Here is a 228,546-nt window from a genome sequence, read left to right on the forward strand (position 1 = left end):
GGCGGGCTGATGGTGGCAGCTGGTCCGTTATCGATCTCGTTATATGGACCTGCGCTGCCCACCATTGTCAGCGAGCTGGGCACCACCGATGCCATGGGCAAGCTGTCGCTGGCGGTGTACTTCGGCGCTTTTGCGCTGGCGCAGCTGGTGTGCGGCCCGCTCTCGGATAGTCTAGGGCGTCGCAAGGTCACCGTGCTGTTCCTGATCTTCTACGTGGTTGGCAGTCTGGTGGCGGCTTTGGGCGCCAGCGTCGAGATGCTGCTGCTGGGTCGCGTGTTGCAGGGTATAGGCGTGTCAGTCGGTGTTGCCCTGTCGCGGGCCATGGTGCGCGATCAGTTCACCGGCGCTGAATCGATCCGTATCATGACCCTGATCAATCTTATCCTGACGGTGGCGCCCGCCATTGCGCCGACGCTGGGCAGCGTCATGCTGCTGTTTGGCAGCTGGCATCTGCTGTTTCTGGTAATGGGCGCCTATGGCCTGGGCCTGATTGCGCTGACGCAATGGGCGACGCGCGAAACCCATCCGGTAGCTGCGCGGGTGCCGTTTCGACTGGGTAGCGTCATGCGCAATTACGGGGCGTTGCTGACCTCCTCGGCCTTCATGATTCCGGGTCTGGTACTGGCGCTGTCGTTTGGTGGTTTTTACGGCTTCGCCGCACTGTTGCCGTTCGTGCTGATCGGGGAGATTGGACTGAGCACGTTCCAGTTCGCCATGGTCATGCTGATCCAGACTGGCTCGTTCATTGCTGGCAATGTGCTGGCAGGCTACGCCGCGTCGCGCTTGACCGGCACGCGCATGGTGCAGGTCGGGCTGGTGTTGATCGGGCTGGCCGGGATCGGCTTTGCGATCGGCTTGCGGCTCTATCCAGACGCGGTGCTGGCCGTGATGCTGCCAGTGGCGCTGTGGATGCTGGCCATGGCCTTTATCGGACCGAGCACCACCTCTGCTGCCATGGCTGGCTTTGGCAGCATTGCGGGCGCCGCAGGGGCCATGACAGGGGTGTTTCAGATCGGTGGCGGCTTTGTCGGCTCGACGTTGGCAAGCCTGGCCTTCGCCACCGCCAGCGATGCGCTGACCACACTGATCCCGGTCATGGCGGGGCTCACCATTGCGGTGGCACTGCTGCACCGGATCGCGTTTCGCTCCAAGAGCATCCACCCGCCGCAGACCTGAGTGTCAGCAATGCCGGGTCATCGCGTCAATCAGACACGACAAAACGCCGCCCCGAAGGACGGCGTTTCAAATTCTTGAACGCTCAGGCGCTTAGTTGCGCGGCGTAGCTGCTGCACTTGGACGCGCGGGCTGACCCGGACGCGACGTTGGAGCAGGAAGACCGCCTTCACGCTGTGCGCGCTTGCGAGCCAGCTTGCGAGCGCGACGGATCGCCTCGGCCTTCTGGCGAGCCTTCTTCTCAGATGGCTTCTCGTAGTAGTTACGAAGCTTCATCTCGCGGAAGACACCTTCACGCTGCAGCTTCTTCTTAAGCGCACGGAGCGCCTGATCTACGTTATTATCGCGAACGACTACTTGCAAAGGTCAACCGCCCTTTCGAAGCTTGGACATGTGGGTTTGGATCGTGGCGCCGGAACAAAATACCCCGTCGCCGACCAGCAGGGCTGATCACCGTGGGGCGGTCTATAGCCCAGCCTTGGGGTCTTGTCCACCGACTCGTGGAGAAAAACCAAGGAAGTCTCGCGGTCGGACTTGTTCACAGCACCGGCACGCGAAACAGTCGCAGAGATGATTTTGCTCATGGAGGCAGGGATATGACAAGTGCGTTGGTGTTGCTGCCCGGTTTGAACTGCGACGAACGGCTGTGGCGCGATGTGATAAGCGGGCTGGACGCCGCCGTGGAGCCGCTGGTGGCTGACTATGGAGCCGCCGATTCCATAGCGGGAATGGCAGCGTCCGTGCTGGCCAAGGCCCCTGAGCGGTTCGCACTGGCCGGCTTGTCGATGGGCGGCTATGTGGCGCTCGAAATCATGCGGCAAGCCCCGGAACGGGTTGAGCGTCTTGCACTGCTCGATACGGTGGCGGGCGCGGATGATGATGCGCGCAAGCAGACGCGGCGCGCCGGTATAGAGGCGGCAGAGCAGGGCAAATATGGTCTGGTGATCCGCACCATGCTGGCCGGTCTAGTGGCGCCACAGCATCTCGATACAGCTATTGCCGCTGACGTGCTGACAATGGCGGAACCCACCGGGGCGCAGGCCTATATACGGCACCAACACGCCATCATGGGGCGAGATCGACTCGCGACCGTCACTGGCCGATATTGCCGTGCCGACGCTGGTGGGTGTGGGCGCGCTGGATATGTTGACGCCACCGGCGCTGGCCGAGGAGATGGCCGCAGCGATCGCGGGCGCGCAACTGGTGCTATTTGCCGAGGCGGGTCACATGTCCACAATGGAAGCACCTGAAGCCGTTGTCGCGGCTATGAGCGGCTGGATGGCGCGCTAAAGCAGGCCTAGCGGCGGCGGGTGATGCGATTGACATGGCCCATCTTGCGGCCTGGTCGTGCTTCGGCCTTGCCATAAAGATGGGGTTGGGTGTTGCCATCAATCTCGCCCGGGACCGTATTGACGGCGTCGCCGATCAGGTTCTCCATCACGACATCAGCCATCCGGGCGGGATCGCCCAGCGGCCAGCCGAGCACGGCGCGGATGTGCTGCTCAAACTGATCGGTGAGGCAGACTGCCTCGGTCCAGTGACCCGAATTGTGCACGCGGGGCGCGATTTCGTTGACGATCAGGCTGGGGCGCTCTTCACCCGGCACAACGAAGAACTCAACGCCCAACACGCCGACATAGTCGAGCGCCACCACAATGACCTTGGCCAGCATGGCTGCGTGTTTCTCAACGCCGGGAGCGATATCGGCAGGTACAGTGCTGGTGTGCAGAATGTGGTTGGTGTGCACGTTTTCCGCGGCGTCGAAGCTTTTGACCTCGCCACCGGCATTGCGAGCCACGACCACCGAGATTTCCTTCTCGAAGGGCACGAAGGCTTCCAGCACCAGAGGCTTGGGTTCGAGCGCCGCGAAGGCGCTTGCAGCGTCCTGCGGGGTGCGCAGGACGCGCTGGCCCTTGCCGTCATAACCCAGCCGTGTGGTCTTGAGGACGGCGGGCAGGCCGAGCGCCTCGATGGCGGCCTCCAGATCGGTCAGGGATTCGATAGCGCGATATGATGCGACCGGAATGTTCTTGGACGCCAGAAAGGTCTTTTCGGCGAGCCGGTCCTGGGAAATGGCCAGCGCATTGGCGCCGGGGCGCAGCGGCTTGCGCGCGGCAAGGAACTCCGCGGTTGCCGCCGGGACGTTCTCGAATTCATAGGTAATGACGTCGACGGCGTCAGCGAAGGCCGCCAGCGCCGCTTCATCATCATAGGCGGCAACGGTCTTGTGCGGCGTGACCTCAAAAGCGGGGCTGTCGGGGTCGGGGCAAAAGATGTGGGTGCGCATGCCCAGTCGCGCGGCGGCCATAGCCAGCATGCGGCCGAGCTGACCACCACCGAGAATGCCAATCATGCTGCCAGCGGGCAGAGGGGTCGTATCGTGGGCCACAGGCTACTCGGTATCGGCAGGGAACATGGGAACAGACTCGGTCTGTCGGGCGCGGTAGGCGTCGAGGCGGTCGGCCAGATCTTCATCGGACAGGGCCAGCACGGCGGCGGCGATCAGGGCGGCGTTGATGGCGCCTGGCTCGCCAATGGCCAGGGTGCCCACCGGAATGCCGCCGGGCATCTGGACGATGGAGAGCAGGCTGTCCTGGCCGCTCAGGGCCTTGGAGCGCACTGGTACGCCAAACACCGGCAGTGGCGTCATGGCGGCGATCATGCCGGGCAGGTGGGCGGCGCCGCCAGCGCCGGCAATGATCACCTTGAAGCCTTCGGCCCGGGCATTGCTGGCAAATTCGACCAGTCGATCGGGCGTACGGTGGGCAGAGACGATGCGCGCTTCATACTCGACCTCGAGTGTTTCAAGGGTCTCGGCGGCAAGGCGCATGGTGGGCCAGTCGGACTGGCTGCCCATGACGATGGCGATCTGTGGTTTGGTGAGCACGGCCGATTCCCCTATCGGTCTTTGCAAAGCGCGGAACTAGCCCAAATGTTGCCACACATCAAGCGCGGGGCACCATCAGGCGATGATGTCGGGCAGGAGAATGTTCTCCAGTTCAACGATGCGATCCTTGAGCGCCAGCTTGCGCTTTTTCAGACGCTGCAAAAGCATGCGATCGGCGACGTGAGACTCAGTCAGCGTATCGATGGCAGCGTTGAGATCTGAGTGTTCCTGGCGTTTTGTGGCCAGTTCCAGACCGTACTGGGCTTCTTCTTCTTTGGTCAGCGACAGCATGAATTCGAACGCACCCCAGCGCCGTGCAAGATACCCTTGGTTAACCGATCACGGGACGTTTTGCACCCGATTTTCGGTCGCTGTACGAAGACAGTCGACAAGCCGTGAATTTTTTGTGACGATCAGGTGTCCATAGAGGCTTTCAAGGAGTTGTCATGACGACTGAAGGGCATATCGCGGCGCTCGAACGGCGCCATCAAGAGTTGGACCGCCAGATCCAGGCCGAAATGCAAAGTACCAAGGCCGACAATCTGATGGTTAGCGCGCTCAAGCGCAAAAAACTCGAAGTGAAGGACGAAATCTACCGGTTCAATACAACAAGTTAAACCGCGGCGCGGAATTTCCCCCAGTTGGGGTGAAGGGTCACAGCAGAAGCTGCGGCCCTTTTTTATTGCCCGGTTGCTGGCGTTATGGGCTCAAAGGCCCAAGAAGACGCCACGGAAGCCGTCCCAGACCAGCTTGAGCGCCAGCAGGAATACCAGCCAGTAAGCGATGCGGTAAAACAGCTTCATCGAGATGCGGCGCACCAGGAAGATGCCGGCGAAAACGCCAACAATGCCGACCGGAATGAACATCGCCGATAGCTGCAGATTGTGCACGTTGAGCTGTCCCAGGAAGAAATAGGGGATCAGCTTGGATGTGTTGACGATGGCAAAGAAAACCGCCGAGGTGCCCGCATAGATTGCGGGTGGCAGGCGCTGGGGCAGCACATAAATCTGAAAGGGTGGGCCACCGGTGTGGCTGATAAAGCTGGTGAAGCCGGCAAAGCTACCCCAGAAGATTCCCCAGGGCTTTGAGGGCGGCAGGCCCTCGAGCTTCTTGCGAATGGGCAGCAGCGCATCAAGGATGAACAGCAGGGTGATAACGCCGACAAACAGCAGCACGGCGGCGTCGGAGACAAAGGCCCAGAGCACCCAGCCCACAATTGTGCCGACCGCTGCGCCGGGCAGCATCATGCGCAGCACCCGCCAGTCGACTTCCTTGCGATAGGCGTAAACGGCGATGGCATCCATGGCCAACAGGACAGGCAACATTACGCCAGCGGCATCGCGCGCAGGCATGATCAGGCTGAGCAGAGGCACGCCGACCATGCCCAGGCTGCCAAGCAACCCTGCCTTGGACAGGCCAACAATAAGCACAGCGATGACGGCGATCGTCACGAAATAGGGATCAAATATGGGCATGGAAACAGTCCGGAGAGGTGCGTACTAGTCGGTACGCTTCGTCTCGTCTTTGTCAACCGGTGTCGCCGAACTATCTGCCTTCATGGCCTCGGTAAGCAGGCCCATGGCATTGCGCACCATGCCGATATAGGCCTTTTCATCTTCGCGCACTGCGAAGCTGTCCTTGAGCAACTGGTTGTCATGCGCCTCAAAGGCGCTGGCCAAGCGTTCTGCCTCTTCAGGCTCGTGTCCCAGTTTGACGAGGACTTTGGTGCCCAGATTGATGGCGGAGCGGAACGTCTCGCGCTCGAAGACCTCGACACCCATGGCCATCAAATCGTGGGCGTGACCGCGATCGACTGCGCGGGCGGCAATGGTGACATGGGGGTAGTGGCGATGAATATTGCGGGCAATGGCCAGAATGCGGTCGCGACCACCCACGGCGATGACAACCAGTTCGGCGTTCTGGACGCCCGCGGCGTGTAGCAGGTCCAGACGCGAGGCATCGCCATAGAACACTTTGACGCCAAAGCGCCGTACCAGCTCGATCTGCACCGGATCGTCGTCGATCAGGGTCATGTCGAAACCCTGGGCGCGCAGCATGCGGGTGACAATCTGGCCGAAGCGGCCATAGCCGAGCACAACTATCTTGCGATGTTCGTCAATGTCGTCATCGGCACGATCCGGACTGCGCGCATCAAGGCGCGGTGCAATCAGCTTGTCAAAGACCAGCAGCAGGAGCGGCGTGGTGATCATGGAGAGAGCCACGGCCACACTCATGGTGTCGTAGTCGGCGGCAGCAATGGCATTTTCGGTGCGGGCCAGTTGCAGCACCACAAAGGCGAATTCGCCCGCCTGACTGAGCATGATGGCGAATAGCATGCGATCGGCAAAATGCATGCGGAACATCGAGGCGAGCCCGAACAGGATGGCCATCTTGATGACGACCAGTCCAATTACGATCACCAGAATGCGGATGGGATCTGTGGCCAGCACCGAAAAGGCAATCGACATGCCCACCGAGATGAAGAACAGCCCGAGCAGAAGCCCCTTGAAGGGCTCCAGATTGCTTTCGAGTTCATGACGGTACTCGCTATCAGCGAGCAAGACGCCGCCGATAAAGCCGCCCAACGCGGGCGAGAGGCCAAGATACTGGGTGATGACGGCAGCGCCGACCACCATGGCCAGCCCCATTGCAGTAAAGGCTTCGCGTACCTCGGTGCGGGCGACATAGCTGAGCAGCGGACGCACGACATAGCGCCCTGCGACCAGCGCGGCGACAAAGGCCCCGACCACTGAAATCGGCATGATCCAGTCGACGGGACTGTCGAGGGCTTCGACGGCCTGGGTCACTTCGGCGTTCATTGCCGCGCCGCTGCCAGCAATGGCCAGTAGGGGTATCGCGGCCAGCACCGGAATGATGGCGACATCCTGTACCAGCAGCACGGCCAGGCTGGCGCGCCCGGTATCGGTGGTAGTGATGTCGCGCTGTGCAACTGTCTGCATGGCAATGGCGGTGGACGACATGGCCAGAGCCAGCCCCATGATGACCGCAACGTTCCAGTTCACCCCGGTCAGTGTCAGCAGCACGCTGATCACTGCGGATGTGGCAATAATCTGGGTCACCCCAAGGCCAAGCACCTTGTGGCGCATGCGCCAGATTTCGGAGGGCTGTAAATCCAGGCCGATCAGGAACAGCATCATGACGATGCCGAATTCGGCGATGTGGCGGGTGGTTTCGGTGTCTGACACCAGACCCAGCCCATAGGGGCCGATCAGAATGCCGGCTGCAAGATAGCCCAGCACGGTGCCAAGGCCAGCGGCTTTGGCCAGGGGGACCAGCGCAACGCTGGCCGCCAGGAGCACGAAAATGGCCAGCAGGATGTTGTTTTCCATTCTGCCAGCCGTTCCTGCTTAGTTGTCGGTGTCGTTAGGGATCGACTTGAGCTTGGAGAACACCGAGTCCGCATCGAAATCGTCCTGCGCTTCGGCGGGACGGTGATCGTTGGCGGCAAACTCGCCATCTTCGTCGCTGTGACCGCGGGCGCCGGAACGGGCCAGCGCTTCCTCGGCCGTCATCAGCATGGTGCCTTCGGCCAATTCGTCAACGCCCGGACCACCCTTGGAGGCGCGACGCACTTCAAGATCGAGATCGATCTGGCTGCACAGGCCCAGCGTTACGGGGTCCATGGCGGCGAGGTTGGCGGCGTTCCAGTGGGTGGATTCACGGACCGAGTCGATGGTCGACTTGGTGGTGCCGACCAGACGCATGATCTGGGCGTCCTTGAGTTCGGGATGATTGCGCACCAGCCACTTGATGGCGTTGGGGCGTTCATTGCGACGCGAAATCGGCGTGTAGCGTGGGCCCTTGCGCTTGGCAGCGGCAACGCGAACCTTGGGCTCGCTCAGCTTGAGGCGATAGGCTGGATCGCCCTCGGCCTTTTCGATTTCTTCGCGGGTCAGCTGACCGTTCTGGATCGGGTTGGCACCCATAATGCCGCCGGCGACATCGCCATCGGCAATGCCCTGAACTTCAAGTGGGTGAAGCGTGCAGAAGGCGGCGATCTGGTCGAACGACAGCGCAGTGTTGTCAACGAGCCAAACGGCAGTCGCCTTGGGCATCAACAGTGGCTGGGTCATGATAAATCTCTCCTGCAGGCGCGGCCGGTTTTCCTCCGGACCGCTCCGCCTCTTTGCTTCGTGCTGAGGGGGAACATCGCCAATATATGGATTTATGGGCTGATCCGCAATGGCAATATGGGCTTTGCCCACTGGCTGATGGGCTAATTGGCGGCGCCGAAGGGCGTCAGCAGCACCAGTTTGCCCAGATGGTTGCGCCCCTCCATGGCACGGTGTGCCGCCGCAGCGTCCGCGATAGGGAAGCAGGTGACTCTGGGCCGGACGAAATCGGGTCGGGCCAGAGCCGGCAGCAAGTGGGTGCGGATGTGGTCGGCAATGGCGGCTTTGGTGCCGGCGGTCTGCGGGCGCAGGGTAGAGCCCGATAGTGTCAGCTGCTTGGCCATAATGGTGCGCAGGGGGATTTCGGCGCTGGCGCCGTCCAGTGTCGAAACCTGCACGATGTGCCCCCCGCGGGCGGAGGCTGTGATATTGGTGATCGCCATGGCCCCGCCGATAATATCAAGCACGCGGTCGACGCCGGCGCCATCGGTCAGCGCGAGCGCCCGAGCGGCAATGTCTTCTGTCTTGTAGTTGATGGTGGCATGAGCACCGAGCGCTCTGGCGTAAGCGGCTTTTTCGCCGGATGACACCACGGCAATCGCCTTGGCGCCCAAAATGCAGGCAATCTGGATGGCCGCGCCGCCGATGCCGCCAGCGGCGCCATGGATCAGAACATTCATGCCGGCCGTGAGCCCGGCGCGCATCACCAAAGTCTGGGTCACGGTGAACCAGGTTTCGGGTAAAGCGGCAGCGTCAGCCAGGCTCCAGCCATCGGGTACCGGCAGGACCTGACCGGCGGGGACAGCGACGAAATCGGCGTAACCGCCGCCATTGGTCAGCGCCATCACCCGATCGCCAAGCTGCCAGCCCGTCACGGCGGCCCCGATACCGATAATTTCGCCGGAGACTTCGAGGCCGGGCAGGGGCGAGGCACCGGGTGGGGGATCATAATGGCCGCGCCGCTGCGCCAGGTCGGGGCCGTTGACCCCGGCGGCGGCCACGCGGACCAGCACATCGCCGGGGCCGCTTTCGGGCATGGGCCAGGGCTGGCGGACAAGAACATCAGGATCACCGGGGCGGGTGATGGCGACAGCTTGATTGGTTTCGGAAATGCTCATGGACGCATGCTGAGCGAACTGGGCTTGCTCGGCAAGCCTGTCACGATAAGCTGAGCAATCGTAGTGCAGGAGGCCGCGATGGACGAAGACGCAATCAACACGCCCAAGACGCATGAGGTCGGCATGCCGATCGAGACGATGTCGGTTGAGGAACTGCAGGGGCGCATTAGCCTGCTGGAGAGCGAAATCGTTCGGCTACGGGTCGCCATCGAGGCACGTGGTGAAACCCGTCAGGCGGCAGAGTCGATCTTCAAGTTCTAGAGACTGAGATGCAGGGCAGGCCCGGATCGGGCCGCTGGTCCGGGCCGTGGCTGCCCTGCGGCAGGCGTGCCGGGGACAGGTTCGATCGGCGTTGTTGCTGTTGGCGTCTGGGTGGGGTGACCGCCATCAGACTCATCAACAGACCAGTGGCGGCTCCGGGGGACAGGCTGGTCATGATCGATCTCCAAATCGGCAGGGACGTTGACGACAGCACAGCAGAGCCAGGCTGCACGCTATCGGAATCACCCGTTCATTTTCAATTCATCCAGTGCCTTCCGCTGCGCGCCAAGTGAACAGGCCGGCAAGCGACAGGGTTAAGAAATCGACTCCTGTTAACGCGCAATTAACCGGTTCGCGCTAACCTCTCATTATTCAGATTGTTCTGGATTTTTCAGAGTGGTTTCTCCCTCTGTTTGACGCCTCCCTGTTAACTTCGAGAGCGGCTCACCCCGCTCTTTTTCTTTTCTGGCGTCTGTTGCTCATCCTGTTGCCTTCGTCTTAAAGCTCCTTTCATGCTCATAGTGCCTGATAGGGCGACGCGTTGGGCTTATGCCCAAGGCGTGTGTGCGTGCGCGAGTGAGGAGACAGTCAATTGGCAGATGCGAGTGAAACGGGATCAGCCATTGCGATTGGCCCACGGATCGTGGCCGCGGGCGGGTTCGACCTGCTCTACCGAGAAGGCATGTCACTGATCGAGGAAGTGGCGGGTTATCTTGATGGCGAAGGCCGCAATGACAGCCGGATCCTGAGCCGCGAAGCTTCGTTCGTTTACGCAACGGAATCGATGCGCCTGACGACGCGGTTGATGCAGCTGGCCTCCTGGTTGCTTCTGCAGCGTGCGGTCAATGAGGGCGAGATCACCAAGGAAAACGCCCGCTCTGAAAAGAGAAGGTGAAGTTCTCGGCAACACCGTCCGAGCGCGGTGGCCCCGGCTATGACCAATTGCCGGGCACGCTGCGCGACTACATCGACAAGGGTGACCGGCTGTTCGACCGGGTCATGCAGTTCGATACGCTGGAGCGCGGCAAGGTGAGCGAACTTGATCCGGGCACTGCAAATGGCATTGCCGACCAGTTGGCGCGGCTCAAAGCAGCGTTCGGGCGGGCCTGAGGCCTAGCCTGTCAATCCATCCAGACCTTCAGCTGTCCGTGACAGCTCGATCTCTATTATCTCATAGCGCGCGACAGCTTCTGTCACGAAGGGGTCCTGGGCAAGATAGGCCTCAATGGCTGCGCGATCACCCTTGGCCAGAATCAGTCCGCCAGTGCGCGGTACCTTGCGGCCTGAAGCGAGAAACCAACCCTTGTCATAGCCGGCATTGACCCAGTCGACATGGGCGGCCATGACCGCGTCGGCCCGTTCAAGAGAAGCGATATAGGTCAGTGACAGGATCAGCATGGCGGCGCCTAGTGAGGAAAAAGGACAATAAAAAACCCGGCGCGAATGGCCGGGCTTTTCAATTCTGTCAGAGGCTGGATTAGATGCCCAAGCCCTTGAAACGCTCCTTGAAGCGCGAAACGCGGCCGCCGCGGTCGAGCAGCTGGCCCGTACCACCGGTCCAAGCCGGATGGGTCTTGGGATCGATATCGAGCTGCAGCGTGTCGCCTTCTTTGCCGTAGGTCGAACGCGTCTGGTATTTGGTGCCGTCGGTCATGACCACGTTGATGACGTGGTAGTCCGGATGAGTATCAGCCTTCATCGTATTCGCCTCAAATCAAACGGGCGCCGCAGCGCCCGGAGAGCATCTAGAACTGGTGTTGGGCGCTTCATACAGAAACCCCGCTCAATCTGCAAGGGCGTGGGCGCGGCAATTTCGCGCCGGACAAAGCGGTTGTCGGAGCAGGCCCCAGTGCCTATATCGGTGCCACAGCGTGGCCCGGAAATTCTGGACCCATCTCTCAAGAGTGGCGTAACCGAGCGATGACAGACCAAGCCGTCCCCGTCCAGACCGATTCCAACAAGAGTGAAAATCAGCCCAAGGCGGCGCCGCGCAAGCTGCAGCCGCTGCGCAGAGCTGGTGCCGTTTATCCTGAAATATCCGGTACGGCTGTCACTGACCGTATTGTTCCTGCTGCTCTCGGCGGTGTCTTCACTGTCGATCCCGGCGGTGCTGGGTGGGGCGATTGACGAGGGCTTTATCCAGCAGAATCTGGAGAACGTGGCACGCTATGGCTGGCTGATCGTGGGTATTGCCGCGGTTATGGCCCTGGCAAGCGGCGCACGGTTCTACTTTATCTCGGTGATTGGCGAACGCGTGTTGGCCGATCTGCGGCAGGCTGTGTTCGTGCATCTGCTGCGGCTCGACGCGCGCTATTTCGATACCAATCGGGTCGGTGAACTGACCAGCCGGCTCAACGGCGATGTTGCGGTGATCCGCAATGCGGTGGGCTCGAGCTTCTCGCTGGCCCTGCGCTCCATGGTGACCATTATCGGTGCGCTGGTGATGATGTTCCTCACCAGCCCGGTGCTGACGCTGGCGGTGGTGATTGCGGCGCCGGCCCTGCTGCTGCCGCTGATTGCCTATTCGCGCCGGCTGCGCGGCATGTCGCGCCGCACGCAGGACGCGCTGGCTGATCTGTCGGCCATGGCCACAGAGATGCTGGGCGCAACCCGCACCGTCAAATCCTTCACCCAGGAAAACGCGCAATCGGCGATCTATGACGCGCGTAGCGAAGACAGCTATCAGGCCGAGATCAAGCGCCTGGGTGCCCGCTCGGTGCTGGTTGGTCTGGTGATCTTTCTGGGTACCTCGGCTGTGGTGTTCCTTGTTTGGTGGGGTGCCCGTTCGGTGTTTGCCGGCACCGTGACTGCAGGCCAACTCACCCAGTTTCTGGTCTATGCGCTGATGGCATCGGGCGCGCTGACCAATGTCAGCGAAGTGCTGGGCATTTTGCAGACTGTTGCAGGCGCCACTGAGCGGTTGACGGAAATCCTCGATACCGAGGCGACGATTACCGATCCGGCCAATCCAGTTGCGTTGCCAAGCCCTGCTCTGGGCACGGTGGATTTTGATCATGTCGATTTCGGCTATCAGACCAGCGGCTTTGAACGGGTGCTCAGCGATGTGAGTTTTTCGGTCGGGGCAGGTGAGACCGTCGCGCTGGTGGGCCCGTCGGGCTCGGGCAAATCGACCACGCTGTCGCTGTTGCAGCGCTTTTATGATGTAAACGCCGGCACCATTCGCGTCGACGGAATCGATATTCGCGATGTGCGGCTGCAGGAGTTGCGGCAGCGTTTTGCCTATGTCGAGCAGGAGCCGACCATCTTTGCGGGGACGATCGCGGACAATATCCGCTTCGGCAAACCCGAGGCGAGCCACGCCGATGTTGAGGCAGCGGCCAAGGCTGCATTGGTGCATGATTTCGTGATGGAATTGCCGCTGGGTTATGACGCCATTGTCGGCGAACGTGGCGTGATGCTGTCTGGCGGGCAGAAGCAGCGTCTGGCGATTGCGCGCGCGATTCTGAAGAACGCACCGATCCTGCTGCTGGATGAAGCCACCAGCGCGCTGGATGCGCAGAGCGAGCAGCTAGTGCAGAAGGCGCTGGAGCATCTGATGCAGGGGCGCACCACGCTGGTAATTGCGCACCGTCTGGCAACGATCCGCGATGCCGACAAGATCCTGGTGCTTGATGCGGGCCGCATCATCGACCAGGGGACCCATGACCAGCTGGTGACCAAAGGCGGCCGCTATGCCGAATTGGCCAAACTGCAGTTCCGGCTTGAAGACATCCCCGCCTGACCGGGGTCAGCCCTCGGTCAGCTTGAACTCGATGCGACGATTGCGGCGATAGGCATCGTCGTTCTCACCGGGGTCGAGTGGGGTGAACTCGCCAAAGCCAGCGGCAACCAGCCGGTTGGGCGAGACGCCCTTGCTGACCAGATACTGCGCCACCGAGATGGCCCGGGCTGCCGAGAGTTCCCAGTTCGAAGGGAAGCGGGCATTGCTGATCGGACGGCTGTCGGTATGGCCATCAATGCGCAGCACCCAGTTGATGTCGGCGGGGATTTCGGTTTCCAGCTGGAGAATGGCGTCAGCCAGGGCATCAAGGTCGGGCAGGCCCTCGGACTGCACATCGGCCTGGCCGGCTTCGAACAGCACTTCGGACTGGAACACGAAGCGATCGCCGACGACGCGCACATCGGCGCGGCCTTCCAGAATTTGCCGCAGGCGGCCAAAGAAATCGGAGCGGTAACGGGTCAGGTCCTGAACGCGCTGCGCCAGGGCTACGTTGAGACGGCGCCCGAGATCGGCAATCTGGGTGCGCGACTGGACGTCACGCGCCTCTGAGGCCTCCAGAGCCATCTCCAGAGCGCCAATCTGGGTGCGCAAGGCGGCCAGTTGCTGGTTCAGCAGTGCAACCTGGGCATTGGCCTCGTTGGACAGCTCCTGGGCCGCCAGCAAATCACCCTGCAGACCGGCAATGGTATCGTCCTTGCCATCAATGCCCGCGCCGATGCCGGCGAGCTGATTGCTCAGGCTGGTGTTTTCGGCCTGGGCGCTGCCCAGCGTGGCGGTCAGATTGGCAATCTGGCTGGTCAGATCATCGGAATTGGCGCGTTCGAGCTGCAGCAGATCGGTGAGCTCGGCGATCTGGCTGTTGAGCCGGGCCAGGGCCGTATCGCGCCCCTGGATCTCCTGACCCAGAAAGAACTGGGTCAGCATGAACAGGCTGAGCATGAAGATAATGACCAGCAGCAGGCTGGACAGGGCGTCAACGAAGCCGGGCCAGTAATTGGCCTCGATGCGCCGACGCGAACGGGCTCCCGGCATGGACCTAGTTCCGCCGCTCGTTGTCGAGACTGGGTCAGCACGGCGTCAATCAGTTCGCGCAGCTTGCGATTGGTTTCGCCCTGCTCGTCGATATGCTTGCGCAGATCATCCTGCTCGGTGCGCATGTGTTTGACCAGACCATCGATACCGCGTGCCAGTTCGGCCATGGCGCGAATGGCGTTCTGGCTGGAGTTCTGGTTCTGCATGGAGCTGCCAAGCTTGTCGAACATGGCCTGCATTTCGGGGCCGCCGGCATTGGCCTGCATGGCGCTGACCGGGTGATCAAGCTCGGTCATGGAGGTCATCCAGTCTTCGAGGTCGGTATAAAAGGCGTTCTGCGCCTGGCTGGTCTGCAGGTCGAGAAAACCCAGCACAAGCGAGCCGGCCAGACCAAACAGGGAGGACGAAAAGGCGGTGCCCATGCCGGCCAGCGGGGCCGTCAGCCCGTCCTTGAGGTTGGAAAACAGGGCCGCAGAGATCGCCCGCGGTCACATCGAGCTGATTGATGACGCCTGCTACCGAGGTCACGGTCTGCAGCAGACCGTAAAACGTACCCATCAGGCCCAGGAAAACCAGCAGGCCGGTCAGATAGCGCGAGGTGTCCTTGGCTTCGTCGAGACGATTGCCGACGCTGTCGAGAATGGAGCGCATCGAGGAGGGGGTAATCACCGCCTCGCCGATCCGCTCACGCAGAATGCCGGCAACAGGCGCCAGAAGGATGGGCGCGCGCACATTGGTTGAGGTGCCGTCCTGAAGCGAATTGACCCACTTCACTTCGGGAAACAATCTGGCAACCTGCCGAATGCTCAGGAAGATGCCGATCGCCAGGGCAAAGAAGATCATCGAGTTGATGAACGGGTTGGCCCAGAAAAAGGTGGTGATGGTGGTGAACAGGATCGCACCGACCAGAACCACCAACACCAGAAAGATCAGAATCTTGATGAGGTAAACAGTGGGACTGGCGAGGTGATAGGGATCGTAGCCTTGCGTCATCTATGCCTAAACCTTGCCCAGCCCGCAAATCAGTTGGTGCAAGATTAGTCAGAGCTGCCGGATGGGGCAATGACAAAGGTCAAAGCGATCGCGGGTGTGAACGCGGCGCCATGATGGATGCCGCCGCGTTGAGCCAATCCTACTGGATGGGCTTGAGTTCCTTGAGCAGCAAAGGCTGCAGGATTTCGTTGCCGGCCACGATCTGACCGTTCCAGACCGAACCGGTGGTGCCAGCGTAATCGCTGACGAAGCCACCGGCTTCCTTGACCATGAGCATGCCGGGCGCGACATCCCAGGGCGCCAGACCGGCTTCCCAGAGGGCGTCGTAACGGCCGGCAGCGAGCCAGGCCATGTCCATGGCGATCGAGCCGGAACGGCGAATGCCGGCGACAGCGGGGTTGATATGGCCCAGCTGGCGCAGCTGGAGCGCGTCATTGGCCGTGCCCTGGGTCTTGATGCCGGTGCACACGACAGCGTCCGAGAGGCTGCGACGACCGGCAACGCGCAGGCGCTTGCGGTCATTGAGCCAGGTGCCGCCGCCCTTTTCGGCCGTGTAGAGCTCATCCATGATCGGGTTGTAGATCACCGATGCCACGATCTCGTTGGCGCGCTCGAGCGCAATGGCAACGCCAAACAGCGGGATCGAGTGCAGGAAATTGGTGGTGCCATCAAGCGGGTCGATGATCCAGCGATGCTGGCCATCGGTGCCGGCCACTTCGCCACCCTCTTCCATCAGGAAGGCATAGGTGGGACGTGCCTTTTGCAGTTCACCAAAGATGATCTGCTCGGCCCGCAGGTCGGCCTTGGAAACAAAGTCTGCCGGTCCCTTGCGGGATACCTGCAGGTTTTCGACTTCATTGAAGTCCTTGGTCAGTGATTTGCCGGCCTTGATAGCCGCGCTCACCATGACATTGAGGATAGCTGAACGTGCCATTGTCAGTCCGCCCGACGCAAATAGGTGGTTTCGGTGGTGTCGACGACGATGCGTTCGCCAACGGCGATAAAGGGCGGCACCATGACCTTGAGGCCATTGCCAACCTTGGCAGGCTTGAACTGGTTGGAGGCGGTCTGACCCTTGGTAACGGGATCGGCCTCGATCACTTCAAGCACAACATTGGGTGGGAAGCGCACGCCCAAAGGGGTGTCCTCGTGCATTTCCAGGGTAATCTTCATGCCATCGGACAGGAAAGCGGCGCGCTCGCCGACGAAATCCTTGGCCAGCTCGACCTGCTCGTAGCTCAGCTGATCCATGAACACCAAGCTGTCGCCCTGCTCATAGAGATAGGTGAAGTCACGGAATTCGAGTTCGACCTGCTCGACGGTCTCGGCGGAGCGGAAACGCTCGTTGAGCTTGGTGCCGGTCAGGATGGCTTTGAGCTCAACCTGCGCATAGGCGCCGCCCTTGCCGGGCTTGACGTGATCGACCTTGACGGCGACCCAGAGACGGTCCTGGATGTTGAGGACGAAGCCGGGGCGAATTTCATTGCCGTTGATCTTGGCCATGCGGATGGTGCTTTCGGTGCGCAAACTGTTGGTGCGGGCCACGCGCGCCGGATGCGGCTGGCCGAAGGTTGATTGAGCTGATGGGCGTGGCGGGCTTATTGCCCCAGAACGCGGGTGGGTTCAAGGGTTTTGCGGTTCGGTGGGCTGGGCCGGTTCTGACGCGCTAGCCTCTGGGGCGGTGTCACTCGGCGCTGGGGGCGTCTGTTCTGGCGGTTGGGTGACGCTGGGAACTTCGAAAATGGTCTCGATCTTTGGCACGGTTGCTGGCTCAAGCGGCCAGAAGCGGGCGCGCTCCTCGGCTTTGGCAAGATCCTCGGCGGGGATAGACACCAGCAGCCGGTCCAGCGAGGGATCGCTGAGGCCCTGACGCCGCGCTAGGGCGCGCCACATGGCGGCCTCCTGCAAATCAAGCGGCACGCCCTCGCCGACAGCGAGAAGCTTGGCATAGCGATTCTGAGCCACGGCATTACCGGCCTCTGCAGCCCTGGCATACCAGGCGACGGCGGCCTCGATATCCTGGTCGATACCCTGCCCCATATAGAGCAGGGTGGCATAATCGATCTGGGCGGCGGTGAGGTTCTGCTCGGCAGCCAGTTCGATATAGCGGGCGCCCTTGACCGGGTCGGGTGGCATGCCGGCGCCTTCGATCAGCATGGTGCCGTAATCGTACTGCGCTTCGGGCAGTTCGGCTTCGGCAGCCTCAAGCATCAGGGCCGCGGCGGTGGACAGGCTGGGCGAGGCGTAAACACCCTCGATATGGAGCAGGGCCATATTGTATTTGGCTGGCACATAGCCTGCCTGGGCAGCCTTGTTGAACAGGTCAGCGGCACGGGCGCGGTTCTTGGGCACGCCGATGCCTTCCTGATAGAGCAGGGCCAATTCGAACGTGGCAAGCACATCGCCGTTATTGGCGGCCAGCTGATACCAGCCTGCGGCGCGCTGATCGTTCTGGGCTACACCGAGGCCCTTGGCATAGATTTCGGCGATAAGGGTTTGCGCGGCCGCATCGCCCTGTTCGGCGCGGGGCAGGGCAAATTCAAGCGCGGTCAGGAAATAGCCGCGCTGAAAGGCACCGAAGGCCAGATCGGTCGGCACGCGCGGGCCAAAGATCTGGTCGCTGATGCGTTCGGCGGGCCCTTCCTGCATCGCATCAGTTGTTGTGGCGGCTTCCTGGGCCGTTGCCGGTGCGGCGGCGAGCAGCGCCAGCAGGCTTGCAGCGATCAGCCAAGGCAGGGTCATGCCGCGCCCAATGCATCAACGATGGCGGCGGTGGCGGCCACGGGATCCGCTGCCGACCAGATGGAGGTGGACAGAGCAAGAAATTCGGCGCCGCGCGTGTCGGTAGTGGGCGACGCGGCCGGATCGCTCAGGACCGCCGGAATTTCAAAGGTCGTGGCCCACCATTCAGCCAGGTCGGCGGCATTGGTGTCGCTGGCGCCGGCGAGCGGACCGAAGAACACGTAGTCGACGTTCATTTCGCCAACGGTCATGGCATCGTGTCGGGTTGCCAGGTTGCCCGCGCCCACGATCATGGATGGCTTGATGGCCGCAATCGCGGCCTTGAGGGCCACTGGCCCTTCAGTGACATGCACACCATCGGCACCAATCTTTTTGGCCAGCGCCGTGTCATTTTCGACCAGCACAGCGCAGCCCGCGGCTTGGCCCATGGCGACCAGTTCGGTTGCCAGTTTGGCATAGGCGGCGTCATCCAGCGATCCGCGCTGCACCAGCAGAGCAGAGAAGGTGGCGGCGTTCAGAACTGCGGCCACTGTCGCGGATGCCGTGTGCAGATCGGCAGTGGCTGGGGTGATCAGATACAGCTGGGGTGCCATGGGTTCTCAATACTCGACGCTAGAAGCCTCTTCATGATGGGCCATTTTGGCAATAAAGAGGACGCCCCTCCAATAGGGGAAGGCAAACCTGGGCGCAAAGAAAATGCGCGCCCCCGGGAGGAGGACGCGCATCAGTTGTGACGTTGGGACGTCAGGTAGATCTTATGCGGCGCGGTCGACTTCGCCCGTCCAGGTGCCCAGGGCGGCCAGCGAATTCATATGGGCGCGATGGGAGAAGGCGACCTGCGCGGCCGGGAAGTTCTCCCGGCGACCTGCCCATGTGCGCAACGCGACATTCTGCAGGGCACGACCATAGGAGAAGGTCATTGGCCAGGGCTTGCCAGCGATCTGGTTCATGGCCGAGAGATGCGCAGTTGCCTCTTCATCGGTCTGACCGCCGGAGAGGAAGGCGATACCGGGCACTGCGGCGGGAACATGCTCACGCAGCACAGCTACGGTGCGACGGGCCACTTCCTCGACCGTTGGCCGATCGCGCGAATTGATGCCGGGCAGGACCATGTTGGGCTTGAGCAGCATGCCGCCCAGATCAACACCAGCCAGACGCAATTCCTTGAAGGTGGCTTCGAGCACGTCGCCGGTGACCGATGCGCAGCGCTCCATGGAGTGATTGCCTGGATCACCATCGCCGACGACTTCGGGTTCGACCACTGGCACGATGCCGGCTTCCTGACACAGGATGGCATAGCGGGCCAGCACGTGGGCATTGGCGCGGATATTGTTGCGGGTGGGGGCCACGTCATTGATGGTGATTACGGCACGCCATTTGGCAAAGCCGGCACCGTGTTCTGCATAGCGCACAAGACGCTGACGCAGGCCATCAAGGCCTTCGGTGATCTTTTCGTTGTGATCGCCGGGCATGGGGAAGGCGCCGCGGTCGACCTTGATGCCGGGAATGACGTCTGCATCGGCCAGAATGGCGCGGAACGCGGTGCCATCAGCGGCGGACTGCTCTAGCGTTTCCTCGGTCAGGATGACACCGGAAATGTACTTGGTCATCGCTTCGGTCGAGCGGAACAGCATTTCGCGATAATCGCGGCGCAGATCGAGCGAGTTGGGCAGATTGATCTTGGCAAAGCGCTTGGCGATGGTGCCTTCGGATTCGTCGGCAGCAAGGATGCCCTTGCCGGGCTCCATCAGTTTCTGGGCAATGGCATTAAGCGACTTCGTCACGGCAAAACCTCAAGCGTTAGAATTGCCGGCAGATTAGACTTTCGTCACCGTTCCCGCGATTATACCTGTGGTTATGCGACGAAAGTCCAATCTTGTATGGTAGAGTGCCCTGCAGGGTTTGACCGGCGCGACAAAGGCGCTAGTGTTTGCATCCAACAGCCTTCGGATGCGTTGCGCATCGTAACCCCAAATCATCATGGATCAGTTCAATGAGCACTTCGCCCCTCATGACGTTTAATGACGGCCGCACTATCCCCCAGCTGGGGCTGGGCGTGTGGAAAACCCCCAATGATACGGCTGCCAGCACGGTGCAGACTGCCCTTGATGCTGGCTATCGCCACATCGACACCGCCGCGGTCTATGAGAACGAAGATGGTGTGGGCGATGGCCTGGCACAGGCCAGCGTGGCGCGTGAGGACATCTTTTTGACCACCAAGCTGTGGAACGAGGCGCAGGGGTTCGATTCCACGCTCAAGGCGATGGACGAGAGCCTCAAGCGGCTCAAGACCGACTATGTCGATCTCTACCTCATCCACTGGCCCTCGCCGTGGCGCGAAAAGTATGTCGATACCTGGAAGGCTCTGGTGCAATTGCAAAAGGACGGCAAGGCGCGCTCGATCGGGGTATCCAATTTTGGTCCAGAGCATCTTGAGCGTATTATTGGCGAAACGGGCGTGGTGCCGGCGCTGAACCAGATCGAGCTGCATCCGCGCTTTCAGCAGCACGCCTGGACCAAGGCCAATGCGGATCACGGCATTCTGACCGAAGCCTGGAGCCCATTGGGGCAGGGCAAGTTCCTGGATAATCCGGTGATTGGCGAGATCGCCAAAAAGCATGGCAAATCTGCAGCGCAGGTGATCATCCGCTGGCACATTGATGGCAACCGCATCGTCATTCCAAAGTCGGTGACGCCCAGCCGGATCGTGGACAATATTGCGGTGTTCGATTTCGCGCTGGATGCTGATGATCTGGCAAAGATCGCCGCGCTGGATAGCGCCGATGGTCGGCTGGGTTCTGACCCCGCGACAGCGTCGTTCTAGGGTCTGGCAACCGTTCAAAAGAAAAGGCCGTCACCCTTGGGGTGGCGGCCCTTTTTGTTGTGGTGGGCAGCGGTGCCTACTTCTTGAGGGCATCCACGCCTGGCAGAGGTTTGCCTTCCATCCATTCCAGGAAGGCGCCACCAGCAGTCGAAACGTAAGTGAAGGCGTCTTTGACGCCGGCATGGGCGAGAGCGGAGACGGTATCGCCGCCGCCAGCCACCGAGATCAGCTTGCCATCATGGGTGCGCTTGGCAACGTGCTTGGCAATCGCCACGGTGCCGGCATCAAACGGGTTCATTTCAAACGCGCCCATCGGGCCGTTCCACACCACCGTGTGGGCGTCGTCGATGGCGCCGATAATGCGCTCAATCGAGGAGGGGCCGATGTCGAGCATCATGGCGTCGTTGTCCATGGCATCGACGCCGTAAAGACGTGTGGGGGTATCGGCCTTGAAGTGCCAGGCCATGACCGCATCAATCGGCAGGATGATGGCGCAGCCACTATCAATGGCCTTGTCCATGATGCGCAGGGCGGTTTCCTTGAGATCCTTTTCGCAGAGCGACTTGCCCACACCATAGCCCTGAGCGTGCAGGAAGGTATTGGCCATGCCGCCGCCGATTACCAGGCCATCGACCTTGGTGACGAGGTTTTCCAGCAGGTCGATCTTTGAGGAGACCTTGGCGCCGCCAACAATGGCGACCACGGGCTTTTTGGGTTTGCCGAGGCCAGCTTCGAGCGCTTCGAGCTCTGCCTGCATGGCCAGACCGGCAGCGGCCGGAAGCAGGTGCGCGATCGCGGCGGTCGAGGCATGGGCGCGATGGGCGGCCGAGAAGGCGTCATTGACATAGACGTCACCCAGGCTGGCCATGCGCTTGGCCAGCTCAACGTCATTGGCTTCTTCGCCGGGATGAAAGCGGGTGTTTTCCATGACCAGGACCGAACCGACCGGAGCGTCTTCAATGGCCTTGATAGCGTCGCTGACATCGTTCCAGTCGGTTGGCACGAAGCCGACGGGGTGGCCGGTCTGGTCGGCCACAGCAGAGCAAACCTGCTCCAGCGAGAAGTCGGGATCGACCTTGCCCTTGGGGCGGCCGAAATGGCTGAGCAGGATGGCCTTGCCGTCGTGCCGCACGATTTCGCGGATCGTGGGGATCAAACGTTCAATGCGCGTGGCGTCGGTCACCTTGCCATCGGCCATGGGCACGTTGAGATCGGCGCGGAGCAGGACGCGTTTATTGTTGAGATCGAGCTCGTCGAGGGTTTTGAAAGTCGCGCTCATGGATCGGGCCTCCCGGTCATAATATCAGCGGTGGCGTAGCAGAGCGCCGCGAGAGGGGGAAGGCAAGGCAGATAAAAAACTGCAGTCCTCAGGCGGCGGGCAGCATCATGCGCAATGCATAACCGGCAAAAAATAGCGGCAATCCGAGCAGGGTCACACAGATCAGGCGAGCCAGATCATCGACAAGCACATGGCGGGCAAATCCATCGCTGGGCCAAGCCGTACGTCCGACGCGTCGTCGGATGATGCGGTCGCGGCGCAGCACATAGAGCGCTGTCAGGGCGGGTGGGAGGAGCAATAGCGTGGCCTGACCGAGCAGACCGATCAACAGAGAGGCCATGGGCAGGCTGGCGAAAATGCGCGGCATGATGTGGAACAAGACGACTGCCTCCACCTGATTTTCCCAGAGCATAGAGGATTCTCGGGTCTCTGACCGGTGACAGATGCGTGATGGGCAAATCGCGCTTGACCCGGCCCCCGGGGCTGGCCTGATAAGAAGGACGGTCAACCCATGCAGAGGTCAATCGTGTCACCCTCCAAGCGCTATCTCAAATCTTCCGATGCTGCCCGCCAGCTGGGCGTTTCGGCCAAGGCATTGCGGCTTTACGAACAGCGTGGCCTGGTGACGCCAGACCGCACTGCAGCGGGGTGGCGCAGCTATGGCCCCGAGGGCATGGTCAGGGCTGCCGAAATCGTCGCGCTACGGGCATTTGGGCTCAGTCTGAGCGAGATCGAAAGAGTGCTGAGCGGCGACCCGCGTGATCTGGAGCCAGCACTAGGCGCGCATCAGGCCGCGTTGGAGTCGCGCCTGCGCGAAATCGGTGGCGCGATAGGTAGGGTGCGCGAGTTGCGGGCCGACCTGCTGCAGGGCAAAGCACCAGAGATGGCGGAGCTGTCGCGGCTGATTGGGCCGCAGGATGTGCCCATGATTGGATTTGATCTGCCCTGGCCCTGGGGTGGCGAACGGTTTGAGCTGCGGACAAAGGCCCGGCTAACCTACATCATCGGACCGCTGGGGAGTGGCAAGACCAAGCTGGCCATGCGGCTGGCAGAAGCGCTCGAGGATGCTGAGTTTGTTGATCTGACACGCCTAGAAGACGGCGGCGTTGTCGCGCAAGCGCGGCTCAGCGCAGACGCCACATTGCGCAAACGAGTCGACGCTGCGCTTGGCTGGCTCATTGAGGATGATGCCACCGTGTCGCCGGCGCTTGAGGCCCTGTTGGTCGGCTTGTTGGGTTCGGGCGCCAAAACGGTTGTCGTCGACATGGTTGAAGATGGTCTCGATCACGCTACACAGCAGGCGGTGATCGCCTATCTGCGGCGGGCAAGTGACCTGCCAAAGCTGTTTCTGATGACGCGATCGAGCGCCATACTCGATCTGGCTGCCATGCCTTCGGACGAGGCAATTCTGTTCTGTCCCGCCAATCACAGTCCACCCACACTGGTCGCGCCTTATCCGGGCGCGCCCGGATTTGAAGCGGTGGCCAGTTGCCTTGCAAGCCCTGAAGTGCGCGCGAGAACCGCAGGGGTAGTGGTCAGACGCGTGGTGTTTTGATGGTCTGCGTGCCCCGCAGAGCCGCCAACGCCCAGACACGGGCCGCCTAGCCGACGCGGGTGAACAGGCCGGGATAGTCGAGGACCAGACCGTCGTCATCGACCTTGATCACCCGCTCAAAGCTACCGTCAGCTGCCTGATAGCGGAAATGGCTATCATCGAGCCTGGTGTAGATCTGCTCGTGGCGGCGCACGCTCATGGTGTCGACCTTGATCCAAGCCATGGTGAAGCGTTGGGGCTGGTCGATGACCCAGTCGCAGCGCCACAGGGGCAGGGAATTGGTCAGTGGGCTGGCCGAAATGTCGATATCGATGCAGCCCGCCAGATCGGGGAGTGGTTCGGCCCGATCATCGCTCCAGTGGCCTGCGCCATCGCTAAACAATTCAAGCAACGCGCCATCGGTGCGTTCGAGTCGCGCATGGCGAATTTCACCACTCGGCTCCAGCTTGAGCCGGTAGAACAGCCCGTAATCGGGGGTGATCACCGTGCTGCGGATGCGGGTGTCGCGGGCGCTGGAGATGATCCGGCAATGCTCGAGACCTTCGGGATCAAGCGCGCGCCAGCGTATGGTTCGATCAAGGCTCATGGCTGACTCGAAAGAGATGCGTGCAACCATCTTCGCCATTGCGGTGGAGCCTGGCAATCGGGCGCATGAAAAAGGGCGCCCCGATGGAACGCCCTTCGAAGTCCAATGTTCGACGCCGGAGCCTAGAGAGTCTTGGCCATCGCCACGGCGGTGTCGGCCATGCGGTTGGAGAAGCCCCATTCATTGTCGTACCAGCTCAGGATCGAGGCGAAATTGCCGCCCATCACCTTGGTCTGATCGAAAGCCAGGGTCGAAGAATGGCTGTCGTGATTGAAGTCGATTGAGACATTTGGCTGGGTGGTGAAGCCCAGAATGCCCTTGAGATCGCCTTCTGCGTATTTCTGAATAGCAGCGTTGATTTCTTCGGCGGTCACATCGCGCTTGGTGATGAACTTGAAATCGACGCAGGACACGTTCGGGGTGGGAACGCGGATCGAGACGCCATCCAGCTTGCCCTTGAGCTCGGGCAGCACCAGACCAATGGCCTTGGCAGCGCCGGTCGAGGTCGGGATCTGGCTCAGGGCAGCAGCGCGGCCGCGATAGAGATCCTTGTGCATGGTGTCGAGCGTGGGCTGGTCACCGGTATAGGAGTGGATGGTGGTCATCATGCCACGCTCGATGCCGAATTCCTTGTGCAGGACATAGGCAACGGGGGCTAGGCAGTTGGTGGTGCACGACGCATTGGAGACCACGATGTGGTCCTTGGTCAGCTGGTCGTGGTTGATGCCGTAAACCACGGTCAGGTCTGCACCGTCGCCAGGAGCAGAGATCAGCACCTTCTTGGCACCAGCCTTGAGGTGGGCGCTGGCCTTTTCCTTGGAGTTGAAAATGCCGGTGCATTCAAGGGCGATATCAACGCGCAAGTCGGCGTGTGGCAGCTCGGCGGGATCGCGCACCGCGGTCACCTTGATAGGGCCGCGACCAACGTCGATGGTGTCGCCATCGACAGTGACGGTGCCGTTATAGCGGCCGTGCACGCTGTCAAAGCGGAACAGATGGGCATTGGTTTCGACCGGGCCCAGATCATTGATGGCCACGACTTCGATGTCGGTGCGGCCAGATTCCATGATGGCGCGGAGGACGTTGCGGCCGATACGACCAAAACCATTAATGGCGACGCGGACTGCCATGAGAAAACGCTCCTTGGGAGGGGTTAGGAGAAGGGAGGCGGGGCTGTCTTACAACTGTGCCGTGACAGCATCAACAATGGCTTTGGCCGTAATACCAAAGTGTTCATAGAGCTCGTCGATCGGGCCGGATGCGCCGAAGCCATGCATGCCCACGAAGCGACCATTGTCGCCGAGCAGCTTGTTCCAGCTCATTTCGGTGCCCGCTTCGATGGCAACGCGCGCCTTCGCATTGCCGATGATCTCGGCGCGGTAGGCGTCGGACTGCTTGGCGAACAGCTCCATGGACGGCACCGAAACGACGCGGGCGCTGATGCCGTTGTCGGCCAGGGCCTTCATGCCGTCGAGCGCGATGGTGACTTCCGAACCGGTGGCGAAGATCACCGCCTGGGCATCGAGATCGCCTGCCAGGGTATAGGCACCCTTGGCCGACAGGTTCTCGGCAGTGTGTTCGGTGCGCACGGTCGGCAGACCCTGACGTGACAGCGCCAGAATGGATGGCGCGCTGTCGCTTTCCATGGCGAGCTGCCAGCATTCGGCAGTTTCCACCGCGTCGGCCGGACGGAAGACCAGCAGGTTCGGAATGGCGCGCAGGGCGGACATGTGTTCGACGGGCTGATGGGTTGGGCCGTCTTCGCCCAGACCGATGGAGTCATGGGTCATCACATAGATGACGCGCTGGTGCATCAGGGCCGAGAGGCGGATTGCCGGGCGGGCATAATCGGTAAAGCACATGAAGGTGCCGCCATAGGGGATCAGACCGCCATGCAGGGCGATGCCGTTCATGGCCGCGGCCATACCCTGTTCGCGAATGCCGTACATCATGTAGCGGCCAGCATAATTGTCAGCCTGGAAAGGCAGGGTTTCCTTGGTGTTGGTCAGGTTCGAGCCTGTGAGGTCGGCGGAGCCGCCCTGGGTCTCGGGAACGATAGCGTTGATCACTTCAAGCGCCATCTGGCTGGCCTTGCGGCTGGCGACCTTTGGCTTGTCGGCGCTGAGCTGCTTCTTGTAGTCGTTCATCGCATTGGCGAAGCCAGCTGGCAGTTCGCCTGCCATGCGTCGCTCGAACTCTGCCTTGTTGGCCGATGCGCCCAGACGTGAGGTCCACTCGCCCCGGATGTTCTGGCTGCGACGACCGGCGGCACGCCAAGCTTCGAGCGTCTCGGCTGGGACCTCAAATGCAGGATAGGTGATGCCCAGTGCAGCCTTGGCACCGGCCAGTTCCTCGGCGCCGAGCGGAGAACCGTGTACCTTGTTGGTGCCGGCCTTTTTCGGTGCGCCAAAACCGATGGTGGTCTTGGCCGCAATCAGGGTGGGCTTGTCGGATTTCTTGGAATCAAGCAGCGCCTTTTCGATGGCGTCCTGATCGTGGCCGTCGATCTCAATCGTGTTCCAGCCCGATGCCTTGAAGCGGGCGATCTGGTCGGTGCTGTCGGAATTGGAGACGGCGCCATCAATGGTGATGTCGTTATTGTCCCAGATCACGGTGAGCTTGTTGAGCTTGAGGTGCCCCGCAAAGGCGATGGCTTCCTGGGAGATGCCTTCCATCAGGCAGCCGTCGCCGGCCAGGCACCATGTGTGGTGATCGACAAGGTCGGCGCCGAACTCGGCAGCCAGCTTGGCTTCGGCAATCGCCATGCCGACCGCATTGCCAACGCCCTGACCGAGCGGGCCGGTGGTGGTCTCGATGCCTTCGGCATAACCGTATTCAGGATGGCCAGCGGTCTTGGAGCCGAGCTGACGGAAATTCTTGATCTGATCGATGGTCATGTCCTGGTAGCCCAGGAGGTAAAGCGATGCGTAGAGCAGCATCGAGCCATGACCGGCCGAAAGCACGAAGCGGTCGCGGTCAGCCCATTTGCTGTCAGCGGGATCGAACTTCATGACCTTGGTGAAGAGTGTGGTTGCGATGTCCGCACAACCCATGGGCAGGCCGGGATGGCCGGAATTGGCTTTTTCGACCGCGTCCATTGCAAGGGAACGGATCGCGTTGGCCAGATCATTCTGCTGGGCTGTATTCGTCATCAGAGCGTGCGCTTTCTTTGGGACTGAAATCTGGGGAGAAGAGGTACCGAAAGCCTCCTCCCAAAGGCGGGTTCGAGGCATAACAGGTTGGGATTGCCTGTCAATGACAACGCATGCTCCCACATCGTAGCGCTGGTTGCATTGCGGCGTATGCTGGGGCAGGCTGGCAGCGCCGGAATCGCCGCGCATTGAGGACCGTAGCAGCAATGAGTGACACGGAACTTCAAGACGGTTTGACTGCTGCCAGCGCGCGGTTTGATCGCGCATTGGCGCGATTGGACCAGTCTGTTCAGGAACTGGGCACACGGATGCGCCAGCACAATCGCATGGAAGTCGATACCCAGCGGCTGGTGCATGAGCGCGCCCGGCTGGCCACCGAACTGGATAAATCGGCGGCGCGGGCCAAGCGTCTGGATGACAGCGCCCATGATGTTTCGCGTCGCCTTGTTGAGGCGATGGAGACGGTGCGCTCAGTGCTGGCCAAGGCGGAGTAGCGGTATGCCTGAAGTCAATGTCGAGATTAACGGCCGTAAGTATCGGATGGCCTGTGAAGAAGGCCAGCAAAAGCACCTGATCGGTCTGGCCGAGCGTTTTGACGCTCATGTCGAGCAACTCAAGGGCGCGGTAGGCGAGATCGGCGATACGCGGCTGACCGTGATGGCGGGCATTGCCGTGGTTGATGAACTGGCCGAGGCAGAGCGCAGGATCAAGGCTCTGGAATCAGAGGTTGTAGTGCTAACCCGGGCTGGCCAGGAAGTGGCCGCTGAAATCGAGGCGCTCGAAGAAAAGTTTGCCGGAAAGCTGGATGATGCCGCCAAGGCGCTCGAGGGCGTGGCAAGCGTGCTGGACGACACCGCGCCCGTACCGCAGGGCTGAACGACCTGGGATTTGACCGTGTGATCACACATGGGTGGGAAGCGATTGTCGGGGCTTTGCACACGACAATGAAGCGCCTATATCTGCATCGCTGCCCGGTACGTGTGGAAACCAATATCCTCGGGGCCTTATCGATCTTAAGGGAGCTGTCCCTGACCGGACCCGTGGGTCCGGACATACGGTGCCCACCTACGTAAAGTAGGTTCCGGGATCGCGTATCCCACGGCCAGGGTGGCACCTGAATTCTAGAATAGGCTACGGCGCGGCGCATGGTTGACGAGAATATCGAAAACGCCAAGGCCGCCCTGCGGCTTGAGGCACACGCGGCGCGCGCAGCGCTATCGCCAGCACAGCGCGCCGATGCGGCTGCCACTGTGGCTGATCTGTTTTTCAATGAGATCGACTTGCAGCCCGCCGATGTGGTGGCGGCCTATTGGCGCATTCGCGACGAGTTGGACTGTCAGCCCATTCTGGTTCGTTTGATGGACAGCCACCAGACCGTGGTGCTGCCGGTGGTGCTTGGACCCGAGCAACCTCTCGAATTACGCGTCTGGGAGCAGGGCGCCTCACTTTACGAAGCGGGCTTTGGCACGCTGGCGCCGTCAGAGTTGGCACCGCAGACCGAACCCGATGTCATCATCATGCCATTACTGGGCTTTGACAGTCAGGGAACGAGGCTGGGCTATGGAGGCGGCTATTATGACCGCACCCTAGCGCATATGAAAAAGTCGCCCAAGCTGATCGGTCTGGCCTTTGCGGCGCAGGAACTGGACAGCATTCCGCGCGACAGCCACGACGTGCCGCTGGATGCCATCATCACCGAAGCCGGCGTGCGCCATTTTGGCGACAACGCATGAGACTGTTGTTTCTGGGCGATGTGATGGGCCGTTCGGGCCGCGACGCGGTCAATGATCGCCTGCCCGGCCTCATCGAGACCTATGGCCTGGACTTCGTTATCGTCAATGGCGAGAATGCCAGCCACGGCAAGGGTCTGACCGAAAGCCATTTCAACGCGATCCGCCAGGCGGGAGCGGATGTGGTGACCTTGGGTGACCACGCGTTCGACCAGCGCGAAACCATTTCCTATATCGAGCGTGAAGATACGCTGATCCGGCCGATCAACATGCCGCCGGGCACGCCTGGTCGTGGCGCCATGTTCGTTGAGGGCCGCAATGGTCATCGCGTGCTGGTGGTCAATGCGCTGGGTCGGGTATTCATGGGCCCCGCAGATGATCCGTTCCGCGCAGTGGAAGCTGCTGTTGCGGCGTGCCCGCTGGGCGAACAGGCCGATGCGATCGTGGTGGATTTCCATACCGAAGCGACGTCAGAAATTCAGGCCATGGGACATTTCCTCGACGGCAAGGTCAGTCTGGTTGTGGGCACCCATACCCATATTCCCACCGCTGATCACCGCGTGCTCAAGGGTGGCACGGCCTTGATGGCCGATGCGGGGATGTGCGGGGATTTCGATTCCATTATCGGCACCGATACCGATGAGCCGCTCAACCGGTTTCTAACCGGCATTCCCAATGGCCGGTTCTCACCATCGGAAGGCGAGGCCACGCTTTGTGGCGTGGTTATCGAGACCGACCCGCGCTCGGGGCTGGTCAAGACGGTCCAGCCGCTGCGTATCGGTGGTACACTGGCCCAGGCTGAACCACGCTTTGACTAGCGTCTAGCTGGTGGAACGTCGGGCGGCACTTTGCGGGCTAATGCCTCGATAGATGGTGCAAGTTATGCACAACCCGATCATTTGTGTTGCACATGCCAGTAATGTGAGTGCCCAATGACAATTGGGTGATCGCTTGGGGCCATTATCCATTTGCGTGTCCTCCCGGCCACCACAGCACGCCCGAAACAGTTGAAACCAACTGCTTATGGAGCACGGGCTGCATGGATCCGATTATCAATTTTCTCAACGATATCTTCTGGGGCTATGTCCTCATTTACGGTTTGCTGGCCGTCGGGTTGTTTTTCACGGTCCGGCTAGGCTTTGTGCAATTTCTGCAATTCCCGGAAATGTTCAAATCGGTTCTGGGCTCCAAAAAGAACGACAAATCCGGCATCACCCCTTTCCAGGCGCTGTGCACCAGCCTTGCCTCACGCGTCGGCACCGGCAATCTGGCGGGCGTGGCGGTGGCGCTTTATCTGGGCGGGCCAGGCGCGCTGTTCTGGATGTGGATGGTGGCGCTGGTCGGCATGGCGACCGCCTATGCGGAGTCCACGTTGGCGCAACTTTACAAGACCCGAAATCAAGATGGCGACTATCGCGGTGGCCCGGCCTTCTACATCGCGCGCGGTCTGGGAGCGCCCTGGGCGGGTGGCATTTTCTCGGTCTGCCTGATCATCGCCTTCGGGCTGGTGTTCAACGCCGTGCAGGCCAATTCGATTGCCGATGCCTTCCAGGGCGCCTTCGGCTTTGAAAAGATCTGGGTCGGGATTGCCGTTGCGGCGCTGACGGCGGTGGTGATCTTTGGCGGCATCAAGCAGATCGCCCGGGTTGCCGAGCTGCTGGTGCCGTTCATGGCGGTGATCTATCTGGCCGTGGCGCTGTTCGTGGTGTTCAGCCATATCGGGGAGGTACCCGGTCTGCTGGTGATGATCGTCGAGAATGCGTTTGGCTTTGGAGCCGCCACGGGTGGCATTGCCGGCGCGATGCTCAACGGCATCAAGCGCGGGCTGTTCTCCAATGAGGCCGGCATGGGCTCAGCGCCCAATATCGCGGCCGTCGCCACGCCCAATCCACACCATCCGTCATCACAGGGCTTTGTGCAGGCGCTCGGTGTGTTCATCGATACGTTGCTGATCTGCACAGCCACTGGCCTGATGATCCTGCTCTCGGGCGTGATGGTGCCCGGTGGCGAACTGACCGGAACACCGCTGACACAGGCGGCGATGACCGTTCATATCGGGGGCGCCGGACAGTACTTCATCGCCATTGCGATCCTGTTCTTCGCGTTCACCTCGATCATCGGCAATTACTCCTATGCCGAGAACGCCATGACCTTCCTCAAACTGAGCAGCAAGCCGTGGATCACGGCATTGCGACTGGGCGTCTTGGCCATGGTGGTATGGGGCGCCTATGAAAGCGTCGCGACCGTGTTCAATGCGGCGGACGCCTCGATGGGTCTGATGGCGACGGTCAATCTGATCGCCATTGTCATGCTGTCGGGCACGGTCGCCAAGTTGACCAAGGACTACGCCAAACAACGCAAGGCGGGCCTTGAGCCCAGCTTCCATGCGGCTGACTATCCCGAACTGGCGGGGCGGATCGATGAGACGATCTGGACCCGCGACGCCTGAACAGTGCGGGGTCGGTTGGCGCCGACCCCGCCTCGTGCCTTTTCTTTTGCCGCACCGGATTCTATAAGCGGGCGAATTTTTCTCTTAGACGATCCGGGGTTTATCGAATGGCCGGCCATTCCCACGCCAAAAATGTGATGCACCGCAAGGGCAAGAGCGACGCGGTTCGCTCGAAGATTTTCTCCAAGCTCGCGCGCGAAATCACCGTTGCAGCGAAAATGGGCATGCCTGACCCGGCGTTCAATTCCCGCCTTCGACTGGCCGTCACCAATGCCCGTGCCCAGTCCATGCCCAAGGACAACATCGACCGCGCCATCAAGAAGGCAATCGGCTCGGACGGCGAGAACTTCGAAGAGATCCGCTATGAGGGCTATGGTCCCGGCGGTGTTGCGCTCATCGTTGAGACGCTGACTGACAATCGCAATCGCACTGCCTCCAATGTCCGCTCCTATTTCTCCAAGAATGGCGGCGCAATGGGGGAAACCAACTCTGTCGGCTTCATGTTCGACAAGGTTGGCGAGATTGTCTATCCGGCCAGCGCCGGCACCGAAGACGCCATCATGGAAGCGGCCATCGAGGCGGGCGCCGATGACGTCGAGAGCAGCGAGGATGGCCACTACATCACCACGACTTTTGAAGCGATGGTGGATGTTGCTGCAGCGCTCGAAGCTGCATTGGGTGAGGCTGAATCGGTCAAGGCCGTATGGAAGCCGCAGACCAACACGCCAATCGACGCGGACAAGGGCGCTACGCTGATGAAGCTGATCGCGACCCTGGAAGAAGATGATGATGTGCAGAACGTCTATTCGAACTTCGAGATGAGCGACGAGGACATGGCCAAGCTCGACGTATAGTCGGCAGCAGGCCAACAGGATTTGGGGGCGGTGCCAAGGGTGCCGCCCTTTTTCTATGCGCTGCAGGGCAGGCTGGGGATGGGCAGGTCGGCGACGTTGACCACGGTCGACCGGTTGCGGCCCGTCTGCTTGGCCTTGTAGAGGCGTTGATCGGCAATGCGGAACAGTTCAGCGAAACTGGCGCGCCCTTCAAAGACTGCACCACCAATACTGACCGAGAGCGTGCGCTGGCGCCCGTCCGGGTTGAAGACGGCGAGATTGACCGAGCGGCGAATGCGCTCGGCAATGGCCTCGGTTTGAGAATAATCCAGGTCCGGCAGATAGACGGCAAATTCCTCCCCACCCATGCGACCCACCAGATCGCCGGTGCGCAGCACAGAGCGGATCGAGCGGGCGATGATGGCCAGAGCCTGATCGCCATTGTCGTGGCCGAACAGATCGTTGATCGCCTTGAAATTGTCAGCGTCGATCATCAGCAGTGCGCCGGTGGCGGTGGTGTCACGCTGGGCCAGCAATATGGTGACCCGGGCGGTGAAGGCGCCGCGATTGAGGCATGAAGTCAGGCTGTCGGTGCGGGCGACCAGACCCAGCCGCATATTGCTCAAGGCCAATCCCCGTACGCGCATGCCCAGAAACAGAAACAGCGGAATGCCCAGCAGGGCGGGGAGCACGGTGGCGCTGAAAATCGAGCGCTGCAGGGCGGTGGGGCCCAAATCACCAAACATCAGCGTGTTGAAGGCCACCGACACCAGCATACACGACAGAGTACCGAACAGGGTCCACCGGCCAACGCTGGACCAGCTCTGCAGGGCAGTCAAAGTCTTGGAAGGTAACATCGGACAATCTCCGGCTTGCGAACGGCGCAACTGAGCGCGGGCGGATGTAAATAGGACGAAGTCTGGTCGTGCACCTCGATCAGAGATGTTGGCTGGTTTGGGTCATGCGGCCTGCATCATCGCTACGCAATCACGGCCGGAGTTCTTGGCTTGGTAGAGGCGTTGATCGGCATGACGGTAAAGTACAGAAAACTGTGTTCTGGCGGAGTAGATAGCGCCTCCAATCGAAACTGAGAGTGGCCATTTGGTACCGGCTGGACAAAAAGCGATGGCCGCGACGGCACTGCGCACGCGCTGTGCAACCCGGTCGGCTGCGACAGCATCGGTGCCGGGCAGGAAGATGCCGAATTCCTCGCCACCCAAGCGGCCAATGATGGCGGCGGTGTTGGCCGTGGCGGCATGCAGCGCATCGGCGATCTGGCGCAGGGCCTGATCGCCGACGTCATGCCCGAAACGGTCGTTGACGGTCTTGAAGTTGTCCGCATCGATGACGAGCAGAGCGCCGCCAGCGTTTGCGGGGGCGTCGAGATAGTCGGCCACCTGATGGGTAAAGCGCCGCGCGAGCGGCACCCGGTTAACCAATCGGTCGAGAGCAGTGCCTGGAGCTGCAGATTGGCCTGGCGCAGCTGCTCGTGACGCAGTGTCAGCACAAATACCAAGGGGCCACCCAGGATGATGGGCATGGTGATGGCCACGAGCAGTCCGGCTAGGCTCGTGCCTGCTGAAAAAGTCTCCATGATCACATTGGTCAAAATGACCGAAAGTGCCACGGAGACGGCGGTTGCACTGCCCGCAATACGCTTGATCCGGCGCCACGATTTTATCGGCAGCTCGGTGTTTAGTCCGGTCATTTATTGATCCCTGCATCCCTTGGTCGGAACGCTAGGGGGGCATCTTGAAGAATGTGTTGGCGGGATCGATAAAATTTTAGCCAGATAGAGGTTATCCACCGTCGACGTTGCCATTTTGTTCACATTGAACTTGGTAGGATTGGCGCCTGTGATTAAGGATACCCCATGAGCTTATCCACACGAATCATCGGCATCGATCCGGGCCTGCGCCGCTGCGGCTGGGGCGTGATCGAAAGTCAGGGCAGTCGGCTGACCTTTGTTGGCGCAGGAACGGTGACGCCACCGGTCGACGGTTCGCTGGCCGAACGGCTTGCGGTGTTGTTTTCCGGGTTGGGCGCGGTCATGGACCGCTATGTGCCCGCAGAAGCTGCCGTAGAAGAAACCTTCGTCAATGCCGGGGTGCGCTCGGCTCTGATTCTCGGGCAGGCGCGGGGGTGGCATTGCTGACCCCGGCAGCACGCGGCTTGCCGGTAGCCGAGTATGCCGCCAATCTGGTCAAGAAGTCGGTGGTCGGGACCGGTCATGCTGCAAAGGGGCAGGTAGAATTGATGGTCAGGACCTTGATGCCGACGGCCGATTTCAAAGGGCCCGATGCGGCTGATGCGCTTGCGATTGCGATCTGTCACGCCCATCACCGGGTGGGCAACCAGCGATTGAGGGCAATGGCATGATCGGCAAGCTCAAGGGACTGATCGATAGCTTTGGCGATGACCATGTGCTGATCGACTGTGGTGGGGTGTGTTACGAGGCCTATTGCTCGAGCCGCACGCTGCAGGCCCTGCCGCGTGTCGGGGAAGCTGGCGTGGTGTTCATCGAGACCATCGTGCGCGAGGACATGATCCGGCTCTATGGTTTTGCAACCGAGAGCGAGAAGGCTTGGTTCAATCTGCTGTCGACTGTTCAGGGTGTGGGCGCGCGGGTGGCGCTGTCGATCCTGTCGGTGTTGTCGCCATCAGAACTGTCGAGCGCCATAGCGCTGCAGGACAAGGCGATGATTGGCCGCGCCAATGGTGTGGGTCCCAAGCTGGCGGTGCGCCTGTTGACCGAACTCAAGGGCAAGGTGCCCACCGGCGCCGGTATTGATGCTGGCACGCTGGGGCTGCAGGCCGCGCTGGGTGATGGTGTTGCGCCGGGCGCGATTTCGGATGCGGTTTCGGCGCTGACCAATCTGGGTTATTCGAGCGCACAGGCATCGGCCGCGCTGGCCCGAATCGTGGCGCGTGAGGGGGAGGGTATCCCCACCGAGAAACTGATCCGGCTAGGATTGCGGGAGCTGAGTAGTTGACTGATCTGACCTCTCCAGCCGCCGGGCGCGACGACAATCTTGATGTGTCGCTGCGTCCCTCGGGCTTTTCCGAGTTTGTCGGTCAGGCTGCAGCGCGTGCCAATCTCGAAGTCTTCATCCAGGCGGCCAAACAGCGTGGCGCAGCGCTGGACCATGTGTTGTTTGTCGGCCCGCCCGGTCTGGGCAAGACGACGCTGGCGCAGATCATTTCCAAAGAATTGGGCGTTGGCTTTCGCGCGACGTCGGGCCCGGTGATTGCCAAGGCTGGCGATCTGGCCGCCCTGCTGACCAATCTCGAAGAACGCGACGTGCTGTTCATCGACGAGATCCACCGGCTCAACCCGGCGATTGAGGAAGTGCTCTATCCCGCGATGGAGGATTTTCAGCTCGATCTGATTATCGGCGAAGGTCCGGCTGCCCGCTCGGTGCGGATTGATCTGGCCAAATTCACGCTGGTCGGGGCCACGACACGTGCCGGGCTGCTGACCACGCCGCTGCGTGACCGTTTCGGCATCCCGGTGCGGCTCAATTTCTATACGCCTGAGGAGCTGGTGCAGATCGTGACGCGCGGCGCGCGTTTGCTGGGCATGCCCATGGCGCCTGATGGGGCCATGGAGATTGCCCGCCGGTCGCGCGGAACACCGCGCATTGCCGGGCGGCTGCTGCGCCGGGTGACCGATTTCGCGCTGGTGGACGGATCGGGCGAGATTACCCGAGCCATCGCGGACAAGGCGTTGCTGCGGCTTGATGTGGATGCGCGCGGGCTCGATCAGCTCGATCGGCGCTATCTGACCACGATTGCCGATTTCTATGATGGTGGCCCGGTGGGCATTGAGACCATTGCCGCTGCATTGAGTGAGCCCCGTGACGCCATTGAAGAAATCGTTGAGCCCTATCTGCTGCAGCAAGGTTTCATTCAGCGCACCCCGCGTGGCCGCATGCTGACAGGCGCTGCTTTCCAGCATCTGGGCAAGGTTGTGCCGCAGGGATTTGTTGGCATGCAGTCCAGCCTGTTTGAGGAGCCCGAGGTGTGAGCGTGCATCGCTTCCCGGTCCGTATCTACTACGAAGACACCGATTTTTCGGGCAATGTCTATCATGCGGCCTATTTGAAATTCTTCGAGCGCGGCCGCACTGAGTTTCTGCGTGATGCGGGTATCCATCATTCCGAACTGGCAGCGCAGGGCGTGGCATTTGCAGTCCGCTCGATGGATATCCAGTTCGACAGCGCGGCCCATATCGACGATCTTCTGACGGTAACGACCGCTGTTGCCTCCGCCACCGGCGTACGACTCATGCTGACCCAGACCATCATGCGCGCGGACACCGTACTGACGCGGGCCAGCGTGATGGTAGTGGCGATCAAGACAACGGGCGGGCCTGCCCGTATGCCGGCTGCGGTGCGCGCGCTGGTGACTCCGGACAGCTAGGCGCTTCGCCCCGGCGGAGTGGCTGATCACATCTCGGTGCTTGTTGCGCGCCGAATCGCTTTGTTAACCAATCCTTGACCATAATTGCGGCAAAGCGAGCTTATGCCCGGCTGCCTATCCGCAACGGTCCGGTTTCCGGGCATTTCTCTTAATTTTGACAGATTTCGACCCCATCGCCTGATGGCAGAGGGTCGGGTGCGTGAACCGGGCCAAAAAGGATCACTACATGGAAGCCATGGACGCTGTGGGTGCCGCTGTGCCGCACACCGATTTTTCCATATGGGGCTTGTTCTGGGCTGCCGACTGGATCGTCAAGTCGGTGATGCTGGGATTGCTGGGTGCCTCGATCTGGTGCTGGGCGATCATCATCGACAAGACCATCATTTATCGCCGCACCAATGCCGAGATGAACCGCTTTGAGCGGACATTCTGGTCGGGTCAGTCGCTTGAAGAGCTCTATCAGATGCAGTCCGAGAAGCCATCGGGCGGCATGGGCGCGGTGTTTGTGGCCGCGATGAAGGAGTGGAAGCGCAGCCACGAGCAGAATGCGGCGAGCTTTGTGGGCATGCAGCAGCGCCTGGACAAGGTGCTCGATGTCGCAATTGCCCGCGAGAGCGAAAACCTGGAAAAACGGCTGGGCTTTCTAGCCACTATCGGTTCGGCCGGACCATTTATCGGTCTGTTCGGCACGGTGTGGGGCATCATGAATGCCTTTACCGCCATTGCGGCGTCTTCAAGCACCAATCTTGCGGTGGTCGCCGGGCCGATCGCCGAGGCTCTGTTTGCGACCGCCATTGGTCTGGTCGCGGCTATCCCGGCGGTTATCGCCTACAACAAGCTGAGTTCCGACTCATCCAAGATGGTGGGGCGTCTGGAAGGCTTTGCCGACGAGTTCTCGACCATTCTCAGCCGCCAGCTCGAAGCGCGGAGCCACTAGCATGGGCATGGGCGCAGCAACCAGTGGCGGGGGCGGCGGACGCCGCCGTCGCGGCCGCAAGAAAGCGGTGATGAGCGAAATCAATATTACGCCCATGGTGGACGTGATGCTGGTTCTGCTGATCATCTTCATGGTGGCAGCGCCAATGATGACGGCTGGCGTTCCCATTGACCTGCCGCAGACGGCGGCCAATGAAATGCCCAGTCAGACCCAGCCGGTCACCGTCGCAGTGACGCCTGAGGGGGTGATCTATGTCGACGAGAATGCGGTTGCCGAGGCCGAACTGATCAATACATTGACCGGAATGAACACCAGCCCGGAAGACCGCATCTTCCTGCGCGGCGATACCACGGCTGACTACGGCTCGGTGATGCGCGTAATGGGCATTCTGTCGGCGGCAGGCTATACCAAGATCGGTCTGATCACCGAGCGGGAACCGGGCTAGTCCAGTGCGCATCGGCGTAACCGCATCGATCATCGCCCACATCGTTGTGCTGACCATCGGCCTGATCAATCTGGGTCTGGCGGAGCCATTGATGCCGGCGGTGGAGTCGATCTCGGTCGATCTGGTGCCGGTGGAGGAATACTCCAATATTCGCGCCGGCCAGCTCGACAGCACGATTGTCGATACCCAGACGCCATCACTCGTTGAAGATGATAAGCCCGCCGAGATTGCCCAGCCTACGGGCAATACCGAGCAGGACCAGGTGACGCCGTCGCCCGCCGACATACCAACGCCCGCCCCGGTGACCAACACCGCGCCTGCGCCCGAAAGCCAGCCCGAACCTGCCCCTGAGCCGGATCCCGCGCCCGAGCCTGCGCCGGCACCTGAGCCTGTTGTTGCCCCCGTGCCAGCAACGCGACCCACGCCTGCTCCAGAGCCAACGCCAGAACCCACTCCTGCGCCTGAGCCGACTCCTGAGCCCGTGCCAGCGCCGACGCCTGAACCAGCGCCAACGCCGGAGCCTACGCCCGAGCCAACCCCTGAACCTACACCGGATCCGGTGACGCCGGCGGTCGCAGCGCCGGTGCCGGCATCGCGCCCAGCCAATCTGGATCAGAAGCGGCAGCAGTTTGCAGCCGCCGAGGCGGAACGGAAGAAAAAGGAAGAAGAAGAGCGCAAGCGAGCAGCTGCGGCCCAACAGGCGCAGCAACAACAGCCCAAGCCGCAGCTCGATGCCTCACTGGCCGACGATATTTCTGCCATTATCAACAATGATAAGACCACCGGTGGCACCACCGGACAAGGTGGCACGCCGACACTGGGTGACACGACGGGTACCTCTGCCCGTTTGAGTCAGTCGGCCATTGATGGTCTGGTGGCGCGGATCAAGACATGCTGGAACCTGTTGCCCAGCGATATCAATAGTGGGCTCAATGTGCGCCTGATGGTGACCATGAACCCTGATCGGACCGTGGCCGGCACACAGATTATTTCGGCCGATGCCTCTGCGGCAGGTGGCGCGGTGGCCCGCGCAGCGCAGCGTGCGGTGACACAGTGCGGACCCTACGAGATGCTTTCGGCAGACGCTTATGATGAATGGCGGCAGATTGAAGTGGAACTGCGGCCGTGACTTTGAATTGGTACGCTGGGCGCGCAACATGGCGCACCTGCGGCGAGATTGGAGACGATAAATGACATTGCTTACCCGGCGCCTGGCGCTCAAACTTGGCTTGGCCGGTGGCGCGTTGCTGGCCGGCTCTTCGCTCGCCATGGCGCAATTGCGCATTGTGGTGGAGGGGGCCAATTTCCAGCCATTGCCCATCGCCATTCCTGATTTCGCGTCCTCGGACCCCGCCTTTGGTCGGGAAATCGCCGAGATCGTGCGCAACAATCTGCGCCGCTCGGGCCTGTTTCTGCCGCTCGATCCAGCCTCGCTGCCGGTGCAGGTCGGTGACGTCAATGCGACCCCAGATTTTCCGACATGGCGGACTGCCAATGTCGACGCGTTGGTGATGGGCGGCGTTGAGCGCGGGGGCCAGATTTCGTCCTCGGTGCGCGTCTGGGATACGCAGCAGGCTGCGCAGGTGGTGGGCAAGAGCTATAACACCGATGCCAATTCGAGCCGCCGCGTTGCTCATATCATTTCCGATGCGATTTATGAATCCCTGGCCGGTGGTTCGGGCTATTTCGATACGCGGGTGATCTATGTGGCCGAAAGCGGCCCCAAGGCCAATCGTGTGCGGCGTCTGGCAATCATGGATCAGGACGGCGCCAATGTGCAGTATCTGACCGATGGCAGTTCGATGGCGCTGACGCCACGCTTTTCGCCTAATGGCGATATGGTCACCTATATGAATTTCGCGGACGGCAACCCTCAGGTCTATCTGCTGCAGTTGTCGACAGGCCGTCAGCAGCGCCTGACCGATGTGGGCGCGATGACCTTTGCGCCGCGCTTCTCGCCTGATGGCGGTACGGTTGCCTTCTCGGTAGAGCAGGGCGGTTCGACCAATATCTATACGACCGGCGTCAATGGCGGGCAGCCGCTGCAACTGACATCGGGTGCGGCCATCGACACCGGCCCGTCCTATTCGCCTGACGGCAGCCGGATCGTGTTCGAAAGCGATCGAGGTGGCTCGCCGCAGATCTACATGATGAGCGCCGGTGGCGGTAACGCCCAGCGCATCAGCTTTGGTCAGGGGAGCTACTCGACCCCGGTGTGGTCGCCCAAGGGTGATCTGATCGCCTTTACCCGGCAGTCGGGTGGACAGTTCAATATCGGCATCATGAATAGCGATGGGTCGGGCGAGCGGATGCTGTATTCTAGCTTCCATGCCGAGGGTCCGAGCTGGGCGCCCAATGGTCGGGTGATCATGTTCTTCCAGGATCCGGGCGGCAATGACGGCCCCAAGCTGATGAGCGTGGATATCTGGGGGCGCAATCTGCTCACCGTGCCTACCGAGAGCTATGCCTCGGACCCGTCATGGTCCGAACTGCGCGGTTGATCCACGCCAGCACCGAAACAAAATCAGATGGCCATCCGCAGCAATACGGGTGGCCATCTTGCTGTTCAACCAAGGGCTTAACCTTAATGTGATGCCAGTAGGCGCTGTGGCGCCACAGCATCATCACAAAAAAGCCAGCATTCCCGCCACATTGGCGCCGCGATAGGCAATGATTAACCACGCCAGCAAACCCGGCCTTAAGACTAAGTGCGGTAAATGCCGAACTTAAGATTTTCGCCTTTCCAGGAGCCCACCGTGGTTATAACCGCACCGTTCAACACCGCATTGCGTGCCGCCGCGATGCTCCTTTTCGTCGTGGCAATCGCGGCCTGTTCGCGTACGCCCAACACCATGCCGACGGGTGTGGGCAATCTGGGCCCCGGCGGCGGTGCCCCCGGCAGCCAGCAGGAATTCCTGGTCTCGGTTGGCGATCGCGTGTTCTTCACCACCGATTCCAGCTCGTTGACATCGGAAGCTACGGCCACGCTGGACAAGCAAGCCGCCTGGCTGAACCAGTATCAGAACTACCGCATCATGATCGAAGGCCATGCCGACGAGCGCGGTACGCGTGAATACAACATCGCCCTGGGCGCGCGTCGTTCCTCGGTGGTGGTCAATTATCTGGTGTCGCGCGGCGTCAGTGCCAACCGCATCACCAGTCAGTCGTTCGGCAAGGAGCGCCCTGTCGCGATCTGTAACGACATCTCGTGCTGGAGCCAGAACCGCCGCGCGGTCACTGTCGTCCAGTAGAGTTAGACAAACGGTTCTCCCCTCACGGGAGAGCTGATTTTATCCAGTGCAAACTGGAGGCAAGAGCGCCCGGAGCCATGTAAATGGCCCGGGCGCTTTCTTTGACCAAAATTGGCCTTTATTTGCAGGCCTGCAACGGTTCATGGTTTTCGTGCACAACCAGACCACTGGAGGCTCAGTATCTTGAAGACACTTATTTCAAACAGGGCGCGCGCCCCGCTGGCGATTGCCGCGGTGTTGATGGCCGGGGTTGGAACCCCGACATTGGTCAATGCCGCCATGTTTTCCACGCCACCGGCCAATATCGGACAGGTAATCAGCGATGCTTCGCCAGATCGGATTCTGGTGGCGCAGTCCCAGGATACCGCGCAGCTGATGGTGCGACTGCAGCAGCTTGAGGAGCAGAACCGACTGCTCAATGGTCAGATCGAGGGACTGACCTTCCAGCTCACGCAGCTGCAGGAAATCGTCAACCGCATGGCGGAAGACAATGAATTCCGCTTCCAGGCGCTGGAAGGCGGTGGCAGCCCAAAAACTGATGCGGCAACCCAAGCAGGCGGCGCGATGCAGCCTGAGGCGTTGCCGCAGGACCCGGCCAATGCAGCTGACGCCGAAGGCGTTCCAATGACTGATATTCCCGAGCAGGGCGTGCAGCCGTTGCCCGGGGAGATCGAATTTGATCCCACCTTTACCGATGGCAGCATGCCCATGGATGATATGGGCGAGTCGTTTGACCCGCTTGTGGGCACCGGCGCGATGGGGGGACTTGATCTGGTGACAGGCGAGCCGCTGGATCTCAATTATGATCCGGCCGCGGCTGCCACCGGCAACCCTGATGCCGACGCGCAGTTCGCTGCCGGCTTTGAAGCTATCAGCAGCGGCGACTATCCGTTTGCCGAGGATCAGTTCAGCCAGTTCCTGGCGCTCTATCCCGACAATCCACAAGCTACCGAAGCGGCCAATCTGCTGGGTGACGCGCTGCTTTATCGCGCGGCCTATAGCGAAGCCGCCGATGTGTTGCTCAACGCGTTCCAGAAGGCACCAGAGCACCCCCGTGCGCCAGATCTGCTGCTTAAGCTGGGGATGAGTTTGTCGGGCGCCGGCGAGCGTGAAACGGCCTGTCGGACGCTGGCGGAAATCGACAATCGCTATGCCGATCTGTCAGCCGTGTTCCTCACCCGTCTGGCTCAGGAAAAAGCTCGCGCCGAATGCCCGCCCGGCTAGGTCCTGATCTCGATAGCGAGGGCGGACTGGCCGCGCTGTTCGCTGCGGTAGCGGACGCGCCGGCCATTGGTCTGGCCGTTTCAGGTGGTGCTGACAGTCTGGCGTTGCTGGTGCTGGCGCAGCGCTGGGCGACCAGCCTGGCCAAGCCGCCGCGCCTGCATGTCTATTCGGTCGATCACGGCTTGCGGCCCGAAGCAGCCGCTGAAGTGGCGATGGTGCTGGCGGCGTGCCAGTCACTGGGCGTTGCCGGGAAGGCGCTGCGATGGGATGGTGACAAGCCTCAGTCGGGCCTGCAGGAAGCGGCACGGCTGGCGCGTTACCGCCTGATAGGGGCAGCGATGAAGTCCGACGGTGTAGCGGTCTTGCTGACGGCTCATCACCGCAATGATCAGGCCGAAACGGTGTTGATGCGGCTCGCCCATGGCAGCGGTATCGAAGGACTCAAGGGCATGGCGCCGATGGCACAGGTGGAAGGTGTCCGGCTGCATCGTCCGCTGCTCGATGTGCCTCCTGACGCGCTGCTCAGTGTTGTCGAGGCGGCCGGGCTGGAGCCTGCGGCTGACCCGTCCAATGTTGATCCGCACTATGAGCGCGTGCGCTGGCGTCAGGCTATGCCGGGGTTGAGCGAACTCGGGCTGGACGCGGCGACCCTCGCTTTGTTTGCAGCGCGCATGTCGGAAGCTGATGCCGCCATTGCGCAGATGGCAGAGGCCTGCTTTTCCGAGATCGTGCGACTGGATGGATTTGGTGCCGCGCGCATTGAGTTGCTGCCGTTTATGGGACTGAGCGCGGCGATTGCCACCCGCGTCTTGAGCCGGGTGCTCAACATTGTGGGCGGGCGTCAGAAACCGCGCGCATTGGGCCAGGTCGAACGGCTACGCGAGTCCATTGCCAATGATGATGTACCGCGCTCCACCACCGTGCTGGGATGCGTGGTCCGGATCAAGGGCGATGCGATTGCCGTCGCGCGCGAACCGGGGCGCAGTCTGCCGCCCGATGCCCTGTTGCACCCGCGGGGCGAACTGGTCTGGGATGAGCGGTTCCGCATCATCAACGGGTCTGACGACAAGACACTGACGGCGAGCGTGGCCGATTACCTGCCGCGCCATCGCCTGGAGGATTTTCTGGGCTTCAAGGTAACGGCACCGGCCGAAGCCATTCGCACTGCCCCCATTGTGCGCGATGCCGAGGGTGGTGTGCTGTCGCTTGGTGGGTGGTCGTTCGATGAACGCATCACGGTGCAATTGTTGATCGACTAGTCACGCTGTCGTCTGGGACTGGCATTGGGCCGTGCACTCGTCTCAGCCTGATTGCGCCATTTGGGGCTGTATGGGGAAAAGCCCAAAGCCGAGGAAACCAAAGCCGTGGCCACAGCGTATTAACCCCGTAATGACAATATGACTGGACGGAAGGACCAAACCGCCGCAGGTCTGGCCCTTGTATCGCCCTAATGCCGGACTTACATTCGGCACACTAACCGCGCCTCCTAGCGCGGCCTTCTCCGGGACAGGATTGATGAACGGAAATTTCCGCAACTTTGCCATCTGGCTGGTCATTCTCTTCATGCTGATGGGCCTGTTTCAGGTCTTTCAGTCGTCGACCCGCTCAATTTCCGTTGCTGACAAGAGCTACAGCCAGTTCGTGACCGACATCGATGCTGGTCGCGTGCAGAACGTGGTGATCACCAATAATTTGGTGTCGGGCACACTTTCTGACGGTACACGGTTTGAAACCGTGCTGCCTGATGGCGCCGATGTCATCACCAAGCTTGAGAACAAGGACGTCTCGATCACGGCGCAGGCGCCAGAGTCGAGCCCGTTCTGGTCGATACTGCTGTCTTCATGGTTGCCTTTCATCGTCATTATCGGCGTGTGGTTCTTCTTCATCCGGCAGATGCAGGGTGGTGGCAAGGGCGGCGCGATGGGCTTTGGCAAGTCGCGCGCCAAGTTGCTGACCGAGTCCACAGGCAAGGTGACGTTTGAAGACGTTGCCGGCGTGGACGAAGCCAAGCAGGATCTCGAAGAGATCGTTGAATTCCTGCGCGATCCTGGCAAGTTCCAGCGTCTGGGTGGTCGTATTCCACGCGGTGTGCTGCTGGTGGGCCCTCCGGGTACCGGTAAAACGCTGCTGGCCCGTTCGGTCGCCGGCGAAGCCAATGTGCCGTTTTTCACCATTTCGGGTTCTGACTTCGTTGAAATGTTCGTCGGCGTGGGCGCCAGCCGCGTCCGCGATATGTTCGAACAGGCCAAGAAGAACGCACCCTGCATCATTTTCATCGACGAAATCGACGCCGTCGGTCGCCAGCGTGGCGCCGGCCTGGGCGGCGGCAATGACGAGCGCGAACAGACGCTCAACCAGTTGCTGGTCGAGATGGATGGTTTTGAAGCCAATGAAGGCATCATTCTGATCGCCGCAACCAACCGTCCCGACGTGCTGGATCCTGCGCTGCTGCGCCCCGGTCGTTTCGACCGTCAGGTCGTGGTGCCAAACCCGGATGTGTCGGGTCGCGAGAAGGTGCTCAAGGTTCACGTCCGCAAGGTGCCGCTGGCCCCTGATGTGGATCTGAAAGTGCTGGCCCGTGGTACCCCCGGCTTCTCTGGTGCCGACCTGATGAACCTGGTCAACGAGGCGGCTCTGATGGCAGCGCGGCGCAATAAGCGCTTCGTCACCCATGCCGAGTTCGAAGATGCCAAGGACAAGATCATGATGGGCGCCGAGCGTCGCACCATGGCCATGTCCGAGGACGAGAAAAAGCTGACCGCCTATCACGAAGCTGGCCATGCCATCATCGCGCTTAAGGTCGCCGGTATCGACCCGATCCACAAGGCAACGATCATTCCGCGTGGCCGGGCCCTGGGCATGGTAATGACCCTGCCCGAGAGCGACAGTTATTCGTTCTCTCGCGAGAAGGCGCTGGCTCGTCTGACCATGCTGTTTGGTGGTCGCGAGGCCGAGATCATCAAGTTTGGTCCTGAAAAGGTGACCAGCGGTGCTTCGGGTGATATCCAGATGGCGACCAGCCTTGCCCGCTCGATGGTGATGGAATGGGGCATGAGCGAGAAACTCGGTCGCGTTCGCTACAAGTCGAATGATCAGGAAGTGTTTCTGGGCCATTCGGTGACGCAGAGCCAGCATATGTCGGACGACACGGCGCGCATCATCGACCAGGAAGTGCGCAAGCTGATCGAGGATGGCGAGGCGTCGGCCAAGGACATCCTGACCACCTATCACGACCAGTGGGAAGCCATTGCGCAGGCGCTGCTCGAATACGAGACGCTAACGGGTGATGAGTTGCGCGCGCTGATGGAAGGGCATCAGCCAATCCGTCCCGATGACACCAATACGCCTACCAAGGCGAGCGGTGTGCCCTCTGCCGGCAAACCCGGCAAGAAGCGCCCTGATGCCCCACCTGAGGGCGGCATGGAGCCACAGCCCGAGAGCTAGGGCAGAGACAATATTTGAAGGGGCCGCCGCGAGGCGGCCCTTTTGCATTGCAATGTTTTCCGCTATGCCGCCAGAAAGTGGTATTATTCAAAGCGACCGTGCGGTGGCGCGACGAGGGGTAAGATAATCATGGCACGCAAATATTTCGGCACCGATGGTATTCGTGGCCTGGCCAATGGCAACAAGCTCACCCCTGAACTGGCCCTCAAGGTCGGCATGGCCGCCGGACAGAAATTTGTGCGTGGCGATCATCGAAATCGCGTGGTGATCGGCAAGGATACGCGACGCTCGGGCTATATGATCGAGCAGGCGCTGACTGCAGGGTTCACTGCGGTGGGTATGGACGTGTATCTGCTCGGGCCGATGCCCACGCCGGCCGTGGCCATGTTGACCCGTTCGCTGCGTGCCGATCTGGGTGTGATGATCTCGGCATCGCACAACCCCTTTGAAGACAATGGCATCAAGCTGTTCCGGCCCGATGGCTACAAGCTGAGCGATCAGATCGAACTTGAGATCGAGCGGCTGATCGATAGTGACCTGAGCAAGACGCTGGCGCATGGCCGCGATATCGGGCGGGCCCATCGCGATGAAGAAGCCCGCACGCGCTACATTGAATATGCCAAGCGCACCCTGCCGCGGAATACCGACCTGGCTGGCCTGCGCGTGGTGCTCGATTGCGCCAATGGCGCGGCTTACAAGGTTGCGCCGATCGCGCTGTGGGAACTGGGTGCCGAAGTGTTCACCATTGGCGACAAGCCCGATGGATTCAACATCAACGATAAGGTCGGCTCGACCGCGCCTGAGGCTGTCGCGGCCAAGGTGCGCGAAATGCGGGCCGATATCGGCATTGCACTGGATGGTGATGCCGACCGGGTCATCATCGTTGATGAAAAGGGCAATGTGGTCGATGGCGACCAGTTCATGGCCGTGATCGCCGAAAGCTGGCTCCAGCGCGAGGTGCTCGTCGGCGGCGGCATTGTCGCTACCGTGATGTCCAATCTGGGTCTTGAGCGCTATCTTGGCTCGCTGGGGCTGACGCTGGAGCGCACTCAGGTGGGCGATCGCTATGTGCTTGAGGCGATGCGCAGCAAAGGCTTCAATGTTGGTGGCGAGCAGTCTGGCCACATCATCCTGTCGGACTTCACGACGACGGGCGATGGTCTCGTTGCTGCGCTGCAACTGTTGTCTGTGCTCAAGGCGCAGGATCGCCCTGTGTCGGAAATCTGTGCGCGCTTCACCAAGGTTCCGCAGTTGTTGCGCAGCGTGAAATTCAAGTCAGGCAAGCCGCTTGAGGACAAGCAGGTGATGGCGGCCATTGCTGATGGTCAGGCCATGCTTGGTGCTGGTGGACGTCTTGTTGTGCGGGCTTCGGGCACTGAACCTGTTATCCGCGTAATGGGCGAGGCTGACGATGCTGGCCTGGTTTCGACAGTGGTTGAGCAGATCGAGGCGGCTATTCGTGATATCGCTTGAAGTTGTTAACAAGTGTAATACGGTAGTAACACTTGTTAACGGATGCATAACGTCTGCAAACGGCACTGTCGTGCCGGTAGGGTTAAATCTTTAGGTTAAGTCACATTTAAGGAAGTTGTTCGATATTGGGCGCAATCGACAATTGTCGTGGCAACCAAAGGACATTTTCTCATGCGCAAGCTCATCGCTGCGATCATGGTGGCAGGAGCCGCCCTTGTTGGCGGTCAGGCAATCGCCGCCGATCTTCCGTATTATCCACCTGTTATCGAGATCCCTGATGTCGACTACGGTGTGCAGGGTTCATTCTATCTGCGCGGTAGCGCGGCCGGCAATGCGCTGTGGGCAAAGGAAGCCTCGGCCTATGAGTGCGTTGCCTGCGGTGGCACCTCGGTGATCACCAATTTCCCATTCGTGGCCATGGGCTATGGTTATAGCGTCGGTGCTGGCGTCGGTTATGAAACCGGCACTGGTCTGCGCGTTGACGCCACCGTCGACCTGATCGGCAATGAAGGCCTCAAGGTCACCAAGGACGCGACCTACGGCGCTCGCCAGGGTGACTATACCCTCAAGCTGCGGTCCACCCTGGCTCTGGCCAACGCCTATTACGATTTCTCGTTTGGCGGTGACTACGGCTATGGCGCTGCTGGCGGCGCGTTCGGTTATGTCGGCGCCGGTACCGGTGTGGCATTCAACAATTTCGAAGTCAGTTCGCCTGCTGGCGTGACTGTCCCCTCGGGCGACAATGTCAGCTTTGCTGCAGCCGGCATGGTCGGCGTTGGTTACGATTTCGGCGCTCTGGTCGCCGATGTCGGCTACCGCGCCGTCTATATCAACCGCATCAGCAATGACGTGGCCTTCCCTGACACGGTGACTACCGATCACAACTGGCTGCACGAAGTGCGCGGCACGCTGCGTTACCGCTTCAACTAATCGGGTCGGCGGGCCAGCCACGACGGCTCGCCTCTGACTTAGAATTGGCCGGCGTCCCAAAAGGGCGCCGGCTTTTTGCTGTCAGGCTGCTGGACAGGGGCAGGTGGGCTGTGCACACCTCTAGTGGTTCTGGGAGGATGAATATGAAAGTTCTGGTTATTGGCGCCGCCGGTATGGTTGGGCGGAAGCTGGTTGCGGCCTTGCTTGCTGCCGGACAGATCAATGACAAAGCCATCTCGTCGCTGACTCTGGCCGATGTGGTTGAGCCTTCGGGGTTGGGCATTGATATCGCGCACACCGTGATTGCTACCGATCTGTCGGAAGAGGGTGCGGCTGCCAGCCTGATCGCTGAACGCCCAGACATGATCTTCCATCTCGCGGCAATTGTGTCGGGAGAAGCCGAAGCAGACTTTGAGAAGGGCTACCGGATCAACCTGGATGGCACGCGTGCGCTGCTGGAGTCGATCAGGCTCGCCAGCCAGTCCGAACCCTATTGTCCGCGACTGGTGTTCACCTCCTCGATCGCGGTATTCGGCGAGCCGCTCCCGGCCGTGATTGGTGATGAATTTCAACAGACGCCGCTCACCAGCTATGGCACGCAGAAAGCCATTTGCGAGCTATTGCTCTCCGACTATTCGCGACGCGGCTTTGTCGATGGTGTGGGCATCCGGCTGCCAACAATTGCGGTGCGACCGGGCAAGCCTAACAAGGCGGCTTCAGGCTTTTTCTCGGGGATCATCCGTGAGCCTCTTGCAGGACTTGAAGCGGTGCTGCCGGTTGCCGATACGGTGCGGCACTGGTTTGCCAGTCCGCGCGCCGCAGTGGGGTTTCTGTTGCATGGCGCGGCGATGGACACTGCGCAGTTGGGCAGTCAACGCAATCTGTCGATGCCAGGCCTTGCCGTGACAGTCGGCGAACAGATTGCAGCGCTTGAGCGGGTCGCCGGACCAAAGGCCGTGGCGCTGATCCGGCGCGAACCCGATGCGGTCATTGCCGATATGGTCGCCGGCTGGCCCAAGGCCTTTGAGGCCAAGCGCGCCCGGTCCATGGGGTTTGTGGGTGACGCCAGCTTTGACGAAGTTATCGAAATTCACATTGCCGACGAACTGGGTGGCAAGGTCGCGCTCTAGACGTTTTGTGCGTCAGACAAAGCTGTGGCGGGGTCGTGACCCCGCCACAATAGACTATTCAGCGTCTTTGGATGTCTTGGACTGCAGGGCGTCGACGATCTGCTGGCTGGAGATCGAACCAACTTCCTTGCCGTCCTCGTCCGTCACGCCAATTGTGTCGGCGCCGCTGGACAGCGCATCAATGACATCGGCAACCGGTGCGCCCATTTCGACCTGAACATCGTTGTCGGGGGTGGATGGCGTGCCCGGATCGTCGGTCAGCATCACGTCTGAGGCCTGCAATACCCGCAGCGGGTTCATATGGGTGACAAAGTCTTCCACATAACCATTAGCCGGATTTGCGGTGATTTCCTGCGGCGTGCCGCACTGGATGATCCGACCGCCATCCATGATTGCAATGCGGTTGCCCAGCTTGAAGGCTTCATCAAGATCGTGGCTCACGAAGATGATGGTGCGCTTGAGCTTGGCCTGCAGTTCGAGCAGTTCATCCTGCAGACGCGTCCTGATCAACGGATCGAGTGCGGAGAAGGGCTCATCCATGAGCAGGATCGGCGCGTCAGTCGCAAAGGCGCGGGCCAGACCGACACGCTGTTGCATGCCGCCTGAAAGCTCTGAAACCTTGCTGTCAGCCCAGTCGGAGAGCCCGACCAGTTCGAGCTGTTCCTTGACCTTGGCTTCGCGCTTGGCGCGGCTCATGCCGCCCAGCTCAAGACCGAGCGCCACGTTGTCGGTGACATTGCGCCAAGGCAGCAGACCAAATTGCTGGAACACCATGGCGACGCTTCTGCGCCGCAGGCGCAGCAGATCGTCCTTGCTGCAATTGCTGGGGTCGCAACTCCAGTCGCCAACATTGACGTGCACGGTGCCACGGACCACGGGGTTAAGGCCATTGACGGCGCGCAATAAGGTTGACTTGCCCGAGCCCGACAGGCCCATCAGGACAAGGATTTCGCCTTCCTGAACGGTGAGAGAGCAATTGTGCACGCCCAGGATCTGCTGGGTTTCCTGCTGGATATCGGCACGGGTCTTGCCCGCATCCATCATTGGCAGGGCGCTTTCGGGCTTGTCCCCGAACACGATGCTCACATTGTCGAATACTACAGCGTCGGTCATTTCTGTTGGCTCCCTATGCGCAGCATCCGGTCAAGAATAATGGCGACGACGACGATGACGAAGCCACTTTCAAAGCCGAGAGCGGTGTTGACCGAGTTCAGGGCGCGCACCACGGGAACGCCGAGGCCATCGGCGCCAACCAGGGCAGCGACAACAACCATGGACAGGGAGAGCATGATGGTCTGGTTCAAACCGGCCATGATCTGGGGCAGGGCGTAGGGTAGTTCCACCTTGACCAGTTTCTGGGTGCCGGTGCCGCCAAAGGCGTCGACCGCCTCAAGCAATGGCGTGGGTGTGGTCGAAATGCCCAGATAGGTTAGGCGGACCGGCGCGGGCAGCACGAAGATCACGGTTGCGATCAGGCCGGGGACCATGCCGATGCCGAAAAAGACAATGGCGGGGATTAGGTAAACGAAGGTTGGCAGGGTCTGCATCAGATCAAGCACCGGCTGCATATAGCGGTACAGTTTGGGGCGATGCGCCAGGAAGATGCCGATGGGCACACCAATGGCCATGCAGACAATGCACGAGCTCATCACCAGAGTCAGGCTCTCGGTGGTTGCTTCCCAATAGCCCTGGTTGAGAATGAACAGGAAGCCGACCAGCACCAGTGCGCAGGTCTTCCAATTGCGCTGCAGGACCCAGGTCAGGCCTACAAAGGCGGCAATGATAATCAGGGGGTGGGGCGTCTGCAGCACCCAGAGGAGGCCATCGATCAGGGCCTCGGCCGCATCGGCCATAATGTCGAACGCGCCAGAGAAATTGTCGCGGAGCCAATCGAAGAAGGCCGCTGCCCACTTGCCGATCGGGATCTTGTTGTCTGTCAGCCAGTCCAAAGCACTGCTCCTTTAAGGGACCAGCCCGACCCCATGGCCGGGCTGGTCATTGTCATTAAAGGCCCAGTGCTGCCTTTACAGCGGCTGCGCCGTCGCCACCGTCCAGCGTGGTGACGCCATCAACCCAAGCCATAACGGCGTCGGGGTTGGCCTTCATCCATGCAAGCGATGCGTCGCCGGCTTCTTCGCCGTCATTGAGGATCTTGCCCATGATCTCGTTTTCCATTGGAAGCGAGAACTTCAGGTTCTGCAGCAGCTTACCAACATTGGCACATTCTTCAACATAGCCCTTGCGGGTTACGGTCTGAACGATGCCTTCGCCGCCGAAGAAGTCTTCGCCGCCGGGCAGGTACTTGATCGGGAAGGCCGAATTCATCGGATGGGGCGCCCAGCCGAGGAAGACCACGTCCTTGCCGTCCTTCACGAGGCGGTTGACCTGGGCCAGCATGCCCTGCTCGGAGCTTTCGACAACCTTGAAGCCTTCGAGGCCGTGGGTGTTGTTTTCGGCCAGCTCGACGAGATAGGCATTGCCTTCATTGCCTGGCTCAATGCCGTAGATCTTGCCATCCAGTTCGTCGCGGAAATCGGCGATCTTGGAATAGGAGGTCAGGCCCTTGTCAAAGGTATAGGCTGGAACGGCCAGCGTATAATTGGTGCCTTCAAGGTTGGTGGCGACCGCTTCGATCTCACCGCTTTCAAGGTATGGGCCAATGGCGCCAGCCTGAGCAGGCATCCAGTTGCCAAGGAAGATATCAACGTCATCGCTCTCGAGCGATGCGAATGTCACAGGCACGGACAGCACCTTGACGTCGACGTCATAGCCGAGGGCTTCAAGCACCTGGCGAGTCGCAGCAGTGGTGGTGGTGATGTCGGTCCAGCCGACGTCAGAGAAGACCACCTCTTCGCACTGACCAGCGGCGAAGGCAGAGGTCGACAGCAGCGACACAGCCAAAGCGCTCGTCAGCGTGAGAATAGGTTTAATCATGGGTTTGCTCCTGGGTGGCAAAAAGGGAACCAAAAATATTGTTGATTGACTGTTCAATCAAAACCTACATGATGGGCAATGTAAACCCCTAGGTCTGGAAAAGTGCGCAGATGCCGAAAATCGGAATGCAGCCATTGCGACGTCAAGCGATGATCCTCGCGACGATTTCCGAAATCGCTGCTGCGGGTACGCTCGACGTTACTGTGAGTCAGATTGCAAAGCGGGCCGGAATGTCTGCGGCGCTGGCCATGCATTACTTCGGAACCAAGGATAAGATCTTTCTGGCAGCGATGCGCTATGTACTCGAGTTGTATAAGCGTTCGGTCAAAACCAAACTTGAGGCCGCCAATGGGCCCTATGAGCGCATCGTCGGAATCATCGATGCGAGCTTTGACGCCAGTCAATTCGAGCGCGAAGTGGTGGCCGCCTGGCTGGCGTTTTACGTCCGTGCGCTGCAGTCGCGAGAAGCCAAACGATTACTTGACGTCTATGCCCGGCGCCTGAACTCGAACCTGCTGTTCAATCTGCGCCAGCTGTTCGATGACACGTCGGCCGAACAGATCGCGCAGGGTCTCGCATCGCTGATCGACGGCTTCTACATCCGTCACGCGCTGCAGGATTCGGTTCCCGACCGCAATGAAACCAGAGCCATGGTCCAGGATTATCTGGAGCTGTGGCTTGAAAGGAAAAACCGCCTTGGCCGCTAAGCCCAATATTCTCGTTTTTATGGCCGACCAGCTCAATGGCACACTATTTCCCGATGGGCCGGCCGACTGGCTGCATGCGCCCAACCTGAAGGCGCTCGCGGCCCGTTCCGCGCGCTTTGCCAATGCCTATACCGGCTCGCCGCTTTGTGCGCCGGGGCGCGCCAGCTATATGTCGGGGCAGTTGCCGCACCGCACGCGCGTCTATGACAATGCGGCCGAGTTTGCCTCCGATATTCCAACCTATGCACACCATCTGCGGCGGGCGGGCTATCATACAGCGCTGTCGGGCAAGATGCATTTTGTCGGTCCCGACCAGATGCATGGCTTTGAGGAACGCCTGACCACCGACATCTATCCGGCCGATTTTGGCTGGACACCTGACTATCGCAAGCCCGGCGAGCGGATTGACTGGTGGTATCACAATCTCGGTTCGATCACGGGCGCTGGCATTGGCGAGATTTCCAATCAGCTCGAATATGACGACGAGGTCGCCTTTCAGGCCACAGCCAAGGTCTATGATCTGGGGCGTCGCCTGGATGACCGGCCATGGATGATGACCGTCAGCTTCAGCCATCCCCATGACCCCTATGTAGCGCGCAAGAAGTACTGGGATCTCTACGCGGACTGCGAGCATCTGATGCCTGCGGTGTCGGCCATGGATTACGCTGAACAAGACCCGCACTCCAAGCGGTTGCTCGATGCCAGCGATGCCAAGTCGTTCGACATCACCGAAGAAAACATCAGGCGGTCGCGTCGCGCCTACTTCGCCAATATTTCCTATGTCGATGACAAGATCGGCGAGGTGCTGACGGCGCTCGAAGGCAGCGAACAGTCGGACAATACGATCATCGTGCTGGTGTCCGATCACGGCGACATGCTGGGCGAACGCGGGCTGTGGTTCAAGATGAGCTTTCTTGAAGGCTCGGCTCGCGTGCCGATGATGATTGCGGCACCGGGGCTGCCCGCCGGCCGTATCGATACGCCGGTGAGCACCATGGACATCAATCCTACACTGGCCGATCTGGCGGGCATTGATCTGGGCGAGATCATGCCCTGGACCGATGGGGAATCGCTGGTGCCGCTGGCGCAGGGCACACCGCGGTCCACGCCTGTGCTGATGGAATACGCCGCCGAGGGCTCGGAAGCGCCATTGGTGGCGTTGCGGCTGGAGAACTGGAAGTACATCCATTGCGAGCTCGATCCGCCGCAATTGTTCAATCTGGCGAGCGATTCCGATGAACTGGTCAATCTGGCGGCTGATCCGGGCCACGCCGAACTGGCTGCCCGCTTTGCTGATCTGGTGGCCAAGCATTGGAATCTGGAAGCTTTCGACGCTGATGTGCGCCAGAGTCAGGCGCGTCGGCTCATCGTCTATGAGGCGCTACGCAATGGTGCCTATTTTCCATGGGACTTCCAGCCGCTGCAAAAGGCGTCGGAGCGCTTCATGCGCAACCACATGGATCTCAACGTTCTAGAACACAATCAACGCTATCCCCGAGGTGAATGAGCATGCGTAACGTCCAACCAACCGCGAGCCATTTCATCGGTGGCCAATATGTCGAAGACAAAGCTGGTCAGGTTATCAACTGCGTCTATGCAGCGACCGGCGAAACCATCGCCACGCTGCATTCAGCCACCCCGGCGATCATTGATCAGGCGCTGGCTGCCGCGGTAAAGGCTCAGAAGGAATGGGCAGCGCTGCTGCCGGTTCAGCGAGGGCGTGTGCTGCGCAAGGCGGCCGACATCATCCGCGAGCGCAACCAGGCGCTGTCCGAGCTCGAAACGCTCGACACTGGCAAGCCAATCCAGGAAACTCTGGTTGCCGACGCGACATCGGGGGCGGATGCGCTGGAGTATTTTGGCGGCATTGCGGCCAGCATTACCGGCGAAACCGTCCCGCTGGGTGAGGACTTCGTCTACACCATCCGCGAGCCGCTGGGCGTGTGCGTTGGCATCGGGGCATGGAATTACCCGACCCAGATCGCCTGCTGGAAAGCAGCGCCGGCGCTGGCTTGCGGCAATGCCATGGTATTCAAGCCCAGCGAGATCACACCATTGGGTGCACTCAAGCTGGCCGAAATCCTGATGGAAGCGGGCGCGCCTGCCGGCTTGTTCAATGTCGTGCAGGGTTATGGCGATGTCGGTGCCAGCCTGATCGGCGACAAGCGGGTCGACAAGGTGTCGCTGACAGGCTCGGTGCCAACCGGCCGCAAGGTCTATGCGGCCGCTGCCGAAGGCATTCGCCATGTCACCATGGAGCTGGGCGGCAAGTCGCCTCTGATCGTGTTTGATGATGCCGATATCGACAATGCCGTCAGCGCGGCGATCAACGCCAATTTCTATTCGACCGGACAGATCTGCTCGAACGGCACACGGGTGTTCGTGCATCGCGATATCCGGGCCGATTTCGTCAAACGGCTGGCCGAACGCACCAAGCTGGCCGTGATTGGCGATCCCATGGATCCGCAGACCCAGATCGGGCCGATGGTCACGGCAGCGCAGCGCGAGAAGGTGCTGGGCTATATTGCCACCGGCAAGGCCGAGGGCGCCAAGCTGGTGCTAGGCGGCGGGGTGCCGCAAGGCGAGCAGTTCGCCAATGCAAACTATATCGAGCCGACGATTTTCGAGGGCGTGACTGACGATATGACCATCGCCCGCGAAGAAATCTTCGGACCCGTTTTGTCGGTGCTCGAATTCAGCGGCGAGGCCGAAGTCATCGAGCGGGCCAATGCCACCGAGTTCGGCCTGGCGGCTGGGGTGTTCACCTCCGATCTGCAGCGCGGACACCGGGTGGTGGCCAAACTTCAGGCGGGAACATGCTGGATCAACACCTACAATCTGACCCCGGTCGAGGCGCCTTTTGGTGGCGTCAAAATGTCGGGCGTAGGCCGCGAGAATTCACGCGCCGCCATAGAACACTATTCCCAGATCAAGTCGGTCTATGTCGCCATGGGTGGCGTTGAAGCACCTTATTGATCGCGAGCAAGTGGCCAAGGGCCGCGGCAAGGATACTCTTATGCAAGCAGATTTCGTCATCATCGGTTCGGGTTCGGCCGGCTCCACCATGGCTTCTCGACTGAGCGAGAACGGGCAGCACTCGGTCATCGTGCTCGAATTCGGTGGCACCGACATGGGGCCCCTGATCCAGATGCCGGCGGCGCTAAGCTATCCGATGAACATGGCCATGTATGACTGGGGCTTCAAAAGCCAGCCCGAGCCCCATCTGGGCGGCCGCAAGCTGGTCGTGCCGCGCGGCAAGGTTGTGGGCGGATCGTCCTCGATCAACGGCATGGTTTATGTGCGTGGCCATGCGCGTGACTTCGACACCTGGGCGCAGAGCGGCGCCAAGGGATGGAGCTATGCCGATGTGCTGCCCTACTTCAAGCGTATGGAAGACTGGCATGCTGGTGGCCATGGCGGTGATGCGAAGTGGCGCGGCAAGGATGGCCCGCTGCATGTGACGCGTGGCAAGCGCGACAACCCGCTGTTCAAGGCGTTTGTCGATGCCGGCGAACAGGCCGGGTTCGAGCGTACCGGCGACTATAATGGCGAAAAGCAGGAGGGCTTTGGCCCGATGGAGCAGACGGTCTGGAAGGGCCGACGCTGGTCCACCGCCAATGCCTATCTCAAGCCGGCACTGAAGCGGCCAAACCTTGAATTGGTGAAGTGCTTCGCGCGCCGCGTGGTCATTGAAAATGGTCGCGCTGTTGGGGTGGAGATCGAACGGGGGGGCAGATCGAAATCGTCAAGGCCAATCGCGAGGTGATCATTGCTGCCTCCTCGATCAACTCCCCCAAGTTGCTGATGCTCTCGGGCATTGGCCCGGCGGCGCATCTGGCCGAGCATGGCATCAAGGTGGTCGCTGATCGCCCCGGTGTGGGGCAGAACCTGCAGGACCATCTCGAACTCTACATCCAGCAGGCGTCCACCAAGCCCATTACGCTCTACAAGCACTGGAATTTGTGGGGCAAGGCGCTAGCCGGCGCGCAATGGCTATTTTTCAAATCGGGTCTGGGCACCTCCAACCAGTTTGAGAGTGCAGGATTCATCCGCTCCAAGGCGGGTGTGGAATACCCCGATATCCAGTTCCATTTCCTGCCGATCGCGGTGCGTTATGATGGTCAGGCTGCGGCTGAAGGCCATGGTTTCCAGGCCCATGTGGGGCCGATGCGCTCGGCATCGCGCGGCGCTGTGACGCTGACCTCGGGCAATCCCAAGGACGCGCCCTCGATCCTGTTCAACTACATGTCCGATCCGCAGGACTGGGCCGATTTCCGGCACTGTATTCGTGTCACCCGCGAGATCTTTGGCCAGAAGGCGTTCGACGAATACCGGGGGCCGAAATCCTGCCGGGGGCGGCGGCGCAAACCGATGATGAGCTTGATGCCCATATTCGCGAGCACGCCGAAAGCGCCTATCATCCCTGTGGTACCTGCCGCATGGGTTCGGCAGACGACATGTCGTCGGTGGTTGATGAACAATGCCGGGTTATCGGGGTCGAGGGGCTTCGCGTTGCCGACAGTTCGATCTTCCCCACCATCCCCAATGGCAACCTCAATGCCCCCTCGATTATGGTCGGTGAAAAGGCATCAGATCACATTCTGGGCAAGGGCATGTTGCCCGCAGAACACGTGCGGCCATGGATTAATCCGCGTTGGCAGGAATCTGATCGCTGATGGGTTGAGGTTGGGACTAGAAAATGCCCCAAATCTAAGGCATCGGTGCGTGTAACACTGATCGTCTTACTCATCTGACTGCAAAGGGCAGGCCACATGTCGGAAGTTCCTGTCCGTTCGCCGCTGCTCGCAGCCGGCGCCATTCTGTTCAGCGTGGCGCTACTGATCATGGGCAATGGTCTGCAGGTGATGTTGCTGCCAATCCGTGGCGGTATAGAAGGCTTCTCGTCGTTTGAAGTGGGCATGCTCGGTTCGGGCTATTTCTTTGGCTTCGTGCTGGGCTGTGCCTTTTCACCGCTGCTGATTATCCGGGCAGGGCACATCCGGACATTTGCGGCGCTGGTGGCCATCGCCTCTGCGGCGGCGCTGGGCTATCCGGTGGCGGTTGATCCGATCGTGTGGGTCCTGCTGCGCATGATCACCGGATTTTGCCTGTCAGGTCTGTATCTGGTGGTGGAAAGCTGGCTCAACGATCAGGCGACCAATGAAACCCGCGGTACGCTGATTTCGACCTATGTGACGGTCAATTTCACGGTGATCACGCTGGGTCAGATGATGGTCACCCTGTTCAAGCCCGACTCGTTCGTGCTGTTCTCGATTGCCTCGGTGCTGGTCTCGCTGGCGGCGGTGCCGATCGTGATGACGCGCTCGACCCAGCCGCCGCCGATCACCATTGTGCGGTTTCGCCCCAAGCGGATGTTCCGACTATCCCCCACGGGCACTGTCTCGATCTTCCTGATCGGGGTGGCGACCGGTTCATTCTGGTCGCTGGGGCCAACCTACGCCAATGCGGCCAGTGGCAGCATTACCGATGCGGCGTTGTTCATGAGTGCGGCAGTGCTGGGTGGCGCGCTGCTGCAGTGGCCCGCAGGCAAGATCTCCGACCATGTCGATCGACGCCTGGTAATGATCGGGCTGGCGCTCGCCTCGCTAATGGTTGGCGTGGTCATTCTCGTTGTGCCGCATGTGACCTGGCTCTGGCTTGTGCTCGGTCTGGCATTCGGGGCGGGGCTGTTGCCGGCCTATGCCATCGCGGCCTCGCACGTTTTCGATTTTGCTGATCGCTCCGACTATGTGGAGATTTCGGCGGGGCTGCTGCTGCTCAATGGTCTGGGGTCGACAGTAGGTCCGCTGCTGACTTCGCTGGCCATCGAGCTGTTCGGGCCCAGTGGCATGTTCATCACCAATGGTGTGGTGATGATGGTGTTGATTGGTTTCGTGGCTGTCCGTCTCAGCCGTCGTGAAGGTCTGCCAGAAGAAGAAAAGGAAAACTTCGACTGGGGTACTGCAGGCGCCGTTTCGGTGGTGGGCGACGAAGAAGCCGTGCAGCTCAGCGATCTTGTGGTCCAGGAAAGCGATCTGGTGGTGCAGGAACCGGCCGCCTGAGGGCGGTCGGCAGGCATGTGAAAAAGAGTCATTGACGACCCTAGGGGTTCGGGCGTATTTGCGGCCTCAGGACACCTTGCCCTAACGCAAGGCGATAGACCTGGGAGGGTCGTTGAAGATGGCTACTATGCCCCTGACCGCGCCGGCGGTAAAACCGGCTAATCCGAATTTTTCGTCGGGCCCCTGTGCCAAGCGTCCAGGCTGGACGGTTGAAGCGCTTGCCAATGCACTGGTCGGTCGTTCGCACCGCTCCAAGCCCGGCAAGGCCCGCATTCAGCGCGCCATCGACCTGACCCGCGACCTGCTAGAAGTCCCAGCCGATTACCGCATCGGCATTGTCCCTGCCTCCGATACCGGCGCTGTCGAAATGGCCATGTGGTCCATGCTCGGCGCGCGCGGCGTTGATATGCTGGCTTGGGAAAGCTTTGGCGAAGGCTGGGTCACTGACGTTTCCAAGCAGCTCAAGCTCGATGACGCCCGCATCATCAAGGCGCCCTATGGCGAATTGCCGGATCTTGCCCAGGTCGATTTTGACCGCGACGTGGTGTTCACATGGAACGGCACGACCTCGGGTGTCCGCGTTGCTAATGGCGACTGGATCCCGGATGACCGCAAGGGTCTGACCATTTGCGATGCCACTTCGGCCGCGTTTGCGCAGAAGCTGGATTTTGCCAAGCTCGATGTGGTCACCTTCTCCTGGCAGAAGGCGCTGGGTGGCGAGGCCGCTCATGGCGTGCTGATCCTGTCGCCACGCGCTGTGGAGCGGCTCGAGACCTTCAAGCCAGACCGCCCGCTGCCCAAGATTTTCCGCCTGACCAAGGGCGGCAAGCTGATCGAAGAAATTTTCGCAGCTGCTACCATCAACACGCCCTCGATGATCTGCATCGAAGACGCCATTGATGCGATGGAATGGGGTCAGTCGCTGGGTGGCCTCGGCGCCATGCAGGCGCGTGCCGACGCCAATTTCAAGGTGCTCTCGGACTGGGTCGCCAAGACCGACTGGGTTGAGTTCCTCGCCAAGAATGAAGCCAATCGGTCCAACACCTCAGTGTGCTTGTCGATTGTCGATCCCGCCGTCACCGTGCTTGATGATGCAGCGCAGGCTGCATTCGCCAAGGCGATTGTCGCCAAGCTCGACAAGGCCGGTGTGGCCTATGACATCGGCGCCTATAAGGACGCGCCGTCGGGCCTGCGCATCTGGGCTGGTTGCACCATCGAGACGGCTGATCTTGCCGCGCTCGTGCCGTGGCTGGACTTTGCCTTCGCCGAAGAAAAAGCTGCCCTCAAGGCCGCTGCCTAATTACACCACCCCCTCCCAACCTCCCCCATCAAGGGGGAGGTGCTGATCGAGTATGCGGCACTGTTCGTGTCCCAAACGCGGAGCGACACCTCCCCCTTGATGGGGGAGGCAGGAGGGGGTGATTTCTCACACTCGATTTTCAAGGAGGGCTCTGATGCCCAAGGTACTCGTTTCCGACAAGCTCAGCATGGCTGCCGTTCAGATCTTCAAGGACAATGGCGTCGAGGTCGACTATCTGCCCGATCTGGGCAAGGACAAGGAAAAGCTGCTCGAGGTTATCGGCCAGTATGATGGTCTGGCCATTCGTTCGGCCACCAAGATGACTGAAAAGGTCATTGCGGCAGCGACCAATCTCAAGGTCATCGGCCGCGCCGGTATCGGTGTCGACAATGTCGATATCCCGGCTGCCACCAAGAAGGGCATCATCGTGATGAACACCCCCTTCGGCAATTCGATCACCACGGCAGAGCACGCCATTGCCATGTTGATGGCGCTGGCCCGCCAGCTGCCCGAGGCTGACGCTTCGACCCGTGCCGGCAAGTGGGAAAAGAACCGCTTCATGGGCGTGGAAGTGACCAGCAAGACGCTGGGTCTGATCGGCGCGGGCAATATCGGCTCGATCGTGGCCGATCGCGCGCAGGGGCTGAAGATGAAGGTTGTGGCTTTCGACCCGTTCCTGACGCCAGAGCGTGCGCAAGAAATCGGCGTCGAAAAGGTCGAGCTCGATGAATTGCTGGGCCGCGCCGATTTCATCACGCTGCACACGCCACTGATCGACGCGACACGCAACATCATCGACGCCGCTGCCCTGGCCAAGACCAAGAAGGGTGTTCGCATCGTCAATTGCGCCCGTGGTGGTCTGATCGACGAAGCTGCGCTCTACGAGGCTCTGAAATCCGGCCAGGTGGCTGGTGCTGCACTGGATGTGTTCCTGGAAGAACCCGCCACCGCCAATCCGCTGTTCGAACTGCCCAACGTCATCTGCACCCCGCATCTGGGTGCATCGACCGGCGAAGCGCAGGAAAATGTCGCGCTGCAGGTGGCCGAACAGATCTCGGCCTATCTCAATGCGGGCGAAATCACCAATGCGCTGAACTTCCCGTCGATCTCGGCCGAGGAAGCGCCGCGCCTGACGCCATTCATCAAGCTTGCTGAAGTGCTGGGTTCGTTCGCCGGTCAGCTCACCGAAACGGCCATCAAGGGCATCAAGATCGAGTTCGAAGGTGACGTTGCCAGCATGAATACCCGCCCCATGGTGGCCTCGGCCGTCTATGGCGTGATGCGCCCGATGATGCCGGATGTGAACATGGTGTCGGCACCGCAGATCGCCAAGGATCGCGGTATCGGCGTTGAAGTGGTGACCCGCGAACAGCAGGGCGCCTACGAGAACTATATTCGCCTCACCGTCGTGACCGAGCGTCAGGAACGGGCTGTGGCCGGTACGGTCTTCGCCAGCGGCAAGCCACGCGTCATTCAGGTCAAGAACATCAATATGGAAGCCGAACTGACGCCGTCGATGCTCTATGTGACCAATGAGGACAAGCCGGGCCATATCGGCCGTATGGGCACGTTGCTGGGCACGCTTGGCATCAACATCGCCAACTTCAATCTGGGGCGCGCCGAACAGGGCTCCGATGCGATTGCGCTGCTGTCGATCGATGGTCAGTTGACCGAAGCGCAGCTGGCAGAGATCGCCTCGCTCGAAGGCGTCAAGCAGGCCAAGGCACTGCGTTTCTAGACGATCGTTTTCATACCAAGTTCCAAGGGTCGGCGCTCAGGCGCCGGCCCCTTTTTATGCGCGCATGCGCCGGGCGGCCCATTCGGCCATGGCGATGCCGCCGATGATGATGGCTGCGGCAATATAGTGATACACCTCCAGGCGTTCGCCCAGAATGATTACCGAGCCCAGCGTGCCGAACACCGGGATCAGATTATGGCTGGGCGCAGCGCGATTGGCACCGACCAGCTCGACGCCGCGCGCGTAAAACACCTGGCTGAACATGGATGGGAAAACCATCACATAGGCCATGACCGCCCAGACCTTGGGCGAGGCCTGTGGTATGGTGGCGAAGGCGCCCAGACCGCTGCCAAAGAGCTGCAACATGACCAGTGCGGTAATCGCTGCACCGGCAAAGGCCACCGCCATAAAGCTCATAATGTGCACTTTGGGCCGGAAGCGCAGGGCGAGCGTGTAGCTGGTATAGGTGAGGCAGGCCAGGATGATGAACCCGTCGCCGACATTGACGTCGAGCGTCAGGATGCGACTGAGATCGCCATGGGTAGCGGTCAAAGCAACGCCGGTTATGGCAATGAGCACGCCGATAATCTGCAGCAGGGTGGCGCGCACCCGAAAGATGATGAAATTGGCGGCCAGGATCAGCATGGGCAATGATCCCTGCTCGATCGAGGAGTTGACCGCGGTCGTTGTGGTCAGGCCGATATAGAGAAACCCGTTGAAAATCGCATAGCCAACGGCGCCATAGGTCATCAGCAGCAGCCAGTTGCGGCGTAGTACCGGCATGTCATCATGCAGGAAGCGCCAGGCGAAGGGCAGGATGAACAATGTGGCGCCGACGCAGCGGCTGGCGAGCAGCAGGAAAGGGTCCATCTCGCCCACCACCATCTTGGCGGCCACAACATTTCCGCCCCAAAACATCGGGGCCAGAATCAGCATCAGATAGGGCTGGTCGAGCAGTCGGGCGGAAATGCCGCGATTTTGGTGTTCTAGCGGCTTTGTCATCGTGGCTCGGGTGATGTAAGGACAATCGGACTTAGCAGTTATTCGACCACGTTGAAACTTCAACAAAAGGTGGTCGGGGGGACAGACGTCCAAATTGGGGAAGGGGCGACATTCGTGTCGAGCCCTTTGTGTCGCGCCTATCCTGGAGATGGAATTCAATGGCTAATGTGGTTGTCGTCGGCTCGCAGTGGGGCGACGAGGGCAAGGGCAAGATCGTGGACTGGCTCAGCGAGCGTGCCGATGTCGTGGTGCGCTATCAGGGCGGTCACAATGCCGGCCATACGCTGGTCATTGACGGGGTGAGCTACAAGCTCGCACTGCTGCCGTCCGGTCTGGTGCAGGGCAAGCTCTCGGTTATCGGTAATGGTGTGGTTGTTGATCCCCACCACTTCGTCAACGAGCTGGAACGGCTGCGTGCCCAGGGGGTCAACATCACCCCCGAGTTGCTGCGCATCGCGGACAATGCGCCGTTGATCCTGTCGCTGCATCGCGAACTCGATGCGATCCGCGAAGATTCAAATTCGGGTCTGAAGATTGGTACCACCAAGCGTGGCATTGGTCCGGCCTATGAAGACAAGGTTGGCCGTCGTGCCATCCGTCTGGTTGATCTGAGCGAGCCGGACACGCTGATGATCAAGATCGAGCGGCTGCTCACGCATCATAATGCCTTGCGGCGTGGCATGGGGCTGGTCGAGATCGAAGCCCAGAAGATCTATGACGAACTGACAGCCGTTGCCGCCGACATCCTGCCCTTCATGGATCAGGTGTGGAAGGTGCTCGACGACAAGCGCAAGGCAGGTGACCGCATTCTGTTTGAAGGCGCTCAGGGCGCTCTGCTCGACAATGATCACGGCACCTATCCGTTCGTGACCTCGTCCAACACTGTTGCCGGTCAGGCTGCTGCCGGTTCGGGCCTGGGCCCTACAGCCATCGGCTATGTGCTGGGCATCACCAAGGCCTATACGACCCGTGTTGGTGAAGGGCCGTTCCCGTGCGAACTCGACGACGAAGTTGGCAAGCATCTGGCGGTCGTTGGTCGCGAGGTTGGCGTCAACACCGGTCGCCCGCGTCGCTGTGGCTGGTTTGATGCGGTGCTGGTGCGTCAGACGGTCAAGACATCGGGGATTACCGGTATCGCGCTGACCAAACTGGACGTGCTGGATGGTCTCAAAGAGATCAAGGTCTGTGTCGGCTATGAGCTGGATGGATCACGGATCGATTACTTGCCTGCCTCAATGGGAGCACAAGCGCGCGTTAAGCCAATCTACGAGACACTGGAAGGCTGGTCGGAGACGACAGCAGGGGCGCGTAGCTGGGCTGAATTGCCCGCTCAGGCCATCAAATATGTCCGGTTTATCGAAGAGCAGATTGGCACGCCGGTGGCGATGCTGTCGACGAGCCCGGAGCGGCTGGATACCATCTTGGTGGTTGACCCGTTCCAAGACTGATATTTTTTGTTACAAGACGTCGCTGACATCGTGAGTATCAAGTAACCAATGGCGGACTACAAAGAGCTGTTGCGCCGGGCCATCTCGGCACTGCCGGAGAACAACGGGGCTGCACGGCGTGCGGTCTACGAGAAGGCGCGTTCGGCCCTGGTTGGCCAATTGCGCGCTATTTCTCCGCCATTGCCGGCGCGCGATATTACCCAACATCGCTTGCAGCTCGAAGACTGTATCCGTCTGGTTGAACAGGAAGCCAGCGAGGCCGTTATCACGCTGGGACGCGAGGGAGCCCCGCGCCCCGGGCCTTTGAGCCGAAACCTGTCGCCCCCAAAGCGCCTGAACCCAAGCCCGACGAACCAGAAGCTGTTACGTCCGAAGCGCCTGCGGACGTCGCTGAACAAGACGTTGGCGAACCTGTTCCGAGCGAGACCAAGGCGCCGGCCAAGCCAGCAGAAAATGCGCCGAAGTCGACAGCTGGCATGTCGATCGAAGAGATCATTGCCGAGGCTGCGGCGACCGGCGGCACCTCCATGATCCAGGTGCCGACTGTCGCCAAACAGCCCGCCAAAGGCGAATCACCGGTCCTGCCGCAACGCACGGAACCGCCGCGCAGTGCGCCACTTGCGCCGGTCTCCAACATCAGACCGCTCGAAACACCGAGTAAATCTGTGGGAAACGACACGCGTCGTGAACCCACGCCCGTTGCCGCCAATTCCGGCGCAGATCCCGTGCGCGCCAGCACGCGGGTGGAGCCCTCTCTCGGCGGCTCGGGGGCGGCCCTGCGCCAACAGACAGAGCCTACGGCATCAGTGGCTGTTGAGCCGGCGCTGTCGAGTGTTCGCGAAGTTGAACTTGAGGCCGTCGAGCCCGATACCAGCGAAGCGGAAGGCGCGATCGAGCGCGCCATCGAAACGCTTGATCGTGAAGCGCGCGGCGAGACCACCGATGACGCACCAGAATCTGCTCAGGACGTTGCCGAGCGCATGTTTGCTGCGCCCGGTGGCGACGTGGACAAGGCCGATGATAGTGGCTTTGTCTCTGCGCCCACGACAGCGCGAGCGGGTTCGGGGCTGACCATTTTCCTGATCGTGTTTGCCGTCTTGCTGGTGGGCGTCGGCGGCGCCGGCTTCTGGGCGTGGCGCGAGGGGTATGTCGATCTCGACCAGATGTTCGGTCAGGCCCAGCCTGGCGTTACCGAGACTGCCGAGGTCACGACGCCAACAACGCCAACGCTGGATCCGGTTCAGCCGAGCGAAACCACGGATCCCGTGGCCGCACCCGGCAATACCGCCACGGTCCCCGACGAAGGACCTGCTACCACGCTGGAGGGGCTGGAAGCGGATGACCGTCTGGAGCCAACGCCGCAGGCTGTGGTGCCGTCCGGTACCGAGACCGCATTGCCAGCGCTGGATGGTTCTGAGGGCAAGAGCGAAGAGCGGCTTCCCGGACAGGATGCCAGCACACTGGCCGCCAATGATCCTAGCGCTTCAGTTGATCCTGCTGTGCTCGCCGGTAGCCAGTCACTGCTGCTTGAAGCCAGTGCCAATGGTACAACCGGTGCAGTTCCCTTCTCGGGCACTGTGGAATGGCGCGAAGGCGTTGATGAGCTTGGGCTTCCCACGTTGATTGGCCATGCGAGCATTCCGGCGCGCAATCTTGGCGTCGATGTTACGATCCGCAAGAATTCCGATCCGAGCCTGCCCGCCAGCCATCTGATGGAAGTGGATTTTCAGGTCACCGACACGTTCATCGGCGGCACGGTAGCCAATCTGCCCGGTGTGTTGCTCAAGGACGAAGAACTGGTGCCCGGCACGCCACTGGTTGGTGCATCGGCACGAGTGGTGGGGAACTCGTTCCTGTTCGCGCTCAGTGCGTCGCCAGACGACACCGCCACCAACACCAATTTGCTGGAAAACCGCAAATGGATGGATCTGGCCGTGGTTTATGGCACGGGCCGCAATGCGATCATCACGCTCGAAAAGGATGATGCGGCGCAGACCTTGTTCGACAAGGTGTTCGGCGCCTGGGCAGAGTAGCCGGGCGCTAGCCCGGCTGCAGTCGACCATCGATCAACTGATAGCGCCGGCTTGCCAGCGCCTCGACGTCGTCAGCGTGATGGCTGACCAGAACAGTGTGCCAGCGATGGCGCAGCGTCAGGGTCCGCACCAGATCGCGGATGGTGACGCGCGTATCATCATCGAGCGCGGAAAAAGGTTCATCGAGCAATAGCACGGGGCGGTCGCGCAACAGCGTGCGCGCCAGCGCCACGCGCTGCTTCTGGCCGCCCGAAAGCGTGCTGGCGATCTGCTTTTCGAACCCCTCCAGCCCCACTTCGTCGAGTGCTTGGGCAACGCGCTTGTCAGCGTCGGCCCGCGTTGTGCTGGCGGGCAGGCCGAGGCGGACATTCTTGTCTGTCCGCAGATGCTCGAACAGGCTTTCTGACTGCAGCAACAGGGATACCGGCCGTTCCTCAGGCAAAAGGGGCAGCAAGTCCACGTCATCGAGATCGATGCGTCCTGCGATGGGGTGCAGGAAGCCAGCCAGCAGATCCAGCAGGGTGGACTTCCCCGAGCCGCTGGCGCCCGAGATCGCGGTGATCTCCCCGGGGGCTGCGTCAAAGCTGAAGTTGTAGGGAACAGCCTGGCCCGGATGGGCGAAGGCCAGGGCGTCAACGCGCAGCATTGGCGATCCTTTCGAAGAGCTTGGGCAGGCCGACAAAGGCCACTATGGTGCCAATCAGCAGGATAGCGGCAATCGCGGCGGCATCATTGCTGCGATAGGCGCCCAGTGCCCGGAACATCATCAGCGGCAAGGTCTGGAAATCCTGAGTACCGAACAGGGCGATGACGCCAAGATCGCCGAGCGAAAAACAAAACGCCAGCGCGAGCATCACGCCAATATCCTTACCCAGCAAAGGATATTCCACGGCAATGAATTGCCGCCAACCTGACAGACCAAGGGTGCGTACGAGCTTGCCGCGGGTGCGGGCGATGGCTTCGAGCGGTGGGCCCAGAGTGGCCATGGCGAAGGGCAACGCCAGCAGGCTGTTGGCCAGGATGACCACGGCTGGCGCTGCCGTGGCCGGGGCTATGCCGAGCGAGCGGACTAGCAGGAAAAAGCCCAGCGAGAGCACAATCGCGGGGACGGCGAGATAGGCAAAGGCGGGCATGCCCAGCAGCGTGCGCATCAGCCCATTGGCCGTGGCGGCGCGTCCCAGTGCCAGTCCCAGCGCCAACCCCAGCGTCAGCACTGCCGACGCGATGCCGATCGTGAAGCTGCTCAGCGTCGCCCACCAGAAGGCGCGTTGTGTCAGCACGCGACCCAGTCCGGTGGTCAGGCCGTCGGAAAGCACTGCCGCGAGTGGCAAGACGAAGCCGATGGTGCAGATCAAAAGCACGATGGCCTGCAGCCAGCGCGCCGTCGTGCCATCGCGCCATGAAGGGGCCGCTGACGGCCCGAAACTGGTGGGGATCGGGGTCAGCGCTGCTGCCATCAGAATGACACCCGAACAGACCGCGATCTGGGTCAGGGCCAGACGCACAGCGCCCACCAGATCGAAATCGAGCCGGACCGCGGAATAGATGGCCACTTCCAGGGTCTGATTGGCCGGGCCCCCGCCAAGCAGCAGCACGATGGGAAAGCTGGTGAAGGCGAGCAGGAAGATGATGGCCGCCAGCCCCGGTACCGTGCTGCGCATGGCGGGCCAGTCGAGAATGGTAAAGCGTTGCCAGGCGGTCAGGGCAAGGGATTGCCCGGTCTTTAGCTTGCCAACGGGAATGGCATCGAGCCGCGCCAGCATGATGCGGGCGGCAAAGGCGCCATCAAGGATAACGTGGGCCAACAATATGCCCGATAAGCCGAAGGCGGGATTGCCCAATGGAAATCCAAACAGGGCCAGACTGGTCTGATTGATCCAGCCATTGCGCCCCCAGACGGCCAATAGGCCGAAGGCGACGACCATGCCGGGCGTTACGATGGCGGAGGCGAACAGGCCCACCAACAGATCGCGGCCGGGAAAGCGCAGGCGGTTAAGGGCCCAGGCCAGTGCCATGCCCACGCTGATCGAGAGCAGCGTGGTCAGCCCGGCCTGAATGGAGGTCATGCGCAAAAGATGGGGAATGTCGATGCGCGATGCGGTGCCCTCGCTGCCGGTGGTGGCAGCGAGGATTGCCCATAGGACCAGGGCGATAAGGCTCACAATGGCCAATGCCAGGGCGATCGCAATGGCGATGCGGGCGGGGCGATTGGGCAAGGTGAGCATGGTTTTGGCCTAACGCCTACTGCACAGCACTGAGCATTTCGTCGATCCAGGCCTTGGAGTCGGCGGCAATCTCGGCGTCCGTCACCGTCAACGTCTTTTCGGGCTGAGGCAGGGTGGCGAAGGTGGGCTCAAGCTGATCGCCCAGATCGATGACGGGTAGCATCCAGTTAGTGGTTGGGATGATTTTCTGCGCATCGGGCGAAGTCAGGTAGTCGAGGAACTGGCGGGCCAGTTCCTGCTGCTCGGAGGATTTGAGAATGCCAGCTACTTCGGTCTGGGCCAGGTGGCCTTCGCTGAACAGGGCTGCATGCACGGTGTCGTCGCCCTCGGCGATGATGTGATAGGCGGGGGAGGTGGTGTAGCTGAGCGCCATGTCAGCTTCGCCCTGCAGGAACAGGTTGTAGCTCTCACTCCACTCGCGCGTGACGCTGAGAATGTGGGGCTTCAGGCCTGCCCAGATTTCGGGCGCGCGATCGCCATAAGCAGCGCGGATCCACATGACCAGACCCAGGCCTGGCGTGGCGGAGCGGGGGTCCTGCACGGCGATCTTGAAGTCGTCAGGCAGCGCAATCAGTTCTTCGAACGAGGTGGGCGGCGTGGCCACGGTGTCGGTGTCATAGACAAAGGCAAAGTGCGCATAATCGAAAGGCACGAACTGCGCGTCCGTCCAGGCCTGGGGCAGGTTCAGCCCGCTCATATCGAGCCCGTGATCGGCAAACAGGCCGGTGTCGCGCGCTTCCCCGGCGATGGCGGTATCGAGGCCCACGATGATATCGGCCTGGGTGGTGTCGCCTTCGAGCTGGACGCGGCGCAGCGTGCCGATCGAGCTGTCGGCGGCAATCCATTCAACGGTGCAGCCGCCGCAGATGGCTTCAAAGCCTTGCTTGAGCACAGGGCCCGGGCCCCAGTCGGCGGCGAAGCCGTCATAGGTATAGATCTTGAGGGTCGGCGCGTCCTGGGCCGAAACGGGGGCTGCGAACAGTCCGAAAAGGACCGCAGCAACGATGCAGGTGGATTTGACCATGGGTCATCCCTTCGTCGATTGCGGTCATGAAAGAAGGGGATGTATGTCAATGGCGGGACGTCAAGAGATGTCCTTGCCATCTCGAACTTCCTCCGCCAGCATGACCTGGTTCAGGTTCAATGGGTAACTCTCAGCTCCGGAAATTCCAGAACACCCCAGCGAGACGCCCCACACTTAATGAGAGCGTTGTGACAGTGCAAGAGACTTCCGTGCATCCCGCGGACGCCCAGATTGTTGGCTTTGATCGCCCGATGGCCATTGTTGGCGGCGGTGCCGTTGATCTGGTGCTGCTGCGCGAACTGGCGGGGCGAAATGTGGCTCTGGTCGGCGCTGATGGCGGCGGCGATGCCATTGATGCAGCCGGACTGGTGCCCGAACTGATCGTCGGTGATCTCGATTCCCTGCGTGATCGTGCGGGCTGGGAGCGCCGCACACAGGTCATCCACATCCCTGAACAGATCACCACCGATTTTCAAAAGGCGCTCTATTCAACCCAGGCACCGGTGACGCTAGCCTTGGGCATGACCGGCAAACGGCTGGACCATACATTGGCGGCTCTGAGCGCTGTGCTCAAATATGCCCGGGCACGAAAGATCGTGGTGGTCGACGAGGTAGATGTGGCGCTGGCGGTGGTAGGGCCTGTCGCCTTTGAGGCCGGTGCCAAAGAACGCGTATCGATCCACCCCTTGGTTCCGGTCAGCTTCACGCGGTCAACCGGTTTGCTCTATCCGCTCGACGGACTACGTCTTGAACCGGGTGGACTTGGCGGCACGTCCAATGAAGGTCTGGGCGGGCGGGTCGAGATTGTGCCAGCCGACGATACGCCCTGGCTGCTGATCCTTGGCAAGGAGCGGCTGTGGGATCTGATCAGAGGCTTGCTGGCACCATGAAGCGCCGGGCATAGAAAAGGCCCGCGAGATGCGGGCCTTTTAAGTCGTTCTGGATACCGGGCCTACTGGCCGCGATAGCGCATACGGCCGATCTCGTCATATTCAGACTGTTCGACCTTGAGCTGTTCAGCGGCTTCGCGCTGATGCTCTCGCTGGTCGAGCAGTTCGACCTTTTTGAGGTCTTCGAGCGCTTCCGCCAAAGCGTCCTGCGCGGCCTCGAGTTTGCCCCGCATGTCATTAGCCGAGGCGAGCAGATTGTCCCGTCGGGTCAATGCCGCCTTGGCAAAGGTTGAATAGGCAAAATGGGCGATGTCCGAGATGCCGGTCTTGGTATGCTCGATCTCGATCTGCTGGTCGAGTTCGGACGCCATGCGTTCGAAATCGTTGACCATCATTTCGATCTGCGCAACCTGGCGGCGCTTCTCGTCAACTTGAAATTTTTTGAGCCGGATAAGGCTCTCGCTGCGCGATTTCAAGACTTGTACTCCTTACACACCAAGTCAGTTCCGAGGCCAATACACTGCCCCATCAGTCTGCCGCGCCCGCTTCGGCAATGATTGCTTCGAGCATTTGATAGCCCTGGGCAACCGTTGTCGTTTCTTCCCGGTCCTGGCTTAGAAAAGCCTCCAGAGCCGGATAGATGGCGATCGCGCGGTCCACTTTCGGATCTGACCCTTTCCGGTAAGCCCCCAGCCGGATCAGTTCCTCCATGTCGGAATAAATCGACATGAGCTCTCGCGCCTTGGCCAGAACCGGTCGAAAATCGACCGGCACACACCCTGGCATGGTGCGCGAGATGGACCGGAGCACGTTCACCGCCGGGTATCGTCCCCGTTCGGCAATACCGCGCTCCATCACTATGTGCCCATCGAGAATACCGCGAACGGCGTCGGCAATAGGCTCATTGTGATCATCACCTTCGACTAAAACGGTAAATAGTCCGGTAACAGAACCGGTTGTTGGTGTGCCAGGACCGGCCCTTTCCAACAATCGCGGCAATTCTGTGAACACTGTGGGTGGATAACCCTTTGCCGTGGGTGGCTCGCCAATGGCCAGACCGATTTCGCGCTGGGCCATGGCAAAGCGGGTCAGGCTGTCCATCATACACAGCACGCGCTTGCCCTGATCGCGGAAATACTCCGAAAGGGTCAGGCTCATATAGGCGGCCTGACGGCGCATGAGTGCGGCCTCGTCAGAAGTGGCCACCACCACGACGGCGTTGGCCAGCCCCTCTTCACCCAAATATTCCTGAATGAACTCGTGTACCTCGCGGCCGCGCTCGCCAATCAGGCCGATTACGGCGACGTCGACATTGGTATTGCGCGCCAGCATGGACATCAGCACGGATTTGCCCACGCCAGAACCGGCGAAGATGCCCAGACGCTGCCCCTCACACACAGTAGTAAAGGTATTGAGACAGCGCACACCCAGATCAAGCGGGTCACCGACCCGAACACGGTCATGGGCGAGCAGCGGGTTTTGCCGCAATGGATAGGCGGTGGCACCTCGTGGCAGCGGGCCTTTGCCATCAATGGGTTCGCCATTGGCGTTGATCACCCGGCCCAGCCAGCCATGGGAGGGAAAGGCGGCGCCGTCATTACGCTGAAAAATTGCCTTGCAGCCAAGCCGTACGCCAGAGAGCTGGCCGAAGGGCAGGCAAAGGGCATGGCCATCCTTGAAGCCGATGATCTCGGCGGCCAGGTCATCGCCATCGGTGGTCTCGATCTGGACCCGACCGCCCACGCGCAATTCGCGCACGGGACCAACGATTTCAATGAGCAGGCCCTGCACGGATTTGACGCGGCCATACACCTCGATATCGTCAATCGCCTCGATGGCTGAGATCAAAGCTTTCATCGTTGGTTCAATTTGTCCGGCGTGTTGAAGGCATTAAGGTTTCCGGCCGTCTCGAATCGACAGCATTTACGAATCACAGAGTAACCCATCGTTAAGCAAAAGGCGCTATCACAGGGGTTGGACCGGTCCGTCCGCTGCTTGACGTGTGACCCCGTCCAAACCCCCATACAGCCGCAATTGCGTGAGTCTAAAGAGTCGGTTGCGACGGCTACTTAAACCATTTTCTTAAGAAAAATTGATAAGATTAACCCCTAAATTTCAATAACTTAGACTTAATTGAGAGTAACGGCATTTGCGTATTGCGGAACCGAATTAAACTTTGTTAACTATTTGGACTTAGGGTTCAGTCATATCCAGTAGGGTTGGCGTGGGCAGGCCAGGTCCCACGGTTCCAGCAGGAACGAATGACAAGGGGAATATAATGCGGGTACTCCTCATAGAGGACGACAGCGCTACAGCGCAGAGCATCGAATTGATGCTCAAGTCGGAGAGCTTCAACGTCTACACCACCGACCTCGGTGAAGAAGGCGTCGATCTCGGCAAACTATATGATTATGACATCATCCTTCTCGATCTGAATCTGCCTGACATGAGCGGCTATGAGGTGCTTCGCACCCTGCGCGTCGCCAAGGTGCAGACGCCGATCCTCATCCTTTCCGGTCTTGCCGGTATTGAGGACAAGGTGCGTGGTCTCGGTTTCGGTGCCGATGACTACATGACCAAGCCCTTCCACAAGGACGAGCTCGTGGCCCGCATCCACGCCATCGTTCGGCGTTCCAAGGGTCATGCCCAGTCGGTCATCACGACCGGCGAACTCACGGTCAATCTTGATACCAAGACCGTTGAAGTCCAGACCCAGCGTGTTCACCTGACTGGCAAAGAATACCAGATGCTTGAGCTGCTTTCCCTCCGCAAGGGCACCACGCTCACCAAGGAAATGTTCCTCAACCACCTCTATGGTGGCATGGACGAACCCGAGCTCAAGATTATCGACGTGTTCATCTGCAAGCTGCGCAAGAAGCTCAGCGTGGCCACCGGTGGCAAAAATTACATCGAGACCGTCTGGGGTCGTGGCTATGTGCTGCGCGAGCCAGATGATGCCGAAAACTATTCGGAAAACGTCGCCTAACGTCTCCAGGCGCACTGCAAATCTGGTGAACCCCGTTCGGCATCGTCGAGCGGGGTTCATTGTTTTTTCACTGGTGAGAACGGCTTGCGGTGGCCGTGACTTGCTGGTTTCATCACCAATCATGAACACCGAGAGCGATACCCATCGCGCCATCAACACTGTCTGGAAAATCGAGCGCCCGCGCCTGATAGCGGGGCTCACGCGCGTGGTGCGCGATATTTCGATGGCCGAAGAACTTGCGCAGGATGCGCTGGTGGCCGCGCTGGGGGCATGGCCCGAGACGGGGGTGCCTAACAATCCCGGTGCTTGGCTGATGCAGACGGCGAAACGCCGGGCCATTGACCAATTCCGCCACCGGGCAATGGCGGCCAACAAATTGGCGGAAGTGGCGCATGGGATCGCGGTGGATACACCCGACGCGGTTTCGGTCCTGCACGAAGCGCTGGATGACGATGTCGGCGATGATCTGCTGCGGCTGATGTTCACCGCCTGTCACCCGATCCTGTCGGCGCCGGCGCGGGTTGCGTTGACGCTGCGGCTATTGGGCGGGCTGACTACCCAGGAGATTGCGCGGGCCTTTCTGGTGGCCGAAACCACGATCGGGCAGCGCATTGTGCGCGCCAAGAAGGCGATCGCTGACGCCAATATTGCCTATGAAGTGCCCAGGGGTGCGGCGCGGGAAGCGCGGCTGGGATCGGTGCTGGGCGTGATCTATCTGATCTTCAATGAAGGGTACTCGGCAACGGCGGGGGCGGACTGGATGCGTCCGCAACTGTGCGAAGAGGCAATGCGGCTGGGGCGGGTTCTGGCAAGGCTGATGCCTGAGGAATCCGAGGTGCATGCGCTGGTGGCGCTTATGGAAATCCAGACATCGCGGCTTGGGGCGCGGACCGATGCGGCAGGGGAGCCGATCCTGCTGCTGGATCAGGATCGTTCGCGCTGGGACTGGTTGCTGATCGGGCGTGGGCTTGCGGCGCTTGATCGGGCAGTGGCGCTGGGTGGGGGTGAGCAGCCCTATGCCTTGCAGGCGGCAATAGCGGCCTGTCATGCCCGTGCCCGCAAGGCGGGGGACACGGATTGGTCAAGGATTGCAGCGCTTTACGGCGTGCTGGTGACGACAACGCCATCGGCTGTGATCGAACTGAACCGGGCTGTTGCGGTGTCGATGGCAGAAGGACCTGCGGCAGGGCTGGCGCTGCTCGCGGCAATTGCGGACGATCCCGTGCTCAAGGACTACCACTTATTGTTCAGTGTGCGCGGGGATTTGCTCAGCCGATTGGGGCAGGGGGCGGCGGCGGCCGGGGCGTTTCGGCGGGCGGCCGAGCTGACCCGCAACGGGCGGGAGCGGGCGTATCTGCTGGGTCGGGCCGCGACTGAAGAGGGCCGCTAGGCGGCCTGATCGAGATCGAACTTGGCTTCGAGGATGGCGCGGTTGAACGGCTTCATCATGTAATCGCTGGCGCCGGCCTTGAGAGCCAGGGCGATGGCGCCGATGTCGTTTTCGATGGTGCAATAGACTACGTGGGGCTTCTCGCCACCCTCGTAACCCCTGAGAAGCTTGAGGAATTCGAGCCCGGAGAGAATGGGCATGTTCCAGTCGAGCAGGATGGCATCGGGCATTTCAGCGCGACATTTATCGAAGGCTTCCTGCCCGTCTTCGGCTTCGTCGACGATGTAGTCCATGTCCTCGAGGATGCGCCGTGCGACTTTACGCACGACGGTCGAGTCATCGACAATCAGGCAGGACTTCATTTCAACATGGCTCCAGAGCGACTAACGCCACCCCCATTGTGGCGCAGCACTTCCTAGGAATTGGTTAGCAGACTGCTGACGTTCAGACGCTCTGAACAGGTTCTTCAGTGACTTCTGCTGCAGCCTGGGGGTGGCGGTGAAGTAGAACACGTCGTTTTCGATGCCGATGGCAATATCCATGTCGGTCATGCGAGCGAGCAGGCCGGTATAGAATGGCTGGATGCCGCGCGCATCGACGAAGCCCTCATCGGGCGTGCCGGCGAGCAGGCCAGCAGCGCCGGATGGGATCAGGGTCTTCTGACGCTTCTCCGGATCGCTCTTGGAATGGAATTCAAACTTCTCATAACCGGCATCGCCGGATATGGCAGCGGTGACCTGGCCACCACGGGGAACCGACATGGCCGCAATGAGCAGCATGTTCATGAACAGCTTGGCCTTGTGCTTGGGCAGCAGGATCAGCGGCACGCTCCACTCAAGATCAGCCTTTTCGATCTCGAACAGGATGCGGGCGACGCGTTCGCATTCGCGGGTGTCGATATCGGTGCCCGAGGTCGAGGAGGCGCCATAGGCAAGACGGGCGAATTCGAGCTTAGCGCGGCTCTGTCGCGCGGCGCTGGCGATCAGATCGCGGGCGCCATCGGCCATTTCTGTCTGGGCCGGGTCGCCAAGCACTTCAAGGCCATTGCCGATTGCGCCAATGGGGTTGATCAGGTCGTGGCAGACGCGGCTGCAGAGCATCGCCGCGAGGTCGGTTGCCTTAAGGTCGATGATGTCAGCCATTTTGCTGTCTCCGTAGCGCCAGATATGTCGGCAAGAATCACTTTTTCAGACATTAGAGGGTGGCGGGCAAAAGTGGACCCCAAATTGTTTCCACTGCGGCCCGGTCCACCGCGAAGTTCAGCGGATCGACAGGTTCTTGGCCAGATCTGGCCATTTTTCCTCGGCGGTGCGGGCCGCCGCGTCGGGCGAAAGCAGGAATGCCTCGCGATTGGCCGCTGAATAGAACAGATAGAGCCGCTGTTTGAACACGGTGAAGATGGATGCGTCACTATCGGAAATGAAACCGCGGGAGACGCCGGTGACGTCATGGCCGCCAAACTGGGGGGCGTAAACATCGGGCGCCGTCGCGAAAATATCGCGATTGGCGGCGGTGGCGAAATACCAGGGCACATTCTGCCAAGTGTACTCATAATCGGAGCGCCCCCTCAGCGGCTCCGGCTCGGTAAAATAGCTCACCGGATCCATGCCGCCCATGGCGATGCCGGTCAGCGGATCGGTGACGATCAGGGTGACCACAGACTGTGCCTGAGCCGGTTGCACGGTGAGCGGAACCGTGCCGAAAAGCGGCAAAACAAAGGCAAGAATGGTTAAGATTTGTTTACAGGTTTGCGTCATCTTCAAACCAAGGATCGGCATGCGGATATTTTCGAGGTTGCCCGACAAAAGTTAAGGTCCAAGCCCTAACAAGCTTGTAATTGCCAATTTCGCCGTTCGCCTTGGGAGTTTCCGATGTTCAAGCGCCTCGCCATCCTGATTGCTGTCCTGTTTGCGGTCAGTGCACCGGTTCCTGTGGCCTTCGCACAGGGTTCGCTCAGCGACACCTATTCGGGTGATGACCTGGTCAATAGCGGCAAGCAGTTCTTCGGGTCTGCATCGCAGGGACTGGCCTCCGTGGTCGAGCGGGCGGTCAGCCAGTTCGGCCTGCCCAATGGCTATATTCTGGGTGAAGACGCTGGTGGGGCGCTGTTTGCCGGCGCTCGCTATGGCGAGGGTGTGCTCCATACCCGCAATGTGGGCGAGTACAATATCTACTGGCAGGGTCCATCGATCGGCTTTGACGTTGGTGGCGATGGCTCCAAGGTCATGATGCTGGTGTATAATCTGAGCCAGGTGCCCGACGCGCTGGGACGCTATGCCGGCGTTGACGGTTCGGCCTATGTGCTGGGCGGCTTTGGCATGACGGTGCTCAAGCGCGGCAATGTGGTGATGGTGCCGATCCGTTCGGGCGTCGGCGCCCGGCTGGGGATCAATGTGGGCTATCTCAAGTTCACCAATGAGCCGACCTGGAACCCCTTCTGATCGCGCTTCTAACCTATTGAGCGATCAAATTTTTGATGCCGGGGCCGAAAACCCCGGCATTGTCGTGACTGGGGATCGCGGCCGCGTTAGGGTTAACAAGTCGCCAAGATAGCGATCTGGTCGCATAGATGCCAGAACAGGGCAGTCCATGCGGATCTGGGTCGCGTGGTTTCGGAGTTCGGCCGATGCTCATTGAGAACATCATGTATTTTGCGCTGGGCTTGCTGCTTGCGAGCCTGGTTGCGCTGATCATTCTTCCTGCGGTGTGGAAGCGCGCCGTGCGTCTGACCAAGCGCCGCATTGAGGCTGCGACCCCCATCACCATGGCTGAATTCCGCGCTGACAAGGATCAGCTGCGGGCCGAGTTCGCCCTGTCGACCCGTCGTCTGGAAATGAATGTGGAGACGCTGCGCAAGCGTCTGGCCGAGCAGCTGGGCGACGTCAACCAGAAGCGCAGCGATCTGGGGCTGATCAAGGCCGAGCGTGACAAGAACCTCGAGATCATCCGCGAGCTGGAAGGCCGCGAGGTCGAACTGCGCAGCCGGGTGACCGAGCTGGAGCGCGAGGCGACCGATCTGACGCAGCGCCTGCGGATGCGCGAGCGCGATCTGGACAGCCGCAGCGGCGAGCTGGCGACGCTGCGCGATGCGGTCAAGAACACGCTGCCCAAGGGCACGGTGGTCGATGGCAAGACGCTTACGGGCGATTATGATCACGATGTGGACCGCCTCAGCACGGCGCTGGCGATTGAGCAGAAGCGCGCCAATTTCCTCGAAGAGCAGGCCAAGAGCCTGGTAACCCGGCTGGAGACGTCTGACCGGCGCAGCGCTGAAACCAGTGCCGCCATCGCCCAGATGCGCAGCGCGCTCGCCGGGCAGGACGACAAGAAGGCTGAAGAGGCCGAAAACCTGGTCGAAGCTGAAGCGCGCATCGCCAATGCCGAAAACCGGCTCAACGCCATACTGGCCGAGAGCAATCAGGTGGTCGACAAGGCTGCGGGCCGGGCCGAGCAGCTGCTGGCCGACAAGCTGGCGCTCGAGGCCGAGGTCGAAACGCTGCGCAAGAAGGTGACCAGCGTTGAATCCACGATCATGTCCGACTGGGACAGCGATCGCATGGAAGAGGCCTATCTGCGCGAAAAGCTCAACGACATTGCCGCCAGCGTCAGCCGGCTGGTCTATGCGGTGGACACCGACACGCCAGTGGATCAGGACGGCGAAGAGAGCCTGTTTGACCGGGTGCAGCGGTTTGCCGATGACGGCGAGAGCCGCGATGCGCTGCCGGCAGAACCCAGCGCCGGCGACCGGCGCGGTTCGGTGTCTGATCGCATGGCGGCGCTGCGGGAAATCCAGGACCGCTAAGCCGGTCCCTGCGCGCGCGAAAAGATTATTCGATAACGATGCTGCGGGTGAGTTCACCGGTTTCCTGATTGAACAGGGACAGGGTGGTGACGCCATTGATGGTATAGGTGACATTGATGGCGCCTTCGCTGACCGAGGCCGCAATGACAGCTGCACCGGCGGGCAGGGCGACAGCCTCGGCGACGGGCGGCGGCGGGGCATCGCGCATCACGCGATAGACAAGGGCGAAGCCAATCGCCATAAAGCCCAGCAACAGAATGCCGATCGAGATACCGAACGAGCGGCGTGCCTTCCCCAGCATGGCAAGAGCTTCAGGCGTCAACGGCGCATCTGGCTTTTGCTCGCTGGGCCCAGTTTCGTTAGGATTGTCCATGGCCGAAAATACCGCACTAGAGTTCGAGGGCGACGAAGTTGAAGTCGTGGTCGATGCCGCAATGGCCGGTGGCCGGCTCGACGCCGCCCTGGCCAAGGTACACACTGTACTCAGCCGCAACCGGATCAAGGATCTGATCCTGACTGGCGCCGTCACGATTGACGGCAAACCCGTCAGTGAGCCCAAATACCGGCTTAGCGTCGGCGAAACAATCGTTCTTCTGGCCCCGCCCCCAGAAGATCCCGAGCCGCAGGCCGAGAACATCCCGCTCGACATTCTCTATGAGGATGATCAGGTGATCGTCATCAACAAGCCGGTGGGCATGGTGGTGCATCCCGCGCCGGGCGCGCCCAATGGCACGCTGGTCAATGCACTGATCTATCACTGCGGGGAAAGCCTGCAGGGGATAGGCGGGGTCAAGCGCCCCGGCATCGTGCATCGGCTCGATCGCGACACATCGGGCGTGATGGTTGCGGCCAAGACCGAGCGGGCGCATCGGCATTTGTCGGCGCAGTTTGCCGACCATGGCCGGACCGGACCGCTGCACCGCGCCTATATCGCTTTTGTGTGGGGCTCCACGGAAACGGCCAAGGGCAGCATTGATGCGCCTTTGGGGCGCGACCAGAACAACCGCCTCAAGCAGACCGTGCGCAAGGACGGTCGTGAGGCGATCACCCATTACATGGTCGAAGCGCGGTTTGGCGACGATGGCTGGGACATTACCCGCATTCAGTGTCAGCTCGAGACCGGGCGGACGCACCAGATCCGTGTGCACATGGCCCATATCGGCCATCCGCTGGTTGCTGACGCGGTTTATGCCTCGGGTTATGCGACTAAGGTCAACAAGCTGCCGCCTGACGTGGTGGGGCCCATCCAGGCGCTCGGCCGGCAGGCGCTGCATGCTGCCGAACTGGGTTTTGAGCATCCTGTGACCAAGGAAGAGATGTTCTTTGAAGCCCCGTTGCCGCCCGATCTGGATGCGCTGGAAACGGCGCTGAGCGCGTATAACAAGGCGTTCGCCCGCTAACTCACCGCAAGGTGAATGATCGGATCGGGCGCTGATGCGTTTCATTGACAGTGCCCGTAAAGTTGCTAGCAACCATTGCGCATTTGTAACGTTTGTCGATGTTGGCACATCTTACATTCGCCAAAGTGGCACTTATATATCTATCGTAGTTTGCCGATGCGCCGGTTCGGGCACGGGCAGACTTGAGGCGTCCGCCCGCGGAATGCGGGGGAACAGGAAAGGGGTGCGTCTATGGCCCAAACTAATTTGCCAGTGCTCTCGGCCGAAGGTGGCCTGAGCCGCTATCTTCAGGAAATCCGCAAGTTCCCCATGCTGGAACCGGATGAAGAATTCATGCTGGCCAAGCGTTATAAAGAACATGAAGATCCCGGCGCAGCGCAGAAGCTGATTACGTCGCATCTGCGGCTGGTCGCCAAGATCGCCATGGGGTATCGCGGCTATGGCCTGCCGATCTCCGAAGTGATCTCGGAAGGCAATGTCGGTTTGATGCATGCGGTCAAGCGCTTCGAGCCTGATAAGGGCTTCCGCCTGGCGACCTATGCCATGTGGTGGATCCGTGCGGCGATTCAGGAATATGTCCTGCGCTCGTGGAGCCTGGTCAAGATCGGCACCACGGCTGCCCAGAAGCGGCTGTTCTTCAACCTGCGCAAGGTGAAGGGCCAGATCGCGGCGCTCGATGATGGCGCACTGCATCCCGACCAGATCGCCCAGATTGCCACCACGCTCAATGTGACGGCAGACGAAGTGGTTTCGATGAATGCACGCCTGTCGGGTGATGCATCGCTCAATTCGCCCATGCGGGCTGATGAAGGCTCATCGGAATGGCAGGACTGGCTGGTCGATGACACGCCTAGCCAGGAAACCACGCTGGGCGAAAGCGAAGAGTATTCCGAGCGCATGGGCCTGCTCAACACAGCCATGGATGTGCTCAACGAGCGCGAGAAGGCGATCTTTCACGCCCGTCGCCTGCAGGAAAGCCCATCGACACTCGAAGAGCTGGCCCAGCAATATGATGTGAGCCGTGAGCGTATCCGGCAGATCGAAGTGCGGGCCTTTGAAAAGGTACAGGAAGCTGTGCGCGAGGCGGCAGTCGCCAACTGATCGGGCGCAGCAGAAAATGAAAAGGCGGACCCTCTGGTCCGCCTTTTTTTGTGTCTATGGGGTGACGATCATGCGCTGGCTGGCGCGATCGGCACGGTAGGTGTCCGGATCGTAAGCGGTCTGTGCCTCAAGCTGCTCGCGTGTGGTGTTGAGGAACAGATAGCGGTTTTCCAGCGTATCGGCCGAAAAGGTCAGGTTCTCATAGCCCACGGCCACCGGCTTGGCGCCCAGGCCGAGAAAGCCGCCGACATCGACGATGACCGCATCAAGGCTGTCATCGGCATTGCGCACCACATCACCAATGGTGCCGATCTGCTCGTCATTGATGCCGTAAACGGCAATGCCCAGCATGTCCTCGGCGGTCAATCCGGTGCTGTCGAACGCCGAAATGCCGGCGCGGTGGAGTGTTGTTTCGTCCTCGCGCTCGGGCTGGTCAGTGGTGAGCGCGGGATCGATAGCGGTCTGGTTGGGATCGCCATCAACCAGCTGGGCCTGCTCCTCGCTGGGGGTCAAGGCAGGCTCGCCGGTAACCTCTTCGCTGTCCGCCCAGATAAAGGCGGGGGCGGAGGTGAGTTCATCGGCGGTGGTTGGCAGCACCCAGCGCCGGGTGCCGTCTTCGCGCTGGGCCCATTCGAGCTGGGCGAAATCGACGGCAACATCCTTGGCACCGACGCCCAGAAAGCCACCGACACTGATGACGACGGCGGAAATACCAAAGCCGGGGGTGACGACCAGATCCTCAATGGTGCCGATCTGTCCGGCATCGTCGGCAATGGAGGTGAAGACCGTCTTGTCGAGCAATTGGGTGACCAGGGTGTCGGTCTCGGAATGGGCATAGCCACTCGACATGATGGTGGGCGCGGCGATGCCGCTGCGCTCAAGCTCGGTGGCCATCTGGGGCAGAATATCCTGCGCCAGGGTGGGCGTCGCCAGTGCCAGGGTCAGTGCAATGGTGGAAACAAATGAATGGGACATGGGACCTCACAAACATGAAAGAAGGGCCGGCAATGCCGGCCCTTCAGGGGTGATCCGCAAGGGATCATGCTGCCGGGAACCCGGCGAGCCGCAATTACATGTCAGTTGCGCGCTGAGCCGGATCGGAGGCGTAGGTGTCCTCGTTATATTCTGGCTGCGCTTCAAGCTGCTCGCGGGTGAAGTCGCTGTAGATCACGTAGTCGCCGTCTTCATTGGCAGCGAATTCGAGATTTTCCATGCCAACAGCAACGCGCTTCTGACCCAGGCCGAGGAAGCCACCAAAGTCGACAACCATGGCGTCGATCTTGCCGTCTTCGGTGAGCAGGATGTCACCAACTTCGGCGATGTCTTCGCCATCAGGGCCGATCACGGTGGCGCCTTCGAGGTTGTCAGCGGTCAGCGCTTCATAATCAACGCGCTCATAACCATCGCGGGGCATGGCGGCGGCAGCGCCGTCAGCTGGCTGCATGGCTGGGTCGGCAGGGGCCATGGCTGGGTCAGCCGGAGCCATTGCTGGATCGGCAGGGGCCATCGCTGGATCAGCTGGCGTCATGCCATCAGCCGTGTTCATGTTGTCGGCTGGCTTGTCGTCTTCAAAGGTGAAGTCGGGCGCATTGTTGAGCTCGTCAGCCGTGGTTGGCAGAACCCAACGCTCGGTGTTGTCGGTGGCGACAGTGAATTCGAGGGAAGCGAAATCAACGGCAACCGACTTTTCGCCAATGCCCAGGAAACCGCCAACGCCGATCACAACAGCGGAGATCTTGCCGTCTTCAGTGAAGACCAGATCGGTGACATTGCCGATTTCTTCGGCATCATCGCCAGCGCTGGAATAGACGGGCTGATCGATCAGGCGGGTTGCCAGATTGTCGGTATCGACGCTGGTGTAACCGGTGGCCAGATCAAACGACTGGTACATTTCATCGTGATCGCCAGCTTCGGTGTGCATCTCGGTGCTCATGGCATCGCCCGTGGCGGGGGCCATTGCATCGGTGCCCATGGCAGGATCTGCGGGGGCTTCAGTGGTCGCAGGAGCCATTGCATCGGTAGCCGGTGCGGCTTCCTGAGCCATTGCGCCGGTCGACATCAGGGCAGCGAGGGCCGTGGTGGCCATAAGGGTGCGGATCATAGTAAGCTCCGTGTGTTCATTCTTGTGGTGAACGGGCCGTGCGGTGCAAAACTTGCAGGTGGCGCACCGTGCGGCCCTTGATGTCTCGACAACGCAGCCACTGCGCGAGACGTTCCGATAGAAATTTCGCCATTGGGCAAATTTTGCGTGGAACCACGTATCGAAAAGGCCGGCGCTCATAGTGAGGCCGGCCTTTTCGATGGCTTCTATCTTATCTGAGAGATGCGGGGTTGATCAGTCGATCAACTGGGCGGTGTCGCGATCATAGCTGCGCATGGCGCGGTGTGGCATGCCGCCATCCTGAAATTCGGGACCAAAGGCGGCAAAGCCCAGGCGCTCATAAAAGCCGAGCTTGTCGGACTGGGCGGTGAGGTAGAAGCGGTCCCGGCCCGCGGCGCGGGCGTGGTCCATCGCCGTGATGATCATCGCCTTGGCAATGCCCTGACCGCGAAAGGCCTGATGCACGGCGACGCGGCCGATCTTGATGTGCTCGGGCTTGTCGAGCAGGCGCAACGTGCCCACGACCTCGCCGGCGACGATGGCGACAAAATGGGTCGCCGTCAGGTCGTCGGCATCGTTTTCTTCTTCTTCGGGGACTTTCTGCTCCCAGACGAACACCTCGCGGCGAAGCGCGAAGGCGGCGTTGCACAGGGCAGAAAAGGGCGGCACGGTCAGGATGGTGTTGGTCATGGCCGCCAAGATAGCCGAGCGTGCGGCCTGCTGCCTAGTGGCCGCCCAGATGCCATTGGCGATGCACCAGCTGATGGATGAAGCTGAGCTTTTCAATAACCGGGGGCGTCAGCACAAAGGGATAGGCATCGGGATGACCCATGGCACGATTGAGATTGTTGAGCATGTTGGCCAGCGGCACCCAGTTGTCGACAATGGTCTGGGCGTCCGGGGCGGTATAGGGCACGAAGCCGGTCTGGATGGAAAGATCGGCATCCTGGCCGTCGACCCGGGCGTGCACGCCAAAGGATGAGGCCATCTCGACGGTGTCCACGATGTGAAGATAGTGCGCGAAGGTTTCGGCAAAATCTTCCCAGGGATGGCAGGTGGCGTAGGAGCTGATGAAATTCTGCGACCAGCCCGCTGGCGCGCCATTGGCATAGTGGGCCTCAAGCGCCTCGCCGTAATCGAGCGTTTCGTCGCCAAACAGCCGGCGGAACTCGCCCAGTGGCGCGCGGCCATCGACCAGCAGATCCCAGTAATGGTGCCCGATCTCGTGGCGGAAATGACCCAGCAGGGTGCGGTAGGGCTCGCCCATTGAGGTGCGGCGCGCCTCGCGCTCGGCGTCGTCGGCCTCGATCAGCGCAATGGTGATGATGCCGTTGTCGTGGCCAGTCAGCACCCGTTCCTTGGCGACGGGGGTATCGGCCAGAAAGCGGAAGGACAGGCCATGCTCGGGATTGCTGGCGCGGGTCTGCAGCGGCAGATCAAGACGCAGCAGGGAATAGAACAGGCGCTTCTTGGCGCGCTCGATGACCTGCCAGCGGGACAGGTTGAGCGGGTCGCTGATATCGGGGATGGTATCATTGTGCCGACAGGCAGCGCAGAAGGGATCGCCGCCGGGCGTGGCGCGGATCAACCAGTTGCAGGCGCTATGCTTGGCATTTTCGCAGAACACATAGGGTTCGTCGGGGAAGGTCGAGGAGGACCATGTATTGCCTTCCTGGACCAGTGAGACCAGCGCGTTCTTGTCCGAGCGGTAGCCCAGGGTATGGCCGCAGCGTCCGCAACTGGCGTTCTCGAAATAGACGGTGTTACCGCAGTGGTCGCAGGCAAAGAGTTTCATGAGGCAGGCCTTGGTATGTCACGGCAACAATGCGCAGAGGCTTTACATGTTCCGAACGCGCGATGTGGATATTTCGACGTTTTGGCCGCTATTGTGTGGCTGAGCCATTTGGCGGGTGAAGCGGGCAATGATAGGGCAATGGTGTTCGATCTGGAGAACTGGCTGTGAGCATTGAGTTTTTGATCACCACGCTGATCGTGGTCGTGTCGCCGGGTACCGGGGCGCTCTATACGATCGCGGCGGGACTGAGCCGGGGCGGCAAGGCGAGCGTGTGGGCGGCCTTTGGCTGCACCGTGGGGATCGTGCCGCACATGCTGGCGGCCATTACCGGGCTGGCAGCCATTCTGCACACCAGTGCGCTGGCCTTCGAGATCATCAAGTATCTCGGCGTGGCTTATCTGCTCTATATGGCCTGGGTGACGCTGCGTGATACCGGCTCGCTGAGCCTGGAAGCCGATGTGACCAACAAGTCGGTGGGCAAGGTGATCACCGAGGCCGTGCTGATCAATATTCTCAATCCAAAGCTATCGATCTTCTTTTTCGCTTTCCTGCCGCAGTTCGTGCCTGCCAGCGCGCCCAATGCGCTGGGCCAGATGCTGGAGCTGAGCGGGGTGTTCATGGCTGTGAGCTTTGCCGTATTCGCGATCTATGGCCTGTTCGCCGCCGCGATCCGCGGACAGCTGATTACGCGGCCAGCGATCATGGTGTGGATGCGGCGCAGCTTTGCGGGCGCGTTCGTGCTGCTCAGCGCCCGGCTGGCGCTGATGGAGCGCTAGGCGCTGCGCTAATCCTCTTCGGTGATCGTGTAGTGCCGTGGCAGACCCGCTGTGACCTGCGCCCATGCGGTATCCCTGGCTCGATCCTGGTGCGCATCGAAGGCCCCGCGATCGACAAAGCACTCGGTGACCAGGAAATGGCCGGGCCGCGATGGCCTTTCGGTCACCTCAAACGCCGTGCAGCCGGGTTCGGCGCGTGTCAGCTCCATATGCAGCGGCAGGGCGGCCCTGACCTGCTCGCGGCGCTCTGGCGGCACTTCAAGATAGCCCTGAAGGCGCAGCTTGCCCACGCTCAGACGCTACCGACGGTCTTGAGGCGAATGCGCGGGTGCACTTCGTTCTGGCTCATCACCACAGTCTGGGGACGGAAGCGCTCGACGATGGAGCGCACATGGGAGCGAATGCCCGGCGAGGTGATCAGCACAGGGATTTCTCCGACCTGAGCAGCGCGCTCATAAGCGGACTGAACGGCACCAATGAACTGCTGCAGGCGCGACGGGGCCATGGCCAGATGGCGGTTCTCGCCTTCGCCCACCATGGCTTCGGCGAAGTCGCGTTCCCATTGCGGGCCCAGGGTGAGCAGCGGCAGATTGCCATCGGGGCCCAGATTGGCCGCGCAGAGCTGGCGCGCCAGACGGCTGCGGACGTGCTCGGCAATGGTCTGCACCGAACGGCCATTGCCGGCAATTTCGGCGACGCCTTCGAGGATGGTCGACAGATCGCGGATCGAGATGCGTTCGTTGAGCAGGGTTTGCAGCACCCGCTGCACGCCCGAGACCGTGATCAGGCTGGGGACAATGTCCTCGACCAGCTTTTGCTGTTCCTTGGGCAGGCCGGACAGCAGGGACTGAACATTGGCGTAGCTGAGCAGGTCCGCCACATTGGTCTTGAGTACTTCGGTCAGATGGGTGGAAATGACCGTGGATGGATCGATGATGGACAGACCGCGCAGCTCGGCTTCGTCGCGCAGCGCCGGTTCGATCCAGGTTGCCGGCAGCCCAAAGGTTGGCTCGGTGGTGTGATGGCCGGGCAGATCGATCTGATTGCCATAGGGGTCCATGACCATGAGCTGGTTGGCAAAGATCTCGCCGGCGCCGGCTTCGACTTCCTTGATGCGCACTTTGTAGCTGTTGGGCTCAAGCTGCATGTTGTCCAAGATGCGGACGGGCGGCATGACAAAGCCAAGTTCGGTGGCCAGCTGGCGGCGCAGGGCCTTGATCTGTTCGGTAAGGCGGTCGGAGCCGTTCTCGTCTTCCTTGACCAGGCTGAGCAGGCCATAGCCGAGTTCGAGCTTGAGCTCGTCAATCTTGAGGCTGTCGGTAATGGGCTGTTCGTCAGCCTGCCCCTGGCCGCCGGGCAGGGCCGGGGCCTTGGTGGTGGCTTCCAGTTCGGCGTCGGCGATGCGCTCATCCTTGGCACGGGCCGAGCGCCAGGCGACATAGCCCACCGTGCCCGAGATCAGCAAGAAGGGCACGACTGGCATGCCTGGCAGGAAGGCCAGCAGGCCCATGACGGCCGAGGACATGCCCAGCGCGCGTGGATAGCCGGTGAACTGAGCCGACAGGGCCTTGTCGGCCGAACCGGTGACGCCGGACTTGGACACCAGGATACCGGCAGCGGTGGAGACGATCAGGGCAGGGATCTGGGAAACCAGACCGTCACCAATGGTGAGCAGGGTATAGACATTGCCCGCTTCGGAAACCGACAGGCCTTCCTGCATCATGCCGATGAAAATGCCGGCGATGACGTTGATGAAGGTGATGATCAGGCCGGCAATGGCATCGCCACGCACGAATTTGGAGGCACCGTCCATGTTACCGAAAAAGGCGCTTTCGCCTTCCAGCTCGGCGCGGCGCTTCTTGGCGGTGTCCTCGTCGATCAGGCCGGCGCTGAGATCGGCGTCGATGGCCATCTGCTTGCCGGGCATGGCGTCCAGGCTGAAGCGGGCGGCCACTTCGGCGATACGGCCCGAACCCTTGGTGATGACGATGAAGTTGACCAGCACCAGAATGGAAAACACCACCACGCCGATGACGAAGTTGCCGCGCATGACGAAGTTGCCGAAGGCTTCGATGACGTGGCCAGCCGCCGCGGTGCCGGTATGGCCTTCGGCCAGGATCAGGCGTGTGGTGGCCAGGTTCAGGCCCAGGCGCAGCATGGTGGCGATCAGCAGAACCGTTGGAAACGATGAGAATTCCAGCGGTTTCTGAATGAACAGCGCCGTCATCAGGATCATTACCGAGAAGACGATCGAGATGGCCAGAAGGCCATCGAGCAGGACCGGCGGCATCGGCACGATGAGGATGACGATGAGGCCCATGACGCCTGTCGCCAGGGCGATATCGCCCGAGCGCAGCATGTCCACAATCGAGGCAGCCGATGGAATCTTGAACGGCGCTCGTGTGGGGCCTGTGGGCAGGTCGGTCATCTAGGTCCTAAGCGACTGAGCGCCGTTCACCGGGATCAGGCACCTTGGTACCTTCGTCGGCATATTGGTTGAGCTTGTTGCGCAGCGTGCGAATCGAGATGCCCAGAATATTGGCCGCATGCGTGCGGTTGCCCAGCGTGTGATCAAGGGTATCCAGTATCAAATCACGCTCGACATCGGCCACGGTGCGGCCGACCAGGGCCGCCGACATGGTCTGGGCCGTCTGGGCCAGCTGCGCTGATAGCGAGCTGGCCGCGGCGACTTCGTTCAAACCCATGCCATCCGGCAGCACAATGGCATCGGGACCGATGACATCGCCTGACGAGAGCAACACCGCGCGGTGCAACGTGTTTTCCAGCTCACGGACATTTCCCGGCCAGGGGGCCTTGAGCAGGGCAGCACGAGCGTCCGGGGACAGGACGCGCGGGGGCAGGCCATTGGCCTTGGCATATTTGTCGACAAAATGCTCGGACAGCGCAGCAATATCGCCGGGGCGATCGCGCAGGGCAGGGAGCTTGAGATTGACGACGTTAAGACGGAACAGCAGATCTTCGCGGAAGCTGCCTTCACGGACAGCATCGCTGAGATTGCGATTGGATGTAGCCAGAATTCGGATATCGACGGGAACAGGCTTGGTGCCGCCGACGCGGTCGATCAGGCGTTCCTGAATGGCGCGCAGCAGCTTGGACTGCAGGCGTACGTCCATCTCGCTGATTTCGTCGAGCAGCAGGGTGCCGCCCGAGGCTTCCTCGAACTTGCCGATGCGGCGGGCGATGGCACCGGTGAACGAGCCCTTTTCATGGCCGAACAGCTCGGATTCCAGCAGCGCTTCGGGAATGGCCGCGCAGTTGATGGAAATGAAGGGCTTGTTGGCGCGCTTGGAGCGGGCGTGAACGTATTTGGCGATCACTTCCTTACCGGTACCGCTTTCGCCGGTGATCAGGATCGAGGCATCGGAGCCGGCGATCTGGTCGGCCATCTTGACCACGCGTTCCATGGCCGGATCGCGGAACAGAAATTCGGCACTGTCGCGGGCCACGGCGGCGATAACGGCTGCAATCAGCTCGGCATCGGGAGGCAGGGGGATGTATTCCTTGGCGCCGGCGCGGATGGCGTTAACGGCGGCGGCGGCATTGGCCTCGACGCCACAGGCGACCACGGGAATGGCAATGCGCTCAGCTTCGAGCCCGGCGATGAGCCCGGCAATATCCATGACCACATCGACCAGCAGGAGATCGGCACCGCGACCGGCGCGCAGGGCAGCCAGGGCGATTTCGACGGAGGGGGCGTGTGCCACCTTGGCACCGCCATTCATAGCCATCTTGGTGGCTTCGCTGAGCTGGCCTTCGAGGGCCCCGATGATGAGCAGACGCATCCTGAGTGCCTCCCTTATTGCGGCTTGATGATTTCGGTCATGGTGACGCCGAGCTTGGACTCGACCAGCACGATTTCGCCGCGTGCCACCAGCCGTTCATTGATGAAGATCTCGACGGCCTCGCCGACCTGGCGGTCCAGCTCGATCACGGTGCCGGTATCGAGCTTGAGCAGGTCCGAGACGGCCATCTTGGTGCGGCCCAATACGACCGAGATGCGGACGGGGACGTCAAAGACGGCTTCAAGATCTGCCGCGCTGCGTTCGACATAGGCCTCAGGCCCGTCTTCCTTGACGCTGGCCAGCATCTCTTCGAAGTTGATGCCGCCGTCTTCGGTATCGGCGCCGGGTTCGTTATCAGAATCGCTCAATGGCCACTCTCCTGTGCAATGGTCTTGCCGGACTTGGCGGCGAGGTAGGCGGAAATTTTCTTGTCGATGTCCTTGGACACGGCGCCGATATCGCGGACCAGACCGCCATCGACCCATTCCAGCTTGCCGTCACCGACGCGCTGGTCGGGATCGCCCATGACCACCAGACGGCCCGAAAAGCCCGAGGTCTTCATGTGCTCGGTGGCGATGTCGCGAATGCCGTCGGCAATCGAGGGATGGCAGCGCACGACCAGATGCGGCACGCCGCCCAGGCTCTGCATGCATTCGGCAATCAGCGCATCGAGCTCGACAGTGGGGTAGCGGGCCAGAAGATGCAGGGCCAGCTTGCGCCCGACAGTGCTGGCCAGATCGATGGCTTCGCGCTGCGCCTGAGCGGTCGCATCGTCAAGGGCGGCGGCCATTTCGGCGCCATGGGTGGCCAGCATGCCCGCGGCAGACGCCAGGGTCTGGGCCGCCTGGGCAGTTGCCGAACGTTCGCCTTCGGCCAGTCCTTCGGCAAAAGCCTGTTCGCGCGCCTGGGCGACCAGCATGGCGACCATGTCTTCGGGCACGGTCGGCTTGGCTGGGGCAGCCTTGGTCTTCTGCCCCATATCGAGATCAAAATTGAAACGTGCGGGTTGTGCCACTTACGCCACCATCTGATCGTCGGCTTTGGTCTTCATGATCACGATATCGCCCTTGGCAGCGAGATCCTTGGCCGTGGAGACCATGCGACCCTGGGCTTCGTCGACATCCTTGAGGCGGACGGGGCCCATGACCTCCATGTCGTCCTTGAGCAGCTTGGCTGTGCGGCCGGACATGTTCTCGAAGAAGGTCTCCTTGATCGCGTCGTTGGCGCCCTTGAGCGCCATGGCGAGTTCCTTTTTGTCCATGCGCGCAAGCAGGGTCTGAATGGCGGAGGATTCAAGCTTGGCCAGATCCTCGAAGGTGAACATCAGCGCCTTGATGCGCTCGGCATCGTCGCGATTGTTCTCCTCGAGCGTGGTGATGAAGCGCGCTTCGGTCTGGCGATCGAAGGCGTTGAAGATTTCGGCCATCTGTTCGTGGCTGTCGCGGCGCTTGGAGTGGTTGAGCGTGGACATGAATTCGGTGCGCAGGGTGGACTCGATCTTTTCGAGGATTTCCTTTTGCACCGGATCAAGGCCGAGCATGCGCTGGACGACGTCCATGGCCAGCTCTTCGGGCAGCACGGCGAGCACCTGGGAGGCATGCTCGGTGGCAATCTTGGAGAGCACCACGGCGATGGTCTGGGGGTATTCGTTCTTGAGATAGGCGGCCAGCACGTCGGCCTGCACGTTGGACAGCTTTTCCCACATATTGCGGCCAGCGGGGCCGCGGATCTCTTCCATGATGGAATCGACCTTGTCCTGGCTGAGGAAGCTGAGCAGCAGGCGTTCGGTGGAATCGGTATTGCCCGAGAGCGAGCCGTTGGAGGAGACCGCGGTCACAAACTCGACCATCAGGTCATCGAGCATTTCCTGGGTGATGGGGCCAAGGCGCACCATGGCACGGCTGAGCTGCTTGACCTCAAGCTCGTCGAGCTCGTCAAAAATGGGCTTGCCGTAATCGGGACCCAGCGCCAGCAACAGGGCTGCGGCCTTTTCGTCACCGGTCAGGACACGGGTGGTGGTGGCGTCATTGACGACCAGCTGGCCCGGGGCCTTGGCGGCGTCGGGTTGCTGAGCGGGTTCACCTGATTGGGATACGAGGGCCATGATCGTTACGCTGCACTACCAAGCCAGTCGCGCACGATCAGTGCGGCCTGCTTGGGGTTTTCTTCAACGAGGTCGCCGACCATTTTGAGCGTCTGGAGCTGTGTTTCCCCCATCGACTTGGCGTTGGCGACCCATGCGGGGGTCTTGTCCTTGGGTTCGTCGGGCTCCTCGTTGATCACACGGCCATCGGGGCCCAGTGTACCAGCGTGGCCGACTTCAGCCGCTGACGGCAGCGACAAGGGCTTGGTTTCGGGTGTCAGCACCTTCTTGAGCAGCGGGCGCATCACGAAGAAGACCAGAGCCAGCGCGATGAGCAGGGTGACGGCCATTTCGGCGCCATTCATCAGGTCGTCGCGGGTGAAGTCGAGCAGGCCACCGGAAGCATCGGTGCCCGGTGCTGCCAGCTCGGGCCGCTCGGCAAACTGCATATTGACCACTTCGACGCTGTCGCCGCGGGTCTCCGAATAGCCCACAGCAGAGCGCACCAGGGTCAGGATCTGAGTGACTTCCTCGGCGCTGCGGGGTGCGTAGGTGACGTTGCCATCGCCTTCGTCGGTATAGACGCCATCGACAACCACGGCGACCGAGAGGCGCTTGATCTGGCCCGCTTCGGTAACGGCGGTCTGGGTGGTCTTGGAGATTTCGTAATTGGTCACTTCCTCGGTGGAAGTGCCCTTTTCGGTGGCGGTGTTGCCGTTATTGCCGCTGGCACCGGGCAGTTCATTGGCAACGGTGACCTGACCATCGGCGCCGCCCGAGAGGTTTTCGGTTTCACGGATCTGGCTGGAGCGGACGACCTGGGATTCGGGATCGAAGGTTTCCTGGGTGGTGGTGGAGCGGTTGAAATCGATCTCGGCGCTGACTTCAACGCGGGCCCGACCGGCGCCAACCACATTGGCCAGCATGTCCTCGACGCGGGTGCGCATGCGGTTTTCGTAGCTGAGCGTGCGCTCGGCTGCCTGACCGGACAGGGCGCCTTCAGCGTCATCGCCCGAACCGGACGCCAGCAGATTGCCCTGATCATCGACGATGGCGACGTGGGTCGGGCTCATGCCTTCAATGGCCGAGGAGACCATGTGCTGAATGGCGCGAATTTCGCCCGAAGCCAGTTCGCCCCGCACCGAGAGCACGATGGAGGCCGTTGGGTCCTTGCGTTCGCGGCGGAACAGTTCGCGCTCGGGCAGCACCAGATGCACGCGAGCCGACTTGATGCGGGTCAGCGAGTTGATGGTGCGGGCCAGTTCGCCTTCAAGGGCGCGGACATTGTTGATGTTCTGAACGAAGCTGGTGGCGCCCAGGGTCGACTGCTGATCGAAGATCTCATAGCCGACCTGACCGCGCTGGGGCAGGCCTGAGCCGGCCAGGGTCATGCGCAGCGTGGTGATCTGGTCGCGCGGCACCAGAATGGTATCGCCTTCGCCCCGCAGCTCGTAGGGCGTGTTCATCGTCTGCAGTTCGCTGATGATGGCCGAGGAGTCTTCCAGGCTCAGCCCGGTATAGAGTGGCGCCAGGTTCGGGGTCTGGGCCCGCATGATCAGAAAGGCAAAGAAGCCGAGCATGAGCACAGCGACCGTCGCCATAGCTGCCAGTCGCGGCAATCCTATGCGGTTCATCAACTGTGTGAAATTGTCCAAGCCGGCACTCGATTCAAACTGGGCTGATTCAAACGCAAATCTGCGCGGTGATCGCTGGGCAAAAATTACCTAGCTGGTGGTAAACAGAGTCTTAACGAATTGTTGCGGAATGCAATTTCCGGCAGAAAATGCCGAGCTAAGTGAATGAAAGGTTCTCTTCCATGCTCAAAATCCTGGGCCGAGTGACATCAATCAACGTGCGCAAGGCGCTTTGGGCGCTCGATGAACTGGGTGTGCCCTATGAGCGCGAAGACTGGGGACAACCGCTGCGCGACCCCCGCGTGCCCGAGTTTCTGGCGCTCAATCCCAATGGGCAGGTGCCGGTACTGATCGAGGATGATTTCGTGCTCTGGGAGAGCATCGCGATCATGGGTTACATCAATCAGGCCCATGGCAAGGGGGCGTTGCTGCCCGAAACGGCGCGTGAGCAGGCGCTGGTGATGCAGTGGGTGGAATGGCAAAATACCGAACTGGGCGCCCATTGGGGCTATCCGCTGCGGGCGATCATCCGCAAGGAACCTGGCTATGACAATACTGACGCCCTGGCGAAAAGCATCGCGCTATGGGCCGGCAAGATGGCGATCATCGAGGCGCATCTGGCCAAGGGCGGGGCGTTTGTGGTGGGCGAGTGCTTTTCGCTGGCCGATATTGCCATCACGCTAGGATTGCATCGCTGGTTTGCCATCCCCTTTGAGCATGCGCCCATGCCGGCCGCGCAGGCCTATTATGAGCGCATGATGGAGCGGCCGGCGGCCAAGGCCTGGCTGGCTCCGCAGACGCCCTGAGGGGGCCGCACAACAGCAAAGCCCGCCCGGAGAACCGGGCGGGCTTTGAAAATCTGAGCTATGAGCCTTTCGGCTCAGCCTTCGCGGTAGTGCTGGATCCAGGTTGTCCGCAATCCAGCAAGTCCATGCTTGTCGATAGCCGCTTGCCAATTCAAGAATTCATCGACGCTAAGCGTGTAACGGTCGCATGCCTCTTCGAGGCTAAGCAAACCGCCGCGCACAGCAGCGACGACTTCGGCTTTACGGCGAATGACCCACCTCCGCGTATTAGCGGGGGGAAGATCTGCAATCGTGAGCGGACTTCCGTCCGGTCCGATAACGTACTTAACGCGAGGTCGCATCTGTACGGTCATTTTACTCTCTACTCAAACCTGACCATATGATGAGTAGACTAGGCCAACTGCCTTAAAATTCGACTAAGGGGAAACTTACAACTGGTTAAGGCCAGCCCCGAATTCCCCAAGCGCCGGTTCACTTTTTTCATGAATGCGAAAGGCCACCCGGAGGTGGCCTGACGGAAGGATCGGTGATGGGGGTGAACCACTTGCTAGCTGGTGGTTTCAGCCTGTTCCTGGTCGCCCACGGTGGTGGTCGAGGTCGGTGGCAGGCGCACGTCGGTCACGTCGGTGATGGCCACCTTGCGTGACCCAACGGTCAGGATTGGGACACTACCGGTGAAGTCCACGCCGGAGGCGATGCCGATCGAAGAGGTTGTTACGTCAACAGTGCGACCCTGAACGTTGCTGCCCTTGATGTCGATTGTGTAGATGCCATTGGGCTGGGTATTGCCGTCGCTGCCCATGCCATCCCAGCGGAAGGTGCCGGGGCCTGCATTGAGCGAGCCGGTTTCGGTGTACACCACGCTGCCGCCGGCATTCTTGATTGTGACGGTGGCGTTGGCGACCTGGGCTTCGGCATTATAGGACCAGAACACGGCTTCCTTGTCGGTCAGTTCGCCCGTCTTGCCGGTGGAGGTCACCTGTTTGCCAATATAGGAGACAGCATCGGACTTGGCGGTATTCTGACCAGCCAGCATCAGGGTCTCAAGGAACTCATTGGCCTTGAGCTGCTGCTCGACGCCGGAGAACTGCACCAATTGCTGGGTGAACTGGTTGGTGTCGAGCGGATCGAGTGGATTCTGGTTCTTGAGCTGTGTGGTCAAGATGTTGAGGAAGGTGTCGAAATTGTCCGCGATACCGGCGCGGGCTGTCGATGTGCTTGATGTGCCGGTACCTGAAACGCCACTGACTGCCATGACATCTACTCCTTACGCGATGATGTTGACGCCGCTCGCCGTGAGGCTGCCGCGATAGAGGTTGACGGTTGGGGGCGGCGCTTCTTCGATATCGCCGGCGCCCATGCCGTTCAGACTGAATTTCTGGCCCTGATCGTCGCGACCCTGCTGCTGGCCACCACTGAAGGGGTTCTGCTTGAGCGAGAATTCGAGATTGGTCTTGGCGCCATCGAGGCCCGCCTGCTGCAGCGCCTTTTCCAGTGCGCGCTGGTCGCGCTGCATCAGATCGAGCGTTTCGGATTTTTCCACCACCAGACGGGCATTGATCTGGCCGCCCTTGTCGATATCGAGCCGGACGTCGATGCGGCCCAGTTCAGGGGGTCGAGCCGCATCTGAAAGCGCGTATTGCCCTCATTGACCTGACGGACCAGCTCGAACGCCAATTGGGGCAGGTTGAGCTGTTGCTGGCTGGTCTGATAGCCGGGCTGAACGGCGCGTGTTGCCACGGCGTCGATGCGCACGGCCTGCGGGGCCGCCTGGGTTGCTGCCTGCGCCTCGGCACGCTCCGCGTCGGTCGCTGCGGCAACGGGTGTTGCGGCAGGTGCCTTGGCGTCGATGGGCTTTTTGTCTTCGGCAGGCTTGTCGCCAGCGCGATCGCCGGTTTCGGCGTCGGGCTGATTGTCGGTGGCGGCGGCCGTCAGCTTGATATCTGCCTCGGCGCCCTCGGTGGTTTCGCTGGTGGCGGCCGGCGCGGTGGCGTCGGCCTTGCCGGTCAGGGTTGGTTCGGTGAGCTTGAGCGCAGGGGCCGCCAGAGACTGGGTAGCCGCGCTGGTTTCAAGCTTGGGCGCGGGGTTGACCAGCTTGGCCAGAGCCGCTTGCAGATCGGCATCGAAGCTGTCATCGGCCTGCAGGCCCATGGCTGCCAGATCATCGGCGCTGACCGCGCCGCTATTGAGTTGCTGCAACAGGGCAACGAGCTTCTCGCCGACCGACTTGACGATGGCGGACAGCTCGGCACTGGCCGCTGGTCCGGCTTCGCCGGCCAGCATGGTCTGGGCCAGCGGTGCCAGCGCCTGGGTCAATTGCGCCGCTGCATTGCCGTCGCCATCCACGATGGCGGTGGTGAGCGCGGTCAGATCGTCCAGGCCGGCGGTGGCGGACAGATCGATATTGAATTTGGCGGAAAGCCCTTCGAGCGCTTCATTGATGTGGGTGAGCAGTTCCGGGTCGACGGTCTCGCCGGCGTCGATTGCCTGCTTGAGGTTGGCCAGGCCGTTCACCAGATCGGTGAGCAGGGCCTTGGCCTCATCGGTTGTTTCGATTGGCGCAGTAGCATCGATGACCGCGGCGAATGCCTCGGGGTCTTCACTGCCTGCCTGGGTGTCCTTGCCCCAGCCTATGCCCTTGATCAGGTCGGCCACTGCACTCAGGCTCAGCGTAGGCTTGGCGCTGCCGTCAGCCTTGGTATCGGCGGCTTTGTCGCCGCCACCGAGCATGGCCGCAAATGCGCCCATCACGCCGGGCTCGGTTTCAGCCGTACCCTGGGCGTTGAGCGCCTTGGTGGTCGTGATGCCGGCCGGGGCCTTGGATGTAACGGTCAGATGAGATGCCACGTGTTTGGGCTCGCAAAAAGAGACTAGTCCGCCCAGTTCAATGCAAGCGCCTTGCCAAGTCGGCATCTGGCCAGAAAACGCATTTGCAAGAATGGCTTAGGGCAAGCGCAGTGGGCCAGCGCGCTGCGCTTGATCGTTCCAAGGGGCAAATCTTGCCGGGCAATTGTTGCGACAGGGCCGGGAAACCGCTATCTAGCGCCCACCGAAATTTGGTCCGCTGGCCCTTGAACCCAACCGGATACAGGAAACAGATGAACTCGCTTGATATTGCCAAGCGCCCTGAAGACACGCGCGTTGTTGTCGCGATGTCGGGTGGCGTAGATTCCTCGGTCGTGGCGGGGCTATTGGCCCAGCAGGGCTATGACGTCGTCGGCGTCACACTGCAACTCTATGATCATGGCGAAGCTACCCATCGCAAAGGCGCGTGTTGCGCGGGGCAGGATATTCACGATGCGCGCCGCGTCGCCGCAGCACTGAACATTCCCCATTATGTGCTCGATTACGAAGAGCGCTTCAAAAAGAGCGTGATCGCGCCGTTTGCCAATGCCTATCAGCAGGGCGAAACGCCGGTGCCGTGCATTGCCTGCAACCAGTCGGTCAAGTTCGTGGACCTGATGGCGGTGGCCCAGGATCTGGGTGCCGATGTGCTGGCGACTGGGCATTATGTGCAGTCGCGGCTGGGCGAGGACGGGCGGCGGCAATTGTTCCGGCCGGTCGATGCCGAGCGCGACCAGACCTATTTCCTGTTCGCCACGACGCAGGACCAGCTGGATTATCTGCGCTTTCCGCTGGGCGGGATGAGCAAGGCGGCGGTGCGCGAAATGGCGCGCGAGATGGGGCTTGAGATTGCTGAAAAGCACGACAGCCAGGACATCTGCTTTGTGCCGCAGGGCAAATATGCCGACATTATCCGCAAGATGCATCCCGAGGCGGTGGCGACCGGCGAGATTGTGCATCTGGATGGCCGCGTGCTGGGCAGCCATGAGGGGATCGTCAATTACACGATCGGGCAGCGCAAGGGGCTGGGCATTGCAGCGGCCGAGCCGCTCTATGTGATCAAGCTCGACTACAAGACGCGTCAAGTGATTGTCGGGCAGCGTGAAGCGCTCAAGACCCATACGGTGCGGCTGCGCAACGTGAACTGGCTTGGCGGCACGCCGCTGGCTGAACTGAGTGCGGGCAATGGCGCGCCGGTCGAGGTCAAGATCCGCTCAACCACCGGCCCGCAATCGGCGGTGATCCAGAGCCGCGATGGCGAGGTGTTCGTGACGCTGGTGAGCGGCGAATATGGCGTGTCCCCCGGACAGGCCTGCGTGTTCTATGCCGATGACAGCGCCACGTCCGAAGTCTGGGGTGGCGGGTTTATCGCCGAGGCCGTGCCGCAGGTATTTGCGGCTGCCTGAGGATAATTATTCGGCTGGCGCCTCGGCTGAGGTGGCGGCCGCTTCAGCCCTGGCCTCATTGGCGGCTTCCTTGAGCTGCTGATAGGAGCTCAGCCCACCCATGGCGGTGGAAATGGCGATCAGCACCACCAGCACGCCCATGGCCAGCAGGAACAGGCGCGTGCGGTTGAGCTTGAACGGGCTGGGCTTGGGATCTGTCATGGCGATGGCTTCTCAAAAAAATATCTGCATTGGACCCAAAGCTATTGGGGCCCAGCGGCGTCTTACCACTAGAGTGGCAATTCCGGTAGGCGCGAGTGCAGGCAGCAGTGACGGGACCAGACCCCGAAATACCGATTGATCAGGCCGCGCTGACGCAGGGGCTGGTGCTGCGCGCGCAGAACGGCGATGCGGCTGCGTTCGGCGCGTTGATCGCGGCCCATTATGATCGCATCCACCGGGTGGCCTGGAAATGGAGCGGCAATGCCAGCGATGCCGAAGACATTGCCCAGGATGTCTGCGTCAAGCTGGGCCGGGTGATCGGGCAGTTTGATGGTCGCTCGGCGTTTTCCAGCTGGGTGTATCGCATCACCATCAATGCGGTGCGCGATCTACAGCGGCAATCCACGCGGCGCGCGCGCCAAGTCGAGGCCTATGCCGAGGTCGCGCCGGACGATCACCCTGCCGAACAGGAAGCTGCAGCAACCTCGGTCCAGCTATGGGCGGCGGTGCGGCGGCTGCCCGAGAAACAGCGCGATGCGGTGCTGTTGGTCTATGCCGAAGAGTTGAGTCACGCGGCGGCGGCCGAGATCATGGGCATTGGTGAGGCCACCGTGTCGTTTCATGTCCACCAGGCGCGCAAGACCCTGAGAGGGTTGCTATGAGCAACGAACATCCAAACGATCCATTTGAGCAGCTGCGCGGGACCACTGCACCGACGCCCGATGCTGATGCGCGGCAGAAAGCGCTGGCGGCGGGAATGGCCGCTTTTGCCGGTGCGCAGGAAAAATCGAATGCACCGACCCAAGGAATGGACTGGAGGCAGCGTCTCACTGCCATCATCACTTCCTTGAAAGGGAAATCGATCATGGACCTGCGGATCCCTATTGGTACTGCCGCCATCGCCCTGCTCGTTCTGCCGCTGGGCTATCAGCTTTATTCGAGCACCTCACTGACCCCCAGTGCACCCGCTGCACAGCGCAATGTGGCGCCCTTGGCACCCAGCGAGACCAAAGAGGCGTTGGCGGTGGCCGAGCCTGCGCCGGTGGTGAGCGATCAATTGATGAGCACAGCCGATGCGCCCCAGCCCGCAGCGGCGAGCAAGGCCGCGCCCATGGGGCAGATTGCTCGCAACACGGTGCCGATGGTAATGGCCGAAAGCGATGCCATTGGTGGGGCCATGCCGGCGCCATCGCTGGCCATGGCGCCGGCAGATCCGAGCGGGGACGTGTTCACCGACTTTGAAGAGCAGCGGCTGCAAGTGGTGGCTGATGCGCCGGTGTCGACCTTTTCGGTTGATGTTGATACGGCCAGCTATGCCTATGTGCGGCGGATGCTGGAGGACGGGCTGCTGCCCGAGCCCGATGCGGTGCGTATTGAAGAGCTGCTGAATTACTTCCCCTATGACTATGCGCCAGCAAGCAGCGCAGCGGTGCCGTTTCAGCCCAGCGTGGCGGTTTATCCCACGCCGTGGAACCCGGACACGCAATTGCTGCAGATCGGCATCAAAGGCTATGTGCCGCCGACCGAGGCGGACACGCCGAGCAATCTGGTGTTTCTGATCGACACATCGGGCTCGATGAATGCGCCGGACAAACTGCCGCTGCTCAAGCGCGCCTTCGGGTTGCTGGTTGAGCAGCTGGACGCGCGCGACAGTGTTTCGATCGTGGTCTATGCGGGGTCTGCCGGTGTGGTGCTGGAGCCGACGGCTGCGAGCGAGAAGGCCAAGATCCTGGCCGCGCTGGATGATCTTGCCGCTGGTGGGAGCACGGCCGGGGCCGCTGGCATTCGTCTGGCCTATCAGCTGGCCGAAGAGGCCAAGGTGGACGGCGGCACCAATCGGGTGATCCTGGCGACCGATGGCGACTTCAATGTGGGGATTGACGACCCCGATGCGCTGGAGGACTTCATCAAGACCCAGCGGGACGGTGGCGTCACCCTGTCGGTGCTGGGTTTTGGCCGGGGCAATCTGGATGATGCGACCATGCAGGCGCTGGCGCAGAACGGGAATGGCAATGCCAGCTATATCTCAAGCTTCCGCGAAGCCCAGAAGGTGCTGGTGGAGGAGGGCGGTTCGACCTTGGACATGATCGCCAAGGATGTGAAGGTGCAGGTCGAGTTCAACCCGGCCAGCGTCGCTGAATATCGCCTGATCGGCTATGAAACCCGTGCCCTGGACCGTGAAGACTTCAACAATGATGCGGTTGATGCCGGCGATGTCGGGGCCGGGCATAATGTGACTGCGCTATATGAGATCACGCCTGTCGGTTCGCCCGGCGCACTGGTGGATCCGCTGCGTTATGGCAGCGATGCCCAGGCGGGGGACGCTGAGTGGGAAATCGCGTTTCTCAAGATGCGCTACAAGCTGCCCGACAGCGATGTCAGCCAGCTGATCGAACAGCCCGTGACCGCCGATCTGGCTTATGGCGATATTGCCGATGCCGGGGTGGACCAGAAGTTTGCCGCCGCGGTGGCCGCGTTCGGGCAGAAGCTGAAGGGCTCCGATTATGGTCAGGCCTTGGGTTGGGACGATATTGCTGCCCTGGCGCAGGCCGGTCGGGGCGCCGATGAGAGCGGCTATCGCGCCGAATTCATCCAGTTGGTCCGCACGGCGGCCCTGCTCAAGCCCGACACGGCTGCCGCGTGCCGCGCCACGGCCGAGACGGTCTGCGAATAGACACAAAAAGCCCCCGGCCGCCGGGCCGGAGGCAGATGCTTCAAGCCTAGTCGAGTGGCTTGAGATTGGCCTCGATGCTGGCGCGCTGGCCTTCAAGGAAGGGGGCAGCGACAGGGTTTCGCCCAGCGATTCCATGGGCTCGTCAGTGGCGAATCCGGGAACGTCAGTGGCAATCTCGAACAGGATGCCATTGGGCTCGCGGAAGTAGAGCGAGGTAAAGTAGAAACGCTCGACCTCGCCACTGGAGCGAATGCCAGCCTGGGTCACACGATCGATCCACAGCCGCAGGCTGTCCTGATCGGGGGTGCGGAAGGCGACATGGTGGACGCCACCGGCACCGGGACGGGCTGGACCCATACTGGGATCGACCACGACATGGAGTTCTGCACCCGGACCGCCGGGGCCCATTTCAAAGACATGGGTTTCAGCGGTGTGGCTGGTGGTGGCGTAGGAGCGGACCTTGCGCATGTTCATCACCTGGGTGAGGACAGCCTCGGTACGGTCCAGCCGGGGCACGGCCATGCTGATCGGACCCAGACCAATGATCTGGCGCTCTGCGGGTACGGGCGACTTGGCCCAGGGCACAACCTTGTTGGCTTCATCAATGACCATGCGGAAACGCTGGCCTTCGAAGTCCTCGAAATCGAGCGAGAGCTGCCCGTTGCGCTCCTTGATCGCGCTGGTGCCGACATTGTGGCCCTGCAGGTGGTCTTTCCACCAGTTCAGGCTGTCCAGGCTATCGACGCGCAGGCCGGTGCGGCTGACGGTGTGATTGCCCCGCTGCTCGCGCACGGTATCGAAATCGAAGAAGGTCAGATCGGCACCGGGGGAGGCCACGCCGTCACCATAGAACAGGTGATAGGCGGTGGTCTGGTCCTGATTGACCGTCTTCTTGATCAGTCGCATGCCCAGGGTCTTGGTATAGAAGGCCAAATTCTTCTTCGGCTCGGCGGTGACCGCCGTGAGGTGATGGATGCCTCCGAGTTCGAGCGTCATGGTGAAGTCTCCTGTGGTGGCGCAGCGGGCGCCGTGTCTGTTGGCCTAGATGTAATGCACATTAGCGGGCTTGTGCAGCGGTCCAATTAGGACAGACTGATGTCGATTTTTGAACAACGGGCATTTGATCACTGCCAAGGGGCTGCAAGCCGCTTGACAGCCGCAGGCGCCAAACCTAAATAGGCCGCACTTACGCAGCGCGGGTCACCCGGCGGGCGTAACGTCTTATGGCGGAGTAGCTCAGTTGGTTAGAGCAGTGGAATCATAATCCATGTGTCCCCAGTTCAAATCTGGGCTTCGCTACCAATTTCAAACCCTCAGAGACCGAACGGTTTCTGGGGGTTTTTGGTTTCTGGGGTTCAGTACCGGCCAATGGACTCCGCTTTTGAAGTTTCGTCACTCCCATCTGGTATGGTAGCGGCGGCTGGTGCATGGTGGCCGCGTCTTTACTGAGGGGTTTGCCATGCCGTTTCCTGATCTGATTCAGCCCGAACTCGGGGCCTATAATAGTGCGGTCGAAACGCCGGGGGATTTCTCTGCGTTCTGGGCGAGCACGATTGCCGAAGCGCGGGCGATTGGCGGGACCGTCAGCATGGAGCCGGTGGCCAGTTCGCTCAAGGCCGTCGAGGTGTTCGACGTGACATTCCCCGGCTTTGGCGGGCATCCGGTCAAGGCCTGGCTGATGCTGCCGACGCAGCGGAGCGGGCGGCTGCCGCTAGTAGTACAGTTTCAGGGTTATGGCGGCGGGCGGGGATTTCCACATGAGCAATTGCATTGGACCGCTTCGGGCTATGCCTATCTGCGCATGGATACGCGCGGGCAGGGCAGTGGCTGGAGCACGGGCGCAACGGCCGACCCGGTGGGCTCGACGGCGTCGCTGCCGGGGGTGATGACCAAGGGCATTCTGGACAGACACGACTATTATTATCGCCGCCTGTTCACCGACGGGGTGCGGGCGATTGATGCCATGGTGGCGCAGGACTTTGTCGATGCCAGCCGGATCGCGGTGTGTGGCGGCAGCCAGGGCGGCGGCATCACGCTGGCGGTGGCGGGGATCGACGAGCGTGTGGCGGCAGCAATGCCCGATGTGCCGTTCCTGTCGGACTTTCCGCGCGCCGTAGCCAAGGCGCAGCGAGACCCCTATGGCGAGTTGGTGCGGTTTATGGCCCAACATCGCGACAAGAAGTCCCAAGTGTTTGAAACACTGCGCTATTTCGATGGGGTATGCTTTGCCCGGCAGGCCAAGGCGCCGGCGCTGTTTTCGGTGGCGCTGATGGATGATATCTGTCCGGCATCAACGGTTTACGGCGCCTATAACGCCTATGGCGGCAGCGACAAGACGATCCACGAATATGAGTTCAACAATCACGAAGGCGGCGGGCCTTTTCAGGAGCGCGAGCAGATGAAGTGGCTGGGGCAGCGCTTTGGTGTGTAGGGGATAATTGCCGAAAGGGCTTGCCTTGCGCAAGAAACGCAAATATTGCGTAGATAGCAAGTGAGGCAGACCCGTGGCAGTGCAGAAGCGCGCAAATCAGGCCGACATTGCTGAGCGCCTCGGCGTTTCGGTAAGCACGGTATCGCGTGCGCTGGCCAATGAAATCGGCATTAGCGACGTGGTGCGGCGCGATGTGCAGCGCATGGCGCGCACGCTGGGCTATAAATCCAAGCATATCACAGGGGCGGCGAGCGGGGATAAGCGCGCGGTCGCGCTGGTGCCGCTGGGCAGTGCGACCAGCGGGCTGTCGGGGTTTTATTTCGGTATTGTCGAGGGCATGCGCCAGCAGGCTGCCGAGGCGGGGATGACGCTGGATGTGCGGCTGGTCAATGACCAGATGGTGACGCTGGACATGATCCGCAAACAGCTGGCGCAGGCCGATGCAGGCGGCGTGCTGCTGGCCGGGATCGATGCCTGGGACGAGCTTGCGGTGTGGTCCGCTGCCGAGGATATCCCGTGCATTCTGGTCAATGGCAGTGACCCGCAAATGCGCCTGAGTTCGGTATCGCCGGCCAATTTCTATGGCGCGTATCTTGCCACGCAGCGGCTGCTCGATGCCGGGCATCGCCGTATCCTGCACTATACCCATCGCTACCGGCCCACCATCCTGCAGCGTCAGCGCGGCTTTGAGGCCGCGATCGCGGCAACGCCCGGCGCACAAGGCGTTATCGTCAATTCGGCGGACCGCCATACCGAGGAATTACTGGCCGATGTGCTGGCGGGTAAGCACGATGTGACGGCGCTGTTCAGCTGGAACGACATTGCTGCGGTCGAAATGCTGGAGGGGCTGTATGCGCCGGACAGTCCGGTGCCTGGGGGTTCTCGATCATCGGCTTTGATGATCTGCCGCTGGCCGGCATGGCGACGCCGCGGCTGAGTACGATCCGGGTGGATCGCGAGGCAATCGGGCGCGGTGCCATCCGCTTGCTGGGGCAGCATATGGACGGCGAAACCGCCGTGCAGCAGCTTGAGGTCGGCGTCAAAATGGTCGAGGGCGAAACCGTCTCGACCGTCGTCTGACGCCGGATATTTCAACACTCCCTGAGTAAAAATGTTAGCAGATTGTGCACGTTGAGGGGCGCGCACGGTGGTTATCGACACGCTATGTCCTTGCTCGGACAACGCAAAATGAACAAATTTGCGTAACTTGCGTGATTTGCGCAAATTGCTTGAAATAGCGCAAGTTGTGCAATAGCCTTTCCGACACCAGCAATCGAGGAGACGGTCGAGGGACCGCGGGATGCTGAGGCGGGGAGTGCGACGTGGATTTGCGCCGGTGGAATGTCAAACATGTGCGCATGGTGCTGGCGACAGCGCCCGCGTTTACGCCGTTTGCCAGAAGCGGTGAGCAGGGAGTGGCGCGCATCAAATCCACTATCGGGTCGCAGGCTCTGGCGGGACTGCTCGAGCAGGCGCGGGCCGATGCGGTCGCGCCCGTTCCGGCGCTGCCCGCTGCGCTCTATCTGGAATTCATGCGGACCGGACGGCGCGAGGGCTATGAAGATGCCCAGCGCGAGCGGCGGCAGATGCTGTATCGCCTGACCCTGGCTGAATGGCTTGAGGGCGAAGGCGCCTTTATCGACGCGATTGAAAATCTGGCCTTCGCACGGCTCGAAGAGACCAACTGGTCCTGGCCTGCGCATGGGCGGGTGCTCGACATGCCGGATCGGCCGACGCTTGATCTGGCTGCAGCGATGAGCGCGCTGGATCTGGCGGAGATGGATTATCTGATCGGCGACAGGCTGTCCGCACCCTTGCGCGCCCGGTTGCGCAGCGAGACCGATCGGCGCGCCATCGCCCCGTTCCTTGAGCGCAATGATCACTGGTGGCTGCACACCACGCCGCAAAAGCAGGTTAATAACTGGACGGCGGTGTGTGTCGCCGGGGTGGTTGGCGCTGCGTGCTATTTCGAAAACGATCTGGATCGGCTGGCCGAGATCATCACGCGCGGGCTGCACAGCCTAGCCGACTATCTGGAGACCTTTGACAGCCAGGGTGGATCGAGCGAAGGGCCCGATTACTGGTCCTATGGCTTCGGCAATTATGTGGTGCTGGCGCAGTTGCTGGCGGCGCGCACGGGCGGGCAGATCGATCTGCTGAATGACGCGCGGGTGCGGGCGATTGCCGAATTTCCGGTGCGCACCATTTTGACCCAGGGCATCTGGGCGAGCTTCTCGGATTCCGACAGCACCCCGCAGTTTCATCCCGGGCTGCTGGCCTATCTGGCCGAGCGGCTTGACCTTCCTTCGCTGACCCAGCTGGGCATGAGCAACGATTTTACGGTGCAAGGCTTCAACCAGTTCGTCTGGCCATTGCGGCAATATGCGTGGCCGCTGCCGAAAAGCGAAACCGCTTTCGGGGGCACAGTGCATGACTGGTACGCCGACATGGCCTGGATGATCAGCCGGCTGGACCCGGATAATCCCGGTTCGCTGCGGCTGGCGATCAAGGGCGGGCACAATGACGAGATGCACAACCAGAACGATGTTGGCTCGTTCATGGTGGTGCACAATGGCCGCGTCGTGCTGACCGATCCGGGGCGCGGGCGCTATTCCAAGGCCTATTTCGGCCCCGAGCGGTACGAGAACATCATGGCCTCCTCGCGCGGGCATTCGGTGCCGGTGGTCAATGGCCATGCGCAGGCCGAAGGCGCCGCGCATGCCGCGCGCGTGCTCGACCATGGTCATGGCGCCGAGCAGGATCGGCTGCGGCTCGAGATGGCAGCGGCCTATCCGGCAGCAGCAGGGCTCAAGACGCTGGAGCGCGATGTGGTGTTTGACCGCGCCGTGCCCGGTGGGCGGATCGAACTCACGGACAGTTTCAGTTTTGCCGATGGTGGCGGGCAGTTCGTGTCCGCGCTGATCACCCCGCTGGCCGTGCAGGTCGGCAGCGCCACGGTGCGCATTGGCGATGACAATGGCGGGGTGGTGGTGGGGTTCGACCCGGCCATTGTGCAGGTCGATACCGAACGCCACCCCGGCGTCGAAAAACAATATGCCCCCTCGGTCGATCTGACCCGTGTGCTGTTTACAGCGGCGGGACAGGCAGCGACCGGCAAGGTGGTGCTGGAGATCTCACCGTTCTGAGCGAGCGGGAGCGCCGGTCAGCGACCGGCAAGAAGAGGGCGTGGATGCCCAAACCATCCACGCAGTTACGGATGACGACACTGTGTCGGCATGCGCCTGACGAGAACCCGGGTGAGGGAAAGCCCGGAAAGGGAGGACTATAATGAAACATGATGCAAATTTCGGTCGCATGCGAGGCCGCAACGGTCTGCGTCTGGCCGGTGCAGTGGCGCTGAGCGCACTGCTTGCGGCTGCCGGACCGGCGCTGGCGCAACAGGCGCCCGAGCTTGATGCGCTGGTGGCCAGCGGTGACCTGCCGCCGCTTGAAGAGCGCCTGCCTGCCAATCCGCTGGTGCTCAACGCCGACAGCATCGGCACCTATGGCGGCACCTGGCATATGGGCATGCGCGGCGGCGGCGATAACGGGCTGATCGTCAAGACCGTGGCCTATGAAGGTCTGGTGCGGTTTGACCAGGAATGGAAGACCGTGGTGCCCAACCTGGCCGAGAGCTGGGAAGCCAATGAAGACGCCACCGAATACACCTTCCATCTGCGTCAGGGCGTGAAATGGTCGGACGGCACCCCGTTCACCAGTGCCGATATCGAATTTGCCGTCGAGATCTATAACGACCCCGATTATCCGGCCGGCAGCTGGATCGACAACGTCAACAATCCCGTGCATCTCGAGGTGATTGACGATTACACGTTCAAGTTCCGGTTCGATCAGCCCAATGGCATGCTGATGGACGAAATGGCCAGCGTGAACGGCATTCACATCACCTCGCTGCAGAAGGCCTATTGCAGCCAGTTCCACCCCAAATATAACGAGAATGCCGCTGCCGAAGCTGAAGCCAAGGGCTTTTCGAGCTGGGCGCTGTATCTGCAGGACCGTTGCGCCTGGGGCTGGGAAACCATCCGTTTCTCCAATCCTGATCTGCCAACGCTGTATGCCTGGGTGATCGACCAGCCCCTGTCGGCCAATGCTAGCCACGTGACCTGGGATCGCAACCCCTATTACTGGAAGGTCGACGCTGAGGGTAACCAGCTGCCCTATATGGATCATCTGGACATGCGGGTCAGCGAATCCATCGAAGAGCTGACACTGCTGGCGCTCAATGGCGAGATCGATTTCCAGGAACGCCACATCGCCACCAATACCAACAAGCCACTGTTCTATGACGGGCAGGAAGCGGGCGATTATCACCTGGGCGAGATCATCCCATCGGCGTCCAATACGCTGGTGCTGCAGCTCAACTTCAACCATGACGATCCGGTCAAGCGGGCGCTGTATCAGGACAAGAACTTCCGCATCGGCATCTCCGAAGCCATTGACCGCGAAGAGATCGTCGATGTGGTGTTCACCGGTCAGGGTGAACCCTTCCAGGTGGCACCGCGTCCGGAATCGCCGTTCTATGACGAAGAGCTGGCCAAGCAGTACACCGAGTTCAATCCCGAAAGCGCGATCGAGCATCTTGAAGCGGCCGGCCTGACCGAAACCAATGGTGACGGCGTCCGCCTGATGAGCGATGGCCGTCCGGCTAAGATCACGGTCGATGTGATCTCCTCGCTGCGGCCGGAATGGATCGATATTCTCGAAATCATGCAGCTGCAGCTCAGCTCGGTCGGCATTGAAATCGAGCTCAACAATATCGACCGTACGCTGTTCTACGACAAGCGCCCGGGCAATGAGTTCGATGCGCAGGTCTGGGCCGGCGACGGTGGTCTCGAAGTGGTGCAGGAGCCCCGCTACTACTTCCCGGCCAATGATGAATCGGTCTGGGCCTGGCGCTGGGCACAGTGGTTCAACGGCACGCGTCCTGAAATCGCCGAAGAGCCCGCTGACTGGGCCAAGGAACAGATGGAGCTCTACAAGCAGATCCGTTCCTCGAGCGATCCCGATCAGCGTGCTGACCTGATGAAGCAGATCCTGGCGATCACCAAGGAGCAGTTCCCGGTGATCGGCGTCAGCCTGATGCCGAACGGCTATTCGATCATCAAGAACAATCTGGGCAATGCGCCTGAGACGATGTTCAACGCCTGGCTGTTCCCGACGCCATCGCCGATGGATCCGGCCACCTGGTACTTCAAGTAAGCGGGGGACGTCCTCCCCTCCCGCCCGATCCCCTCGCGGCCGCAATGGCCGCGGGGGACCCTGAAACCGACTAGAGTATCCGACAATGGTCCAGTTCGTGATCCGGCGTTTCATCGCCATGGTGCTGACGATGTTTGCCATCTCGTTTGTGGCCTTCGCTATCATCCAGCTGCCACCCGGCGATTATCTGACCGCCTATATTGCCCAGCTTTCGGCGACCGGCGAGCAGGTCGACCCCAAGGTGATCGAGAACCTGCGCCAGCAATACGGCCTGGGCGAGCCCTATCTGGTGCAGTACTGGAAATGGGTGAGCGGCATCATGGTGGGTAATTTCGGCCAGAGCTTTGAGTGGAAGCGGCCGGTGTCCGAACTGATCTGGGGCCGGCTGGGCAATTCGATCCTGCTCGAAGGCATTGCGGTGATCGCCATGTGGCTGATCGCGCTGCCAATCGGGATCTACGCCGCTGTGCGCAAATACTCGCTGGGCGATTATCTGGCGACCGTGCTGGGCTTTATCGGCCTGGCTGTGCCGAACTTCTTTTTCGCGCTGATCCTGATGTATCTCAGCTTTACCTGGTTCGGCGAAACCATTGGCGGGCTGTATTCGCCCGAATTCGAGAACGCGCGCTGGAGCCTGGCCAAGCTGTGGGACTTCCTGTCCAATGCCTGGATCCCGGTGCTGGTGCTGGCCACGGCCGGTACAGCCGAACTGATCCGCATTCTGCGCGCCAACCTGCTTGATGAGCTTAAAAAGCCCTATGTGACCACGGCCCGGGCCAAGGGCCTGCCGGAGTGGCGCGTCATTCTGAAATATCCTGTTCGTCTGGCGCTCAACCCGCTGGTCTCCACCATTGGCTGGCTGTTGCCGGCGCTGGTGTCGGGCTCGGTGATCGTGTCAGTGGTGATGAACCTGCCGACGGCCGGACCGATGCTGCTGCGCTCGCTGACGACGCAGGACATGTATCTGGCAGGGGCCATCATCCTGCTGCTGAGTGTGCTGACGGTGGTCGGTACGTTGATTTCGGACATCCTGCTGGCCTGGATCGATCCGCGCATCCGGTATGGCGGCAAGTAAATGACCATGAACATTCACGCAGATGACGGGACGCTGAGCATGGCGGAAGTGACGCCCAAAAAGGCGGTACGGGAAAGCCAGACGGCGCTGATGTGGCGCCGCTTCAAACGGCACAAGCTGGCGCTGGTCAGCCTGTGGGTGGTGATCGCCTTCTACCTGATTGCCATCTTCGCCGAGTTTCTGGCGCCCACCGATCCCTCGGCCTATAATCCGCGCTATACCTATGCGCCGCCACAGGGCATCAATTTCGTGGCCGTGCAGGAAGACGGCAGCTGGACCTTCGGGCCCTATGTCTATGGCTACAAGACCGAAATCGACCCGGTCGCGCTGCGCCGCACCTTTGTGATCGACGAGACCGAGCGGCTGCCAATCATGCTGTTTGCCGAGAGCAAACCGTATCTGCTGGCCGGCTTCATCCCGATGTCGACCAAGCTGTTCGGCGTGTCGGTGCCGCGGGCCCCACTTTATGTGCTGGGTGCGGACCGGCTGGGCCGTGACCTGTTGAGCCGGTTGATCCACGGGACGCGCATTTCGCTTTCCATCGGTCTGGCCGGTGTGACGATGAGCCTGTTCTTCGGCATCATCATTGGCGGGTTTGCCGGCTATTATGGCGGCTGGTTCGACAGTGCGGTGATGCGTGTGGTGGAGTTCATCCGCTCCATGCCGACCATTCCGCTCTGGCTGGGTCTGGCCGCTGCCATGCCCAAGGACTGGACGGCGCTGCAGACCTATTTCGCCATCACCATCATCCTGAGCCTGATCGGCTGGACCGAGCTGGCGCGGGTGGTGCGGGGGCGCTTCCTGAGCCTGCGCACCGAGGATTTCGTGACCGCGGCGCAGCTGGATGGGGCCAGCGACTGGCGCATCATCACCCGGCACATGGTGCCCAGTTTCACCAGCCACATCATTGCGGCAGCGACGCTGGCCATTCCGGGCATGATCCTGGCTGAAACCGCGCTGAGCTTTCTTGGGCTGGGGCTGCAGGCCCCGATCGTGAGCTGGGGGACGCTGCTGCAGGACGCGCAGAATATCCGCACGCTGGCGACCGCGCCGTGGCTGCTGACGCCGGGCATCTGCGTGGTCATCATCATTCTGGCAATGAACTTTTTCGGAGACGGTCTTCGTGATGCCGCTGATCCACATGGGCGATGAGATGATGATTATGCGTGCTGACGATACCACCACCCGCATTGCCTTCCCTTCGTGGGGAGGGACCAAGGGTGGGGGTTCTCCGACAATCACAGAGGCAAGGTCATGAACAAACCTCTTCTGAAAATCGACAATATGTCGATCGTGTTTTCCTCGCCCGACGAGGCCGATATCGAAGCCGTGCGGCAGGTCGATCTGAGCCTGACGCCGGGCAAGACCCTGGCGCTGGTGGGCGAAAGCGGCTGCGGCAAGTCGGTGACGGCGCGCGCCGTGCTGCGACTGCTCGACAAGAATGCCGATGTGCGCACCGGCAGTATCGTGTTCACCCCGGCGGGGGAGGACGCCACCGATATTGCCCGGCTCAAGCCGGACAGCCTGGCGATGCGGCGCATTCGCGGCAACCAGATCTCGATGATCTTTCAGGAGCCGATGAGTTCGCTATCGCCGGTGCATACGATTGGCGACCAGATTGACGAGATGATGACCATTCACGAGGGGCTGGGCGGCAAGGCGGCGCGCGAGCGTACCGTGGCGCTGCTCGACCAGGTCGGCGTGCCCGGCGCACGCGAGCGGGCCGATGCATATCCGTTTCAGCTGTCGGGCGGCTTGCGTCAGCGGGCGATGATCGCCATGGCGCTGGCGTGCACACCGCAATTGCTGATTGCCGATGAGCCGACCACAGCGCTGGACGTCACGACGCAGGCGCAAATTCTGGACCTGCTGCGCCAGCTGCAGGCCGATTTCGGCATGGCGATGCTGTTCATCACCCATGATCTGGGCGTGGTGGCGGAAATCGCCGACGAGGTGGCGGTGATGTATCTGGGCGATGTGGTGGAGCAGGGCAGCGTGTTCGACGTGTTCTCGGCGCCCAGGCACCCCTACACGCAGGCACTGATGAACTCGATCCCCAAGATGTCGCGCAAGGCGGACCGGGTGCGGTTGAACCCGATCAAGGGCACGGTGCCCGCACCCAAGGACCGGCCAACAGGCTGTGCCTTTACCAGCCGCTGCCCGCATGCGTTCGAGCCCTGCGCCAGCGTGCGTCCGGTGCGTACCGATGTGGGCAATGGGCATCATGCGCGGTGTCATCTGCTGACCCAGGCGCCGGTGGAGGCAATGGCATGAGTAGGCTGCTGAGTGTGGAGCATCTCTCCAAGCATTTTACCCTGAGTGGCGGGTTGATCGGCAAGGAACGCCGGCTCGATGCGCTGACCGATATCAATCTGACCGTGGAGGCCGGCGAGACGCTGGCCATTGTCGGCGAGAGCGGCTGTGGCAAGACCACGCTGGGGCGCTGCATCATTCAGGCGCAGCCGGTCAGCGAAGGCAAGGTCGTCTATCATCCCAAGAGCGGCGGCGATGTCGAGCTGACAGCGCTGACCAAGCGCGAGATCAAGCCATGGCGGCAAGACATCCGCATGATCTTTCAGGACCCGATGAGCTCGCTGAATCCCAATATGCGGGTGTTCGATATCGTGGCCGAGCCGCTGCGCATTCACAAGATCGCCAAGGGCAAGGCGCTGGAGGAGCTGGTGATCTCGACGCTGGAAAAGGTCGGGATCCCCGCTGAAGCAGCAGGGCGCTATCCGCATGCGTTTTCGGGCGGCCAGCGTCAGCGTATCGGTATTGCCCGGGCACTGGTGCTGGACCCCAAGCTGGTGATTGCCGATGAGGCGGTGTCGGCGCTGGACGTCTCGATCCAGGCGCAGGTGCTCAATCTGCTCGAGGACCTCAAGGCCGAATTCGGGCTGACCTATATCTTCATCAGCCATGATCTGGGGGTGGTGAACTACATCGCGGACCGGGTGGTGGTGATGTATCTGGGCCATGTGGTGGAGAATGCGCCCACCGAAATGCTGTTTGAGCGACCACGCCATCCCTATAGCGAATTGCTGCTTGAGGCGCTGCCGATTGCCGACCCGTTGCGGCGCAAGGGGCGCAGCGCCGAAGTGCGCGGGGAAATCCCCTATCTGGGCAATCGACCGGTTGGCTGCCCTTTCCACACACGCTGCAAATATGCCGAAGACCGCTGCCGGACCGAACGGCCGGCGCTGCGCCCGATCAACGGGACAGCCCAGGAAGCGGCCTGCCATTTTGCCGAGAAACTTGAATTGAGTGGCGCCTATGATGATGCGCCAGCGAGGACCTATGCCTAGATGACTTATGATCCTGTGAGCGCCAATCCTCTATCTGGCAATCCTCTGACGAGCCGCGATGATGTGGTTGGGGGGCTGCACGCCCTGTTTGACCCGCTGCTGCCTTATTTTTCCGAAGGCGGGGCGCGCGTGCGGCTTGATGGGGCCGCGGCGCATTTTGACCGCGCAGCGGCCGACCTCGAAGGGTTTGCCCGGCCGCTATGGGGGCTGACGCCGCTGGCGGCGGGCGGTGGCAGTTTTGAACACTGGGAGCTGTATCGGCGCGGACTGGCCAATGGCACAGACCCCGAGCATCCTGAATATTGGGGGGCGGTCAACTCGACCGACCAGCGCATGGTTGAGCTGGCCGCGATCGGCTTCACCATGCGGATGGTGCCCCAGCATGTCTGGGCGCCGCTGTCGCAAAAGGCCAAGGACAATCTGGCGGCCTATCTGCTGCATGCGCGCCAGTTCGACTATGCGGACAATAACTGGAAGTTCTTCCGCATTCTGGTCGATCTGGGGCTGGAGGAATGCGGCGTCGATTTCGACCGTTCGCTGACCGAGAAATATCTCGAGGAGCTGGACGGGTTCTATCTGGGCGAGGGCTGGTATCGCGACGGCAATGTGCGCCGCATAGACCACTACATTCCCTTCGCCATGCATTTTTACGGTCTGATCTACGCCAAGCTGGCGCGCGGCGACGAGAAGCGCGTTGCTGCCTATAAAGAGCGCGCAGTGGCGTTCGCGAAGGATATCCGCCACTGGTTTGACGAGGATGGTGGGACGCTGGCCTTCGGGCGCAGCCTGACCTATCGCTTTGCCTGTGGTGGCTTCTGGGGCGCGCTGGCGTTTGCTGACGTGGAGGCGCTGCCCTGGGGCGAAATCAAGGGCCAGTTCATGCGTCATCTGCGCTGGTGGGCAGACAAGCCAATTGCCCATGGCAATGGCGTGCTCTCGGTCGGCTATGGCTATCCCAACCTGTTCATGAGCGAGAGCTATAATTCGGCAGGCTCGCCCTATTGGGCGCTCAAGGCCTTTCTGCCGCTGGCGCTGGGGGCCGATCACCCGTTCTGGACCGCTGAGGAAACCCCGGCTGTCATCGACGAGACGCCCATTCCGCTCAGGCATCCCGGCATGGTGATGATGCATACCAAGGGCAATGTGGTGGCGCTGTCGAGCGGCCAGCAGAACTGGCAGATGCGCAATGGCACCGAAAAATACGCCAAGTTCGTCTATTCCAGCCGCTATGGCTTTTCGGTGGAGGTCGATGAGCGGGCCTATCATCAGGGCGCGTTTGACGGGGCGCTGGCGTTTTCCGATGACGGGCGGCACTACCGGGTGCGCGAGACCAATGAGGTGGCCCAGATTGCCGGTGACACGCTGTATGCACGCTGGAAACCCTGGAGCGATGTGAGCGTGGAGACGTGGCTGCTGCCGGCCAATCCGTGGCACATCAGGGTGCACCGGATCACCACGCCACGCGCGTTGCATGCGACCGAGGGCGGCTTTGCCATTGGGCGCGCCGATCTGAACGCCGATAGGCTGCGCGAAGAGGCTGGCCGGGCCGTTGCGCACAGCGCCACCGATCTCAGCGTCATCGTCGATCTGGCCGGGACGCGGGACGGGCGGACGCAGAAAGCCTATCCCAATACCAATCTGATCGTGTCGAAAACGCTGGTGCCGCAATTGCGCGGCGACATCGCGGCCGGCACGACGGTATTGGTGACCGCGGCCATGGCGATGCCCGCGGGCAGCGATGCCGAGGCGGCGCTGAACAAGCCCCCGGCGGCACCCGATCTGGCGGCGCTTGAGGCACTGTTTGCCCGCGAGGGCATTGATGTCAGCGCCATTCTGGTCCCGGAGCGGTTCTGATGGGTCCAAAAATTGCTTTTGCCATGGCGGCGGACAAGACCAAATTCGTGTTCGACGCGCAGGCGTTGGACCGGTTGGGCCGGAATTGCGAGATTGTGCGCCAGGCGCCGCTGAGCGAATTCAGCAGTGCCGAAGCCCGGGCCGTGCTGGCGCAGATTGATGTGCTGGTCACCGGCTGGGGCTGTCCGACGATTTCAGCCGATGTGCTCAAGGCGGCGCCCCGCCTGCAACTGATCGCGCATGCGGCCGGCACAGTGAAATACATGCTGGACCCGGCGGTCTATTCGGCCGGGATCACGGTGACCCATGCAGCCGACGCCAATGCGGTGCCCGTAGCCGAGTTCACCCTGGCCGCGATCATCTTTGCCAATAAGCGGATGTTTGAAATGCGCGACCGTTATCGGGCTGACCCGAGCCGGTCGAGCACCTATGCTCTGGCCGATGAACCCATCGGCAATTATCACCGCACGGTGGGGCTGGTCGGCGCTTCGCGCATTGGGCGCAAGGTGGCCAAATTCCTGCAGGGTTTCGATTTCACCGTGCTGGTCAGCGACCCGTTTGTGCAGGCCGATGACCCTCTTCTGGCGGGAGCCGAACTGGTCTCGCTCGAAACGCTGATGGCGCGCTCTGATGTGGTATCAATCCATGCGCCATCGCTGCCCACTACGCGGGCGATGATCGGTGCCAGCCAGCTCAAGCTGATGCGGGACGGGGCAGCGTTCATCAATACGGCACGCGGTGCGCTGGTGGATGAGGAGGCCCTGATTGCCGAACTGCAGACCGGACGGATCCATGCGGTGATCGATGTGACCGATCCCGAAATTCCCGATCCCAGTTCGCCCCTCTATACTCTACCCAATGTGTTTCTGACGCCGCATGTGGCGGGCGCAATCGGCACTGAACGGTTGCGGCTGGGCGAGCTGGTAGTCGACGAAATCGAACGCTTCATTGCTGGTACGCCGCTGGAATATGCCGTGGAGCCCGGTTTGCTGGAGCGGCTGGCATGACGAGCTCGCCCTCGGGCGAAGGCCCGCTCGCCCGGCATGATGCGGCGACCACTCCTGGTCAGGCAGAGGGGGAGCACGCGGCGCGGCTGCAATTTTTGACCTGGGACCGGACGCCAGAGGACATTGCAGCGCCTCAGCATCAGGCGCGTCTGGCGCGGCTGGAGCAGAGCGCGGGCGCCCGGTTTGCCGACACCGCTTATGTGGCAGCCGATGCGGCGATCTTTACCAGCCATCTGGTGGTCGGTGCGCAGTGCTGGATTGCCGGGCATGCCCTGGTACGCGGTGATGTGGAATTTGGCGCGCATTGCACGGTCAACAGCTATGCGATGATTTCGGGCAAGGTGCGCTGTGGCGACGGGGTGCGCATTGCCAGCCATGTCAGCATTGTCGGGTTCAATCACGGCTTTGATGATCCCAGCGTGCCGATCCACACCCAGGCGCATGAGAGCCTTGGCATCACCATTGGGGATGATGTGTGGATCGGGGCCAATGCGGTGGTGCTTGATGGGGTTGCGGTGGGCGCCGGCGCCGTGATCGCGGCAGGCGCCGTAGTAAGCAAGGACGTGCCGCCGCTGGCGATCGTGGGCGGGGTGCCCGCCAAGCTGGTGCGCTATCGCGGACAGTCCGCCAAGGGCGACGCAGAGGCGAGCCTGGCCCGGCTGGGCGCGGTGGCAGGCCAGCAGTGGCCCGAGATCCTGACACGCCACCGGCAGGACGGAACTTATGTTTCGATCGAGGCCGATGGACAGGCGCGCGCCAGCGCGCGGCATCGCAATGATGCCATCGAGATTGCGGCGGGCTTTGGGGCCTTGCCCGAGGGGCTCGATGCAGCGGCCACACTGGCTGAACTGCAGGCGATGCAGGACCCCCAGACAGGGCTGTTTCCAGACCCGCATCGGCTCATCGCGGCCGGACAGGCCATGCGCGATGATGGGCTGGCGCTCTATAATGTGCTCTCGGTTGGCTATGCGATCGAGGTGCTGGGCGGGCAGCCGAAGCATCCGGTTGCGGCAGTTGAACTGGGTGCGCCCGAGCTGTGCGATTGGCTGGAGGGTCTGAGCTGGCGGGAGCGGGCCTGGGGCGCAGGCGCAGCGGTGGATGCGATCGGCACAGCGCTCTATTTCAACGCGCGCTATTTCACCAGCGGGCGGGCGCGCGAAACGCTGTTTGGCTGGCTGGCGCTGCATCAGGATCGTGGCACAGGATTGTGGGGGTCTCCGACCGCGGACGAAGGGCTGCTGCAGCCGGTCAACGGGTTCTATCGCCTGACACGGGGCACATATGCCCAGTTTGGCGTGCCGGTGCCCGGTGTCGAAAAGGCCATCGACAGCGTGCTGCACAATCATCGCCAATATGGCGGGTTTGCCGGGCCGACCTATACGGCGTGCAATCTGCTCGACACCATTCATCCGCTCTGGCTATGCCTGCAGCAGACCGACCACCGCCGGGCCGAAGCCGAGGCGATTGCGCGGGCGGTGATCGGCCGGGCCGAGCAGCGCTGGATCAGCGGGCAGGGCTTTGGATTTGCCGATGGGCAGACCGCGAGCCTGCAGGGCACCGAAATGTGGCTCAGCGTGGTCCATCTGGCCGCGGCGCTGCTGGGGATTGAAGACGCGTTCGCGTTTGTGCCCAAGGGCGTCCATCGGACGCGGGCCGTGGGGCTGGGGTTGTAGCGATCAGCGGGCCTTGCGCCACAGGAACAAAAGCCCCCACCCTTGATCCCTCCCCACAAGGGGGAGGGAGACGATGGAGCCGACAGCCTGGCGGTTGGTCAGGCCGGAGCAGACGGAAAGAGAATGAGCATGGCAGGTAAATCGGCACTGGTGGTGTGGGGCGGCATGGAATTGCATACGCCCGAGCGGGGGGCAACGGTGGTGCGCGACCTGCTCGAAGCCGAGGGTTTCGCGGTCACCGTGACGCCCGACTACGAAGCGCTGGGCGCGGCGGATGTCGGGCGGTTTGATCTGGTGGTCCCGGTGATTACCGATGGGCAATTGGCGCCGGAGAAAATGGCCAATCTGATCGCGGCCGTGCGGGCGGGGACGGGGCTGGCGGGCTATCACATGGGGCTGGCGACGAGCTTTCGGTCCAGCGTGCCGTTCCGCTATGCAGCCAGCTGCTACTGGGTGCAGCATCCGGGCAATATCATCACCTACACGGTGGATGTGTGCCAGAGCGATCACCCGATCATGGCGGGGATCGGGAGCTTTGAGCATACCTCCGAGCAGTATTATCTGAACTACGACCCGGCGGTTGATGTGCTGGCGACGACGGTGTTTTCCGGCGAATTCCATTCCTGGCGCAAGGATGTGGTGATGCCGGTGGTGTTCACCACCATGCATGATCAGGGGCGGGTGTTTTATTCCTCGCTGGGCCACACGGCGGATGAACTGGCGGGCGGGCCTGTGCGCGAAATCCTGCGACGCGGGCTGCTGTGGGCGGCGCGCTAGGGTTGGGCATTCCCGTTCCTGGCCTGGTGGGTTAACCCCTTTGGGTGGATACCCCCTCCTAGCCTCCCCCAGACAGGGGGAGGAAACGGTTCGGTGCCTAGTGGTGCTATTGCTGCTGTTGTTGGGCCTGGCGTTTGAGCACCTCTGACTCGGGCAGGGCGTTGGCGTAGCCGAGTTCGCGGTTGGCGCGGGACCAGAAGGCAGGGTGGACGCTGTCCAGCAGGGCCGGGTCAGTCGCGGACAGGCCAAGGGCGCGGCGCTGGTCGGGGGCGAGATAAAGCACGACATTCTGGCGGTACCAGGCCGGGATGGCCTCGTCGGCCCAGATGGCAGGGCGGATGACGTCGTGGGCGGTATAGCCGTGGGTGGCGAAGTGGCCGGCCCACCAGCTGTGCCATTGTTCATTGAGATGACCGACGCCGCCCTGGCCGGGAATAGCGGCGCTGAACAGGATGGCCGGGGCCAGCGCGACCAGATCGGCGATGAAGCCGGGGGCGCGGCCGGGTGAGAGGTGCTCGGCCACTTCGAGCGAGATGGCAAGATCGACGCGCGGGGCGGCAAAGCCCTGTTCGAGATTGTGCGCCGTGAAGGCGATACGGGGATCATCAAGCATGTCGGGGGTCACCCAATCGCCTTCGAGGCCCATGGCGGTGTCTGCCCCCGCCGCCAGCGCTGCAGCCAGCCAGGTGCCGGTGCCACAACCGATATCGGCCACCGACGTTTGGGGCAGGGCGGCGGGCAGGGCAGCCAGCACCTGCCGGGCCGCATAGGCGGTGTGGGCGCGGCGGTTCTGATAGAAATCAGCGGGATAGAGCGAGGCGGTCATGGTGGCCCGATCGGTTGGAGGCGAGCAGCCTAAAGCGAGTACGCGGCGGGGACCAGACAGGATCATTTGTGCTGGAACCTGCGGAGGCGATCAACGTTCTCAAGCCAGCGTCGCAACACCATGCAATGGAGACAAGCACAATGGCTTCCGAAAAGACCCTCAATGACCTGTTTCTCGATACGCTCAAGGACATTTATTACGCTGAGCGGCAGATCGTGAAGACCCTGCCGAAAATGGCCAAGGCTGCCAATTCCGAGGCGCTCAAGGCCGGGTTCGAAAAGCACCTCGAAGAGACCCATGGCCATGTGGAGCGGCTCGAGCAGATCTTTGAGCTGCTGGGCAAGGCACCGCGCGGCAAGACCTGTGACGCCATCCTGGGCATTATCGAGGAAGGCAAGGAGATCATGGACGAGTTCAAGGGCACGGTGGCGCTTGATGCCGGTCTGGTTTCGGCGGCCCAGGCTGTCGAGCACTATGAGATTGCCCGCTATGGCACGCTGAAGACCTGGGCCACCCAGCTGGGCATGAAAGATGCCGCCAAGCTGCTCGACGCCACGCTGCAGGAAGAACTGGCTACCGATCTGTCGCTGAGCGAACTGGCGACCAGCGAGGCCAACCAGAAGGCGGCCTGAGGATAGTGCAGGCGCAGGTTTTGCCCTGCGCCTGATCGGGTCGGTTCACGCGCATGCACAAAAACTCCGAGATCGCCGAGGCCATTCGGCTGACCGCGTATTTTCTGTGGGAGCAGGATGGCTGCCCGCCCGGGCGGGCGTTTGAATACTGGCTGCGCGCCAAGGCACAACATCAGCGCCAGCTCGATTATGATCGCTGGCTGGCGCAGGGTGCGCCCGATGATGACGTCGACCGATCCGATCAGACATGAAAACGGGCCCCGCGGGGCCCGTTCTTGCAGGTCGTGATCGGCGCGGGCCTTAGTCCTTGGCGCGCTCGACGTATGAATTATCCTCGGTGAGGATAACGATGCGGGTGCCGGCGCCGATATGGGGCGGGACCATGCACTTCAGGCCATTGGTGAGCACGGCTGGCTTATAGGACGAGGACGCCGTCTGGCCCTTGACCACAGGTTCGGTCTCGGCGATCTCGACGGTCACGCGCTGTGGCAGTTCCATCGACAGGGCGTTGCCCTCAAAGGTCTTGAGGTGAACCTTCATGCCATCGGTGAGATAGGCGGCCTGATCGCCAATCACGTCGTTATGCACGGTGATCTGTTCGAAGCTGACAGGCTCCATGAAGTGATGGCCTTCGCCATCGGAATACAGATAGTCGTATTCGCGGTCATCGACGTCGGCCTTTTCGACCATTTCGACGGTGCGCCAGCGACCGACAACCTTCACGCCATCAGAGATGCGGCGCATGTTAACGTTGGTGATGGAATTGCCCTTGCCGGGGTGGACATTTTCCTGCGTCAGGATGACGTGCAGATTGCCGTCCTGCTCGACGACATTGCCCTTGCGCAGCGAAGAGGCGATGACCTTGACCATTATTCTTCCTTGTTCGTAACGGGAGCGCGTCGTAGAGGCTGAGGCCATCTGCGCGCGAAAAGCTGTTTTGTCGTGCGCCAACTACCCTATCTCGGCGCAAATCTCCAGCCTTGGTGTCATAAAGGTCCCATGAGCCACAGCAAATCATTGCAAGCCTCAGCCTGGTGGACACCATCGGTCCATGCCGACCGGCGGCCAATCCTGATGGCGCGCAACCGGATCGAGGCGGCGGTGCGGGGCTATCTGGCAGGCGCTGATTTTGTGCTGGTTGATCCGCCCGGTCTGCAGCGCTCGCCGGGCAATGAGACCCATCTGCATGCCTTTGGCACGCAGATGATCGGCAATGACGGGGTGGGGGAGCCGATGTATCTGCACACCTCGCCCGAGTTCACCATGAAAAAGCTGCTGGCGGCGGGCGAAACCCGCATCGCCAGCCTGGGGCATGTGTGGCGCAATCGCGAGCGCAGCGCGCTGCACCATCCCGAATTCACCATGCTGGAATGGTATCGGGCGGGCGAAGCCTATGACGCGATCATTGCCGATTGCGTGGCGCTGCTGCGGCTGGCGGCCCAGACCACCGGGGTCGCGATGCTGCGTTACAAGAGCTTTGAGTGCGATCCGTTCGCCGAGCCGGAGCGGCTGAGCATGGTGGATGCCTTTGCGCGCTATGCCGGGATTGATCTGTTTGCCAGCATGGACGCGGACGGGGTGACCGATGGTGACGTGCTGGCGCAGCAAATGCTGGAATTGGGCATGGCGGTGCCAATCGATCGTAGCTGGAGCTATCTGTTCAGCCTGATCCTGACCGACAAGGTCGAGCCGCAACTGGGGATGGGGCGGATCACCGTGCTGGACCGCTATCCAGCGGCGGAAGCGGCATTGGCGCGGCGCGCAAGCGATGATCGGCGGGTGAGCGAGCGGTTCGAGCTTTATGCCTGTGGCGTGGAACTGGCCAACGGGTTTGACGAGTTGACCGATGCGGATGAGCAGCGGACGCGCTTTATCGCTGAAATGGCCGAGAAGGAGCGCATCTATGGCGAGCGCTATCCGATCGATGAGGATTTTCTGGCAGCTTTGGCATTGATGCCGGAGGCCAGCGGGGTGGCGCTGGGGTTTGACCGGCTGGTGATGCTGGCCACGGCGGCGCCCCGGATCGAGGCGGTGCTGTGGGCGCCGGTGGCTCAATGAGCGCTCTGACTTTTTTCGCCCCGGTTTTTCAGTCGACACCCTCCCCCATCGAGGGGAAGGCGCTGTCCAGTGAATGGGCGGGATCTTGTCCATGAAGACAGTAAAGGACCTGGTGCAGGCCGGGCTGGTGAATGATGGCGCCGGGCTGGAGGCGGTTGCGCAAAAGTATGCGGTGGGGATTACCCCGGCCGTCGTGGCGCTGATTGACCGTGATGATCCCAATGATCCGATGGCGCGACAGTTCGTGCCCAGTGCCGCAGAGCTGGTGCAGACGCCGGATGAGCGCGTCGATCCAATTGGCGATCTGACCCATTCGCCGGTCGAGGGCATTGTGCATCGCTATCCCGATCGGGTGCTCCTCAAGGCCGTGCATGTGTGTCCGGTCTATTGCCGGTTCTGCTTCCGGCGCGAAATGGTGGGACCGCAGGGGCTGGGGACGCTCACACCGGGCCAGATGGATGCGGCGGTGGATTATATCGCCAGCCATAGCGAAATCTGGGAAGTGATCCTGACCGGCGGTGATCCGCTGGTGCTGTCGCCGCGCCGTCTGCGCGACATGATGGTCCGCCTGGCGGGTATCGAACACATCAAGATCGTGCGGTTTCATACCCGCGTGCCGGTGGTGGAACCCGAGCGGGTGGATGCGGCGATGATCGACGCGCTGACCGCGAGCGGGAAGACAACCTATCTGGCGGTGCATGCCAATCACCCCCGCGAGTTCACGCCGGAGGCCCGCGCAGCGATGGCGCGCATGCATGCGGGCGGGCTGGCGCTGATCAGCCAGTCGGTGCTGCTCAAGGGGGTCAATGACGACCTCGAAACGCTGGCCGCGCTGATGCAGGGTTTCGTGGAGAACCGGGTGCAGCCCTATTATCTGCACCATCCCGATCTGGCGCCGGGCACCAGCCATTTCCGGGTGAGTATTGCGGATGGGCAGGCGCTGGTCGCGGGCTTGCGCGGGCGGATTTCGGGGCTGTGTCAGCCAACCTATGTGCTCGATATTCCGGGCGGCCACGGCAAGGCCGATATCCGGACCGCTGCCATTTCGGGCGGCGATGGCTGCTTTACCGTGCGCGACTGGCAGGGCGGCGAGCACGCCTATCCGCCCAAATAAAGGGGCCCCGCGAGGCCCCTTCAATATTGTGTGCAGTGGCGCTGAAAGGCGCCCCTAGTTGACGACCTGCGGGTCGACATCGGCGCTGTAGTCGACGCCACCAATGGCAAAGCCGAACAGCTTGAGGAATTCCTCGCGGTGCTTGGGCAGGTCGGCCAGATCGGGCAGCGTCTCGGTGGTGAGTAGCGCCCAGCGCTTTTTCAGCTCGGTCTGGACGGTGTCGGAGAGCTCCCAGTCATCGACGCGGACGCGGCTTTCGTCGTCCAGCGCGATGTCGCCCTGCAGCTTTTCGCGGAACAGGCGGTCGATCTGCTCGATGGTGCCTTCGCCAAGGCCCATTTCGTCCATCACCTTGATCAGCAACGTACCATAGAGCGGCACCACGGGAATGGCCGAGCTGGCCTGGGTAACGACGGCCTTGAGCGCCACGACATGGGCGGCGTGTTCACCGTGGGCGGCGCGGATGGCGGCGGCGGCGCGATCAAGATCGGCCTTGGCGCGGCCCAGCGTGCCCTTGTGGTAGATCGGCCAGGTCAGCTCGCTGCCCAGATAGGTGTAGTTGAGCGACTGGAAACCATCGGCCAGAACGCCAGCTTCGGAAAGTGCCTTGATCCAGAGTTCCCAATCTTCGCCGCCCATCACCTTGACGGTGGCCTGAGCTTCTTCCTCGGTGGCGGGCTCGACGGTGATCTCGGAGACTTCGCCGGTCGAGGTGTTCAGCGTCTTGGAGGTCACCTGGCTACCGTAAGGCTTGATGGCCGAGCGATAGGTGACGCCGTCTGTGGGGTCGGTGCGGACCGGGGAGGCGACCGAATAGACGATCATGTCGACCTGGCCGAGATTGGCGCGGATGGCCTCAACGGTTTCGGCCTTGATGGCGTCCGAGAAGGCATCGCCTTCAATGGTCACGGCCTTGCGACCAGCGGCCTTGGCGCGGTTTTCAAAGGCCCGGTTATTGTACCAGCCAGCCGAGGCAGGCTTGGTTTCGCCGGGGGCGCGCTCAAAGGAGACGCCAACGGTATCGGCGTCGCTGCCGAAGGTGTTGACGATGCGCGAGGCCAGGCCATAACCGGTGGAGCAGCCCAGCACGAGCACGCGCTTGCGAGCCGAAGGGATGGGGCCCTTGACCACAACATGATCGATCTGGCGCTGCACATTGGTGGCGCAGCCAGTGGGATGGGCGGTGGTGCAGATAAAGCCGCGAATCTTGGGCTCGATGATCATGGGGATGTCTCCTAGATTTGCCTCAAGGCAATAGCGGGATTGGCGGCGCAGGGCTAGTACCCTCGGCCGTCGTGCAGCCTAACCCCCGCGGGGGTCAGACCGTTTCGAGCGCGCGTCCGGCCGGGAAGATGCCCGACATGACGATGAAGCCGGGAATGCGGCGGACACGATCGGTCCAGCGACGCAGGGCCGGATAGTCCTGGCGCGCAATACCACCTTCTTCGCTGAGCATCACATAGGGGAAGCAGGCAATGTCGGCGGTGGTGGGATGGGCGGGTGAACAGAGCCAGTCGCGGCCTTCGCGCTCGCCGAACCAGAGGTGTTCATCCATCAGGCGGAAAATGCGGTGGGCGCCCTGCTGGGCCTTTTCGAGGTCGAAATCATAGAACATGCCCAGCGCCAGTCGCGCGGCGGAACTGGTGGCGGTGATGTCGTCGGCCACCGCATGCCAGCGCAGGACCTGGGCAGTAATGGCCGGATCATTAGGGAACCACTGGCCGGTCGCGTCATATTTTTTGGCGAGATAGGCCAGGATCGCCCCGGAATCCGACAGGGTCAGATCATCGTCCTGGAGGACGGGCAGCTGGCCAAAGGGATTGAGGCGCAGGAACGCGTCGGATTTGTGCTGGCGACCGGGATAGAAATCGATCGGGATGACGTCATAGCGCAGCTTGAGAATGCTCATGAGCAGGCGCAGCTTGTAGCAATTGCCCGAGAGCTCGAAGTCGTAAAGGGTGATGCTCATGGCAGGAAATGTCCGGTCCTGGGCTCCCTCCCCCTTGTGGGGAGGGTTGGGGTGGGGGTGTCTGATTGCTGAACTGGTGGGCGCGCAGTGTGTACCATCATATGTCGAGCACCAGACGCTCGGATTTCGCCCTGCTGACGCAGGTCATCATGCAGCTATTGGAGGCTTTTTCGCTGTCGTTGAGATAGACGTCCTGATGGTCGACTTCGCCCTCCATGACCGTGGTCAGGCAGGTGCCGCAGGCGCCCTGTTCGCAGGAGCTGGGAACCGTCAGGCCAGCCTCGCGCATCACTTCGAGAATGGTCTTGCCGGCCGGGACATGAAGGGTCATGGCCGAGCGCGCCAGCTCGATCTCGAACGATGAGCTGTCGTCGATGGTCTTGTCGTTCTTGAAGTATTCAAAGTGGATGGCTTCTTCGGGCCAGTGCTGGGCCGCGGCCGTGCTGCGTACGGTTTCGAGCATGGCGGCGGGGCCGCAGACATAGACGTGCTGGGCCAGGCTCCACGTGCCCAGTGCACTGGCGATGGAGTCGGCGATCTGCGGGCGGGGCAGGCCGGTATGAAGCACCACCTTGCCGTGCAGGGCACCAAGTTCGCTGCGGAAGGCGATCTGCTCATCGGCGCGGGTGAAGTAATGCAGCTCGTAGGGCAGGGCCGACTTGTCGAGGAAACGGGCCATGGACAGCAGGGGCGTGATGCCGATGCCGCCGGCAATCAGCACGGTGCGGGTGGCATCGCGGCGCAGCGGGAAATTGTTGCGCGGCTCGGAAATGGCGAGCACATCACCCTCGCGCACCGTTTCGACCAGCACCTTGGAGCCGCCCGAGCTGGCGCTCTCCTGCTTGACGCCGATGACGTAGCTGAGCAGGTCGCCGGGACCATTGGTGATGGAATATTGCCGGATCAGCCCATTGGGCAGGTGCACATCGATATGGGCGCCCGGCTGGAAGGTGGGCAGGTGGCGGTTGTCGCGGTCGGCCAGCTCAAAGCCGATCACGCCGTCGGCGCTGGCCCATTTGCGCTTGACCACAACGGGCATGGTGGCGCCGCGTGGGATGGCGATATCGGGCATGGTGGCCAGATCGGCCGAGACGCGCTCAAACACGGGTTGCAGCGGGGTGGGAGCCGGCTGGCGTGCGGCGGCGCGTTCAAGGCGGTCGCGCAGCTTGGTCAGGGTTTCATTGATGTGGCGCAGGGTGACGATGGTGTCGGCTGGCTGGCCGGGCAGCAGGCCGCGAATGACCGAACGTCCGGCATCGACGGGCTGGACGAAATAGAGCGTGTCGCCCAAGCGGATCGCCAGGCCGGGCAGGGTCTGGGCTGGCTGATCATCGGGGGCCAGACCGGCAAGGCCGGCCAGCACGGCCTCGGGGGTGGCATTGACCGGCATGGGGCGCAGGGCGAACCAGTCACCGGTCTCGGCACCGGGGAAGGGCGTGAAGGGCTTGTCGTCATTGGCGGCAGACCAGATCAGGCCATAGGCTTCGACCACCGGATAGGTTCGGTTTTCGATGCGGCGGGCTGGCGCATCGGCTGGGTGAGCCGGGATATAGGTGCAGCCGGCCGAGCGGTTCGCATAGCGCCAGCCATGATACTGGCATTTGAGCTCGGCGCCCTCGTTGATGCCGATCGACAGCCGTACGCCGCGATGCAGGCAGCGGTTTTCCCAGACGTTGACATTGCCATCATCGGCGCGCCAGACGGCAAGCTCGCGGCCCAGCAACTGGCCCTGATAGACATGGCGGAAAGGCAGGTCCTCGCTTGAGGCGATGGGGTACCAGCTGGGGTCGGAAAGCGAGAGTGTCATGGATCATCCGAGACGTTTTTCGAGATCGCGCCACGATCGGATGAGGTCGGTTCTGCCGCCCTGGCGTACGGGGCAGCTTGATCTAACTCCCTCCCCTTGATGGGGAGGGTCGGGGTGGGGTGGAGCCGGGAGCTCGGTGCCTGTGAGGAACCCCCACCCTCATTCCCTCCCCACAAGGGGAGGGAGGCGCCGGCTGAGCGCCTCGTGTCATCTTACGACGCCATGGGAATGGTGCCGTAGGTGATGCCTTTCTGGCTGAGCCAGCGGCGGTAGGCGATGGCGGATTTGTCGGCGCGGATCGGGGTTTCGGCGCGCGGATCGAGCGGCAGGCGCTTGGGATACTGGTTTTCCAGAATGGGCTTGTCCTGCCCAAAAATGGTCTGCTGGAAGCGGCGCAGTTCGGTGATGGTGGAAGTGGAGTCGATCATTGACTGCAGCAGATGGGCGCGGCAGCGCTCCTGGGTCATGGGCTGCAGGAAAATGGCGATCACATCGCGGCGCTCGGGCGCCTCGGGCGAGGATTTGTAGAGCACCGAGCAGAAGGGGTGCGGCACGCGATAGACATATTCGACCTCCATGCCATCGGTGGCCGACAGGGCCGCGCGGGGCTGGAAGAACTTGCAGCGGGTGGCCAGCACCTCGTCGCGCTCCTCGGAGACCTCGACGTCGTATTCCTTGACCTCGGTATGGGGTTCGGCACCCAGAATGTCGGTGTGGACATAGGGGAAGTGGCCCATGTCGAGGAAATTCTCGACAGCGCGCGGGGCCGAGACATGCAGGCCAATGGAGCCGCAGCTCATATTGGTGCGATCGGCCTCGGCATATTCGGGAATGGGGAACAGCTCAGCCGGTGGGTGGCCAAAGCTGGTCCAGACATAGCCATAGCCGGTGATGACTGGCAGGCGGTCGATAATGGTTTCGGGGTCGATCTCGTCGCCCTTCTGCTCACTGGTGCGGCGCCATACAACCGGCAAGCCGTCCCGATCGCGGGTGAGGGCGATGGGGGTATCGAGCAGAATGGTGGTTTCAACCTGACCCACGGGCACTTCGTCGGTGGCGGCGATGACCTGCCAGAGGTCGTGGGTGGTCGGATCGATATCGGTCATGGATGGTCTCAACATTTGGGTTCAGCATAAGCGTCATGGCAATGAGTGCCAGCGGAAAATTGAACATGCGGCCATGCGGATTGCTCATGCTGATCGGGCGCGGGAATCATCTAGAGTGGGCCCGAGGGAGACTTGCATGGAATCACAGGTGAAACGGTTTCCGGCGGCAGCGCTGGAGAGCAAGGTTGCGGCGGCGTTGCGGCAGGCCGGGGCGAGCGAGGAGTCGCTGGGTGCAGCGGTGCGGGCCATGCTGCACGCTTCGATGGTGGGCGTGGACAGCCATGGCGTGCGGCTGACCGAGCATTATTGCCAGATGCTGGCGGGCGGGCGGTTGAACAAGAACCCGCAGTTGAGTGTCGATATCCGCGCGGCGGGTAGTGCCATGGTGCATGGCGATGACGGGCTGGGGCATTATGCAGCCTATAAGGCTGTCGAGGTGGGGATCGACCTGGCGCAGAAAGCCGGCGTGGGCGCGGTGGGAATTTCCCATTCCTCCCATCTGGGCGCTGCGGGCGCCTATGCGCTGGCGGGAGCCGAGCAGGGCTATGTGACCTTTGCCACCACCAATACCGATTCCATGGTGGCGCTGTTTGACGGCGCGGCGCGGTTTCATGGCACCAACCCGCTGGCCTTCGCCGCGCCGGTGCCCGACAGCAAACCATGGCTGCTGGATATGGCGACTTCGTCGATCCCGATGAACCGGGTGCTGCTGCATCGCTCACTGGGGCTGGAACTGCCCGAGGGTGTCGCCGCAGATGCGCATGGCGTGGCCACGACCGATCCCGATCGGGCCGACATGCTGCTGCCGCTGGGCGGCGCGGATTATGGCTATAAGGGTGCGGCGCTGGCCGGGGTGGCAACACTGTTCTCGGCGCTGCTGACCGGCACCACGCTCGATAGTGATTTCATCCCGATGTATGGCGGCGATGATATTTCGACACCACGCAATATGGGGCATTTCGTGCTGGTAGTGGACCCCGACAAGTTTGTCGGGCGCGACATGTTCGGCATGATGATCACACGCTATCTGTCCAGCCTGCGCGCAGCGCCGGTGCGGCCGGGCGGCGAGCGGGTGATGGCACCGGGTGATCGCGAGTGGGAAACAGTGGCCCAACGTGAAGAGCAGGGTGTGCCCGTGGATCCCGATACCGAGCGGTTCCTGGGCCTATAGGGGCGCGGGCCGTCTGCGTTTGCCCGTGGCAGGCGATTTCAGTCGATGTCGAGCAGCAGGGCGCGGTGGTCGGAGACCTCGGGCTGGGCGACAACGTCGAAAGCTTTGACCGCCACGTCGGGAGTCACCAGCATGTAGTCGGCATAGCGGCCGGGCTTTTCATAGTGCGACGTTCGGGTGTCGGTGAAGCCATTGGTGGTGACCAGATCGCGCAGGCCCAGACGGGCCAGTGCCGGGAAGGTCACGCTATCGGGCAGCACATTGAAATCACCGCAGACCACCAGCCGTTCGTCGCCGGGCCAGACGCGTTCGATGAGATTGACCAGCGCATCGGCCTGAACGTGACGGGCCGGGGTGTCGGCCTTGCCGCTGGTTTCGCGCAGCCCATGCATCTGGGCGATGGTCAGAGGCGCGCAAGTGGCGGGATCAAGAATGCGCAGGCAGTGGGCGTTGCGGGCTCGGGGATGCTCGCCCCAGCCGTCGGGCGTATAGTGCCCGTGCACGAAATCGACGGTCTGGGCCATGACCGGGATGGTCTTGCGTACAAAGGTGGCCAGCCCGAACTGGGAGGGGAGCAGCGCCTCGCCATCATAGAGCGGGCCGCTGGCAGTGGGGCAGAACACGCCGTCATGACCGGGCAGAACCGCTGCCACTTCATCAAAGAAATTGGCGCGCTGGGGCAGTTCGAGGCCCGGCTCGCGATAGATCAGCCAGGCGGAGCGCGCCGTCGGCGTGCGCGAGAGCTCCTGCAGGCAGACGATATCGGCGTCGATCTCGGCCAGATATTGCAGGACCGGCGCGTGCAGCTTGCCGGCCCATGCATTGAGCGAGACGATGCGCATGCCTAGTCTTCGCGATAGATGTCGAAGGGACCAAAGGCCTGGGTGGTGGCCATGACCTGCAGCCGGTTGACGTTGACGTGTTCGGGCAGCGTGGTGCTCCAGAAAATGGTCTCGGCAATGTCTTCGGCGTTCATGGCCTTGGTGCCCGAATAGGGCTTGGCCGCCTTTTCCTCGTCGCCCTTGAAGCGGACCAGCGAGAATTCGGTTTCTGTCAGGCCCGGTTCAATATTGGTGACGCGGATATTCTTGCCCTGAACGTCCGAGCGCAGGTTGAGCGCAAACTGCTTCACGAATGCCTTGGTGGCGCCATAGACCGAACCACCGGGATAGGGATAGTCGCCAGCCACCGAGCCCAGGGTGACGATATGGCCGCCGCCGCGATGGATCATGCCGGGCAGCAGGGCGCGCACGGTATAGGCCAGTCCCGTCACATTGGTGGCGATCATGGTTTCCCAGTCGGTGACGTCGGTTTCGGCAGCGGGCTGCAGGCCCAGCGCCAGACCGGCATTGGCCAGCACGACATTGATATTGGCAAAGGGCGGGGGCAGATCGGCGATGGCCGCGTCGATGGCGGCGCGATCCTGCACGTCGAGCTGGATGATATGGCAGTTCTCGGCGCCCAGATCGATCTGCAGATCCACCAGACGATCCCAGCGCCGACCGGTGGCGACAACCTTGGCGCCCGCTGCAACGTAGCGGCGTGCAGCGGCAGCGCCGAAACCGGAGGTTGCACCGGTGATGAAAACGACGAAGCGGCTGGGATCAAGCAGCTGGTACATGGCAATGTCCTGGGAGAAAGTCCGAATGCAAACAGGTTGGACCGGCAGGGCGCGCGGCGTCAACTGAAACGGTCCGATGGCGTGCCTTTCCAAATTGTAATGTGATTACCAAGTGCTCACGTGCTCGAAGAGATTTGCGCTATTATGATGGTGCCAATCAGATTTGGGGTGATGCGGCTTGAAGACCTTGGCAAAATGGCTGGTGGTATTGGTGGTTCTGGCAGGCGCTGGTGGCGCAGCCTGGTGGTATTTCCTGGCAACACCGCAGGCGGCAACAGTGCCGACCACGGTAACCCCGTCACGCGGCGACATTGAACAGACCGTGCTGGCCTCGGGTGTGCTGCAGGCCAATTCGCTGGTCAGCGTGGGCGCCGAAGTGTCCGGGCGGATCGAAGCAGTGCATGTGTCGCTGGGACAGGACGTCAAGAAGGGCGATCTGATCGCCGAGATCGACAGTCTTGATCAGGAGAATGCGGTCAAGACCGCCCAGGCCGTGCTGGCCGGGATCGAGGCGCAGAAGCGCAGCCAGGAAGCCAGTCTGGTCAAGGCCACTGCAACGCTCAAGCGCAACCAGCAGCTCAATGCCAATAGCCTGGTGTCTCAGACCGATCTGGAAACGGCACAGGCTGCCGTGGATTCGGCGCAGGCGCAGATCGATCAGCTTGATGCGCAGATTGCCCAGGCAGAATTGAGCGTGGAATCGGCCGAACTCAATGTGGCGCGCACCAAGATCGTTGCCCCCAATGACGGCACCGTAGTGGCCCTGCTGGTGGAGCAGGGGCAGACGGTCAACGCCAATTCGACCATCCCCACCATCGTCAAGATTGCCGATCTTGATACCATGGTGATCAAGGCGGAAATCTCGGAAGCCGATGTGGTGCGGGTGCAGGCCGGACAACGGGTCTATTTCACCATTCTGGGTGAGCCCGATGTGCAGATCGATGCCGAACTGCGCGAAGTGGAGCCCGCGCCGACCTCGATCAATTCCGACACCAGCTCCAATGACAGCGCGGTCTATTACAACGGGCTGTTCGATGTGCCGAACCCCGATCACAAGCTGCGCATTTCGATGACCGCGCAGGTGACCATCGTGCTTGCTGAAGCGCGCGATGCGCTGACCCTGAGCTCGGCGCTGGTGACGCGCAAGGATCCGCGCGGCAATAGCGTGGTGATGGTCTATGACCCCGATACCAAAGAAGTCGAGCCGCGCCGCATCGAGGTGGGGCTGAACAACAACATCATGGCCGAGATCAAGAGCGGTCTGGATGAGAGTGATCAGGTTGTCACCAGCGCGACGGCTGGCGGCCGCGGCGGACAGGCCGGTGGCGGCGCACCGGGTGGCAATCGCTTTGGTGGTGGCGGATTGCTGGGTGGTGGCCGTCCGTGAGTGATCCGATCATCTCGATCCGTGGGCTGACGCGCCGGTTCCAGACCGGGGCGGAGAGCGTCACCGTGCTCAAGGAAGTCGATCTCGATATCGAGCAGGGCGAGCTGGTGGCCATTATCGGCCAGTCGGGCTCGGGCAAGTCGACGCTGATGAACATTCTGGGGTGCCTGGATCGTCCCAGTGCGGGCACCTACAGCTTTGCCGGCAAGGAAGTGGGTCGGCTGGGTCCCGATGCCCTGGCGGCCCTGCGGCGCGAGCATTTCGGCTTTATTTTTCAGCGCTATCAATTGCTGCCCGATCTCGATGCCATCGAGAATGTGGCGATGCCGGCGGTTTATGCCGGGGTGGATGGCGAGGCGCGGCGCGAGCGCGCCATTGCGCTGTTGACCCGGCTGGGGCTGGGCGAGCGCCTGACCCATCGCCCCAATGCGCTTTCGGGCGGCCAGCAGCAGCGCGTCAGCGTGGCGCGGGCGCTGATGAATGGCGGCGAAGTCATTCTGGCCGACGAGCCGACGGGCGCACTGGATTCGCGCAGCGGCAAGGAATTGCTGGCCCTGCTCAGCGAGTTGCATCAGGACGGGCACACCATCATCATCGTCACCCATGATCCGGCCGTGGCCGCACTGACCAATCGGGTGATCGAGATTTCCGACGGCGTGATTGTCTCGGACACCCGCAGCGGCGATGACCGTCCGGCAGTCAGCCCGAAGGCGCCGATGCGCAAGATTGCGCGTTGGCGCGAAGGCATTGATCGCAGTGTCGAAGCGCTGCGCATGGCGCTGCGGGCGATGATCGCCCACAAGATGCGCACCTTTCTGACCATGCTGGGCATCATTATCGGCATTGCCTCGGTGGTCAGCGTGGTGGCGCTGGGGCAGGGCAGCCAGCAGACGGTGCTGGACAATATTTCCTCGATCGGCACCAATACCATCAATGTATATCCCGGCACCGGGTTCGGTGACCGGCGATCAGGCCGCATTGAAACGCTGATGCCCACCGATGCCGATGCGCTGGCCCAGCAACCCTTTGCGGACAGCGTGACCCCACAGGTGTCGAGCAATGCCACGGTGCTGTTCCGCAATACCTCGTCCAACGCGACTGTGACGGGGGTGGGCGAGCAGTATTTCCAGGTCAATGGCCGCAGCTTTGCTGAGGGTGTTGGCTTCAACACGACCAGCGTTGCCCAGCGCACCCAGGAAGCGGTGATCGACGGCAATGCGCGCGACGCGATCTTTGTGAATGGTGAAGACCCGATCGGTCAGGTCATCATGCTGGGCAAGGTGCCGGTGCGGGTGATCGGCGTGGTCGAGACGGTGTCCGGCTTTGGCCCGGGCGGCAATTCAGCCAATGTCTATGTGCCCTATACCACCGCGATGGACCGCATTCTGGGTCAGGCGCATCTGAGCTCGATCGCGATCCGGGTGGCCGATGACTTCGACATGGCGCAGGCTGAAACCGACATCACCGAGCTGGTGACGCGGCTGCATGGCGGCACGGCCGACTTCTTTTTGATGAACACCGACACGATCCGCGACACCATCCAGTCGACCTCGGCGACGCTGACGCTGCTGATTTCGACCATTGCGATCATCTCGCTGGTGGTGGGCGGTATCGGGGTGATGAACATCATGCTGGTGTCGGTATCCGAGCGCACCAAGGAGATCGGTATCCGCATGGCGGTAGGCGCGCGGCGCGGCGACATCCTGCGCCAGTTCCTGATCGAGGCGGTGCTGGTGTGCTTTGTCGGCGGTGGGGCCGGGGTGGGGCTGAGTTTTGCCCTGGGGGCCTTGCTGACCATGCTGGTGCCGGGCGCGACCATGGCCTATTCGGCAGAATCAATGGTGCTGGCGATTGCCTCGGCCAGCCTGATCGGCGTGGTGTTCGGCTTCATGCCAGCGCGCTCCGCGGCCCGGCTGGACCCGGTGGAGGCCCTGGCCCGCGAATAGCGCGCTGGCGGCTTCGCGGCTCTTCATCACTTTTTGCTGCAGGCGCGCAGGGCGCTTGTGTGCGCCCCCGTGCTCACGGTAAACTGTGGGTTCAACGTCTGGGACGGACGGACATCTGTTGGTCCGAGCGCAGCGTGATTAACGCAATGTTGTCGCTCTGGATGACAATGTAAGCTTCTGCCTATCTGGTTGAAGCGTAACGGGCGGGATTGGTTCACTGCATATAGCGCGTCGAGTATTGAGTTTTTGCGCCTTGTGCGTGGCGGCCACCAGTCTGGGTATGGCCGCTGCACCTGTTGCTGCATTTGAAATTTTTGGCCTCAAGCTGTTCGAAGACCCCAATGCGGTCGACGCTGAGGTGGTGATTGCGGACCCGCAGCCCTATGTGGTCAGCGTGGCGGTCAATGGCGACGGCGCGCTTGAAAGCGTGGTACGCAATGCGTCCTCGCTGGTGGCCGATGAAACCAAGCCTGCCTCGGGCGCGGCCGGGCTGCTGGCCAAGGCGCGGGGCGATTATCGCCGGCTGGTCGCGGCGCTTTACAATGAAGGCTATTATGGCGGCGTGGTGAGCATCCGCGTGGGTGGTCAGGAAGCGGCCAAGCTGGCCCCTGACGTCAACCTGCCCGATCCGGTCGATGTGGCCATTGTGGTCGAGCCGGGCCCCCTGTTCCGCTTCAACAGCGTTGATGTGGTCAATGCGGCGCCGATCACCAGCGATCCGTTTGATTTTGTGCCGCCGCCATCGACGCGCGGTTTCGGTCGTGGCGAGATCGCCAGGTCCAGCGTCATTCTGCAGGCCGAGCAGCTGGCCCTGCGCGCCTGGCGACAGCAGGGTTTTCCTAAGGCTGTCATTGCCAGCCGCGAAGTGGTGGCCGACCATGCCAATAGCAGCGTGGATGTGACCATCACGGTCAATCCCGGTCGCAAGGCGGCCTTTGGCGATGTGACCGTGACCGGCACCGAGCGGATGGACCCCGAATTCGTGCGGCGTCAAACCGGGCTTGTGGTCGGCGAAGAGTATGATCCGGATACGCTGGCCCTGGCGCAAAAGCGGCTGGACCGGCTCGAAGTATTCCGCGCAGCGCGGCTCGAGGCAGCTGAATCCATCGGCGTTGACGGGCTGCTGCCCTATACGCTGATTGTCCAGGAACTGCCCGGCGCACGCTTTGGCGTGGGCGCAAACTATTCCTCGATCGATGGGCTGGGCGTTGAGGGCTATCACCTGTGGCGCAATCTGTTCGGTCAGGCCGAACGGCTGCGGCTTGATGCGCGGATCGCCAGCATCGCCTATCCGATCGATACCGAGCAGTTCGACTATTCCTTTGGCGGCACCTTCACCAAGCCGGGCATTTTCACGCCCGATACCGATCTGGTGGCGGCGGTGGCGGCCGAGCGAACGATCTATCCGACCTATACCGAAACATCGGCATCGGGGCGGCTGGGGCTGACGCATATCTTCTCCGACGAAATCACCATTGAAGGCGGCGCGTCGCTGGAGCGCAGCCGGTTTGACGACAGTTTCGGCACGCGCGACTTCACTACGGCGGGGCTCTATGGCGGTGCCACGCTGGACTTCCGCAATGACCGGGTCGATGCGACCGCGGGCTGGTATGCCCAGGCCAGTGTCGAGCCGTTCTATGAATTCCGCTTCGCCAATGCCGGCGCGCGGGTGACGCTGGAAGGCCGGACCTATTTCGGTTTTGGCGAGAATGATCCGTTCGTTCTGGCGGGCCGGATCAAGGGCGGTGCCCTGGTGGGGCCGGCCCTGTCGGAAATCTCGCCAGACAAGCTGTTCTTTGCCGGCGGCGGCGGATCGGTGCGTGGCTATGGCTACAAGTCGATTGGCGTCAATGATGGTGCGGGCAATGTGACCGGCGGGCGCTATCTGCTCGAAGGATCGCTCGAAGCGCGTATGCGTATCAACGAAGCCTTCGGCATTGTCGGGTTCCTCGACGGTGGCTATGTGGCCGCCGATGTGTTCCCGAGCATTGATGATCTGCGCCTGGGGGCAGGTGCCGGCCTGCGCTATTACACAGGGCTTGGCCCATTGCGACTGGATGCGGCGATCCCGCTGAACAAGAAGCCGGGTGACGCTGATTATGCCGTCTATGTCGGCATCGGGCAGGCCTTCTGATGCGGCGTTTTCTGATTGCCTTGCTGGTCCTTGTGGGCCTTGGCGTGCCTGCGGCCCTGGTGGCGCAGGACGTGCTCAATATGGACAATGATGCGCAGAAGGACTGGTTGACCAGTTTTGTGCAGGATCAGTTGTCGACCCCTGAGCGCCAGATCCGGCTATCCAATATCGATGGTGTGCTGGGCTCGGATGTCTCGGTGCGTGAAATCACCATTTCCGATGCCGAAGGCGTCTGGCTGCGGGTGAACAATGCGCAGCTGAACTGGAACCAGGCCGCGCTGTTCCTCGGCCGGCTCGAAGTCCGTTCGCTGACCGCCGATTCGATCGATTATCTGCGCAATGCGGTGCCCAGTGATCAGGTTGATCTGCCACCAGCGGAAGAGGGTGGCTTTGTCGTGCCCGAATTCCCCGTGGCCATTCAGCTTGAACAGCTCAGCGTGCCCCAGGTGAGCTTTGGTGAAAGCGTCTTCGGGCTGGGTTCACAGGTGTCTCTGGAAGGCGCGTTCTCGCTTGATGGGGGCAATTTGAACACCAGTCTGGACATTGTCCGGCTTGATGGGCCGGGCGGCACGCTCAATCTGGATCTGGCCTATGCGCAGGGCGACAGCAATCTTGACCTGGGGTTGTCGCTGGTGGAGCCCGAAGACGGGGTGATTGCCAATCTGCTCAATATTGAAGGGCGCCCGGCGGTCACGCTGACGCTCAATGGCAAGGGCCCGGTCGGCGATCTGCGCACCGAACTTGAACTGCAGGCCAATGGCCAGACCGCGTTGAGCGGCGTGGCGACTGTGCGGCAGCAGGCCGAGGGTTTTGGCGTCGATGCCGATCTGCGCGGTCCCCTGTCGAACCTGATGGCGCAGGCCTATCAGCCATTTTTTGGTGCCGAGACGGCTTTGAGTGCCAATGCGCTGGTGCGCAATGATGGCGGGCTGTCTATCAGCGGACTGCGCCTGAGTGGCGGACAATTGCAGCTTGAGGCTTCGGCCGAAACCACGACTGACAGCTTTTTGCGTGAGCTGACCCTCAATGCCATGATCAGTGATCCGGCAGGCAGCGCGGTGACGCTGCCGGTGGCGGGGGCGTCGACCAAGGTGCGTTCAGCCCAACTGACGGTTGATTATGGCGGGGCCGTCGGCAATGGCGCACCGCAGGAATGGCGCGCCAACCTCAATGTGAGCGGTTTTTCCCAGCCGGGCCTGACGGCAGATACCCTGGCGCTGGCCGTCGATGGTGTGGCGACCGCGCTCGATGATCCAACGGCGCGTATGGTGACCTTCAATGGTGATGGCTCGCTGAGCGGCATTGCGGCCGATGCTGCTATCGAAGCCGCGCTGGGCGATGAAATCGGCATTGGTATTGCCGGGCTCTACAAGGCGGGTGAGCCGGTGCAACTGGCGCAGTTGCGGGTGGTCGGCAAGGCGCTGACGGCGGCTCTGTCGGGTCAGCTGGATGGATTGAATTTTACCGGCGATATCGGGCTGGAAACGGCCAGCATTGCGCCGTTCTCCGGACTGGCGGATCGTGATCTGTCCGGCGGGCTGACGCTGGCGGCCAAGGGGACCGTCAAGCCGCTCACCGGTGGTTTTGATCTGACGCTGGATGGTACGGGCCGCGATCTGGCGATTGGCGACGAGATTGCCGATGATCTGCTGGCCGGCACGGTCAAGCTCTCGGGCCGGGTGGCGCGCAGCAAGGCGGGCCTGACCGCTGATAATTTTCGCATCGCCAACACCCAGGTTCAGCTGCTGGCCGACGGCACCTATTCCAGCGTGCTGGCCGATTTCGCGTTCAATCTGGATCTGAGTGACCTGTCGCTGCTGTCCGACCAGGCCAGTGGTGCGCTCAGCGTGGTGGGCACGGCCAAGGGCATGGACGATGTGATCGATCTTGATCTCAACGCCAGTGTCCCGGCTGGACAATTGGCTGATCGGGCGCTGCGCGAGGGTGCGCTGCGGTTTGCCGGGCAATATCGCGGCGAGGTGCTGAGCGGCAAGATTTCCGGCGCGGCAGCACTGGATGGCTATCGCACGACACTGGCAGCGGACGTCAATGTGGCGCCAGCCGAGCAGTCGCTGGCCAATATCGACTTTCAGGCAGGCGGGACGCGGATCAGCGGCGGGCTGACACGCACCGAACTGACCGGGCTGATCAATGGCGGGCTCAGCGTGGTGTCGCCGGACGTGTCAGTGGCGGCAGCATTGGCGCTGCTCGATGCCAGTGGTTCGGTCAATGCCGAGATTACCCTGACGCCGGTCAAGGCCAAGCAAAGTGCCAGCATTCGCGGTGATGTGCGGGCGCTCAGCGTCAACGACATCCGGGTTGGCGCTGCCGACATCAATGCCAGCATTGCCGATCTGTTCGGGGTGCCCGTGATCAATGGCGCCATCAATGGCAGCAATATTGCCGCTGCGGGCGTCGATATCGATACGCTGAGCGCGCGGGCCAACCAGACGGGCGAGACCACCGCTTTTGACGCGCAGGCCGCGCTGGCAACAGGCACCGATGTCGATCTGGCGGGGTCGCTGACCCCGGTCGATGGCGGCTATCGTCTGGCGCTGGATCGGGCGCAATTGCAGCAGGGCACGCTCTCGGCGGCTCTGGCACAGCCAACCGTGCTGGAAGTTGCCGGTTCCGATGTGCGGCTTGATGCAGTGCGGTTCAATGTGGGATCGGGGTCGATCACGGCAAGCGGGTCGGCTGGCGAGGTGATCGACATCGCGCTCGACATCAATGCGCTGCCGCTATCGGTGGCCAACGCCGTGGCGCCCGAGCTGGGCCTGAGCGGCACGCTGAGCGGGCAGGCCCAGATCTCGGGTTCGGGCAGTGATCCCCAAGTGCGGTTCACCACCCAGGCCCAGGGCATTGGCGCTGCCGCCATCAATGATTTCGGTATTGCGCCGCTCAGCCTGACGGCCAATGGCAGCTTTGCCAATGGCAGTGTGTCGCTGGCCTCGCTGACGGCCAATGGCGCGGGCGGGTTGACCATAAGCGGTTCGGGCACGGTGCCCCTGAGCGGCAATGGCCTGAGCGTATCGGTGACCGGTTCGGCGCCGCTGGTACTGGCCAATCGCTTTGTTGCTGATCGCGGTGGCCAGTTGAGCGGTGTGGTCAACCTGAACGCCCAGGTCACGGGCAGTTTGGACAATCCGCAATTTGGCGGCCGGGTATCGACAAGTGGCGCTGGCTATATCGATCCTGAACTCAATTTCCGCATGCAGGGCATTACCGGTTCGGCAAGCCTGAATGGCGACCGGCTGGTGATCGAACAGCTTTCGACCAATCTGGCGCGTGGCGGCTCGGTGTCGGCCTCTGGCTCGGTGGGGCTGAGCGGTGGTTATCCCGCCGATATTCGCGTGGCGCTGAATTCAGTGCGCTATGCCGATGGCAATCTGTTTGTGGCGACGGTGGGGGGCAATCTTACCCTGACAGGCAATCTGACCGGCTCATCGCTGCTGGCCGGCGACGTGCGGGTGGAAGAAGCCAATATCACCGTGCCGGAGAATTTTGGTTCTGGCGCCGACCTGATCAATGTCGAACACGTGCGCGCCCCCGCTGCGGTGGAACGCACGCTGGCGCGTGCCCGGATCGACGAGACCAGTGGCGCGCCCATTCCGCAGACGCGCTCGCCGGGCATGCTGCTCGACATCAAGATCAGCGCGCCCAACCAGATCTTCATCCGCGGCCGTGGGCTTGATGCCGAAGTGGGTGGCTCGGTGCGGGTCACCGGTCCGATCGGCAATATCCAGCCGGTGGGTGCGTTTTCGCTCAATCGCGGCCGCTTGGCGATCCTGGGGCAGCGCGTGACATTTGAATCCGGTCAGGTCACCCTGGTGGGCGACCTTGATCCCATGCTGAACCTGATTGCCGTCACCGAGGGTGAGGGGATTACGGTCTATGTGACCGTATCGGGCCGCGCCTCCAATATCGATGTGAGCTTTTCCTCCAGCCCGGCCCTGCCGCAGGATGAAGTGCTCAGCCGGCTGATCTTCAAGCGCTCGATGAGCGAGCTGTCGCCACTGCAGCTGGCCAAGCTGGCAGCTGCGGCCGCCGAGTTGGTGGGTGGCGGTGGCAATGGGCTGGTGGACAGCCTGCGCGGCGCTGCGGGGCTGGATGATCTCGATATCGTCACCGATGCCGATGGCAATGTCGCGGTTCAGGCGGGTACCTATTTGCAGGACAATGTCTATCTGGGCGTGCAGGCCGGGGCCGGCGGGCAGAGCAAGGTGACCATCAATCTCGATGTCACCAGCGATCTCAAGGTGACGGGTTCGGCCAGCCAGGACGGCAATTCGAGCGTCGGCGTCTATTACGAGAAAGACTACTAGATCCCAACCCAATGAGGGCGCGATGAGCTTCTGGGACCAGCGCTATGACCGGGCCGAATATGTGTTCGGCGAAGCGCCCAACGCCTTTCTGGCGGCCAATGCGGAGCGTCTGAAGGGTTATGGTTCGGCGCTGGCCGTTGCTGATGGCGAGGGCCGCAATGGCGTGTTCCTGGCTGAACAGGGGCTGGACGTGCTGGCCGTGGATGCCTCGCCAATTGGTTTGGCCAAGGCCGATCAGCTGGCCACAAGGCGGGGCGTGACGCTGACCACGCAATGCCTGGATATCGGTGCCTATGACTGGCCCGAAGCCCGGTTCGATGTGGTGGCCGCCATCTTTATCCAGTTCGCGCCGCCCGCCATGCGCGACGCGATGTTTGCCGGCATGGTGCGCACCCTCAAGCCGGGTGGTCTGCTGTTGCTTGAAGGCTATCGCCCCGAGCAACTCGGCTATGGCACGGGCGGGCCGGGGCAGCTCGAGAACCTTTATACCGAGGCGCTGCTGCGCGCGCGCTTTGGTGCGCTCGAGATCATCTCGCTAGAGAGCTATGATGCCGAACTGAGCGAGGGATCCGCGCATGCCGGGCCGTCCGCCCTGATCGATCTGGTGGCGCGCAAGCCAGCCTAGGGATTTGCCTCTGGCTATCCTCCCCCCGAAAAGGGGGAGGAACAGATCGCGTCAGACTTAGCCAATCTTGACTACTGCGCGCCGCCGGTCTTGGCGGCCTTGGCCTCGTCATACCACCAGATGGTGGGAAAGCCCGAGGAAAACTCCGGCAGCGGATCGGGGTGGCTGAAACGGTCCCAGCGGGCGATGCGCGAATTGCGCAGGGTGTAGCTGGGGACCATGTAGTGGTGGTGCAGCAGGACGCGGTCGAGCGCCATGCTGGCCGCTTCCTGGGTGGCGCGATCGCCGGCGACGATGATCTTGTCGATCAGGGCGTCAACACCAGGATCGGCAATGCCGGCATAGTTGCGCGAACCTTCTTCATCGACGCTGCCGGAGCCGAAATAGTAGCGCTGTTCATTGCCCAGCGAGAAGGACTGGCTCCAGCCGGTATAGATGACATCGTAGTCGAAGCTGCGCAGGCGGTTGATGTATTGCGGGCTGTCGACCGAGCGGACGCTGACATCGACGCCGATCAGCGCCAGATTGGCGACCATATTGGCGGCCACGGGTTCGATGGTGGGGCCGTTGAGCAGGATTTCGAAGGTGAAGGGATTGCCCGCCGCGTCGACCAGCTTGGTGCCATTGAGCGTATAACCGGCCTCGTTGAACAGGGTCAGCGCGGTGCGCAGGTTTTCGCGCTGTTTGGCGGAGTCGCCGCCCACCGGGTTTTCATAGGGCTCGGTGAAGACCGATGCGGGCACCAGATCCTTGATCTCGTTGAGGATCTCGAGCTCTTCGCCTTCGGGCAGGCCGCTGGAGGCAAAGGGCAGGCCGAAGAAATAGCTGTCGATGCGATCATACTGGCCAAAGAACAGCGTGTTGCTCAGCTCCTCGAAATTGAAGGCATAGTTGAGCGCCTCGCGCACGCGCTCGTCCTTGAACTTGTCGCGCCGCATATTGGGGATGAAGCCGACGCCGACACCACTACCGGCATAATCCTGGGGGAACAGTTCCTTGATCACCCGGCCATCGGCGACGGCGGGGAAATTGTATGCGGTGGCCCAGCGGCGGGCCTGGTTCTCGCTCCACCAGTCGAACTGGTCACCCTTGAAGGCTTCGAACTGCACGGTCAGATCGAGGAAGTACTCGATCTTGTACTGATCAAAATTGTTGGAGCCGACGCGGGTGGGCTGGTTCAGCCCCCAATAGTCGGGGTCGCGCTGATAGGTGATGGTGCGGCCCGCATCGAAGCTGGCCAGCTGATAGGGCCCCGAGCCCATCGGCGCTTCAAGGGTGGACTGGCCGATATCGCGGGTTTCGCCATTGGCGTCAGTGCCCTCCCACCAGTGCTGGGGCAGCACCAGCATCTGGCCCAGGATCAGCGGCAATTCGCGATTGCCGGTCTGATCGAAGGTGAAGGTGACTTCGCCCGGCGCGGTGACTTCAGCACTGGTGATATTGGCGTAGTACTGCGCCATGTTGGGATTGATCTCGACCAGCGTGTCGAAGGACCACACAACATCCTGGGGCGTGACGGGTTCGCCGTCCTGCCATTTGGCGGCCGGGTCGATGCGGAAGGTGACCGCGCCATAATCGGGGGCGATCTTCAGGCTTGAGGCGATCAGGCCGTAATAGGTGTTCACCTCATCCGAGGAGGGTGTCATCAGGGTCTCATAGACCAGCCCCAGCCCACCGGCCGCCTCGCCCTTGGGCAGGACGGGGTTGAAGGTGTCAAAGCCGCCCATATCGCCAATGCGCACGGTGCCGGTCTTGGGGGCATCGACATTGACGTAGTCGAAATGGGTGTAGTCCGCGCCATATTTGGGCTCGCCGGTCATGGTGAAGGCGTGGGTCCACACATCGGTGGGGGTCTGCGCCAGGGCAGGGGTGGCCAGGCCGGCCATCAGGCCAAGGACGAGGACGGGTGCGAACTTCATCGGACGGCTCCGGAGCTAGAGAACTGGGAAAACAGACTAGGCGCGATCATGGGCGGACAACAGGGGGGTTGCCGCCGATGTGGGCGCGGTGAGGGTGGCGATGTCGAAAGCGGCGGCCATCAGGGTCCTGGTGTAGTCCGATTGCGGCGCGGCAAAGATGGCTGCAGCATCGCCCTGCTCGACGATCTTGCCATTGCGCATGACGATCAGGCGATTGGCCAGGGCGCGGACGACCTTGAGATCGTGGCTGATGAACATATAGGTCAGGCCATGGCGCTGCTGCAGATCGCGCAGCAGGTCCACGACCTGGGCCTGAATGGAGACATCGAGTGCCGAGGTGGGTTCATCGAGCACGACGAATTTGGGTTCGAGCACCATGGCGCGGGCAATGGCGATGCGCTGGCGCTGGCCGCCGGAGAATTCGTGCGGATAGCGAAAGCGCGTTTCGGGCGGCAGGCCCACTTCGCGCAGCGCGGTGACGACACGGGCATCGCGCTCGGCGGCGCTGAGATCGGGGCGATGCACGGCCAGTCCTTCGCCAATGATGCGGTCAACCGACAGGCGCGGGCTGAGCGAGCCGAACGGGTCCTGAAACACGATCTGCAGATCAGCACGCAGCGGGCGCATGGCCTTCCAGGAGCGCGACTGGATTTCGTTGCCCAGCACGACGATCCGGCCCGTGGAGGGCAATAGCCGCAGCAGGGCATAGCCCAGGGTGGATTTGCCGGAACCGGATTCCCCGACCACGCCCAGCGTCTCGCCCTGACGGATGGTCAGATCAACACCATCAACGGCCCGGATATGGCCCTTGGTGCGGCGCAGCAGGCCGCGCTTGATGGGGAACCACACCTTGAGGTCGCTGACGTCGACAATGGTGGGCGCGCTCTCGTTGCTGGGCGGTGGGGCGCCATGCGGTTCGGCTGCCAGCAGGTGTTGGGTGTAAGCGTGTTGCGGGTTGGCAAACAGCGGGGCGACCGGGCCGGTCTCGACGATTTCGCCTTCGGTCATGACGCAGACGCGGTCGGCGATGGTTTTGACGATGCCCAGATCATGGGTGATGAACAGCATGGCCATGCCCAGACGTTTCTGCAGATCTTTGAGCAGAGTCAGGATCTGCGCCTGCACGGTGACGTCGAGCGCGGTGGTGGGCTCATCGGCAATCAGCAGATCGGGTTCATTGGCCAGCGCCATGGCGATCATGACGCGCTGGCGCTGGCCGCCCGAGAGCTGGTGCGGAAAGGCAGCCAGGCGGCTGGCCGGGTCGGGAATGCCGACGGCATCGAGCAGTTCGAGTGTGCGGGCACGGGCGGCGTTGGCGCGCAGGCCCCGATGGATGGCGAGCACTTCGCCGATCTGGGCCTCTATGGTGTGAACCGGATTGAGCGAGCTCATCGGTTCCTGAAAGATCATCGAAATATCATTGCCGCGCACGGCGCGCAGGTCGTCGGCTGGCGCGGTGATCAGGTCCTGGCCCTTGAACAGGATCTGGCCGGTCAGCTGCGCGCTGGGCGGCAGCAGCTTGAGCACCGACAGGGCGGTGACCGACTTGCCCGACCCGGATTCGCCGACCAGCGCGAGGGTCCCGCCACCCGCGATATCAAAGCTGATATTGCGGGTGGCGGGATTGTCGCCAAAGCGGATGGTCAGGTCGCGGACCGAAAGGAGGGGGGCGCTCATGCGAAGGCCTTGCGGGGGTCAAAGGCATCACGCACAGCCTCGCCGACAAACACCAGCAGGGTCATGATGATGGCGATGGCAAAAAAGCCGGTGAGGCCGAGCCAGGGCGCCTGCAGGTTCTCCTTGCCCTGAAACAGCAGGTCGCCCAGCGAGGGGGTCCCCGGTTCCAGGCCCAGGCCGAGCAGGTCAAGCGAGGTCAGCGTGACCACCGAGCCCGACAGGATGAACGGCATGAACGTCAGGGTGGCGACCATGGCGTTGGGCAGCAAGTGGCGCCACATAATGGTGACATTGGAGACGCCCAGCGCCCGGGCGGCGGCGATATATTCAAAGTTGCGGCCGCGCAGGAATTCGGCGCGCACAATGCCCACCAGCGACACCCAGGAGAACAGCAACAGAATGCCCAGCAAGACCCAGAAGCTGGGGGCGATAATGCTCGAGATGATCAGCAGCAGATAAAGGGCGGGGATGGAGGTCCAGATTTCGATCAGGCGCTGGGCGATCAGATCGAGCCAGCCGCCGAAATAGCCCTGCACAGCGCCCGCCATCAGCCCGATGATCGAGGACAGGATGGTCAGGGTGAAGCCGAACAGGATAGAAATGCGCACGCCATAGAGCAGGCGGGCCAGCACATCATGGGCTTCGCCATCGGTGCCCAGCCAGTGGTAATTGCTCCAATTGCATTCGAGATCATCCACGCCCAGCGGATAGCGCTGACAGGCTTCCTCGCGGCTGAGCATCCAGGTGGGGGCGATGGCGCCGGAGCCGGGCTGGTAGCCGTCCACGGTATTGTAGCTGAAATGAACCGGCGGCCAGATGGCCCAGCCATTGTCGGCGATCTGCTGTTCCATGAAGTCGCCGCGATAGTCGGGCGTGCCCAGAAAGCCGCCAAAGCGGGATTCGGGATAATCGACAAAGGCGGGAAACAGCAGCTCGTTTTGGTAGGACACCACGATGGGGCGATCATTGGCGATGAACTCCGAGCCCAGTGCCAGTACCAGCAGCGCCAGAAAGATCCATAGCGACCACCAGCCCCGGCGATTGGCGCGGAAATTGTCCCAGCGGCGCTGATTGAGCGGGCTGAGCCAGCGGCGGCGGGGCCGGCGCGGCGCGGTGTCGGTCACGGCGCTCATACTTCGCGGCTTTCGAAATCGAGCCGCGGATCAACCCACATATAGGCCAGGTCGGACACCAGCGAGATCACCAGTCCGAGCAGGCTGAAGATGTAGAGCGTGGCAAATACCACCGGATAATCGCGGCTGGCCACCGAGACGAAGCCGAGCAGGCCCAGCCCGTCAAGCGAGAAGATGGTTTCGATCAGCAGGGAGCCACCAAAGAAGGCGCCGACAAAGGCGGCGGGGAAACTGGCAATGATCAGCATCATGGCGTTGCGAAAGACGTGGCGGTAGAGCACCTGATTTTCGGTCAGGCCCTTGGCGCGGGCGGTGGTGACATATTGCTTGCCGATCTCGTCGATGAACGAGTTCTTGGTGAGCAAGGTGGTGGTGGCAAAGGCGCCCAGACCCATGGCAATGATGGGCAGCACCAGATGCCAGAGATAATCGAACAGCCAGAGGTGGAATGGCCAGTTGGCAGCGCCGGTGGAATGCAGGCCGCGGAGCGGGAAAATCGACCAGAAGCTGCCGCCGGCAAACAGGATGATCAGCGCGATGGCGACCAGAAAGCCGGGCACGGCATAGCCGATAATGACAATTGTCGAGGTCCAGACGTCAAAGCGGCTGCCATCGCTGACGGCCTTCTTGATGCCCAGCGGGATGGAAACGCCATAGGCAATCAGCGTCATCCACAGACCCAGCGAGATCGAGACCGGCATCTTCTCCTTGATCAGATCGATCACCGAGATGTCGCGGTAATAGCTGTCACCGAAGTCAAAGCGCAGATAATTCCACAGCATCATGCCGAAGCGTTCGAGCGGTGGCTTGTCGAAGCCGAACTGCTTTTCGATGCGCTCTACCAGTTCGGGCGCCAGACCCTGGCTGCCGCGATAGGCCGAGCCGCTCTTGCCGCCCTGGCCGGGCTGGGCGGTAAAATCGCCGCCCGCGCTGCCGGTGATGCGTTCGGTCATGGAGACGTTCTGGCCTGACAGATTGGCCAGCGCCTGTTCGACCGGGCCGCCGGGGGCGAATTGGGTGATCAGGAACGAAATGGCCATGATGCCGAATACGGTCGGGATCATCAGCAGGATGCGGCGAAGAATATAGGCGCCCATCGGGTCTCCGGGCAGGCAGGTTATCTGGCAAGCTAAGCGCTGCAGGGGGATCGGCGGCAAATCACCTTGCAGTGAAAGGGCTTGGGCACGAGTGCATCATTTTGATGAATTCTTGGCAAGCCGCGCACGGGCGCAAGCGTCCAGTGCGGGGCGGCCATGGTTATGGCTTGCCCCGCCGTGTATTGAGCGTCAGGATTGCGCCATAGGGAGCTGCTCATGAGCTACGAAATCATCGCCAATGTCGAAAACCCGTCCACGGCCCGTGTGCTGATGACCGCGCTGCGGGCGCACGGGTTTCATCCGCTCGAAAATGGCGAAGGCGGGTTGCCCGGTGTCGGCAATATCTTCGGCAAGGGGGGCGTTCCCGTGCAGGTTCCCGAAGAGGAAGCGGCCGATGCAACCCTGCTGGCGGCGGAGTTGTTGAAGGAAATGGTGGCCAGCGACACGTAAAAGCGCCACATTGATGCGCCTTACGTCAGTTGCGGCCAGGGCGGTTGAACGCAGTGTGGGCTTTGGCTATAAGCCAGCCGACCTGTTAACTTTTGTTAAGCCTTTGGGCAGGAGCGACCAATGTCGATTTGGATGCGCGGATCGTTTTCCGCTGCGGGAGTTGCAGCAATCGCGCTGTTGGTGGCGGGGTGTACCTCGACGGGATCAAACACAGCCAATCTCAATACGATTGGGGCACCACAGCAATTGCAGCCGGTGCAGAATTCTACGGTGCAACAGGGAACGCTGCCGGCAATCGGCGCGACCGGTACGGTTGCACCAGGCCTGTCTGGCCAGCCCGTGCTGGGCGGGGTTCAGGCCAATACCCAGGTTGCGGCCACAACGACCGGCACGCCATCGTCGATCGTGTCGCTTGATCCACTGGCCCGGCCCGTGTCCGGCGCCATGACCACGGGCCCTGAGGGCGTGTGGAATGTGGTTGCGGGCTCGCAGCAGTGCCGCCTCAACCTGCCCATGACCGCCAAGACCGGGACCAGCTATTTCCGCGCCTCGGCGCCGGGTTGTGCCATTCCGACCCTGGCTGGCGTTGCCGGTTGGCAGCAGGTGGGCAGCCAGCTGCAGCTTTATGATGAGAACGGCAATATCGCCGCGTTCCTGGCGCCAAGCGGTGGGCGCTATATCGGCACCATGGGCGGTGGCCAGGCCATCTCGATGGCCCGCTAAAAAAATTGGGAAGCCGGTCTGCAATGGCCGGCTTCTTTTGACCTCTAAGGTCCATTCTTCTCCTTGCTGTCCGCGGGCTTGACCCGGAGACCACTCTCAACGCATTGGATGCTGCAATTGACCCTCGGGTCGCGCCCGAGGGCAGCACAGTTTTTGCTATGTCATCCAGTTCTTCCCAAACATCCTCCGGCCCGGTCAACGCGGCCTATGCCGCGCTGGTAGCGCGCGGCGCCCTGACGGCGGACCCCGCCCAGCATGATGCCGCCGCACTGCTTGATGATGTGCTGGCTGGCCTCGAGGCGCAAAAGCCCAAGGGGCTCCTGGGCAAGCTGTTCGATGCCAACACTGGCCCGGTGCAGGGCCTTTACCTGCATGGAGAAGTGGGGCGCGGCAAAACCATGCTGATGGACCTGTTCTTCAACGCCGCGCCGATCGAGGGCAAGCGGCGGGTGCACTTCCACGAGTTCATGGACGAAATCCATGCCGGCATGTCGACCTTTCGCAAGAGCGCCAAGGGGCGCGATGCCGATCCGGTCGAGGCGGTGGTCAAACCGATTCTGAAGTCGGGGCTGAAGCTGCTGTGCCTTGATGAAATGCATGTGCACGACATCACCAATGCCATGCTGCTGTCGCGGCTGTTCGAAAAACTGTTCGCTGGCGGCGTGACGCTGGTGGCAACGTCCAATGTGGTGCCGGACGAGCTCTACAAGGATGGGCTGAACCGGCAATTATTCCTGCCCTTTATTGCGCTGCTCAAGGCGCATCTGAGGGTGGCATCGCTGCCCGCGGCGCAGGATTACCGGCGGATGAAATTTGCCGGGCAGCATGTCTATACCTTTGGCACGGGCGAAGCGGCGCGCGCGGAAATGGACAGGCTGTGGCTACGCATTACCGGGGGTGAACCCGGTGAGCCGGGCATTGTCGAAAGCACCGGGCGTTCCATTGCCGTGCCGCTGACAGCGTTGGGAGCGGCACGGTTCGGCTTTGCCGATCTGTGCGAGAAGCCATTGGGGTCGCGCGATTTCGTGCGCATCGCGCATCAGTTCGATTCGATCATCGTGGATGGCGTGCCGCAAATGGACCGGACCATGTCCAACGCCGCCAAGCGGTTCATCCTGCTGATCGACACGCTCTATGATCGCGGCGTCAAGCTGGGCGCCAGCTTTGCGGTGCCGCTCGAAGAGCTGGGCCACGATGACAAGACCGCGTTTGAATTTCAGCGGACCGTGTCACGGCTGATCGAGATGCAGTCCGAGGACTATCTCGGCCAGGGGCTGCGCGATGCCCCGCCTGCGGCAGACTAGGGCTTGCGCAGCGCTACCTTGCCCAACGGGCAGGGGGGCTTCACCCATCGGCAAGGGCGAAAGCGCTGTTTAGACGAAGGGTTCACTTGCCCCTCTGGGCCGCTAGGGTTAAACGTGCGCCAATTCAACGCAGTTTTGGGATGAGGACTTATGGCGCGTAAAAAGATCGCTCTTATCGGCTCAGGTCAGATCGGTGGCACGCTTGCCCATCTGGCTGCCCTCAAGGACCTTGGCGACATCGTTCTGTTTGATATCGTTGACGGTGTGCCGCAGGGCAAGGCGCTGGATCTGTCCCAGTCGGCTCCGGTTGAGGGCTATGATGCCGCGATCACCGGTACCTCTAAATATGAAGACCTCAAGGACTCCGATGTGGTGATCGTCACCGCCGGTGTGCCCCGCAAGCCCGGCATGAGCCGCGATGATCTGCTCGAAATCAACCTCAAGGTGATGGAGCAGGTTGGTGCAGGCATTGCCAAGTATGCGCCCAATGCCTTCGTGATCTGCATCACCAACCCGCTCGACGCGATGGTCTGGGCCCTGCAGAAGTTCTCTGGCCTGCCCACCAACAAGGTGATCGGCATGGCTGGCGTGTTGGACAGCTCGCGCTTTGTGCACTTCATCGCTGATGAGCTGGGCGTGTCGGTGCAGGACGTCAACGCCTTCGTGATGGGCGGTCATGGCGATACCATGGTGCCGCTGGCCCGCTACTCCACCGTTGCCGGCATCCCGCTCACTGACATCGTCAAGATGGGCTGGATGAGCAAGGAAAAGCTTGAAGAGATCATCCAGCGCACCCGTGATGGCGGTGCCGAGATCGTGGGCCTGCTCAAGACCGGTTCGGCGTTTTATGCGCCGGCCACCTCGGCGATCGCGATGGCCGAGAGCTATCTCAAGGACAAAAAGCGCGTGCTGCCCGCTGCCGTCTATCTGAACGGCGAATTCGGGGTCAAAGGCACCTATGTCGGCGTGCCGGTGGTGATCGGCGCAGGCGGTGCCGAGAAGGTCGTGGAGATCTCGCTCAATTCGGCTGAACAAAAAGCGTTCGACAAATCGGTCGGCGCGGTTGAAGGGCTGATCGAGGCCTGCAAGAAGATTGCGCCCAAGCTGGCGTAACCAAGATGGTGTCATCCCCGCGCAAGCGGGGATTTCCCGTTTGGGGGCACTGAGATGAGATTTCCGCACAAGCGGAAATGATGCGGTGGGGGCCAGGGGCCCCGTGACCACTAAGCGATTTACCCATCCAAGGGGACTTTGAATGAACATCCATGAACATCAGGCCAAAGAGCTGCTGAAGTCGTATGGCGCGCCGGTTGCGGCGGGCGTGGCGATCTTTTCGGCGGACGATGCTGCGGCCGCAGCGCAGTCGCTGCCAGGCCCGCTCTATGTGGTCAAGAGCCAGATCCACGCCGGTGGCCGTGGCAAGGGCAAGTTCAAGGAACTGGGTCCAGATGCCAAGGGCGGTGTGCGCCTGGCCAAGACCGTCGACGAGGTTGTTGCCTTCTCCAGGGAGATGCTGGGCAACACGCTGGTGACCAAGCAGACCGGCGATGCCGGCAAGCAGGTCAATCGCCTGTATATCGAAGACGGCGCTGACATTGCCCGCGAGCTGTACTGCTCGCTGCTGGTCAACCGCGAGAGCGGCCGCGTGTCGTTCGTGGTCTCGACCGAAGGCGGCATGGACATTGAGGCGGTTGCCGAGGCGACCCCTGAGAAGATCATCAGCATCGATATCGACCCGACCGCTGGCGTCACCGATGCCGACGTGGCCAAGATCGTCTCGGCGCTGGCGCTCGATGGCGATGCCAAGGCCGATGCGGCCAAGCTGTTCCCGATCCTCTACAAGGCCTTTGTCGACACCGACATGAGCATGCTCGAGGTCAACCCCCTCATCGTGATGGATGATGGTCACCTGCGCGTGCTCGACGCCAAGGTGAGCTTCGACAACAATGCCGCGTTCCGCCATGAAGAACTCAAGGCCCTGCGCGATCTGAGCGAAGAAGACGCCAAGGAAATCGAAGCGTCCAAGTATGATCTGGCCTATGTGGCGCTGGACGGCAATATTGGCTGCATGGTCAATGGCGCGGGTCTGGCCATGTCCACCATGGACATCATCAAGCTCTATGGTGCCGAGCCGGCAAACTTCCTGGACGTTGGTGGCGGTGCCACCAAGGAAAAGGTCACTGCTGCGTTCAAGATCATCACCGCCGATCCGGCTGTGAAGGGCATTCTGGTCAACATCTTTGGCGGCATCATGCGCTGCGACGTGATCGCCGAAGGCGTGATCGCTGCAGTCAAGGAAGTCGGCCTGGAAGTGCCGCTGGTGGTTCGTCTGGAAGGCACCAAGGTCAAGGAAGGCAAGGCGATCCTGGATCAGTCCGGCCTGAACGTGATCTCGGCAGATGACCTGGACGATGCCGCCCAGAAGATCGTCAAGGCGGTCCAGGGCTAGCGCGGTGCGCGCCGCTCTCACCATCATTGCCGTTGTGGCACTCTGCGCGACGCCTGTCGCCGCGCAGGGCAAAACCAAGACCAAGGCGTCAGCCGGCTTTGCGGTTCTGCAGATGTGTGAGCGTTTTGCCAGCGGCGATGTGCTGGCAGTACAGGCGGCGCAAGCCCAGGGCTGGGATGCCTATGAAGATGCGGGCGAAAGCCCGTTCGTAAAGTCGTACACCGCCGATAAGGCCGTGCCCGGCGTAGGTGAAGCCAGCCTGTTTGCCCTGATCGAAAGCTATCCCGAAAGCAGCTTTGGCTATTGCCGGGTTGATGTCGACCAGCCCGAAGGGGGCAATGAACTCGTCCAGGCGATTGCCGATCTGCCGCGCTATGCGGGTGAGACACGGGTGGTCGATGACGGGCTCTATGCCAGCCTGGTGGCCAGCGACAAGCCCAATTGGCTGCTGCTGTCGCATCGCAATGCGGACAGTTTCGTGATCCAGCTTTCCATCAATACGCCCAAGGCGGCGACTGAACAGTAATTCAACGGCGCTTTGCCCATGGCAGGCGGAATTCGGCGCCGAGCGCCCAACGACGAAAGAGAAGTAGATGTCCATTCTCGTCAACAAAGACACCAAGGTTCTCGTACAGGGCCTGACCGGCAAGACCGGTACGTTCCATACCGAACAGGCTCTGGCCTATTTCGGCACCCAGATGGTGGGTGGCACGCACCCCAAAAAGGGTGGCGAAGTTTGGACCAGCGGTCTGGATGCCGCGCGCACCCTGCCCATCTTCACCACGGTTGCTGAAGGCCGCGAAAAGACCGGTGCCAATGCATCGGTGATCTATGTGCCGCCTGCCGGCGCTGCTGCGGCCATCGAAGAAGCGATCGACGCTGAAATCGAGCTGATCGTATGCATCACCGAAGGCGTTCCCGTGCTCGACATGGTGCGGGTCAAGGCCAAGCTGGAAAAGTCCAAGTCGCGCCTGATCGGGCCAAACTGCCCCGGCGTGCTGACACCAGAAGAATGCAAGATCGGCATCATGCCCGGTTCGATCTTCTCGAAGGGCTCGGTGGGTATCGTGTCGCGTTCGGGCACACTGACCTATGAAGCTGTGTTCCAGACCACCAATGAAGGTCTGGGCCAGACCACTGCGGTGGGTATCGGTGGTGATCCGGTCAAGGGTACCGAATTCATCGACATGCTCGAAATGTTCCTGGCCGATGAAGCCACCAAGTCGATCGTGATGATCGGCGAAATCGGTGGTTCGGCTGAAGAAGATGCCGCCCAGTTCCTGATCGATGAAGCCAAGCGTGGCCGCAAAAAGCCAATGGCTGGCTTCATTGCGGGCCTGACTGCTCCTCCAGGCCGCACCATGGGTCATGCTGGTGCCGTAATTTCAGGCGGTAAGGGCGGTGCTGAAGACAAGATCGCGGCAATGGAGGCAGCGGGTATCCGCATGTCGAAGTCGCCAGCACGCATTGGCCGGACGCTTGCCGAAGTCCTCAAGGGCTAAGGCTTAGTCGAAAGTCGGTCGCGCTTCGGACACAGATCGGTGTTACCGATTGTGTGTGTTGGTGGCCGACAACACTGCAGTGTGAGCCGCGGCGCCTTCTGGGGCGCCGCAAGTCTTAACAGGATGCAAAGGAAAAGCGGTCAATAGTCCCAGAAGCAATGACCGCTCATTAAGCCGGGACTGTCCGGCGGTTCAGAAGGATGGCGGGGCGCGGGCCTCGGACATAAAGCGATGACACGACAGGAAAAGAACGACACGTTCTTGCTGACCTCGTTCCTCTATGGTGGGAACGCCGACTACATCGAGCAATTGTACTCCCGGTACAAAACCGATCCTTCGAGCGTCGATGAGACGTGGCAGAGCTTTTTTCAAAGCTCGATGATGGTGAGGGTGTCGCGCAAAAGAATGCCGACGGTCCAAGCTGGGGCCGCAAGGACTGGCCGCAAGCCGCCAATGGCGAGCTTGTCAGTGCGCTGGACGGTAACTGGGGCGAGATCGCCGTAAAGACCGAACAGGCCGTCAGCAAGAAGGCCGCAGCGCTGGGCGTTGCCAATTCCAGTGTCGACGATGTGTTGCAGGCCACGCGCGATTCGATCCGCGCGATCATGATGATCCGGGCCTATCGCATGCGCGGCCATCTGCATGCCGATCTTGATCCGCTCAAGATGAAGGCCGAAGAGCCAGCGCCCGAGCTTGATCCCAAGAGCTATGGCTTCACCGAGGCTGACTACAGCCGCAAGATTTTCATCGATAACTATTTGGGCCTGGAATACGCGACCATTCCAGAGATGCTGTCGATCCTCAGCCGGACCTATTGCGGGACGCTGGGCATCGAGTTCATGCATATCTCGGATCCCGAAGCCAAGCAGTGGATTCAGGAACGCATCGAAGGCCCTGACAAGGAAATTGCCTTCACTGCCGAGGGCAAGAAGGCGATCCTGAACAAGCTGATCGAATCTGAAGGGTTCGAGAAGTTCATCGACGTCAAATATACCGGCACCAAGCGGTTCGGTCTGGATGGCAGTGAAGCCACGATCCCGGCGCTTGAGCAGATCATCAAGCGCGGCGGTGCGCTGGGCATCAAGGACATCGTGCTGGGCATGGCTCACCGCGGTCGCCTGAACGTGCTGACCCAGGTGATGCAGAAGCCGCATCGCGCCCTGTTCCACGAATTCAAGGGCGGCGCTTTCTACCCCGACGATGTCGAGGGTTCGGGCGACGTGAAGTACCATCTGGGTGCCTCGTCGGATCGCGACTTTGACAACAACAAGGTCCATCTGTCGCTGACGGCAAATCCGAGCCATCTCGAGATCGTTGATCCCGTGGTGCTGGGCAAGTCGCGCGCCAAGCAGGATCAGCACATTGCCCCCAAGGGCAAGCTGGTCAACATCCCCACCGATGGCAAGCCAGACCGGTCCATGGTGCTGCCGCTGCTGATCCATGGTGATGCCGCTTTTGCCGGGCAGGGCGTGATCGCCGAATGTCTGGGGCTGAGTGGCCTGAAGGGCCACCGCACCGGCGGTTCGATCCACTTCGTGATCAACAACCAGATCGGCTTCACCACGAGCCCGATGTATTCGCGCTCGTCGCCCTATCCCACCGACGTCGCCAAGATGATCGAAGCGCCTGTACTGCATGTGAACGGGGATGACCCTGAAGCTGTGGTGTTTGCCGCCAAGGTGGCCGTGGAATATCGCCAGAAATTCGGCAAGCCTGTCGTGATCGACATGTTCTGCTATCGCCGGCATGGCCATAACGAGGGCGATGAGCCCAGCTTCACCCAGCCGCTGATGTATTCCAAGATCCGGGCGCACAAGACCACGCTCGAAATCTATTCGGAAAAGCTGGTCAGCGAAGGTCTGCTGACCGCCGCTGAAATCGATCAGCTCAAGGCAGACTGGCGCGCGACGCTGGAAAAGGAATTCGAGGCCGGCCAGGACTATCGTCCGAACAAGGCCGACTGGCTTGATGGGCAGTGGAAGGATTTCCGTCCTGCCGATCAGGAAGGTCCGCGTCGCGGCGAAACCGGTGTCGCCATTGATCGCCTGTCCAAGATCGGTACCGATCTGACGCGCATTCCCGAAGGCTTCAACGTCCACAAGACGGTCAAGCGCTTCATGGACAACCGCCTGTCGGCAATCGAGTCGGGCGAAGGCATTGACTGGGCAACCGCTGAATCCCTGGCCTTTGGCACGCTGGTGACCGAAGGTCATCCCGTGCGCCTGTCGGGTCAGGATGTGGAACGCGGCACGTTCAGCCAGCGCCACTCGGTGCTCAATGATCAGAAGGTCGACAACAAGACCTATACCCCGCTCAACAATCTGGACCCCGACCAGTGCCGCTACGAGGTCATCAACTCGATGCTCTCGGAAGAGGCCGTGCTGGGTTTTGAATATGGCTACTCGCTGGCCGAGCCACGTGCCCTGACCATCTGGGAAGCCCAGTTTGGTGACTTCGTGAACGGCGCGCAGGTGGTGATCGACCAGTTCATCTCCTCGGGTGAACGCAAGTGGTTCCGCATGAGCGGTCTGGTGATGCTGTTGCCCCATGGCTATGAGGGCCAGGGTCCAGAGCATTCCTCGGCCCGTCCCGAGCGCTTCCTGCAGCTGTGTGCGGAAGACAATATGCAGGTCGCCAACTGCACCACGCCCGCCAACTACTTCCATGCCCTGCGCCGTCAGGTGACCCGCGACTTCCGCAAGCCGCTGATCCTGATGACGCCCAAGAGCCTGCTGCGCCACAAGCGTGCGACGTCGGGGCTGGCGGAAATGGGTCCGGATTCGGTGTTCCATCGCCTGCTCTGGGACGATGCTGAAGCGCCCGGCGCGCCCAAGACCACTACCAAGCTGACCAGCGACGACAAGATCCGTCGCGTCGTGCTGTGCACCGGCAAGGTCTATTACGATCTGCTCGAAGAGCGCGAGAAGAAGGGCATCGACAATGTCTATCTGCTGCGCATCGAACAGCTTTATCCGTTCCCGGCCAAGGCGCTGCTGGACGAATTGAACCGGTTCCAGAACGCCGAAGTGATCTGGTGCCAGGAAGAACCCAAAAATATGGGTGCCTGGGCGTTCATTCAGCCTTATGTTGAATGGGTGTTTGACCAGATGGGCCGGACGGGCCAGCGCGTGCGCTATACCGGTCGCCCTGCATCCGCTTCCACAGCGACGGGCCTGATGCGCACGCATCTGGCACAGTTGCAAGCCTTCCTCGACGAAGCCTTCGCTCAATAAAAGGACTACACATGTCGACTGAAATCCGCGTACCGACGCTGGGCGAAAGCGTCACCGAAGCCACTATCGGGCAGTGGTTCAAGCAGGTTGGCGACACTGTCGCTGCCGATGAGCCGCTCGTCGAGCTCGAGACCGACAAGGTCACCATCGAAGTGCCAGCACCTGCCGCTGGCGTGCTCGAAGCCATTGCGGCCAATCCCGGCGACACTGTCGAAATCAATGCCCTGCTTGGTGCCATTGGCGGCGCCGGTGCCGCTGCTGCGCCCAAGGCGACTGCCGAGCCGATCAAGGCTGAAGCACCAGCAGCTGCAGCGCCTGCGCCAGCTGCCGCAGCGCCAGCCGCGCAGGCCACCAGCATGGCCCCTTCGCCTTCGGCCCAGAAAATGGCTGCCGAAAAGGGCGTGGACACCGATGACGTTGCCGGTTCGGGCAAGCGTGGTCAGGTGCTCAAGGAAGACGTGTTGTCGGCCATGAGCAAGATTGCTGCGGCGCCGGCCGAGGCCAAACCTGCTGAAGCCAAGCCAGCCGAAGCCAAGGCACCTGCTGGGGCCAAGGCCCCGGCATCGGGCGTTCAGGGCGATCGCGAAGAGCGCGTGAAGATGACGCGTCTGCGTCAGACCATTGCCCGCCGCCTCAAGGATGCGCAGAACACGGCTGCCATGCTGACCACCTTTAACGAGGTGGACATGGCGCCAGTGATGAACCTGCGCACACAGTACAAAGAGCTGTTCGAGAAGAAGCATGGCGTCAAGCTTGGCTTCATGGGCTTTTTCACCAAGGCCGTGGTGCACGCGCTCAAGGAAATCCCCGCCGTCAATGCCGAGATCGATGGCGATGAGCTGATCTACAAGCAGTACGCCAATATCGGCGTTGCCGTGGGTACCGATAAGGGCCTTGTGGTTCCTGTGGTGCGCGATGCGGACCAGATGTCGATCGCCGATATCGAAAAGGCCATCAACGGTCTGGGCAAGAAGGCGCGCGATGGTCAGCTGTCGATGGCCGACATGCAGGGCGGCACCTTCACCATCTCCAATGGTGGCGTTTATGGCTCGCTGATGAGCACGCCAATCCTCAATGCCCCACAGTCTGGTATTCTGGGGATGCACAAGATCCAGGAGCGGCCGGTGGTCGTGAATGGCGAGATCGTGATCCGTCCGATGATGTATCTGGCCCTGAGCTATGATCACCGGATCGTGGACGGCAAGGAAGCGGTGACGTTCCTGGTGCGGGTCAAGGAAAGCCTTGAATCGCCAGAGCGTCTGGTGCTCGACCTTTAGTTCGCCGCATTGCGGTGCGAATTGCAGGGGTCCGCTTCGGCGGGCCCCTTTTTGTTAGCGTAATCGTGATGCGCGTGCGGCTCGATGCTAACAGTGTGTTAACGTCTGACGGGCAGATGACGCGATGTGTTGTCATGCCAAATGTTGAGAGTAGACCGCCTTTTGCGTCCACTGATCCGAACCGCCGTCTGCTGGCTTGTCGCCCTTGTCCCCGCCTACGCCCAGGATGCTGCAGACCCCGAACTGGTCGGCGAGCTGATGGCGTTTCACGGCTCCAAGACCATTGTGTCGGTGATGAGCACCCATTGCTACGAGACCACGGGGCTCGACGAGGCCTATCACGAGGCCAGCGAGAACTGGTATCTGCGCAATATCGGCTTTCTTGATCTGGCCAACCGGGTTGCGGAACGACTGGGTGGCGGCACGCCCGCAGAGATTGCGGCGGCCGAGACCTATGGCGGCACCCAGATCATGAGCGCCTATAATCAGGCCGAGAACAAGGACAGTTTTTGTCGGGCGTTTCTCGATCAGGTCAATTCCGGCGCGCTTGATATCGACGAAAGCCTGCCGGTCGCGCTTAAGAAGGCGCAAGAAGTCGCTGCGCAATAGGCGCATAATGGCGGTTTGCGTCGCGGGCAGACTCCGGTAAACAGAGATTCATCGCCGCGGCGGGCGTGTCACTGTTATTGGTGTCCCCATGGACTTCCCCTGGCTCGAATTTATCGGCCTCATGCTGGCCTTTGGCATCAATGCGGTCATTCCGGGCGCCGATTTTGCCATGGTGCTGCGCCAATCAATTGCCCATGACCGGCGCGCGGCGCTGTTTACCTCAGCGGGTATCGCGGCATCCATTCTGGTCCATGGCAGCTATACGCTGCTGGGCGTGGGGGTGATCGTGGGCCAGTCGCTGATGCTGTTCAACATCCTGAAGTGGCTGGGCGCTGCCTATCTGGTGTATCTGGCGATCTCTGCCTTGCGCAGTCCACCACCACAGCCGCCTGCCGCTGCCGATCTGGGCGTGGCGCGGCGCGGCGATTTTTCGGCCTTCGCATTGGGTTTTCTGACCAATCTGCTCAATCCCAAGGCCGTCCTGTTCTTCCTGGCGCTGTTCACCAGTCTGGTGTCGGCGCATACGGGCGGCGATATCAAGGTGTTCTACGTGGCCTGCATGAGCATCATGCTTTTTGCCTGGTTCGCTTTGGTCTCGATATTCTTTACGACAGCGTCGGTACGACAGAGCTTTTTCCGCTTTGGCAGGTGGTTTAATCGCGTCACCGGCATTACCTTTATCCTGCTGGCGGTGCGTGTCGCACTGGCGCAGCAACACTAACCAGTTTCGGGGCTTCCAATGGCAGACGTTTTCGACCTCACCATCATCGGCTCGGGTCCGGGCGGCTATGTCGCAGCGATCCGCGCGGCGCAGCTTGGTCTGAAGGTTGCAGTGGTTGAGAAATGGGCCACCCATGGCGGCACCTGTCTCAATATCGGCTGTATCCCGTCCAAGGCGCTGCTGCACGCTTCGGAGCTGTTTGAAGAAGCCGGCCACGGCTTCAAGGCGCTGGGCATTGATATCCCCGCGCCCGTGCTGAACCTGCCGCAGATGATGACGCACAAGACCGAGACGGTTGCGGCCAATGTCGGCGGCGTCGATTATCTGTTCAAGAAGAACAAGATCACCACCTTCCAGGGCATCGGCACGATTGCCGCCCCGGGCAAGGTGCGGGTCACGCCGCAGAATGGCGCGACGACCGAAATCGAGACAAAGAATATCGTGATCGCCTCGGGTTCGGTTTCGGCCAATCTGCCGGGCATTGAGGTCGATGAAAAAAAGATCGTGACCTCGACCGGCGCGCTGAACCTGGACAAGGTGCCTGGCAAGCTGGTGGTGATCGGTGCTGGTGTGATCGGGCTCGAACTGGGTTCGGTCTGGGCGCGCCTGGGCAGCCAGGTGACGGTTGTCGAATATCTTGATCGCATCCTACCCGGCATGGACAGCGAAGTGGCCCGCCAGTTCCAGCGGATGCTGCAAAAGCAGGGCATGGAATTCAAGCTGTCGAGCAAGGTTTCGGGCGTCGACAAGCAGGACGATGGCTCGCTCAAGGTCAAGGTTGAGCCCGCCAAGGGTGGCGCCGCCGAGAGCCTGGACGCCGATGTGGTGCTCGTGGCCATTGGCCGCAAGCCATACACCGAAGGTCTGGGGCTCGACATTGTGGGCGTTGGTCTGGACGAGCGCGGTCGGGTCCGCGTCGATGGCCATTACAAGACTTCGGTTGATGGCATCTACGCCATTGGCGACGTAATTGCCGGTCCCATGCTGGCGCACAAGGCTGAAGACGAAGGCATTGCGGTGGCTGAAATTCTGGCCGGGCAGGCCGGGCACGTGAATTACGCCGCCATCCCGTCAGTGGTCTACACCAATCCTGAAGTGGCCAGCGTTGGCAAGACCGAGGATGAACTCAAGGCCGAGGGCATTGAGTACAAGATCGGCAAATTCCCGTTCACCGCCAACGGACGCGCCAAGGCGATGCTGGCCACCCAGGGCTTTGTCAAAATCCTGGCCGATGTGAATACAGACCGCGTTCTGGGCGCCCATATCGTGGGCAAGAATGCCGGCGAAATGATCCACGAACTGGTGGTTCTGATGGAATTTTCCGGCGCTGCAGAAGATCTTGCCCGTTCCACCCACGCGCATCCGACGCTGTCGGAAGCGGTGCGCGAGGCGGCCTTGTCGCTTGGCGATGGCGCGATCCACATCTGATCACTGGACAAATGGTCTGATCATGAACATGGCCCCGCCGGGATTTTCCCAGCGGGGCCAATTGTTTGATAGGGGCTTTCAGCCCTAGCAGATGTTTGTGCGAAATTCATCATACAACATACAAGCGTTTGTATGTTGACTAGCCAGTTGTACTTCCATACCAGTTTGAAGACCAAGGCCCGGAGAGTCCAGACGGGACGCGCCGGCTTTGTGTCGCGGAGCGTAAGCTTCGCACTGAATAGCGACACCGATCGCGATGGGCACGGAGGACGCGCCCGACCGGTGTCATCAGACAAACTGGGAGGACTACATGTTTCATCTGTCTAAATTGGCAGCGACCGCGCTTGTTGCTGCATCCTTGATGGTTTCGACCGCCAGCGCCCAGACGGTGCTGCGCTCGTCGGATACCCATCCTGATGGCTATCCAACCGTTGAAGCGGTCAAGTATTTTGGCGAGAAGCTCAGCGAGCTGACCGATGGTCGCTATGCTGTTGAAGTGTTCCACTCCGCTCAGTTGGGCGAAGAAAAGGACACCATCGAACAGACGCAGTTCGGTGTAATCGACCTGAACCGTATCTCGATCGGTGCGTTCGGCACGCAGGTGCCCGCTGCAACCGTGACGCAGCTGCCTTATATCTTCCGTTCGGCTGACCACTTCCACGCCGTGCTCGATGGCCCGATCGGTGATGAAATCCTGGCCGCGTTTGACGCTGTGGATCTCAAGGCCCTGGCCTATTACGACGGCGGCGCCCGCTCGTTCTACAATAGCGGCAAGCCCATCAACTCGCCTGCCGATCTTGAAGGCATGAAGCTGCGCGTGATGGGTTCGGACATCTTCGTTGACATGGTTGCGGCCCTGGGCGGCAACGCCACGCCAATGCCCTATGGCGAAGTGTATTCGGGCATTCAGACGGGCGTTATCGACGGCGCTGAAAACAACTATCCCAGCTATGATACCGCTGGTCACTCTGAAGTTGCCAAGTACTACTCGCTGGACGAACACCTGATGGTGCCAGAAGTGCTGGTGATGTCCAAGATGGTCTGGGATGGCCTGTCGGCCGAAGATCAGGCTGCCGTAATGGAAGCGGCCAAGGCGTCGGTCGGCAAGCAGCGCGAGCTGTGGGCTGCCAAGGAAGTTGAATCCAAGGCCATCGTTGAAGCTGGCGGCGCCATCATCAACGAAGTCGACAAGGCGCCCTTCATCGCTGCGATGGACTCGGTCTACGAAAAGCATGTGACCGATCCTGCCCTGCAGGACCTGGTGGCACGCATCAAGGCAACCGAATAGCAAATCTGTCGGGCTGGCGCTTTGGCGCCGGTCCGATCTGTCTGTGTCTAGCCTTGGGAGGCTCTCTTGAAAGTCTGGCTGCTGTCCGTTAGCCGCGTGCTTGGACGCATATCGACCCTGGCGTTATGGCTTGCCGGTATTGGCCTTGTCGCCATGACCGCCGTGGTGGCCTTCCAGGTCTATATGCGCTTTGTCGTCAACTCGTCCCCGGCATGGACCGAGGGTGGCGCTATCATGATCATGAGTTGGTTCATCTTTCTTGGGGCCGCTGTGGGCGTGCGCGAGAAGTTCCACATGGGCTTTGACGTGCTGCTCTATGTGCTGCCTGACAGCGCCTTGCCCTGGCTGCGCGGTATCAGCGATGTGTTCATCTTCATTTTTGCGGCTGGCATGGTGGTCTACGGTTCGGAGCTGGCGATCCGTTTCTGGTCCACGACCATTCCCGTGCTGGGCCTGCCTACCTCCTTCACCTATTTCCCGATCATCGTATCGGGCGGGCTGATGTGCCTGTTCATCATTGAGCGCATGGCGTTGCGTTTGTCGGGCGAGCCCGTGGATACCGCCAGCCCGAACGAAATCACCGAGGTCTGACGGTTTCATGGAATATTTCATCCTGTTTGGCGTGTTCCTCACGCTGATGATCATCGGTACCCCGATTGCCTTCTGCCTGGGTATATCGAGCTTTGCGACCGTGGCTTATCTGGGCCTGCCACCTGTAGTGGTGTTCCAGCGGCTCAATTCGGGCGTCTCGCTGTTCACGCTGATGGCGATCCCATTCTTCATTTTCGCGGGCGATCTGATGATGCGCGGCGGCATTGCCTCGCGGATCATCGCCTTTGCCGGGTCGCTGATCGGGCATGTGCGTGGCGGTCTGGGCCAGGTCAACATTCTGGCCTCGACGCTGTTTGGCGGCATTTCCGGTTCCGCTGTTGCTGAAGCGGCTGCTGTGGGTGGCATCATGGTGCCGCAGATGAAGGCGCGCGGTTATGGCGCCGATTATGCGGTGAACGTGACCTCGATGGCCGCGCTGATCGCGCTGCTGCTGCCGCCCAGCCACAACATGATCATCTATTCAATCTCGGGCGGTGGCCGCATTTCGATTGCCGACCTGTTCACCGCCGGCGTCATTCCGGGCCTACTGCTGGCCGTTGCGCTGATGATCACGGCCTATGTGGTTGCCCGCAAGCGCGGCTATCCGACCGAGCCATTCCCCGGCTTTTCCAAGGTAGGGCAGTATCTGGTTGTGGCGGTGCCCGGCCTGATGCTGATTGCCATCATCTTTGGCGGCGTGCGTTCGGGCATTTTCACGGCGACGGAAAGCTCGTGCATTGCCGTGCTCTATGCGCTGCTGGTGACGCTGCTGGTCTACCGCTCGATGAGCTGGAGCGAGTTCGTCCATTCCACGCTCGGTGCGGTCAAGACCACCGCGATGGTGTTGTTCATCATCGGCTCGGCCGCCGCCTTTGGCTGGTTGATGGCCTATCTCAAGATCGCGACCATCATGATTGATTTCATGGGTAGCATTTCGGACGATCCGCTGGTGATCCTGCTGTTGGTCAACGTGCTGCTGCTGGTGCTGGGCACCTTCATGGACATGGGACCGCTGATCATCATTACCACGCCGATCTTCCTGCCGGTGGTATCCTCATTTGGTGTTGATCCCGTGCATTTCGGGGTGATCATGGTGCTCAATCTGGGTATTGGCTTGAACACACCGCCATTGGGGCCGGTGCAATTCGTGGCCGCGGCCGTGGGCAAGATATCGATCTGGGAGGCCATGCGTTCGATCTGGCCGTTCTACGGCGCCGGTATCGTGGTGCTGGGTCTGGTGACCTATATCCCCGCCCTGTCACTCTGGCTGCCGGCCCTGTTCAGGGGGAACTGATGAGCCTGAATGATGAAATGCTGGCGCAGGGCAGGAAACCCAAACTGGCCGATCTGGTCATTGGGACCCTGCGCAAGCGGATCAGCGAGGGCGAGTATGAGGCGGGCGGCAAACTGCCCACCGAAAGCCAGATGACCTCGATTTTCGGGGTCAGCCGGACGGTTGTGCGCGAAGCCATTGCGGCGCTGGCGGCGGATGGTCTGGTGCAGTCGCGCCAGGGCGCCGGGGTGTTCGTGATGGCCAATGCGGCCAGTGCTTTTTCGGCTATCGGCGCGGAAAGCTCGAACAAGATCTCGGTAGCGCTCAATGTGCTTGAAGTGCGCATGGGTATCGAGATCGAGTCTGCAGGGCTTGCTGCCCTGCGGCGCAGCTCAAGCCAGGACGCGGCAATACAGGAAGCCTGGAACGAGTTCGAACGGCAATTGAAGCTGGGAACGCCCACCGGCAAGACGGACTTTGCGTTCCACAGGGCGATTGCAGCGGCGACCAACAACCCGTTTTACATCGAAGTGCTAGACGGTCTGGGTGGCCGGACCATTCCCTGCGACGTGGCATCGCCATGGGGAACCGAGAGTGTTTTGACGATTGAATATCAAAAGGGATTGCAGCGGGAACATCTCGCTATTCTCAAGGCCATCTCGGCGCAGGACGCCGAGGGGGCACGCGAAGCGATGCGGCAACATCTCTGGCTGAGCCAAGAGCGCTATCGCCAGCGGTTGCGTGAACAATAGACAGGAAGCAGGACAAGACATGAGCACCGATTTCGATATCCGTTTCGCCATTGACCCGGTGAGTGCGAGCACAATGAACACCGAGGAACTGCGCGAAAATTTCCTGATCGATGATCTGTTCAGCCTGGGCAATGTGAACTGGACCTACACCCATTACGACCGCATGGCCGTGGGTAGCGCGATGCCTGGTGGCAGCGCGCTGCAGCTTGAGGTGATCAAGCCAACCGGCACGGCCAATTTCCTGGATCGGCGCGAGATGATTGCCGCCAATATCGGTGGCGCGGGCAGTATCACGGTTGATGGAGTCGAGCACGCTGTTGGCACCAAGGACATGCTCTATGTCGGCATGGGCAACAAGGATGTGCGCTTTGCCTCCAATAGTGCGGATGCGCCGGCCAAGTTCTATCTGGTGAGTGCGCCAGCCCATGTCAGCCACCCCACCAAGCTGATCCGTCAGGGCGATGCCAAGCGCATTGATCTGGGCAGCAAGGAAGCGGCCAATGAGCGGAGTATTTTCCAGTTCGTGAATGCCGACAGCGTCAAGACCTGCCAATTGGTGGTGGGACTGACCAGCTTTGCACCGGGCTCGGTGTGGAACACCATGCCGGCCCATGTTCATGACCGCCGCATGGAAGCTTATCTGTATTTCGAACTCGATCCCGATGCTGTCGTGGTCCACCTGATGGGTGAACCCGACGAGACGCGGCATCTAATGGTGCGCAATGAGCAGGCGATCATTTCGCCGCCATGGTCGATCCATTCGGGTGCCGGTACCGGTTCATACACCTTCATCTGGGCGATGGCTGGCGACAATATCGACTACACCGATGTCGAGAAGGTCGGGATGGACGAACTGCTGTGATCGATCTTTCTGCATTCAGTCTTGAGGGCAAGACCGTGATGGTGACCGGTGCCAATACTGGCATCGGACAAGGCATTGCGGTCAGCATTGGCCGGGCCGGGGGGCGGGTGATCGGCGTCGGTCGTTCGAGCATGGACGAGACCGCAGCGCTGTTGACCGAGATTGGCGCCGCGTTTGTCGGCGTCAAGGCAGACCTGGGCTCGACGCAGGCGGCCCAGGCGATGTTTGACGCGGTCTGGGCGGAGCATGGTCCGATCGACGGGCTGGTCAATAATGCCGGGATCATCAAGCGGGCCGATGCGGTGGATTTCACCGAAGCGGACTGGGACGAGGTGATGGACATCAATCTCAAGTCGATGTTCTTCCTGTGCCAGTCGCTGGGCAAGAAGGCGCTTAAGGCTGGCCGTGGTGCACAGATCGTCAATATTTCGTCGATGTTGAGCTTTCAGGGGGGCATTCGGGTCGCCAGCTATACCGCTTCAAAGAGCGGTGTGCTGGGGATAACCCGACTGCTGGCCAATGAGTGGGCGGCCAAGGGCATCAACGTGAACTCGATTGCTCCGGGCTATATCGAAACCAATAATACCGAGGCCTTGCGGGCTGATCCGGACCGGTCTGCTTCCATTCTCGGACGCATTCCTGTGGGGCGTTGGGGCGTACCTTCCGACATTGGCGATGCGGCAGTGTTCCTGCTGTCGCGTGCTTCCAACTATATGCACGGCGCCGTCATCCCGGTGGATGGCGGCTGGCTGGCGAGGTAATTTGATGAGTGAACAGCAGTTTTTTGCACAGCCCGAAACGAGCGAATGGATTGAACTGGCCCCGGGAAATCGGCGCCGCGTGCTGATCCATACGCCGGAGCTGATGCAGGTGGAATTCGGCTTCGACAAGGGTGGCATTGGCGCGCCGCATAGTCATCCGCATATTCAGGTGAGCTATGTTGCCGAGGGCACTTTTGAGGTGACCATTGACGGCAAGACGGAGACGGTGGGCATGGGTGGCAGCTTTATCGTGCCAACCGGACTGGTGCACAGCGTGGTGGCGCTGGAAGCCGGACGGCTGGTGGATGTATTCACCCCGATGCGGCAGGATTTCGTCTAGCCTGAGTGGCTGCGCTTTCGGGCGCCGTCATTGCGATGCGCCCAGTTCGGCCAGCATGGCGGCATAGGCGCTGCTGTGATCGATATTCCGGTTCGACTCGCCGGGCTTGGTCAATGTTCCGCGGCGTGGCGGGATATAGCTATAGATGCGCCGTTCAGGTTGTTCGCGCCATTGCAGGTTGAAGGCGGCATAGCGCGGAAAGAACTGCATGTCGTGATAGGGCAGGTGGTCGTGGATCCACCATGCCATCGCTTCCCAGTCGCCGGTGCGCTCGTAATAAGGCACGAAGCGATTGATGATGATGCAGGCGGTGGCGCCCATATGGCCAGCGGCGTCGCGCCGGTCCCAGATGTGGCCGGCATAGTTGGCTTCGTTGCGGCTGCAATTGAGTTTGTTGGCGTTGCCGAACTGATTGAGGGCGCAGGAGCGGTAGGACGAGCGGATCGAGATGCGGCCAAAGCGGGCCTGTAGCGGTTCAAGCAGGTTCTGACACAGAGCGGTGCCGGCAGCGATGGCAAGGTCGGGATCGTCGGGAATATTGGGAATGGCGTGGATGGCGGCGATTTCCGAATAAAGAAAATCGCGCAGGTAGAAGCTCTCCGACAGGCGGACGCGGCCGAGATCTTCGAGACCCTTGACGCTTTGCGGTTGTCGCATGATGAGCTCCGGCTCTGGACGCGGGCATGGTGATCTATACCTTAGCGCCTGCGAACCCGGTTTTTACCGTAAGGACACAGATGCTCATCGTCATTTTCTATATCGCCATTACCGTTGAAGCGATGACCGCCGCGCTGGCTGCCGGGCGCCGCCAGATGGACTGGTTTGGCGTGTGTGTGCTGGCTTGCGTGACAGCGCTGGGGGGCGGGTCGGCGCGCGATATCATTTTGGGGCATTACCCCCTGACCTGGGTGGGTAATCCGTGGCTGCTGGTACTGGCCTGCGGGGCGGCCCTGTTCACCATCGGCATCGCGCGGGTGGTGCATCGGCTGCGCTGGCCGTTCCTGTTGCTCGATGCGCTGGGGCTGGTGGTGTTTTCGATCATTGGCTGCAATGTGGCACTGGAGATGGGACAGCACCCGGTGATCGTGATTGTGGCGGGCATGCTGACCGGCATTGTCGGCGGCATTCTGCGCGACGTGTTGTGCAATGACATCCCGCTGGTGTTCAGCGGCGAGCTCTACGCCACCGTGTCGGCGCTGACCGGGATCATCTATTTCGGTGGGCTGATGCTGAAATTGCCGCAGGATCTGGTGATCATTGGCGCCATGACAGTCGGGTTCGGGCTGCGCGTCACCGCCATCGTGTTCAAGTGGGAAATGCCCCGATTCGTCTATGACAAGGATTTGCGATGAGACTGTCGCAGGTCCAAGCCGGGGCTCATTTCGGGTGACTGGCAAATAAGACTTTTCCGCCCTGCCGCCTTGTGGCAAGGCACTACCATACAAGTATATGGAGCATTCTCGTGCGACAGACGTGGCGTTGGTTCGGGCCCAAAGATCTTTGCAGCATTGATGACATCACCCAGGTGGGCGCCGAAGGCGTGGTCAGCGCGCTGCACCATGTGCCCAACGGGGTGGTCTGGACGCCCGAAGAGATTGCCAAGCGACACAGCGAGATCGCCACGCGCAAGGATGGCACCGCCTCGGGGCTGACCTGGGATGTGGTGGAAAGCCTGCCGGTATCGGAAGATATTAAAAAGCAGAAGAATGACTGGCGCGGTCACATTGAGAACTACAAGGTCTCGATGCAGAACCTGGCGGCGAGCGGCGTCGAGGTGATCTGCTACAATTTCATGCCCGTGTTGGACTGGACGCGGACTGATCTGCGCTGGAACGTGCCCAATGGCGGGTCGTGCATGCGGTTCGACATCAACGACTTTGCGGCATTCGACATTCATATCCTGGAGCGCGACGGCGCTGGGGCCGACTATACCAATGCCATTGCCGATGAGGCCGGGCGGCGTGCTGCAGCACTGGACGAGGCGGGCAAGAAGCAATTGGCGCGCAATGTGACCATGGGGCTGCCGGGCTCGACGGAATCGATGTCGCTGGAAGATGTGCGGGCGCATCTGGCGGAATATGCAGGGATCAGCCGGGAGCGACTGCAGGCCAATTTTGTCGACTTCCTCGAAGCTGTGGTGCCGATGGCCGAGGATCTGGGGCTGCGGCTGTGCTGCCATCCCGATGATCCACCGTTCTCGCTGCTGGGTCTGCCCCGTGTGATGTCAACCGAGGCCGATTACAGCTACATCATGGATGCGGTCGAAAGCCCCGCCAACGGCATGACGCTGTGTTCGGGCTCGCTGGGCGCGCGGCCAGACAATGATCTGCCCGGCATGATGGAGCGGCTCGGCGACAAGGTGCATTTCCTGCACCTGCGCAACGTCAAGCGCGACAATTCCGATGTGGTTGGCTCGTTCTTCGAGGCTGAGCATCTGGGTGGGGACACCGATATGGTGGCGCTGATCGCCGCGGTGGTACGCGAGGAGGCCCGTCGCAAGGCTGCTGGCCGCAGGGACCATTCCATTCCCATGCGGCCCGATCACGGTCAGGACATTCTGGACGATCTGGGGCGTCGCTCGCAGCCTGGCTATCCCACGATTGGCCGGATGAAGGGGTTGGCCGAGTTGCGCGGTGTCATGAAGGCATTGGAATACCAACTGGCGGCCAGCTAAACACAAGCTTTCCCGCTTAGTTTCAGGTTCCGAACCAAACTTTACGACTTCTCAAAGGGTTCAGCGCACTCTGTAGTGATCTGTGGCGCGAGGCGCATTGTGATTACTACGGTATTTCAGGGGCTGGTGAACTGGTTCATCCCCCAACACATGGCGGACGATCTGCACACGCGCAAGCGCGTGCAGATGTTCATCATCAGCCATATATTCGGACCGATCATCGCGACGCCGATCCCGCTCTTCCTGTGGAGCGCTGATCCGCAGCCATGGCCGCATGTGCTGGTCCTGGCGCTGTCGATCTATGGTTTCTGGCCGTTTCTGGCGCTGGTGAAGCTGTTTCCGCGCGCTTACACGCCGCTGGCCATGGCCTCGGTGCTGAACCTGTCATTCGCCATTCTGTGGGGCACCTACAATTACGGCGGCACCAGCTCACCGTTCCTGGTGTGGTTCGTGCTGACGCCGCTGCTGGCGTTCATGTATCTGGGATCGACCTGGACGGCGCGCATATTCGTTCTGGCGCAGATCACGCTGGGTCTGGCGTCCCTGTACGGCTTCTATCTGTTTGGCGATTTCCCCGAGCACATCCCGGTCAATGACATGGTGGTGGCGGGTCTGCTATCGGCGCTGGGCGCCAACATCTATGTGTTCATGATGGCGGCCTATTACTCGAGCGTGGTGGATAGCCAGTCCGAGTTGATCAAGGAAATTGACCGTCACCAGTACACCCTCAAGGCGCTGACCAGCGCCAAGGACGATGCCGAGCGCGCCAATGGCGCCAAATCCGACTTCCTGGCCAAGATGAGCCACGAGCTGCGGACCCCGCTCAACGCGGTGCTGGGCTATTCGGAAATCCTGCTCGAAGATGCCGAACTGGACGGGCGTGGCGAACAAATCGCGGATTTGCAGAAAATCAGCGCCGCCGGCAAGCACTTGCTGGCCATGGTCAATGACATTCTCGATATCTCCAAGATCGAAGCAGGCAAGATGGCCCTGCATATCGAGACGGTTGATCTGGGCAAGCTGATCGATGAGGTGGAGGCCACAGGACGCCCGCTGGCAGCCAAGAATACCAACAGCTTTGTGGTGGAGCGTGGCAAGGATCTGGGCATGATGCGGGCCGACGCAACCAAGCTGCGTCAGGCCATTTTCAACCTGCTCTCGAATGCCGCCAAGTTCACCCAGAACGGCACTATTACGCTGTCGGCCAAGCGCACAGGGGACTGGGTCGATATTGCAGTGATCGACACCGGTATCGGCATATCGCGCGAACAGCAGCAGGCACTGTTCTCCAATTTCAGTCAGGCCAGTTCCAAGATTGCCGCGGTCTATGGCGGCACCGGGCTGGGGCTGTCGCTGAGCCAGAACCTGTGCCGACTGATGGGGGGCAGATCGAGATCGAAAGTGAACTCGGTGCGGGCAGCCGCTTCACCATTCACCTTCCCGCCCAGGTCGACCAGACCATGCCCTTGCCCACCGAGATGCCGATCGTGCCGCTGACAACGCGGGCTGACGATGACTTCCTCAACGACGCCGAGGACGATGCTGTCAAGCGCAAGGTCGGTCATGCCGGCATGAACGGGCACTCCAACGACCATGACAAGCGCGAGCGCGTGCTGGTGGTCGACGATGACCGCAATTTCCTGGAACTGGCCGAGCGACTGTTTATCCGTGAGAATTACACGCCGATCTGCTCGGATGCGCCCCAATCGGCGCTGCAGATTGCGCGAACCGTCAAGCCTTCGGCGATTTTTCTCGACATTCTGATGCCTGGGTTTGATGGTTGGGACGTACTGGCGGCTCTGAAGTCCGACCCGGTCACGGCCGATATTCCAGTGTTCATGATTTCCATTCTGGCCGAGCGCAGCAAAGCACTGGCGGCCGGAGCGGACGGTATTGTGATGAAGCCGTTTGATGCGGCGAAGGTGAAGGCAGCGCTGGCCGCGCTCCGATCAACGCGTGGCCGGAACAGAGCTGCCAATGTATAGGATGGATAGCTAAGATGGCCCTGGTGCTCATCGTTGAAGACAACCCCGTCAATCGGGATGTACTGGGTCGCCGCCTTGAGCGACGCGGTTTTTCCATTCGCTTTGCCGAGGATGGCCCCAGTGGGATCGATGCGGCCAAGTCGCTGATGCCCGACGTGATCCTGATGGATATCGGGCTGGGTGAAATGGATGGCTGCGAAGCCACCAGGCGCATCCGCGCTGACCCAGAGACTGCGGCGCTGCCCATTATCGCCCTGACTGCCAGTGCGTTTGAATCCGATCGCGCCAAGGCGCTGGCTGCCGGATGTATTGACTTTGATACCAAGCCGGTGGATTTGCCGCGCCTTCTGGGCAAGATGGCCGCCGTGCTGGGGCCAAAGATGCCGGCTGCGGCAATGGTCTAGCGCCACTGCCCACTTGCAGACGGTGACCCTGATACCAAAAAGCCCCCGGCCAAGGCCGGGGGCTTTTGTATTTGGAGCGGGGAGTGCCTAGCTGGCAATCGCCATGCGGTTGGCATTGAGCGTTTCGCGCAGCCGCATGAAGTCGAGCGGCTTCTGGTGAATGTGGGGCTGTTGCAGCCCCATCAGTTCGGCGCTGCGCTGGACCATAAGCAGGGTTTGATCATCCTGTCCGCTGACGATGACAATCTTGCCCTGGTAGCGATGCTCGGCGAGCAGGCGAAACAGCTCGATGGCATCGACATGGGGCATGGAAATATCGACCGCCATAACGTCTGGCCGCAATGCTGCGACCAGATTGATGACGCCACGGGAATCCGAGGTGGCGAAGGCTTCGTAGCCGCAGCGCTCCGCTACCCGCACGATTAGTTCGGCTGAGGCGACATCATCGTCGACTGCGAGCAGCCTCAATGGTTGAGCCATTCTTGCCTCCACTACGCCGCAGCGCTTGAGCTGGCGGTTGCCGGGCGCGTTGCGTCCTGCTGGCCTTCATGGCCCAGACGATATTCAAGGTCTGCATCGCGCATGGCCTTGGCCAGGATCTTGACGACCTGATCGATGTCTTCCTGGGTGTGGGACGCCATGACCTGGAAGCGGAAACGGGCGCCGCCCTGCGGCACGGCGGGATATTCGACCAGGTTGGCAATGCCCCCCAGCGCCATCAGATGACGCGAGGCGAAACGGCCGACGCCTTCCAGACCGAGGCGAACTGGCACGATAGGCGATGGGTCGCCCAGTGTTTCCAGACCTGCACGCGTCAGCTCGGCGCGCAGATAGAGAATGTTGTCCATCAGCTTGCGACGCAGGGTCCGGCCTTCCTCGGAGCGCACAATGTTCAGTGCGGTGAGCACTGTCGCGGCCTGAACGGGCGAGAGTGCGTTGGAGAAGGTGTGGGTGGCGCTGTAATATTTCAGATATTCAGCGGCCGCGCGCGTCTTGACGGCGATGAAACCGCCATTGGAGCCGAAGGTCTTGGAGAAGCTGCCGATGATGATGTCGGCGCTGTCCATGGCGTTCTGCAGGCCGAGATGGCCCAGGCCATCATCACCGATCGAACCCAGATCGTGGGCGCAATCGACCAGCAGGGTTGCTCCGTACTGATCGCACAGGGCGCGCATGGCAGCCAGGTCCGGCGTATCGGAGTGCATGGAGAACAGGCTCTCGGTGACCACCAGAATGCCGTTCTGCTGATCGGTGTTACGAATGCGTTCAAGCTTGCGTGCCAGGGCGTCGAGATTGAGGTGTCCGTGGTAGTGAATGTTCTGTGTGGCTGCCTTGGCACCTTCCTGCAGGCAGGAATGGGCGAGAATGTCGAGAATGACGTGGTCATTGCCGCGCACAAAGCCCTGCACCGAACCATATCCAGCGGACCAGCCGGTCGGGTAGAGCACGATTTCACGCCCGCCCAGGAAGGATGAGAGACCCTGTTCGAGCAGCAGCGAGTTGGCTGTGTTGCCCAGCAGCGCTGCAGAGCCCGCGCTATGCACACCATATTCGCTGATGGCGTCGATGGCGGCCTGCTTGATGGCTGGGTGCGAGGACAGGCTCAGATAATCCTGACTGGCGAAATTGATTCCCGAGAAACTGGTGCCGGCATCGCTTTTGGCCTCGCAACGCGCCTGAGGTGCTGTTGAGGTTGAGCGGGCATATGGCCACAGATCATGGCTGCGGCGCAGGTCCTGCCAATCATAGAAGCCCGTTACACGCTCCATCAGATCTGCACCTTCTGGCGCCCGGAAATCACGCAGGCTGCCCGCCAAAGCGGCTTCTGGAACTGACTTGAAATCTTTAGACATCGACGCTCTCCACGTAGACCTTTCTGGTCCTTCTGGAGGCCAAACTACTTTGGCTACTTGAAAAGCAGCTTAATCGTTGCGGTATATTTTGTATGACCGAACGCGGTGCAATTTTGCTTACGCTGAATGGTAAATACGATTTGAATACTTCGTAACTGGACGGTTGGACTCACGCAAAATTAAGTGCTGCCGGTCCATTCTAGGCTCATGAACACTCAGTCTGGGTCCGGCCTGCTTTCCCTGGTCAACGGGTTTGTCGACCGCGCCATTGGTGCGGCAGACCTGCCCACGGCGGTGCGCCAGAAGCTGCTGCGCCAACAATTGAACTCGGTCAGCAAGATGACACCGGCCATGCTGGCGAGCACGGTCGTGGTCTCGGTGGTGTTTCTGCTGCTGACCTGGGGGACCGCCCGGTTCTGGCCGATGGCTGTTACGCTGGCCGCAATCAATATGCTGCAATTGCACGCAAGCTATCTGGCGTGGAGCAACCCCAATCTGAGCCTTGAGAGCAAGCCACATAAATCGGTGGTGCGCACAGTGCTTTATGCGCTGCTGCTGGGCACATTGTGGGGTGTGGTGTTCAACATCATCCCGGTCGATCTCAATTCAACGGTGCGCGGCGCGGCCACGATTGGCGCGGGTGGCCTGTTGTGCATCTCGATGATGGCCCTGGTGAATTATCCCCAAGCGCTTGCGGCCTTTACGATCCCGCTGATCGTGGGTGCACTGGGCACGGTAGTAGGCATGGATTCCACGCCTGATGTCTGGGTGCAGGGTGTACTGCTGATGGCGTTTACTTCCATCATGGTGGGCATCACCTTCAACCATGCCTCGGCCTTTGTGGCTCATCGCGCATCTGAAGCGCTGCTGCTGGAAAAGCGCGAGATCATCGGGTTGCTGCTGCGCGAGTTCGAACAGGCGGCTTCGGACTGGGTGTGGGGCTTTGATGCAGACGGCTCCATCAACCGGCTTTCGAGTGGCTTCACCACAGCAACAGGCGTGGATGAGGACGATCTGGTGGGCGCTGATTTCGTGCATTTCATGCAGTGCATCACGCCGCCCAACGATACGCTGGTGGCGCAGCTTGAACGCGACGTAAGTGATCGCAAGACATTTCAGGATATCGAGTTGCGGGTCACCGCCGCAGGCGTTGAGTGCTGGTGGGCGCTGACAGGCAAGCCAGCCTTTGACGACGCCGGAGTCTATCTGGGTTATATCGGCACCGGTTCTGACGTTACCGCCCGCAAGCTGGCGGAGCGGCGGATCACCATGCTGGCGCATCATGATCCGATGACCGGCTTGCTCAACCGGAACAAGTTTACCGAACAGCTCAATAGCTGTGTCGCCCGCCTGGAGCGCTACGGCGCGCCGTTCACCGTGATGTTCCTTGATCTGGACCAATTCAAATCGGTCAATGACAGTCGCGGGCATATGGTTGGCGACCGACTGCTGGTAGAGGTGGCCAAGCGGATCGATGAGCTGGTGCATGAGCCCGATCTGACGGCCCGGTTGGGCGGTGATGAATTTGCGATCATCCTGCCCAATAGTGGCGATAGCGAAATGGTAGCTCGGCTGGCTGATCGCCTGATCGCCGAGATCAAGCGCCCTTTCATCATCGAAGGTGAAGAGGTTGTCATCGGCATGAGCGTGGGCATTGCCATGGCGCCGTTGAGCGGCACGCGCCCAGACCAGATCTTGCGCAATGCCGATCTGGCGCTCTATCGGGCCAAGGATGACGGTCGCTCGGTCTATCGCTTCTTTGAAAGCCAGATGGACAGTGACGCCCGTGAACGGCGCCTGCTGGAAGTGGAACTGCGCGACGCTATCGGCAATCGTGAACTGGTCCTGTACTACCAGCCGCTGGTTTCGGCCGAGAGCGAAGAACCGGTAGGCTTTGAGGCGCTGATCCGCTGGAACCATCCGATCCGCGGGCTGGTGCCGCCGGTGGAGTTCATCCCGGTGGCTGAGCACTCGAACCTGATCGTCGACATTGGCGACTGGACTATCGAGCAGGCCTGTATGGCGGCGTCGACCTGGCCGGAGCATCTGACCGTGGCGGTGAACCTGTCGGCCAAGCATTTCCGGCGATCAGACATTACGCAGGTGGTGCAGAAAGCGCTGGCCATGTCGGGTTTGGCACCCAAGCGGCTGGAGATCGAAATCACCGAGGGTCTGCTAATGGAAGACCCAGAAGAGGTTGTGGCCAAGCTTGGTGAATTGCGCGCACTGGGCGTCAGCATCGCCATGGACGACTTTGGCACCGGCTATTCAAGCCTGAACTACCTGCTGAAATTCCCCTTCGACAAGATCAAGATCGACCGCTCGTTCGTCAACGCATCGAGCGGCGACGAAGTGGCACGCGATATCCTCAAGGCGATTGCTTCGCTCGGGCGCACGCTCAAGCTCAAGATCACCGCAGAGGGCGTTGAGACACGCGAGCAGGCAAGCTTCCTGACAGAGATAGCCTGCGATCAGTTGCAGGGCTTCTTCTTTGCCCGGCCGCTGGACCCGGTCGAGTTGCCCCACTACCTGCTGACCCGCTTCCCCGGGCGCGCCGAAGCGGTGACCTCCGAAGCACAAGCGCGGCTGGCAGCCATCGCCAGCTAGTCTTCGAGCAGATAGCCACCCGCGCGGGCAGGCAGGATTTCGTCGCCGACAATCTTGGCAATGGTGGCGCCGCGCCTGACGTATTTGGCGGTGACCATTGAGAGCACAAACCCGTCGGTGCCGGCCAGAATGGGTTGGCGTGCCATAAAGGCCTCGGGCCCATCCATGGCGATGAGATCGGCGATGGGCTGGCCCTTCTTGACGCGGTCGCCCAGCTCCACCCGATAGGCGAGCAGGCCCGGTGCCTCGGCACGCAGGACTTCGGTTGCCTCGAATGGGGTCGGAGCGGGTGCTGCAGCGGGTGTGGTCCCGGCATCCGCCGCAATCAGGCCGCGCCCGGCGAAAAAGCCGAACAGTCCCGCCGCATCGACCTGACCAACGCTGTCATAACTATCGGCGCGCCCGCGATATTCCAGTGTTGCGGTTTCAGCCACCGCCGGGATGGGGTGATCCGGATTGGCAAGCTGAGCCTTGCGATAGAGCGATGGGAGCACCTCGTCGAACGAGCCGCCACCGCTGTCCTCGGCGGTCAGGGTGGCGGCAACCCCCATCCAGTCGGCCAGATCCTGAAGGCCGGGCATCAACTCGGGTGAGGTGAAGATGTGCTTGAGGCTGTGATCATCGCAGTGCAGGTCGAGCACGATGTCGGCGGTGGTCGCAGACTTCATGACCAGCAGCCGCAATTGCTGGATGGCCGATGCGGGACGCTGGCTGTCGAGCCAAGCTGCGACGGCGGTGCGGATTGTCTGAATGTTGGCTTTGGGGTCGCTGCCAAGCTTGCCTGCAATGGCGTTGGCTATCTGAGGATAGAGGTCGGGCCAGCGGCGGTTGTAATTGACGCCCGTTTCAATGTCGTAGCGCCCGACGTGGTTGCGCAGGGCATAGGTGGCCAGGCCCAGCGGGTTGACCGAGGGGTAGATGGTGAAATGCGCCCTGAGCTGGCCGGCAGCGTCCGCATCGCGCAGTTTTGGCAGCAGGTGGTGCAGCGCCATGGTGCCGGGCTGTTCGTCAGCGTGCAGCGCGGCCTGGAGGTGTACGCGCGTGGCCGCGTCAGCAGGACCGGCTGTGTACCAATAGAGCGTGGTGGCAGCGCCGGGTGTGTCGCCGCTCAGCGTGGTGGAGTGCAGTTCAAAAGCCATTGGAGTTCTCTAAGGAGTGAGGCTGGCGAGCTTGTCGGCCATGGTCTGCGGTTTGTCGGTACGGGTTGAAAACGCCATGGTGCAGAAAGTGCGCTCAATGCCCATTTCGGTGAGGCGGGCGCAGCAGGCCTCGATCAGCGCACTGACCTGGGCCATCTCGCCCTCGATATTGGTGCCATTGGCATGCATGACATGAACCAGGCCAGAGGCCTCGATAATGGTCTGGATTTCCCGGACATAGGTCGAGACAGAGGGCCCCACACCCATGGGGACGATGCAGAAATCGGCGATAATCTTCATGAGGCTAACGCATCCATTTGGGGGCAAAACGCATGCTGGGGGCGGCCGGCATGTGCCGCATAAGGCGCTTATAGATCAGGCCGAACAGGAAGAAGATGACCAGCGACACAGCTAGGAAATAGAGCGCCGCGACCGAGAAATGCAGGAAGGCATTATAGTCGCGTTCGAACAATTCCTTGGCTGTGATCATCACATCCTTTTGCATGCCGATGACCGGCAAAGCGAAATAGACAATGGCAGTGGCGTGGAACAGGAACACCACCTCGTTGGTATAGGCAGGCCAGGCCAGCCGGATGAGATTGGGCCAGACGACCTGACGGAATTGCTGGCGCCGGCTCATGCCATAGGCGCGGGCTGCTTCCACCTCGCCGCGCGGCACGGCGCGCAGGGCGCCATAGAATATTTCGGCGGTATAGGCACTGGTGTTTAGCACCAGAACGAGCGGGCCGATGAACAGCGGGTGCAGCACGAACCATGACACACCCAGGGGCTTCCATACCGCCAGGTTGAACGAGAGCGTGAGCGAATAGATCATGAAGAACTGGATGAAGAGCGGTGAGCCCCGAAAGGCGTAGATATAGCCGCGACTGAGCCGTGAGATCAGCGGATTGTCAGAGGCCTTTCCCAGCGCCAGAAAGATGGCCATCACAAAACCAAGCGGGATGGAGGCGACGGCGAAATAGATGTTGAACACCACGGCGGGCGCAAACAGCACGATTTCCTGGAGGAAGCGCTCCATTATCTGGCCTCGTTGAGAATGCCGCGACCGGCGCGGTTCATGAGTGCACCGAAAGCCTTCTCGGAGACCAGCGTGACCAGAATATAGAAAACGAACAGCACCAGATAATAGCGCCAGCGCCAGTCCTCATGTACCAGACCAACGGTGGGCAGGAAATTCGGCGCGCCCAGGCGATCGGCCCAGAGCACGATGTCGGCGATCTGCAGCAGTGAGAGCAGCGATGTTGCCTTGACGATCAGCATCCAGACATTGGACAGGCCGGGCAGGGCGTAAACCCACATCTGGCGGATATGGACGCGCCACATTACCTGGGCCAGGGACATGCCATAGGCGCGAGCGGCTTCCAGCTGGCCTTTGGGTACTGCGCGCATGGCGCCGTGAATGACATTGGTGGCGAAGGCGCCATAGACGATGCCCAGCGAGACCGAGGCCAGGATCAGATATTCAGGGGTGCCCAGAAACCAGTTGGCTTCCTTGCAGGGCGGCCAGGCCGCTGATTGCAGAGCGATTGCCTCGGGGGAGCAGACCTGTGTGGCCAGAAACCACTCAACGGCCTGTTCGAAGGCGAGCGGGAAGAACAGAAAGAACAACACGTCGGGGACGCCGCGGACGATGGATGAGTAGGTCGAACCGATCAGGCGCAGGGGCCAGAACTGAGAATTCTTCAGGGTCGCGCCGATCAGGCCGAAGACCACGGCGAGCGTGCCGCCAAAGAGTGCTGCAAAAATGGTGAACTGAAAGCTGGCGTACCAGGTCAGATGCTTGCCGTTGGTGAGATAGTCCAGCCAGAAGGCGATGTCGTCGCTCATGGGCTGATCCAGCGGGGCATGGAAGGGGGCATGGATGGGCTTTCAGAAAATCCGGGGTGGGTGTTGAGCCCACCCCGGCAAGTGCTTTAGTCGGCGAAGTACGGGCCACGGCCCTCGAACCACTTGGCGATCAGTTCGTCGACGGTGCCGTCCTTCTTGAGGGCGGTCAGGGCGTCGTCAAACTTGCCCTTGAGGTCAGCTTCGTCCTTGCGGATGCCGCCACCAACGCCGCTGCCGATCATCACGTCTTCGCCCACGAATTCGAAAGCGCCGCCGGATGCTGCAACGACGGGCTCAAGATAGGCGCCGTCGGCCAGGATGGTGTCGAGATTGCCAGCGCCCAGATCAGCCATGGCCTGATCGGCGGTGCCGAAGGAGACGATGGTATTGTTGGCGCCGAGGTTTTCTTCGGCATAGGCAGCCTGGATAGTGCCGCCCTGAACGCCGACGCGCTTGCCTTCAAGTGCGCTGGGATCAATGCCCGCGCCGGCTGCCGCGATGTACAGCGACGGATCGGGTGGGAAGTAGTTCTGGGTGAAGTCGATGGTTTCCAGACGTTCTTCGGTAATCGACATACCGGCCATGATCACGTCGTAGTTGCCAGCGAGCAGGTTGGGAATGATGGAGTCCCAATCGTTGATGATGAATTCGCAGGAAAGTTCGGCCTGTTCGCAGATGGCATTGCCCAGGTCGATTTCGAAGCCAGCGGGTGCGCCGCTATCATCGAGGAAGTTCCAGGGGGCATAGGCACCCTCGGTGGCAATGCGCACCGTTTCCTGTGCCTGGGCAGTCGTGCCGAGCGCCAGAAGCGCGGCGGCTGTGAGAATGAGCTTCTTCATCTTGTTTCTCCGTTGAATGTTGCTCTGCGTGTGCCCGTTGACCGGGACTTGTCGCCTAGTCGTGGTTGGCGGCATTGAGAAATTGTTTGAGGCGGGCGGATTTGGTGGCGCTGAAGACCTCGTCGGGCGTGCCTTGCTCTTCAATGGCGCCCTTGTGCAGGAAGATCACGCGATCCGAGACGGATCGGGCAAATTCCATGTCGTGGGTGACCAGCACCATGGTGCGGCCTTCGTCAGCCAGCACCTTGATGACGCGCAGTACCTCGACTTCGAGTTCGGGATCGAGTGCCGAGGTCGGTTCATCAAACAGCATGACGCGCGGATTGATGCACAGGGCGCGCGCGATCGCGGCGCGTTGCTGCTGGCCGCCGGAAAGTTGTGCGGGATAGGCGTCGGCTTTGGCACCAATGCCGACCTTGTCGAGCATGGCGCGAGCCTCGGTCTCGACCTCGTCGCGCGCGCGCTTCTGGACGATCAACGGCGCTTCCATGACGTTTTCGAGAATGGTCAGATGGGCCCACAGATTAAAGCTCTGGAACACCATGCCCAGCTCGGAACGAATGCGACGGATCTGGTGCTCGTCGGCAATCTGGCGATGCGGATGGGTGCCGCGCAGCTTGATCTCTTCGCCGTCAATGCTGACCACGCCACTGTCGGGTATTTCGAGCATGTTGATACAGCGCAGAAGAGTCGACTTGCCTGAACCGGACGAGCCGATCAGCGACACGACTTCGCCCTCATTGGCAGTGAACGAAATACCCTTGAGCACTTCAAGCGTGCCGAAGGATTTGTGCAGATCGCGGATCGCCACAACTGGCAATTTGTCCGCAACTACAGCGGTAGCTTGCGCCATTTTCACCCAATAGCCTGCATAGCGCAGACGTTTCCTGACCGGCGGTTGCCTTATTGAGACTGGCAATCTTGACCGTCCTCAACAAAAACAGAAGCGGGGCAGATAGCAAGCGCGAATTCGCCGTGGCAGGGCGGTGATCGGTATTGTATCGCATGACAATGGCGTCAACGGACGGGCAGGCGATGTTCTTTGTGGTTTCAAAATTGTTCTGGCTAGTCGCACAACCGATCAGTATCTGCGCCCTGTTGGTGCTGGCGGGCGGTGTGCTGGTGGCATGGCGCCGCGTCCGATGGGGGCTGGCGCTTGGCGGGCTCGGGTTGAGCGTTCTGGTGGTGAGTGGATATACCACACTGGGCGCCTTGCTGATCGGACCGCTGGAAAACCGCTTCGAGCGCCCCGCGCAAATGCCGGTTTCGGTATCGACCATCATCGTGCTGGGTGGTTCTACGGTGGGGCGCGTGAGCGGTGCGCGCGGCGTTTCAGAACTCAACGAAGCAGGCGATCGTCTGGTCGCGGCAGTCTATCTGGCTCAGACCTATCCGGCGGCCAGAATTGTGCTGAGCGGTGGCACGGGCCTGCTGACGCAGGGTGTCGAGGCCGAGGCGGTGACGTCGGCGCGATTGCTGGCGGATCTTGGGGTGCCGGCCGATCGGTTGGTGCTTGAGACGGCGTCCCGCAACACGATTGAAAACGCCGATCTGACCCGCGTCATGCTGGGCGAGGTGAATGGGGCAATCATGCTGGTGACCTCGGCCTTTCATATGCCGCGCTCGGTGGCGCTGTTTGAGAAAGCTGGGCTGGAAGTAATTGCTTGGCCAACGGACTATCGCAGCACCGGCGCGGAAGGCTTTGGCCTGGACCTGGCCAACCCGGTGTACAATTTTTCCAATACCAGCGTGGCGATCCGGGAGTGGGTCGGCTTGCTGGTTTACGCGGCGACCGGCCGGATCGACACAGTTTTCCCCGGTCCATCGGTCTCACCTACCACATAAGGTTCGGCCCCGCCGATGGGCGAGGCCGAAACAGGGTGTCAGGATGGTCTGTGGCTAAGTGCGGCGAATGAAACCAATGACCAGCGAGATGACCAGGAATGCCAGAAAAAGAAAGAACAGGATCTGGGCGATACCGGCGGACGCGCCGGCAATACCACCGAAGCCCAAGATGCCGGCGACCAGTGCGATCACCAGAAAGACGAGTGCATAGTACAGCATGAAAAGCTCCTCTGAATACGTGTTGGTTTTACAACGGACGAGGGGTTTTCAGGTTCCGTATAACAGCAAAAAGGGCCGGAAAACCGGCCCTTCTATTAATGCGTTGGGGTTGGTGTCAGGCTGCGGCGCGTGAGCCCTCATCAAAGAACAGCGCCTGGCTGATCAGTGCCTTGACCATGTCCGGGTTGAACGGCTTGGTGACCAGGAAGGTTGGCTCTGGCCGCTCGCCGGTCAGCAGGCGTTCCGGGAAGGCGGTGATGAAAATCACCGGCACCGCATGGGTGTTGAGAATGTCGTTGACCGCATCAATACCCGAGCTGCCATCGGCGAGCTGAATATCGGCCAGGATCATGCGTGGCTGATGCTTGGCGAACAGGTTGACTGCTTCCTTGTGGGTGCGTGCAACGCAGACGACCTTGTGTCCAAGGCTTTCAACCAGCTGTTCAATGTCCATGGCGATCAGTGGCTCATCTTCGATGATCATGATCTCGGTGGCGACCTGGCGCGAGATTTCGACGGATGCTTCATCGATGAGCTTGGCGAAATCGTCTTCGCTCACATCGAGAATTTCGGCGGCCTGCGGGTGGGTGAAGCCTTCAACGGCGACCAGCAGGAAGGCCTGACGTGGGCGGGGCGACAGATTGGCCAGATTGCTGGCGGCACGCTGTTCCCAAGCATAGCTGGAAATGGGCTCTGGCACCTGCACCGCTGAAGAAGAAAACAGTGCGGAAAACAGTTTATAAAGCGCGATGCGATCATTGCTGGCTTCGGGAAAAAGCGAAATGTCGGCGATCAGTGCTTCAAGGGTGGCGGCGACGTAGGCATCGCCGGAGGTTTGCGACCCGGTTACCGCCCGGGAAAATCGCCGCAGGTAAGGCAGGTGCGGCGCGATCCGCGTGGACAAAGACATATATCAAACTCCCAGTGACGCTTTAGGCTCGTGCTTCCACGAATTTACACAACGGGGCGGCAAAACAAAAGTTCCGGCCCTTGCGGAACTTTTTTGAATGTGGCGCATTGATCAAGCAAATCTAACGATTCAACCGATCTGACGGTCGCGGTAGGCATGGAAAAGGACAAACTTTTGACCCAGCAACGTATGCGGACGCAGGCGGCGCGGGCAGATGATGGGCTGGGTCCGAATACGGATATCGGCAATCGTCTGCGGGCGCTTTATGGAGCTGTTCAGGACGAAGGTGTTCCTGATCAGCTTCTCGACCTGCTCGAAAAACTCGATAGCGCTGAGCAGAACCAGGCAGCCAAAGCCAATTCTTCCAGAGACGGAGAGTAACGGCATGACCGCCGAACCGACGTCTTTCAAGCGCGAAATGCTTGCGACATTGCCCAGCCTGCGCGCTTTCGCCGTGTCGCTGACAGGCAAGCACGACAAGGCCGACGATCTGGTGCAGGACACCGTGATGAAGGCCTGGGCGAAGCAGACCAGCTTTGAAATGGGCACCAATATCAAGGCTTGGCTCTTCACTATTCTGCGCAATGAATTCTACAGCCAGATGCGCAAGCGGGGCCGTGAAGTCCAGGATAGCGATGGCGCGTTTACAGAGCGGCTTTCGGTGCATCCAGCACAGTACGGCTCGATGGACATGCAGGACTTCAAAAAGGCGCTGAGCCAGTTGCCTGACGATCAGCGCGAAGCGGTGATCCTGATTGGTGCCTCGGGCTTCTCCTATGAGGAAGCTGCAGAGATCTGTGATTGCGCTGTGGGCACAATGAAGAGCCGGGTCAGCCGGGCCCGGACGCGCCTGCAGGACATTCTCAAGATTGTCGGCGAGTCTGACTATGGTCCCGATGCCGTTTCGGCTCAGGTTACGACGCACAATCACTCGTTCTAGGGAGCCGGGCAATCGCCCGGGCCACGGAGCGGCGAAAATCTTCCTCGATCATCGGTTTGATGATCACAGGAATATCAGGAAAGTCCGGATGGCCATCGATCAATGCGCTATCGGATGAATTGAGAACCACAGACGTTCCAGACTGCAGCAGGCCGGTGAGCAATTCATCGGTCTGCGCGCAATTGCGAACACACTCGATGATCGCCAGATCAATCGAGGGCCAATCCGGTTTGAATCGATTGGCTTCAGCAGCAGAGCGAGCCAGCAGCAATTGACCTGCGGACAGGTCTTCCAGCATGGCTTGAATATCGAATGCGATTAGAAACTCTGCCTCGACGATGAGGACAGTCTGGCCGCTGAGCATGTCTTCTTTCACCATCTAAAAATGATTGAATGGACCGCGAAGGCGCTAATGTCATTTAAATATGACATGTGGGGAACGGACCGGGCTCGGCCGCGTTGGGTTAAGCAATGTCTTTTACTCAGCGTCCGGGTGCAGATTGAATCTCGTTCTTCCCACCTCAGGACGGCGCGTTCCTTGCGAACAGTGCCCGCTGCGCGCCATGCCGGGGTTTCGCTCTTTTGCGGCTAACGAGCTGCAATTCATATCAAGCTTCAAGACTGGCGAGCTGGTTGCGGAGACTGGGGCGACGCTGCTGTCGGAGGGCGCGCACAGTTCGCACCTTTACACGCTGCTGTCGGGCTGGGCCTTTCGCTACAAGGTACTCGCTGATGGGCGACGGCAAATCCTGAATTATATGTTGCCCGGCGATCTGATCGGGCTGCAAGGGTCGATTATTGGCGAGATGGAGCACTCGGTCGAGGCGCTGTCGACCTCGGTGCTGTGCGTGTTTCAGCGTGATCGGCTCAGTGAACTGTTCCGCAATCATCCGGGTCTGGGGTTCGATATTACCTGGCTGGCAGCGCGTGAAGAGCGGATGCTCGATGATCATCTACTCAGCCTGGGGCGGCGGACGGCGATGGAGCGCGCCGCCTATCTGCTGGCATTCCTGCACCAGCGAGCGGTATCGGTCGGCCTGGTGTCGGACAAGAACCTGTTCATCCCCATCACTCAGCAGCATGTCGCCGACACGCTGGGCCTGTCCATCGTTCATACCAACAAGACCCTGCGCAAGCTTGCCGAACGCGGCTTGATCCAGTGGCTGGATCGCTCCTGCGAGGTCATTGATGTTCAAGGGCTGATGGCGCTGGCTGAATGGGAGGGGCTGCCTGAGGGCGGTCGACCGTTGATATGAAGCGGGGGCGAGCCTCAAAGCTGACACCGGTGTGCTGCACTGCAAAGGGGCGGTATGATTCTGCCGCATTACAACAATGGTGATGAGCATCCCCGACAGCATGACGAAACGAGTTATCGAACGCGCGAAGCGCCCGCGGATAACCCAGCGGCTGGCTGTGCTGGTGTCGTTGACGCTTGTCGTATTGGCCGTCGTTGCCTCATTGGTGTTGATGCAGGGTATCGAGCGCCAGATCGACGACATGACGCGGACCTATGAGGTGCGCAACCAGGCGCGTGAGCTCACCCTGGCCTTGACCGATGCCGAGAGCAGTCAGCTTGGCTACATGTTGACCGAAGAAAGGCGTTATCTCGAGATCCTATCGTAGGGCCTCGGCCGCCATTGAAACGCGCATGGGTTCATTGGCTGCTGTGGTCAGCAATGATGCCGCTCAAGCGTCCAGGGTGCAGTCGATCGTGGATGATATTCGCCTCCGAGCCGATGGCCTGGCGCAGGTGATGACGCTGGTGGCAGGGCAACGGCTTGATGAAGCGAGAGCGCTGCTGACCAGCGGATCGAGCGAGCGGCCGATGGAGCCGGTGCGCCTGGCACTCGAGCAGTTCATCGGCGAAGAAAACCAGAAACTGCTCGATCGTAACTGGAGCATTGATGCCTCTCGGCGCTGGCTGGTTGGCGCCATCATCGCGGCGCTCGTTGGCGCGGTCGTGCTGGCCTATGTGCTGTTCGTGCGGGCGCAGCGTGAAGTGCGCGTATTGGCGCATAACCGCAGCCTGTTGCAGAGCGAAAAGGAAGTGTTGGAGGCCCATGTCCGCGAGCGGACGCAAGCGGTCGAAGAGGCACGTGCGCATGCAGAGCGAGAGCGTGAGCGCGTAGAGACGCTGTTGCAGGACACCAGTCACAGGATTGGCAATTCACTGGCGACGGTGTCGTCGCTGCTTGGCCTTCAATTGATGCGCAGCAAGTCCGATGAGGTCAAGCAGGCGCTCGAAGCGGCACGGTCGCGCGTGCATGCCATTGCCTCGGCACACCGTCGGCTGCGGCTGGGTGAGGATCTGGAAACCGCCAGCGCCGACGAATTTCTCGATGCGGTGCTGCAGGATCTTTCGACAACGGTTTCCGATGCCAAGGGCGTTAAGCTGACCGGCGAGGTGGATGCGATTGTCATCAGTGCGCGCGATTCCACTACGATCGGGATTCTGGTGGGCGAGCTTGTAACCAATGCCCTCAAGCATGCGTTTCCTGAAGAGCATGGCGGCAACATCTTGGTGCAGCTCAAACGCGACGGGGATGGCGTTCCAATCCTGTCGGTGACCGACGACGGCGTTGGGATGGCTGCCGATAGCCAGCCGGGAGAAGGCGGGCTGGGCTCCGTGATCGTCAAGCAGTTGGCGCATCAGTTCGGTGGCGTTCCCGAATATCAGCGTCCGCCGACCGGTGGCCTGAGAGTTGTCGTGCCGCTACCCGGGATTGAGAACCAGCAGGCCGGGGCCTAATCTAACAGAGTGGAGCAGTGCCTTGCACGTAGTGGCGATCCTCAACCGCGATGGCGGTACCTTGCGGACCATGGATTTGGACGCCTTCTGCGCCGATGCGGTCGCAGCCTTCAAGCGTCACGGTCACACGCTCGATTGTCGGGTGGTGGCGGGCGACGCGGTAGAAGCGCAACTGCGCGATGCTGCGGGCGAGGAGGGCGTAGACGCCGTCCTAGCAGGGGGGTGACGGCACCATTTCAACGGCAGCCGGCATTGCTTACGAAACGGGGATGCCCTTGGCGGTGCTCCCGGCGGGCACGATGAACCTGTTTGCACGCGCGCTTCAGGTGCCCCTTGACCTCGATGAAGCTCTTGAAGCGCTAGCGGCTGGTGAATTGGGCGTCGTGGATGTCGCCACAGCGAATGGGCAGTTGTTCGTGCATCAATTTGGGGTGGGTATCCACGCTCGTCTGGTGCGGATCCGCGAGGGCATGACCTATGGCAGCCGGCTGGGTAAGCTCTTGGCGAGCCTGCGTGCAGTGGCAGCGGCTGTGGTACGCCCGCCCGTATTCGAAGCCGAGTTGCGGACCGCAAAGGGTACGGAAAAGCGGCGAGTGTCGGGTATTGCGGTATCGAACAACCCTGTAGGCGACGGCCACATTCCCCATGCAGATCGGCTGGATGCGGGGGTGCTTGGCGTTTATGTCGCCGCGCCCGTAACATCGTCGGAACTGGCGGCGCTGGGGACCGGAATATTTCTGGGCACATGGCGCTCGAGCCCCATGATTTCAGAAAAGGAAGTAACTTCGCTGACTCTGCACTTCCCGAACCGCAAGAAGGGTGCACAGGCGGTCATTGATGGCGAGTTGGTGACGCTGGATGCGTCGGTGGAACTGGCCATCAAGCCGGGCGCACTCAAGGTCATCAAACCCCGACAACTTGTTGTCGAATAGACCTGAATTTTTTGGAACCAATATGGCTTGGGTGTCGTTTCTGTCGATTATCCGGCGATGTTGGTTATTCGTCGGGCGGTCAGTTTATGCAGGACGCAACGTGGTAAAAACAGGGGGCAGGCTGCCTGAAAATGTGCGGGCGGTTGTGGATGACCAGCAACGTCTAAAGGCGTTGTCGGCCTTTGAGGGACACGAAGGCGAGCCGGATGTCGACTTTGATCGGTTGAGCCGTGCAGTCGCCCATATCTTCGAGACCGAGTTTGCCCTGGTGACAGTCGTGGGGGCGGAGCGTCAATCGTTCCGCGCGTGCTTTGGCATGGGCGACATGACGGGCACTTCCACTGAAACATCGTTTTGTGCCCACACCATTTCGCTGCCAGATGACGACGCCCTGGTGGTCCTTGATACCCATCAGGATGACCGATTTCGCGACAACTCGCTGGTGACGACCTGGCCGTTCATCAGGTTTTATGCTGGCGCGCCAATTGTTGTTAAGGGCCAGAAGATCGGCTCGCTTTGCGTGCTCAGTACGACGCCGCGCGAAAAGGTCGATCCCCAGATGCTGGCGCAGCTGGGCGATCTGGCCGGCATTGCTGCGGCCCTTTTCGCCCTCAAGGATGAAGCGCGGGTACGCGCCCGCACCGCCGCTGCGCTGATGCGCGAGGAATGGCGGCATGCGCTGACGCTCGAAGCGGGCAAGGTCGGCAGCTGGGTGTGGGATATCCGAACCGGCGAGATAGCCTGCAACGAAACCTTCCGACGCATGTATGACCTGCCGGAAACGGGTGTGATCGTGATGGAGCAGGTGCTTGAGGCAACCCACCCGGTTGACCGCGCGGTGGTTGAAGCAGGTATTGCGGCCAGCCTGAGCGACGGGGTGGACTACAATGCCGAAGCCCGGGTGGCCAGGACCGGGCGCTGGTTGACCATGCGTGGTCGCGTCTATCAACGCGATACCGAGGGAAAGCCGCTGATCATGATGGGCGCCAGCACCGACATCAGCGAAAGCAAGCATACGGCTGAGCAGACGCGGCTGCTGTTGCGTGAGCTCAATCACCGCGTAAAAAACACCTTGGCGATGATCCAGTCGGTCGCACGACAGACGATCCGCCAAAATCCGGATCCGCAGGAGTTCATCGACGCCTTTTCAGGCCGGTTGCGGACAATCTCTGAAGCCCATGTGCTGCTGGCGGACCGCGACTGGTCCGGCGTGCAGCTCTATGAGGTGATTGCGGCCCAGCTCGGCCCCAATTTCCTTTCGCAGCCAGACCACGCCGAGGTTGTGGGCGACGACATCATGTTGCCCGCTGATCATGCGCTGGGGCTGGGACTAATCCTGCACGAGTTGACCACCAACGCGCACCGATATGGCGCGTGGTCCAGTGAGGATGGGGTGGTGAGCATTTCCTGGGACGTGAAGACGACGCCTGTACGTGGACTGGCGCTGAAATGGCGCGAGCGCGGCGGTCCGGAAGTGGCTGAAAAGCAGGAATACGGCCTGGGCGCGCGGTTGATCGAACGTAGTCTGGCCAAGGTGCTCGATAGCGCCGTCACACTGCAGTTCCGCCCCGAAGGCGTGACAGCCGATGTATGGCTGCCACTGCCCGTCGAGGCGGCATAAGCGTTTGTTCAGTCTGGTCTTGGTCAGTCGTCTTTGCGATCACTGCCATTGCTGATGACCCAGAGCGCGGCGATTGCCGCGGCTGGCAGGCCCAGCGTGCGCACCATTGGCGAGCGCAGCAGCACCGGCAATGCGGTCAGGGTTGCTGTCGTCAGAAAGGCGCTGGTGTCGCTCGAGCGTCGCTTTTCGGCAATCGCCCGCTTACGGCGTGCTTCAGCGATGCGGGTGCCCAGGTAGATCGTCAGAGCCAACACAGCAAAGGCGGCTGCGCAGAACAACGCGGCATAGATGCCACCGACCTGATCAGCGAGCGCCATGAAGCCTGCAGCAACCAAAAAGCCTGCCGCTGCCAGGCCAAACAAGGCCATGGCCGCGTTGATGATGACCGCGTGCTTGATGCGATCGGTGATGTGCTCAACTTCCATACCCAGGAAGCTGGCCAATGGGCTCAGGAAATTCATGGCGATCAGTGGCGCGACAGAAGGGCCAGGATGTAGCCAATACCAATCGCGCTGGCGACGGCCGTCAGTGGCTTTTCGCGGATGGTGTCCTTGAGCTGCTGTTCCATGGCGCCAGCCTGGTCCTGAACTTCGTCGATCACGTGCTGGCCCTGGCGCTGCATATTGCGCGCTTCATCCTTGGCCGTGTCGCGAGCCTCATTGACCTTGTCAGTGCTCAGCTTGGTCAGCGTTGCGGCGATCGCCTTGAGATCGGCCTGCAGCTGGGCAATCTGGTCTTCCAGCTGGTCTTCGCGCGGCTTGGTGCTGGCGCGGCTGCGGCTGGTCTTGCTGCGCTCAGGGGCGAGGTCGGATGTGCTAGCCATTGAGAAGCTCCTTGTGTTGTGTAGGTGTAACGCGGAGCGTGCCCCGCAGTTCCGCCCCATCGGTGACAAGCAAAAAAGATGCACCCCAATACGCAGGAACGTATCGAGGTGCACCATCGCGGGCGAAAGGGGGCGTCTTCTGCCCGCCGGGCGCTGTTCACAAACGTGGACCCCGGGACTGGGTGCGCCCGATTAGGGGACGGGGCTAGATGTTGCCCATCAATGCGAGAATGATAACGACCACCAGAACGACACCGAGGATGCCGGAGGGGAAGTAGCCGAAGCCGCGCGAGTAGCCCCATGTTGGCAGGGCGCCGATCAGCAGCAGAATCAGGATGATGATGAGAATTGTACCCAAGCCCATGGTCGTTCTCCGTAGGGATGTTGTTGATGTGAAAGAGCGCGCCTAGAGAATGGCGAGCATCAGGCCTGCAGCGGTGGCCAGAATGAGAAATGCCGGCGTCAGCGCCTTGAGCACGTCGCCATAATGGGTCTGGCCGTCATAACCTTCGGACCAAACCATTGCCGTGCGACTTGCGTTCTCAAGTGCCTTGAATTCGATATTTGTCATGACTGCCTCCGCCGTGGCCGATGGCGAAGAACTGTTTGTTCCCGCCATCTTTTTTGCTGCGCAGTGTTGCGCCTGGCCAAAGAACGGACGTGGGTCGGGTTTGGTTCCGCGAATGATTTTGATGCTAGTCGCGCAGGCTAGAGGACGGGCAATACGTCCACGGACTGCTTGGCCTCGTGCGAGCCGTGCGTCTTGAGCACGCCGACGATGGGAGAGATGTCGGCATAGTCACGGCCGTGGCCAATCGAAATATGGTCGGGTCCGGCCGTGATCGCATTGGTGGGGTCGAACTCAATCCACCCCATGTCCTGGCCGCACCAGGCGCGCACCCATGCATGCATGGCATCAGCGCCTTCCAGACGCGGCTTGCCGGGCGGCGGGCTGGTGCGCAGGAAACCCGAGACATAGCCGGCTGGAATGCCCAGACCACGCAAGCCGGCAATCATGACATGGGCAAAGTCCTGGCAGACGCCCTTGCGCAAGGCAAAGGCCTCGGCGGGTTCAGTTTCCACATCGGTGGCTTTGGGGTCATAGGCAAAGTCGCGATGGATCGCCATGCACAGGGCGTTGGCGGCGACCAGAACGGTGGGTGCGCCAGCGACGGCCTTGGCGGCGTAGTCGGTAATAGCCGGCTCGAGCGGAACGCGCGGCGAAGCGGCCAGGAAATGGTGCGGGCTGTCCGGTTGCACGCTCCATAGCCGCGCAATCTGCTGGCGAAGGTCGGCCAATGAGGGCGACAGGTCGATCGGCGGTAGCAGGTTTTCAACGTTGACCCGCGCCGTCAGGCGGATCTTGAGCTGATCATGGGGTGTCACATAGGCGATGGTAGTGGCGACATTGCCAAAGAAGTCGCTGAACGTGGTGACACGTTCGGGGCGTGGTTCGAATGACAGGCTAGATGCCACTACGCGTTGGACGCCGGGAATGCTGATGGGGGCGACGCGCACCAGATGGCGACCGCCATGCACTGTTGCATCGTAGTCGTAGCTCATCTCAAGGCGGATATCGTAGAGCATCGGCGTCACACCAGATAAGCCGCGGAAATCAGGCCCGACAGGCCAACAATATCGTCAGCCAGCTTATCGAGCCGTTCGGGCGTCATGTCGCCGGCATCGGCGATGCGCAGTTCGGTTTCGAGCTCTAGCGCGGCCTTGGCGGCAGGCGACAACTGCCCTTCGACGATCCCGCCGGGCAGTTTGTCGATCTGGGCGCGCAAGCGGTCGAGCTGGAAGATGACCGATCGAGGGTTGAGCGGGTCCAGGATCAGCAGGTCGATGGCGCTCTGAGCGCCCGCGCTCACCGAATAGCGGCGCCGATGGCTCATCACGCTGTCGCCAATTTCGAGCAGCATCTCGACCGACCCGACCGGGGCATCCTCATGGGTCAACCAAGAGACAATGCGGGCAATCTGCATGGCGCGCTCAAGGCGGCGACCGAGCTCGAGGAAGCGCCAGCCGGCAAAGCGGTACATGTTTTCGTGCACCAGACCGGAAAAGCCCGCGAGCTTGCGCAGCAAGACGGTCATGGCATGAGCGGAGTCATCCCCCGGCCGGACGCGCCTGGCAAAGCGCTGCGCTGTTTTTTGCAGGTCATTGAGCGCCAGCCAGCCATCGGGCGAAAAGCGATCTCGGATCTGTCCGGCGCTGTGCACGGCGCTGTTGATCGAGGCCAGCAACCCCTGTGGCATGGGCTGGGCGGCGTCGACATCGATGCTGTCCAGGAAGTCGGCGCAGTGGGTCAGAATCGGCAAATCTGTCTTGGACAGTTCGGCCAGCCGGGCGTTATAGGCGCGCAGAATGCGCAGCGTGGCCTCGGTGCGTTCGGCATAGCGCCCCAGCCAGATCAGATTGTCGGCGGCGCGACTGGGCAGATCGCCCACGGCGGCACGCACCATCTGCTTGCCGTCCTGGGGCAACAGGGAAATGTGTTCCACCGGCTTGGAGGAGAGCACCCAGACGTCGGCCGCCTGACCGCCGCGCTGCATGGCAATGGCGCTTGTATCAAGGCTTGAGCCGACGCGGGCAAAGCCGCCGGGCATGATGGTCCAGCCGTTCTCGGTGCGTGCCGCGTAGACGCGCAAGGTGATGGGACGTGGCTGCAATTTACCATCGACATAGACCGGCGCGGTCGAGAGTTGCACCTGTTCCTGACCGACGTAATTGGCCCCATTGGCGCGGATGCGTTCGATCAGGCGCGCCTTTTCGTCGGGCGGGATGGTCGAACCCAGCTTGGTGCCGCGCAGATCGTCAAAGGGCAGGTTGGTCGCAAAGGCAGGGCCGATCATCAGATCGTCGAAATTGTCGATGACCTGCTGCTGCTCGCCGGGCTGACCGCACCACCAGGTGGCGATTTCGGGCAGCAGCAGCGGCGTGTCGAGCAGTTTGCGCGAAAGGCGTGGCATGAAGGCTGCCAGAGCGCGGGTTTCCAGCAGGCCGGTACCCAGCGCATTGATCATCGATATCGACCCCTGCCGCAAGGCCTCGACCATGCCGGGCGTGCCAATGCGACTGTCATAACGCAGTTCGAGCGGGTCAACGAAAGAAGCGTCCATGCGGCGCCAGAGGGCGCTGACCGGCATCGGCCCCGCAACGGTGCGAACCATGACCTTGCCGTCCTGAACGATCAGGTCTTCGCCTTCGAGCAGGACCAGACCAAGATAGCGGGCGATATAGGCGTGTTCGAAATAGGTTTCGTTAAGCTGGCCTGGGGTGAGGATGCCCACCCAACCACCATCGCGTTTGGCATCGGCAAACAGCATGTCGCGGAAATCGCGGAAGAAGCCAGCCAGCCGCTGCACGTTCATATTGGCGTAGATGTCGCTCAGGGCATGAGTGGTGGCGACACGGTTCTCCAACGCAAAACCGGCGCCGGAAGGCGCCTGGGTCCGATCGCCAAGTACCCACCAGGCACCATCAGGACCGCGCCCGAGTTCGAATGCGCAGAAGTGAAGATAATGACCACTGGCTGGTTTGACACCGACCAGCGGGCGCAGGAATTCGCTGTTCTGTGCAACCAGTTCGGGCGGCAGCAGGCCCTGCTGGACGAGATTGTTGTCGCCATAGATATCGGCGACGACCATTTCGAGCAGTTCGGCGCGCTGGATGAGGCCGGTGCTGATGCGTTCCCAATCAGCTTCGTCGATCAGCAACGGGACATGGGCCAACGGCCAATCGCGTTCCTTGGATTCTGCGCCATCATAGGTGCGATAAAACACCCCTGCATCGCGCAGATACTGGTCAGCACGTTCAAAGCGGGCGCTGAGTTCTTCCGCCCCCAAAGCATCAAACGCGGCCATCAATTCGGCCCAGCCCGGCCGGATATTGCCGGCCGGATCGATCATTTCGTCGGGGACACCCGGGCGCAGCTGGTAGTCAGCAATAATGCTGGGGCCTGCTGCGGGCGCGTCGGGCTCTTGGTCTGTCATGGTCATGGGTTACCAGAAGCGCGGCGGCCGACGCAGGTCAAGCGTCAACGGGAATTCGTCCGCAGGCTTTTCGGTGCGGAGGTCGAAGCCGCCTGCGGTGTAATTCTGCGGCAGGAAGCGCGCCAGACGGCGGGCTTCGGCTTCATTGCCATTGACGGGGAAGGTGTCGTAGCTGCGGCCGCCGGGATGGGCGACATGATAGACGCAGCCGCCAACGGGTCGCTGGGTCCACAGATCAAAGATATCAAACACCAGCGGCGTGTTGACCGGCAGGGCAGGGTGCAGGCCTGAGGCCGGCTGCCACGCCTTGAAGCGCACACCGGCCACGCTGACGCCCTCGGTCTGAGTGTGGCGCAGTGGCACAGGACGTTGATTGCAGGTGACGGCATAGCGATCGGGGTTAAGCCCTTCGAGCTTGACCTGCAGGCGCTCCACCGAGCTATCAACGAAGCGGACGGTACCGCCAATGGCGCCCTGCTCACCCATGACGTGCCAAGGCTCAAGCGCCTGACGCAGTTCGAGCTTCATGCCCTCGTATTCGACCTCACCGCAGAACGGGAAGCGGAATTCGAGCTGGGCGGCGAACCAGGCGGGATCGATCTTGAAGCCGTGGCGATCCAAGTCCGCGATGACGTCGAGGAAATCCTGCCAGACGTAATGGGGCAGCATGAAGCGATCATGCAGCGTAGTGCCCCAGCGGGTAAAACTACCATCAAGCGGGTTGGTCCAGTAGCGTGCGATGATGGCTCTGACGAGAACTTGCTGGGCCAGTGCCATGCGGGCATTGGGCGGCATCTCGAAACCGCGGAATTCGACTAGGCCAAGACGGCCGGTCGGGCCATCGGGCGAGAACAGCTTGTCGATGCAGATTTCAGAACGATGGGTGTTGCCGGTGACATCTACCAGCAAATTGCGGAACAGCCGATCAACTAGCCAAGGCAGCGGTGCGGGCTGACCCGATTGCGGGTGCGGCACCTGCGACATGGCGATTTCGAGTTCGTAGAGGCTGTCATGTCGCGCCTCGTCAAACCGCGGGGCCTGACTGGTCGGTCCAATAAACAGGCCCGAGAACAGGTAGCTCATGGCCGGGTGCCGCTGCCAATGCAGCAACAGCGACTTGAGCAGATCGGGCCGGCGCAGGAAGGGGCTGTCATCGGGTGTGGCGCCACCGACAACGACGTGATTGCCGCCGCCTGTGCCGGTGTGGCGACCATCGATCATGAACTTGTCAGCACCCAAACGGGACTGGCGGGCCTCTTCATAGATCGCGGTGGTGGTAGCGACGCAGTCGTCCCAGCTTGAAGCGGGGTGAATATTGACCTCGATGACGCCGGGATCGGGCGCCACGCGGATGACGTTGAGGCGTGGGTCATGTGGGGGCGCATAGCCCTCCAGGTGAACCGGCTGGCCGACATGTCGGGCGGCAGCCTCAACGGCGGTGATCAGTTCGAGATAGTCCTCGAGCCGTTCGACCGGGGGCAGGAAGACGCACAGGCGATGATCGCGAATTTCGGCGGTGACGGCGGTGCGTACTTCGCCCTCGATCTCGCTGATTTCCTGTTCGGTCCGGTCCTGTTGTTCGGTCGCGGCAGTGAAATCGGCGGTGGTCTGGGCGCGTGGATCAGCCTCAAGGCCTGTCTTCTGGCGCGCCAGAATTTCCTCTGGATCGGGCAGGGCGCCGCGCGGCGCGCCGGGGTCCTGGGCCACAACATGGGGATAGCTGGTGGCATCGATATGCTTGAGCGAGCTGAGCGGCAGGCGATAGCCGGCCGGGCTGTCACCGGGTGCCAGAAACAACTTGCCCCGCCGGGTCTTCCAGACTTCGGTCAGCCATGGGCTGGAGGCCGCTGCATTCCAGCGCTGGATGGGCAGGACGTAACCAGTGGGGTTGGTCAGGCCGCGTTCAAACACCTTGGCGATGCGCGAGCGGGCCTCTGGATCGGCTAGCTCGGAATTGGCTGGATCGACGTTCTCGGGCAGGTTGGCTTCCTTGAGCAGCCACTCGCCGGGATCCTCATAGGCCTCGGCGATGGTTTCGCCGGTGAGGCCGAGATTCTTCGCAAAGCTGTCGAGAAATTTGCGGGCATCTTCATGCGTGGCATCGGTTTTGACGCCTTCGCGGGCGATGAGCTTTTCGTCAGACCAGATCGGCTTGCCGTCCAGCCGCCAATAGAGCGAGAAGGTCCAGCGCGGCAGCGTCTCGCCGGGGTACCACTTGCCCTGTCCATAATGCAGCATGCCGTTGGGGGCAAAGCGCTCGCGCAGGCGACGGATCAGATCGTCGGCCAGGATGCGCTTGGTGGGGCCGACGGCGCCGGTGTTCCACTCATCGGCTTCGAAGTCATCAATAGACACAAAGGTCGGCTCGCCGCCCATGGTCAGGCGGACGTCATTATCGGCGAGCACCTGATCGACCTGATGGCCGAGCGCATCAAGTTCTTCCCAGCTCTCATCGGAGAAAGGCTTGGTGATGCGCGGATGCTCGGCGACCCGGTCGACGCGCATGTCGAAGTCGAATTCGACTTCAGCATAGGAAGCGGTGCCCGAGATCGGCGCTGCATTGCGGTAGTGCGGGGTGGCGGCCAGGGGAACGTGGCTTTCGCCAGTCAGCAGGCCCGAGGTTGGGTCAAGACCGACCCAGCCCGCGCCGGGCAGGTAGACCTCGCACCAGGCGTGCAGATCGGTGAAATCGTGATCGGTCCCCGCAGGGCCATCCAGCGAGACCAGATCGGGCTTGAGCTGAATGAGGTAGCCGGAAACGAAACGCGCAGCGAAGCCGAGATTGCGCAACACCTGCACCAGCAGCCAGCTGGAGTCGCGGCAGCTCCCCTTGGCATTGGCCAGGGTTTCCTCGGGTGTCCAGACGCCGGTTTCCATGCGCACGACATAGGCGAGGTGCTGCTGAATACTGGCATTGATGCCGGTGACAAAGTTCACCGTGTTCATCGGTGTCTTGTCGATGCCGTCGATGAATTTTTGCAGCAGTGGGCCGACCGGCTCGGGTTGCATATAGATGGACAGATCGGGGCGGATGTCCTGGGGATATTCGAACGGGAATATCTCGGCGCTCTCTTCGACAAAGAAATCGAAGGGATTGTAGACCGTCATGTCGGCCACCAGATCGACTTCGATCTTGAGCTCGGTGACAGGCTCGGGAAAGACGATGCGGGTCAGGAAATTGCCATAGGGGTCCTGCTGCATATTGACGAAATGCAGGGAGGGCGAGACCTTGAGCGAATAGCTCAATACCTTGGTCTTTGAGTGCGACGCCGGCTGCAGCCTGATGATCTGCGGCTGCAGATAGACCGGACGGTCATACTTGTAGTGAGTCAGGTGATAAACGGCGGCTTTGATCGACATGCGCGTGCGTCGCTCTCTTCAGGCCACAAAACAGATTGGCAGCCTAGCGAGTGTAGCGACGGACCGCCAGCACGCATCTTGCAGATCAGACCATCGTGTCGATGATCTGTCTTTGGCGCAGCATTTCGAGGAAGATCCGGTAGTCCTTGTCAAATTGCGGGCGGGCTGCCGCTTCGGGTGTACGGGAGCGGCCTCCCTGCTGCATGGCCGCGCAAGCCTGATCAAGGCTGGGATAGAGACCTGCTGCGGTGGCGGCGACCATTGCCATGCCCAGCAGCGTCGCGTCCTTGGCGGCCGATTCCACGACGGTGCAGCCCGTTGCGTCTGCATAGAGCTCCATCAGAATGGCATTCTTGGTATGGCCGCCGGTGACATGGAGCGTGTCGATGGCGTAGCCGCGCGTATTCAAAGTCTCCAGAATATGGCGCACGCCCAGGGCAATGGAGACACAAGTGCGCCAATAGAGCCGACAGAGCGAGTCGAAATCGCTGTCCAGGGTCAGGCCAGAGATAACCCCCAGCGCGAAGGGATCGCCCAGCGGCGAGCGGTTGCCGTGAAAGTCTGGCAGCACATGCAGGCGATCGGAAAGTGCCAGCCCCTCGCTCTGGCGCAACTGCATAATGCGGCTGGCGATGGCGCTGTGCATTGTTGAATCTGGTTCCCCCCCGGCGCTGTGCAGGCGAATGATGTGATCAAGCAGCGCGCCGGTGGCTGACTGGCCACCTTCATTGAGCCAGACCCCGGGCAGCACTGCCCCAAAATAGGGGCCCCAGACGCCGGAAGTTGGACGATCTTCGGCCGACAGCGCCATGACGCAGCTGGAGGTGCCGGCAATCAGTGCGAGGTGGCGGTCGATGGTGTCGACATCCCGGGTGAAGGCGCCCAGCACGCCCAAGGCGCCGGCATGGGCGTCGATCAAGCCGGCGCCGACATGGCAGGCGGTGGTCAGGCCGAGATCGGCGGCGGCAGTTGGGGTGAGTGCGCCCAGATCGGCACCAACGGGACTGGCCTGATCGGGCAAGCACGCTTTTTCCAGCAGATCATCTAGGCCGATGCGGGCTAGAAAATCGGCCTGCCAGCTGGGGGTCTTGTGGGCCAGATAGGTCCATTTGCAGGTCAGGGTTGATTGCGAGCGCGCCTGGGAGCCTGTGGCTTTCCAAGAGAGAAAGTCGGCCAGATCGAACATCATGCCGGCGCGGGCCCAGGTCTGTGGCAGATGGCGCTTGAGCCACATCAACTTGGGGGCTTCCATTTCGGGCGACATGACGCCACCAGCAAAATTGAGCACTTCATGGCCGGTGCGGGTGCATTCATCGGCCTGGCTGAGTGCGCGGTGGTCCAGCCAGACAATGGTGTCCCAGCGATCGTCGCCGCTGGTCGAAACGGTCAGCGGGTGCCCCTGAGCGTCGCGAACCACAAGCGAACAGGTTGCGTCAAAGCCCAGCCCGACCACCTGTTCCGGCCTGGCCTCCGCAATGGCCATGGCCTGGCGGACAGCAGCACAAACGGCTTTCCAGATCTGTTCGCTGTCGTGTTCGGCATGGTTGGCATCGGGCCGGTTCATGGCGATCGAATGCTCGGCGCGGCCCAGGAGCACGCCTTCAGGCGTCAGTACGCCTGCTCGGGCACTACCGGTGCCCACATCTACTGCCACCAAGAGCTTTGTCGTCAAACCTAGCGCGCCCTCTTCTCGGTTCGCAGCGAGCGTACTAGATCGGGAAGGGCATGCATATCGTCGAATATGGCGTCAGGGTGCAACGCGGTAATCGCTGGGCGCAGACCGCCTGGGGTGGCGTGGCTGCCCCCTACATAGCCAAGCACTCGCATGCCCGCGCGCTGTGCAGCGGTGATTCCTGCTGGACTGTCTTCAATCACCAGGCAATTGGCGGGTGAGACGTGCATCTGGCTGGCTGCGTAAAGGAAAAGGTCCGGCGCGGGCTTACCGTTGTCTACCATCGAGGCTGAATAGATATGCCCGGCAAAGTGGGGCAACAGTCCAGTCAGTTCAAGGCTGAGATGAATGCGTTCGGGCATGGATGATGAAGCGACGCAGCATGGTGTCTTGAGCAGATCAAGGACTTCGGGCAGTCCCGGATTGGCCCGCAGGCTCTGGCGGTAAAGCGCGTAGAGGTTGGTCCGCATGGACTGCAAGGCGGACGGGCCGAGAGGAGCGCCGTGATTATCGTGCAGGCTGGCTGATATGGAACTCAGCGAGCGGCCGAGGAAGTCTCGATAGGCATCCTCGGGCGCGATGGTGATGCCCTGCTCGGCAATGGCGTCTACCAGCACCTGCATGGCCAGCGGTTCGCTGTCGACCAACACCCCATCACAATCGAAAATGATCAGATCAATGGGCCCCTGTGGGCGGTCTGGATGGGGTAGGGCTGACACGCTGGACCTAGAGGGTTCCGGCCAGATAGTGCTCGAGCGTCGCCTTGGTGCCCGATAACCAGAGGGTGTTCAGGGCGTGGGTGAAATCTTTGACGAAGCTCGTGTTGTTTGCCAGCTCGCCATAGATATCGCTCATGGACAGCCAGGCGCTTGGGTCGGCCTTGGCCAGGCCGGCCTGGGTGTTGAGCCGGTCCCAATTGGGATCATTGGCTTCGATCACTGTGCCGGCATCGGTGGTGCCAAAGCAATAGCGGCACCATAGGGCTGATACCAGGGCCAGGCCCTTGGCAGACTGGCCTGCTGTCACGCGATCCAGGGCAGACGGAATGATGAACTTGGGCTGGCGGTTAGAGCCGTCCAGCGCCAGCCGGCGGGTGGTGTCGGCAATCTTGGGATTGGCGAAGCGACGCTGGCAAAGGGCGAAATAGTCGTCGAGATTGGTATCGGGAACAGACGGTACAACGGGGATGATTTCGTCGCGTTCGACCTTGGCCAGGAACGCCCCAACCGTGGGGTCTGCCATGGCATCGTGGACGAACTGGATATCGAGCAGGGCCGCAGGATAGGCGATGGTCGCATGTCCGCCATTGAGGATGCGGATCTTCATCAACTCATAGGGGGCGACGTCCGGGACAAACTGCACGCCGACCTTTTCCAGCGCCGGTCGACCAGCAGGGAAGTTGTCCTCGAGCACCCATTGCTTGAAGCTCTCGCAGAAGACAGGCCAATTGTCCTGGATCCCGAAATTGTCTGCGAGCAATTGCGTCTCGCGCGGGGAGGTGGCGGGCGTGATGCGATCGACCATGCCATTGGGGAAGGCAACGTTGTTGCTGACCCAGTCAGCCAGCCCCAGATCGATAAGCTTTGCCATGCCGATCACCGCGTTCTCGGTGACGTGCCCATTGCCGGGAATGTTATCGCAGCTCATCACGGTGAAGGGCACGGTGCCAGCATCCCTGCGGCGCAGCAGGCCGGCCAGGATCAGGCCAAAAGCGGTGCGCGGCGCGGCCATATTGGCAACATCGAAGGCGATGTCGGGATGGGTGGGATCAAACTTCTGGCTGGCCGGGTCGATGTAATAACCGCCCTCGGTGATGGTCAGCGAAACGATACGGATAGCGGGATCGGCCAGCCGCTCAATGACAGCTTCGCTGTCGCCGGGACGCAAATAATCGATCATGGCACCGGTCACCCGGGCGCTGCTGCTATCGGCTTCCTGCTCGACCACAGTGGTCAGCCAGTCCTGTTCAGCCAGCTTCTGGCGCATGGCCTCGTCAGCAGCGCGAACGCCAGCACCCACCAGAGCCCAATCGTGATCGGCACCGGTGGCAAACAGGTCGTCTAGATAGACGGCCTGATGCGCGCGGTGGAAATTGCCGATACCGAAATGGACGATGCCGGCGGTGAGGTCATCCCGACGGTAGCCCGGCACCGATGCCGTGGCAGAAATGGCGTCCAGGGTCTTGGCCGAGAGCTTGGTGGTCATGTGGGTGTCCTAGAGAGCCAGGCCTGCGGCATCAAAGCGGTAGATGCGCGTAGGGTCAGGCGTGAGATAGACGTCGTCGCCATGGCTGAAGGTCTGGTCGCCATCGGTGCGGATGGTCATCAGGCCCAGACCTTCGACCTGCACATGCAGGAAGGTGTCGGAGCCAAGCTGCTCGGCGACCCCTACCTTGCCCTTCCAGGTGTCAGGCGTTGGCTTGGTGGCCAGCTGGAAGTGCTCGGGGCGCACGCCGATGGAGTGGGCGTTGTACTTGGCGGCCTCGGGTCCATCGACGAAGTTCATCTTTGGCGAGCCGATGAAGCCGGCAACGAAGCGGTTGGCCGGCTTCTTGTAGAGATCGAGCGGGCTGCCAAACTGTTCGACATTGCCGGCGTTGAGCACCACGATGCGGTCGGCCATGGTCATTGCCTCGACCTGATCGTGGGTGACGTAGATCATGGTGGTCTTGAGTTGCTGGTGCAGTTCGGTGATCTCAAGGCGCATGTTGACGCGCAGCGCGGCATCGAGATTGGACAGGGGTTCGTCGAACAGGAACGCCTTGGGTTCACGCACAATGGCGCGGCCGATGGCAACGCGTTGACGCTGACCACCCGAAAGCGCGCGCGGGCGGCGATCGAGATAGGATGACAGGTTCAACGTGCGGGCGGCGTATTCGACCTTCTGGTCGATCAGCTCCTTGCTGGCATTGGCCATTTTAAGCGGGAAGGCGATGTTGTCGCGCACTGTCATGTGCGGATAGAGCGCATAGGACTGGAACACCATGGCCAAACCCCGGCGCGCTGGTGGCGCCTTGGTCATGTCGACGCCATCGAGCAGGATGGAGCCGCTGGAGGTGTCCTCAAGGCCGGCGATCAGGCGCAGCAGGGTGGACTTGCCGCAACCGGATGGGCCGACAAAGACGACGAACTCGCCTTCTTTGATCTCCATCGAAATGTCCGGAATGATCTCGACTTCACCGAAGGACTTGTTGACGTGTTCGAGTGTTATGGAACCCATTTTTCTAGTCCTTACTTTACAGCGCCGAAGGTGAGACCGCGGACGAGTTGTTTCTGGCTGAACCAGCCCATGAGGAGGATTGGCGCGATGGCCAGCAGGGAGGCAGCCGATAGCTTGGCCAGGAACAGACCCTGCGGAGAAGAGAATGAAGAGATGAAGGCTGTCAGTGTGCCTGCGCGGCCCGAGGTCAGCGTGATGGTCCAGAAGGCTTCGTTCCAAGCCAGGATGACGTTGAGCAGCAGTGTCGAGGCAATGCCGGGGACAGCCATGGGCACCAGCACATGGACAATCTCGTTCCAGAGTTCAGCGCCATCCATCCGGGCGGCTTCGAGGATATCGACCGGGATTTCCTTAAAGTAGGTGTAGAGCATCCAGATGATGATCGGCAGGTTGATCAGCGTCATGATGATGGTCAGACCGTGCACGGTGTCGAGCAGGCGAAGATCGCGGAAAATCAGATAGATGGGGATCAGCACGCCGACGGCGGGCATCATCTTGGTGGATAGCATCCACATCAAGACGTCCTTGGTGCGCTTGGTGGGCGCAAAGGCCATGGCCCAGGCTGCAGGGACGCCGATGACCAGGCCCAGCAGGGTTGAGCCGACCGACACCAGGATCGAATTGATGGCGTGCTTGAAGTAGTCCGAGCGATCCTGAACGTCGACGAAGTTTTCCAGCGTGAAATTCTGCGGGAAGAAGGTCGGGGTCGAGGCAATCGCCTCAGCCTCGGTCTTGAAGGCCGTCAGGATGGTCCACAGGATCGGCGCGAACAACAGGAGCGCGACGGTCCATGCGGCGATGGTGAAGCCAATCTTGGTGGGAACAGAAGCGGTGCGTGCCATGATTGAGCTCCCTTACGCGTCGAGGTTCTTGCCAACCGCACGCATCAGGAAGATGGCGACGATATTGGCGATGATGACGGCGACCACGCCACCGGCAGAACCGGCGCCGATGTCGTTGCTCAAGATACCGGTGCGGAACACCAGGAAGGCGATATTGGTCGAGGCGTAGCCTGGCCCGCCGCCTGTGGTGACGCGGATTTCAGCGAAGATGCCGAGCAGGAAGATGGTCTGGATCAGGATCACGATGGTGATCGAGCGGGCCATGTGCGGCATGATGATATAGTAGAAGCGGTTGATGGCGTTGGCGCCATCCATCTCGGCGGCTTCGCGCTGCTCTTCGGAGAGCGACTGCAGGGCCGTGAGCAGGATCAGGGTCGCAAAGGGCAGCCACTGCCAGGCAACGATGACGATGACCGAGAACAGGGGATACTGGTTGAACCAGTCGACCGGCTGCAGACCAAAAAACTCGTAGAGATGGGCCAGCATGCCGTAGCCGGGATGCATGAAGCCATTCTTCCAGATCAAGGCAGCCACTGGCGGCATGACAAAGAAGGGCGAGATCACGATGATGCGCAGAATGCCCTGGCCCCAAAGCGGTTGATCCAACAAGAGGGCCAGAAACGTGCCGCCGATCACCGTGATCAGCAAGACCCCGCCGACCAGGATCAGCGTATTGAGCAGGGACTGCATGAAACTGGGGTCGCCAATGACATAAGCGTAGTTCGCCCAGCCCGCAAAACCGGTCATCATCGGGTTGATCAGGCTGTAGTTCTGGAAAGAGAACCAGATCGTCATGGCAAGTGGAACAGCCATCCAGAGCAAGAGCACGATGACGGCTGGGGCCATCATGATGCGGGAGAGCGTTCGGGTTTGGGCGGTGGCCATTGCTTCCTCCAGTGGCCAGATCCGTCTGGCCGGGTCTTTGAAATCAGACCCCAAGGTGAACTTGCCGGTGATCGGCTCTGCAAGCTCACCATGGCGTCTCATGTCATGGTGATGTCAGCGTCAGTTTCGGGGCAGCCTCGGCAATTGAGGGGCGCCGTCCGCCTGAGGGCGGTTGGTGCAGCCGGGCGCCGAAGCGTCCGACTGCATGGAGGTCGGGAGGGGAACCGACTTACTTGATGTAGCCAGCGCGGGTCATGTCGCGGGTCGCTGCGTCCTGCGCCTGGGCCAAGGCATCATCTGCCGACATCTGACCAGCCAGCGAGGCTGAGAAGATCTGGCCGATATTGGTGGCGATACCCGCAAATTCGGGGATGGCCACAAACTGCACGCCGACATAGGGGACCGGCTTGACGGTCGGGTTGGTCGGATCAGCAGAGTTGATGGAGTCCAGCGTCATCTTGGCGAATGGCGCGGCTGCCTGGTACTCAGCGTTTTCGTACAGCGATGTGCGGGTGCCGGGAGGCACGTTCGCCCAGCCTTCGTTAGCCGCGACAGTGGCGAGATAGTCCTTATTGGTGGCCCAATTGATGAACTTCTCTGCTGCCTCTGGGTTCTGGCTGCTGGTGGGAACGGCCAGCGACCATGCCCAGAGCCAGTTGCCGCGCTTGCCCAGACCATTGTCGGGTGCAAGAGTGAAGCCAACCTGATCGGCGACAGTGGAATCTGCACCGGTCACGAAGGAGGCAGCAACGGTGGCGTCGATCCACATGCCGCACTTGCCCTGCTGGAACAGGGTCAGGTTTTCGTTAAAGCCATTGGAGGATGCGCCGGCGGGGCCCGCGTCATTCATGATCGAGAGATAGGTGTCGAGCGTGGCTTTCCACTCAGGCTGATCAAACTGGGGTGTCCAGTTTTCGTCAAACCAGCGGGCGCCAAAGGAGTTTGACATGGCAGTCAGGAAGGCCATGTTCTCGCCCCAGCCGGCCTTGCCGCGCAGGCAGATGCCGTTGATGTCATTGTCGCGGTCGGTCATGGCACGGGCGGCTTCGCCGATGAATTCCCAGGTGGGGGCATCGGGCATGGTCAGGCCGGCTTTTTCCATCAGGTCCTTGCGATACATCACCATCGAGCTTTCGCCATAGAATGGTGCTGCATAGAGGTGGCCATCGAGCGAGAGACCGCCGCGGATGGCTGGCAGCAGATCATCGACATCGTAATCAGCATCGGCGCTCAGGCCATCAAGTGGCACCAGCCAGCCCTGCTTGGCCCAGATCGGCGCTTCGTAGGTGCCGATGGTCATCACGTCATACTGGCCACCATTGGTGGCGATGTCGGTGGTGACGTTCTGGCGCAGGGTGTTCTCTTCGAGAACAACCCAGTTCAGATCAATACCGGTCTCTTCGGTGAAGGCAGAAGAGAGACCCTGCATGCGGATCATATCGCCATTGTTCACGGTGGCGATGGTGAGGGTTTCAGCGGAGGCTGAGGTCACGAGTGCGACGCTGAGTGCGCCGACGAGAATAGGTGTCAATTTCATTGGTTTTCCTCCCAGTGAGATAGGCGGGCATTTGTCCCGGCTGTGAGCAAATACTCACACATTATGCGGCAGAGTCAAGTGTGCTATGCGTAAATCGCCTAGCAATCGTACGGTAGGGTATAGGTGAAAATGGCCTATTTTATCGCGTTTTCAGCGCGTTAGAGGTGTTTCAGCAGGCCTTCTGCGGTACGTTCATCAGTTATCAAGCCGTTAACCAGTCGCCGGTTGAGTGTGGCGTGAATGCCGGGCAATTTACGCGCGCCCATGGCGATTGCCACCACCAGAGAGCCTTCTCTCGATGGAATCGGTGCCGACGCAACGCGCTCATTGGTGAGCCCTTCGATCAGCTTGCCCTGGGCATCGAAACACCAACCGCAGATTTCGCCGACCGCGCCGGCCTTCTGCAATTCCCTGAGTTCTGCATCAGTAATGAAGCCGTCCACATAGAGTGGGGCGTCGGGGCCGATATCGCCGATGCCGACAAACGTAACGTCGGCTTGGGCGGCCAGAGACAGTGTTTCGCGGATCATGGGCTGCTGGTGCAGTAGTTCGCGCTCGCGCGCGGAGGAGGCGATCACCGGCAAGGGCATGGGAAAGCTGCGGGCCTTGACCGCATCGGCCATGTTGAAAATCACGTTGTAATAGGCGGCCGAACCGTCGGGCGCGATATTGCCGGTCAGTGACACCACCTTGTGATGCGGGCAATCCATGGGCATGAGCTGCTCTACTGCCGCCTTGAGTGTGCGGCCGGTGCCAATGCCCATCACGACGGGGTCGGCGCGCTTGAGCCAGCGTTCGATCTCGGCAGCGGTGGCTTCGGCTAACCCGATGGTGGAGGAGTCGCTATTGGGGTCGGAGGGGACCACTTCGACCAGATCCAGGGCAAAACGCGATTTGAGACGGCTGGCCAGATCCATGCAACGACCAATGGGGTGATCAAGCCGCACCTTGATCAGTCCTTCGCTGACCGAGAGCGAAACCAGACGCTGTGCGGCCTGACGGGAGATGCCCAGCTGGGTGGCGATCTCTTCCTGCGTGTTGCCGGCGACATAGTATAGCCAGCCGGCCCGTGCTGCGTCATCCAGACGATTGCTGGAGGTGTCTACTCTTTGCGCCATTAGTGGTCCTGCATCGTGTGTCCGGATTATTCGGCGATGCGCGGGCTGGCCGCAAGCCTTTATGACGGATCGCTTGGCCGCAGCGCCAATTGGCTGAGTGCAACACGGATATCGCGCTCGGTATCCTTGATGTGCACCCGCATCGCTTCGGCAGCAGTGCGACCATTGCCGGCCTTGATGCAATCAAGGATGCGTTGATGCGCCTCAATGGTTTCATGCAGGGTGTGTCCGCGCTTCTCATGGCCGCGACGGCTGATGAAGAAGCCCTCGCGCAGCGGCTGTGACATTGCCTCGAACAGAAACCCCAGAATGCGGTTGCCACTGGCCAGAGCGACAGCTTCGTGAAAACCGACATCATGGGTGTGAAAGCCTAGTTCCTGAGCGTGCGTCATGGGTTCACCGCGCACGCCGACAGTGTCGCGCATGCCCTGGAGTTCGCTTTCTATTGCAGCAATGGCCGCGCGTGAGGCGCGCTTGGCCGCCAGGGTGGCCGACTGCACTTCGAGCGAAAGGCGGATCTCCACCAGATCGAATAGCCCCTTGGGGTCATAGCGGATCACAGAGGTCAGGAAGTCGCCAAAGGCGGCGCCGTCGGGTTCGCGCACCACGGCCTTGCGGCCGCGCGCCAACTCTAGCAATCCACGCCCCTCAAGCAGCTTGACCGCCTCGCGAATGGTGAGCCGGCTCACCGCGTAGCGGGTGGCCAGTTCAGCTTCGCTGGGCAGGCTGGAGCCTGGGGCCAGTTCTGCCAGAATCATGCGTGCCAGATCGTCGGCAACAGCGCTGGCTGCTGTCGGCTGATCGACACGTGTGTCGCCGTCCGTCGTACTCACTTCCCCTCCAAGGTATCTGATACCTTTGCATCAAACGATGTCGCTTTGCGATCTTTTTCGTCAGATTTTGCCTTAGGCGAGACCAGAATAACCAGTGTCATGGCGAACTGCAATCGCTGTGGTGCGGCGTTATAATTAATATTCGACAATCGAAAAAAATGAAGGCAAGGGTCAAAGCTGCTTTACAAGGCTTGTCTGACTGTCTTAGGTTCTGCGCCGTGGGCTTGGGAGGGCCCTGACGGCAATCGCCGTCGTGCAGGAGGACTCCATGCAGTACAGACAGACCGTGCACCTTCGGGTGTCTGAATGGTCAGCTCTGGCCGCTGTGTCGGGTTCGAACTCGTTCGCGAGCCGGGTGCAAAACTGGCGCGCGCATGGCCTCAAGGCCTCTCCTCTGACGACCATCCAAAGCTTCTGAACTCGAATTATAAAAGGGAGTCGAGACGTGAAGATTTTCAAGACGCTTGCCACCGTACTGGCAGTCGGCGCAATGGCGCTGAGTGCATCTACCGCGGTGTTCGCACAGGACAAGGGTGCCATCGGCATCGCCATGCCAACCCAGTCTTCACTGCGTTGGATTTCGGACGGCAATGAACTCAAGGCCGCTCTCGAAGGCAAGGGCTACTCGGTCGATCTGCAGTATGCAGAAGACGATATCCCGAACCAGCTAGCTCAGATCGAAAACATGATCACCAAGGGCGTCACCGCTCTGGTCATCGCATCGATCGACGGCACCACGCTGAGCGCCGTGCTGCAGCAGGCTGCTGATGCCGGCATCAAGGTTGTCGCGTATGACCGCCTGATCCGCGACAGCGGCAATGTCGACTACTACACCACGTTCGACAACTTCCAGGTTGGCGTTCTGCAGGCCAACTCGATCCTCAAGGGGCTGGGTTATCCCGAGAATGAAGGCCCGTTCAATGTTGAGCTGTTCGGCGGTTCGCCAGACGACAACAACGCGTTCTTCTTCTATGACGGCGCAATGAGCGTGTTCCAGCCGCTGATCGATGACGGCACCCTGGTGGTGAAGTCGGGCCAGATGGGCATGGAAACTGTTGGTACCCTGCGTTGGGACGGTGCTGTTGCACAGGCTCGCATGGACAACGTGCTGTCGGCCAACTACTCGGACGGTTCGCGCGTCGATGCAGTTCTGTCGCCATATGATGGCCTGAGCCGCGGTATCATCTCGTCGCTGCGCGGCGTTGGCTACGGTTCGGACGATCTGGCTTGGCCAATCATCTCGGGTCAGGACGCCGAGGCTCCTTCGGTCAAGGCAATCATTGCCGGCGAGCAGTACTCGACCGTTTACAAGGACACGCGTGAACTGGCCAAGGTCACTGCTGATCTGGTCGACACCATCCTTGAAGGCGGCACCCCAGAAGGCCTCGACACCACCACCTATGACAATGGCGTCAAGGTGATCCCGTCGATCCTGCTGACACCCTATGAAGTTGACGTGAACAACTACCAGGAACTGGTTGTTGACTCCGGCTACCTCAAGGCTGAAGACCTGCAGTAAGCCAAGGTTTACGCCAATTGGGCTCCGCGGCAACGCGGGGCCCTTTCCCGTCACCGGGAGATGGCGCTTGCGAGCGACGCCCGGGTGAACACGAGAAAGCAGTCCATGACCAAAACCATTCTGGAGATGCGCGGCATCACCAAGACCTTCCCCGGCGTCAAGGCGCTGTCGGACGTCAATCTGGACGTCCGCGAAGCCGAGATCCACGCGATCGTTGGCGAGAACGGGGCCGGAAAATCGACCTTGATGAAGGTGCTCAGCGGGGTTTATCCGGTGGGCAGCTATGATGGCAAAATCATCTACAAGGGCGAAGAACAGCACTTCAAGACGATTGCCGACAGCGAAGCCAAGGGCATCGTGATCATCCATCAGGAACTGGCGCTAGTGCCGCTGTTGTCGATTGCCGAGAATATTTTTCTGGGCAATGAGCAGGCCAAAGGCGGCGTGATCGACTGGGATGAGACCCGCGGTGGTGCGCGCAAGCTGTTGGGCATGGTGGGTCTGAGCGAAGATCCCGATACGCTGGTGACCAATATCGGCGTGGGCAAGCAGCAGCTGGTGGAAATCGCCAAGGCGCTGTCCAAAAAGGTCAAGCTGCTGATCCTGGATGAGCCAACGGCCAGCCTGTCGGAGAAGGACAGCGCGGCGTTGCTCGACCTGCTGATGGAATTCCGCAAGCAGGGCATCACCTCGATCCTGATCAGCCACAAGCTCAACGAGATTTCCAAGGTGGCCGACCGCATCACCGTGATCCGCGACGGGCGCGTCATCGAGACCATGAACACCGAAGAGATTTCCGAAAGTCGGATCATCACCTCAATGGTGGGCCGGTCGCTCGATGATCGCTATCCGGCGCGTGTGCCGCAGATCGGTGAGACGGTGTTCGAGGTCAAGAACTGGAACGTGTTTCATCCGCTGCACCGTGATCGTCAGATCATCCGCAATATCGACCTGAACGTTCGCAAGGGCGAAGTGGTGGGCATTGCCGGGCTGATGGGCTCGGGCCGCACCGAATTTGCCATGAGTGTGTTCGGCAAGTCGTATGGCCAGAAGATCAGCGGCGAGGTCTATCTGCACGGCAAAAAGGTGGATGTGTCCACCGTCGAAAAGGCCGTGGCGCAAGGGCTGGCCTATGCCACCGAAGATCGCAAGACCTATGGTCTGAACCTGATCGATCACATCAAGCACAATACGACGCTGGCCAATCTGGGCGGCATCTCCAAGATGGGCGTCATCGACGATATGGCGGAGATGGACGCGGCCAATGAATACCGACGCAAGACCAATATCCGTTCATCGAGCGTGTATCAGGTCACCGGCAATCTGAGCGGCGGCAATCAGCAGAAGGTGGTGCTCAGCAAATGGCTGTTTGCCAATCCGGACGTGCTGATCCTGGACGAGCCGACACGCGGTATCGATGTCGGCGCCAAATACGAAATCTACACCATCATCAATGATCTGGCGGCGCAGGGTAAGGCGGTTCTGGTGATCTCTTCGGAGATGCCCGAACTGCTTGGCATCACTGACCGCCTCTACGTTATGAACGAAGGCCAGATCGTGGGCGAAATGCCGACGGCCGACGCCAATCAAGAACATATTATGCGTGCGATTGTTCGCGCGGAAGGGAAGGCATCATGAGCACCGAAACCGCCCCGTCGGGCGCGACACCGACCGGCGAGCAGCCAAAAATCCAGGTACTTTCCGTCTGGGGCGCGCTGAAATCGAACATGCGCGATTATGGCCTGCTGGCGGCACTGATCCTGATCATGCTGTTCTTCCAGTATTTTACCAATGGCGTGCTGTTCAAGCCGGTCAATCTGACCAATATCATCCTGCAGAACAGCTACATCATCGTGATGGCGCTGGGCATGTTGCTGGTCATCGTGGCCGGCCATATCGATCTGTCGGTGGGTTCGGTATCGGGCTTTGTCGGCGCGCTGGCAGCCATGCTGATGGTGGGCTGGAACTTCCCGCCGGAGCTGGCTTTTCTGGCCAATCCGTTCGTCGCAGGCGCCATCTGTATCGTGGTCGGCGCCTCTATTGGCGCGGCGCAGGGCTACCTGATCGCCTATCACAAGATCCCGGCCTTCATCGTGACGCTAGCCGGCATGCTGATCTTCAAGGGTCTGGCTCTGGCCATTCTGGGCGGCAAGTCGGTTGGTCCGTTCCCGGCTGAATTTCAGCTGCTTTCGGCAGGCTTTATTCCCGATCCAATCGGGTCACTGACGCTGATCGAGAAGGCCGAAGGCGTGCAGCCACTGGTGCTGCATTCGACCACCATGGTGCTGGCGATCGTGGGCATCGTGACCATGATCGTGATGTCCATCCTGGGCCGCAAGCGCCGTATGGCGCGAGGTTACGAGAGCGAGCCATTTGCGCTGTTCGTGGCCAAGAATGTCGTGATTACGGCGCTGGTGCTGTTCTTCAGCTACATGCTGGCGTCCTATCGTGGCTTGCCCAATGTGCTGGTGGTGATGGCGATCCTGATCGCTGTATTCGTGTTCGTGACCAAGCGGATGACCTTTGGTCGCCGTATCTACGCGCTGGGTGGCAATCTCAAGGCGGCGTCGCTGTCGGGCATCAAGACCGAGCGGATGACTTTCTACGTGTTCGCCATCATGGGGGCGCTGGCCGCTCTGGCGGGCATGATCTATGCGGCGCGTCTGAACTCAGCCACTCCCAAAGCTGGTCAGGGCCTTGAGCTCGACGTGATTGCGGCCGTGTTCATCGGCGGTGCCTCGGCGCTGGGCGGTGTGGGCGCGGTGGCTGGAGCGGTGATCGGCGCGTTCATCATGGGCGTGATGAACAACGGCATGTCGATCATGGGCGTGAATATCGATTGGCAGCAGATGATCAAGGGCGTGGTGCTGCTGGCAGCTGTGTTCTTCGATCTCTACAACAAGAAGCGCGCTGGCTAGGGTCCAGCCCGCGTGAAGACAATGGCCGTCGGGGTAACCCGGCGGCCTTTTTTCTAGCGGTGGTCGCCGCGCCGGCCAGTCGGGATGTTGTTGAAGTCGCCAGACGAAAGACCTATTTGAGGCTCATGCCAGCCAAAAAAGCCATTGTCCCAGCACTGACCAAAGAGTGGACGCTGCCGCCGGCTGCGACGCTTGGCTCGTCCGTGCGCACCAAGGGCATTTTGCTTGAGGTCCGCGCCCAACTGCCATCGGCCTTGAAAAAGGCGGTGGATGTGCGGGGAGCCGAGCTTATCGTGAGCATGCCCAAGACGGCAGCGGACGATTTCAAGGCGGTGTCGGCAGTGGTGTCCAAGACGCTGGTGGGTATTGAGAACCTGCCGGTCATTCCGCGCGAAATACAGGATATCCTGACTATCTCGCCGACGGAGCGGCACCGCTGGCTCAAGGATGGTCGCCTGCACAGCGCGGGGACCCGTACGGTCAAGCTGCGCGGGCGCGCCAAGAAGATCACCTTTCATGTGTTTGATCCCCGCCACGTCGAGGATGTGCTGGATCGCGATCTGATCGCTGTCTGGCGTGAGGATGATGCGGAGACGGCAGCCGAGAACAGGCGGCTGGCGGCGGGCAAGCGGGCGCTGGCACGGGTCGAGAAAACCCGCAGCAAGGAAGCGCCCGTTGCTGATGATGGTCCCGAGGATGCAGGGCGTCACAAGCTCAAGGGCTGGGCCGAGTTCGAGCGCGACGGTCTGCTGCGCTGACCGGTCGTCAGGACCGTCTGTTACTTCTCTATTTCAGCATCGTCGCGACTGCCCCACTCGGTCCATGAGCCGTCATAGACGGCGACCGATCGAGCGCCGGCCAGCTCAGCGGCAAGGGCCAGGGTTGCGGCCGTTATCCCCGAGCCGCAACTGGTGATCAGCGGCTTGTCCAAAGCGATGTCGCGCTCGGCGAACAGGGTGGCCAATTGCTCGGGCGATTTCATCTGTCCCGCTTCGGTCAGCAGGCTGACCGGCAGGTTCGATGAGCCGGGGATATGCCCGGCGCGCAGGCCCTTGCGGGGCTCGGGGACTTCGGCGTGAAAGCGCTGGGCAGGGCGGGCATCGGCAATCTGGCTGGCGCCATCCTGGCTGCGGGCGCGCACGGTATCAAAATCCGCGACGCGATCCGCGTCGAAGCTGGCATGGAATTTCTGCTTGGGACGGGCGACCAGTCCGATTTCGGTGGGGCGCTTTTCAGCGCGCCATTGCGGGCCGCCGCCCGAGAGAATGCGCACGTTCTGGGCCCCCATGGTCTTGAAAGTCCACCAGACACGCGGGGCCGAGAACAGGCCGATCTCGTCATAGATGACAATGGTCATGGTCTCGGAAATGCCCAGTGCGCCGACCATGTGGGCGAAGTCGGCCGGCGCGGGCAGCATGTGTGGCAGGGGGCTGTCGGTATCGGCGACGCCGTCGATATCGAAGAACACCGCGCCGGGAATATGGCCGGCCAGATAGTCGGCCTGGGCGTTGCGCGCGGCATTGGGCATGTGCCAGCTGCCATCGAGCACCACCAGATTGGGGTCGCTCAGATGGGCTGCCAGCCAGTCAGTGGTGACGAAAGGGTTGTCCACGGCCAGTCCTCGTAGTTTGGCAGGAAGATGAGCCCGCCAGAGCGCGAGGTCAAATGCCTAATTGGCCAGCACCAGCAAGTCCTTGCTGGCGAGGCTGATGGTGATCGCCTCGCCGCGCTTGGGCGGGGCGGAGCGTTGATCGTTAAACGTGTCCAGGCTGACAATGTTGCTTCCCAGGGCGACGCGGATGCGGATTACCGAGCCCAGGAAGGTGACGTCGGAGACGGTGCCTGTCAGCGTTACATCATTGCCCTCGCGGGCGCCAATGGTGAGCACTTCGGGGCGAACTGTCAGCACACTGTTAGCATTGAGCGCCACATCTGATGGCAGATCGGGCACGGTGAGGGGCTGGCCGTCAATGGTAACGGTCTTGCTGGCCGGATCGGTGACGACAACATCGAGATTGTTGAGGTGTCCCACGAAGGTGGCGACGAAACGGGTGGCCGGCTTGTTGTAGATCTCGTGCGGCGCGCCGAGCTGTTCGATATGGCCGGCATTCATCACCACGATGCGATCGGAAATCGACAGCGCCTCTTCCTGATCATGGGTGACGAAGACGGTGGTGATGCCCAGATCGAGCTGGATGGCACGGATCTCTTCGCGCAGCGACACGCGGATCTTGGCGTCGAGGGCCGAGAGCGGCTCATCGAGCAACAACATGCGCGGGCGCGGGGCAATGGCGCGGGCGAGGGCAACACGCTGCTGCTGTCCGCCGCTCATCTCATAGGGGTAGCGCTTTTCGAAGCCCGGCAGGCCGATCAGCTTGAGCATTTCATCGACGCGGGCGCGTCGTTCCTCGCGCGGAACGCCAGCGATCTTGAGACCGAAGCCGATATTGTCGCCGACATTGAGATTGGGGAACAGGGCATAGGCCTGGAACACCATGCCGAGCTGGCGCTGATTGGGCTTAAGCGTGGTGATGTCCTGCCCATCAATGGTGATGCTGCCCGAGGTGGGCGTCTCAAAGCCGGCGATCATGCGCAGAATGGTGGTCTTGCCGCAGCCCGAGGGCCCCAGCAGGGAGATGAACTCACCCTGGGCAAAGGAGAAGTCGACGGATTTGACCACGGTGTTGGCGCCGTAGGTCTTGGTGAGGCCGGAGACCTTGAGAAAATCAGATGCCATAATCAATCGGTCCTGGCGGAAGTGCGGGGGGCGAAGCGGCCAAGCACGTTGATCATGCCCATGGCACCCCAGGTGAGGATAAAGGAAATAATCGCCAAAGCCGCCGGCTCATAGGCGCGGTTGGCGCCGATATTCTGCAGATAGGGGCCAAAGGCCGGGCGGTTGAGCAGGCTGGCAATGACGAATTCGCCGATGACGATAGCGAAGGTCAGGAAGGCGCCTGAGAGCACGGCCACCAGAATGTTGGGCAGGATGATCTGGCCAATGATCTGGAAGGTATTGGCACCAGCGATCTGGGCGGCCTCGGTCAGGGTCTGCACATCGATGGTGCGCATGCCCGTATCGACGGCGCGATAGGTATAGGGCAGGGCCAGCGCGACATAGGCGAAGGTAAGCAGGATGTCGGTGCCCAGCGCACTGCCGGTGAAGGGGATGATCGAGCTGGAATTGTAGAGCCGCAGATAGCCATAGACCAGGATGATGGCGGGGATGATCAGGGGCAGCAGGGTGAAGAATTCCATGAAGGGGCGCAGCCAGGGCATGCGCAGCCGCACGAAATAGACGGCGGGCACGACAATGAGAATGCCCACCAGGATGGAGAATACCCCGATCATCACCGAATAGCTGAAGGTGGCCTGAAAGTTGGGATCGGAGAACACCGAGGCGTAGCTGTCAAAGCTGTAATAGCCGCGGCGCATACGCAGCGAAAATTCAAAGGTGGCAACCAGTGGCACCACGAAATAGGCGGCACCCATGAGAAAGACGACCCAGGCCCAGAAGCGGTTCTGTTTCATTTCATCCACCTTTCGGCGCGGGCCGAGATGATCAGATAGAGCACATTGGCGAGCGCGGTGATCACCACCATGCCCAACGCCAGCGCAGCGCCCAGGCCGGGGTTCTGCAGCGCGTCGCCCCGGATCTGGGCGTAGAGCAGGATGGGCACGATGTTGAGCGAGGAGCCGGTCAGGCCGTAGGCGGTGGCGATGGCGCCAAAGGCATTGGCGAAGAGCAGCGAGACGGTGCCCAGAAAACTGGGCCAGAGGATGGGCAGACCGATATAGCGCCAGAACTGCCAGGGCTGGGCGCCCAGGCTGGCGGCAGCTTCGCTCCACTCCTTTTTGAGCCCGTCAATGGCAGGCGCAATGATCAGGATCATCAGCGGGATCTGGAAATAGAGATAGGTCAGCGTCAGGCCCCAGAAGCTGAGCAGGTTGAACCCGGCGCGATAGATGTCGATGCCGAAGACCGTCTTGGCGATGATGGTGACCAGTCCCAGCCGACCCAGAGTGGCGATGAAGGCAAAGGCCAGCGGCACGCCCGCAAAATTGGAGGCGACGCCCGAAAAGGTCATGATGGCCGAGCGCAGCGGGGCGGGCAGGCGACCGCGAATAATGGCCAGGGCAATGGCCAGGCCGGCCAGTGCACCAATGATCGAGGAGGCGCCGGCAACGCGGATCGAAATCCAGTAGGCAGCCATGATCTGGTCGGTGAACAGGCCCAGAATATTGTCGAATGTGAACTCGCCATCGCGGCCGATAAAGGCGCCACCCAGCAAATACAGCGTGGGCAGGACGAGGAACATCAATCCGAAAAGGATGAAGGGCGCGACGCCCAGGAATTCCCAGGAGAAGCGACGGCGCGGTTTGGCGGCGATCACGTCGGTCATGTCTGGCTATCGCTCCCAGAGTGCGCACATGCGTGCCGGAAACGCGATCAATTCCCCCTGATGGGGAAAGAGGAAGGGAGCACCGCCCCCTTCCTGCGCGTCAATCTATCGGATCTATTCGACGTTGGCGCCGACGACCGAATCCCACTGGCTGGTGATCACTTCCTTGGCAGCGTTCTGCTGTTCAATGGAGGGGAACACGGCCTTTTCGTAGGCTGCGGCTGGCGGCAGTGCGTCCAGCATTTCCTGCGGAATTGCACCCTTGGCAGCCAGGTCGTTGAAGCGGATCGGGTGGCAGTAGCCAGCCAACCAGCCGAGCTGGCCTTCGTCGGAGTAGAGGTATTCCATCCAGAGTTTGGCAGCGTTTGGATGCGGCGCGTAGGCGGAGATAGCCTGAACATAAACGCCGGCCACGACGCCATTCTGAGGAACGACGATCTCGGCGAGCGGATTGCCTTCAAAGCTGTCGCGCCAGGCGAGCAGATTGTAGTCCCATGCAACCACGATCGGGGTGGTGCCCTGAGCCAGCGAAGCTGCCTTGCCGATGACAGGAACGAAATTGCCCTTGGCATTGAGATCGCCAAAGAACTTCAGACCCGCTTCAGCAGCGCCATCAGCATCGGCACCGGAGGCCAGACCAGCGGCATAAACCGACTGGATAGCCTGGGCGGATGCGCGTGGATCGCCAGCAAGAGCGACAGCATTGGCGTATTCGTCATTGGCCAGATCGGCCCAGTCGGTTGGCGAGGTGTCCAGAATGTCCTTGTTCACCAGCATGGCCATCACGCCATAATAGTCGCCATACCAGTAGCCATCGGCATCCTTGGCATCGTCAGGGATCGTGTCCCAGGTCGAGACCTTGTAGGGCTGGATCAGGCCATCGGCCTTGGCGGCAGGACCAAAGGACAGGCCGACGTCGATCACGTCAGGTGCCTGTGGACCCATATTGCCCTGATTGGCCTTGATGGCTTCGATTTCGTCGGCAGAGCCCGCATCGGGGTTCAGTTCGTTGACGGTAATGCCGGGGTATTTTGCCTTGAAGCCGGCGATCACATCGCCATAGGCACACCAGTTGTGCGGCAGGGCGATGGTGGTCAGCTGGCCTTCTTCCTTGGCGGCTTCATAGAGCGCGTCAAGGTCGACCTGGGCAAAGGCGGGGGCAGAAACGGCAAGCACGGCAAGCACCGAGACGGATGCGCCGAGCGATTTCTTGATGGACATGTTCAGTCTCCCTGAAAAGTCGTACGTCGACACTCTTTGATGAGCATCGCGACGGACCGGGTGGGAGTAGTAAGGCCACATGACAAGGCGATGACGGCCCGATCAGCTCTGCTGATCCATCATCAGACGGACCGTTACAGTGCTGTCTTGCTGAAATTGCCTCCCTCGTGTGCCCATGCGCCCCCTCCGGCCGCATTTGTGACAGTGCGCTATTGTGACAGTTTCGTCCAGATGGTCAAAAATTGGATTTGCGGACTGTGGAATATCGGTTTGGGCGCAAGTGTCGAGACGCATTGAGGAAATTGGCAGTAGGCGAAACAAGAGTGTCTCCGCACATTAGAATGCTTCTAAGTTATTGATTTGTCATTTGATTTTGTAACCTGACTTTGATAGTCCGCTTTCAAGTTCAACCTCAGGAGGATCAGCCATGATCTCGACCGGTGTCCGCACCCTGCGCAGCCTTGCCATCGCCCTTACCCTATCGGTGGCCCCCGTCGCAGCCTATGCCGCCGCGCCTGCAGAGGCCGATGTGCTCGCCAATTACGCCGATCTGGCGCTGGCGGGCTATGAGGATTCGCTGAGCACGGCCAAGGCGCTGGACGCGGCGATCGATGCGCTGATCGCTGATCCGAGCGCCGCCAATCTGGATGCCGCCAAGGATGCCTGGAAGGCCGCCCGCATTCCCTATCAGCAGACCGAGGCGTTCCGCTTCGGCAACCCGATCGTCGATGAGTGGGAAGGGCGCGTGAATGCCTGGCCGCTGGACGAGGGCCTGATCGACTATGTCGACGCCTCCTACGGTACCGAGAGCGACAGCAATGCGCTTTATGTGGCCAATGTCATCGCCAATCCCAAGATCTCCATTGATGGCGAAGAGCTCGATGCCACCGACATCACACCCGCGCTGCTGCAGGAACATCTGCAGGAAGCGGCCGGCGTGGAATCCAATGTGGCGACGGGCTATCACGCCATCGAATTCCTGCTGTGGGGGCAGGATCTGAACGGCACCGACGCTGGTGCCGGGGCGCGTGAGTACACCGATTACTCAACCGCCGAGCACGCCGATCGCCGTGCAGCCTATCTCAAGGCGGCCTCGAGCCTGCTGGTATCGGACCTTGAGGAGATGGTGGCCAACTGGACCGCTGATGGTGCCGCGCGCGCGGCGCTGCCCGATCTGGGGATTTCGGCGATCCTGACCGGCATGGGCTCGCTCAGCTTTGGGGAAGTGGCCGGCGAGCGCATGAAGCTGGGCCTGTTGCTGCATGATCCGGAAGAAGAGCATGACTGCTTCTCGGACAATACCCATGCGTCCCATCTCAACGACGCCGTGGGCATTCAGAATGTCTATCTGGGCAAATATACCCGCGTGGACGGTTCGGTGGTTGAAGGCCCTGCGCTGGCCAGCGTGATTGCCGACCATGACGCCGAACTGGACGCTGAAATCCAGGCCTTGCTGGCCGATACGGTGGCCAAGATGCAGGCGATGGCTGACCGCGCTGAAGCTGGCGAAGCCTATGACCAGCAGATTGGCGAAGGCAATGCCGAGGGCAATGCGGTGGTACAGGCAGCCATTGACGGGCTGATCGCCCAGACGCGTGGCATTGAGCGCGCCGTGGCGCTGCTCGAGCTGGGCGATGCGGTGACCATTGAGGATAGCGACAGCCTGAGCAAACCGGACGCAGTGTTCGAATAAAGCCAACCTGCCATTGGCAGTCCAATGACAGGCCGCGGCGTCTTTTACGACGTCGCGGCCATTTGAGTTCTTGCAGCAAAACGGCTAGTCAACGCGCCATGAAAACACCTCTGAGCATCGCCCTGATTGTCCTGCTCGCGAGCGGTGTCGCCCTGGCGGAAGATGCCGGGGTGCGCAGCGATCTGACGCCGGAGGATCTGGCGCGCGTGCAGCGGGTGACGGCACCGACGACGGATTTCTCCAAGGCGGAGAATTTCGAGGCCAAGCCGGCGGGCAAGGGCACCACGACATTTGCTGCAAATGCAGACTCGTTCAGCCATTTTCTGGACAATCTCAGCTTTGAACAGGAAGGCCAGTTCAAGCTGGGCAATGCGCTGTTCCGCAAGATCTGGGTGAGCTCGCCCAGTTCAACCCAGGCGTCGGACGGGCTGGGGCCGCTGTTCAATGCGCGCGGCTGCCAGAGCTGCCATATCAAGGACGGGCGGGGGCATCCCCCGTTTGAGGGGCAGGCCGAGAATGTCTCGATGTTTTTGCGCCTGTCGGTGCCGCCGGGCGAACATGATACCCGCGTGGGGATTGACGGGGTGTTTGCCGGGGAGGTGGGTGACCCCACCTATGGCGGGCAGCTGCAGGATTTTGCCGTGCCCGGCCTGATGGGCGAGGGGCGCATGGTGATCGATTATAGCGATCTGCCGGTGACGCTGGGCGATGGCAGCGTGGTGACGCTGCGGGCGCCGACATATTCGGTGGCCGATCTCAATTACGGGCCGATGGCCGAGAATGTGATGCTGTCGCCGCGGCTGGCAAATCCGATGATCGGGTTGGGGCTGGTAGAGGCCATTCCAGCGCAGGACATTCTGGCCCATGCCGATCCGCAGGATGCGGAGGGGGACGGAATTTCAGGGCGCGCCAACTGGACGATTGAGCCGGCCAGCCAGTCTGTGATGCTGGGGCGGTTTGGCTGGAAGGCGGGCAAGGCCACCATAGCCAGCCAGTCGGCAGCGGCCTTTGCCGGCGATATCGGGATTTCCTCGCCGCTGGTGAATACCCCGTTTGGCGATTGCACCGAGAACCAGCCCCAATGTCTGGCCATGCCCACGGGCGAGCAGGCGCGGCTGGGACCCAGCGAAGCGCCCGATCCGGTGATGGCGCTGGTGACGTTTTATTCGCAGACGCTGGGGGTTCCCGAGCGGCGCGATGTGGACGCGCCCAATGTGCTGGCCGGCAAGCAGGCGTTTTACGCGGCGGGCTGCGCCAGTTGCCACGTGCCCAAATTCGTGACCAGCCGCGATGCGGAAAACCCGGCGCACCGGTTTCAGCTGATCTGGCCGTATTCGGATTTCCTGCTGCATGACATGGGCGAAGGGCTGGCCGACCACCGGCCCGAGGGCATGGCGGATGGCTTTGAGTGGCGCACGCCGCCGCTATGGGGCATCGGGCTGACCGAGGCGGTTTCGGGGCACAGCTTTTTCCTGCATGATGGTCGGGCCCGCAATCTGACCGAAGCCATTCTGTGGCATGGCGGAGAAGCGCAGGCGGCGCGCGATGCGTTTGCCGCCCTGTCACCGGCCACGCGTGACGACCTGTTGAGTTTCCTGGGATCCCTGTAAATGCGCATATTGCTGATCGCCGTGATGATGCTGGCTCTGGGCGGGGGCGCGCAGGGGCAGTCGCTACCCAAGCCGATGGCGGCGGAGGCCGTGTTGCGCGCGGCGGTGGTCGATGTGATCCGGCCCAGCGTGATCCGGTTCGATGCGGTCAGTCGCGGGCTTAAAAGCGCCGTCGGTTCGCTGTGTGCGGAGCCGGATGCGGGCGGGCTGGCGATCGCCAGGCAGGAATTCGGCCAGGTAGTTGTGGCCTATGGCAAGGTCGATTTCCTGCGCCTTGGTCCGCTGATGGAAGACAATCGTGCGGAGCGGCTGTTCTTCTGGCCGGATCGCCGCGGCATCGGGCTCAAGCAAGTGCAGGCCATTCTGGCGGAGCAGGATGCGCTGGCGACCGACCTTGCGGGCCTGAAGGCCAAAAGCGTGGCCGTGCAGGGGCTGGGGGCGCTGGAATTTGTGCTGTTCGGCACCGGATCGGAAAGCCTGAGTGGCGCAGAGGGGGCGTTTCGCTGCGCCTATGGCAGCGCGATTGCCGCCAATATTGCGGAGATCGCCAAGGCGCTGGTGGCGGGCTGGTATCTGCCCAATGGCGTGGCCGACCGGCTGCAGGCGCCGCGGGCGGAGTATGCCGACTACCGCTCCAATATCGAGGCGCTCGAAGAGATTGTCGGGCTGGTGGCACATGGCAGCGAGGCGCTGCGCGACAAGCATCTCAAGCCCTTTATGGCCAGCGCGGAAAAGGCGGCAGCGCCCAAGCTGGCCGCATTCTGGCGCTCGGGGCTGACGATGGACTTTGTACGCGCCAATATCGAGGGCATGCGAGCGCTGGTGGCGCTGTCGGGCGTGGCGCGGGCCGTTGGCGATATGGATCAGGGGCTCGACAACACGATCGACTTTGAATTTCGCAATGCGATCCGGGCGCTGGATCTGGTGACGCTGCCGGTGGCTGAGGCAGTGGCCGATGACAAGCAGGCCAAGGCGCTTGATTATCTGGTGTTGGTGACGGGCTCGCTGCAGGGGATTGTGGGTGAGCAATTGTCGGCGGCGCTGGGGCTGAGTGTCGGGTTTTCGGCACTGGACGGCGACTGATCATGTGGCAGCGGCGGGCATTTTTGCAGGCGGCGGGTGCGGGCTTTGCCGCCAGTCTGATGCCGCGGCAAAGTCTGGCGCTGGAGCGCACGGCACTGGTGTTTGCCAGCGCGGTGCAGACGGCCAAGGGGCGCTATGGCGCCGTGCTGCTGGGCGAGGCAGGCGAGCTGATTGCCAGCATTGATCTGCCCGACCGGGGGCATGATGTGACGATCAGCCGTGCGGCGGGGCGCGGGGTGGTTTTTGCGCGCCAGCCGGGGACCTTTGCGGTGGTGTTTGACCCGGCGGGGCAGGAAGCGCCGCTGACGCTGACCAGCGTGACAGGGCGGCACTTTTTCGGGCACGGCGTGTTCTCGCCCGATGGCAGGCTGCTCTATGCCACCGAGAGCGATTTCGACGCCGCGCAGGGCGTGGTGGGGATTTATGACGCTACCGATGGCTATCGGCGGCTAGGCGAGTTTCCGACCCATGGCACCGGCCCGCATGAAATGCTGCTGATGCCCGACGGGGTGACGCTGGTGGTGGCCAATGGCGGGATCGAGACCCATCCCGATTATGGCCGGAGCGAGCTCAATATCGAGACCATGGACCCCTCAGTTGTGTTTATCGACCGACGCGATGGCGCGCTGGTGGGCCAGTTGCGGCTTGATGGTGGCCTGCATCAGCTTTCGATCCGGCATATGGCGATCGATGCGCGCAGCCGGGTGTGGTTTGGCTGCCAGTATAAGGGGGCGCCGAGCCAGAGCCCGCAGCTGGTCGGCTATGCGAGCATGGACGGGGTCATCAAGCTGATCAACTTGCCCAATGATACGCTCCGTGACCTGCGCAATTATGTGGGCTCGGTGGCGGCCTCGGCCGATGGCAATACCATTGCGATTTCCTCGCCCGAGGGTGACCTGCTGGTGGCGATTGATGCCGATGCAGGGCAGCCCAGACTGGTGCAGACCCTGCGCAGCGGTTGCGGGCTGGCCGCGGACGGCGCCGGCTTTGTGGCCAGCAGCGGCATGGGCGAGTTGATCGGTGTCGGTGAGAATGAACGCGCGCCGCAACACTATGATTTCCAGTTCGACAATCACATGCTGCGGGTGTGAGGCTGATGACGGGGCGTACTCTGCCATGACGCTGGATACGCTGCGCGATGCCATCACCCAGGCCCTGGGCGCACCATCGCCATTGACCGCCATTGCCGGGGGCGACGAGTCTGCGGCCTATGAATTTGACTGTAACGGGCAGGCGTTCATTGCGCGGGTGTCTGCGTCGGCACGGGGTTTTCGAAAAGACCGGCTGATCCAGCAACGCCATGGTGGGGTTCTGCCTATTCCGGTGATCCGCGCGATTGTGCCCGTGGGGCAAGCGGAATGGCTCTGCATATCCGAGCGCGCCGGGGGCACGACGCTGCAAGACACCGAGGCGGCCGATGTGGCCCGCGCATGTGCGGGCGTTGCCACCGTGTTGCGCGATATCGGGAGCATCGACATGGCGGATGCTGGCGGTTTTGGATGGCTTGATCAGGCGGGCAGGGCGCAGATGCCGAGCTGGCGCCACTTTCTGGGCGCTGTGGCGGACCCGGTCCACTATGACTGGGCCCGCATTGCGGACCGGGGGCGGGGAGGCAAACCTAGCGCACTCCTGGCACGGCTGCAGGAACTGGCGGCGCATTGCCCGGAGAAAGCCTGCCTGGTGCATGGCGATTTCGGCTCCAGCAATGTGCTGTGTGCCGACGGCAACGTGACCGCTGTGATCGACTGGTCAGATGCGCTGGTGGGTGACCCGCTCTATGATGTGGCCAATCTGGTGTTCTGGCGCGGCTGGCTCGATTGCATGGAGCAGCAGGCGCAGTTCTATGAACAATACGCCCCCGCCGCATTGGGCGACCCTGATGTGCTGGATTGCTACATGCTGCGGATCGGGCTGCAGCGCCTGTTCGAAGCGGTGCGCGAGGGTGACCGCAAAGTCGCCGACTGGTTGCTGGCGCGGTGTGTGGCTATTGCGAGCTGAGGCCCAGCTTCCGCCTGTTAGATTGGCGCGGGGCCGGTGCTTTCGCGCAGGACCAGTTCGACGGGCCAGAGCTCGTGAATGTCGGCGGCCGGTTTGCCGCTGAGGATCTGCAGGATGAGTTCGGCGATACGTACACCGGCCTGATTGATCGAGGAGCGGGTGGTGGACATGGTGGGGTACATGTTGTCGGCGTTGAGATAGGGAAAGACGTCGTCATGGGCGATCAGGGAAATATCCTTGCCCAGTACCAGTCCGGCTTGGCGGATGGCGCGGAAAACCCCGAGCGCCGTCATCATTGATCCTGCCAGAAACGCTGTGGGGCGGGGCGTCTGAGCGAGCAGGTCATGAGCGGTACGGAAGGCGATTTCGTCGCTGAACACGCTATTGCTCATCAAGGCTGGGTCGGGCGTGATGCCGCGCGCCGCCAGAGCCTTGCGGTAGCCGGTCTCGCGATGCACGGCGAAGGTGCGATCCTTGATGCCGTTGAGCAGAGCGATGCGGCGGTGACCCAGATCCAGCAAATGGCTGGTGGCGCGTTCCATGGCACCGGCATTGTCGATGTCGAACCAGGCCAGAGGCGTGCCAATATCAGTGCGGCCATGGAGCACGAAGGGAATGCCCAGCTGTAGCAACAGTTTGGCGCGCTCATCGTGCAGGGTCGGGGAGTGCAGAATGATCGCGTCGACCTTCTGGCTGGCGGCTATGCGGCGATAGGCGGCAACCTCATCCTGATAGGACTGAACGGTGGTGACGATGATATCCATTTCTTCTTCGGCCAGCCGTCCGCCGACGCCACTGAGAAACTCGCTAGTGTGGGGGCCGAATTCGGATGAGCCGCGCAGCACCATGCCGATTGCACCAGCGCGGCCGGTGGCCAGCCGCAGGGCATTGGCGTTGGGGCGGTAGCCCAGCCGGGCTGCGGTTTCTGCAACGCGTAGCCGGGTGGCTTCATTGACCTCTGGATAGCCATTGAGCGCACGGCTGACAGTGGTCTGTGACAGGCCGAGATGCTCGGCCAAATCTTTCAGTCTCATAAGCGTTCATGGCTCTCGGCACAGGCGCGATTGCAGAAGAGCGCCTTGTCTGGCACATTGATCCAACAGCCTGTGTCGCGAGCAGCTGACCTGCGGAGTCAAGCAGATCGGCTTTCTCCTCCTGCTTTATTCAAAGCGATTTCAAATTTTCACGCAAGGGCACAGTTTGCGCTGGTGGGTGGCTATACAGCCAGTTTAACGTTGCAAAGGCCCAATTTGCTGCTGTGCGAGGAAGATCGCGAAAAACGCTGGTTTTTGCCAATCTGTATCGATTGCAAACGTCATATGCCGATGCTAGGTCAGTTGTGCGCTTGACTCAGAATGGGCGCTCTGGTTGTTTTTTGGTTCAAAGCGCTTTGAGATTTCTGGCCAGTCCGGCCGTATAATCGGGTGCTTGTCGGGAGGACGAGGCAATCCAGCTGACGCATCGCGCGTCGGCCGCCTTGGTATTGCCTCCCGATCATTCTGCTACTTGGGAGGAAATCCTATGAAATTCAATATGATGGCAACGGCAATGCTGCTCGGCGTCTCGCTGGCAGCAACCAATGTCCAGGCTCAGGAACTGATGTTCCCAAAGGGCGAAGGCGCGTTTAGCTGGAGCGCTCTGGAAGAGTTTGCCGCCGCTCATGGCGATCTGTCCGGCGATACTCTGACGATCTGGGGTCCCTGGCGCGAAGGCGGCGATCAGGAGATGTTCCAGAGCGTTCTGGCCTATTTTGAAGATGCCACCGGCGTGACGGTGAAATACGCATCCTCGGAAAACTATGAGCAGCAGGCACAGATCGATGCCGCCGCTGGTTCATCGGCAAACATCACCATCCTGCCGCAGCCTGGTCTGCTGGCTGACATGGCCTCCAAGGGCTATCTGGTGCCGCTGTCGGCCGAGGTTCAGGCCCGCGTCGAGTCCGAGCACGCTGCTGGTTCCTCGTTCGTGTCGCTTGGCACATACAAGGATGCGGCTGGCGCAGACGAATTCTACGCCATTCCCTACAAGTCCGATCTGAAGTCGCTGGTGTGGTATTCGCCAGATAACTTCGCTGATGCCGGCTATGACGTGCCGCAGAGCTATGAAGACCTCAAGGCCCTGACCGAGCAGATCGTCGCCGATGGCGGCACGCCCTGGTGCATTGGTCTGGGTTCAGGCGGCGCCACCGGCTGGCCAGCGACCGACTGGGTCGAAGACATCATGCTGCGCATCAACACCCCCGAAGATTATGACGCATGGGTCAGCAACGACCTCAAGTTCAATGATCCCAAGGTGATTGCTGCGCTCGACGAATTCGGCTGGTTCGCCAAGACCGAAGACTATGTCGATGGTGGCGTTGCTGCTGTCGGAACCACCGATTTCCGTGAAAGCCCACTGGGTCTGTTTGCAGTGCCGCCGGCCTGCTACATGCACCATCAGGCTTCGTTCATCCCATCCTTCTTCCCAGAAGGCACCGAGCTGGGCGTTGATGCGGACTTCTTCTACTTCCCCGCTTCGACCGAGCGTGATCTGGGCAAGCCAGTTCTGGGTGCAGGCACCCTGGCTGTCGTGACCAAGGACTCGCCAGCAGCTCAGGCGTTCATCGACTTCCTGATGAACCCGATCTCGAACGAGGTCTGGATGGCTCAGTCGGGCTTCCTGTCCACGCTCAAGGCTGCCAATGTCGATACCTACGCCAATGACACCCTCAAGGGCGAAGGCGAAATCCTGCTCAATGCAACCACGTTCCGCTTCGATGGTTCGGATCTGATGCCAGGTGCCATCGGCGCCGGTAGCTTCTGGACCGGCATGGTGGACTTCGTGGGCGGCAAGTCGGCTCAGGAAGTTGGTGACGAAATCCAGGCCAGCTGGGACGCGATCAAGTAGTTCAGCTATAAAGCTGAAGCAGGGACCGGCGGCACGCCGCCGGTCCCACCCAAAAGAATTCAATGGGGAGGACGGCACGTGGGCGATGTGCTGCAGCAGATTTTTGGCGCCGCAATTGCGATCGCCGTGGCGCTTGCCGCCTGTGTCGCCTATTTCTGGGGGACCAACTGGCTCCTGGACCGGTTCCTCAATTCAGACAATGTAACTGGCGCAGACGTGACGCGTCGCGACAAGCTTCGCGACAGCATCCGGCCCTGGCTGTTCCTGCTGCCGGCATTGTTGTTCCTGTCGGTCTATCTGGTTTACCCGGTGTTCGAGACGCTGCGGCTGAGCCTGCTGGACAAGACCGGGCGCAATTTCGTTGGCTTCGACAATTATATCTGGGCGCTGTCGGACGGCAATTTCCAGCGCTCGGTGCTCAACAACGCCATGTGGCTGATCGTGGTGCCCTCGCTGGCAACAGCGTTTGGCCTAGTGATCGCCGTGCTGGCGGACAAGCTGTGGTGGGGCAATCTGGCCAAATCGCTGGTGTTCATGCCCATGGCCATCTCGTTTGTCGGCGCCTCGGTGATCTGGCGGTTCGTCTATGACTATCGCGGCGAAGGCGATGTGCAGATTGGTCTGCTCAACGCCATCGTCACCGGGTTCGGCCTGCCGCCGCAGGCCTGGATCACCATTCCGTTCTGGAATTCGGTGTTCCTGATGATCATTCTGGTGTGGATCCAGACCGGCTTTGCCATGGTGATCCTGTCCGCAGCGCTGCGCGGTATTCCCGAGGAAACGCTGGAGGCCGCCCGCATCGATGGTGCCAGTGACATCCGGATCTTTTTCGACATCATGATCCCGCAGATCATGGGCACCATCGTTGTGGTGTGGACCACCATCACCATCGTGGTGCTCAAGGTGTTCGACATTATCTTCGCGATGACCAATGGCCAGTGGGACACCGAGGTGCTGGCCAATTTCATGTTCAAGTGGATGTTCGTGAACTTTGACTATGGCCGAGG

At 61.2% G+C, this 228,546-nt stretch carries 215 protein-coding genes, 1 tRNA gene, 1 other RNA gene, 5 pseudogenes and 1 riboswitch (2 of these 223 only partly in view); of the genes and pseudogenes, 121 read left to right on the top strand and 101 right to left on the bottom strand.

Features of this window, described 5'->3' with window-relative positions:
- Positions 1-1,176, top strand: partial view of a multidrug effflux MFS transporter gene (locus AC0L37_RS02285; RefSeq protein ID WP_282222106.1) — the 3' portion only. The gene continues 57 nt to the left of window position 1, outside the view; 1,176 of the gene's 1,233 nt are visible here — the last part of the coding sequence; its start codon lies beyond the left edge, outside the window; its stop codon occupies positions 1,174-1,176.
- A gap of 90 nt (positions 1,177-1,266) precedes the next feature.
- Here AC0L37_RS02285 and rpsU read toward each other — a convergent pair whose 3' ends face one another.
- Positions 1,267-1,536: a 30S ribosomal protein S21 gene (rpsU, locus tag AC0L37_RS02290; RefSeq protein ID WP_212656851.1), complete on the bottom strand. Its 270-nt coding sequence runs from the start codon at positions 1,534-1,536 to the stop codon at positions 1,267-1,269.
- A 747-nt stretch (positions 1,537-2,283) separates the two neighbouring features.
- On the opposite strand from rpsU, the gene AC0L37_RS02295 reads away from it, so the two are divergent.
- Positions 2,284-2,463 carry an alpha/beta fold hydrolase gene (locus tag AC0L37_RS02295; protein WP_473314100.1) on the top strand — a complete coding sequence of 60 codons (180 nt, stop codon included), beginning with the start codon at positions 2,284-2,286 and terminating at the stop codon, positions 2,461-2,463.
- A gap of 7 nt (positions 2,464-2,470) precedes the next feature.
- Here the strand turns inward: AC0L37_RS02295 and AC0L37_RS02300 are convergent, their stop codons facing one another.
- The 3 genes from AC0L37_RS02300 to AC0L37_RS02310 all read right to left on the bottom strand — a co-directional run bounded on the left by AC0L37_RS02300 (position 2,471) and on the right by AC0L37_RS02310 (position 4,342).
- Complete coding sequence (locus tag AC0L37_RS02300; protein ID WP_473315302.1) at positions 2,471-3,526, bottom strand: 5-(carboxyamino)imidazole ribonucleotide synthase; 1,056 nt, start codon at positions 3,524-3,526, stop codon at positions 2,471-2,473.
- A 39-nt stretch (positions 3,527-3,565) separates the two neighbouring features.
- Positions 3,566-4,030, bottom strand: coding sequence for a 5-(carboxyamino)imidazole ribonucleotide mutase (gene purE / locus AC0L37_RS02305; protein ID WP_212659048.1), 465 nt, complete (start codon positions 4,028-4,030; stop codon positions 3,566-3,568).
- A 105-nt stretch (positions 4,031-4,135) separates the two neighbouring features.
- The gene (locus tag AC0L37_RS02310) at positions 4,136-4,342 is read right to left on the bottom strand and encodes a YdcH family protein (protein WP_212659049.1); all 207 of its coding nucleotides are present in this window, start codon (positions 4,340-4,342) and stop codon (positions 4,136-4,138) included.
- Between the two features lie 164 nt (positions 4,343-4,506).
- On the opposite strand from AC0L37_RS02310, the gene AC0L37_RS02315 reads away from it, so the two are divergent.
- A complete protein-coding gene (locus tag AC0L37_RS02315; protein WP_212656853.1) occupies positions 4,507-4,677 on the top strand; it encodes a YdcH family protein in 171 nt (56 codons plus the stop codon).
- A 90-nt stretch (positions 4,678-4,767) separates the two neighbouring features.
- On the opposite strand, the gene AC0L37_RS02320 is transcribed toward AC0L37_RS02315, so the two are convergent.
- The 4 genes from AC0L37_RS02320 to AC0L37_RS02335 form a co-directional block, all read right to left on the bottom strand.
- Entirely contained in the window at positions 4,768-5,535 is a 768-nt protein-coding gene (locus AC0L37_RS02320; RefSeq protein WP_212656854.1) for a sulfite exporter TauE/SafE family protein, read from the bottom strand.
- Positions 5,536-5,559: 24 nt separating this feature from the next.
- Entirely contained in the window at positions 5,560-7,410 is a 1,851-nt protein-coding gene (locus AC0L37_RS02325) for a monovalent cation:proton antiporter-2 (CPA2) family protein (protein ID WP_212656855.1), read from the bottom strand.
- 18 nt (positions 7,411-7,428) lie between these two features.
- Positions 7,429-8,154, bottom strand: a complete 726-nt coding sequence (locus AC0L37_RS02330; protein WP_212656856.1) for a DUF1013 domain-containing protein — start codon at positions 8,152-8,154, stop codon at positions 7,429-7,431.
- Between the two features lie 143 nt (positions 8,155-8,297).
- Positions 8,298-9,311 (bottom strand): NAD(P)H-quinone oxidoreductase, encoded by a 1,014-nt coding sequence (locus tag AC0L37_RS02335; RefSeq protein WP_282222103.1) that lies wholly within the window; start codon positions 9,309-9,311, stop codon positions 8,298-8,300.
- 78 nt (positions 9,312-9,389) lie between these two features.
- On the opposite strand from AC0L37_RS02335, the gene AC0L37_RS02340 reads away from it, so the two are divergent.
- A complete protein-coding gene (locus AC0L37_RS02340) occupies positions 9,390-9,572 on the top strand; it encodes a DUF1192 domain-containing protein (protein WP_212656858.1) in 183 nt (60 codons plus the stop codon).
- A 682-nt stretch (positions 9,573-10,254) separates the two neighbouring features.
- Positions 10,255-10,682 (top strand): annotated as a pseudogene (locus tag AC0L37_RS02345) (DUF1465 family protein).
- Positions 10,683-10,685: 3 nt separating this feature from the next.
- Here the strand turns inward: AC0L37_RS02345 and AC0L37_RS02350 are convergent.
- Both AC0L37_RS02350 and rpmE read right to left on the bottom strand, forming a co-directional pair.
- Positions 10,686-10,970 (bottom strand): YciI family protein, encoded by a 285-nt coding sequence (locus tag AC0L37_RS02350; protein ID WP_282222102.1) that lies wholly within the window; start codon positions 10,968-10,970, stop codon positions 10,686-10,688.
- Positions 10,971-11,049: 79 nt separating this feature from the next.
- Entirely contained in the window at positions 11,050-11,271 is a 222-nt protein-coding gene (gene rpmE / locus AC0L37_RS02355) for a 50S ribosomal protein L31 (RefSeq protein WP_212656860.1), read from the bottom strand.
- 318 nt (positions 11,272-11,589) lie between these two features.
- Here rpmE and AC0L37_RS02360 point away from each other — a divergent pair, with 318 nt between their 5' ends.
- Positions 11,590-13,314 carry an ABC transporter transmembrane domain-containing protein gene (locus AC0L37_RS02360; RefSeq protein ID WP_473314108.1) on the top strand — a complete coding sequence of 575 codons (1,725 nt, stop codon included), beginning with the start codon at positions 11,590-11,592 and terminating at the stop codon, positions 13,312-13,314.
- 6 nt (positions 13,315-13,320) lie between these two features.
- Here the strand turns inward: AC0L37_RS02360 and AC0L37_RS02365 are convergent, their stop codons facing one another.
- The 8 genes from AC0L37_RS02365 to AC0L37_RS02400 all read right to left on the bottom strand — a co-directional run bounded on the left by AC0L37_RS02365 (position 13,321) and on the right by AC0L37_RS02400 (position 19,865).
- Entirely contained in the window at positions 13,321-14,346 is a 1,026-nt protein-coding gene (locus AC0L37_RS02365; protein WP_212656862.1) for a peptidoglycan -binding protein, read from the bottom strand.
- The gene (locus AC0L37_RS02370) at positions 14,232-14,642 is read right to left on the bottom strand and encodes a hypothetical protein (RefSeq protein ID WP_473314111.1); all 411 of its coding nucleotides are present in this window, start codon (positions 14,640-14,642) and stop codon (positions 14,232-14,234) included. The genes AC0L37_RS02365 and AC0L37_RS02370 overlap by 115 nt, the downstream gene beginning before the upstream one ends.
- Positions 14,629-15,339 (bottom strand): hypothetical protein, encoded by a 711-nt coding sequence (locus AC0L37_RS02375; RefSeq protein WP_473314113.1) that lies wholly within the window; start codon positions 15,337-15,339, stop codon positions 14,629-14,631. Before AC0L37_RS02375 ends, AC0L37_RS02370 begins: the two co-directional genes overlap by 14 nt.
- 139 nt (positions 15,340-15,478) lie before the next feature.
- Entirely contained in the window at positions 15,479-16,273 is a 795-nt protein-coding gene (locus tag AC0L37_RS02380) for an inositol monophosphatase family protein (protein ID WP_212656864.1), read from the bottom strand.
- Between the two features lie 2 nt (positions 16,274-16,275).
- Positions 16,276-16,842 carry an elongation factor P gene (gene efp, locus AC0L37_RS02385; RefSeq protein WP_269370406.1) on the bottom strand — a complete coding sequence of 189 codons (567 nt, stop codon included), beginning with the start codon at positions 16,840-16,842 and terminating at the stop codon, positions 16,276-16,278.
- 120 nt (positions 16,843-16,962) lie between these two features.
- Positions 16,963-18,081 carry a tetratricopeptide repeat protein gene (locus tag AC0L37_RS02390; RefSeq protein ID WP_282222099.1) on the bottom strand — a complete coding sequence of 373 codons (1,119 nt, stop codon included), beginning with the start codon at positions 18,079-18,081 and terminating at the stop codon, positions 16,963-16,965.
- Positions 18,078-18,674, bottom strand: a complete 597-nt coding sequence (locus AC0L37_RS02395; protein WP_269370214.1) for a thiamine phosphate synthase — start codon at positions 18,672-18,674, stop codon at positions 18,078-18,080. Before AC0L37_RS02395 ends, AC0L37_RS02390 begins: the two co-directional genes overlap by 4 nt.
- A 162-nt stretch (positions 18,675-18,836) precedes the next feature.
- Positions 18,837-19,865 (bottom strand): class I fructose-bisphosphate aldolase, encoded by a 1,029-nt coding sequence (locus AC0L37_RS02400; RefSeq protein ID WP_269370216.1) that lies wholly within the window; start codon positions 19,863-19,865, stop codon positions 18,837-18,839.
- A gap of 209 nt (positions 19,866-20,074) precedes the next feature.
- On the opposite strand from AC0L37_RS02400, the gene AC0L37_RS02405 reads away from it, so the two are divergent.
- Positions 20,075-20,905: an aldo/keto reductase gene (locus AC0L37_RS02405; protein WP_269370218.1), complete on the top strand. Its 831-nt coding sequence runs from the start codon at positions 20,075-20,077 to the stop codon at positions 20,903-20,905.
- A 76-nt stretch (positions 20,906-20,981) separates the two neighbouring features.
- On the opposite strand, the gene AC0L37_RS02410 is transcribed toward AC0L37_RS02405, so the two are convergent.
- Positions 20,982-22,184 carry a phosphoglycerate kinase gene (locus AC0L37_RS02410; RefSeq protein WP_282222098.1) on the bottom strand — a complete coding sequence of 401 codons (1,203 nt, stop codon included), beginning with the start codon at positions 22,182-22,184 and terminating at the stop codon, positions 20,982-20,984.
- Between the two features lie 88 nt (positions 22,185-22,272).
- Positions 22,273-22,596: a hypothetical protein gene (locus AC0L37_RS02415; protein ID WP_269370220.1), complete on the bottom strand. Its 324-nt coding sequence runs from the start codon at positions 22,594-22,596 to the stop codon at positions 22,273-22,275.
- Positions 22,597-22,710: 114 nt separating this feature from the next.
- Between AC0L37_RS02415 and AC0L37_RS02420 the strand changes: the two genes are divergently transcribed.
- Positions 22,711-23,739, top strand: a complete 1,029-nt coding sequence (locus AC0L37_RS02420; protein ID WP_473314119.1) for a MerR family transcriptional regulator — start codon at positions 22,711-22,713, stop codon at positions 23,737-23,739.
- Between the two features lie 46 nt (positions 23,740-23,785).
- Here the strand turns inward: AC0L37_RS02420 and AC0L37_RS02425 are convergent, their stop codons facing one another.
- The 3 genes from AC0L37_RS02425 to tkt form a co-directional block, all read right to left on the bottom strand.
- The gene (locus tag AC0L37_RS02425; RefSeq protein ID WP_282222096.1) at positions 23,786-24,325 is read right to left on the bottom strand and encodes a putative glycolipid-binding domain-containing protein; all 540 of its coding nucleotides are present in this window, start codon (positions 24,323-24,325) and stop codon (positions 23,786-23,788) included.
- A gap of 122 nt (positions 24,326-24,447) precedes the next feature.
- Positions 24,448-25,455 carry a type I glyceraldehyde-3-phosphate dehydrogenase gene (gene gap, locus AC0L37_RS02430; RefSeq protein WP_282222095.1) on the bottom strand — a complete coding sequence of 336 codons (1,008 nt, stop codon included), beginning with the start codon at positions 25,453-25,455 and terminating at the stop codon, positions 24,448-24,450.
- Positions 25,456-25,503: 48 nt separating this feature from the next.
- Complete coding sequence (gene tkt, locus AC0L37_RS02435) at positions 25,504-27,477, bottom strand: transketolase (protein ID WP_212656873.1); 1,974 nt, start codon at positions 27,475-27,477, stop codon at positions 25,504-25,506.
- 206 nt (positions 27,478-27,683) lie between these two features.
- Between tkt and AC0L37_RS02440 the strand changes: the two genes are divergently transcribed.
- From AC0L37_RS02440 to AC0L37_RS02470, 7 genes are all read left to right on the top strand, one after another.
- The gene (locus AC0L37_RS02440) at positions 27,684-27,971 is read left to right on the top strand and encodes a DUF4164 family protein (RefSeq protein WP_212656874.1); all 288 of its coding nucleotides are present in this window, start codon (positions 27,684-27,686) and stop codon (positions 27,969-27,971) included.
- A gap of 4 nt (positions 27,972-27,975) precedes the next feature.
- Positions 27,976-28,353, top strand: coding sequence for a cell division protein ZapA (locus tag AC0L37_RS02445; RefSeq protein WP_212656875.1), 378 nt, complete (start codon positions 27,976-27,978; stop codon positions 28,351-28,353).
- An 85-nt stretch (positions 28,354-28,438) separates the two neighbouring features.
- Positions 28,439-28,595, top strand: a non-coding RNA gene (ssrS, locus tag AC0L37_RS02450) — 6S RNA.
- A 27-nt stretch (positions 28,596-28,622) separates the two neighbouring features.
- Positions 28,623-29,210, top strand: a complete 588-nt coding sequence (locus AC0L37_RS02455) for a 5-formyltetrahydrofolate cyclo-ligase (protein WP_282222094.1) — start codon at positions 28,623-28,625, stop codon at positions 29,208-29,210.
- Positions 29,207-30,025, top strand: a complete 819-nt coding sequence (locus AC0L37_RS02460) for a TIGR00282 family metallophosphoesterase (RefSeq protein ID WP_212656877.1) — start codon at positions 29,207-29,209, stop codon at positions 30,023-30,025. The genes AC0L37_RS02455 and AC0L37_RS02460 overlap by 4 nt, the downstream gene beginning before the upstream one ends.
- Positions 30,026-30,246: 221 nt before the next feature.
- Entirely contained in the window at positions 30,247-31,656 is a 1,410-nt protein-coding gene (locus AC0L37_RS02465; protein WP_212656878.1) for an alanine/glycine:cation symporter family protein, read from the top strand.
- A gap of 107 nt (positions 31,657-31,763) precedes the next feature.
- A complete protein-coding gene (locus tag AC0L37_RS02470; protein ID WP_269370236.1) occupies positions 31,764-32,510 on the top strand; it encodes a YebC/PmpR family DNA-binding transcriptional regulator in 747 nt (248 codons plus the stop codon).
- Between the two features lie 53 nt (positions 32,511-32,563).
- Here the strand turns inward: AC0L37_RS02470 and AC0L37_RS02475 are convergent, their stop codons facing one another.
- Both AC0L37_RS02475 and AC0L37_RS02480 read right to left on the bottom strand, forming a co-directional pair.
- Positions 32,564-33,346 carry a GGDEF domain-containing protein gene (locus AC0L37_RS02475; protein ID WP_269370237.1) on the bottom strand — a complete coding sequence of 261 codons (783 nt, stop codon included), beginning with the start codon at positions 33,344-33,346 and terminating at the stop codon, positions 32,564-32,566.
- A gap of 102 nt (positions 33,347-33,448) precedes the next feature.
- A complete protein-coding gene (locus tag AC0L37_RS02480; RefSeq protein ID WP_473314125.1) occupies positions 33,449-33,916 on the bottom strand; it encodes a GGDEF domain-containing protein in 468 nt (155 codons plus the stop codon).
- Positions 33,917-34,027: 111 nt separating this feature from the next.
- Here AC0L37_RS02480 and AC0L37_RS02485 point away from each other — a divergent pair, with 111 nt between their 5' ends.
- The 16 genes and pseudogenes from AC0L37_RS02485 to denD all read left to right on the top strand — a co-directional run bounded on the left by AC0L37_RS02485 (position 34,028) and on the right by denD (position 49,745).
- Positions 34,028-34,204 (top strand): hypothetical protein, encoded by a 177-nt coding sequence (locus AC0L37_RS02485; protein ID WP_473314128.1) that lies wholly within the window; start codon positions 34,028-34,030, stop codon positions 34,202-34,204.
- Between the two features lie 158 nt (positions 34,205-34,362).
- Positions 34,363-34,868, top strand: a pseudogene (gene ruvC, locus AC0L37_RS02490) (crossover junction endodeoxyribonuclease RuvC).
- Positions 34,865-35,482, top strand: a complete 618-nt coding sequence (gene ruvA / locus AC0L37_RS02495) for a Holliday junction branch migration protein RuvA (RefSeq protein ID WP_269370243.1) — start codon at positions 34,865-34,867, stop codon at positions 35,480-35,482. The pseudogene ruvC and the gene ruvA overlap by 4 nt, the downstream one beginning before the upstream one ends.
- Entirely contained in the window at positions 35,479-36,516 is a 1,038-nt protein-coding gene (gene ruvB, locus AC0L37_RS02500; protein WP_282222092.1) for a Holliday junction branch migration DNA helicase RuvB, read from the top strand. Before ruvA ends, ruvB begins: the two co-directional genes overlap by 4 nt.
- Complete coding sequence (gene ybgC, locus AC0L37_RS02505) at positions 36,513-36,911, top strand: tol-pal system-associated acyl-CoA thioesterase (protein ID WP_282222091.1); 399 nt, start codon at positions 36,513-36,515, stop codon at positions 36,909-36,911. The genes ruvB and ybgC overlap by 4 nt, the downstream gene beginning before the upstream one ends.
- Before the next feature lie 235 nt (positions 36,912-37,146).
- A complete protein-coding gene (gene tolQ / locus AC0L37_RS02510; RefSeq protein WP_212659054.1) occupies positions 37,147-37,848 on the top strand; it encodes a protein TolQ in 702 nt (233 codons plus the stop codon).
- Position 37,849: 1 nt separating this feature from the next.
- Positions 37,850-38,293 (top strand): protein TolR, encoded by a 444-nt coding sequence (gene tolR, locus AC0L37_RS02515; protein ID WP_212656885.1) that lies wholly within the window; start codon positions 37,850-37,852, stop codon positions 38,291-38,293.
- A 4-nt stretch (positions 38,294-38,297) separates the two neighbouring features.
- On the top strand, positions 38,298-39,422 hold the full coding sequence (locus AC0L37_RS02520) for a hypothetical protein (RefSeq protein WP_282222090.1): 1,125 nt from the start codon (positions 38,298-38,300) through the stop codon (positions 39,420-39,422).
- Between the two features lie 61 nt (positions 39,423-39,483).
- Positions 39,484-40,794, top strand: a complete 1,311-nt coding sequence (gene tolB, locus AC0L37_RS02525; protein WP_269370251.1) for a Tol-Pal system beta propeller repeat protein TolB — start codon at positions 39,484-39,486, stop codon at positions 40,792-40,794.
- Between the two features lie 300 nt (positions 40,795-41,094).
- Entirely contained in the window at positions 41,095-41,544 is a 450-nt protein-coding gene (pal, locus tag AC0L37_RS02530; RefSeq protein ID WP_249327682.1) for a peptidoglycan-associated lipoprotein Pal, read from the top strand.
- 183 nt (positions 41,545-41,727) lie between these two features.
- Positions 41,728-42,768 carry a tol-pal system YbgF family protein gene (locus tag AC0L37_RS02535; protein WP_282222089.1) on the top strand — a complete coding sequence of 347 codons (1,041 nt, stop codon included), beginning with the start codon at positions 41,728-41,730 and terminating at the stop codon, positions 42,766-42,768.
- Positions 42,753-44,027: a tRNA lysidine(34) synthetase TilS gene (gene tilS / locus AC0L37_RS02540; RefSeq protein ID WP_282222088.1), complete on the top strand. Its 1,275-nt coding sequence runs from the start codon at positions 42,753-42,755 to the stop codon at positions 44,025-44,027. Before AC0L37_RS02535 ends, tilS begins: the two co-directional genes overlap by 16 nt.
- 256 nt (positions 44,028-44,283) lie before the next feature.
- Positions 44,284-46,212, top strand: coding sequence for an ATP-dependent zinc metalloprotease FtsH (gene ftsH, locus AC0L37_RS02545; RefSeq protein WP_282222087.1), 1,929 nt, complete (start codon positions 44,284-44,286; stop codon positions 46,210-46,212).
- Positions 46,213-46,341: 129 nt separating this feature from the next.
- Positions 46,342-47,685, top strand: a complete 1,344-nt coding sequence (gene glmM, locus AC0L37_RS02550; RefSeq protein WP_212656892.1) for a phosphoglucosamine mutase — start codon at positions 46,342-46,344, stop codon at positions 47,683-47,685.
- Between the two features lie 171 nt (positions 47,686-47,856).
- Positions 47,857-48,615: an outer membrane protein gene (locus AC0L37_RS02555; RefSeq protein WP_212656893.1), complete on the top strand. Its 759-nt coding sequence runs from the start codon at positions 47,857-47,859 to the stop codon at positions 48,613-48,615.
- 143 nt (positions 48,616-48,758) lie between these two features.
- Positions 48,759-49,745, top strand: coding sequence for a D-erythronate dehydrogenase (denD, locus tag AC0L37_RS02560; protein WP_282222086.1), 987 nt, complete (start codon positions 48,759-48,761; stop codon positions 49,743-49,745).
- A 54-nt stretch (positions 49,746-49,799) separates the two neighbouring features.
- Here denD and choV read toward each other — a convergent pair whose 3' ends face one another.
- Genes choV through choX form a run of 3 tightly spaced genes read right to left on the bottom strand, consistent with a single transcriptional unit; the run spans position 49,800 to position 52,679 of the window.
- On the bottom strand, positions 49,800-50,858 hold the full coding sequence (choV, locus tag AC0L37_RS02565; protein WP_282222085.1) for a choline ABC transporter ATP-binding protein: 1,059 nt from the start codon (positions 50,856-50,858) through the stop codon (positions 49,800-49,802).
- A complete protein-coding gene (gene choW / locus AC0L37_RS02570) occupies positions 50,855-51,694 on the bottom strand; it encodes a choline ABC transporter permease subunit (RefSeq protein WP_212656896.1) in 840 nt (279 codons plus the stop codon). The genes choV and choW overlap by 4 nt, the downstream gene beginning before the upstream one ends.
- A 55-nt stretch (positions 51,695-51,749) precedes the next feature.
- Entirely contained in the window at positions 51,750-52,679 is a 930-nt protein-coding gene (gene choX / locus AC0L37_RS02575) for a choline ABC transporter substrate-binding protein (protein ID WP_212656897.1), read from the bottom strand.
- Positions 52,680-52,789: 110 nt separating this feature from the next.
- Between choX and betI the strand changes: the two genes are divergently transcribed.
- The 7 genes and pseudogenes from betI to serA all read left to right on the top strand — a co-directional run bounded on the left by betI (position 52,790) and on the right by serA (position 62,486).
- A complete protein-coding gene (gene betI, locus AC0L37_RS02580) occupies positions 52,790-53,386 on the top strand; it encodes a transcriptional regulator BetI (RefSeq protein ID WP_212656898.1) in 597 nt (198 codons plus the stop codon).
- A complete protein-coding gene (gene betC, locus AC0L37_RS02585; protein WP_282222084.1) occupies positions 53,376-54,893 on the top strand; it encodes a choline-sulfatase in 1,518 nt (505 codons plus the stop codon). The genes betI and betC overlap by 11 nt, the downstream gene beginning before the upstream one ends.
- Complete coding sequence (betB, locus tag AC0L37_RS02590; RefSeq protein WP_282222083.1) at positions 54,890-56,362, top strand: betaine-aldehyde dehydrogenase; 1,473 nt, start codon at positions 54,890-54,892, stop codon at positions 56,360-56,362. Before betC ends, betB begins: the two co-directional genes overlap by 4 nt.
- Before the next feature lie 40 nt (positions 56,363-56,402).
- A pseudogene (gene betA, locus AC0L37_RS02595) lies at positions 56,403-58,062 on the top strand (choline dehydrogenase).
- Positions 58,063-58,158: 96 nt separating this feature from the next.
- Positions 58,159-59,448, top strand: a complete 1,290-nt coding sequence (locus AC0L37_RS02600; RefSeq protein WP_212656902.1) for an MFS transporter — start codon at positions 58,159-58,161, stop codon at positions 59,446-59,448.
- 127 nt (positions 59,449-59,575) lie between these two features.
- Positions 59,576-60,748 (top strand): phosphoserine transaminase, encoded by a 1,173-nt coding sequence (locus tag AC0L37_RS02605; protein ID WP_282222946.1) that lies wholly within the window; start codon positions 59,576-59,578, stop codon positions 60,746-60,748.
- Positions 60,749-60,902: 154 nt separating this feature from the next.
- Positions 60,903-62,486, top strand: a complete 1,584-nt coding sequence (gene serA, locus AC0L37_RS02610) for a phosphoglycerate dehydrogenase (RefSeq protein WP_282222082.1) — start codon at positions 60,903-60,905, stop codon at positions 62,484-62,486.
- 54 nt (positions 62,487-62,540) lie between these two features.
- Here the strand turns inward: serA and AC0L37_RS02615 are convergent, their stop codons facing one another.
- Positions 62,541-63,488, bottom strand: a complete 948-nt coding sequence (locus AC0L37_RS02615; RefSeq protein ID WP_282222081.1) for a DMT family transporter — start codon at positions 63,486-63,488, stop codon at positions 62,541-62,543.
- Positions 63,489-63,646: 158 nt separating this feature from the next.
- On the opposite strand from AC0L37_RS02615, the gene AC0L37_RS02620 reads away from it, so the two are divergent.
- Complete coding sequence (locus AC0L37_RS02620) at positions 63,647-64,936, top strand: adenylosuccinate synthase (protein WP_269370259.1); 1,290 nt, start codon at positions 63,647-63,649, stop codon at positions 64,934-64,936.
- A 476-nt stretch (positions 64,937-65,412) separates the two neighbouring features.
- Entirely contained in the window at positions 65,413-66,969 is a 1,557-nt protein-coding gene (locus AC0L37_RS02625) for a hypothetical protein (RefSeq protein WP_282222080.1), read from the top strand.
- A 7-nt stretch (positions 66,970-66,976) separates the two neighbouring features.
- On the opposite strand, the gene AC0L37_RS02630 is transcribed toward AC0L37_RS02625, so the two are convergent.
- From AC0L37_RS02630 to thiB, 3 genes are read right to left on the bottom strand one after another with little or no spacing between them, the layout of a single operon-like run.
- Positions 66,977-67,615, bottom strand: coding sequence for an ATP-binding cassette domain-containing protein (locus AC0L37_RS02630; protein WP_282222079.1), 639 nt, complete (start codon positions 67,613-67,615; stop codon positions 66,977-66,979).
- The gene (locus AC0L37_RS02635) at positions 67,602-69,194 is read right to left on the bottom strand and encodes an ABC transporter permease family protein (protein WP_282222078.1); all 1,593 of its coding nucleotides are present in this window, start codon (positions 69,192-69,194) and stop codon (positions 67,602-67,604) included. Before AC0L37_RS02635 ends, AC0L37_RS02630 begins: the two co-directional genes overlap by 14 nt.
- Positions 69,195-69,210: 16 nt before the next feature.
- Positions 69,211-70,218, bottom strand: coding sequence for a thiamine ABC transporter substrate binding subunit (gene thiB, locus AC0L37_RS02640; RefSeq protein WP_282222077.1), 1,008 nt, complete (start codon positions 70,216-70,218; stop codon positions 69,211-69,213).
- A 68-nt stretch (positions 70,219-70,286) separates the two neighbouring features.
- Positions 70,287-70,386, bottom strand: a riboswitch (TPP riboswitch).
- 41 nt (positions 70,387-70,427) lie between these two features.
- Here thiB and AC0L37_RS02645 point away from each other — a divergent pair.
- Entirely contained in the window at positions 70,428-71,108 is a 681-nt protein-coding gene (locus AC0L37_RS02645; protein WP_282222076.1) for a thiamine diphosphokinase, read from the top strand.
- 62 nt (positions 71,109-71,170) lie between these two features.
- On the opposite strand, the gene fliJ is transcribed toward AC0L37_RS02645, so the two are convergent.
- Complete coding sequence (fliJ, locus tag AC0L37_RS02650; RefSeq protein WP_212656910.1) at positions 71,171-71,584, bottom strand: flagellar export protein FliJ; 414 nt, start codon at positions 71,582-71,584, stop codon at positions 71,171-71,173.
- A 52-nt stretch (positions 71,585-71,636) separates the two neighbouring features.
- Positions 71,637-72,965, bottom strand: a complete 1,329-nt coding sequence (gene fliI, locus AC0L37_RS02655; RefSeq protein ID WP_212656911.1) for a flagellar protein export ATPase FliI — start codon at positions 72,963-72,965, stop codon at positions 71,637-71,639.
- 421 nt (positions 72,966-73,386) lie between these two features.
- On the opposite strand from fliI, the gene ctrA reads away from it, so the two are divergent.
- Both ctrA and AC0L37_RS02665 read left to right on the top strand, forming a co-directional pair.
- Positions 73,387-74,094: a response regulator transcription factor CtrA gene (gene ctrA, locus AC0L37_RS02660; RefSeq protein WP_212656912.1), complete on the top strand. Its 708-nt coding sequence runs from the start codon at positions 73,387-73,389 to the stop codon at positions 74,092-74,094.
- A 121-nt stretch (positions 74,095-74,215) separates the two neighbouring features.
- The gene (locus AC0L37_RS02665) at positions 74,216-75,484 is read left to right on the top strand and encodes an RNA polymerase sigma factor (RefSeq protein ID WP_282222075.1); all 1,269 of its coding nucleotides are present in this window, start codon (positions 74,216-74,218) and stop codon (positions 75,482-75,484) included.
- Here the strand turns inward: AC0L37_RS02665 and AC0L37_RS02670 are convergent.
- The 3 genes from AC0L37_RS02670 to AC0L37_RS02680 all read right to left on the bottom strand — a co-directional run bounded on the left by AC0L37_RS02670 (position 75,481) and on the right by AC0L37_RS02680 (position 77,142).
- A complete protein-coding gene (locus AC0L37_RS02670; RefSeq protein WP_212656914.1) occupies positions 75,481-75,846 on the bottom strand; it encodes a response regulator in 366 nt (121 codons plus the stop codon). The genes AC0L37_RS02665 and AC0L37_RS02670 overlap by 4 nt on opposite strands.
- A gap of 21 nt (positions 75,847-75,867) precedes the next feature.
- On the bottom strand, positions 75,868-76,626 hold the full coding sequence (locus AC0L37_RS02675) for a histidine phosphotransferase family protein (protein ID WP_282222074.1): 759 nt from the start codon (positions 76,624-76,626) through the stop codon (positions 75,868-75,870).
- 117 nt (positions 76,627-76,743) lie between these two features.
- Positions 76,744-77,142, bottom strand: a complete 399-nt coding sequence (locus tag AC0L37_RS02680) for a YHS domain-containing (seleno)protein (protein ID WP_212656916.1) — start codon at positions 77,140-77,142, stop codon at positions 76,744-76,746.
- Between the two features lie 213 nt (positions 77,143-77,355).
- Between AC0L37_RS02680 and AC0L37_RS02685 the strand changes: the two genes are divergently transcribed.
- Entirely contained in the window at positions 77,356-77,925 is a 570-nt protein-coding gene (locus AC0L37_RS02685; RefSeq protein ID WP_212656917.1) for a DUF1134 domain-containing protein, read from the top strand.
- A gap of 185 nt (positions 77,926-78,110) precedes the next feature.
- Entirely contained in the window at positions 78,111-79,286 is a 1,176-nt protein-coding gene (locus AC0L37_RS02690) for a hypothetical protein (protein ID WP_282222073.1), read from the top strand.
- A 25-nt stretch (positions 79,287-79,311) separates the two neighbouring features.
- On the opposite strand, the gene AC0L37_RS02695 is transcribed toward AC0L37_RS02690, so the two are convergent.
- The gene (locus tag AC0L37_RS02695) at positions 79,312-79,659 is read right to left on the bottom strand and encodes a DUF6476 family protein (RefSeq protein ID WP_212656919.1); all 348 of its coding nucleotides are present in this window, start codon (positions 79,657-79,659) and stop codon (positions 79,312-79,314) included.
- Here AC0L37_RS02695 and AC0L37_RS02700 point away from each other — a divergent pair.
- Both AC0L37_RS02700 and rpoH read left to right on the top strand, forming a co-directional pair.
- Complete coding sequence (locus tag AC0L37_RS02700; protein ID WP_212656920.1) at positions 79,658-80,686, top strand: RluA family pseudouridine synthase; 1,029 nt, start codon at positions 79,658-79,660, stop codon at positions 80,684-80,686. The two genes, AC0L37_RS02695 and AC0L37_RS02700, sit on opposite strands and share 2 nt — an antisense overlap.
- A 231-nt stretch (positions 80,687-80,917) precedes the next feature.
- A complete protein-coding gene (gene rpoH / locus AC0L37_RS02705) occupies positions 80,918-81,787 on the top strand; it encodes an RNA polymerase sigma factor RpoH (protein ID WP_212656921.1) in 870 nt (289 codons plus the stop codon).
- A 54-nt stretch (positions 81,788-81,841) separates the two neighbouring features.
- On the opposite strand, the gene AC0L37_RS02710 is transcribed toward rpoH, so the two are convergent.
- The 4 genes from AC0L37_RS02710 to AC0L37_RS02725 all read right to left on the bottom strand — a co-directional run bounded on the left by AC0L37_RS02710 (position 81,842) and on the right by AC0L37_RS02725 (position 85,683).
- The gene (locus AC0L37_RS02710; RefSeq protein ID WP_282222072.1) at positions 81,842-82,762 is read right to left on the bottom strand and encodes a PRC-barrel domain-containing protein; all 921 of its coding nucleotides are present in this window, start codon (positions 82,760-82,762) and stop codon (positions 81,842-81,844) included.
- A gap of 94 nt (positions 82,763-82,856) precedes the next feature.
- On the bottom strand, positions 82,857-83,888 hold the full coding sequence (locus tag AC0L37_RS02715; protein WP_282222071.1) for a PRC-barrel domain-containing protein: 1,032 nt from the start codon (positions 83,886-83,888) through the stop codon (positions 82,857-82,859).
- A 234-nt stretch (positions 83,889-84,122) separates the two neighbouring features.
- Positions 84,123-84,578: a GNAT family N-acetyltransferase gene (locus AC0L37_RS02720; RefSeq protein WP_282222070.1), complete on the bottom strand. Its 456-nt coding sequence runs from the start codon at positions 84,576-84,578 to the stop codon at positions 84,123-84,125.
- Between the two features lie 34 nt (positions 84,579-84,612).
- Positions 84,613-85,683 (bottom strand): zinc-binding metallopeptidase family protein, encoded by a 1,071-nt coding sequence (locus AC0L37_RS02725; protein ID WP_282222069.1) that lies wholly within the window; start codon positions 85,681-85,683, stop codon positions 84,613-84,615.
- Positions 85,684-85,847: 164 nt separating this feature from the next.
- Between AC0L37_RS02725 and AC0L37_RS02730 the strand changes: the two genes are divergently transcribed.
- Positions 85,848-86,459 (top strand): LysE family translocator, encoded by a 612-nt coding sequence (locus AC0L37_RS02730; protein WP_212656926.1) that lies wholly within the window; start codon positions 85,848-85,850, stop codon positions 86,457-86,459.
- An 8-nt stretch (positions 86,460-86,467) separates the two neighbouring features.
- On the opposite strand, the gene AC0L37_RS02735 is transcribed toward AC0L37_RS02730, so the two are convergent.
- From AC0L37_RS02735 to fliF, 7 genes are read right to left on the bottom strand one after another with little or no spacing between them, the layout of a single operon-like run.
- Positions 86,468-86,749, bottom strand: coding sequence for a putative quinol monooxygenase (locus AC0L37_RS02735; protein ID WP_282222068.1), 282 nt, complete (start codon positions 86,747-86,749; stop codon positions 86,468-86,470).
- 2 nt (positions 86,750-86,751) lie between these two features.
- A complete protein-coding gene (flhA, locus tag AC0L37_RS02740; protein ID WP_212656927.1) occupies positions 86,752-88,887 on the bottom strand; it encodes a flagellar biosynthesis protein FlhA in 2,136 nt (711 codons plus the stop codon).
- Positions 88,888-88,894: 7 nt separating this feature from the next.
- Positions 88,895-90,262: a sigma-54-dependent transcriptional regulator FlbD gene (gene flbD, locus AC0L37_RS02745; RefSeq protein ID WP_212656928.1), complete on the bottom strand. Its 1,368-nt coding sequence runs from the start codon at positions 90,260-90,262 to the stop codon at positions 88,895-88,897.
- 14 nt (positions 90,263-90,276) lie between these two features.
- Complete coding sequence (gene fliN, locus AC0L37_RS02750) at positions 90,277-90,567, bottom strand: flagellar motor switch protein FliN (protein WP_212659058.1); 291 nt, start codon at positions 90,565-90,567, stop codon at positions 90,277-90,279.
- A 59-nt stretch (positions 90,568-90,626) separates the two neighbouring features.
- Positions 90,627-91,277 carry a FliH/SctL family protein gene (locus AC0L37_RS02755; protein WP_212656929.1) on the bottom strand — a complete coding sequence of 217 codons (651 nt, stop codon included), beginning with the start codon at positions 91,275-91,277 and terminating at the stop codon, positions 90,627-90,629.
- On the bottom strand, positions 91,278-92,366 hold the full coding sequence (gene fliG / locus AC0L37_RS02760; RefSeq protein ID WP_212656930.1) for a flagellar motor switch protein FliG: 1,089 nt from the start codon (positions 92,364-92,366) through the stop codon (positions 91,278-91,280).
- Between the two features lie 5 nt (positions 92,367-92,371).
- A complete protein-coding gene (gene fliF / locus AC0L37_RS02765; protein WP_212656931.1) occupies positions 92,372-94,000 on the bottom strand; it encodes a flagellar basal-body MS-ring/collar protein FliF in 1,629 nt (542 codons plus the stop codon).
- A gap of 161 nt (positions 94,001-94,161) precedes the next feature.
- On the opposite strand from fliF, the gene AC0L37_RS02770 reads away from it, so the two are divergent.
- Positions 94,162-94,785 carry a glutathione S-transferase family protein gene (locus AC0L37_RS02770; RefSeq protein WP_282222067.1) on the top strand — a complete coding sequence of 208 codons (624 nt, stop codon included), beginning with the start codon at positions 94,162-94,164 and terminating at the stop codon, positions 94,783-94,785.
- Between the two features lie 74 nt (positions 94,786-94,859).
- Here the strand turns inward: AC0L37_RS02770 and sciP are convergent, their stop codons facing one another.
- From sciP to AC0L37_RS02790, 4 genes are all read right to left on the bottom strand, one after another.
- Positions 94,860-95,138, bottom strand: coding sequence for a CtrA inhibitor SciP (gene sciP, locus AC0L37_RS02775; protein WP_035102845.1), 279 nt, complete (start codon positions 95,136-95,138; stop codon positions 94,860-94,862).
- A gap of 194 nt (positions 95,139-95,332) precedes the next feature.
- Positions 95,333-96,040 (bottom strand): flagellar hook assembly protein FlgD, encoded by a 708-nt coding sequence (locus AC0L37_RS02780; RefSeq protein ID WP_212656933.1) that lies wholly within the window; start codon positions 96,038-96,040, stop codon positions 95,333-95,335.
- A 12-nt stretch (positions 96,041-96,052) separates the two neighbouring features.
- Positions 96,053-96,391 carry a flagellar hook-length control protein FliK gene (locus tag AC0L37_RS02785; RefSeq protein ID WP_473315309.1) on the bottom strand — a complete coding sequence of 113 codons (339 nt, stop codon included), beginning with the start codon at positions 96,389-96,391 and terminating at the stop codon, positions 96,053-96,055.
- Positions 96,301-97,632: a hypothetical protein gene (locus AC0L37_RS02790; RefSeq protein WP_282222066.1), complete on the bottom strand. Its 1,332-nt coding sequence runs from the start codon at positions 97,630-97,632 to the stop codon at positions 96,301-96,303. The genes AC0L37_RS02785 and AC0L37_RS02790 overlap by 91 nt, the downstream gene beginning before the upstream one ends.
- 251 nt (positions 97,633-97,883) lie before the next feature.
- On the opposite strand from AC0L37_RS02790, the gene mnmA reads away from it, so the two are divergent.
- Positions 97,884-99,035, top strand: coding sequence for a tRNA 2-thiouridine(34) synthase MnmA (gene mnmA, locus AC0L37_RS02795; protein ID WP_282222065.1), 1,152 nt, complete (start codon positions 97,884-97,886; stop codon positions 99,033-99,035).
- A 6-nt stretch (positions 99,036-99,041) separates the two neighbouring features.
- Here mnmA and AC0L37_RS02800 read toward each other — a convergent pair whose 3' ends face one another.
- The gene (locus tag AC0L37_RS02800) at positions 99,042-99,236 is read right to left on the bottom strand and encodes a hypothetical protein (protein ID WP_212656936.1); all 195 of its coding nucleotides are present in this window, start codon (positions 99,234-99,236) and stop codon (positions 99,042-99,044) included.
- 149 nt (positions 99,237-99,385) lie between these two features.
- Between AC0L37_RS02800 and AC0L37_RS02805 the strand changes: the two genes are divergently transcribed.
- Both AC0L37_RS02805 and AC0L37_RS02810 read left to right on the top strand, forming a co-directional pair.
- Positions 99,386-99,898, top strand: a complete 513-nt coding sequence (locus AC0L37_RS02805; protein ID WP_282223032.1) for an RNA polymerase sigma factor — start codon at positions 99,386-99,388, stop codon at positions 99,896-99,898.
- A gap of 203 nt (positions 99,899-100,101) precedes the next feature.
- Entirely contained in the window at positions 100,102-101,910 is a 1,809-nt protein-coding gene (locus AC0L37_RS02810) for a YfbK domain-containing protein (protein ID WP_282222064.1), read from the top strand.
- Positions 101,911-101,956: 46 nt separating this feature from the next.
- Here the strand turns inward: AC0L37_RS02810 and AC0L37_RS02815 are convergent.
- Positions 101,957-102,906, bottom strand: a pseudogene (locus tag AC0L37_RS02815) (ring-cleaving dioxygenase).
- 229 nt (positions 102,907-103,135) lie between these two features.
- Between AC0L37_RS02815 and AC0L37_RS02820 the strand changes: the two are divergent.
- The 14 genes from AC0L37_RS02820 to AC0L37_RS02885 all read left to right on the top strand — a co-directional run bounded on the left by AC0L37_RS02820 (position 103,136) and on the right by AC0L37_RS02885 (position 119,249).
- Positions 103,136-103,212 (top strand) — tRNA-Met (locus AC0L37_RS02820).
- 157 nt (positions 103,213-103,369) lie between these two features.
- Positions 103,370-104,341 carry an acetylxylan esterase gene (locus tag AC0L37_RS02825; RefSeq protein WP_282222063.1) on the top strand — a complete coding sequence of 324 codons (972 nt, stop codon included), beginning with the start codon at positions 103,370-103,372 and terminating at the stop codon, positions 104,339-104,341.
- Between the two features lie 73 nt (positions 104,342-104,414).
- Positions 104,415-105,278, top strand: a complete 864-nt coding sequence (locus AC0L37_RS02830) for a LacI family DNA-binding transcriptional regulator (RefSeq protein WP_282222062.1) — start codon at positions 104,415-104,417, stop codon at positions 105,276-105,278.
- Complete coding sequence (locus AC0L37_RS02835; protein ID WP_282222061.1) at positions 105,260-105,421, top strand: substrate-binding domain-containing protein; 162 nt, start codon at positions 105,260-105,262, stop codon at positions 105,419-105,421. The genes AC0L37_RS02830 and AC0L37_RS02835 overlap by 19 nt, the downstream gene beginning before the upstream one ends.
- A gap of 242 nt (positions 105,422-105,663) precedes the next feature.
- Positions 105,664-107,487 (top strand): heparinase II/III domain-containing protein, encoded by a 1,824-nt coding sequence (locus tag AC0L37_RS02840; protein ID WP_282222060.1) that lies wholly within the window; start codon positions 105,664-105,666, stop codon positions 107,485-107,487.
- 142 nt (positions 107,488-107,629) lie between these two features.
- Complete coding sequence (locus tag AC0L37_RS02845; protein WP_282222059.1) at positions 107,630-109,558, top strand: ABC transporter substrate-binding protein; 1,929 nt, start codon at positions 107,630-107,632, stop codon at positions 109,556-109,558.
- 85 nt (positions 109,559-109,643) lie between these two features.
- On the top strand, positions 109,644-110,633 hold the full coding sequence (locus tag AC0L37_RS02850) for an ABC transporter permease (RefSeq protein ID WP_269370318.1): 990 nt from the start codon (positions 109,644-109,646) through the stop codon (positions 110,631-110,633).
- Positions 110,634-110,639: 6 nt separating this feature from the next.
- Complete coding sequence (locus AC0L37_RS02855; RefSeq protein ID WP_282222058.1) at positions 110,640-111,785, top strand: ABC transporter permease; 1,146 nt, start codon at positions 110,640-110,642, stop codon at positions 111,783-111,785.
- Positions 111,786-111,887: 102 nt separating this feature from the next.
- Positions 111,888-112,907 (top strand): ABC transporter ATP-binding protein, encoded by a 1,020-nt coding sequence (locus tag AC0L37_RS02860; RefSeq protein WP_269370320.1) that lies wholly within the window; start codon positions 111,888-111,890, stop codon positions 112,905-112,907.
- Entirely contained in the window at positions 112,904-113,938 is a 1,035-nt protein-coding gene (locus AC0L37_RS02865; RefSeq protein WP_269370322.1) for an ABC transporter ATP-binding protein, read from the top strand. Before AC0L37_RS02860 ends, AC0L37_RS02865 begins: the two co-directional genes overlap by 4 nt.
- A complete protein-coding gene (locus tag AC0L37_RS02870; RefSeq protein WP_282222057.1) occupies positions 113,939-115,792 on the top strand; it encodes a DUF2264 domain-containing protein in 1,854 nt (617 codons plus the stop codon).
- Positions 115,789-116,799, top strand: coding sequence for a hydroxyacid dehydrogenase (locus AC0L37_RS02875; RefSeq protein ID WP_282223031.1), 1,011 nt, complete (start codon positions 115,789-115,791; stop codon positions 116,797-116,799). The genes AC0L37_RS02870 and AC0L37_RS02875 overlap by 4 nt, the downstream gene beginning before the upstream one ends.
- A complete protein-coding gene (locus tag AC0L37_RS02880) occupies positions 116,796-118,472 on the top strand; it encodes an acyltransferase (RefSeq protein WP_282222056.1) in 1,677 nt (558 codons plus the stop codon). Before AC0L37_RS02875 ends, AC0L37_RS02880 begins: the two co-directional genes overlap by 4 nt.
- Positions 118,473-118,595: 123 nt before the next feature.
- Positions 118,596-119,249, top strand: coding sequence for a ThuA domain-containing protein (locus AC0L37_RS02885; protein ID WP_282222055.1), 654 nt, complete (start codon positions 118,596-118,598; stop codon positions 119,247-119,249).
- Positions 119,250-119,355: 106 nt separating this feature from the next.
- On the opposite strand, the gene AC0L37_RS02890 is transcribed toward AC0L37_RS02885, so the two are convergent.
- Complete coding sequence (locus AC0L37_RS02890) at positions 119,356-120,075, bottom strand: hypothetical protein (RefSeq protein WP_282222054.1); 720 nt, start codon at positions 120,073-120,075, stop codon at positions 119,356-119,358.
- Positions 120,076-120,215: 140 nt separating this feature from the next.
- Here AC0L37_RS02890 and AC0L37_RS02895 point away from each other — a divergent pair, with 140 nt between their 5' ends.
- Both AC0L37_RS02895 and AC0L37_RS02900 read left to right on the top strand, forming a co-directional pair.
- Positions 120,216-120,707: a YciE/YciF ferroxidase family protein gene (locus tag AC0L37_RS02895; protein WP_212656951.1), complete on the top strand. Its 492-nt coding sequence runs from the start codon at positions 120,216-120,218 to the stop codon at positions 120,705-120,707.
- A 53-nt stretch (positions 120,708-120,760) separates the two neighbouring features.
- Entirely contained in the window at positions 120,761-120,958 is a 198-nt protein-coding gene (locus AC0L37_RS02900) for a DUF2934 domain-containing protein (protein WP_212656952.1), read from the top strand.
- Positions 120,959-121,007: 49 nt separating this feature from the next.
- Here the strand turns inward: AC0L37_RS02900 and efp (AC0L37_RS02905) are convergent, their stop codons facing one another.
- A complete protein-coding gene (gene efp / locus AC0L37_RS02905) occupies positions 121,008-121,577 on the bottom strand; it encodes an elongation factor P (RefSeq protein WP_212656953.1) in 570 nt (189 codons plus the stop codon).
- A gap of 129 nt (positions 121,578-121,706) precedes the next feature.
- Here efp (AC0L37_RS02905) and epmA point away from each other — a divergent pair, with 129 nt between their 5' ends.
- Both epmA and AC0L37_RS02915 read left to right on the top strand, forming a co-directional pair.
- A complete protein-coding gene (gene epmA / locus AC0L37_RS02910) occupies positions 121,707-122,765 on the top strand; it encodes an EF-P lysine aminoacylase EpmA (protein ID WP_282222053.1) in 1,059 nt (352 codons plus the stop codon).
- Positions 122,766-122,856: 91 nt separating this feature from the next.
- Positions 122,857-123,879 (top strand): lysine-2,3-aminomutase-like protein, encoded by a 1,023-nt coding sequence (locus AC0L37_RS02915; RefSeq protein ID WP_282222052.1) that lies wholly within the window; start codon positions 122,857-122,859, stop codon positions 123,877-123,879.
- 54 nt (positions 123,880-123,933) lie between these two features.
- Here AC0L37_RS02915 and fabV read toward each other — a convergent pair whose 3' ends face one another.
- From fabV to AC0L37_RS02935, 4 genes are all read right to left on the bottom strand, one after another.
- The gene (fabV, locus tag AC0L37_RS02920; protein WP_212656956.1) at positions 123,934-125,103 is read right to left on the bottom strand and encodes an enoyl-ACP reductase FabV; all 1,170 of its coding nucleotides are present in this window, start codon (positions 125,101-125,103) and stop codon (positions 123,934-123,936) included.
- A gap of 94 nt (positions 125,104-125,197) precedes the next feature.
- The gene (locus AC0L37_RS02925; protein WP_282222051.1) at positions 125,198-125,848 is read right to left on the bottom strand and encodes a glutathione S-transferase family protein; all 651 of its coding nucleotides are present in this window, start codon (positions 125,846-125,848) and stop codon (positions 125,198-125,200) included.
- 97 nt (positions 125,849-125,945) lie between these two features.
- Positions 125,946-127,655 (bottom strand): Rieske 2Fe-2S domain-containing protein, encoded by a 1,710-nt coding sequence (locus tag AC0L37_RS02930; RefSeq protein ID WP_282222050.1) that lies wholly within the window; start codon positions 127,653-127,655, stop codon positions 125,946-125,948.
- 212 nt (positions 127,656-127,867) lie between these two features.
- Entirely contained in the window at positions 127,868-128,761 is an 894-nt protein-coding gene (locus tag AC0L37_RS02935) for an aromatic ring-hydroxylating oxygenase subunit alpha (protein WP_212656959.1), read from the bottom strand.
- Between the two features lie 136 nt (positions 128,762-128,897).
- Here AC0L37_RS02935 and AC0L37_RS02940 point away from each other — a divergent pair, with 136 nt between their 5' ends.
- Entirely contained in the window at positions 128,898-129,932 is a 1,035-nt protein-coding gene (locus AC0L37_RS02940; RefSeq protein WP_282222049.1) for an Ldh family oxidoreductase, read from the top strand.
- A 38-nt stretch (positions 129,933-129,970) separates the two neighbouring features.
- Here the strand turns inward: AC0L37_RS02940 and AC0L37_RS02945 are convergent, their stop codons facing one another.
- A complete protein-coding gene (locus tag AC0L37_RS02945; protein ID WP_282222048.1) occupies positions 129,971-130,774 on the bottom strand; it encodes an endonuclease/exonuclease/phosphatase family protein in 804 nt (267 codons plus the stop codon).
- A 2-nt stretch (positions 130,775-130,776) separates the two neighbouring features.
- The gene (locus AC0L37_RS02950; protein WP_282222047.1) at positions 130,777-131,553 is read right to left on the bottom strand and encodes an SDR family NAD(P)-dependent oxidoreductase; all 777 of its coding nucleotides are present in this window, start codon (positions 131,551-131,553) and stop codon (positions 130,777-130,779) included.
- Between the two features lie 178 nt (positions 131,554-131,731).
- On the opposite strand from AC0L37_RS02950, the gene AC0L37_RS02955 reads away from it, so the two are divergent.
- The 5 genes from AC0L37_RS02955 (at position 131,732) to AC0L37_RS02975 (ending at position 141,970) form a co-directional block, all read left to right on the top strand.
- Positions 131,732-132,940: an efflux RND transporter periplasmic adaptor subunit gene (locus tag AC0L37_RS02955; RefSeq protein ID WP_269370346.1), complete on the top strand. Its 1,209-nt coding sequence runs from the start codon at positions 131,732-131,734 to the stop codon at positions 132,938-132,940.
- Complete coding sequence (locus AC0L37_RS02960; RefSeq protein WP_212656964.1) at positions 132,937-134,886, top strand: MacB family efflux pump subunit; 1,950 nt, start codon at positions 132,937-132,939, stop codon at positions 134,884-134,886. The genes AC0L37_RS02955 and AC0L37_RS02960 overlap by 4 nt, the downstream gene beginning before the upstream one ends.
- 259 nt (positions 134,887-135,145) lie before the next feature.
- Positions 135,146-137,020, top strand: coding sequence for an autotransporter assembly complex protein TamA (locus tag AC0L37_RS02965; protein WP_348984713.1), 1,875 nt, complete (start codon positions 135,146-135,148; stop codon positions 137,018-137,020).
- Positions 137,020-141,345 (top strand): translocation/assembly module TamB domain-containing protein, encoded by a 4,326-nt coding sequence (locus tag AC0L37_RS02970; RefSeq protein WP_282222046.1) that lies wholly within the window; start codon positions 137,020-137,022, stop codon positions 141,343-141,345. The genes AC0L37_RS02965 and AC0L37_RS02970 overlap by 1 nt, the downstream gene beginning before the upstream one ends.
- 22 nt (positions 141,346-141,367) lie before the next feature.
- Positions 141,368-141,970 (top strand): class I SAM-dependent methyltransferase, encoded by a 603-nt coding sequence (locus AC0L37_RS02975; RefSeq protein WP_269370350.1) that lies wholly within the window; start codon positions 141,368-141,370, stop codon positions 141,968-141,970.
- 71 nt (positions 141,971-142,041) lie between these two features.
- On the opposite strand, the gene AC0L37_RS02980 is transcribed toward AC0L37_RS02975, so the two are convergent.
- Genes AC0L37_RS02980 through AC0L37_RS02995 form a run of 4 tightly spaced genes read right to left on the bottom strand, consistent with a single transcriptional unit; the run spans position 142,042 to position 147,796 of the window.
- Complete coding sequence (locus tag AC0L37_RS02980; protein WP_473314214.1) at positions 142,042-143,889, bottom strand: extracellular solute-binding protein; 1,848 nt, start codon at positions 143,887-143,889, stop codon at positions 142,042-142,044.
- Positions 143,890-143,925: 36 nt separating this feature from the next.
- Positions 143,926-145,566, bottom strand: coding sequence for an ABC transporter ATP-binding protein (locus tag AC0L37_RS02985; protein WP_473314217.1), 1,641 nt, complete (start codon positions 145,564-145,566; stop codon positions 143,926-143,928).
- Positions 145,563-146,699 carry an ABC transporter permease gene (locus AC0L37_RS02990; protein ID WP_282222043.1) on the bottom strand — a complete coding sequence of 379 codons (1,137 nt, stop codon included), beginning with the start codon at positions 146,697-146,699 and terminating at the stop codon, positions 145,563-145,565. Before AC0L37_RS02990 ends, AC0L37_RS02985 begins: the two co-directional genes overlap by 4 nt.
- On the bottom strand, positions 146,696-147,796 hold the full coding sequence (locus tag AC0L37_RS02995; protein ID WP_269370358.1) for a microcin C ABC transporter permease YejB: 1,101 nt from the start codon (positions 147,794-147,796) through the stop codon (positions 146,696-146,698). Before AC0L37_RS02995 ends, AC0L37_RS02990 begins: the two co-directional genes overlap by 4 nt.
- Before the next feature lie 216 nt (positions 147,797-148,012).
- On the opposite strand from AC0L37_RS02995, the gene AC0L37_RS03000 reads away from it, so the two are divergent.
- The 19 genes and pseudogenes from AC0L37_RS03000 to AC0L37_RS03090 all read left to right on the top strand — a co-directional run bounded on the left by AC0L37_RS03000 (position 148,013) and on the right by AC0L37_RS03090 (position 167,359).
- Positions 148,013-148,246: a hypothetical protein gene (locus AC0L37_RS03000; protein ID WP_212656971.1), complete on the top strand. Its 234-nt coding sequence runs from the start codon at positions 148,013-148,015 to the stop codon at positions 148,244-148,246.
- Between the two features lie 120 nt (positions 148,247-148,366).
- Positions 148,367-148,969, top strand: a complete 603-nt coding sequence (locus tag AC0L37_RS03005) for an AprI/Inh family metalloprotease inhibitor (RefSeq protein ID WP_269370362.1) — start codon at positions 148,367-148,369, stop codon at positions 148,967-148,969.
- A 158-nt stretch (positions 148,970-149,127) separates the two neighbouring features.
- Entirely contained in the window at positions 149,128-150,273 is a 1,146-nt protein-coding gene (gene zapE / locus AC0L37_RS03010) for a cell division protein ZapE (protein WP_282222042.1), read from the top strand.
- Positions 150,274-150,423: 150 nt separating this feature from the next.
- On the top strand, positions 150,424-151,386 hold the full coding sequence (mdh, locus tag AC0L37_RS03015) for a malate dehydrogenase (RefSeq protein ID WP_212656974.1): 963 nt from the start codon (positions 150,424-150,426) through the stop codon (positions 151,384-151,386).
- 142 nt (positions 151,387-151,528) lie between these two features.
- The gene (sucC, locus tag AC0L37_RS03020; RefSeq protein WP_212656975.1) at positions 151,529-152,722 is read left to right on the top strand and encodes an ADP-forming succinate--CoA ligase subunit beta; all 1,194 of its coding nucleotides are present in this window, start codon (positions 151,529-151,531) and stop codon (positions 152,720-152,722) included.
- A 4-nt stretch (positions 152,723-152,726) separates the two neighbouring features.
- Positions 152,727-153,248 (top strand): hypothetical protein, encoded by a 522-nt coding sequence (locus tag AC0L37_RS03025; protein WP_282222041.1) that lies wholly within the window; start codon positions 152,727-152,729, stop codon positions 153,246-153,248.
- A gap of 67 nt (positions 153,249-153,315) precedes the next feature.
- Positions 153,316-154,224 (top strand): succinate--CoA ligase subunit alpha, encoded by a 909-nt coding sequence (gene sucD, locus AC0L37_RS03030; RefSeq protein ID WP_212656977.1) that lies wholly within the window; start codon positions 153,316-153,318, stop codon positions 154,222-154,224.
- A gap of 231 nt (positions 154,225-154,455) precedes the next feature.
- Positions 154,456-157,457: pseudogene (locus AC0L37_RS03035) on the top strand (2-oxoglutarate dehydrogenase E1 component).
- A gap of 11 nt (positions 157,458-157,468) precedes the next feature.
- Positions 157,469-158,734, top strand: a complete 1,266-nt coding sequence (gene odhB / locus AC0L37_RS03040; protein ID WP_282222040.1) for a 2-oxoglutarate dehydrogenase complex dihydrolipoyllysine-residue succinyltransferase — start codon at positions 157,469-157,471, stop codon at positions 158,732-158,734.
- 162 nt (positions 158,735-158,896) lie between these two features.
- Positions 158,897-159,343, top strand: coding sequence for a hypothetical protein (locus AC0L37_RS03045; protein ID WP_212656980.1), 447 nt, complete (start codon positions 158,897-158,899; stop codon positions 159,341-159,343).
- 88 nt (positions 159,344-159,431) lie between these two features.
- Positions 159,432-160,064, top strand: a complete 633-nt coding sequence (locus AC0L37_RS03050) for a LysE family transporter (RefSeq protein WP_269370373.1) — start codon at positions 159,432-159,434, stop codon at positions 160,062-160,064.
- Between the two features lie 18 nt (positions 160,065-160,082).
- Positions 160,083-161,492 carry a dihydrolipoyl dehydrogenase gene (gene lpdA, locus AC0L37_RS03055; protein WP_212656982.1) on the top strand — a complete coding sequence of 470 codons (1,410 nt, stop codon included), beginning with the start codon at positions 160,083-160,085 and terminating at the stop codon, positions 161,490-161,492.
- 310 nt (positions 161,493-161,802) lie between these two features.
- Positions 161,803-162,780 (top strand): TRAP transporter substrate-binding protein, encoded by a 978-nt coding sequence (locus AC0L37_RS03060; protein WP_212656983.1) that lies wholly within the window; start codon positions 161,803-161,805, stop codon positions 162,778-162,780.
- A gap of 66 nt (positions 162,781-162,846) precedes the next feature.
- A complete protein-coding gene (locus AC0L37_RS03065) occupies positions 162,847-163,371 on the top strand; it encodes a TRAP transporter small permease (RefSeq protein ID WP_249327549.1) in 525 nt (174 codons plus the stop codon).
- Between the two features lie 7 nt (positions 163,372-163,378).
- Positions 163,379-164,665, top strand: coding sequence for a TRAP transporter large permease (locus tag AC0L37_RS03070; protein ID WP_212656984.1), 1,287 nt, complete (start codon positions 163,379-163,381; stop codon positions 164,663-164,665).
- A complete protein-coding gene (locus tag AC0L37_RS03075) occupies positions 164,665-165,396 on the top strand; it encodes a FadR/GntR family transcriptional regulator (RefSeq protein ID WP_212656985.1) in 732 nt (243 codons plus the stop codon). The genes AC0L37_RS03070 and AC0L37_RS03075 overlap by 1 nt, the downstream gene beginning before the upstream one ends.
- A gap of 19 nt (positions 165,397-165,415) precedes the next feature.
- Complete coding sequence (kduI, locus tag AC0L37_RS03080) at positions 165,416-166,258, top strand: 5-dehydro-4-deoxy-D-glucuronate isomerase (protein WP_212656987.1); 843 nt, start codon at positions 165,416-165,418, stop codon at positions 166,256-166,258.
- A 38-nt stretch (positions 166,259-166,296) separates the two neighbouring features.
- Positions 166,297-167,019: a 2-dehydro-3-deoxy-D-gluconate 5-dehydrogenase KduD gene (gene kduD / locus AC0L37_RS03085; RefSeq protein WP_473315314.1), complete on the top strand. Its 723-nt coding sequence runs from the start codon at positions 166,297-166,299 to the stop codon at positions 167,017-167,019.
- Positions 167,020-167,023: 4 nt separating this feature from the next.
- A complete protein-coding gene (locus AC0L37_RS03090) occupies positions 167,024-167,359 on the top strand; it encodes a cupin domain-containing protein (RefSeq protein ID WP_282222039.1) in 336 nt (111 codons plus the stop codon).
- Positions 167,360-167,386: 27 nt separating this feature from the next.
- On the opposite strand, the gene AC0L37_RS03095 is transcribed toward AC0L37_RS03090, so the two are convergent.
- Positions 167,387-168,016 (bottom strand): hypothetical protein, encoded by a 630-nt coding sequence (locus AC0L37_RS03095; RefSeq protein ID WP_282222038.1) that lies wholly within the window; start codon positions 168,014-168,016, stop codon positions 167,387-167,389.
- Positions 168,017-168,096: 80 nt separating this feature from the next.
- On the opposite strand from AC0L37_RS03095, the gene AC0L37_RS03100 reads away from it, so the two are divergent.
- The 5 genes from AC0L37_RS03100 (at position 168,097) to AC0L37_RS03120 (ending at position 172,422) form a co-directional block, all read left to right on the top strand.
- Positions 168,097-168,711: a trimeric intracellular cation channel family protein gene (locus AC0L37_RS03100; RefSeq protein WP_282222037.1), complete on the top strand. Its 615-nt coding sequence runs from the start codon at positions 168,097-168,099 to the stop codon at positions 168,709-168,711.
- A gap of 110 nt (positions 168,712-168,821) precedes the next feature.
- Positions 168,822-170,033 (top strand): mannonate dehydratase, encoded by a 1,212-nt coding sequence (gene uxuA / locus AC0L37_RS03105; protein WP_282222036.1) that lies wholly within the window; start codon positions 168,822-168,824, stop codon positions 170,031-170,033.
- A 99-nt stretch (positions 170,034-170,132) separates the two neighbouring features.
- Positions 170,133-171,530, top strand: a complete 1,398-nt coding sequence (locus AC0L37_RS03110; RefSeq protein ID WP_282222035.1) for an ATP-binding protein — start codon at positions 170,133-170,135, stop codon at positions 171,528-171,530.
- Entirely contained in the window at positions 171,494-172,018 is a 525-nt protein-coding gene (locus tag AC0L37_RS03115; RefSeq protein WP_282222034.1) for a response regulator, read from the top strand. Before AC0L37_RS03110 ends, AC0L37_RS03115 begins: the two co-directional genes overlap by 37 nt.
- Positions 172,019-172,032: 14 nt before the next feature.
- Positions 172,033-172,422, top strand: coding sequence for a response regulator (locus AC0L37_RS03120; RefSeq protein WP_212656995.1), 390 nt, complete (start codon positions 172,033-172,035; stop codon positions 172,420-172,422).
- A gap of 87 nt (positions 172,423-172,509) precedes the next feature.
- On the opposite strand, the gene AC0L37_RS03125 is transcribed toward AC0L37_RS03120, so the two are convergent.
- The gene (locus AC0L37_RS03125) at positions 172,510-172,902 is read right to left on the bottom strand and encodes a response regulator (RefSeq protein WP_212656996.1); all 393 of its coding nucleotides are present in this window, start codon (positions 172,900-172,902) and stop codon (positions 172,510-172,512) included.
- Positions 172,903-172,913: 11 nt separating this feature from the next.
- The gene (locus AC0L37_RS03130) at positions 172,914-174,275 is read right to left on the bottom strand and encodes an aminotransferase class I/II-fold pyridoxal phosphate-dependent enzyme (RefSeq protein WP_282222033.1); all 1,362 of its coding nucleotides are present in this window, start codon (positions 174,273-174,275) and stop codon (positions 172,914-172,916) included.
- Between the two features lie 207 nt (positions 174,276-174,482).
- On the opposite strand from AC0L37_RS03130, the gene AC0L37_RS03135 reads away from it, so the two are divergent.
- The gene (locus AC0L37_RS03135; protein ID WP_282222032.1) at positions 174,483-176,882 is read left to right on the top strand and encodes a putative bifunctional diguanylate cyclase/phosphodiesterase; all 2,400 of its coding nucleotides are present in this window, start codon (positions 174,483-174,485) and stop codon (positions 176,880-176,882) included.
- On the opposite strand, the gene AC0L37_RS03140 is transcribed toward AC0L37_RS03135, so the two are convergent.
- From AC0L37_RS03140 to AC0L37_RS03165, 6 genes are all read right to left on the bottom strand, one after another.
- Entirely contained in the window at positions 176,879-178,021 is a 1,143-nt protein-coding gene (locus AC0L37_RS03140) for a succinylglutamate desuccinylase/aspartoacylase family protein (RefSeq protein WP_282222031.1), read from the bottom strand. The two genes, AC0L37_RS03135 and AC0L37_RS03140, sit on opposite strands and share 4 nt — an antisense overlap.
- A gap of 9 nt (positions 178,022-178,030) precedes the next feature.
- Positions 178,031-178,321 (bottom strand): MTH1187 family thiamine-binding protein, encoded by a 291-nt coding sequence (locus AC0L37_RS03145; protein ID WP_212657000.1) that lies wholly within the window; start codon positions 178,319-178,321, stop codon positions 178,031-178,033.
- Positions 178,322-178,325: 4 nt separating this feature from the next.
- The gene (locus AC0L37_RS03150) at positions 178,326-179,060 is read right to left on the bottom strand and encodes an ABC transporter permease (protein ID WP_282222030.1); all 735 of its coding nucleotides are present in this window, start codon (positions 179,058-179,060) and stop codon (positions 178,326-178,328) included.
- Complete coding sequence (locus tag AC0L37_RS03155) at positions 179,060-179,869, bottom strand: ABC transporter permease subunit (protein ID WP_282222029.1); 810 nt, start codon at positions 179,867-179,869, stop codon at positions 179,060-179,062. Before AC0L37_RS03155 ends, AC0L37_RS03150 begins: the two co-directional genes overlap by 1 nt.
- 86 nt (positions 179,870-179,955) lie before the next feature.
- Positions 179,956-180,708, bottom strand: a complete 753-nt coding sequence (locus AC0L37_RS03160) for a transporter substrate-binding domain-containing protein (RefSeq protein ID WP_212657003.1) — start codon at positions 180,706-180,708, stop codon at positions 179,956-179,958.
- A gap of 55 nt (positions 180,709-180,763) precedes the next feature.
- The gene (locus AC0L37_RS03165) at positions 180,764-181,561 is read right to left on the bottom strand and encodes an ABC transporter ATP-binding protein (protein ID WP_282222028.1); all 798 of its coding nucleotides are present in this window, start codon (positions 181,559-181,561) and stop codon (positions 180,764-180,766) included.
- A gap of 152 nt (positions 181,562-181,713) precedes the next feature.
- On the opposite strand from AC0L37_RS03165, the gene AC0L37_RS03170 reads away from it, so the two are divergent.
- Complete coding sequence (locus AC0L37_RS03170; RefSeq protein ID WP_282222027.1) at positions 181,714-182,553, top strand: YdcF family protein; 840 nt, start codon at positions 181,714-181,716, stop codon at positions 182,551-182,553.
- A gap of 54 nt (positions 182,554-182,607) precedes the next feature.
- On the opposite strand, the gene AC0L37_RS03175 is transcribed toward AC0L37_RS03170, so the two are convergent.
- The gene (locus tag AC0L37_RS03175; protein ID WP_212657005.1) at positions 182,608-182,772 is read right to left on the bottom strand and encodes a DUF1328 domain-containing protein; all 165 of its coding nucleotides are present in this window, start codon (positions 182,770-182,772) and stop codon (positions 182,608-182,610) included.
- Positions 182,773-182,887: 115 nt separating this feature from the next.
- On the bottom strand, positions 182,888-183,682 hold the full coding sequence (locus AC0L37_RS03180; protein ID WP_212657006.1) for a response regulator: 795 nt from the start codon (positions 183,680-183,682) through the stop codon (positions 182,888-182,890).
- A gap of 156 nt (positions 183,683-183,838) precedes the next feature.
- Here AC0L37_RS03180 and AC0L37_RS03185 point away from each other — a divergent pair, with 156 nt between their 5' ends.
- Both AC0L37_RS03185 and AC0L37_RS03190 read left to right on the top strand, forming a co-directional pair.
- Positions 183,839-184,063: a NepR family anti-sigma factor gene (locus AC0L37_RS03185; RefSeq protein WP_269371097.1), complete on the top strand. Its 225-nt coding sequence runs from the start codon at positions 183,839-183,841 to the stop codon at positions 184,061-184,063.
- Positions 184,064-184,067: 4 nt separating this feature from the next.
- Positions 184,068-184,622, top strand: coding sequence for an RNA polymerase sigma factor (locus tag AC0L37_RS03190; RefSeq protein WP_212657007.1), 555 nt, complete (start codon positions 184,068-184,070; stop codon positions 184,620-184,622).
- On the opposite strand, the gene AC0L37_RS03195 is transcribed toward AC0L37_RS03190, so the two are convergent.
- Positions 184,597-185,001, bottom strand: coding sequence for a response regulator (locus AC0L37_RS03195; protein WP_282222026.1), 405 nt, complete (start codon positions 184,999-185,001; stop codon positions 184,597-184,599). The genes AC0L37_RS03190 and AC0L37_RS03195 overlap by 26 nt on opposite strands.
- A 184-nt stretch (positions 185,002-185,185) precedes the next feature.
- Between AC0L37_RS03195 and AC0L37_RS03200 the strand changes: the two genes are divergently transcribed.
- The 6 genes from AC0L37_RS03200 (at position 185,186) to AC0L37_RS03225 (ending at position 189,924) form a co-directional block, all read left to right on the top strand.
- Positions 185,186-185,878 (top strand): Crp/Fnr family transcriptional regulator, encoded by a 693-nt coding sequence (locus AC0L37_RS03200; protein WP_249327550.1) that lies wholly within the window; start codon positions 185,186-185,188, stop codon positions 185,876-185,878.
- A gap of 82 nt (positions 185,879-185,960) precedes the next feature.
- Positions 185,961-186,245: a CHASE3 domain-containing protein gene (locus AC0L37_RS03205; protein ID WP_473314259.1), complete on the top strand. Its 285-nt coding sequence runs from the start codon at positions 185,961-185,963 to the stop codon at positions 186,243-186,245.
- A 25-nt stretch (positions 186,246-186,270) separates the two neighbouring features.
- Complete coding sequence (locus AC0L37_RS03210) at positions 186,271-187,371, top strand: sensor histidine kinase (protein WP_473314262.1); 1,101 nt, start codon at positions 186,271-186,273, stop codon at positions 187,369-187,371.
- Between the two features lie 22 nt (positions 187,372-187,393).
- Positions 187,394-187,597 carry a diacylglycerol kinase family protein gene (locus tag AC0L37_RS03215; protein ID WP_282222024.1) on the top strand — a complete coding sequence of 68 codons (204 nt, stop codon included), beginning with the start codon at positions 187,394-187,396 and terminating at the stop codon, positions 187,595-187,597.
- Between the two features lie 43 nt (positions 187,598-187,640).
- Positions 187,641-188,303, top strand: a complete 663-nt coding sequence (locus tag AC0L37_RS03220) for a diacylglycerol/lipid kinase family protein (RefSeq protein ID WP_282222023.1) — start codon at positions 187,641-187,643, stop codon at positions 188,301-188,303.
- Positions 188,304-188,325: 22 nt separating this feature from the next.
- Positions 188,326-189,924 (top strand): HWE histidine kinase domain-containing protein, encoded by a 1,599-nt coding sequence (locus tag AC0L37_RS03225; RefSeq protein ID WP_282222022.1) that lies wholly within the window; start codon positions 188,326-188,328, stop codon positions 189,922-189,924.
- A 23-nt stretch (positions 189,925-189,947) separates the two neighbouring features.
- On the opposite strand, the gene AC0L37_RS03230 is transcribed toward AC0L37_RS03225, so the two are convergent.
- The 16 genes from AC0L37_RS03230 to AC0L37_RS03305 all read right to left on the bottom strand — a co-directional run bounded on the left by AC0L37_RS03230 (position 189,948) and on the right by AC0L37_RS03305 (position 208,208).
- Positions 189,948-190,385, bottom strand: a complete 438-nt coding sequence (locus tag AC0L37_RS03230; protein ID WP_282222021.1) for a hypothetical protein — start codon at positions 190,383-190,385, stop codon at positions 189,948-189,950.
- A 5-nt stretch (positions 190,386-190,390) separates the two neighbouring features.
- The gene (locus tag AC0L37_RS03235; RefSeq protein WP_212657013.1) at positions 190,391-190,747 is read right to left on the bottom strand and encodes an ElaB/YgaM/YqjD family protein; all 357 of its coding nucleotides are present in this window, start codon (positions 190,745-190,747) and stop codon (positions 190,391-190,393) included.
- A 205-nt stretch (positions 190,748-190,952) separates the two neighbouring features.
- Positions 190,953-191,111 (bottom strand): DUF3309 family protein, encoded by a 159-nt coding sequence (locus AC0L37_RS03240; protein ID WP_212657014.1) that lies wholly within the window; start codon positions 191,109-191,111, stop codon positions 190,953-190,955.
- A gap of 42 nt (positions 191,112-191,153) precedes the next feature.
- The gene (locus tag AC0L37_RS03245; RefSeq protein ID WP_212657015.1) at positions 191,154-191,318 is read right to left on the bottom strand and encodes a hypothetical protein; all 165 of its coding nucleotides are present in this window, start codon (positions 191,316-191,318) and stop codon (positions 191,154-191,156) included.
- 137 nt (positions 191,319-191,455) lie between these two features.
- Complete coding sequence (locus AC0L37_RS03250; protein WP_282222020.1) at positions 191,456-192,334, bottom strand: transglutaminase family protein; 879 nt, start codon at positions 192,332-192,334, stop codon at positions 191,456-191,458.
- A 5-nt stretch (positions 192,335-192,339) separates the two neighbouring features.
- Positions 192,340-194,748: a circularly permuted type 2 ATP-grasp protein gene (locus AC0L37_RS03255; RefSeq protein ID WP_212657017.1), complete on the bottom strand. Its 2,409-nt coding sequence runs from the start codon at positions 194,746-194,748 to the stop codon at positions 192,340-192,342.
- A gap of 3 nt (positions 194,749-194,751) precedes the next feature.
- Positions 194,752-198,102, bottom strand: a complete 3,351-nt coding sequence (locus AC0L37_RS03260) for a transglutaminase family protein (protein ID WP_282222019.1) — start codon at positions 198,100-198,102, stop codon at positions 194,752-194,754.
- 85 nt (positions 198,103-198,187) lie between these two features.
- Positions 198,188-199,774: an FGGY-family carbohydrate kinase gene (locus AC0L37_RS03265; protein ID WP_269371081.1), complete on the bottom strand. Its 1,587-nt coding sequence runs from the start codon at positions 199,772-199,774 to the stop codon at positions 198,188-198,190.
- Positions 199,775-199,776: 2 nt separating this feature from the next.
- Positions 199,777-200,397 (bottom strand): HAD family hydrolase, encoded by a 621-nt coding sequence (locus AC0L37_RS03270; protein ID WP_473315318.1) that lies wholly within the window; start codon positions 200,395-200,397, stop codon positions 199,777-199,779.
- A 103-nt stretch (positions 200,398-200,500) separates the two neighbouring features.
- Positions 200,501-201,979 (bottom strand): mannitol dehydrogenase family protein, encoded by a 1,479-nt coding sequence (locus AC0L37_RS03275; protein ID WP_282222017.1) that lies wholly within the window; start codon positions 201,977-201,979, stop codon positions 200,501-200,503.
- A gap of 9 nt (positions 201,980-201,988) precedes the next feature.
- Positions 201,989-202,993 carry an ABC transporter ATP-binding protein gene (locus AC0L37_RS03280; RefSeq protein ID WP_282222016.1) on the bottom strand — a complete coding sequence of 335 codons (1,005 nt, stop codon included), beginning with the start codon at positions 202,991-202,993 and terminating at the stop codon, positions 201,989-201,991.
- Positions 202,994-203,004: 11 nt separating this feature from the next.
- The gene (locus AC0L37_RS03285; RefSeq protein WP_212657022.1) at positions 203,005-203,835 is read right to left on the bottom strand and encodes a carbohydrate ABC transporter permease; all 831 of its coding nucleotides are present in this window, start codon (positions 203,833-203,835) and stop codon (positions 203,005-203,007) included.
- Between the two features lie 12 nt (positions 203,836-203,847).
- Positions 203,848-204,720 carry a carbohydrate ABC transporter permease gene (locus tag AC0L37_RS03290; RefSeq protein WP_212657023.1) on the bottom strand — a complete coding sequence of 291 codons (873 nt, stop codon included), beginning with the start codon at positions 204,718-204,720 and terminating at the stop codon, positions 203,848-203,850.
- Positions 204,721-204,949: 229 nt separating this feature from the next.
- Entirely contained in the window at positions 204,950-206,257 is a 1,308-nt protein-coding gene (locus AC0L37_RS03295; RefSeq protein ID WP_282222015.1) for an ABC transporter substrate-binding protein, read from the bottom strand.
- A gap of 158 nt (positions 206,258-206,415) precedes the next feature.
- On the bottom strand, positions 206,416-207,375 hold the full coding sequence (locus AC0L37_RS03300; RefSeq protein ID WP_212657025.1) for a sugar-binding transcriptional regulator: 960 nt from the start codon (positions 207,373-207,375) through the stop codon (positions 206,416-206,418).
- A gap of 59 nt (positions 207,376-207,434) precedes the next feature.
- Positions 207,435-208,208: a FadR/GntR family transcriptional regulator gene (locus AC0L37_RS03305; protein ID WP_282222014.1), complete on the bottom strand. Its 774-nt coding sequence runs from the start codon at positions 208,206-208,208 to the stop codon at positions 207,435-207,437.
- Between the two features lie 445 nt (positions 208,209-208,653).
- Between AC0L37_RS03305 and chvE the strand changes: the two genes are divergently transcribed.
- The 4 genes from chvE to AC0L37_RS03325 all read left to right on the top strand — a co-directional run bounded on the left by chvE (position 208,654) and on the right by AC0L37_RS03325 (position 213,403).
- Complete coding sequence (gene chvE, locus AC0L37_RS03310) at positions 208,654-209,727, top strand: multiple monosaccharide ABC transporter substrate-binding protein (protein WP_269371073.1); 1,074 nt, start codon at positions 208,654-208,656, stop codon at positions 209,725-209,727.
- Positions 209,728-209,832: 105 nt separating this feature from the next.
- The gene (gene mmsA, locus AC0L37_RS03315) at positions 209,833-211,365 is read left to right on the top strand and encodes a multiple monosaccharide ABC transporter ATP-binding protein (RefSeq protein WP_282222013.1); all 1,533 of its coding nucleotides are present in this window, start codon (positions 209,833-209,835) and stop codon (positions 211,363-211,365) included.
- A complete protein-coding gene (gene mmsB, locus AC0L37_RS03320) occupies positions 211,362-212,645 on the top strand; it encodes a multiple monosaccharide ABC transporter permease (protein ID WP_212657028.1) in 1,284 nt (427 codons plus the stop codon). Before mmsA ends, mmsB begins: the two co-directional genes overlap by 4 nt.
- A gap of 125 nt (positions 212,646-212,770) precedes the next feature.
- Positions 212,771-213,403, top strand: a complete 633-nt coding sequence (locus tag AC0L37_RS03325; protein ID WP_282222012.1) for a hypothetical protein — start codon at positions 212,771-212,773, stop codon at positions 213,401-213,403.
- A gap of 20 nt (positions 213,404-213,423) precedes the next feature.
- Here the strand turns inward: AC0L37_RS03325 and sseA are convergent, their stop codons facing one another.
- The 5 genes from sseA to AC0L37_RS03350 all read right to left on the bottom strand — a co-directional run bounded on the left by sseA (position 213,424) and on the right by AC0L37_RS03350 (position 218,269).
- Complete coding sequence (sseA, locus tag AC0L37_RS03330) at positions 213,424-214,257, bottom strand: 3-mercaptopyruvate sulfurtransferase (RefSeq protein WP_348984712.1); 834 nt, start codon at positions 214,255-214,257, stop codon at positions 213,424-213,426.
- A gap of 57 nt (positions 214,258-214,314) precedes the next feature.
- Positions 214,315-215,382 carry an ABC transporter ATP-binding protein gene (locus AC0L37_RS03335; protein ID WP_212657030.1) on the bottom strand — a complete coding sequence of 356 codons (1,068 nt, stop codon included), beginning with the start codon at positions 215,380-215,382 and terminating at the stop codon, positions 214,315-214,317.
- A 2-nt stretch (positions 215,383-215,384) separates the two neighbouring features.
- On the bottom strand, positions 215,385-216,176 hold the full coding sequence (locus AC0L37_RS03340; RefSeq protein ID WP_212657031.1) for an ABC transporter permease: 792 nt from the start codon (positions 216,174-216,176) through the stop codon (positions 215,385-215,387).
- Positions 216,173-217,048, bottom strand: a complete 876-nt coding sequence (locus AC0L37_RS03345; protein WP_282222011.1) for an ABC transporter permease — start codon at positions 217,046-217,048, stop codon at positions 216,173-216,175. The genes AC0L37_RS03340 and AC0L37_RS03345 overlap by 4 nt, the downstream gene beginning before the upstream one ends.
- A gap of 114 nt (positions 217,049-217,162) precedes the next feature.
- Complete coding sequence (locus AC0L37_RS03350; protein ID WP_212657033.1) at positions 217,163-218,269, bottom strand: ABC transporter substrate-binding protein; 1,107 nt, start codon at positions 218,267-218,269, stop codon at positions 217,163-217,165.
- Positions 218,270-218,696: 427 nt separating this feature from the next.
- Between AC0L37_RS03350 and AC0L37_RS03355 the strand changes: the two genes are divergently transcribed.
- From AC0L37_RS03355 to AC0L37_RS03375, 5 genes are all read left to right on the top strand, one after another.
- Entirely contained in the window at positions 218,697-219,962 is a 1,266-nt protein-coding gene (locus AC0L37_RS03355) for an imelysin family protein (protein ID WP_282222010.1), read from the top strand.
- Between the two features lie 98 nt (positions 219,963-220,060).
- Positions 220,061-221,572 carry a di-heme oxidoreductase family protein gene (locus AC0L37_RS03360; protein ID WP_282222009.1) on the top strand — a complete coding sequence of 504 codons (1,512 nt, stop codon included), beginning with the start codon at positions 220,061-220,063 and terminating at the stop codon, positions 221,570-221,572.
- A complete protein-coding gene (locus AC0L37_RS03365; RefSeq protein ID WP_282222008.1) occupies positions 221,573-222,655 on the top strand; it encodes an imelysin family protein in 1,083 nt (360 codons plus the stop codon). It abuts the gene before it with no gap.
- A 2-nt stretch (positions 222,656-222,657) separates the two neighbouring features.
- Positions 222,658-223,746: a DUF1513 domain-containing protein gene (locus AC0L37_RS03370; RefSeq protein WP_282222007.1), complete on the top strand. Its 1,089-nt coding sequence runs from the start codon at positions 222,658-222,660 to the stop codon at positions 223,744-223,746.
- 25 nt (positions 223,747-223,771) lie between these two features.
- Positions 223,772-224,653, top strand: coding sequence for a phosphotransferase family protein (locus AC0L37_RS03375; protein WP_282222006.1), 882 nt, complete (start codon positions 223,772-223,774; stop codon positions 224,651-224,653).
- Between the two features lie 17 nt (positions 224,654-224,670).
- On the opposite strand, the gene AC0L37_RS03380 is transcribed toward AC0L37_RS03375, so the two are convergent.
- The gene (locus AC0L37_RS03380) at positions 224,671-225,687 is read right to left on the bottom strand and encodes a substrate-binding domain-containing protein (RefSeq protein WP_212657039.1); all 1,017 of its coding nucleotides are present in this window, start codon (positions 225,685-225,687) and stop codon (positions 224,671-224,673) included.
- Positions 225,688-226,189: 502 nt separating this feature from the next.
- On the opposite strand from AC0L37_RS03380, the gene AC0L37_RS03385 reads away from it, so the two are divergent.
- Together AC0L37_RS03385 and AC0L37_RS03390 are read left to right on the top strand one after the other, a co-directional pair.
- On the top strand, positions 226,190-227,539 hold the full coding sequence (locus tag AC0L37_RS03385; protein WP_269371109.1) for an ABC transporter substrate-binding protein: 1,350 nt from the start codon (positions 226,190-226,192) through the stop codon (positions 227,537-227,539).
- A 90-nt stretch (positions 227,540-227,629) separates the two neighbouring features.
- Positions 227,630-228,546, top strand: the 5' portion of a protein-coding gene (locus tag AC0L37_RS03390) for a carbohydrate ABC transporter permease (protein ID WP_249327697.1). Its footprint extends 91 nt past the window's final position; 917 of the gene's 1,008 nt are visible here — the first part of the coding sequence; its start codon is at positions 227,630-227,632; the stop codon falls past the right edge of the window.

Source organism: Devosia sp. J2-20 (assembly GCF_055808475.1).

Coding starts and splice junctions, on each gene's coding strand:
- AC0L37_RS02300 (WP_473315302.1), bottom strand. CDS start 3,526: ATGATTGGCATTCTCGGTGGTGGTCAGCTCGGCCGCATGCTGGCTATG.
- purE (WP_212659048.1), bottom strand. CDS start 4,030: ATGGGCAGCCAGTCCGACTGGCCCACCATGCGCCTTGCCGCCGAGACC.
- AC0L37_RS02315 (WP_212656853.1), top strand. CDS start 4,507: ATGACGACTGAAGGGCATATCGCGGCGCTCGAACGGCGCCATCAAGAG.
- AC0L37_RS02320 (WP_212656854.1), bottom strand. CDS start 5,535: ATGCCCATATTTGATCCCTATTTCGTGACGATCGCCGTCATCGCTGTG.
- AC0L37_RS02325 (WP_212656855.1), bottom strand. CDS start 7,410: ATGGAAAACAACATCCTGCTGGCCATTTTCGTGCTCCTGGCGGCCAGC.
- AC0L37_RS02330 (WP_212656856.1), bottom strand. CDS start 8,154: ATGACCCAGCCACTGTTGATGCCCAAGGCGACTGCCGTTTGGCTCGTT.
- AC0L37_RS02335 (WP_282222103.1), bottom strand. CDS start 9,311: ATGAGCATTTCCGAAACCAATCAAGCTGTCGCCATCACCCGCCCCGGT.
- AC0L37_RS02340 (WP_212656858.1), top strand. CDS start 9,390: ATGGACGAAGACGCAATCAACACGCCCAAGACGCATGAGGTCGGCATG.
- AC0L37_RS02350 (WP_282222102.1), bottom strand. CDS start 10,970: ATGCTGATCCTGTCACTGACCTATATCGCTTCTCTTGAACGGGCCGAC.
- rpmE (WP_212656860.1), bottom strand. CDS start 11,271: ATGAAGGCTGATACTCATCCGGACTACCACGTCATCAACGTGGTCATG.
- AC0L37_RS02365 (WP_212656862.1), bottom strand. CDS start 14,346: ATGCCGGGAGCCCGTTCGCGTCGGCGCATCGAGGCCAATTACTGGCCC.
- AC0L37_RS02370 (WP_473314111.1), bottom strand. CDS start 14,642: ATGACCGAGCTTGATCACCCGGTCAGCGCCATGCAGGCCAATGCCGGC.
- AC0L37_RS02375 (WP_473314113.1), bottom strand. CDS start 15,339: ATGACGCAAGGCTACGATCCCTATCACCTCGCCAGTCCCACTGTTTAC.
- AC0L37_RS02380 (WP_212656864.1), bottom strand. CDS start 16,273: ATGGCACGTTCAGCTATCCTCAATGTCATGGTGAGCGCGGCTATCAAG.
- efp (WP_269370406.1), bottom strand. CDS start 16,842: ATGGCCAAGATCAACGGCAATGAAATTCGCCCCGGCTTCGTCCTCAAC.
- AC0L37_RS02390 (WP_282222099.1), bottom strand. CDS start 18,081: ATGACCCTGCCTTGGCTGATCGCTGCAAGCCTGCTGGCGCTGCTCGCC.
- AC0L37_RS02395 (WP_269370214.1), bottom strand. CDS start 18,674: ATGGCACCCCAGCTGTATCTGATCACCCCAGCCACTGCCGATCTGCAC.
- AC0L37_RS02405 (WP_269370218.1), top strand. CDS start 20,075: ATGAGCACTTCGCCCCTCATGACGTTTAATGACGGCCGCACTATCCCC.
- AC0L37_RS02410 (WP_282222098.1), bottom strand. CDS start 22,184: ATGAGCGCGACTTTCAAAACCCTCGACGAGCTCGATCTCAACAATAAA.
- AC0L37_RS02415 (WP_269370220.1), bottom strand. CDS start 22,596: ATGCTCTGGGAAAATCAGGTGGAGGCAGTCGTCTTGTTCCACATCATG.
- AC0L37_RS02425 (WP_282222096.1), bottom strand. CDS start 24,325: ATGAGCCTTGATCGAACCATACGCTGGCGCGCGCTTGATCCCGAAGGT.
- gap (WP_282222095.1), bottom strand. CDS start 25,455: ATGGCAGTCCGCGTCGCCATTAATGGTTTTGGTCGTATCGGCCGCAAC.
- tkt (WP_212656873.1), bottom strand. CDS start 27,477: ATGACGAATACAGCCCAGCAGAATGATCTGGCCAACGCGATCCGTTCC.
- AC0L37_RS02440 (WP_212656874.1), top strand. CDS start 27,684: ATGAGTGACACGGAACTTCAAGACGGTTTGACTGCTGCCAGCGCGCGG.
- AC0L37_RS02445 (WP_212656875.1), top strand. CDS start 27,976: ATGCCTGAAGTCAATGTCGAGATTAACGGCCGTAAGTATCGGATGGCC.
- AC0L37_RS02455 (WP_282222094.1), top strand. CDS start 28,623: ATGGTTGACGAGAATATCGAAAACGCCAAGGCCGCCCTGCGGCTTGAG.
- AC0L37_RS02460 (WP_212656877.1), top strand. CDS start 29,207: ATGAGACTGTTGTTTCTGGGCGATGTGATGGGCCGTTCGGGCCGCGAC.
- AC0L37_RS02465 (WP_212656878.1), top strand. CDS start 30,247: ATGGATCCGATTATCAATTTTCTCAACGATATCTTCTGGGGCTATGTC.
- AC0L37_RS02470 (WP_269370236.1), top strand. CDS start 31,764: ATGGCCGGCCATTCCCACGCCAAAAATGTGATGCACCGCAAGGGCAAG.
- AC0L37_RS02475 (WP_269370237.1), bottom strand. CDS start 33,346: ATGTTACCTTCCAAGACTTTGACTGCCCTGCAGAGCTGGTCCAGCGTT.
- AC0L37_RS02485 (WP_473314128.1), top strand. CDS start 34,028: ATGGTGATGGCCACGAGCAGTCCGGCTAGGCTCGTGCCTGCTGAAAAA.
- ruvA (WP_269370243.1), top strand. CDS start 34,865: ATGATCGGCAAGCTCAAGGGACTGATCGATAGCTTTGGCGATGACCAT.
- tolQ (WP_212659054.1), top strand. CDS start 37,147: ATGGACGCTGTGGGTGCCGCTGTGCCGCACACCGATTTTTCCATATGG.
- tolR (WP_212656885.1), top strand. CDS start 37,850: ATGGGCATGGGCGCAGCAACCAGTGGCGGGGGCGGCGGACGCCGCCGT.
- tolB (WP_269370251.1), top strand. CDS start 39,484: ATGACATTGCTTACCCGGCGCCTGGCGCTCAAACTTGGCTTGGCCGGT.
- pal (WP_249327682.1), top strand. CDS start 41,095: ATGCTCCTTTTCGTCGTGGCAATCGCGGCCTGTTCGCGTACGCCCAAC.
- tilS (WP_282222088.1), top strand. CDS start 42,753: ATGCCCGCCCGGCTAGGTCCTGATCTCGATAGCGAGGGCGGACTGGCC.
- ftsH (WP_282222087.1), top strand. CDS start 44,284: ATGAACGGAAATTTCCGCAACTTTGCCATCTGGCTGGTCATTCTCTTC.
- glmM (WP_212656892.1), top strand. CDS start 46,342: ATGGCACGCAAATATTTCGGCACCGATGGTATTCGTGGCCTGGCCAAT.
- AC0L37_RS02555 (WP_212656893.1), top strand. CDS start 47,857: ATGCGCAAGCTCATCGCTGCGATCATGGTGGCAGGAGCCGCCCTTGTT.
- denD (WP_282222086.1), top strand. CDS start 48,759: ATGAAAGTTCTGGTTATTGGCGCCGCCGGTATGGTTGGGCGGAAGCTG.
- choV (WP_282222085.1), bottom strand. CDS start 50,858: ATGACCGACGCTGTAGTATTCGACAATGTGAGCATCGTGTTCGGGGAC.
- choX (WP_212656897.1), bottom strand. CDS start 52,679: ATGATTAAACCTATTCTCACGCTGACGAGCGCTTTGGCTGTGTCGCTG.
- betI (WP_212656898.1), top strand. CDS start 52,790: ATGCCGAAAATCGGAATGCAGCCATTGCGACGTCAAGCGATGATCCTC.
- betB (WP_282222083.1), top strand. CDS start 54,890: ATGAGCATGCGTAACGTCCAACCAACCGCGAGCCATTTCATCGGTGGC.
- AC0L37_RS02600 (WP_212656902.1), top strand. CDS start 58,159: ATGTCGGAAGTTCCTGTCCGTTCGCCGCTGCTCGCAGCCGGCGCCATT.
- AC0L37_RS02605 (WP_282222946.1), top strand. CDS start 59,576: ATGCCCCTGACCGCGCCGGCGGTAAAACCGGCTAATCCGAATTTTTCG.
- serA (WP_282222082.1), top strand. CDS start 60,903: ATGCCCAAGGTACTCGTTTCCGACAAGCTCAGCATGGCTGCCGTTCAG.
- AC0L37_RS02615 (WP_282222081.1), bottom strand. CDS start 63,488: ATGACAAAGCCGCTAGAACACCAAAATCGCGGCATTTCCGCCCGACTG.
- AC0L37_RS02620 (WP_269370259.1), top strand. CDS start 63,647: ATGGCTAATGTGGTTGTCGTCGGCTCGCAGTGGGGCGACGAGGGCAAG.
- AC0L37_RS02625 (WP_282222080.1), top strand. CDS start 65,413: ATGTCGATCGAAGAGATCATTGCCGAGGCTGCGGCGACCGGCGGCACC.
- AC0L37_RS02630 (WP_282222079.1), bottom strand. CDS start 67,615: ATGCTGCGCGTTGACGCCCTGGCCTTCGCCCATCCGGGCCAGGCTGTT.
- AC0L37_RS02635 (WP_282222078.1), bottom strand. CDS start 69,194: ATGCTCACCTTGCCCAATCGCCCCGCCCGCATCGCCATTGCGATCGCC.
- thiB (WP_282222077.1), bottom strand. CDS start 70,218: ATGGTCAAATCCACCTGCATCGTTGCTGCGGTCCTTTTCGGACTGTTC.
- fliI (WP_212656911.1), bottom strand. CDS start 72,965: ATGAAAGCTTTGATCTCAGCCATCGAGGCGATTGACGATATCGAGGTG.
- ctrA (WP_212656912.1), top strand. CDS start 73,387: ATGCGGGTACTCCTCATAGAGGACGACAGCGCTACAGCGCAGAGCATC.
- AC0L37_RS02665 (WP_282222075.1), top strand. CDS start 74,216: ATGAACACCGAGAGCGATACCCATCGCGCCATCAACACTGTCTGGAAA.
- AC0L37_RS02670 (WP_212656914.1), bottom strand. CDS start 75,846: ATGAAGTCCTGCCTGATTGTCGATGACTCGACCGTCGTGCGTAAAGTC.
- AC0L37_RS02675 (WP_282222074.1), bottom strand. CDS start 76,626: ATGGCTGACATCATCGACCTTAAGGCAACCGACCTCGCGGCGATGCTC.
- AC0L37_RS02685 (WP_212656917.1), top strand. CDS start 77,356: ATGTTCAAGCGCCTCGCCATCCTGATTGCTGTCCTGTTTGCGGTCAGT.
- AC0L37_RS02690 (WP_282222073.1), top strand. CDS start 78,111: ATGCTCATTGAGAACATCATGTATTTTGCGCTGGGCTTGCTGCTTGCG.
- AC0L37_RS02700 (WP_212656920.1), top strand. CDS start 79,658: ATGGCCGAAAATACCGCACTAGAGTTCGAGGGCGACGAAGTTGAAGTC.
- AC0L37_RS02695 (WP_212656919.1), bottom strand. CDS start 79,659: ATGGACAATCCTAACGAAACTGGGCCCAGCGAGCAAAAGCCAGATGCG.
- rpoH (WP_212656921.1), top strand. CDS start 80,918: ATGGCCCAAACTAATTTGCCAGTGCTCTCGGCCGAAGGTGGCCTGAGC.
- AC0L37_RS02710 (WP_282222072.1), bottom strand. CDS start 82,762: ATGTCCCATTCATTTGTTTCCACCATTGCACTGACCCTGGCACTGGCG.
- AC0L37_RS02715 (WP_282222071.1), bottom strand. CDS start 83,888: ATGATCCGCACCCTTATGGCCACCACGGCCCTCGCTGCCCTGATGTCG.
- AC0L37_RS02720 (WP_282222070.1), bottom strand. CDS start 84,578: ATGACCAACACCATCCTGACCGTGCCGCCCTTTTCTGCCCTGTGCAAC.
- AC0L37_RS02725 (WP_282222069.1), bottom strand. CDS start 85,683: ATGAAACTCTTTGCCTGCGACCACTGCGGTAACACCGTCTATTTCGAG.
- flhA (WP_212656927.1), bottom strand. CDS start 88,887: ATGACCGACCTGCCCACAGGCCCCACACGAGCGCCGTTCAAGATTCCA.
- flbD (WP_212656928.1), bottom strand. CDS start 90,262: ATGCGTCTGCTCATCATCGGGGCCCTCGAAGGCCAGCTCAGCGAAGCC.
- fliN (WP_212659058.1), bottom strand. CDS start 90,567: ATGCTGGCCAGCGTCAAGGAAGACGGGCCTGAGGCCTATGTCGAACGC.
- fliG (WP_212656930.1), bottom strand. CDS start 92,366: ATGGCCCTCGTATCCCAATCAGGTGAACCCGCTCAGCAACCCGACGCC.
- AC0L37_RS02770 (WP_282222067.1), top strand. CDS start 94,162: ATGCTCAAAATCCTGGGCCGAGTGACATCAATCAACGTGCGCAAGGCG.
- sciP (WP_035102845.1), bottom strand. CDS start 95,138: ATGACCGTACAGATGCGACCTCGCGTTAAGTACGTTATCGGACCGGAC.
- AC0L37_RS02780 (WP_212656933.1), bottom strand. CDS start 96,040: ATGGCAGTCAGTGGCGTTTCAGGTACCGGCACATCAAGCACATCGACA.
- mnmA (WP_282222065.1), top strand. CDS start 97,884: ATGAACTCGCTTGATATTGCCAAGCGCCCTGAAGACACGCGCGTTGTT.
- AC0L37_RS02800 (WP_212656936.1), bottom strand. CDS start 99,236: ATGACAGATCCCAAGCCCAGCCCGTTCAAGCTCAACCGCACGCGCCTG.
- AC0L37_RS02810 (WP_282222064.1), top strand. CDS start 100,102: ATGGACCTGCGGATCCCTATTGGTACTGCCGCCATCGCCCTGCTCGTT.
- AC0L37_RS02825 (WP_282222063.1), top strand. CDS start 103,370: ATGCCGTTTCCTGATCTGATTCAGCCCGAACTCGGGGCCTATAATAGT.
- AC0L37_RS02835 (WP_282222061.1), top strand. CDS start 105,260: ATGGCGACGCCGCGGCTGAGTACGATCCGGGTGGATCGCGAGGCAATC.
- AC0L37_RS02845 (WP_282222059.1), top strand. CDS start 107,630: ATGAAACATGATGCAAATTTCGGTCGCATGCGAGGCCGCAACGGTCTG.
- AC0L37_RS02850 (WP_269370318.1), top strand. CDS start 109,644: ATGGTCCAGTTCGTGATCCGGCGTTTCATCGCCATGGTGCTGACGATG.
- AC0L37_RS02855 (WP_282222058.1), top strand. CDS start 110,640: ATGAACATTCACGCAGATGACGGGACGCTGAGCATGGCGGAAGTGACG.
- AC0L37_RS02860 (WP_269370320.1), top strand. CDS start 111,888: ATGAACAAACCTCTTCTGAAAATCGACAATATGTCGATCGTGTTTTCC.
- AC0L37_RS02865 (WP_269370322.1), top strand. CDS start 112,904: ATGAGTAGGCTGCTGAGTGTGGAGCATCTCTCCAAGCATTTTACCCTG.
- AC0L37_RS02870 (WP_282222057.1), top strand. CDS start 113,939: ATGACTTATGATCCTGTGAGCGCCAATCCTCTATCTGGCAATCCTCTG.
- AC0L37_RS02880 (WP_282222056.1), top strand. CDS start 116,796: ATGACGAGCTCGCCCTCGGGCGAAGGCCCGCTCGCCCGGCATGATGCG.
- AC0L37_RS02885 (WP_282222055.1), top strand. CDS start 118,596: ATGAGCATGGCAGGTAAATCGGCACTGGTGGTGTGGGGCGGCATGGAA.
- AC0L37_RS02890 (WP_282222054.1), bottom strand. CDS start 120,075: ATGACCGCCTCGCTCTATCCCGCTGATTTCTATCAGAACCGCCGCGCC.
- AC0L37_RS02895 (WP_212656951.1), top strand. CDS start 120,216: ATGGCTTCCGAAAAGACCCTCAATGACCTGTTTCTCGATACGCTCAAG.
- AC0L37_RS02900 (WP_212656952.1), top strand. CDS start 120,761: ATGCACAAAAACTCCGAGATCGCCGAGGCCATTCGGCTGACCGCGTAT.
- efp (WP_212656953.1), bottom strand. CDS start 121,577: ATGGTCAAGGTCATCGCCTCTTCGCTGCGCAAGGGCAATGTCGTCGAG.
- epmA (WP_282222053.1), top strand. CDS start 121,707: ATGAGCCACAGCAAATCATTGCAAGCCTCAGCCTGGTGGACACCATCG.
- AC0L37_RS02915 (WP_282222052.1), top strand. CDS start 122,857: ATGAAGACAGTAAAGGACCTGGTGCAGGCCGGGCTGGTGAATGATGGC.
- fabV (WP_212656956.1), bottom strand. CDS start 125,103: ATGATCATCGAGCCCAAGATTCGCGGCTTTATCTGCACCACCGCCCAT.
- AC0L37_RS02925 (WP_282222051.1), bottom strand. CDS start 125,848: ATGAGCATCACCCTTTACGACTTCGAGCTCTCGGGCAATTGCTACAAG.
- AC0L37_RS02930 (WP_282222050.1), bottom strand. CDS start 127,655: ATGACACTCTCGCTTTCCGACCCCAGCTGGTACCCCATCGCCTCAAGC.
- AC0L37_RS02935 (WP_212656959.1), bottom strand. CDS start 128,761: ATGACCGATATCGATCCGACCACCCACGACCTCTGGCAGGTCATCGCC.
- AC0L37_RS02940 (WP_282222049.1), top strand. CDS start 128,898: ATGGAATCACAGGTGAAACGGTTTCCGGCGGCAGCGCTGGAGAGCAAG.
- AC0L37_RS02945 (WP_282222048.1), bottom strand. CDS start 130,774: ATGCGCATCGTCTCGCTCAATGCATGGGCCGGCAAGCTGCACGCGCCG.
- AC0L37_RS02950 (WP_282222047.1), bottom strand. CDS start 131,553: ATGTACCAGCTGCTTGATCCCAGCCGCTTCGTCGTTTTCATCACCGGT.
- AC0L37_RS02970 (WP_282222046.1), top strand. CDS start 137,020: ATGCGGCGTTTTCTGATTGCCTTGCTGGTCCTTGTGGGCCTTGGCGTG.
- AC0L37_RS02975 (WP_269370350.1), top strand. CDS start 141,368: ATGAGCTTCTGGGACCAGCGCTATGACCGGGCCGAATATGTGTTCGGC.
- AC0L37_RS02980 (WP_473314214.1), bottom strand. CDS start 143,889: ATGAAGTTCGCACCCGTCCTCGTCCTTGGCCTGATGGCCGGCCTGGCC.
- AC0L37_RS02985 (WP_473314217.1), bottom strand. CDS start 145,566: ATGAGCGCCCCCCTCCTTTCGGTCCGCGACCTGACCATCCGCTTTGGC.
- AC0L37_RS02990 (WP_282222043.1), bottom strand. CDS start 146,699: ATGAGCGCCGTGACCGACACCGCGCCGCGCCGGCCCCGCCGCCGCTGG.
- AC0L37_RS02995 (WP_269370358.1), bottom strand. CDS start 147,796: ATGGGCGCCTATATTCTTCGCCGCATCCTGCTGATGATCCCGACCGTA.
- AC0L37_RS03000 (WP_212656971.1), top strand. CDS start 148,013: ATGAGCTACGAAATCATCGCCAATGTCGAAAACCCGTCCACGGCCCGT.
- AC0L37_RS03005 (WP_269370362.1), top strand. CDS start 148,367: ATGTCGATTTGGATGCGCGGATCGTTTTCCGCTGCGGGAGTTGCAGCA.
- zapE (WP_282222042.1), top strand. CDS start 149,128: ATGTCATCCAGTTCTTCCCAAACATCCTCCGGCCCGGTCAACGCGGCC.
- mdh (WP_212656974.1), top strand. CDS start 150,424: ATGGCGCGTAAAAAGATCGCTCTTATCGGCTCAGGTCAGATCGGTGGC.
- sucC (WP_212656975.1), top strand. CDS start 151,529: ATGAACATCCATGAACATCAGGCCAAAGAGCTGCTGAAGTCGTATGGC.
- sucD (WP_212656977.1), top strand. CDS start 153,316: ATGTCCATTCTCGTCAACAAAGACACCAAGGTTCTCGTACAGGGCCTG.
- odhB (WP_282222040.1), top strand. CDS start 157,469: ATGTCGACTGAAATCCGCGTACCGACGCTGGGCGAAAGCGTCACCGAA.
- AC0L37_RS03050 (WP_269370373.1), top strand. CDS start 159,432: ATGGACTTCCCCTGGCTCGAATTTATCGGCCTCATGCTGGCCTTTGGC.
- lpdA (WP_212656982.1), top strand. CDS start 160,083: ATGGCAGACGTTTTCGACCTCACCATCATCGGCTCGGGTCCGGGCGGC.
- AC0L37_RS03060 (WP_212656983.1), top strand. CDS start 161,803: ATGTTTCATCTGTCTAAATTGGCAGCGACCGCGCTTGTTGCTGCATCC.
- AC0L37_RS03070 (WP_212656984.1), top strand. CDS start 163,379: ATGGAATATTTCATCCTGTTTGGCGTGTTCCTCACGCTGATGATCATC.
- AC0L37_RS03075 (WP_212656985.1), top strand. CDS start 164,665: ATGAGCCTGAATGATGAAATGCTGGCGCAGGGCAGGAAACCCAAACTG.
- kduI (WP_212656987.1), top strand. CDS start 165,416: ATGAGCACCGATTTCGATATCCGTTTCGCCATTGACCCGGTGAGTGCG.
- kduD (WP_473315314.1), top strand. CDS start 166,297: ATGGTGACCGGTGCCAATACTGGCATCGGACAAGGCATTGCGGTCAGC.
- AC0L37_RS03090 (WP_282222039.1), top strand. CDS start 167,024: ATGAGTGAACAGCAGTTTTTTGCACAGCCCGAAACGAGCGAATGGATT.
- AC0L37_RS03095 (WP_282222038.1), bottom strand. CDS start 168,016: ATGCGACAACCGCAAAGCGTCAAGGGTCTCGAAGATCTCGGCCGCGTC.
- AC0L37_RS03100 (WP_282222037.1), top strand. CDS start 168,097: ATGCTCATCGTCATTTTCTATATCGCCATTACCGTTGAAGCGATGACC.
- AC0L37_RS03115 (WP_282222034.1), top strand. CDS start 171,494: ATGCCCTTGCCCACCGAGATGCCGATCGTGCCGCTGACAACGCGGGCT.
- AC0L37_RS03120 (WP_212656995.1), top strand. CDS start 172,033: ATGGCCCTGGTGCTCATCGTTGAAGACAACCCCGTCAATCGGGATGTA.
- AC0L37_RS03125 (WP_212656996.1), bottom strand. CDS start 172,902: ATGGCTCAACCATTGAGGCTGCTCGCAGTCGACGATGATGTCGCCTCA.
- AC0L37_RS03130 (WP_282222033.1), bottom strand. CDS start 174,275: ATGTCTAAAGATTTCAAGTCAGTTCCAGAAGCCGCTTTGGCGGGCAGC.
- AC0L37_RS03135 (WP_282222032.1), top strand. CDS start 174,483: ATGAACACTCAGTCTGGGTCCGGCCTGCTTTCCCTGGTCAACGGGTTT.
- AC0L37_RS03140 (WP_282222031.1), bottom strand. CDS start 178,021: ATGGCTTTTGAACTGCACTCCACCACGCTGAGCGGCGACACACCCGGC.
- AC0L37_RS03145 (WP_212657000.1), bottom strand. CDS start 178,321: ATGAAGATTATCGCCGATTTCTGCATCGTCCCCATGGGTGTGGGGCCC.
- AC0L37_RS03150 (WP_282222030.1), bottom strand. CDS start 179,060: ATGGAGCGCTTCCTCCAGGAAATCGTGCTGTTTGCGCCCGCCGTGGTG.
- AC0L37_RS03155 (WP_282222029.1), bottom strand. CDS start 179,869: ATGAGCGACGACATCGCCTTCTGGCTGGACTATCTCACCAACGGCAAG.
- AC0L37_RS03160 (WP_212657003.1), bottom strand. CDS start 180,708: ATGAAGAAGCTCATTCTCACAGCCGCCGCGCTTCTGGCGCTCGGCACG.
- AC0L37_RS03165 (WP_282222028.1), bottom strand. CDS start 181,561: ATGGCGCAAGCTACCGCTGTAGTTGCGGACAAATTGCCAGTTGTGGCG.
- AC0L37_RS03170 (WP_282222027.1), top strand. CDS start 181,714: ATGACAATGGCGTCAACGGACGGGCAGGCGATGTTCTTTGTGGTTTCA.
- AC0L37_RS03175 (WP_212657005.1), bottom strand. CDS start 182,772: ATGCTGTACTATGCACTCGTCTTTCTGGTGATCGCACTGGTCGCCGGC.
- AC0L37_RS03180 (WP_212657006.1), bottom strand. CDS start 183,682: ATGTCTTTGTCCACGCGGATCGCGCCGCACCTGCCTTACCTGCGGCGA.
- AC0L37_RS03185 (WP_269371097.1), top strand. CDS start 183,839: ATGGAAAAGGACAAACTTTTGACCCAGCAACGTATGCGGACGCAGGCG.
- AC0L37_RS03190 (WP_212657007.1), top strand. CDS start 184,068: ATGACCGCCGAACCGACGTCTTTCAAGCGCGAAATGCTTGCGACATTG.
- AC0L37_RS03195 (WP_282222026.1), bottom strand. CDS start 185,001: ATGGTGAAAGAAGACATGCTCAGCGGCCAGACTGTCCTCATCGTCGAG.
- AC0L37_RS03200 (WP_249327550.1), top strand. CDS start 185,186: ATGCCGGGGTTTCGCTCTTTTGCGGCTAACGAGCTGCAATTCATATCA.
- AC0L37_RS03205 (WP_473314259.1), top strand. CDS start 185,961: ATGAGCATCCCCGACAGCATGACGAAACGAGTTATCGAACGCGCGAAG.
- AC0L37_RS03210 (WP_473314262.1), top strand. CDS start 186,271: ATGGGTTCATTGGCTGCTGTGGTCAGCAATGATGCCGCTCAAGCGTCC.
- AC0L37_RS03220 (WP_282222023.1), top strand. CDS start 187,641: ATGCCCTTGGCGGTGCTCCCGGCGGGCACGATGAACCTGTTTGCACGC.
- AC0L37_RS03225 (WP_282222022.1), top strand. CDS start 188,326: ATGGCTTGGGTGTCGTTTCTGTCGATTATCCGGCGATGTTGGTTATTC.
- AC0L37_RS03230 (WP_282222021.1), bottom strand. CDS start 190,385: ATGAATTTCCTGAGCCCATTGGCCAGCTTCCTGGGTATGGAAGTTGAG.
- AC0L37_RS03235 (WP_212657013.1), bottom strand. CDS start 190,747: ATGGCTAGCACATCCGACCTCGCCCCTGAGCGCAGCAAGACCAGCCGC.
- AC0L37_RS03240 (WP_212657014.1), bottom strand. CDS start 191,111: ATGGGCTTGGGTACAATTCTCATCATCATCCTGATTCTGCTGCTGATC.
- AC0L37_RS03245 (WP_212657015.1), bottom strand. CDS start 191,318: ATGACAAATATCGAATTCAAGGCACTTGAGAACGCAAGTCGCACGGCA.
- AC0L37_RS03250 (WP_282222020.1), bottom strand. CDS start 192,334: ATGCTCTACGATATCCGCCTTGAGATGAGCTACGACTACGATGCAACA.
- AC0L37_RS03255 (WP_212657017.1), bottom strand. CDS start 194,748: ATGACCATGACAGACCAAGAGCCCGACGCGCCCGCAGCAGGCCCCAGC.
- AC0L37_RS03260 (WP_282222019.1), bottom strand. CDS start 198,102: ATGTCGATCAAAGCCGCCGTTTATCACCTGACTCACTACAAGTATGAC.
- AC0L37_RS03270 (WP_473315318.1), bottom strand. CDS start 200,397: ATGCAGGTGCTGGTAGACGCCATTGCCGAGCAGGGCATCACCATCGCG.
- AC0L37_RS03275 (WP_282222017.1), bottom strand. CDS start 201,979: ATGACCACCAAGCTCTCGGCCAAGACCCTGGACGCCATTTCTGCCACG.
- AC0L37_RS03280 (WP_282222016.1), bottom strand. CDS start 202,993: ATGGGTTCCATAACACTCGAACACGTCAACAAGTCCTTCGGTGAAGTC.
- AC0L37_RS03285 (WP_212657022.1), bottom strand. CDS start 203,835: ATGGCACGCACCGCTTCTGTTCCCACCAAGATTGGCTTCACCATCGCC.
- AC0L37_RS03290 (WP_212657023.1), bottom strand. CDS start 204,720: ATGGCCACCGCCCAAACCCGAACGCTCTCCCGCATCATGATGGCCCCA.
- AC0L37_RS03295 (WP_282222015.1), bottom strand. CDS start 206,257: ATGAAATTGACACCTATTCTCGTCGGCGCACTCAGCGTCGCACTCGTG.
- AC0L37_RS03300 (WP_212657025.1), bottom strand. CDS start 207,375: ATGGCGCAAAGAGTAGACACCTCCAGCAATCGTCTGGATGACGCAGCA.
- mmsA (WP_282222013.1), top strand. CDS start 209,833: ATGACCAAAACCATTCTGGAGATGCGCGGCATCACCAAGACCTTCCCC.
- mmsB (WP_212657028.1), top strand. CDS start 211,362: ATGAGCACCGAAACCGCCCCGTCGGGCGCGACACCGACCGGCGAGCAG.
- AC0L37_RS03325 (WP_282222012.1), top strand. CDS start 212,771: ATGCCAGCCAAAAAAGCCATTGTCCCAGCACTGACCAAAGAGTGGACG.
- AC0L37_RS03335 (WP_212657030.1), bottom strand. CDS start 215,382: ATGGCATCTGATTTTCTCAAGGTCTCCGGCCTCACCAAGACCTACGGC.
- AC0L37_RS03340 (WP_212657031.1), bottom strand. CDS start 216,176: ATGAAACAGAACCGCTTCTGGGCCTGGGTCGTCTTTCTCATGGGTGCC.
- AC0L37_RS03345 (WP_282222011.1), bottom strand. CDS start 217,048: ATGACCGACGTGATCGCCGCCAAACCGCGCCGTCGCTTCTCCTGGGAA.
- AC0L37_RS03350 (WP_212657033.1), bottom strand. CDS start 218,269: ATGTCCATCAAGAAATCGCTCGGCGCATCCGTCTCGGTGCTTGCCGTG.
- AC0L37_RS03355 (WP_282222010.1), top strand. CDS start 218,697: ATGATCTCGACCGGTGTCCGCACCCTGCGCAGCCTTGCCATCGCCCTT.
- AC0L37_RS03360 (WP_282222009.1), top strand. CDS start 220,061: ATGAAAACACCTCTGAGCATCGCCCTGATTGTCCTGCTCGCGAGCGGT.
- AC0L37_RS03365 (WP_282222008.1), top strand. CDS start 221,573: ATGCGCATATTGCTGATCGCCGTGATGATGCTGGCTCTGGGCGGGGGC.
- AC0L37_RS03370 (WP_282222007.1), top strand. CDS start 222,658: ATGTGGCAGCGGCGGGCATTTTTGCAGGCGGCGGGTGCGGGCTTTGCC.
- AC0L37_RS03375 (WP_282222006.1), top strand. CDS start 223,772: ATGACGCTGGATACGCTGCGCGATGCCATCACCCAGGCCCTGGGCGCA.
- AC0L37_RS03380 (WP_212657039.1), bottom strand. CDS start 225,687: ATGAGACTGAAAGATTTGGCCGAGCATCTCGGCCTGTCACAGACCACT.
- AC0L37_RS03385 (WP_269371109.1), top strand. CDS start 226,190: ATGGCAACGGCAATGCTGCTCGGCGTCTCGCTGGCAGCAACCAATGTC.